The following is a 230,686-nucleotide window of genomic DNA, read 5'->3' as shown; positions in this document are numbered from 1 at the left end:
TTAGCGGTTCCGGTAGTAGTCTCGCCAGATCAGACGATGAACGGGCAGCTTCCGCGGCAGCGACCTCAAGCCAGGGATGAACGGCAGCAGGGTCAGCAACGCGGTCAGCACGAACATTGTGATAACCGCCAGGGCGTCGACACTCGGCGAGGACTTGAACGGTTCCACCTGGTAGAGGAGCGAGAAGAGCCACAGCCAGGACTGCCCGGGCGTGTCACCGGTCTCGTTCATCACGCCCCACTGGTCCCCGGAGAGGTGCTGGCCTGCCGCAAGATCCGGAAAGTAGCTGCCGTCTCCGAGGAACAGGAGGCTGCGGGTGTAGTCCATGTTGTAGAAGTTTCCGCCGCCCTGCAGCACACCGTCCAAGGTGCCTTGCCGCGCCATGTCCAGCAAAGCGCCGGTGAGGGCGGGAACCGGGCCATAGGAGCCGTCGGCGACCTTGGCGGGGTCGTTGTCGGGGGCCGCCGCGAGGGCGTCGGAATAGGCGGCAGTCCAGTCGGAACGTTGCTGGTCCGTGGCGGCCGTCCAGTCGGCCAGGGCGGCCGGCGGCGACGGCAGCGACTCCAGCGGCCCAATCACGAAGTCCTGGGCAGTATCGACCGGAAGCCGGACGCCGGAGAGGCTTTGGAGGTCCACCGGGCCGATTTTCTGCGAGGCGTCCGGAGTGGAGTTGTACGGCGGCCCGTACCCGGCGGTGCCGGACGTTCCGCCCAGTTCCGTGGCCGCGGTGGCGACGAAGTCCGCCGGGGCGGTGGCCGCCCACGATTTGAGGCTGACGCTGGGCTCGTCCGGGGCGCCGAAGATGGCCGACACACCGAACACCAGCAGCCCCACCACCACAACCCCAATGGTGAGTTCCTTCAGGAGGTCATACTCACGGACGCGGCCCGTCCACGGCCGGCTGGCAACGTCGTCCGTCTTCCGCCATGAGTCAGTGCTGCTCTTGCCGGTCATGGCGCTGCGTCCTTCGGTTCGTCGGACTCCTGGGGAATGGCGGACTCCAGCGGGTGGCTGGGCGCCTGGGCCTGGCTGGGCGCCGGGCTGTTGCCGCGCAGCTGGGCGTCACCCTCGGCGGCTTCCAACGGTGGCGCAACACCGTGGACCCGGACCAGCAGGACATGCAGGATCACCACGGCGCCCACGGCCAGGGGCAGCAGTGTGATGTGCCACACGAAGATCTGTCCGACGTTGGTCACGTTGAACCAGGCGCCCACCCCCACGGCGTTCAGCGCATCCTTGGCTTCGAAGGCAATCCACTGGGAATCGAAGTTTGTCTGGAGAAGATACCCGGTGAAGGCCGCCACGATGGAAACGACGAAGGAGAGCATGCCGGTGATCCAGGTCAGAACCCGGCCACCGCGCCAGGCCGCCATCCAGAACTTCAGCCAGAGGTGCACCACCATGAAGATGAAGAACAGTTCCACGCTCCACAAGTGGGTGCTGTTGACGAAGCTGCCGAGGGAGGAAACGTGATACCACTGGGGTCCGTTCAGTCCCAGCACGATCCCGGAAATGATGATCCAGAGCAGCGACGCGATAGCCCCCATACCGAAGACATAGGCCCAGGACATGACATAGCTTGGCTGGTCCTCGGGCAGGAGTTTGTCCGGGGGGAGCTTCCCAAGCATCCACCTGCGGGCTTTGCCGGTCCAGGTGTGCGCGTCATGGTCCTCCGCCGGCAACCCGCGCGCCGGTGTGGTCCGGGCGGTCATTTCCGCCGCTTCCCGCCGGGAAAAGGAAGGACCAGCGCCAGCACGAACAGGACGATCATCACTACGATCACCATCAGGTTTCCCGACTGGATGGTGAAGCCGTCCCAGCCAAAATATGTTCCGGCGCCCATGGTGGTGACGCCCGCGATTAGCCAGCCGGTCATGGACTTCTCGATTCTCCGTAGGGTCCTGCCTCAACCACACCATGGCCAAATATCCGTAACCAGAGGCTTTCGCCCCGCCCGGCAGCCGCAACTCCCCAGCCCGTCCAGGGTCAATTAGGCTGGAGCGGTGACCCGCCTCATCCTTGCCTCCCAGTCCCCCGCCCGCACCAAGCTGCTCGCCAATGCCGGCATCAAGCACGAGGTCCTCGTCTCGGATGTGGACGAGGACGCCGTCCAGGCCCGCTACGGCGTGACCGACCCGCACGATACCGCCCTGCTGCTGGCCCGGGCCAAGGCCGAGGCGGTCGCCTCGCTGCCGGAGGCCGACGGCGCAATCGTCATCGGCTGCGATTCGGTCTTCGAGTTCGACGGCGAGGCCCACGGCAAGCCGTACACCGCCGACGTCGCCCGCGAGCGGATGCTCCGCATGAGCGGCAGCATGGGCATCCTGCACACGGGCCACTGGCTCGTGGACTGCCGCGACACTGACGTCGATCCGGCGGCGGGCGGCGGCGGTGTCGTCACCGCGCGTGGCTCCGGCGCGACCCTCGGCTCCGTCTCCTCCGCCGAAGTGCACTTCATGGACATGACCGGCGCGGAAATCGACACCTACATCGCCACGGGCGAGCCGCTTCAGTGCGCCGGTTCGTTCACGATCGACGGCTACGGCGGGGCCTTCATCCGCAAGGTCGACGGCGACCCCCACACCGTCGTCGGGCTCTCCATTTCCACGCTTCGAGCGTTGCTCAGCCAGGCAAATGTGGGGATCACCGAACTCTGGACCGGCGGGGCCGTGGACCCGGCGGACGTCCGGGCCGAGTGAGCAGCGACTGGGAGCCGAGTGAACCAATTCGCGGCGCCTTGTAGCAACCCTACAAAGTAGTGGCCGTTTACGCGCGGAATCCGCAAGTAATATCGGCGGAACCCACAAAACCGCGCTAGGCTCCCTGAAGGAAAGAAGGAGACGCCTTGTCAGCAAATTCGGAGCAGTCCGCAAACACCGTGCAGCGATCAGCCAATGAAAGCACTGCCGCCGGCACCCATCGGCTGAGCAAGGTGCTGATCGCCAACCGCGGCGAAATCGCCGTGCGCATCATCCGTGCCGCCCGCGATGAAGGCATCACTTCGGTGGCCGTGTACGCGGACCCGGACCGCGATGCACTGCATGTCCGGCTGGCAGACGAGGCCTACGCGCTCGGCGGCAACACGGCCGCGGAGTCCTACCTTGTGATGGACAAGCTGATCGAGGTGGCCCTCCAGTCCGGCGCCGACGCCATCCACCCCGGCTACGGCTTCCTGGCCGAGAACGCCGAGTTCGCCGCCAAGGTGATTGATGCCGGCATCACGTGGATCGGCCCCTCCCCGGCAGCGATCTCCGCTCTGGGCGACAAGGTCCAGGCCCGCCACATCGCCGAAAAGGTCGGCGCCCCGCAGGTCCCCGGCACGGCCGACCCGGTGGAATCCGCCGAGGAAATCCTCGACTTCGTGGACAAGTTCGGCCTGCCCGTGGCCATCAAGGCTGCCTTCGGCGGCGGCGGCCGCGGCATCAAGGTCGCCCGCACCCGCGAGGAAATCCCCGAACTCTTTGAATCCGCCGTGCGTGAGGCCGTCGCCGCGTTCGGCCGGGGCGAATGCTTTATCGAGCGCTTCCTGGACGCGCCGCGGCACGTCGAGACCCAGTGCCTCGCCGACGCGCACGGCAACGTCGTCGTCGTATCCACCCGCGACTGCTCGCTCCAGCGCCGCAACCAGAAGCTCGTCGAGGAGGCCCCGGCCCCGTTCCTGACCGAGGAGCAGAACCGCCGCCTCTACGAGTCCTCCAAGGCCATCCTCAAGGAAGCCGGTTACCTCGGCGCCGGCACCTGCGAGTTCCTCGTCGGCCAGGACGGAACCATCTCCTTCCTTGAGGTCAACACCCGCCTCCAGGTGGAGCACTGCGTCTCCGAGGAAGTCACCGGGATCGACCTCGTCCGCGAGCAGTTCCGGCTGGCCCGCGGCGAGGAGCTCGGCTACGGGGACCCCGAAGTCCGCGGCCACTCCATCGAGTTCCGCATCACCGGCGAGGACCCGGGCCGGAACTTCATGCCCGCCCCGGGAACCATCACGACCCTGAAGAACCCGACCGGCCCCGGCGTGCGCGTCGACTCCGGCGTGGAACAGGGCGACATCATCAGCGGCAACTTCGACTCCATGCTCTCGAAGCTGATCGTCACCGGCGCGACCCGCACCCAGGCCCTGCAGCGAGCCCGCCGCGCGCTCGAGGAGATGGTGGTGGAGGGCATCCCCACCGTCATCCCGTTCGACCTCGCCGTCGTCACCAACCCGGACTTCGCCCCTACCGAGGGCCCGTTCAAGGTCCACACCCGCTGGATCGAGACGGCCTTCGTCAACGACATCCCCGCCTGGACCCCCTCCGGCGCCGAGGCTGAACCGGCCGACGGCGGCGAACGCCAGCGCGTCGTCGTCGAGGTCGGCGGCAAGCGCCTGGAGGTTGTCCTCCCGGCGTCGCTGGGTTCCGGCACCGTCGGGTCCGGCGGCAAGCCTGCCAAGGCCAAGAAGCGCTCCCGCAGCGGCGGCGCCGTGGTGGCGGCCAGCGGCAACGCCCTGACGTCCCCGATGCAGGGCACCATCGTGAAGGTGGCCGTGGCGGAAGGCGACGCCGTGGCCGAAGGCGATCTCGTGGTCGTGCTTGAGGCAATGAAGATGGAGCAGCCGCTGACCGCGCACCGCGCCGGAATCGTGATCGGGCTGTCCGCCTCTGCCGGTGAGACGGTCTCCGCCGGCGCCGTGATCGCCCTGATCGAAGACGGCGCCGCAGAGTAGCACCGCCTTGCTGGCCGGTTGCGGGCGCGCCTGTGGCGCCTCCGCGACCGGCCCGTGCAGACTTGGGGTGTGAAGCCATTCCTACTCCTCGCCTCGCGCGCCGAGGACGCCGCAGCCGACGACGAATACCGCGCTTATCTGCGCTATGGAGGCCTTGAGCCGGAGCAGCTGCACCGGATCAGGATGGAAGCCGCCCCGCTCCCGGAGCTGGACCTCACGACGTATTCCGGAGTGATCGTGGGCGGCAGCCCGTTCACATCCAGCGACCCAGTCGAAGAGAAGAGCGCCACCCAGCACAGGGTGGAGCGGGAGCTAGCCACGCTGCTGGACCGGATCGTGGCCGAGGACTTCCCTTTCCTGGGCGCCTGCTACGGGGTCGGCACGCTCGGCCTGCACCAGGGCGCCGTGATCGACAGGACCTACGGCGAAGGCCTCGGCGCGGTGACGATCACCCTGACGCCGGAGGGGCTGCAGGATCCCCTCCTGAAAGGGATGCCGGAGCAGTTCATTGCGTTCGCCGGCCACAAGGAGGCGTGCACCGTCCTGCCCGCCCATGCTGTGCTGCTGGCGGGCTCCCCCGCCTGCCCCGTGCAGATGTTCCGGATCCGCAGCAACCTCTACGCCACCCAGTTCCACCCGGAGCTCGACGCCGACGGGCTCATCACCCGGATCGACATCTACCGCCACGCCGGCTACTTCCCGCCCGAATCCGCCGAGGAGCTCATGGCCAGCGCCCGGCATTTCAGCGTGACCGAGCCCATGGACATCCTGCGGAACTTCGTCGAGCGGTACGCCAACTAAGCCTCCCCGCCCCGCATGGGCCCGCCGGCCCGTCCCTGCCGCTGTTCAAGCCTGCGCCCCGCGTTCCTGCCCAGTTGCATTCCGGCCGACACGCAAATGCCCGGCGTGTCCAAGGAACACGCCGGGCATTTGCGGTAGGAAGCGGGAAGGAGCGTCAGGCCACGTTGTTCTCGTAGTCCAGGTCCTTGGTTTCCTTGCTCAGGAAGAGGGCTATCAGCGTCAGCACGGCCATCACGCTGAGGTACACCCCCACCAGCACCGGGCTGCCCTTGGCCGACTCCCACAGCCACACGGCGATGAAGGGAGCCACCGCAGCGCCGAGGATGCTGGAGACGTTGTAGCTGATGGCGGACCCCGTGTACCGGACATTGGTGGGGAACAGCTCAGGGAGCAGTGCGCCCATCGGACCGAAGGTGAGGCCCATCAGGGTGAAGCCGAGGATGAGCACCGCCATGGTGCCCACGAAGCCGCCGTTGAACAGCGGGACGAACAGCAGGCCGAAGACGAAGATGCCGGCGGTCACCGCGAGGAGCATCTTGCGGCGGCCGAACTTCTCCGCGAGCGGGCCGGACACCAGGGTGAAGATCCCGAAGAATACGACGCCCGCAATGAGCATCCACAGGAAGTCGTTGCGGGTGAAGCCCAGGCCCGGGACGAATGCGGCAGCTGCCGCGTCCGTCATCGGCTTGCCTGCCTTGACGGCAGCCGCCTGCGCGCCGGCCAGCGTGGGCTTGGTCCCGTAGGTCAGCGTGAACGTGGTCATGAGGTAGAAGAGCACGTAGGTGGCGAGCATGATGAATGTGCCGAGAATGAGCGGGCGCCAGCTGGTCTTGAAGACGCGGCCCAGCGGCAGCTTCGCGACCTCGTTGGACTCCAGGACCTTGGTGAAGGCCGGGGTTTCGATGAGCTTGAGGCGGACGTACAGTCCGATAATGACCATGACGGCGCTGACCAGGAAGGGCACACGCCAGCCCCAGTCGGCGAATGACTGCGGGGTCAGGGTGTAGCTGAAGACCAGGAACAGCACGTTCGCGATGATGAAGCCGATCGGAGCGCCCAGCTGCGGGAATGTGCCGTAGATGGCGCGTTTGTTTGCGGGGGCATTCTCGGTGGCGAGCAGTGCCGCACCGCTCCACTCGCCGCCGAGGGCCAGGCCCTGGGCGAAGCGCATGACGACCAGGAGCGCCGGAGCCCAGAAGGTCCAGCCCGGGACCAGCGCTGTCGGCAGGCAGCCGATGAGGAACGTGGCAATGCCCATGGTCAGCAGCGATGCCACGAGGGTGCCCTTGCGGCCGAACTTGTCGCCGAAGTGGCCGAAGACGATGGAGCCCAGCGGGCGGGCAATGAACGCGACGCCGAAGACGGCAAAGGAGCTCAGCAGCTGGGTGGTCTCGTTCTGTCCGGGGAAGAAGAGCTTGGGAAAGACCAGGACCGCGGCGGTGGCGTAAACGTAGAAGTCATAGAACTCAACGGTGGTGCCGATCAGGCTGGCGACGATCACGCGGCCGCGCGAGTTCACCTGCTTGGCGGGCCCCTGCTTCGACAGGGTGGCATTGGATGACATGTAGTGACGCTTTCATGAGGACCGGACGGATGCTCTGAAGAGCCCGATGCCCCAAGGCCGTCCGGCAAGGGATTCGTATACGTCTGATAATAGTTCCAGCCGTCCAGTCAATGGACAAAAGGTCCACTATTTGGACACAGTGGCGCTGGCCCGCCCCGTGGTCGTCACCGTGGCCGCCCCGGCACTCCTCACACCGTCATAAAGGCCCAGATAGGCAAACGTCACAGCACGTTAACAAACAGCGACGGTCCCGGAAACGCGGTATCCCTACCTTGGAAGGACAACACCCCCCAAGGAGGTCTCCTAAGTGACTGCTGAACGCACCGCCGAAATCGGCACCGCAGATGCCGGCGCCGCCCGCACTGCCGACACCCTTACCCTTGACCACCGGCCCGGCCGCTGGATCGCCAACTGGGATGCAGAGAACAAACAGCAGTGGGAGTCGGCCGGCCGTGCCATCGCCCGGCGCAACCTGAACTGGTCTATCTTTGCCGAATTCCTGGGCTTCGTGGTCTGGCAGCTCTGGTCGATTGTGGTGGTCCAGCTGCCCGGCGCAGGATTCAAGATCTCCACCAATGAGATCTTCTGGCTGATCTCCATGCCCAGCCTCGTGGGCGCCACGCTCCGCATTCCCTACACCTTCATGGTTCCGCGTTTCGGCGGCCGCAACTGGACCATCGTCTCCGCCCTCCTGCTGCTGATCCCGACCACCGGGCTGGCTGTTTGCGTCTCCAACCCGGCCACCCCGTTCGGTGTCATGTTGCTGGTCGCGGCCCTCGCAGGGTTCGGCGGCGGCAACTTCGCCAGCTCCATGGCCAACATCACCTTCTTCTATCCCGCCCGTGAAAAGGGCTGGGCGCTGGGTCTGAACGCCGCGGGCGGCAACCTGGGTGCCGCCGTCGCGCAGCTGGCCGTTCCCATCGCCGTCACCGTGCTGGCCGCCGGCACGGTGAACCTGCCCGTTGCGGGCCTGATGTGGGTCCCGCTGATCCTGCTCGCCGCGTTTGGCGCGTACAAGTACATGGACAACCTCACCAGCGCCAAGGACGATGTTGCCGGTTCGCTCGCCGCCCTGAAAGAACCGCACCTGTGGATCATGGCGCTGCTGTACATCGGCACGTTCGGGTCGTTCATCGGCTTCGCCGGCGTCTTCCCCAAACTCATCAAGGACTACTTCCCCGCCTTCTCCTCGATCGGCGTCGGCACGGTGGCGCTGTCCCTGGCCTTCCTCGGCCCGCTGGTCGGTTCCCTGGCCCGCCCCTACGGCGGACGCATGGCGGACCGGATGGGCGGCGCCCGGATGACCGTGGCCGCCTTCGCCGCGATGGCGGTCATCACCCTGGCCATGATCTGGACCCTGCCGCTGAAGAACTTCTGGCTCTTCCTGGGCCTGTTCCTGATTCTCTTCACCGCCAGCGGCTTCGGAAACGGTGCCACGTACCGGATGATCCCGGTCATCTTCGCCACGTCCAGCCGGGCAGCACGCTCCGGCGCCAGCACCGTGGCCACCCAGCGCCTGGCGTCCTCCGCACTGGGCCTCGTCTCGGCGATCGGCGCCTACGGCGGGTTCGTGATCCCCCAGGTGCTGAACGCCTCCAACACCGCCAGCGGCTCGTACACACCGGCCTTCTACGGCTTCGTCGGGGCGTACGTCCTGATGCTCGCCGTCTGCTGGTTCTGCTACATCCGCAATGCCAACCGAAATGCGATGGGACACGTCTAACATGACCAACGGCGCCGACACGCACTGCCCCTACTGCGCCCTGCAGTGCGCCATGACGCTGAGTGCCCCGGCGGCGCTGGCCCCGGCTGACCAGCCGGGGCCAGCGCCCGTGCCTGCAGCACGGTCCGGGGACGCGCCACTCGTGGATGTCAGCGGACGCGACTTCCCCACCAACCGCGGCGGCCTGTGCCGCAAGGGCTGGACGTCGGCGTCGCTGCTGAACCATCCCGGACGGGTCACGGAGCCCCTGCTCAAGGGCCCCGACGGCGTGCACCGCCCGGTCAGCTGGGACGAGGCCCTCATGCTTGCCGCCTCCGCAGTGAAGCAGACACGCGACATCCACGGCGCGGACGCCGTCGGCGTGTTCGGCGGCGGCGGGCTGACCAACGAGAAGGCCTACCAGCTGGGCAAATTCGCCCGGCTGGCCCTCGGCACTTCCCGGATCGACTACAACGGACGGTTCTGCATGTCCTCGGCCGCCGCGGCAGGGATGCGCGCCTTCGGCCTGGACCGGGGCCTGCCGTTCCCGCTGGCGGACCTCGACGCCGCAAGCACCATCCTGATGCTCGGCTCCAACGTCGCCGAGACCATGCCGCCGTTCGTGCAGCACCTGCAGGGCGCACGGGACGCCGGCGGCCTCATCGTGGTGGACCCCCGCCGCTCAGCCACCGCCGCGTTCACCTCCGACGGCGGCGGGCTGCACCTGCAGCCGCTGCCCGGCACCGACCTCGCCCTCCTCCTGGGCCTGGCCCACGTGGTGATCCACGAAGGCCTGGCAGATACTGACTACATCGCGGCCCGCACCACCGGCTACGAGGCCCTCGCCCGCAGCGTCGCCTCCTACTGGCCCGAGCGCGTCCAGTCCCTCACCGGCGTCCCTGCCGGACTCATCCGGGACACCGCCCGCCGGCTGGCCGACGGCGCACGGCAGGGCGGCAGCTACATCCTGACCGGCCGCGGCGTCGAACAGCACGTGGACGGCACGGACACCGCCACGGCCGCCATCAACCTTGCACTCCTGCTGGGCCTGCCGGGGTCCGCCCGCAGCGGCTACGGCACCCTCACCGGCCAGGGCAACGGCCAGGGCGGCCGCGAACACGGCCAGAAGGCCGACCAGCTGCCCGGCTACCGCAAGATCACCGATCCCGCCGCCCGCGCCCACATGGCGAAGGTCTGGGGCGTCCCGGAGGCGCTGATCCCCGGACCCGGAGTCCCCGCCGTCGAACTCCTCCAGTCCCTGGGACAGCCCGACGGCGTCCGCTGCCTCTTCGTGCACGGCGCCAACGTGGCGGTCTCCGCCCCGGACGCCAACGCCGTCATCAAAGGCCTCCGCAGCCTGGATTTCCTGGTGGTCTGCGACTTCTTCCTGTCCGAGACCGCCGCGGAAGCCGACCTGATACTGCCGGTCACCCAGTGGGCCGAGGAGGAAGGTACTCTGACCAACCTTGAGGGTCGCGTGCTCCGACGCCGCCGGGCCCTGGCTCCCCCGCCCGGCGTCCGGAGTGAGCTGTGGATCATGACCCGGCTGGCCGAGGCGCTGCACGCGCCCTCCACCTTCAGCGAGGACCCGGAAACTGTCTTTGAGGAGCTCCGGCTCGCCTCCTCCGGCGGACTGGCTGATTACTCCGGGATCGACTACGCCCTGCTGGACCGCGGCGAGGCCGCGTACTGGCCCTACCCCGCGGGGAGCACCGGCACTCCGCGGCTGTTCCTGGCCGCCTTCGCCCACGCCGACGGACGCGCGGTCTTCTCGGCAGTCTCGCCCCGCCGTCGGGCCTCCTCCGCCCCTGCGGCCGCGGGCGCCGGGGACCGCGGCGGCCGGCAGATAACCCTCATCACCGGGCGGCTCATGGAGCATTACCAGTCCGGCGCCCAGACCCGCCGGGTTGCCCCGCTCATGGCGGCCCAGCCCGAGGCCCGGCTGCAGCTGCACCCCGCGGCGGCCGCGGCGCAGGGCATTGCCGACGGCGACTTCGTCTCTATCGGCAACGACCGCGGCGAAGTCAGGTGCCGCGCCGAGCTGAGCACGGACATCCGCCCCGAAACGGTCTTCCTGCCGTTCCACTTCCCGGAGCTGGAGAGCGCCAACCGGCTCACGGAACCGGCCACGGACCCCATTTCCGGGATGCCGGAGTTCAAAACCAGCACGGTGTGGATCCGTCCGGCGGGCACTGTCCCCAAGACCCGAGTTCCTGAATCCCGTGTTCTTCAAGCCGAGGAGGCCTCATGACTGAGCGGATTGTGGTGGTGGGCTTCGGGCCCGTCGCCGCGAGGCTGATTGACGAGCTGCTGCCGGCCGTGCGCAGCGGACTGGTCCACCTGACAGTCGTCGGCGAGGAGTCCGAGGCGGCGTACAACCGCGTCCTGGTGGCCGATCTCGGCGTCGGCCGGACGACGCCGGACGCCCTGGCCCTCGCGGACGCCGCCGCACTGGTGGCCGACGGCGTCGACGTCCGGTTGGGCGTCCGGGTCCGCCGGGTGGACCGCGCCCGCCAGCAGGTGGTCCTCACCGACGGGGCCTCCCCCGGTTATGACCGGCTGGTGTTCGCCACCGGTTCCCGCCCGGTCATCCCCAACCTCACCGGGCTCAACCCGGACCCGGCTGCGCCGGTGCTGCCGCCGGGAGTGACGGCGCTGCGCGACCTCCGTGACGCCTCCGTCCTTCGGGAAGCCGTGGCCGGCGGCAAGCGCGTCGTGGTCCTCGGCGGCGGCGTGCTGGGCCTGGAGACCGCCTTGGCCGCTGCCGAGGAGGGCGCCACCGTCACCGTTGTGCACAACGGCCCGCATCCCCTCGGCCGGAACATCGACCGCGGTGGCGGCGCCGTCCTGGCGGCGAGCCTGCGGAACTGCGGCGTGCGCGTGGCCGGGAATGCCCGCTCCACCGGCGTGGAGCACGACGCCCCCGACGGCGGGTTCTCGGCGCTGCTGCTCGATGACGGTTCCGCGATTGACGGCGACCTCCTGGTGCTCTCCTGCGGCGTCCGGCCGCGGACCGAACTGGCGGAGGGCTGCGGACTCTCGACCGGCGCCGGCATCCTGGTGGACCACAAGCTCCGCGCCCATCACGAACCCCATATTTTCGCGATCGGCGACTGCGCCGAGGTCCGCTGCCCTGACCCTGGCTGCCTGGCGTGCCGCACCGCCCGGGGACCGTCCGGGCTGGTGGGTCCGGGCTGGCGGCAGGCCGAGTGGCTCGCGGAGTACCTTTTCCTTCTGGCGTCCGGCGCTGAGGCGGAAGCGGACGCGTTGGCGGCGCTGCCGCCGGAAAAGCCCGGCGTGATCGTGTTGAAGGCCCGCGGCATGAACATGGCCGTGGCCGGGGATGTTTCAGCCGAGCTGTGGGACGAGGAGGCCCTGACGGCGGGGGCCGTGAACGGGCGGCCGCGCCTGCAGATCGCCCAGTGGGCCGATCCCGAGCACGGCCGCTACGTGAAGATGACAACCCGCAGCGGGGTGCTCGAGGCCCTGGTGGCGGTAGGGATGCCCCGCACGTCCGCCGAGCTGGTGCAGCTCTTCGAACGCGGCGCCGAGCTCCCCGCTGACCGGTCCCTGCTCCTGCGCCTGGACGGGCCGGACCAGCTCTCCGCCCCCGGTGCCGCCGACCCCGAGCGCACCGTGTGCCGGTGCGCCGGTGTCAGCGGGACGAAGATCCAGGACGCAGTCATCTCCGGCGCGTGCGGGACAGTCGCCGAGGTGTCCGGCGCCACCCGCGCCGGCACTGGCTGCGGCGGGTGCCACGACGACATCCGGGGCATCATCGAGCAGCACTTCCAGGGGGCGGCTGCCTGGGAAAAGGACCTGCTTTAGAACGGATTCAGCAGCCGGTCCACGAACTGGCGCGTGCGTTCTTCCCGCGGGTCGCGCAGCACAGTGTCCGGGTGGCCGCGTTCGACGACGACCCCGCCGTCCATGAAGATCACTTCATCGGCGACCTCGCGGGCGAATGCGAGCTCATGGGTGACCACCACCATGGTCCAGCCTTCGTCTGCCAGCTCCTTGATGACCGTCAGGACGTCGCCCACAAGCTCCGGGTCCAACGCCGACGTCGGCTCGTCAAATAGCAGGAGCTGCGGGCGCAGGGCCAGCGCGCGCACGATGCCGACGCGCTGCTGCTGGCCGCCGGAGAGCTCGAAGGGATAGCTGTCCTCCTTGTCCGCCAGCCCGACGCGGGCCAGCAGTTCCCTGGCCTCCTGCACGGCTTCGGCCTTGGGCCGCTTCTGCACCTGGACCGGGCCTTCGATGACGTTTTCCAGGGCGGTCTTGTGCGGAAAGAGGTTGTAGTGCTGGAACACCATGGCGCTGCGGTCCCGCATGGCAGCCAGCTGTTTCTTCGGCACCGGCGTGGAAAAGTCGACCGTTAGATCGCCGGCGAACGCCACGATGCCGGCGTCGGGAACTTCGAGTCCGTTGAGGCACCGCAGGACCGTCGTCTTGCCTGAACCGGACGGCCCGATCAGGGTGACCACTTCGCCGCGGCGGACGTCCACGTCGATGGATTTGAGCACTTCATGCCGACCAAAGGCCTTGCGGAGTCCGCGGACGGTCAGCAGCGGTGCGTCCGGGAGATCGGAATCAGTGGGCGACATAGCGGTCCAATCTCTTCTCAAGGACGGACTGTCCGCTGGCGAGGACCAGGCAGATGATCCAGTAGATGACGGCTGCTTCCAGGTACAGCAGCATGAATTCCTGGCTGAAGGCCGCCACCTGCTGTGCCTGGCGGAACAGTTCGGTAACGAGGATCAGCGAAGCCAGCGATGTGTCCTTGACCAGGCTGATGAAGGTGTTGGACAGGGGCGGGACCGAGACCCGGGCGGCCTGCGGCAGGATGATCCGCACCAGTGACTGGCGGCGCGACATGCCGATGGTGTGTCCGGCTTCCCACTGGCCCTTCGGCACGGACAGGATGGCCGCCCGGATGACCTCCGCGGCGTAGCCGCCCACGTTCAGGGAGAAGGCGATGATCGCGCTGGGCCAGGGACTGATGGTGATGCCGATGGACGGCAGCCCGTAGAAGATGACAAACAGCTGGACCAGGAGGGGCGTGCCGCGGATAACCGAAATGTAGATCCGCGCAATCGCGGAGAGGAGTGTATTGCGGCTCAGCCGCATCAGGGCCACCAGCAGGGCGAGCAGCAGGCCAAGGCCGAACGACGCCAGCGCCACGGGAATGGTGCCGGTAATCGCGCCCATCAGAATGGGTCCCAGTGACCCCCAGACGAGGTCCCAGTTGATCGTCATGGTCTGGCGCAGCGTTCTTCGACGGTGTCCATCCCGCTACTTGGTGACGTCGGCGTCAAAGTACTTCTGCGAAATCTTCGTCAGGGTGCCGTCGGCCTGCAGCTCGGTCAGGGCTTTGTTGACGGCGTCGCCCAGGCTGGTTGAGCCCTTGCGGAGCGCGAAGGCGCTCAGCGACTTGTCCGTGGTCTCTGCGGCAATCTTGATGCTGTCATCGTGCGCGGTCTTCTGCTGGTCCAGGTAAGTGAGCTTGTCGTTGATGGTCGCGTCGACGCGTCCCTGCTTGAGCAGCGTGATCGCCTGCGCCCAGCCTTCAACCGCCTGCACGTTGGCGCCGCTCTGCTGCGCCAGCTTGTACCAGTTGCTCGTCAGCGACTGCGCCGTCGTCTTGCCCTTGAGGCTGTCGAAAGAGTTGATGCTGTTGTTGTCGGACTTGGTGACAATGACGCCCGTGCTCACGGTGTACGGGGTGGAGAAATCGTATTTCGCCTTGCGTTCGTCCGTGATGGACACCTGGTTGGCGACGACGTCGAACCTCTTGGCTTCGAGGCCGGCGAAGATGGCGTCGAACTGGGTTTCCTGGAAGGACGGCTTGACGCCGAGCTTACCGGCGACGGCGGTGATGATCTCGACGTCGTATCCCGTCAGTTCGCCGCTGCCGTTGGCATGGAACGAGAAGGGCTTGTACGTGCCTTCCGTGCCGACCTTGAGCACGCCTGCGCTCTTCACGTCACTCAAAGACGTGTCCGCGCCGCCCGCCGGCGCGGAACCTGAAGGAGTGGTGGACGCCTGCCCGCAGCCGGCTAAGGCAAGTCCTGCAGCTGCGATGAGGCCGATTACGGAAAGTCGTGTGCGCTTCATGATGGTCCTTCGTCGAGGAGCCGGAAAGGGCTCGCCAGCTGGGCCGCGTGGCGGCAGTCTCCTAGCGACGATAGCAAGATCCCGCCCCGGATGGAGACCCTAAATGACGGCATATGACGCCCCGCCATGAGGCGGCCTTGACGAATGCCCGTTTCGGTGTTGTTCGAAGGAACGTATCGTCGTGTTCGTGTTTGCGCTACGACGGCGCACACCCGGTGGGAAGCAGCACGCTTCGTTATCCGGCGCTTGCGGGATTAAAATAGGGGCATTAAATCCCTTCGAGGACTGGTTGCCCGTGGAGACGATATTCTTCCTGGTCGTAATTCTCATCGCGCTATGGACCCTGCTCGGGCTCTTGCTGAGGCTCAAGAAGAGAACCCGCCACAAGGACTCCAAGTACTATGTGCCCACCTTCAAGGCCAGCTTCGACACGTGGGAGAGTAAATGGACCATGGACCGAAAGCTGCACGAGAGGTGGGATAAGGCACGGTGGCAGCAGGAGTTTAACCGTCCGTAGAGCCGGCCGGCTTCGGCCACCCCAAGCCACCGCTGGATCGGTCCCGGGTTCCCGGCCCCGGAGGCGCAATAGCCTTTTCCGCCGGACACCGTCGCGGCCGCGGTACCCCTTGGTGGACCCGGGGCCCGGCGGGGTCCTACTGCACCGCATTGTCGAACTTCGTTTGCCATTGGGCATGCTCGCGGCCTGCGTCCAGCCTGCGGTTCGCAGTCCATCGAGGCAGGTATTCGGGGGCGCGCATCCCGCGGGCAGGCTTGGGCTCAGGCCGGGACTGGACAGGAGTGGGCTTAGAACGAGTCTGGACGGGCTTGGCCACGGGCCGGATCTGGACGGACTTCCGGGGGTAGCTCGGCTTCGGGTCAGCCGCGGCCCGCTTGGCGTAGGCCACAAGTGCCCAAACGGCGATCCCGGTCAGCGTGAGCGGCCAGTAATAAACCAGTACCGAGATGACGACCAAGATTAGGAATAGCGCGGGGATCCACATGGCCACATTATGCATGTGCTCCACGCCCGGTGGTAGAGGTCGTACTCCCTAAGCAGCCGCACGGATGCCCGCGGCCCTCGCCTGGTTCTGGCCTGCGGGCGCCGCTCCCCTGCGCTGGCCGCGGCCGTCGTCGGCCCGTTGATCACGGGTGTCATCTTTCTGCTCGCGGCGCGGATGGAACGCCGCAGTGCTGCAGGGGCCGACGGATCCGAGGAGGCCCGCGACGTAACGGAAATCGGGCCCGGATCGAATGGCCGGTAGCATCGGGGCCATGAGTGCTGACGACGACGACATCACCGAAGAACTGCTTGCTGACGCCGGGAAGCTCACCGGGCTGGGCCTTGAACTGCTGGGGCTCGACCCGCATCCGGATGAGATGACTCCTGAGCAGCGGCTCCAGTTTGACCCCGAGGACCTGACGGCGATGGCCGCCGTCGACCCGGCCGAGCGGCAAAAATCCGTACGCCAGGCGCGCCTGCTGGCCGGCCTGCTGTGGAACTCCTCGAGCATCCTCATCGACCAGCTTTTCCGTGATCTTGGCTCGCTGAGCAGGCTGGATCTCGTGACCCCGATCGACATTGCCGGGTCCGCGGTCCTGTCCTCGCTGCCACCGCTTTTCGCCGCCAGCTACGACGTGAAATTCACGCAGAAGTTCATCGTGGTCGCAGCAGACGTCACGGCGTCCCTGGTCCGGGGCTGGACCGCCCCGGGGTGCCTTGCAGCCGAGCTCGCCGTCCGGTGCCTACTCGATCAGGCCGAAATCACCGAGGACATCTACGAACTGGATCTCCCGGACGGCTGGCGGCCACAGGTGGAGGAAGTCCTCTTGGAGGACGCTGACAGCGAAGCGCTGTACTCCGGCGACGGCAACGGCGACGCCGGGCGGCTGGGCGTTGAGAACTGGTTCAAGCCCTTCGCCCCGGGAGACGCAGTTCCGCCGTATGCGGCGTCCTAGACCGGCGTGTCCCAGCTCGGCTTGCCCTGCTACGGCGTAGTGGACAGTCCCGCAAGGAAGTCCTCCGTGAACCGTTTCACGCCGTCCCACTCGGTGTAGACGTAGTCGCGGGAGGTGTCCGTATCGGTACTTCCCTTGTCACTGGCGATCTTCTTCATCAGGTGCTTCTTGAGGAACCCGTAGTGGGTGTAAAGCAGTGCGCCGCTGAACAGCCCCACGTGGGCAGGTCGCCAGCCGGTTTCTTCCTCGAACTTCTCCACGAAGCTCTCGGCGTTCTCCTGGTCGCCGTGTGCGGCCAGGCTGACCGAGATGAGGGCGGACGGGAGCCGCTCCAGCTCGGCGCGGTTCCTCAGGACAAAGTCACGGACGTACACCTCGTGCTTGCCGACATGCACGGAGGCGCCCACAATCACACCGTCGTAACCGCCCGGCAGCGAGTCGTCCGTGTGCTTGAGGTCCGCCGTGTCGGCCTGGTGCCCGTGGGCCCTGATCACCTCGGCGACGTAATCCGCGATCTGCGCTGTCTGTCCTTCGACGGTCCCATAGGGGATGAAAATCTTGGCCATGGTCCAGTGTGTCCGCCCTTGGCAGGGAAAAGGTAGGGTCCAACGTCCCCGGGTTCCTGGCAGTCCCCCCACCACGCGAGCCCTGGCATCAGACCATAATCCCAGGCACAGGGCATCGGCCCCTTGACGGCGGCGCCCCGAGAGCATGTCATGGACGCAGGCTACAGCCGCTCCTCGATCGGCAGGCCGACGAGGAGCGAAATCCCACGATGAAAGGACACCGCATGTCCCTGCTCGACTCTTCCCTCTGGGAGGGCAAGATCTACCTCAACGGCTGGCGCGCCGGCGGCGGCGGGACCGGTGACGCCGTCGAACCGGCCACCGGCGAAACCCTCGGGCACTACGGCGTGGCCTCCGTGGACGACGTCCTCGAGGCGGCCACCACCGCGGCGGCCGCGCAGAAGGAATGGGCCCGGCGCAATCCCGAAGACCGAGCCGCCGTGCTGCGCCGGGCCGGGCGGCTCTGGGAGGAGCACGCCGCGGAAATCCAGGACTGGATCGTCCGCGAGTCCGGCGGCATCCCGCCAAAGGCGGCCCTCGAGACGCATATCGCCGCCAACGAATGCTTCGACGCCTCCGCCCTGCCCTCGCTGCCGGCCGGGGACGTACTGACCTCGAACGAGAACCGGTGGTCCTTCGCCCGCCGGCGGCCGGCCGGCGTCGTTTCCGTCATCGCGCCGTTCAACTTCCCCCTGATCCTCTCCATCCGCGCCGTCGCGCCCGCCTTGGCGCTGGGCAACGGCGTGCTCCTCAAACCCGATCCCCGCACGGCGGTCTGCGGCAGCGTGACGCTGATGCGCGTCTTCGAGGAGGCCGGGCTGCCGCCCGGCGTCCTGTCCCTGCTGCCAGGCGGCGCGGAAATCGGCGCGGCCGTCGTCGAGGCACCCGAGGTCAGCGTTATCGCCTTCACAGGTTCGACGGCGGCGGGCCGGAAGGTGGGCGAGGCGGCCGGCCGCCTGCTCAAGCGGGCCCACTTGGAACTGGGCGGCAACAACGCGATCATCGTGCTGCCCGGCGTCGACCTTCCACAGGCCGTGTCCGCGGCGGCCTTCGGATCCTTCATGCACCAGGGGCAGATCTGCATGGCCTCCGGCCGGCACATCGTCCACGAGGACATCTACGAGGACTTCGTCAGCGCCCTTGCGGAGAAGGCGGAACATCTTCCCGTGGGCGACCCCAAGAGCGGCACCGTGGCGCTGGGTCCCGTCATTGACGACAAGCAGCTCCACCGGGTGGACTCGATCGTCCAGGATGCGCTGCAGGGCGGCGCCCGGCTTGCGGCCGGCGGCACCCACGACGGACGGTTCTACCGGCCGACCGTGCTCGCCGACCTCGATCCCGCCAGCCCGGCGTGGAAAGACGAGATCTTCGGCCCTGTGGCGCCGGTGATGAAGTTCTCCACCATCGAGGAGGCAGTTGCCCTGGCAAATGACAACGAATACGGGCTCTCCATCGGCATCCTCGGCGATGTCGGCATGGCCATGACGATCGCCGACCAGCTCGACTCCGGCAAGGTCCACATCAACGAACAGACAGTCTCCGACGAGGCGAACTCGCCCTTCGGCGGCGTCAAGAGCTCCGGCAACGGCTCACGGATCGGCGGGCACCACGCCAATATGGAATCCTTCACGGAAATCCAATGGCTCACCGTCAGGCCGGATATCGCACCGTACCCGTTCTAGTCGGCTGCAAATGCTCCGATGAGGCGCCGCGCGGATGGTGCAGGGACAGCACCCAGGTAGTTGCCCTAAGAAACAAGTGGGCTTCCTCTCCCCACGCAGTGATTTCCGGGGGCATCAAGGGGAATCACTTGTGCAGCGCCTAACAATTGCAGTAGCCCCTATTCGGGCGCGGTCGTGGGTGGCACAAATATGTTTTGAAGGTCGCGGCGAAGCTGCTCAGAGCTGCCGCCATTCAAGGGGGATTCAAAACATATGCCTATTTTCCGGGGCCCATCACCGCTCATTTCCGGTTCCGGTTCCGGTTCCGGTTCCGGTTCCGTGGCAACTGTGCCCCAGAATCCCGCGACGGCGACCGCCCCGGCCATTGTCGATCACCCGAGCATCACCGTCATCGGCACCGGTTACCTCGGTGCCACCCACGCCGTCTGCATGGCACTGCTCGGCTACGACGTCGTCGGCCTGGACGTCGACCAGGCCAAGATCGACCAGCTCGCAGCCGGCATCTTGCCTATTTACGAGCCGGGCCTCGAAGAGAGAATGCAGGAAGCCCTGGCCTCCGGCAAGCTCCGGTTCACCACGGATGTGGCTCTGGCCGCCGCACACGGGGACGTCCACTTCATCTGCGTCGGAACCCCGCAGTCGAAGGGCTCAGACGCCGCGGACCTGAGCTACGTGGACGCTGCCGTCACCACCCTGGCCCGGGAGCTGACCCGCAAGTGCCTCATAGTCGGGAAGTCCACGGTGCCGATGGGGACCGCGGAGCGGCTGACCAGGCTCGTTCACGCCGCAGCACCGGCCGGGAACATCGTGGAACTGGCCTGGAACCCCGAATTCCTGCGCGAGGGCTTCGCCATCAAGGACACCCTCGAACCCGACCGGCTGGTCTTGGGCGCGGAATCGGACTGGGCGCGCGCCCAGCTGGCCGCCTGCTATACCTCCATCATCGAGGCAGGAACCCCGGTGGTATCCACCGACCTCGCCACAGCGGAGCTGGTCAAGGTCGCCGCAAACTCCTTCCTGGCCACCAAGATCTCTTACATCAACGCGATGGCGGAAGTCTGCGAGGCAACCGACGCGGATGTCAGCCACCTGGCCCAGGCCCTCTCCTACGACAGCCGGATCGGCGGGAGATTCCTGAAGCCGGGTCTGGGGTTCGGCGGCGGATGCCTGCCCAAGGACATCCGGGCGTTCGCCCATCGGGCAGAAACGCTGGGCGTGGGGCAAGCTGTCTCGTTCCTGCGCCACGTTGACGCCATCAACCAGCGGAGGCGCCAGCGCGCGGTCGACCTCGTCTGCGAACTGGTCGGCGGTCAACTGCAGGGAGCACGGGTGGCAGCTCTTGGCGCCGCCTTCAAGCCGAACTCGGACGACGTCCGGGACGCGCCGGCCCTCGACGTGGCACGCATGCTCCACGAAGCCGGGGCTGTCGTGACTGTCTATGATCCGGCAGCCATGGCGAACGCCCGCCGCGGCTACCCGGACCTCAACTACGCCACGTCACTCGATGACGCCGTCACGGGAGCCGAAGTGGTGGTCCTGCTCACCGAGTGGGACGAGTTCCGGAACGCGGATCCCGTCCGTCTCGGTGAACTCGTGAAAACCAGGTTCATCGTGGACGGACGGCATGCCCTCGATGCCGACCGTTATCAGGCTGCCGGCTGGGACTACCGCGCACTGGGCATCCCGGTGCGCGCAGGCTCCGTCCCGGCCATCGAGTTCGAGGCCGCCGGGCAAAGGGCTGAACTTGGCGTAGGATAGCCCGGCCACCGTCCGTGCCCAACTCCTGTCCGCGCCCAGCCCCCCGGCCTCAAGACGGGGCCCGGCAGGCTGACATGAAGAAGGGCCCAATGGCGGGTGAACTGGTCCCCGAAAGTTGGACTCGCAAAGACGCGGTGTCTACACTTTAGCGGCCGATGATCGGCTCTTCGCAGAAGGCTCCGTCCCAAGTGGGGGTGGAGCCTCCTTTGCGTTGGAGCATGCCCGGCCCCTTCGCCCGCCGCTTGTCGGCAGGGGTGCTGACTGACATTATCGTGTGCACTCCAAATTGATCTTCAAATCATTTATCCTCAGCCAATGAAGCCCACGACCAGCACCACCCAACAGTGATGCGTTCCCCGGCCCGTCGAAGCATCGTCCGTTACCGTGTGCTACTCGTCGCGGGCATAGTGGTCATGCTCCCGGTTGGCGTAATAGTGGCTACCTTAAGTTCCTGGCTTTTCGGCCATCCGCTAGGAGAAGTCCAAGGTGTCGCAATGTATGTCGTCATCGGCATCTCGGTTCTGTCGATGCTGGCGGCATACGCGGCCATGCTGCGACTCGCCTACATGTTCAAACCCCGAAATGAGAACGGGTGACGGCCGACATTATCGTGTGTCTTTTCAGTCCGCCTTTGATGTGGCAGCCCCCTTCTTGGACTGACGCAACCTGACGAGATTGGCCACGGTCAACGCGAGTGAGATCACAACCAGGACTACGTTCATGACCTGAATTTCACCCTGCGTTCGAATGGCCATCATGAGCGAGATCAGAGCAAACGCAGACCACAGGATGACTTGGAACAGAAGGACACCTGGCCTAGGCATTGCAGGCTTTTTTCCGGGCTCGGTCAAGCCCATGGAGTCCGTCATCCGCAACCAAAAGTTGCGGTATCCGCTGCGCGTCATGGCCCAACCCTAACCGACACCCCAAAGGTTGGAAACGTGCCCGCTATCGCCCCGCGGTGACACCTGACGGCTGACATTATCGTGTGTCTTCTGGCCTCTTTGCGGCTCGTGTGTACAACCACAAGCACACGGCCAAGACAGCGAGGTTCAGGGCCTGCATGCCCCAGTAGAACCCTGTTGCAGGGCGGCCCTCCGCCAACACGGCATACGCGTTGTTGGCTAACCACAACAACGCAAGGTCCCCATAGTCAAAGCTTGGCCTTTGGTCGGCCACTTCCTACGCCTAGCGCCCATGCCCTGAGCCTAACGGCGAGGTCAATAGTCCTCTTGCGGAAGACAAGAGCCAAGGGGGTGGGCGTCTAACGTCGAAGCAGTCCTCGAAAAAGCTGTGCCGCTGAAAACGGATCCTAGGCCGCGAGTGTCTGAGCGCGGTATTGCACCGGGCTTAGGCCGTTTAGTGTTGTGGAGATTCTTTCGGTGTTGTACCAGCGGATGTATTCGTGCAGCCCTGTTGCAAGTGCGTCGGTGCTGAGGAACTGGACCCGGTGGAAAAGCTCTTCCTTGAGGTGTCCGAAGAAGTTTTCTATGACGGCGTTGTCGTAGCAGTTGGCTTTGCGGGACATCGACTGGACCGCGCCGGCGTTCGTCAGGAGTGTGCGCCACGAGGCGTGCTGGTACTGGAATCCTTGGTCGGAGTGCACGAGTGCTTTCTGCCCGTCCTCCAGCGTGGGCAGGGCGCCGCGCAGTGAGGCGTTGGCCAGCTCCAGATTGGGCGAGGTGCCAATGGCGTAGGAGATGATCTGCCGGTCGAAAAGGTCCATGATCGGTGAGAGGTAGAGCTTCCGGTCACCGACGCTGAACTCGGTCACATCGGTGACCCATTTCTGATCTGGGGCGTCGGCTTCGAACTGGCGTTTCAGCAGGTTCGGTGCCACAACGCCCTGCTCGCCCTGGTAGGAGTTGTATCGCTTCCTGCTTCGGACCTTGCAGACGAGGCGCAGTGAACGCATCAGCTTCAGAACGGTCTTCTGGGCGACCGTCCATCCTTGCTCCAGCAGCTCGATATGGATGCGGCGGTGCCCGTACCGGCCATGGTTCTTCTTGAAAATCTCTGTAATCGCGGCCTTCAGGGACGCCCGTGGATCGGGGCCTTGGAGGCGGGACTGGTGATAGAAGAAGAACGTGGACCGGGCCAACCCGGCCACGTCCAGGAGAACTTCCAACCGGTGCTTAGCCTTGAGAGCGATGACAGCGCGAACCTTTAGCGCTGTTCCCCGTCCCTCAAGGCGTTTACTTTTCCCAGGAAGGCGACCTCTGCGCGCAGGCGTTCGTTTTCACGCCGCAGCCGCTGCAGCTCCGGTTCCGGCTGCGCGGGAGCTTCTGGTTTTGTCCTCGGCCGGCCTTTCGGCTTCGGGCGGAGGCCTTCCTCGCCTTGGGCCCGGTACTGCCCCGCCCACACCGCTATCAGGTGTGGCGACGACAGCTCGAGCTCCTTCGCCAGAACACCCTGGTCTCGCCGGCAATATATCGCTGCACAGCGTTGAGCTTGAACTCGAACGAATACGCCCGCTTCACTGGTTTGGTCACGAGAGCAGTATCTCCACGAACGCGCCATCTGTCGTGCAACCGGAGGACAGCTTTCCTACCCACCCCAAGCTTTGTTGCTACAGCCCTGGAGCCCCAACCGATCGCAAACAGCGCCACCGCAGCCTCGCGCTGCTCCTCAGACAACGAACTTCCCTTAAACATAAACTGCTCCCCGTAAGTCAGAACTGAATTTTCAGTCCAACTTTCGGGGAGCAGTTCAGGGCCATTGGGCCCTTCTTCATGTCAGCTTCCCAGCGCCGTGCTGCGCACAGCGTTGGGACAGTAGGAACGCGTCCGCTACCCTGCCTGCTTGGCAACGTCCTGCGCCCAGAGGAAGAACTTGTTCGTCCCCAGGTCCTTGACTGTTGTGATGCCGAACGCGGCCTTCAGATGCTCGCCGTCGGCCTCGGTGACACCCTTGAGGGCGTCGACCGGGGAGTCGGCCAACTCGGCCGCCGACTTGCCGTGGTGTGCCTTGTCGAAATGGTCTTCAATTCCCGCCATTGAATATGCTCCTTCGCAATGCAGCCGAGGACCTGCGGCCACGGCTGCGGCCGGCAGTGCTATATGCACTGGACCACATTCAACGCCCCACGACCCGATCCGTCCAGAGTCTTCGGGCCGCGACCTTGATCACCGCCGGTCGACGAGCGGGCTGCGGCCCGGACGGTTACATGTGGACGTGCAGGCGACGGGCCGCTTCGGAGATTGAACCGCTCAGCGAGGGGTACACCGTGAAGGTGCTGGCGACGTCGTCGACGTGCAGTTTCTGCGTCACCGCGAGGGAGATCGCGAAGATCAGCTCGGACGCGTTGGGGCCCACCACGACGCCGCCGATCACGGTGCCGGAGCCTTTGCGGGCGAAGATCTTGATGAAACCGTCCTTGTGGTTGCGCATCTTGGCGCGCGCGTTGCTCTTGAGCGAAAGCTTGATGACATCCGCCTGGTACTTGCCGGAATTGATCTCGGCCTCGGACACCCCGACGTTGGCGATCTCCGGCGACGTGAAGATGTTGGACGCGACCTGGTGCAGCTTGAGCGGCATGACGCTGTCGCCGAGGAAGTGGGCAATCGCAATCCGCCCCTGCATGGCCGCCACGGAGGCCAGGGCGAGGACGCCGGTGCAGTCGCCCGCCGCGTAGATGTTGGACGCCGTCGTGCGGGAGACGCCGTCGACCTTGATGTGGCCGCTCTCGGTCAGCGCGACCCCGGCCTCTTCCAGCCCGATCCCTGCGGTGTTGGGGATGGACCCGACGCAGACCAGGCAGTGGCTGCCGGTGACTTTGGACCCGTCGCCGAGCGTTACCACGACGCCGTCCCCGGTGCGTTCGACCGTCTCGGCACGGGAGCGGGACAGCACTGTCAGCCCGCGGCGTTCGAAGACACCTTCAAGGACCTCCGCGGCGTTGGTGTCCGAGCCCGGGAGGACGCGGTCACGGCTGGAAATGAGCGTCACTTTGGAGCCGAGGCCGTTGTAGGCGGAGGCAAATTCGGCGCCGGTGACGCCGGATCCCACCACGATCAGCTCCTCGGGGAGCTCGTCCATGGTGTAGATCTGCGCCCAGTTCAGGATGCGGTCGCCGTCCGGCCGCGCGGTGGGCAACTCCCGCGGGTGCGCGCCGACAGCCAGCAGGATCGCGTCGGCTTCAATCGTCTCGGTGCCGTCAACGGTCAGGACCTCGATCGTGTGGTTGTCCAGCATCTTGCCGGAGCCGATCACGATGCGCACGTTCTGGTTTTCGAGGCCCTTGCGGATGTCCTCGGACTGCTGCCGGGCCAGGCCGAGCAGGCGGTCGTTGATGTGTTTGAGGTCCGCGCGCATCGTCGGCGAGCAGTCGCCGCCGTCGACGTCGAACTTGACGCCCAGCTCGCCGGCCTCGCCGACGCGGGTCATCAAATCCGCCGTCGCAATCAGGGTCTTGGAGGGTACGACGTCGGTCAGCACCGCTGATCCGCCGAGCCCCGCGCGCTCGATGATGGTGACCTGGGCCCCCAGTGAGGCGGCGACCATGGCGGCTTCGTAGCCGCCGGGCCCTCCGCCGAGAATTGCGATGCGGGGTGAGCTGAAATCGGGATGCGTAGTCACAATCATCCATTGTCCCCTATCCGCCACGGCACTACCAATAAACACGGCACTACCAATAAACCCGGGCCGGCCGACAAACCCGCGCTATCGCGTGCTGGGCAGCGGGCGCACAGCACGATAGCTTGTACCGGTGAGTACAACAGAATTCCTGAACACGGACCCCTTCGACGCCGCCCGCGCCGCCGCCGACTACATCGCCGAAGAGACGGGCGTCGATGCCCACGACGTCGCCCTCGTGCTCGGCTCGGGCTGGGGAGACGCCGCGGAGCTGATCGGCGAGACCACCGCCACGCTGTCCGCCGCAGAGGTACCGGGTTTCTCCTCCCCCTCAGTGGTGGGCCACGTAGGCACCATCCGGTCCGTGCTGACCAAGGAGGGCAAGCGGGCACTGGTCCTGGGCGCGCGTACCCACTACTACGAGGGCAAGGGAGTCCGCGCCGTGGTCCACGGAGTCCGCACTGCGGCCGCCGCCGGCTGCAAGACCCTCGTCCTGACCAACGGGTGTGGCGGCCTGAACGAGGACTGGACGCCCGGCACGCCGGTGCTCATCAGCGACCACATCAACCTCACCGCCACCTCACCTCTTGAGGGCGCCACCTTCGTGGACCTGACGGACCTCTACTCCTCCCGGATCCGCGGCCTGGCCCGGGAGGTGGACCCGTCGCTGGACGAAGGGGTGTACGCGCAGTTCACGGGACCGCATTACGAGACGCCCGCCGAGGTGCAGTATGCCAAGCGGATCGGCGCCTCCCTCGTGGGCATGTCCACGGCACTGGAGGCCATCGCGGGACGCCATGCGGGCATGGAGGTGTTCGGCATCTCGCTGGTGACCAACCTCGCAGCGGGCATCAGCCCCGCACCGCTCAGCCACGAGGAAGTCCTCGAAGCCGGGCAGGCCGCGGGACCGCGGATCTCCAAGCTGCTCGCAGAGATCATCGCCAAGCTCTAAACGGAGTGCCGGTGGTTCCTGCGCGGGCGCCCGGCGGCCGGATCATTGCAGGGCCAGATACTTGAGGGACTTCCTCTTGTCCGCCGGGAACCGCCGTTCCATCGACTCCGCAATCCCGGCGATACTCTGGCGCGCCAGGGCCTGCCGCCAGGCGAGTTCCGCCTGCCGCAACGTCTGCGAAATGAGGCACGTCCGGGCGAAATTCTCCTGGTGGTCCGGTTCCGGAACGTTGCCCAGGATCCCCTCGCAGCGGAAGGCCGGCTCCGCGCCCTCCAGTGCCAGGACAATGTCCAGGACGGTGATGTTCTCCGGGCGGCGGGCCAGGTGGAAGCCGCCCCGCGGCCCCGAGACCGAGGCCAGGACGCCGGCCCGGACCAGGGCCTGGAGCTGCTTGTTCAGGTACGCGGCGGGAAGCTTGTAGTACTCCGCCAGCCTGGCGCTGTTGACCGCCTCGCCCGGCGGCGTCCACGCCATGGTGACGCAACTGTGCACGGCCCATTCCACGCCACGGCCCATCTTCATATTCCAGACGCTACGTGTCCGGAAAATTAGGTGTCAAGGATAACCGGCCCGCGGACTCTCGCTTGTCGGGGGAGGCATCGTCGGCGATTGGCGATAGTTTGGTTCTTATGATGTCACCTGATGCCGAACTCACCAGCCTGCTGGGCGATGCCCGTGCATGGGCCGCCCAGGACCCGGACCCCGCCACCCGCGCTGCCCTGAGCGAACTGATCCGGCTCGCCGGGGACGGCGCCCCCGCTGCACGCCAGGAACTGGCCGACAGCTTCAGCGGCACCCTGCAGTTCGGCACCGCAGGGCTGCGGGCAGCCCTCGGGGCCGGCCCGAACCGGATGAACCGCGTGGTAGTGCGCCGCGCCGCCGCCGGCTTCGCCGCGTTCCTCACGGCCGCCGTCGCGCAGGCCTCCCCCGGCACCCGGCCGCGCGCCGTCGTCGGCTACGACGCACGGCACAACTCCGATATTTTCGCCGCGGAAACGGCCGCGATCCTCACGGCGGCCGGCATAGAGACGTTCCTGATGCCTGCCGCCCTTCCGACGCCGCTGCTTGCCTACGCGGTGCGGGCGCTGGATTGCGACGGCGGCGTCATGGTGACGGCCAGCCACAACCCGCCGCAGGACAACGGCTACAAGGTGTATCTGGGCCGCCACGCCGTCGAGGAGAGCGGACGCGGTGCACAGATCGTTGCGCCCTACGACGCCCTGATCGCCGCCAAGATCGACGCCGTCGAAAGCCTGGAATCCATCGCCCTGGCTGCGGAAGGATGGACGGTGCTGGACGCGTCGGTCACCGCCGGCTACGAGGCTGCCGTTGCCGCTCTGGCTCTGCCGGCGCGATTCCCGGCACGGGAGCTCAAGATCGTTCTGACACCGATGCACGGCGTGGGCGGCGAAACCGCGGTAGCGGTGCTGCATGCCGCCGGATTCGCCGACGTCACCCTCGTGACGGAACAGGCGGAACCGGATCCGGACTTCCCCACCGTAAACTTCCCCAACCCCGAAGAGCCCGGCGCCCTGGACCTGGCGCTGGAAACGGCCGCCCGCGTCGGCGCGGACATCGTGATCGCAAACGATCCCGACGCCGACCGCGCCGCCGTGGCCGGGAAGGACCCGGACACCGGCACCTGGCGCATGCTGCGCGGCGACGAGGTCGGGGTCCTGCTGGGCGCGCACGTCGTGGCGCGGCTGGACGCCGGGGACGAGACGCCGTCAGGTGTCTTTGCCAATTCGATCGTGTCCTCACGCCTGCTGTCGCGGATAGCGTCCGCGGCGGGCTTCGCCCACGAGGAAACGCTCACCGGCTTCAAATGGATCGCCCGCGTGCCCGGACTGCTGTACGGCTACGAGGAGGCGCTGGGGTACTGCGTCGCGCCCTCGCTGGTCCGGGACAAGGACGGGATTTCCGCGGCGGTCCTGATCGCCGAACTCGCGGCCGCGGCGAAGGCCGACGGCAAGACCATTTTCGAAACCCTTGATGAGCTGTACCTTGTGCACGGGCTGCACGCGAGTGACCAGCTCAGCATCCGGGTGGCGGATCTTGGCCTGCTGGACGCCATGATGAACCGGCTGCGGGTCAGCCCCCCGGACTCCTTCGGCGGCTCGGCCGTCGAGACGGTCACGGACCTCGCCGAAGGAAGCGAGCACCTGCCGCCCACGGACGGCCTGCTGTACCTGACAAAGGACCGCAGCCGCGTGATCATCCGCCCCAGCGGGACGGAGCCGAAGCTCAAGTGCTACCTGGAGGTCATCCGCGGCGTTGAATCAGCCGCAGGCCTGCCCGAGGCCCGGCGCGAGGCCCGCGCGGCACTCGACGGCGTCCTTGCGGACGTCCGCGAGGCGCTGGGACTCTAGCTAGAGTTCGACCTCAATGTACCCGCCCACAATCCGGGTACCGAAGGTCTGGAGCCGAAGTGCCGGGGTGCCCAGGCACTCCCCAGTGACGAGGTCGTAGACCTCCTTGTGCAACGGCGAGGCAAGCGTCTGGCGTGCCCCGCGGGACCCGATGATGCCGCGCGCCATGACGTGCGCCCCCGTGGCGGGGTCCTCGTGGGCGACGGCGTAGACCTCACCGGACACCGTGCGGAACATGGCCACCTGGCGGCCGGCGATCAGCGCGGCTTCGCCCCAGGCCGGCTCCAGGTCCCCCACGGCGCACACGCGGTGCCAGCCGGTCCCAAAGCCGGGGTGTTTAACGAAGCTTCGTGCTGCGCTCTCAAGTACGGCAGTCATTTCGGCCCCTTTCTGATACATCTCTGTCGGGCTCAGCTGCTGCTGCGGCCACATACCCAAGCTAGGTCCCGGGTGTTTCATCGGCGTGCAGTCAATGTGTCCGGCGGGTAAAAGAGACCTCACACGGCCCGAAACGCGTTCGTGATGCAGAAGTTAAGATCACGAAACATAAGGGAAACTGAAGCGAAACTGCGCTTGCCTAGTCTGGAGGGACACTTCGATTGAGAAGGCCGCAGAGCACCGACTGCGGCCCATGCGAAAGGCCCACCGTGACCGGACAGACTTCAAGCCCCCAGAACCAGGGCGCAGCGCGAACCACCACACCGCGCCGCGTCGTGGTCGCCGGAGGCGGCCCTGCCGCCCACCGTTTCGCCGACGCCATGCACGCCCGCGGCCTCGACGGCTGGCACGTCACAGTCCTCACCGAGGAGGCCCACCTTCCCTATGACCGCGTTGCGCTGAGCAAAGCCCTCACCGACGCCGACGCCGACCTCACCCTGGGCAGCGCCTCGATGTGGGACCACGCGGCGCTGGCCCTGCAGACCGGCGAGCGCGTGACCGGCATCGACACCGCAGGCAGGACCGTGACCACCGCCGCCGGCACCCTGTACCCGTATGACGACCTCGTCGTCGCCACCGGCTCCGATGCCGCCCGCCTGCCGATCCCGGGATCCGAACTCACCCACGTCTACCGCACGCTCGAGGACGTCCGGGCCATCAACAAGGCGATCGCGGAGCTGACGGAGACGCTGGGCCGCAAGGTCAACGCGGTCACCATCGGCGGCGGCCTGCTGGGCCTCGAGTCCGCGGCCGGCACCGAACAGCTCGGCGCCACCCCGATCGTCATCAACGGCTCCCCCTGGCTCATGAACACCCAGCTGGACGAGGGCGCCGGGCAGGCGCTCGGGCGCCTCATCGAGGCCAAGGGCTTCACCGTCCACGGCGGCGTGTTCCCCTCCGAGGTCCTCTCGGACGACGACGGCCAGGTCACCGGCGTCCTCATGGCCGACGGCCGCATCATCGACGCCGACATCGTGATCGTCGCCATCGGCGTCCGGCCCCGCGACGAGCTGTTCCGGGCCGCCGAGGGTGAGCAGCAGCAGTTCCAGCTCGGCCAGCGCGGCGGCGTCGTCATCTCCGACGACTGCTCCACCGAGGTTCCCGGCATCTGGGCGATCGGCGAGGTCGCCAACTTCGGCGGCATGTGCCTGGGCCTCGTGGCCCCGGCCAACACCATGGCGGAGATCGTGGCGGACCGGCTGCACGGCGGCGTTGCGACCTTCCCCGGCTTCGACGCGGCCACCAAACTCAAGCTTTCCGGCGTGGACGTCGCCAGCTTCGGTGATGCCTTCGCCAGGACCGAGCACGCGCTTGAAATCGTCTACGCGGACCCGGCCCGCGGCGTCTACCAGAAAATCGTCACCACGGACGACGCCAAGACCCTCCTTGGCGGCATCTTCGTCGGCGACGCCACCCCCTACACTTCCCTGCGCCCGATGCTCGGCCGCGAACTGGCCGCTGAACCCGGCGCGTACCTCACGGCGGCCGGCGGCGGCGACGCGGGGGACGAAGTCCTGGAGAGCAGACTCCCCGACGACGCCATCCTTTGCTCCTGCAACAACGTGTCGGCCGGGACCATCCGGGACACCGTCAACGGCTGCGGGGCGTGCGACGGGAACACCCCCGTCCAGGAACTCGGCGAGCTCAAGGGCTGCACCCGCGCCGGAACCAGCTGCGGCTCCTGCGTGCCGATGCTCAAGAAGCTGCTGGAAACCGAACTGACCAAGTCCGGCGTCGAGGTCTCCAAGGCGCTGTGCGAGCACATTGAACTCTCCCGGCAGGAACTCTGCGAGACCATCCGTGTCCTGGAACTGACCTCCTTCGAGGAGATCATGGCCACGTACGGCACCGGAGACGGCTGCGACATCTGCAAGCCCACCATCGCCAACATCCTTGCCAGCCAGAACAGCGCCTACGTCCTCGACGCCGGCCGCGGCACCCTGCAGGACACCAACGACCGTGCCCTGGCCAACATGCAGAAAGACGGCACCTACTCGGTGGTCCCGCGCATCGCCGGCGGCGAGATTACCCCGAAGAAGCTCGGCGTGATCGCGGCGGTCGCCGAACAGTACGGCCTCTACACCAAGATCACCGGCGGCCAGCGGATCGACATGTTCGGTGCCCGGCTGGAACAGCTCCCGGAAATCTGGAAGGTGCTCGTGGACGCCGGGTTCGAATCCGGCCAGGCCTACGGCAAGAGCCTGCGCACCGTGAAGTCCTGCGTCGGCTCCACGTGGTGCCGCTTCGGGGTCCAGGACTCGGTGGCCATGGCCATCGCGCTGGAACTGCGCTACCGCGGCCTGCGCAGCCCGCACAAGCTGAAGATGGGCGTCTCCGGCTGCGCCCGCGAATGCGCCGAGGCCCGGGGCAAGGACGTCGGGGTCATCGCCACCGCCGACGGCTGGAACCTCTACGTCGGCGGCAACGGCGGGGCCACCCCGGCGCACGCCCAGCTGCTGGCCAAGGACCTCGACGACGAAACCCTGATCAAGTACATCGACCGCTACTTCATGTACTACATCCGCACCGCCGACCGGCTGCAGCGTACCGCGCGGTGGCAGGAAGAGCTCGACGGCGGCATCAAGCACGTCGAGGACGTGGTGGTGCACGACACGCTGGGCATCGCCGGGGACCTCGAGGCCGCCATGGCCAGGCACGTGGACACCTACGTCGACGAATGGGCCGACACCCTGAAGGATCCCGAACGCCTCCGCCGCTTCCGGTCCTTCGTCAATGCCCCCGACCAGAGGGACGATTCCATCACGTTCGTCCCCGATGAGCGCGGCCAGATGCGCCCCGCGACGGCCGGGGAAAAGGCGCTGGCCGATCAGCAACCAGTCCTGATCGCCTCCACCATCCCCGTCCGGCCGTCCGGCGCAAGCGCCGCAGATGCAGCCACCGCTGCCGCTACCGAAAGCAAGGTCTGACCATGCAGCTCAGCATCGATCTCAGCGGCCGGGAAGTCCTCATCACCGGCTCCGACGCCGCCGCCCGCCAGGCCGTCCGCCGCTACCACGCCGCCGGTGCAGTCGTGTCCCGGCTCAGCAGCCCGCACGGGGCCGCACATGACGGCGCATTGCCGGAACGGCCGTACCTCGTGGCCGCCGTCGACGACGGCCAGCCCGGCTGGGACGCCCTGCTGGACCGCTGCCGGGCGACGGGCATCCCCGTCGCCGCGGAGCCTGCCGCGGGCCCCGCCGGCCACGTCACCCTCGTTGGCGGCGGCCCGGGCACCACCGAGCTGCTGACCGTCGCCGCCGTGGCGGCGCTGCGGGACGCCGACGTCGTCTTTTATGACCGGCTGGCCCCGTACCAGGAGCTCGCGTCGCTGGCATCGGCCGAGCTGGTGGATGTGGGCAAATGGCCGGGCCACCACCCGGTCAGCCAGTCTGGCATCGAGGAACTCATGGTGCAGGCCGCCCTCGCGGGCAGGAACGTCGTCCGGCTCAAGGGCGGGGACCCGTACGTCTTCGGCCGCGGTGGCGAGGAAGCGGCTGCCTGTGTGAAGGCCGGCGTTCACGTCCGCGTCATTTCCGGCGTTACGAGCGCCATCTCGGTCCCGGCCGCTGCGGGGATCCCGGTGACGCACCGCGAGGTCAGCCACATGTTCACGGTGGTCTCCGGGCACGCCCCGCTGACCGACAAGGAACACATGCACCTGGCCGGCCTGGGCGGGACCATCGTGGTCCTCATGGGGATCGGCACCCTGCACCAGCTGGCTTCCGGGCTGCGACGGGCCGGCATGCGCGCGGACATGCCGATGGCCGTCGTCGAGCGCGGCTACCGGCCCGGCCAGCGCACCACCATCGCCGAACTCGGCACCATCACCACCGCGGCCGCCGGCTGCACGAACCCCGCGGTGCTGGTGATCGGGGACGTGGTCCGGGTGGCCGAGGCCAACCGCGGCTGCGCCGACGCGGCTGCCGAGCTCGACCGGCTCGCCGCATCCCTGATGGAGGCGTGAACACGATCATGAGCGCACTGAACACCATCGCCGCGGCCTCCCCGCAGGCCGCCGACGTTCCCGGGCCGGGGCCGGCCGGCGAGGCCGTAGGGAAAGACCTGCCGCTGGACGGCTTCCGGATCGGGGTCACGTCGCACCGGCGGTCCCAGGACCTGATCGAGGCCCTGGAGCGGCGCGGAGCCGAGGTACTGCACGCTCCGGCGCTGAAGATCGCCCCGGTACAGGAGGACCTGCGGCTGATCGAGGACACCCGCGCCATCATCGAAGCCCGCCCCGAGCTGTGCATCGCCACCACCGCGTACGGCATGCGCCGCTGGTGCGAGGCGGCAGACACCTTCGGCATTGGCGAGCAGCTGCTGGACACCCTCTCGGGCTGCCGGATGTTCGTCCGCGGCCCCAAGGCCCGCGGAGCGGTCCGCGCGGCCGGACTGGCCGACGTCGGGATCAGCAGCGACGAAACCACGGCCACCCTGGTGGACATGCTCCTCGCCGAGGGCGTGCGGGGGAAAACGGTGGCGGTCCAGCTGCACGGCTACACCGATGTCCGCCAGCTCGAACGCCTGCGGATGTCCGGTGCCACGGTCCTGACCGTCACGCCGTACCGCTGGGTCAAGCCCGACGGCGCGGACCGCCTGCCGCGGCTGATCGAGGCTGCCTGCAGCGGGAACCTGGATGTGCTGACCTTCACCAGTGCCCCGGCCGTGGACGCGATGTGGAGCACCGCGCACGAGATGGGCGTCTACAAGCAGCTCGTGGAGAGCCTGAAGACCACGGTCGCCACCGCCGTCGTCGGACCTGTCACCGCCCAGCCGCTGATCGATGCCGGCCTGCAGCCGCTGGTCCCGGAGCGCTACCGCATGGGCGCCCTGATCCGGCTGGTCTGCGAGCATCTGGCCCTGAACCATGTCCGCCGCCTCGAGACCGTGTCCGGGAGTGTGGAGCTCCGCGGCCGCTCGCTCAGGATCGACGGGCAGGCCGTGGAAATGGCGCCTGCGCCCCTGCTCCTGCTCCGGGCCCTGCTGGGCGCCGGGGGGGCCGTGCTGTCCCGCGAGGCACTCTCCGAGCTCCTGGAGCTGCGCGGCTCCGTGCACGCCCTGGACATGACGGTCAGCCGGCTGCGGTCCTCCCTGCCGGACGGGCGCCTGGTCGAAACCGTGGTGAAGCGCGGCTACCGGGTCCGCGTCTGACAGCAACGCGGGGCCCCTGGCGCCCATCGCATCGTCATCCATGGGCGCCAAATGATCCCGCGTTGCTTTGTTACCGGCAGGTAAACGTTGGCGAACGGGCAGCGGAAAAACCGCAACACCCGGGAAACACCCCCGAAAAACCGGACGCCTACGCTGGGGTCCATCAAGCAGAACCGGCCACACCATCGGCCACCAGCGAAAGGGCCACCATGTCCGCCACGAGCGTTACTCCCGATTCCCAGACCCGGCCACGGATCGTCATCGCAGGAGCCGGCCCCGCCGCCCAGGCCCTCGTCCGCCAGCTCGCCCGGACACCGTTTGCCGGCGCGGTTACCGTGCTCAGCAACCGGGACGATGCCCCCGCCGAACTCCTGGCACTCGCCGCCCTCCCCCAGGTCTCCGTCCGCTTCGGCCAGCCGGCCAGCTACGTCGATACCGACAGCCGCTGCGTGGTCACTGCGGACGGCCTGGAATTCAACTACGACCAGCTCGTCATCGCCACCGGGTCCTCGCCCGCTGCCGCGCCCCTGGAAGGGGCCCGGCGGTGCCTGAGCTACTCCACGATCGACGACGCCACCCGCCTGGGCGAGGCCGTCAAGGACATCACCCGGGTCCTGGGCCGGCGTCCGCTGGGCATTCTCGTGGGCACCGGGACGGCCGCGGGCCAGGCCGAAGCGGTGCTGCGCGCCCGCGGTGTGCGCCCCGTCCGCACCACTCAGCGGCCTTCCGCCGTCCTTCCCACCCTCGCCGGCTCGGCGCTGCCGGCCGCCGGCATCGTGTTTGAGGACGGCTCCAGCATGAACGGGGACCTCGTGGTCCTCGCCGAGGACCGGGTTGCCCGCGACTTCCTTGCCGTCAGCGCGGGCCTGAAGACCGCACCGCAGGGCGGCATCGTGATCGGCCAGGACTTCCGCACGTCCGTCCCGGGAATCTGGGCTATCGGAGACGCTGCAGTGTTCGACGGCGTCCGGCTGGGGCTGCTCGTGGCCGCCGGTCCCGCGGCGTCCGCCTGCGCGTCCCAGCTGCTGCAGGGCGGCCCGGCGGACGTCCTCGCGCAGGCCGCCTAGCGGCTCCGGCCCGGCCCTCCGGAAGGGGATCCGTTGTGGCAAGATGGACATCTGACCAGCCACGAAGAACGCGGTGTCCGCAGGCCCACAAGGCCTCCCAGAGGAACTTCACAGTCCAGGGCCCGCCATGAAAGGGACCACCATGAGCAACGAAGCCGCTGCAGCCACCGGAAGCGCCGCCCCTGCAACCTCGGGCACCGCGAACCCGATTGCCTCCTACATTGACCACACCCTGCTCAAGCCGGAAGCGGGCGAGGCCGAGATCCTCAAAGTCTGCGCCGAGGCCGCCGAGTACCGCTTCAAGTCGGTCTGCGTGAACCCGATCTGGGTCAAGACCGTCAAGAAAGCCCTCAAGGGCTCGGGCGTGCTGACGTGTTCCGTGGTGGGCTTCCCGCTCGGCGCCACCCCGAGTGACGTCAAAGCCTTCGAGGCCCGCGGGGCCGTCCTGGACGGCGCGGAAGAGGTCGACATGGTGATCAATATCGCCGCGGCCCGCGCCAACGACAAGGGCGCCCTGGTGGATGACATCGCCGCCGTCGCCGAGCCCGTCCACGACGGCGGGGCGATCCTGAAGGTCATCATCGAAACGGCGCTGCTGACCGACGCCCAGAAGGTGCTGGCCTGCGAGGCCGCGGTGGAAGCAGGGGCGGACTTCGTGAAGACCTCCACGGGCTTCAACGGCGGCGGCGCCACGGCCGAGGACGTCGCGCTGATGCGCCGCACGGTGGGCCCGGACCTGGGTGTCAAGGCCTCCGGCGGCGTGCGGTCCCTCGCCGACGCGCAGGCTATGATTGCTGCAGGTGCAACACGTATTGGCGCCAGCTCCGGCATCGCGATCGTCAAGGGTGAACAGGGTTCGTCCGCGTACTGATTCGCACCGGCAGCTGCCACAGTTTTGAGCCCCCAGGGGCCGAGGAGGAACGAATGTCCAAGATCAACAGCAACACCCGGCAGAGCGAGAACAGCCTCGCGTCCAGCATCATCCTCTTCGCTCTGATGATGGTGTTGTTCCTCGGCGCGCTGTACTCGCTGTCCTACCTGTCGCTGGACAACCCGTGGCCGATGGCCGTCTGCCTGCTCCTCTTCGCCGGCTCGTTCTGGATCCCGCAGACCATCCTGGGCCGCTCGGATTCGGCGGGCGAAAACTAGGCTTTCCCTTCCTTAACTGGCTGAAGCTCCGGATATTCCGGAGCTTCAGCCAGTTAAGGACACGTCGCCAATCCTCCGTCGCGGACCCAGTTCACCGCCGGCTCAGCCCGGGAACAGGGCCCTCAGCCCGGGAGCAGCGAGAACAGGCCGTTGACCAGCGTTGTCTCCATCGCCGCGGCGGCCGGGAAATGGACTTTGGCCACGGCCAGGACCGCGCCGAACATCCCGACCATGGCGTAGGCGCTGACCGGGATCAGGACGAACCATTCCCGCCGGGAGCCAGCACGGCCCAGCAGCGGGATGGAGAACGCCCCGTTGGGCCGCCAGATGTCCTTCACGAGCGGCAGCTTGCGCAGGACCTTTGGCGGCTTGATCACGAGCGGCCACAGCAGCGGCACTCCCCCGGTCGTGATCATGTCCCCGACAATGTGCACCAGCACGCCTGTGAGCATCGACACCGGAAGCCAGGTCCACTGGTGCGGAGCAAACCACGTCACCAGGCCTGCCATGAGCAGGGCGAAGATCCAGTTGCTGATCCAGCCGTACTTCGGAAAAAGTTTGAGGGCTTTCGCCGCGATGTTGATCATGAACATGCACAGCAGCCCGGCACCCACGGACAGCAGCCCCCAGCCCGTCTGCAGCTGGAGTTGCCCGGCCATGGCCGCGAGCAGCACGAAGATCGCCGCGCCCAGCACCGAGTGGGTGCCCTGGCGGTGGCCGCCGCTGGCGTTCTCGATCCCGACGGCGATTACGTTGGACAGCGGCGGCAGCGAGTGCGCAATGGTACTGGAGCGGTGGTCCCAGTCGCACACCAGGGCTGTCCCCGCCGTCGCCATTCCGCCGATCACGATCCCGGTGGCGTCCAGCGGGTACCAGCCCAGGGCATACGGTCCGGTCGAGGCAATGGCTACCCACGCCGCGGCTCCTGACGCGGCGTGGTGTCCGCCCATCATTGCCTAGCTCCTCGCCTGTTCAACGGCAAGAGGGGCGTCGGAGAAAATGTTACGGATGACGCCGTTGGCCCACTCCAGGATCTCGGCGTCCTGCAGGTCCCGGCCGCCGATCCTCGCCGTCTTGGGCTTGGGAACGAGCACGGCGTCCAGCGCCGGTTTTGCCTGCGCGCCGGGGTACATCCGGGTCAGCCGCATGAGCTTGGACTCCGGCAGCTGTGCCGGGGAGAACTTGATGAAGTTCCCCTGGAGCGCGACGTCGGAGAGCCCCGCCTCGCGTGCCCCCACCCGGAAGCGGGCGACGTCGATCAGGTTCTTCGCGGGCAGCGGCAGCTCCCCGTAGCGGTCCACCAGCTCGGCGACAACCTCATCGATGGCCTCGTAAGTGATGGCGGAGGCCAGCTTGCGGTACGCCTCGAGGCGCAACCGCTCGCCGGGGACATAGTCGTGCGGCAGGTGCGCGTTGACGGGGAGCTCGATCTTCATTTCCGCGGCCTTTTCCTCGGCCTCGCCGCGGTATTCCGCGACGGCTTCGCCCACGAGCCGGATGTACAGATCAAAGCCGACGCCCTGGATATGCCCGGACTGCTCGCCGCCGAGCAGGTTGCCGGCGCCGCGGATCTCGAGGTCCTTCATGGCCAGCTGCATGCCGGCGCCGAGTTCGTTGTGCGTGGCAACGGCCTTGAGGCGTTCGAGCGCCACTTCGCCGAGCGGTTTTTCCGAGGGGAACAGGAAGTACGCGTAGGCGCGTTCGCGGCCGCGGCCTACGCGGCCGCGCAGCTGGTGCAGCTGGGAGAGTCCGTACTTCTCCGCCCCGTCCACGATCAGCGTGTTGGCGTTGGAAATGTCCAGGCCCGTCTCGATGATCGTGGTGCAGACGAGGACGTCGAAGCGCTTCTCCCAGAAGTCCACGATGATCTGCTCGAGCCGGCTCTCGGACATCTTGCCGTGCGCTACCTCCACGCGGGCCTCCGGCACGAGTTCCCGGATCTTCGCCGCGGTCCGGTCGATCGTGGAGACCCGGTTGTGCACGAAGAACACCTGCCCTTCGCGCATGAGTTCGCGGCGGATGGCGGCCGAGGTCTGCTTGTCCGTGTAGGGCCCCACATAGGTCAGCACGGGGTGCCGTTCCTCCGGCGGGGTGGCCAGGGTCGAGGTCTCACGGATGCCGGTCAGGGACATCTCCAGGGTCCGCGGAATCGGCGTGGCGCTCATGGCCAGGACGTCGACATTGGTGCGCATCTTCTTCAGCGCTTCCTTGTGTTCGACGCCGAAGCGCTGCTCCTCGTCCACGATCACCAGGCCCAGGTCCTTAAACGCGAAGTCCTTGGACAGCAGCCGGTGCGTGCCGATCACAACATCCACGGCGCCGGATTTGACGCCTTCGGCCGTCTCCTTGGCTTCCTTGGCGCCCTGGAAACGGGACAGCGGCTTGACCCGCAGCGGGAACCCGGAGAACCGCTCGGTGAACGTCTCGTAGTGCTGCTGGGCGAGCAGGGTGGTGGGCACGAGCACGGCGACCTGCTTGCCGTCCTGGACCGCCTTGAAGGCGGCCCGGACCGCGATCTCGGTCTTGCCGTAGCCCACGTCCCCGGAGATGAGGCGGTCCATGGGGATCTCCCGCTCCATGTCGGCCTTGACCTCGTTGATGGTGGTCAGCTGGTCCGGGGTTTCGACATACGGGAAAGCTTCCTCCAGCTCACGCTGCCAGGGCGTGTCCGGGCCGAAGGCATAGCCGCGGGAGGCCATCCGGGCCGAGTACAGCCGGATCAGTTCGCCGGCGATCTCCTTGACCGCCTTGCGCGCCTTGGACTTGGTGCTGGCCCAGTCCGCGCCGCCCATCTTGCTCAGGGCCGGGGTGTCGCCGCCGACGTAGCGGGTCACCTGGTCCAGCTGGTCCGTGGGCACGAAGAGCCGGTCGCCGGGCGCGCCGCGCTTGGACGGCGCGTACTCCAGGACGAGGTATTCGCGGACCCCAACTGAGTCTTTTGAGCCGCCGACTGCAATCCTTCGCTGGATCAGCTCCACGAACCGGCCGATGCCGTGCTGTTCGTGCACCACGGAGTCGCCGGCCACCAGCTGCAGCGGATCGACGGCGTTCCGCCGCTTGGACGGCATCCGGCGCATGTCCTTCGTGGAGCCGGCCGAGGTGCGGCCCAGCAGGTCAGCCTCGGTCAGCAGGGCAAGCTTGAGCGGGTCAAGGACAAATCCGCGGCCGGCGGCGGCGGTGGTGACCTCGATCAGGCCGGGCTGGGGTTCGGCGTCGAGGGAGTCCACCCGGGCGCACGGGATGTCGTTGTCATGGAACAGTTCCGCGAGCCGCTGTGCCGGGCCCGGGCCCCCGGTGACGACGACAATCCGCCACTGGTCCCGCACGCGGGAGCCGATGAAGTCCATCATTTCAGCCACGTCACCCTGGTAGCCGCGGGGCTCGCGGGCGTGCAGGTTCAGGACATCGACATCCGGCATGAGTTCTTCATCTGTCGCCAGGGACGTGATCGACCACCACGACACGCCGTGGGCGAGGGCGGCCGTACGGGTTTCGGTCAGGGACCGGAAGCTGGCCGAATGCAGCGCCGCCGACGCCTGCGAGCTCAGATCAAGCGGTGCCCTGCCGCCGTCTGAGGCTGTGGACCATGCCGCTTCCAGGAATTCCTCGTTCGTGGCGGCGAGGTCGTGGGCACGGGCGCGTACCTTTTCCGGCTCGATCACCACGGAGAGGGAACCGGAGGGGAGCTGGTCCAGGAAAGGCACCATGGCATCCACCAGCACGGGGGCCAGCGATTCCATGCCCTCCACGGCAATGCCGCCGGCGATCTTTTCCAGCATGTCCGCCGCGGCCGGCAGTTGCGCCTTCAGCGTCGCGGCCCGGGACATGACGGAGGGCGTGATCAGTATTTCACGGCACGGCGGAGCATGGAGTTCTGTGGGGTGGTGCACGCCGGGCGCCGACAGTGAGCGTTGGTCGGCTACGGCGAACCAGCGCATCTGTTCGACCTCGTCGCCAAAGAACTCAACCCGGACCGGGTGGTCCTCGGTGGGCGGGAAGACGTCCAGCATTCCGCCCCGCACAGCGAATTCGCCGCGGCGCGTCACCATGTCCACGCGGGCGTAGGCTGCATCGGCGAGACTTTTCACGACGTTGCTGAAGGAGATTTCCTGGCCGACTTTCAACGTGACCGGCACCAGTTCGCCGAGGCCGGCCACGATCGGCTGGACGACGGCGCGGACCGGCGCCACCACGACGCGCAGGGCACCGGCGGCGGAGGCTTCGGGATGGGCAAGGCGCCTGAGTACGGAGAGGCGGCGGCCGACAGTGTCTGAGCGCGGGGAGAGCCGTTCGTGCGGGAGGGTCTCCCAGCTGGGGAATTCGGCGATCGTGTCGGCCGGCAGGAAGGCGCGCAGGGCCTCGGTCAGGTCCTCGGCCTCGCGGCCGGTGGCGGTGACGGCCAGGACAACCGCTCCGGGGGATGAGGCGAGGCCGTCGGCCATTTCCGCGAGCAGGGTTGCCCGCATGCCGGCGGGGGCGCTGATCTGGTAGTCCTCGCTGCGGGCTTCGAAGCCGCGGGAGGCCTCGGCCCGGACGCGGGCGTAGTTCCGGTCCTCGGCCAGGGCACGGCGCAGACCGGTAAGTGAGGGGCCGTTGGGGCTCATAACTGTTGCTCCTGATGGGATCACGGAAATGCAGGCAACACGAATAGCCGGAATTCGCGAGAATCCCGGGTCTTCCAAGCCTACCGCGGAGGTGGGGACGGTCAGGCCCGCGGGGCTAAGCTGGCAGCACGGACCGGTCCGCGGCGGCGGTCGCTCCGAATAGCTTCCGCGGGCAATGACACGGAGCCCAGACAATAGGCACGGGCAAATCAGCACGGACAAATGAGCACTGACAAGGGGCCAACCATGAACGGCACTCCCACGGCAGAACATCCGAAGACAGTCCTCGTCACTGGCGCCACCGGCTATATCGGCGGCCGGCTGGTCCCCCGGCTGCTCGAGGCCGGGCACACGGTGAAGGTCCTCGTCCGCACGCCGGCGAAGATCGCCGGCGTGCCGTGGCTGGACGACGTGGAGGTGATCCAGAGCAGCCTCGACGACGGCGGGGCACTGCGCGAGGCGCTGGAGGGCGTCGATGTCCTGTACTACCTGGTCCATTCCATGGCCGCCGGCCCGGGCTTCGAGGCCAAGGAACAAACGATGGCCGGGACCGCCGCCACGGCAGCCGCGGACGCGGGAGTCGGCAGGATCGTCTATCTGGGCGGCCTGCACCCGGCAGGCGCCGAGCTCTCGACGCACATGCGGTCCCGGGAAGCGGTGGGGAAGGTTTTCCTCGACAGCCCGGTCGACGCCGTCGTGTTCCAGGCGGGCGTCGTCATCGGCTCCGGATCGGCCTCCTTCGAGATGATCCGGCACCTCACGGAAACGCTTCCGGTGATGCCCGCCCCGAGCTGGGTGAAGAACCGGATCGAGGCCATCGCGGTGCGCGATGTCCTGTACTACCTCGTGGCGGCGGCATCCCTCAGTGGCGCGATCAACCGCACCTTCGACATCGGTTGCCGCGAGGTCCTGACCTACGCGGGAATGATGAACGAATACGCCGCCGAGGCCGGCCTCCCGCACCGCCTCGTGCTGGCCCTGCCCGTGCCCGCCCCGAAGCTCGCCGGGATGTGGGTCGCTTTGACGACTCCGATCCCGCTGTCCATGTCCCTGCCCCTCGTGGAATCGCTGCAGCATGACGCTGTGTCCCGCGAACACGACATCGATTCCCTCATCCCGGTGCCGGCGGGCGGCCTGACGCCGTACCGCCGTGCGGTGGCCCTCGCCCTGGGCAAGGAACGCGACGCCCAGGTCGAAACGACCTGGGCCAGCGCCGGCGCCGACGCGGATCCCCTCCCCAGCGACCCCGACTGGGCCGGCCACCGCGTCTACGTTGACGAACGGAGCTTTTCCAGCCCGGTGGACCCTAAGTACGTCTGGACCATCATCGAAGGGATTGGCGGCCAAAACGGCTGGTACTCGCTTCCGCTGGCATGGCGCGTGCGCGGCTGGCTGGACAAGCTCACGGGCGGAGCGGGACTGCTCCGCGGCCGCCGCCACCCGCACCTGCTGGCGGAGGGCGAAGTAGTGGACTGGTGGCGTGCCGAGCGGATCGACCGCGGCCGGCTGCTGCGGCTGCGGGCCGAGATGCGGGCCCCGGGCCGCGCCTGGCTGGAGCTCTCCCTGGAGCCCCAGGGAACCGGAAGCCTCTACCGGCAACGGGCCATTTTCTTCCCCAAGGGCCTGAGCGGGCGCCTCTACTGGCTCGCCGTCCTGCCCTTCCACAGCGTCATCTTCCCGGCCATGTCACGCAACATCACGGCCGCGGCACGGGACCTGCAGGACCTCGAATCGGAGCCCGCCCGGCACACCGCGTAGGATGTTGGAGCCCGAAACGTCCACTTCCACACCACGGAGGACCCCCATGGCCCTGAGTGCATCCACCACCGTTCCGCACAGCGTAGAGCGCGTCACCGCGGTTTTCGTCAACGAGGACTTCCTGCGCCACACGAGCGAACTTGTCGGCGGCACCCTCGAATCATTCGTCGTCGACGGCGATCCCGCCGGCGCGTTCAGCACCACCACCGTCCGCACGGTCCCCACCACCCGGATGCCCGACGTCGCCCGGAAGTTCGTGGGCGAGCGGCTCACCGTGACGCAGCTGGAGACCTGGGAGGCTCCGTCCGCCGACGGCTCGCGCCAGAGCAACATCTCCCTGAAGATCGCCGGGGCACCGCTGGATGTGAACGCCGTCCAGCGTCTCGTGTCCGACGCCGGCAGCACCCGGATCGAGCTTGAGGGCAGTGTGACGTCCTCCGTGCCCTTCCTTGGCGGCAAAATCGCCGAGGCCGCCGAACCCATGGTCGGCAAGGCCTTGAACATCCAGTCCACCCAGGCCCAGGCCTGGCTCGAAAGCCACTAGCGCCGTGGAACTGCCTGCACTCCTGGCTGTCGTCCTGATTATTGCCGGCGTCTGGTCCCTCGCTGTCTGGCCGCAGTTCCTGCGCCGGGTCATGACGGACCCGAGGGCCCGCGACTCCGGCGGCAAGGCCACCCGCTTCCTGACCGTCCACGTCGTCCTCGTCAGCATCTCCATGGTGCTCGGGGCCGCGACGGCGGCAATCGGGATTGCGGGGCTGCTCGGCTAGTGCTCCCCCCGCCGGCCGGCTGCCCGGCGGCGGCTGGGCGAACCGGCCGCCGCCGTCGCGCTGTTCCTCCCGGCCTGGCCGGGGCGCGCCGGGCGGCTGGGCGAACCGGCCACCGGACACGTACGCTGTGAACAAGCGACGCGGGAGGACATCGGAACTATGCGGATCTCGGTTATCGGCTGTGGTTATCTGGGGGCGGTCCACGCGGCCTGCATGGCAAAGCTCGGCCACGACGTCGTGGGCATCGATGTTGACGAAAACAAGGTGGCGCAGCTGTCCGGCGGCCACGCCCCCTTCTACGAACCGGTGCTGGACGATCTCCTCAGCGAGCTTGAAGAATCCGGGCGCCTGCGGTTCACTACCGACATGTCCGCCGCCCGCGGCTCGGAGGTCCACTTCATTTGCGTGGGCACACCGCAAAAGCGCGGCGAAAACGCCGCCGACCTCCGGTTCGTTGACGCCGCCGTGGGGTCCTTGGCCGCCTATGTTTCGCCCGGCGATGTGGTCGCCGGAAAGTCCACAGTGCCGGTGGGCACCGCGGCGCGGCTTGCCGAAGTCATCGCGGAAACGGAGCCGGGTGCCACGCTTGTCTGGAACCCGGAGTTCCTGCGCGAAGGCCACGCGGTGACCGACACGCTGAACCCGGACCGGTTCGTCTATGGCATGCCGGACGGCAGCGAAGAGAACCCGGCCGTGGACGTGCTGGACCGCGTGTACGAGGCCCCGCTGGCCAACGGGACGCCGAGGCTCGTGACGGACTACGCAACGGCGGAGCTGGTGAAGACGGCTGCCAACTCGTTCCTCGCCACCAAGATTTCCTTCATCAACGCCATGGCCGAGGTCTGCGAGGCCACGGGGGCCGATGTCACCCGGCTGGCCGACGCGATCGGACTCGATGACAGGATTGGCCGGAAATTCCTCAACGCCGGCATCGGCTTCGGCGGCGGCTGCCTGCCCAAGGACATCCGCGCGTTCATGGCCCGCGCCGGCGAATTGGGTGCGGATCAGGCCCTGACTTTCCTGCGGGAGGTCGACGCCATCAACATGCGGCGGCGCACCCGGGTGGTGGAGCTGACCCGTGAGCTCTGCGGCGGGACCCTGATGGGGCAGCGCATCGCGGTCCTGGGCGCCGCGTTCAAGCCCGAGAGCGACGACGTCCGGGACTCCCCCGCCCTCAGCGCGGCCGCGCAGCTCCAGCTCCAGGGCGCCGTCGTGACCGTCACCGATCCCCAGGCGCTCGACAACGCGGCCAAGCGTTTTCCCGAGCTCCAGATGGAGCCGGATCTGGAGACCACCCTGCTCAAGGCCGACGCCGTTCTGCTGCTGACGGAGTGGAAGGCCTACCGGGAGCTGGACCCGCACGGGACCAAGGCACTCGTGTCAGCACCGCGCATCCTGGACGGACGCAACGTCCTGGATCCGGCCAAGTGGCGCGCCGCCGGCTGGACCTACAAGGGCCTCGGCCGGCCCTGACCGGGACCCCTCAGGCGGACAGCGCCTGGCCGAGGGCGTCCTCGGCCGCCACCCAGGAGAGCATCGCGCACTTGACCCTGGCGGCGTAACGGGACACGCCCTCAAACGCGGCGGCGTCCCCGAGGATCTCCGGATCGGCGGCGACCTTGCCGCGGGAGCGCAGCACCTCGCGGAAACTGTCAATCACGGTCCGGAAATCCTCCGTGGTCATGCCCTCCGCGAGGTCTGTGAGCACGGAGGCTGACGCCATGGAGATCGAACAGCCGTCGCCGTCCCAGCGCAGTTCGCTGACTTTCCCCCCGGACACCGCGACCCTGACCGTGATCTCATCGCCGCAGACCGGGTTCAACTGGTGGGACTGGCCGCTGCTCGCATTTGCGGGCGCCGCGGCACCGTCCAGCCCGCTGCCGTGCCGGGCTTTGGAGTGCTCCAGGATGATCTGCTGGTAAAGCTGGTCGAGACTCATGTGCTGCCGTCCTCAGGCTTGGAAGTATGCGCGGACACCGGCGACGGCGTCGAGAAACGCGTCCACGTCGTCCGTGGTGTTGTACAGGTAGGTGCTGGCACGTGTGGTGGCCGTCAGCCCGAGCCTGCGGTGCAGCGGCTGGGCGCAGTGGTGGCCTACGCGCACGGCGATGCCACGGCTGTCCAGGAACTGCCCGACGTCGTGCGCGTGCACTCCCGCGACGTCGAAGGCAGCCAGCCCGATCCGCTCCTGGCCGGCCGCCGGCCCCAGCACCCGGATTCCCGGTATGGATTCGAGTCCTACGACGAGGCGCTGCCCGAGTTCCGCTTCCCAGGTGTGGATGCGGGAGAGGCCGGTTTCGGTGAGATAGTTTGCCGCCGCGGCGAGGGCCACGGCCTGGGAGATCCGTTGCGTTCCCGCCTCAAACCGTTGCGGGCTGGGCAGGAATCCTGCCCGTTCCATGGTCACGGTGGTGATCATGGAACCCCCCGTCAGGAAGGGCGGCATGGCGTTGAGCAGCTCCGCGCGGCCGTACAGCCCGCCGATTCCGGTCGGGGCCAGCATCTTGTGGCCGGAGAAGACGGCGAAGTCCACATCCAGCGCCTTGACGTCCAGGGGCAGGTGCGGCGCGGACTGGCACGCGTCGAGCACCACGAGGGCGCCCACGGCCCGGGCCAGTGCCACCAGCGTGGCAACAGGGTTTATGGTGCCGAGGACGTTGGAGGCGTGGGTGAAAGCCAGCACCCGCGTTCGTGCCCCGATGATGTGCGCGGCTTCATCCAGATCCAGGGCGCCGTTGTCATCCACGGGGATGAACTTCAGCACGGCTCCGGTCCGTTCGGCCAGCTGCTGCCAGGGAATCAGGTTGGCGTGATGCTCCATCTCCGTGACCACAAGTTCATCGCCGGGTGCCAGGGCAAACCTCGCCGCTTCCGGTGCGGCTCCGGGCAGCGAGGCGTTCAGGAAGGAGTAGCTCAGCAGGTTCAGGCCCTCGGTGGCGTTGGAGGTCCAGATGAGTTCATCCCAGCCGGCGCCGATAAACGCAGCCACCGTTTCCCGGGCGTCCTCGAAGGCTTCGGTAGCCTCCACGGCGAGGTGGTGCGCCCCGCGGTGCACTGCGGAGTTCCGTTGCTCGTAGAATTCCTGCTCGGCCTCCAGCACGCTCAGGGGGTTCTGCGAGGTGGCCCCCGAGTCCAGGTAGATGAGCGGCCTGCCGTTGACGTGCTGCTGCAGGATCGGGAAGTCGTTCCGGATCCTCAACACCTCTTCGTTTCCGAGCGCAACGGCATAGCGGCGGAGATGGGCTGGCGTGGCTACCATGGCGGAGACTCCTGGATCGGCGTTCGCTGCGGCGCACGGTGCAGGCGGCGGGGCCGGACTGACCAAATACGTCACACAGATTAAGCCTAATTATCCCACGTTCCCGCAGCAGTCCTTCTCGGCAGCCCCTCGCGGCCGCCCCCGGGGTGTCTCCGGCGGCCGTCCCTGACCGCCGTCGCCGGGTCTGTCGTCCGCGGCGCCCACGCCGCTTCGACGCCCTCCAGGCTCACGTTTTTCCGCGACGCAGACCAAATAAGGGAGCCGGCGGCGGCTGGGGGGAGAGCCTCGGTCTCAGAAGGCTCTGACGCCGCCGGCTCCGACCTAGGCGCGCGGCTGCCTGAATCGGCACCGTGCGAATCCCGTGAAGGAGTTCGGTGCAGGTCGGCTTCGGCGCGACCACCCATGATGGTGGCGAAGGCTTCGGCAGCCCACCGGAGGGAGATTCTGGCCCCTCCGTCGTGCTGTCAATGCCCGCGGTCGATTGCCGCCCTGAAAATTTGATTTATTTGTAAGACCTTTGTCCGTTGTTCCTGGGGAGTGTCTTAAGTGAATCCCCCAAGCCACAACCGCACACGAGTAGCGTTTACCCGATTCCGTAGCGCTGGTCCGCGTCCGACTACTTGGGCATACTCTTGCGAAGACCGCCCGCCACCCGGGCTGTACGCAGAAACGGCCACGGGCCGGAAGAAACCCAAGGTCAGCGTCCTGCTCCGCCTCGGATCATGGGGTGCCCCATTCAAGGAGTTCCACGCGCCGGCTGACTCCAAGCTTGGCAAAAATTCTGGAGAGGTAGCCTTCTACAGTCCGCCGCGACAAGGAAAGCCCCTTGGCAATTTCGGCGTTGGTTGCCTGGTGGGATACCAGTTCAAGAATCTCGGTTTCGCGGGCGGTCAGCAGGGTTCCATGTTCGCTGCGGACAACCTCCAACCGAGGGGACATCCCGGCCTCCACCAGGCGATGGTGCACCCTGCGCTGGACCCCGGTAAGCCTCCCCCGGTCCGGGTTGTCCGCCAGGCACCGCGCGGCCTGCTGTGCAGCTTCAAGGGCCAGCAGCGGGTGCCCCGCACCGAGGGCGTCGTCGCTGATGCCGATGAGGTCGGTCGCGTCGGACGCGGACACGGCGCGCCCGTACGCCTCGAGCAAACGCGCTTCAGGGCCTTCGACCACGCTGCTGCTGGACGCGAGTGCGGCCGAGCTCCCCGTGTCCCCGCTTCTGAGGGCGAGCCGCCGGATGTCAGTTTCCACACCCCTGAGTCCCTGGCGTTTCGCCTCGCCGGCCAATTCCGCGAGGGCAGCGACGCCGCCGCGTTCCAGCCCGGCCTGGGAGTCTGCCGCCCTGGCATAGGCTTCGGCCAGCAGGCGCAGCGTCCTCGGTTCCCGGTAGACGGACAGCCGATAGGCCAGTGAACGTTCGTGTGCCTCATGCTGTCGACCGACACCTGCAGCCGCGTAGGCTGCGACCGCGTGCGCGAACGGCAGCAGGTTCAACGGGTCGGCAATCGTGAGTTCGTCGACGGCCAGCAGCAGCTCCGAAAAGCTTTCCCGCATTCTGCCCTGGCGCAGCCGCGAGTACCCGCGCATCAGATGGAGCATGCCTCCGCTGTAGAGCAGACGCGCGGGCTGGCCGGTTGCATAGTCGTCCAGGACCACTCCGAGCTCGTCCAGGTCGCCGGCCCGGATAAGGTTCAGGCAGTGGCGCGTGACCAGGTCTTCGTACGCAAGGGGAAGAGCGGAGCTGGCGTTGCGGGCACCGCGCCAGGCCTCCCCATCCAGCCGCATCCCCGTCACGAGCCGGCCTTGGGCCGTCAAGAGCTCGGACAAGAGGGAGACCGCCGGGATCCGGATCTCGGGGTTGGTCCCCGCGGCGTCAACGAGTTCCCGCAGCGCGGCCTCGATGCCGGGGAACTGCCCGTCCCAGTTGCGGTTCATGATCGCCGCCGCCATACCGGCCGCGGGCGACCGCGTCCAGAGCTGCCCGTCCGTGGCCGAGGCCACGGTGCCGTCGGAAGCGTCCGGCGCTTCGCTGCGCAGCTCCCGCGTCTCCGCGGACCTTCCCAGACGCGCGGCCAGGAGATCTGCCAGGTAGGAGGACCGACCATAGGGCAGGGGCCGGGCGGACTGGAGATAGCCTGCCGCCGCCTCGGGCCTGCCCAGGATGAACTGGGAATACGCGAGCTGGAGCCGGGCGTCGGGGAGGAAGCCCTTGTCCCGGACGGCGCTGGCAGCCCGGGACGCCGACGCCGGGTCCAACGCCACGTTCGATGAAACAGCCGCAAGCAGCAGTTGCCCGGGAGGGATTTCCACTCCGCAGTCCAGCGACCACCGAAGCCGGTTGAGGGCTGATGCCGGAAGGGCAGCGGCCGACGACGGAAGTGCCAGGACGCTGGCACGCAACACCGAACTGCGGGCGGCCGGGACGCGGTGGCGGATGATCTCGCCAACGATCGAACTCGCGGGGCGCACCACCCGGTCATAACCGGGAGAGATGCTGATGATTCCCGCCATGTCCAGTGCGTCGACGATCTTGGGACCGCTCAGCCGGAGAGTCTGGCCCAGTGACAGGGGCCCTGCCAGGGCGACAATGGTCGCCACGGTCTTCTCCTCCGGGGTGAGGGAGCGAAGCTGCTGGTCGACAAGATCCGCCGCAGGCACCCCGGCCACGTCGGGCGTTGACAGGAGGTACCAGACACCGTGGCGTCGGCCCAGCGCGCCGCTGGTGCGCGAGTGGTGGATCAAGGACATGAGCATCAGCGGGTTGCCCTGCGCCATTTCGTGGAACAGTGCACTCACCCACGGCGACACGTCCGCCCGCAGGGCCTGTTCGCAAAGCTGATGCGTGCCTGCCCTGCTGAGGACTGCAAGGTCAAACTTCGCAATAATTCCGTCGCCCCAAAGGGCCAGGAATTCGTCCGGGATCATGTGCCCCGGCCGGCTGGTGGCCAGGATGTTTGCGGCCCCGGTGGCTGCGGCGCGTGCGAGCAGCTGGATAGTTCCGTGATCCAGGCATTGGGCGTCGTCGACCACGAAGAGGGGCCGCTTCGCCTCGGCTTTCAGCCGTACCGTCATGGCCTTCACGACGGCGGCAAAGGAGTCGAGCTCACTGGCAGGCAGATTCGACAGATAGGGTGCCAGCGCACCGAAGGGCACCGCGGCCAATGCCGGAGTTGCGGTCAGCCGGATCACCGGGCCGGAGGGCCGCAGCTCCCTGACGGCGGCTTTGGCCACGGCCGTCTTCCCGGTCCCGGCGCTGCCGACGAGAAGTACGCCGGATCTGGCGTCGTCGCGCAGGCAACCCAGCACGTCGCGCACGAGGGCTGACCGCTCGATCAGCGGGGCTGCTGCATTGAGGCTTTCCATACCCGGATCCTCCCGCCGGACTCGGCTGCTCCCGGGGAAGATCCTCGGGAGCTGAACCGGTCAGCCGAGTCGCGCCCTGTCCGCCGGCGTGGCGATGACATCTTTGAGTTCTGACCTGCTGGCCACATGCAGCTTCGAGTACACCTGGTAGAGGTGGCCCTCCACCGTGCGGACTGAAACCTGCATCTGTTCAGCGATCTTGCGGTTGGACGTTCCGCCAGCCGCCCTGACAGCCACTTCGCATTCCCTGGCTGTCAGCATCGACGTCGTCAGTGAGTGCAGGCCGTTCTTGGGGCTGCCGAACCTGTCATCGAGTGACTGCTGGGCACGTTGGGCGATCCGCAGTGCGATCCGGTTTCCGGCGTCGTTGGCGCAGCTGACGGCCTTGTGGGCCGCGTCCCTCGCGAAGACTGCGTTGCCGGCGGCGTCAGCGTCCTTGGAGGCCCCCAGCAGCTGCTCACTGTCGGACTCCCGCATGCCCTCCGCCAGCCGCGAGCACAGGCCAGCGAAGTGTCCGGTCACCCGGCCGGCAAGGCTGCCGAGCTTCTGCCCCACCTGGCGGTCCCCGAGCCTGGCGGCCGCTGACAGGAACAAGAGCCCCGGCGCCAATGCCGAAGCTTCGGTGTCCGCATCCGCTTCGGCAATGAGGCCCCGGATGGACGTGGCCCGGTGTCCCAGTTCGGCCTGGGCGGACAGTTCGAAATACCGTGTCACCCGGTCCGCCAGCCAGGACGCAGGTGTCCTCAACTGTGCCAGCTCGGCCAGCAGTGCGCTGGCTTTTTCCTCGTCGCCCTGAAGCGCTGCGGCATAGGCGGCCGCCGCCGTGGCCAGGCCCGCCAACGCGGCCGGATCCTGCGCCCGAAGCTGCCACACACCCGCCTGAAGCCGCGACAGGGCGTCGTCGAGATGCCCGACGTGAAGATCAATGACGCCTTGTCCGATCTCGAACATCCCTCCCAGCCGTGCTTGCGGGTCTCCGCTTGCGTAGGATTCGGCAAGAAAGGCGGACGCCTCCCTGAACGTCGCCGAGAGCAGCATGAGAAGCAGGGAACGGCCCCTGATCTCACGCATCGCATGGTCCGGGAGCCGGACGCTTGCTGCCGCCAGGAGTACCTGCTTGCCGAGCGCGAATGCTGCAAGAACGTTGCCGGTGACTGCGAGCGCCTCGCAGCGCAGGCTCGCAGCCACGATCATCGATTCGCTGCCCAGATCCCCCGTTTCCACGGCATCGGTCATGGCAAGGACGTCCGCGTACCGTCCTTGGAAGGCTGCGTGCCCGGCCTCTGCAAGGCGCAGCTGCTGCCGGGCCGATTCCACAGCCGAATCGTGCACCTGCGGCTCCGCGGCGAGGCGCGCATGGATTTCCTGGAGCCTGGCTGCGGCGTCCGCCGCCGTCGCGGGGTTGCGCTTGTCCAGCTCCGCGTGGAGCAGCTGCAGCGCCGTCCACTCGGCCAGCGGCAGCTCCGTCCGGGCCGAATCCTCCAGGGCGTTGAGAATGCGGCGCGCAGAATCGTCATTGTTCACGGCCATGTGGGCGTGGACCGATTCGACGGCAACTCCCGGGTCGGCGTCGCCGCCGTCGATCTCATGGATGAACCGCAGTGCCGCTTCAGGATCGGACGCCTTGTTCGCCGAACGCGCAGCGGCCAGCGCGATGCGCGGGCTCACCTGCTCACCGCAGTCCAAGGCCCATGCAACGCCGATCGAACCTCCGGCGTCCTCGTGGTCCGAATCCTGAAGGACGGCCGTGAGGCGGCGGCGGAGTTCCGCGCTCCGTCCCGGCGGAACGACGCTGGCGACGATTCCGGCCGTCACGGGGTTGGCAACGCTGACCATCGGCGGATGATCGTGGCTGACCCGGATGAGCGCCCGTTCCTGGAGGGTATCCATGTCCTGCGGGTTCGCGATGCGCATGAGTGTCTGCAACGGGACTGCGCCGGCCAGCGCCAGCAGTTCAAAGACATCGCGCTGGCCTGCGCCGAGCCGGTTCAGCCGGGCCTTCACCACATCCCGAATCTCGCCGGTCAAGGCGATGGGGCCGTTGCCCAGGAACCACACGCCGTCTTGGCGGACAACGGTGCCGAGCTTGATCTGTTCCCTGGCCAAGGAATGGAGGAACAGCGCGTTGCCGCCGCTGGCGTTCCAGAGCGCCCGGGCCGCTGTCAGGGAAAACCTGCCGCCGTACTCATGGCTGAGCGTTGAAGCGGTCTCCGAAAAGTCGAACGGTTCAAGGTCTACCCGCCGGAGGAGGTCATCCTTCCAGAGCCCCATAATGTCCCCGCCGACATGGGGGAGGTCCACGCACGCCGCCAGTAAAGTGACGTGGGCCCCGGCGCTGAGCTGCGCGACCATCATGCTGGAGAGTTCGTCGAGGTCGTGGGCGTTGTCCACGAAAAGGACGATGCCTCTCCCCTCAGCTTTGGTGTGCAGCAGCTGGGTCAGTCCGCGCAGCACCATCAGCGGGTGCTCAAGGTGGGACGCGTCGAGGTCGTTGAGCAGGACGCTCAGGGCGCCGTAGGGAAGCTTGGAGGAGATGGAGCTGCCTCGGACCTGGACGACCAGGTAGTCCTCGCCGAGTTGCTCAAGGGCGCGTTGTGCAATGAAGGATTTGCCTGCCCCGTGTTCCCCGACGAGCACTATGCCGCAGCCGGAACCGGAAGTCAGTGTCTCAACGACCTCAGCGACGATCTGCTGGCGTGCGAAGGGTCTTTCGTAGCGGCCGTGGGCGAGACGGTGTGCTGGGGAAATCGCATCTGTTTGGCCGCTGCCCGCGGGCAAGCCGGCGTCTTGCTGAAACATGAGAGAGACCTTCGCAATCAAAGTACGAACAGTGATAACTCCAAGGTATGGACTACGAGTAATTTCGGGATGCGTAAGTAGTACTCGAATACTTGGCGAGTAATCGGCCCCCTCTACGTAGCTGTACTCACATGTCCTGGACGTGTGGGGCGGTCCAAACCAAGTAGTCGGCAGTCCAGGTCAAGTGTGCCTGCCGCCAAGCGGGCGGGCGCGGCAACGCGGGCACCCGCGCACGGGTCCAGCTAGCTCCTTGCAATGCCCGGCAGCTGCTCGCGGCCCTTGACGTTGAGCTTCGCGTAACTCCGGTACAGGTGGCCTTCGACGGTGCGCACGGATACCTGGAGTTCGGTGGCGATCTGGCGGTCGCTGAGGCCGCGGACGGCCCGTGCGACGATTTCGCGTTCACGGCGGGTCAGGATGCCGAGGGCATCCTCGCTCTTGGCCGTCTCCTCGCCGGGGAGGTCGTCGGCCCGGTCCAGGCACCGTTTCCGCTGGGAGTTCGCCATGCGTTCCCTCAGCGTGTCTCCTGCGGCCCGGTAGGAGTGGGCCGCAGCGTCATAGGCAAGGGCGGCGAACCCCCAGAGCTCCGCGGCTTCACAGCTCTTCGCCGCTTCCATGTGGTCCGCGGCCTGGTCCGTGCTGATGGCACCGGCGTAGGCGCAAATCGCTGCCGCCCGCCGGCCTTCCAGCTCCGGCCCCAGTTCCAGCAGCCGGGGCGCCGATTCCACGTCGCCCAGGGCGAGGCTGAACGCAAGCGCGTCGAGTTCAAGGCCCGCCGTGTTCGTTGCGGGATCGGGCCGGCCCAGCGCCCTGAGTGCCGCTATGGCGCCGGGGTAGTTTCCAAGGCGCGCCTTGCCGTAGATGATGGCCATCCTGGACAGGGCGCGCGTGTAACGCGAAACGGCCGGGGGCGAGGATTCGTAGTCAGCCAGAAACAGCGTCGCCTTCTCCTGGGCCCCGACTTCAGCGGCGGCTGCGAAAGCCATCGACGCTGTCAAGGCAAAGAGTTGCTGGGGGTCAGCCAATCGCAGCGCTTCCACGGCGGCGCTTAGCGTATTCAAGGCCTGGGTCGCCTTTCCCTGGTACAGCAGGATGATGCCGTGGGCGGCGTGGACTCCCCCGCCGAACGAGATCAGGCTGGGCCCGGACCCTGCGACGAATCCTGCCAGGAGGGTCTCTGCCGACTTCCAGTCGCCTGCGTGGATCGCGACGGCGGCCGAGCGGACCACCAGGAAATCGGTAAGGAAGTAGAGTTCGTCGAGTTCGGCGAGGTCGCCGCCTGATACGTCCAGGGCCTCGGTCATGGCAGTGAAAGCTGTCAGCGGCTTTCCCTGGACGAGGAGCCGTTCCGCTTCCAGGGACAGGCGGAACGCCGCCTCGAGGTTGTTGGCCGGAGGACGCGGCGCAGCGGCCCCATCCGCCGCAGGTCCGTCCTCCTGGTATTCGCCGGCCAGCGCGAGGACCATGCTCTCCATGGTCCGCCAGCGCTCCCGCGTGGCTGCAAGAATCCGTTCGGCATCTTCCGGGTTGTCCTTGGCCAGCCGCTCGCCGGCTCGCTGTATCACTTGGGCGCGTTCCATGATGTCCGCCGGTGTGTGGCCCAGGGCGGAAAGCACCGCGGCCCACAGCAGGGTCCCCGTCAACAGGCTGGAGACGCTGCTGCCATGGCCGAGATCGGCCTCAAGGATGTCCCGGGCCGCTGAATAGTCGGCAGTGTTGAAGTGGGTCCGCGCCGTGACCGCCCTGGCGGCAATCTGGAGTTCGGGATCCTTGACCAGACGTGCCGCCTTCCGGGCCAGCTCGTCTTCGAACAGCCGGCTGGCCAGGACGGCTGCGCTCAACAGCTGGCGGTCCTCGAGCTCCACGCCGCATTCAATTGACCAGCTCACGTGCCGGAGCAGACCTTCGGCGGAGGCCGGTTCGCTGTCCATGAGCCGCAGGAGGCTCTGCCGGAGCTGGAGGCTCCTCGCGGGCGAAATCAGGTTCCGGATCGTGTCCCCGTAGACCGTGTGCCACAACCGCAGCTCAGGAGGGTCGGAGGCCGAGACGCGGATCAATTCGTTGTCCAGCAGGGACGTCACCACCTGTGCCCCCACGACGGCCTCGATCAGCTCCCTCGAGACCGGTTCGGCCAAGGCAACGAGATTCAGGGCCTGCCGTTCTTCAGGTGGGCGCCGGAGCAGCTGCCGCCGCACAACATCTGTCAGCCGGTCCCCATGGCTGTTGAGCGGCCGGGTGAAGAGCCAGACTCCGTTGCGCCGCAGGAGCGTCCCGTCGTTCCGCGCGTCGTCGAGGAGCCCGTGGAGCAGCAAGGGGTTGCCGCCGGAGACTTCCCAGAGGATCTCTGCGACATGAGGCAGGATCTGGGACCCGAGCACCTGCTCCAGCAGATCCGTGGTCTGGACCAGGGTCAGCGGCCTCAGGTCATGTCGTTCGGCGATACCTTCGAACCACAGCTGCAGCAGCGGCTCCGGCAGCCCGGGACGGGCGGCCGCGGCCACGATCAGTTTCGCCCAGCCAGCCGCAGCGAGTTCAGCCAGAATTCCCGCCGTCGCTTCGTCGAGATCGTGAGCGTCGTCGACAATCAGCAGCAGGGGTCTCTGGGTCGATCGTTTCTCATTTTCCAAATGGGACCACAAGGTCCTCAAAACCGCGAGCTGCGACGTCGCTTCCTGTACCGGCAGGCCAACGATGAAGGGACCGAGTACCCCATACGGCACGCTGGTCAGGGAGGGGCTGCCGTGGATACGGACCGGGGTGATCTCCGCGCCGAGTTCTCCCACGACCGCGTCAATGAGCGTCGACTTGCCGATGCCGCTGTCTCCGAGCAGGAAGACGGCCACGAAGGTGCTGCCCTCGATGGCGGCCACGGCCGATTGCAGATCCTCCGACCGCCCGGTCAAGGCTGGAGACGCAGCACTGCGGGGCTCTGCCGCGGGGGGCCTAGATGAGTCCAAGCAGATCACTTCGCGACGAAACTCCAAGCTTTGTGAACACTTGGTACAAATGGCCCTCCACGGTTCTCACTGAAATGCCCACTTCCAGGGCAATGTCCTTGTTGGAGACCCCGTTTCCGGCAAGCGTTGCTATTTGCCGTTCACGTTCGGTCAGCAGCGGGCCCTTGTTCCGCGGCAAGATCGGCAGTGCCGGAACAGATTCGGACAGGCTCTCCAACATGCTGTAGGCGACGTTGGCGCTGGCGGTCAATCCGGCGCTCTTAGCGAAGTCGAAGGCCAGCGCGGCGCATCGTGCCTGGACGGCGTCGAGTTCCAGGGCGATGGATTGCTCGGCAGCCTCGAGCATGATCGAGGCGTCTTTCTTCCTGCTGCCGATGGCAATTGTCCGGGAAAGTTCTGCGAGCGGGCCCTGCCGGAGCGCCGCGATCTCCTCCATGAAGTGGAAGTCCTTGGCGGTTCCGTTGACGGTGGCCCCGAGCATGCAGATACCCGCCAGCGTGTAGCGGCCGTTCCTGAAATGTTCCTCCGCTGAGCGCACCAGCCGGTCCTTCGCCTCGGGATCGCCCAGCCACCGCGATGCCATGTCCATGCAGAATTCCGTGGAGCTGCTGATCGCAAAGCGGGCCGGACCGTCTGCCGACCGGGCCCGGTCGAGGTAGATCGTGGCCTGCATCGAGTTGCCGGTCTGGGCGTACGCGAAGGCAGTCGCGGCGTAGGCCTGCCGCAGCGACTGCAGGCTCGACCTGACTTCCAGTTGCGCTATCGCGGCGAGCAGCGGATCAAGCGCCATGTAACCGCGGCCGGCATAGACGTAGGCGAGTCCGACCGCAAGGTCCGTCGCGGCACTCCCCGAATGCAGTCCGTGGCCGGCCCGGCCGCTGGCGTCTTTAAGCATGTCGATGCTCTGGCGCCAGAGTCCGGACAAGAGCAGCACGTTGAAGGACCGCCACGCGAAGTTCTCGCGGATTCGAGGAACGTTGGACCAGTCGCCCATCTGTCCGCCGATTTCCCGCATGAGGTTGCGGGCCTCCAGCTCCTTGCCCATCGCGGACAACGCTTCCATCAGGATGATCGACGTCCTGAGCCGGTGCACCGGGTCAGCACCCGGAACATGGGTTGTGGCCGCTGCGGTCAGCCGCTCCATCATGGGCCGGAAATCTCCGACGAAGGACAGGTAGTTGAATTCGCAGAGGTCCAGGCACAGTGTTGCCCGCGAGAGTTCGTCCTGGCCCGGGACCGGGTCGTCCAAGCTCAGTTCCTGGAGCCGGACCCGTGCCTCCCGGATGAGCTCGGGGACCTTTCCGGACCGGTCTTCCAGCCAGGCCATGCAGTCGGCTTTCGCCGCAACGAAGTCAGCAAAGCTCTCGGCGGGGAGCGCATTGACCTGCGGCTCGGAGACGTCATCCAAGGCTGCCATGGCCTGCACGGGCAGGCCCAGTTGCAGGTACGCGGCCGATTTTTGCAGTTGCCCCGCGGCCCACTCCCGGTCCCCCGGGCTCAGGCTGCTGGCACATTTGAGGGCGAATTTCGGGTCAAAGAGCCTGACCGCGGCGCTGGCGGCCGCGAGTGCATGCGCCGGCGCGAGCTGGGCGTGGCAATCGTGGGTCCAGGCTGCGTAGGCGAGCAGGTCCTCAACCGTGAGCTCGCCAAGTTCATGCTGCTGGTGTCCCGGGACTTTGTCCCTCAACTCGAGCCGGCGCTCCACGCTGAGCCAGTTCCGGACAATGTCTCCGAGGTAGCGGTCGCCCAGCGTCACGAGGTGCCGGTCCGTCCGGTCGATGACGATCTGGCCCGCATCCTCCATGTCGGCGATGATTCCCGGGCCGTACATCCTCGCGAGCCGGGACAGCGGAAGGGTCCTCGCGCAGGACAGGACGTCGATGACTTCCCGCGCGATCGGCGACTCGCGCGCATAGCGGGCCCTGACGATGTCTTCCAGTGCCGTGCGGCCGTCCAGCACCACTTCATCGAGCAGCGTCCAGACGGAGCCGGACAACACGAGGTTGCCCCGTTCGATCTGCTCCGAGACGACGGCCTGCAGCAGGGTGGGGCTGCCGCCGACCAGCTGGTGCATCTGGCTGGCCAGTGCGGTCGAGACCCGGTGGCCGAGCGCTGACTGCAGCACTTCGAGGGTCTCGACCTCGGTCAGGTTCGCCAGTCGGACCTCGGCGAGCTGTCCGGAGGTGATGAGCCAGTAGAAGTCGGGAGGAAGGTCCGTGGTGCGCTGGGCCGTAGCGATCAGCCGGGCGGTCCGGGTCTGGAGCAGGTTCAGCAGGACACCGGTACTCAATTCATCCAGGGACCCGGCGTTGTCCAGCAGGATGACGCATTCGCGTCCGGCGGCGTCGTCACGGATCAGGGAGGTGATGCCGTGCAGGATCGCGGTTGGTGATCCAAGGGAGCTTTGCGGGAGGCGGGCGAGGGTGAAGGCCAGGCAGCCGTACGGGGTGGCGGAGCCGGGCCCTGCGCTACGGAGCTGGAGGGTGTAGACGTCCGGGCCGAATCCGGCGAGGGCTGTCCGTCCGACGAGGGTCTTGCCTACACCGCGGTCCCCGGTGATGACGACGCCCATGCGGTCGGGCTCGAGCAGTTCCTTGCGAACCCGTTCGGCGTCGGCGTTGCGCGCCAGACCGGACCACCTGTGCCTGTTGACCGGACCGGCGGCAAACTCTTCTTCGGCGGGTGCCAATGTAGTGGAAACATTCCCCCAGCCCAGCGAATCCCTCGACATGTAGTTTCCTTCGTACTGCTTGCGGTCAGCAACCCCCGACTGTCCGCATAGAAGTAGCCTATCTCTATCCCCCGACCTGAGAGTAGACAGATCATAGCTGTATTCGCAGATCCTTGGAAGGAATCCCGCCATGCGCGCCGGGCCGTGACGCTGGGGGCGCCGCGGCCGCTGGCCAAGGGGCGCCGGCCGGGCTCGGCCGGCGCCGTTACGGGGCCTTCGACGGGTGGAATTGTTGCTGCGCGGCGAGCAGTCCGTCCTTGACCAGCGCTTCGACGGCGTCAGCTGCTGAGTCGATGAGGAACGGCAGTTCCTTCTTCTCCGGGGCGGAAAAGTCCCTCAGGACGAAGTCCGCGGTGTCCATCCGTCCGGGCGGGCGGCCGACGCCGACGCGTACCCGCAAGTAGTCTTTGGTGGCCAGGGCTTTCGAGATGTCCCGCAGGCCGTTGTGGCCGCCTTCGCCGCCGCCGACCTTGAGCTTCACGGTATCAAAAGGGATGTCGATCTCGTCATGGACAGTGATGACATGTCCGGGATCGATGTCGTAGAACTGGGCCAGGGCAGAGACCGGCCCGCCGGAGACGTTCATGTAGCACAGCGGCTTGGCGAGCACGATCCGCGGGCCGCCGATGCCGAGGCGGCCTTCCAGGACCTGCGCCCGCGATTTGTGGGACTTGAAGCTGCCTCCCACCCGGGCGGCGAGTTCGTCCAGGACCATCTGCCCGACGTTGTGCCGGTTGTGGCTGTACTCGGGTCCCGGGTTGCCTAGGCCTACGATCAGCCAGGTGTCAGTCATGGATCAATCCTTCTGTGGGCCGGCCCGGGTGACGACGGCCGGCTCCGGACGGTTCGTGAGGCAGAACAGACGACGGTGGCCGGGCCCCAGAGGGACCCGGCCACCGGTGATTTCGCCGGAATTACTCGGCTGCGACCGAGGAGCCTTCCGTGGTGTCGGCCGAGGCCTCTTCCTCGGAGACTTCGGTGGCTTCGGAGATGTGAACGACGAGGGACTCGGCGTCGGCCAGCAGGACGGATCCCTTCGGCAGCACCAGGTCCGAGGCGTGGATGTGCTCGCCGGCGGTGCGGCCCTCGATGCTGACCTCAATGGCGGTCGGCAGGTGGGTTGCCTCGGCCTCGAGGGAGACGACGGTCATTTCCTGGTTGTACACGTTGCCCGGAGCCAGTTCGCCCGTCAGGTGCACGGGAACGTCCACGGTGACCTTCTCGCCCGTACGGACGGTCAGGAGGTCGAGGTGCTCGATGATCTGCTTGATCGGGTCGCGCTGGATGTCCTTGACGAGGGCGAGGTGCTGTTCGCCGTTGATGTCCAGGGTCAGCAGGGCGTTGGCGACACGGACGGCCAGCGTGGTGGACTTCGCCGGCAGGGTGATGTGGATCGGCTCGGCGCCGTGGCCGTAGATAACTGCGGGGATGAGGCCAGCCATGCGGGCGCGGCGGGCAAAGCCCTTGCCGAATTCGGTGCGGACTTCTGCTGCGAGCTTCTGCTCAGACATGTGTATCTCCTAAGGGACTAACGGTGGTCAGCAAGGGCGGAGGTCTGTTTGCGACCTTCAACGCCGGGCGGCCGTGCGGCTGCCCTTCCGAAGGGAGATTCAGACCCAGTCGATTACGGAGACCAGCAGTCCGGCTCACCGATTAATTTCCCATTAATACGGATTACCGGCGCTCTCCCTCGCCAAGGTTTCGCTACAAGGCTACCAGCGTGGAACTGGTTTCACGAAAACGGGCCGGGCCTGCGGATCATCCGCGGGCCCGGCCCGTTCGCCAGGCGCCGGGCCTGCCTAAGCCTGGCCGTCGAACAGGCTGGTGACGGAGCCGTCGTCGAACACCTCGCGGATGGCACGGGCGATGAGCGGCGCGATGGACAGCACGGTGAGCTGCGGGAAGTACTTGTCCGCGGTGATCGGCAGCGTGTTGGTGACGACGACCTCGCGGGCTCCGGACTCGGACAGCCGGCGGGCCGCCGGATCGGAGAACACAGCGTGGGTCGCGGCGATGATGACGTCCTTGGCGCCGGCGTTCTTGAGCACCTGGACCGCGCCGGAAATCGTTCCGCCGGTGTCGATCATGTCATCGATCAGCACACAGGTGCGGCCTTCGATCTGCCCGACGACGGTCTTGGAGACGGCCTGGTTGGGAACGGTGAGGTCACGGCTCTTGTGCACGAACGCCAGCGGCGCGCCGCCGAGGCGCTCGGCCCACTGCTCGGCGACCCGGACGCGGCCGGTGTCCGGGGAGACGACGGTGATCTTGTCCGACCCGACCCGGGTGCGGATGTAATCGGCGAGGAGCGGAATGGCCATGAGGTGGTCCACCGGGCCGTCGAAGAAGCCCTGGATCTGCGAGGTGTGCAGGTCAACGCTCATGATGCGGTCGGCGCCGGCCGTCTTGTACAGATCGGCGACGAGGCGTGCGGAGATCGGCTCGCGGCCGCGGCCTTTCTTGTCCTGCCGGGCGTAGGGGTAGAACGGCGAGACCACCGTGATGCGCTTGGCGGAGGCCCGCTTGAGCGAATCGATCATGATTAGCTGTTCCATGAGCCAGTTGTTCAGCGGGGCCGGGTGCGCCTGGATGACGAAGGCATCGGTGCCGCGGACGCTCTCGCCCGCGCGGACGTAGATCTCGCCGTTGGCGAAGTCATAGGCGTCCAGGGGCAGCAGTTCGGTTCCGAGTTCCTTGGCGATCTCCTTCGCCAGTTCGGGGTGTGCGCGCCCGGCGGCAAGCACCAGCTTCTTCTCGCCGTGTGCCGTAATTTCGCTCATGATTGCTAGCCCTCTTCTGTCGGTGCCGGAGTAGTGGAGGATGTTGGGGCGCCTGCGGCCTCGGCCAGGTTGGCGGAGAGCGTGCCCGGGCGGTTCGCCGGGACCCAGCCTTCCGCGTTCCGCTGCTTGGCCAGTGACAGGGCCAGGGCGCCTGCCGGGACGTCGTGGCGGATCACTGCGCCGGCACCGCTGTACGCGCCGTCGCCCACCTGGACGGGCGCGACGAAAACGGTGTTGGAGCCGGTGCGCACGCCGGAGCCGATGACCGTTCGGTGCTTCTTCTCGCCGTCGTAGTTGGCCGTGATATTGCCGCAGCCGATGTTCGTGTCCTCGCCGATTTCCGCGTCTCCCGCGTAGCCGAGGTGGGAGAGCTTGGAGCCCCGGCCGATCGTGACGTTCTTGGTCTCGTAGAAGGCGCCGATCTTGCCGGTCTCGCCCAGGACGGTGCCGGGGCGCAGGTACGTGAAGGGACCGACGCTGGACTTCGCGCCGATCGTGGAGCCGGAACCGTGGGTACGGGTCACCGTGGCGCCCTCACCCACGTGGACGTCGGTCAGGGTCGTATCCGGACCGACGACGGCGTCGCGCGCCACTGTGGTGGCGCCGTGCAGCTGGGTGTTGGGCAGGAGCCGGACGTCCTCGCCGAGCGTCACCGTGGAATCGATCCAGGTGCTCGCCGGATCCACGACCGTCACGCCGGCACGCATCCAGGCCTCCACGGTGCGGCGGTTGTGTTCGGCACCGAGGGCCGACAACTGGACGCGGTCGTTGGCGCCTTCGACTTGCCAGCGGTCTTCCGTGACGACGGCGGCGACGCGTCCCCCGGCCTCGCGGGCCAGGCCCAGGACATCGGTGAGGTATTTCTCGCCCTGGGCGTTGTCGGTGGTGACGTGGGCCAGCGAGTCACGCAGCACGGCGGCGTCGAAGGCGTAGATGCCGGAGTTGACCTCGCGGATCCCGCGTTCCGTGTCCGTGGCATCCTTGTGTTCACGGATGCCGGTGACTGTGCCGTCCGCGGCCCGGAGGATCCGGCCGTAGCCGGTGGCGTCGTCCAGGACTGCCGTGAGGACGGTGACGGCGTTGCCCTCGGCCTCGTGGGTGGCGACCAGCTCGGCGAGAAGCTGGCCGGTAAGCAGGGGGACGTCGCCGTAGGTGACGACAACCGTTCCGCTCAGCCGTGCTTCGGGGTGGAGCGAGTCGAGGGCGTCGAGGGCGGCCTCGACGGCGCGTCCGGTGCCGGGCACCTCGTCCTGGTCGACGATCAGGGCACCGGGGTCGACCGCGGCGATGTGGGCGGCGACGAGGTCACGCTCGTGCCGGACGACGAGAGCGAGCTCGCGCGGGTGAACGGTGCGGGCCGCCAGGAGGGCGTGGCCGACGAGGGACCGGCCGCCGATCTCATGGAGGATCTTGGGGGTACGGGATTTCATCCGGGTACCGGCACCTGCAGCTAGGACGATGACGGCGGCTGGGCCGGTGTTCTCGGGGCTCACGTACGGGCTCTCCTTGCTCAGTGGCTTAGCTCATGCCTCTGCTGGGTGTTTCTGGTTCGCCCCGCGGCCGGGGTCCTGGTGCACCTCGGTTGCCGGTTCCGCGCGGCCATGTCCGGACCGGGAATCCGGTCACGGCGTCAGATTCATCCTACGTGACTCCTGCAGGAATCCGCCCGCCGGGGCATCCTCACGCCTCATCCCACGACGGTTCCGCCCATAGGACTCGAACCTATACTCCACGGCTCCAAAGGCCGGGGTGCTGCCATTACACCAGAGCGGACCGTGCCAGGCCTTGAGCCTGTGGCACGAGAACCAATTCTGCCACGAAGATTGAACGTCATGCGACTCAGCGCGCGCAGCCGAGACGGCACGCCGTTAGGGCATGATGGACCTGTGAGCAAGAGTGCAGGCGCAGCCGACGGGGCGGACAGCCCGAGCGGCAGGCCAGGGCAGGCCCCCGGCTACATACCCAGGCCCCGGATGACGGGCCAGCAGCGCCGCACCCAGTTGATCGGAATCGGCCGCGGGCTATTCGCCGTGCGCGGCCTCGACGGCACCACCATCGAGGAAATCGCAGCATCCGCGGGCGTTTCCAAACCCGTGATCTACGAGCACTTCGGGTCCAAGGAGGGGCTGTACACGCAGGTGGTCGAGTACGAATTCCGGATCCTGCTCACCTCCATCAACGACTCCCTGGCCGAGGACGCCAAGCCCCGCGTCCTGGTGGAGCGGGCAACCCTTGCCCTGCTGACGTACATCGAGGACCGTACCGACGGCTTCCGCATCCTCATGCGCGACGCGCCGCCATCGCAGCCTGAAGGTGCGTTCTCTACCCTGCTCTCCCATGTGACGGCACGCGTGGAGCACATCCTGGAGGACGAGCTTGCCCGGCGGGGCTTCAGCACTGCCGACGGCGCCATGTACGCCCAGATGCTGGTCGGGATGGTCGCCATGACCGGCCAGTGGTGGCAGGACAGCCGCCAGCCGGACAAGCGCGAAGTTGCTGCGCACCTGGTCAACCTGGCCTGGAACGGTCTGACGGGGCTGCAGAAGGAACCCGGGCTCCGCAGCCAGGAGTGAGTCCCGGGGCCGTCCGCTGCTCGCTTGCCGCTTGCCGCCGCGGGACATGCCCTCCCCGGGCCTCCACCAAGGAGCATGTCCTGAGAGATTCCAGCGCTCCGCGGGACATGCCCGCCCCTGGCCCCGAGGAATGGACATGGCGCCAATATGTCCATCCCCGGCCTGCATCAAAGAGCATGTCCTGAGAGATTCCAGCGCTCCGCGGGACATGCCCTCCCCCGGCCCCGAGGAATGGACATGGCGCCAATATGTCCATCCCCGGCCTGCACCAAAGAGCATGTCCTGAAGGTTCTGGGCACACCGGGGAGCATGTCCATCCCTCGCCTTCACCGCGGGACATGCCCAACCCTCCCCGGCAGCGAGGCCCCCCGAGCGCTCCGCGGGACATGCCCAACCCTCCCCGGCAGCGAGGCCCCCCGAGCGCTCCGCGGGACATGCCCAACCCTCCCCGGCAGCGAGGCCCCCCGAGCGCTCCGCGGGACATGCCCTCCCCCGGCCGCCAGGAATGGACATATCACCAACTTGCCCATCCCCGGCCTCCACCAAAGAGCATGTCCTGAAGGTTCCGGGCTCAAAGGGGAGCATGTCCATCCCGCGCCTTCGCCGAGGGACATGCCCAGAGGGTTTTGGACCCAGGGCTTGTCCTGAGGGTTTAGCCAGAGGGTTTCAGTTAACCCAGGGCTTGTCCACAGGGCTTGTCCAGAGGGTTTCAGCTAACCCAGGGCCTGTCCTTAGGGTTTAGCCAGAGCGTTTGCGTGAGCCGGGGACATGTCCAGCCGTACCGCAGCCCACTGAGCATGTCCCCACGGAGCGCCAGCCATCATGTCCCAAGGCCCACCGGGACACCAGCGGACTACTCCCCCAGGACCTCGAGGGCCTGAAGCCATTCGAGTTCCAGGGCCTCGCGTTCGCTGGCGAGGCCCTGGAGCTTGCTGTTAAGGCCGGCGAGCTCATCGAATTTGCTGGCATCCCCGGCACCGGCCGTCATCTGGGCGTGGATCTTGTCCTCCTGCTGCTTGAGCTTGCCCAGCTGGCGGTCGATCCGGTTCTTGGCCTTGCGGGCGTCGCGCTTCTCGGCCTCCGAAGGGCCGGCGACGGCGGGGGCGGAACCAGCACTGGAGGAGGTGACCGGGTTGCCGCCGCCGGTGATGGTGGAGCCCGCCATCGTGGCTTCCCGCAGCTCCAGATACTGGTCCACGCCGCGTGGCAGGGCACGGATCCTGCCGTCGCCGAGCAGCGCCATCTGGTGGTCCGTGACGCGCTCGAGCAGGTAGCGGTCGTGGCTGACGACCACTAGCGTCCCGGGCCAGCCGTCCAGGACGTCCTCGACTGCTGCCAGGGTGTCGGTGTCGAGGTCATTGGTCGGTTCGTCCAGCATGAGCACGTTGGGCTCGCCGACGAGCAGGCGCAGGAGCTGGAGGCGGCGCCGTTCGCCACCGGAGAGGTCCCTGACCGGGGTCCACTGCTTCTCGTTCGTGAAGCCAAGCTGCTCCACGAGTTGTCCGGCCGTGAATTCCTTGCCGCCCACATTGAAGGAACGCTTCTCACGCTCGATCACTTCGATCACGCGCAGGTCCGAGACGTCGTCGAGTTCCTTAACCTCCTGGGACAGCACGGCGGTGACGACCGTCTTGCCGCGCTTGACCTTGCCCGAGGTGGGCTCGATTTCGCCGTTGAGGAGCTTCAGCAGGGTGGTCTTGCCGGCGCCGTTGACGCCCACGAGACCCAGCCGCTCACCCGGGGCGAGCCGCAGGGTGATGTTGTCGAAGAGTTTCTGGCCGGGTTCGCCGCCAAGGAAGTCGAGGGAGACGTTTTCCAGGTCCAGCACGTCTTTGCCGAGCCGGGCCGTGGCCATCTTGCTCAGCGCCGTCGAGTCGCGCGGCTCGGGGACGTCGGCGATCAGGGCGTTGGCCGCCTCGATCCGGAACTTCGGCTTGGCGGTGCGGGCCGGGGCACCGCGGCGCAGCCAGGCGAGCTCCTTCTTCACGAGCTGCTGACGCTTGCTTTCCACCACGGAAGCGGAGCGGTCACGTTCGGCGCGCGCCAGCACATAGGCGGCGTAGCCGCCGTCGAACGGGTCCATGATGCCGTCGTGGATTTCCCAGGTCTTGGTGCAGACTTCGTCGAGGAACCAGCGGTCGTGGGTGACGACGAGGAAGGCGCCCTGGTTGGCCCGCCAGCGGGTCTTCAGGTGCCGGGACAGCCACGCGACGCCTTCGACGTCGAGGTGGTTGGTCGGCTCGTCGAGCATGATGACGTCGTGGTCCTCGATCAGCAGCTTCGCCAGCGCCACCCGGCGCTTCTGCCCGCCGGAGAGCGCGTGGACGTTGGCGTGCCAGTCGACGTCGGACACGAGTCCGCCCATCACCTCGCGGATCTGGGGATTGCGGGCCCATTCGTAGTCCGCCTGGTCCCCGACGATGGCGGCGCCGACGGTGAGGTCGCCGTCGAGTACGTCGCTCTGATCCAGATAGCCGATGTTGACCTCGCTGCGCTTGGTCACCCGGCCGGAGTCCGGGGTGGAGCGCATGGCCAGCAGCCGCATGAGGGTCGATTTGCCGTCGCCGTTGCGGCCCACCATGCCGATCCGGTCGCCCTCTTCCAGGCCGAGGGTGATGCCGTCGAGGACGGTGCGGGTTGCATACGAGACCGTGAGGTTCTCGCCGCCGAGCAGGTGTGCCACTGGGAACTGCTTTCTTAGGTGTATCGGTGAGGTGGATCAGTGCTGTGTTGGGATGAAATGTTGCGTCCGGGAGCGCAGAAGCTCCTAAAGGAGCGTATCGGAGATGATGCGTGCACCGTGCACCGGGCCGTGGACGGCCAGGGCGTCAAGGCCGTGGTGGCGGAGGTCCTCGGCCAGGCCTGCGGCCGCGGCCGGGCTGTGCGCGAGGAAGGCCACGGTGGGTCCCGAGCCGGAGACGATTCCTGCGATGGCGCCGCAGGCTTCGCCGAGTCCGAGGGTGTCCCGCAGTCCGGGGGCCAGCTCGATGGAGGCGCGCTGGAGGTCGTTGACCAGGACCCGGCTCAGGGCGTCGGCGTCCCCGCTGCGCAGCGCCGTGAGGACTCCGGGGTCCACGGCAGTGGGTTCATCGATCGCCACGCCTTCGGCGGCGCGCAGCCGGTCCAGGGTCCGGAAGACCTCGGGGGTGGGCAGGCCGAAGTCGGCCGTGACGAGCACCCAGTCGGTCTGGGCCTTCACGAGGGCCGGCGAGAGGTCATCGCCCACGCCCAGTCCGACGGCGGTGCCGCCGAGGAGCGAGAACGGGACGTCCGCGCCGAGTTCGGCGGCCAGATGTGCCAGCTCGTCGCGGGAGAGTCCGCTGTTCCACAGCGCATCACAGGCCAGCAGTGTGGCGGCGGCGTCGGCAGAACCGCCGCCCATGCCGCCGGCGACGGGTACCCGCTTGGTGATTTCGAGGTGGACGCCCGTGGAATGCTCCGAGACGTCGGTCATGATGGCTGCGGCCTTGTGCGCCAGGTTGCGTTCGTCGAGGGGAATGTCCACGTCGTCCAGGTCCAGCGTGCTGGCCGGGCTGATGCTGACGGTAATCTTCCCGGTGTCCGTGCTGGTGGCGGCGACTTCTTCGTAGAGGGAAACGGCCAGATAGACACTTGCCACCGAGTGGTATCCGTCCGCACGCAGCGGTCCGACGTCCAGTGAGACGTTTACCTTGCCGGGAGCCTTGACCCGAACAGTCCTCGCGGCAAAGCGCCCTCTCACTGCGTTCATGGCTCCACGCTATGGCATCGCGGGCTCCGCCTCCAAGCATGCGACGGAAGCACCGTGCCTTTCGGCCACCCGGGAGGGTGCCCTTCGGCCGCCGGCGGCGTGCCCGGCGGCGTGCCCGGCGGCGCTCCGGAGAGGCGCTTCGGAGAGGCGCCGGACCGGCTCCCAGGAGACGTGCTCAGGCCTCGGGCAGGGCGTGTGCTTCGGCGATCCTGGCGAATGCCGCAACGTCGATTACTTCGCCGCGCGCGGCGGGGTCGACGCCGGCGGCCCGGAGGCACCGTTCGGCCTCGGCAGCGCTGCCGGCCCAGCCGGCCAGCGCAGCGCGCAGCGTTTTGCGGCGCTGCGCGAAAGCGGCATCGATGACGGCGAAGACCTGTTCCCGGGTGGCCGTGGTGACAGGTGGTTCGCGGCGCGTGAACGCGACGAGTCCGGAGTGGATCTTCGGCGCAGGCCAGAAGACGTTCATGCCGATCACGCCGGCCTTGCGCATGCTGCTGTACCAGGCGGCCTTGACCGAGGGCACACCGTAGGTCTTGGACCCGGGCCCTGCGGCGAGCCTGTCGGCAACCTCGTCCTGGACCATCACCAGCCCGTGGCGGAGGCTCGGGAAATGCTGCAGGAGATGCAGGACCACCGGAACGGCGACGTTGTACGGCAGATTCGCCACGAGGGCGGTCGGTTCGACCGGAAGCTGCGTCACCTTCATGGCGTCGGCCAGCACGAGGTGGAAGTTCCCGACGGCGCCGGCCCGCCATTCGCTGACCGTGTCCGGGAGCCGGGCGGCCAGGACCGGATCGATTTCGACGGCGACGACGGTCCGTGCGGCGTCCAGCAGGCCCAGGGTGAGCGATCCCAGCCCGGGTCCGACCTCGAGAACTGTTTCATCGGCATGGATGTCCGCGGCGGCAACGATCCGCCGGATCGTGTTTCCGTCAATGACGAAGTTCTGGCCCAGGGTCTTGGTGGGGCGGACTCCGATTTCCTCGGCCAGCCGGCGGATGTCGGAGGCCCCCATGAGTGATGCGGGCGCGTTTCCGGGGGCGGAGGGGATCGGTTCAGTCACCTAGGTATCCTATCCCGTCCGGGCATGGCACAGGCCGGGTCCGGAGATCCGGACCCGGCCTGTGCCGGGCAATGCAGCCGTGGTCAGCCGCGGAACCCTTGGGTTAGCTGGAGGCGGCCCAGCCGCAGCCCCAGGGACGCAGCCCTGCCTTGGCGTAGTACGTGTTGGCTACCGCGATCTGCTGACCCTTCGAAGCCTGGCTGGCGTTCGGGGCGTAGGCTCCGCCGCCGTTGGCCAGCCACGAGGAAACGTCGAACTGCAGTCCGCCGTAGTAGCCGTTGCCGGAGTTGATGGACCAGTTGCCGCCGGACTCGCACTGCGCGATCTTGTCCCACATGGCTTCGTTCATCATCGCCGGGGCTGCGGCGCCGGTGTTGCCGGCAGCCGGAGCCGCCGCAGGCTTGGGCTTGTCCTTGGTGCCGACGGTGACCTTTTCGGTGACCGGCTGGGCGCTGACGGACTCTGACACGAGCGTGCGGGACGCTTCGCGGCCGTCTACGAGAACCAGTTTGAACGTCTTCTTGCTGCTGCCGGCTACGCCCGCCTGGGTGGTTGTCTTCTCACCCTTGAACATGTCGGCGCTCTCGGTGGTGAGGGTCTCGAACGGGAGGGAATCGGTGACGTCGGCCGTCTTGCTGGCGTCGACGCGGGAAACTTTGATGACCATGTCATTGACAACCGGGGCATTCCCCGGCTGGGAGGTGCGGTCGCTGGCGCCCAGCGACAGACCGGCGTCGGCGAGTACCTGGGCGACCGTGGCAGCCGTCGTGGTGGCCTTGGTGGCCTTGCCGTCCGCGACGATGCTCACGGTTTTCGGCGTCGAAATGGCCACGAAGGAACCGGAGACGGACAACTGGGCGTCCTTGGGGACGGAAACCTGCGAGGCGCTGGCGACGCCGAGTTCCGTCACGAGCCCTTCAACGGTGGGCGAGGTGGTGCTGATGGTACGCTCCGCGCCGTCCAGGCTGACCTTGACGGCCTTGGCAAGGTTGACGTTGATGACGGACCCGTCCTGCACATGGGAGTCCACCGAAGGCGACACCCTGTCGGAGGGCTGCAGTTCAACTTTGGCGCCCTTGACCACCTGGCCGACGGTGCCGCCGAATGTCTGGACGGAGCTCACTTTCCCGTCGACGTTGAGTGTGATCGTCTTGTTGTTGCCGACAAAGGCCACCAGGCCCAGCACGAGTGCCACGAGCACAACAAGCTGCGAACCGACCTTGACGAAGCTGATCTTTCCGTCCGATGTGAAGAACTTGACCACGATTGCCCGAATCTCTTGGACCATCCGGGCACGGGGAAAAGCGCACGGAACCACCCTCCGCAAACGCCCCAGGGGCAGCCCCGGACGGGGTCCGGCGGTTCGCGGCAGATGCGTGCACTGCCACACTCACAAACGAGAGCGCACATGTGGTTCGATTGCCACGATGCACGCCCTGCTGGAGTGAAAATATCCGAAGGCCTTCCCCGACCCCGGCTAATAGTTGTCCACTGTAACCGTAGCGTTATAAAGCAGCCAAGATTTTGTGCATACCCGGTATTCTCGAGGGGAGGCCGAAAACGGACGTTTCAGTCCCAGGATCCGTATGCCTGCACCGTATTTCCGGCAATTTGCGCACACAGCCCGGATAGCTCGGACCCAGTCAATTCCGCCATGGCCCGGACGGTGTAGGGAACCATGTAACTTGCATTGGGACGGCCCCGGTGCGGGTGCGGGGTCAGGAAGGGCGCATCGGTCTCGACAAGGAGCCTCCCGGGCTCGGCGATGGCGAGGGCGTCGCGCAGATTCGATGCGTTCTTGAACGTCAGGGTTCCGGCGAAGGACATATACCAGCCCTCCGTGTTGCAGATCCGGGCCAGCTCCCCGCCACCTGAGAAACAGTGGAAAACCACCCGCTCGGGTGGGCCCTCTTCCCGCAGGACCTGGACGACGTCGTCGTGGGCGTCCCGGTCGTGGATCTGCAGGGTCAGTCCGAGCCGCTTGGCGATGTCGATGTGGCGCCGGAACGAATACCGCTGGTGGGCGAGCCCCTCGCCTTCGGTCCGGAAAAAATCGAGGCCGGTTTCGCCGATCGCCCGGATCCGCGGGTGCGAGGCGAGCGCCTCGATCTCGGCCAGGGCTCCCTCCAGCTCCCCGCGGCGGGCGTACTCGGGGGCATCATTCGGGTGGATCGCGACGGCGCCCAGCAGCCGGCGGTCCGCCTCGACGGCCTTGAGGGTAAACCTGGATGATTCGAGGTCGCACCCCACCTGGACGGCCCCCTGGACGCCAACTGCCTCCGCCGCGTCGAGTGCGTCCTTGACGCTGACGGTCAACTCCGCGTCGGGGAAGTCAAGGTGCGTGTGGTTGTCCATGACCGCGACCGGAAGGGGCTCGGGCGCCGGCGGATAGCCGCTACGTCCGGCGCCGTCATTTCCAGGTGCTCGGAACGGGGCGGGGGTGCGGGGGTTCAGCATCCTTCTACCCTAACCGGGCGGCCCACGCTTCGCGCCGGGGCCGCCGACCGTATTAACACCCTCACGTTAATAAGCCCCGGATCTTCCGGGCTCCAGCGGCAGAGAATTGCGCGGAACTCTCTGTCAAGCCCGGCAGTTGTGTTAGTACTCTGATAGCAATACAGGCAAACACCCGATGAGGGGCCCGGCAGCGGTTGCCGATCCGTTACGGGACCCACCAGGGCTGAAAGGCTGCCGATGGACTACCACAGCACTACCGTAGGCGACGTTCTCCCTGACGGAGAGGCGTTCGCGGATGATTCCAGCTTTGACCGGCGCGCCGCGGAGCGCCTGTCCGCGCCGCGCGCGCCGGGGTCCATGGACGCCGAGGCATTCCACGCGGCCAGCACACGGATCCTCGCGGCCATCAACACCGTCATCGACGGCAAGGCCGAGGCCGCCAAGCTGGCCCTCACCGTGCTGCTGGCCCAGGGGCACCTGCTGCTCGAGGATGTCCCCGGTGTGGGCAAGACGCTGCTCGCCAAGACCCTGGCCCGCAGCATCGACTGCTCCGTCAGCCGGATCCAGTTCACCCCTGACCTGCTGCCCTCCGATGTGACGGGCGTGTCGATCTATGACCAGTCGTCCCGGAGCTTCGAGTTCCGGCCCGGAGCCGTCTTCGCCAACATCGTGATCGGCGACGAGATCAACCGCGCCTCCGCGAAGACCCAGTCGGCCTTGCTTGAATGCATGGAGGAACATCAGGTCACGGTCGACGGCAAGTCCTACAAACTCGATGAGCCGTTCATGGTGGTGGCAACGCAGAACCCCATCGAGATGGAGGGCACCTACCCGCTTCCGGAGGCGCAGCGCGACCGTTTCATGGCCCGGATTTCCATGGGCTACCCGGACAAGGACTCCGAGATGGAGATGCTGGAAACGCATCAGGCATCGTCCCCGCTGACCCGGGTGACCGCCGTCGTCACTGCGGCCGAGGTGGCCGCCATGATCGCCACCGTTCAGCAGGTCTATGTGTCCCGGTCGATCAAGGAATACACCGTGTCCCTGGGCCGGGCCACGCGTGAGAGCGGGATGCTCAGGCTGGGCGCCAGCCCCCGCTCCATGCTGCAGCTGCTGCGCGCGGCCAAGGCCACGGCTGCGCTGGAGGGCCGGGACTTCGTGCTCCCGGACGACGTCGTGAGCGTCGCCGAAGCCGTGCTGGCTCACCGGATCATCCTCGACCGCAAGGCCGCCAGCACGGGCGAGACGCCGCAAAGCGTCATCCGTGCGATCCTGGCCCGGATTCCCGTCAGCCCGGACGTGGCTGCCGCCGCCCCTGCCAGGGCCGGCCGCGCCGCGCGTGACAGGGCAGCCCTGGCGCAGTCGCCCACTCTGCCGAACCGCGGCTAGGATCCGGACCCGCCGTGGCGCTGACGGTTCGGTTCCGGCACATCTTCAGCACGCGCGGCTGGGGCATGATTGCCGCGGGAGCAACCTGCCTCCTCGCGGCGCAGGTGATGGGGCGCCGTGACCTGCTGGCGCTGGCGAGCCTGCTGCTGGTCTTGCCGCTGTTGTCCCTGGCCGGAACGCGCATGCTCAAGCCAAAGTTCCAGGTGTACCGGGAATTCAGTCCCCCGTCGGTCGAGACGTCGGCCAGGACAACGGTCCGCCTGGCCGTGGCCCGGACCGGAGCCGGGGCCGGCCAGGCGGTCATGGAAGAGCACTTGCCCGCACGGTTCGGGCAATCCCCTGCCTTCCGTTTCCCGGCACGCTCGGCTACGGGCGGCACCAGCCGCTACGAGTACCATTTGCGCTCAGGCAAGCGCGGCCAGTTCCTGATCGGACCGGTGACAGCCGAATTCAGTGATCCGTTCGGGCTGTCAGTCCACCGCCATGCGATCGACGACGGCCACATCCTCACCGTCACTCCCGCCGCGGTCGAACTGCCCGTGACCGGGCTCGCCGGTGCCCGCGGGAACGACGGCGTCACGGCCACACGAATCCGGGCCAACCCGAGCGACGACGACGTGATGACCCGCGAATACCGTCATGGCGATCCGCTGCGCCGCGTGCACTGGGCCGCGACAGCACGCCATGGAGCGCTCATGGTGCGCCAGGAGGAGTCCGTCACCACGCCGGAGGCCACCATCATCCTGGACCACCGTCTCGCGGCCCACGCCCGCGGCGCGTCTGCCCACGGAGCGTTTGCCCACGGCGCCGGCTCCGGGTTGGCCGGGAGCCAGGGCGGTGACGGCCATGAGCTCGTCACCAGTGAGACCTTTGAGTGGGCGGTTACGGCGGCGATATCCATCGGCACGCATCTCTCGGAGCGCAACTACGCCCTGCGCATCCTCGATGCCGCGGGCGAACCTGCGTTCCTCCATTCGCCCTCCGCACCGGATCCCCAAGCCGAGGAGTACCTTGGGGCGTCCGGGCTGCAGTCCGTTGCGGAGAGCCTGGCCGCCATCCAGCTCTCCGGGGCGCCTTACCCCCGGCGGGACACTCCGGCCCCTTCCCGCCGGGCGGGCACCGCCGCGACCGACACCGGCCCGGAACCGTTTGATGACAGGCTCATGGACAAGCTCTCCGCCCACCGGCTGCGGGGTCCGGTCCTGGCGATCCTGGGGAACCTGTCCCTGCCGGACGCCCGGGCACTGGCCCCCGCAGCCGGGTTCGGCGCCAACGCCTTTGCGCTGCTGGTCACGGACCAGGCGCAGGATTCCGGCAGCGTCCTCGCTGCGCTGCGCCTTGGCGGGTGGCGGGCGGTGGCCGTATCTGCCTCGGCGCCGCTGCCGGCGGCCTGGGCCGCCTTCGACCAGGACGAGGCCGGGATGGATTCGGCCGCTGCCGATGTGCGCCGTGGATCCGCAGGCCGGCCATGACCCTGGCACCGCAGCGCAACTCCGGCCGGCTTGACGGTTCTTCCACCACCGGAGCAGGCGATCCCACCGTCCCTGGCCCGGGGGCTCCTGCCGCGCGGGAGGGAGCCGGCGCGCAGCCCTGGGTCAAGGGCATCGCCGTCGCTGCGGCCGTCGCCGGAGCAGCGCTGGGCATCAACGGAGTCGTTCGGGGATGGGCCTGGTACTCCCCCGTGCTGACCACCGTCCTGGCCGTCGCGTTTGCCATGGCGGCACTGCGGGCCCTCCGGCTCCGCGATTCTTTGGTGGCTGCCGGCGGCTTCGCGGCGCTCATCCTTGTCCTGACGTTCACGTTCTTCCGGCAGCACAGCATTGCGGGGCTCATTCCTTCCGCCGACACGATGGCCCAGCTGGGGAAATTCCTGCGCCGGACCATCGAAACGGTCCTCTCCGAGAGTTCCCCCGTCGCCCCCAACGCCGGAATCGTCATGGTCATCTGCGCGGTCCTGGGGCTCCTGGTGATCCTGGTGGACACGCTTGCATTCCCGCTCGGGCTGCCGGCCACCAGCGGGCTGGGGGTTCTGGCGGTCCTCGTGGCTCCTGCCATGATCAAGCCACAGAGCGTGGGCCTGCTGGGGTTCGCCGGCGCCACGATCGGCTACCTGCTGATTCTGGCGTGCAGCGAGTGGTTCAGCCCGAACTCCCGCGCCACCCCGGCCGACACCGCCCGAAGCCCGGGACAGTTCCGGCGGGCGGCTGTGACGGGGGCCCTGGCACTTGCCGTCACCCTCCTGCTGCAGCTGGTCCTTCCCGGCTTTGACCAGGGCACCTTTCCCCAAGGATCGCGGCTGAACCCCTTCGGCACGGCCAGCGGCCTGAACCCCATGATTAGCCTGGGCAACAGCCTGCGCAGCCCCTCCGGCGACGGCAGGATCACCTTCGCGACAAACGCGCCCACGGTTCCCTATCTCCGCTCCGTCACCGTGGACAGTTTCGACGGTGATTCCTGGGCGCCGGATGACCGCGAAGCGGCCCGCCGCCTCGGGACCGGGCGGATGGACTCCGGGCTGAACCCGGCCACGGCGGAGCTCCTGGTGGTCACCGCGGTCAGCACGGGCCAGTTCACGAGCCCCTATCTTCCTGCCCCCTACGCACCCGTTGCCGTCAACGGACTCACAGGACGTTGGAGCTGGGATCCGGCCACGCTGAGCATCAAGGGAGTCGACACCAATTCCCACGCCCAGCAGTATGTGGTCACGTCCGCCGCCCCGCAGCTCACGCCCGGGCTCCTGGCGCAGAGTTCGGGGCCGGTGCAGGGGATACCTGATGTGTTCATCCGTCCCCCGGCAAACGTTCCGGAGATCGTGCGGACGACGGCGGATTCAGTCACCTCTGGCTTAAGCACGCCGTATGCCCGGGCGATGGCCATCCAGAAGTACCTGCGCTCGTCCGAGTTCAGCTACTCCCTGCAGTCCCCCGTGCAGGGCGGCTACGACGGCAACGGGCTGTCCGTGCTGGCGGACTTCCTGACGCAAAAGAGCGGCTACTGCATCCATTTCGCCTCGGCCATGGCCGTGATGGCCAGGCTTGAGGGGATTCCCAGCCGGATCGCCGTTGGCTACGCCCCGGGCCGGCCCACGGGCGCCACGGTGTCCGTGCCGGGTCAAGGCGCGCTGCCGGAGTTCGAGGTGGACGCCCGGGACGCGCATGCATGGCCGGAGCTCTACTTCCAGGGCCTCGGCTGGGTCGCTTTCGAACCGACCCCTTCCCGGGGCGTGGTCCCGGCGTACGCCTCCGAAACCTCCGCACCCGACGGCGCCAGCACCAACGACACCAACGACAGCCTGACGCCCAAAAACCAGGCCAGCCCGGCGGCCATACCCTCCCTCTCCCCCGTCCCGCTCCCAGGCTCAGGAGCAACAGCGGGCACGGGAAGCCAGCTGGCACCCGCGCTCTACAGCGCCGGCGCTGTGGCAGTACTGGTGTTGCTGGTGATCTCCCCCCGGCTCGCGCGCGCCGGCCTGCGGCGGCGCAGGCTAAGGGCGTCCGGCAACCCGGGCCCGGCTGGCGGATCAGCTGGCGGATCGGCCCAGCCGGCCTGGGCGGAGCTCCAGGCGCTCGCGGCGGACTACGGCGTGGCGCCGGGCACCAGCGAGACACCGCGGCACTTCTCCGAGCGGATGCGCTCCTCCGCGGCCCTCGGGGAACCTGGCGGCATGGACGCGCCGGGACACCATGCCGTCGCGGCCCTGACCGCGGACTTCGAACGCCAGCAGTATGGCCGGCCGGCCGCCGGACCCGCCGCCGGGTCCGGGCTATCCGGGACCTATGCGTCCGCTGCTGGCGGTTCCCGGGCCGACGATTCGGCGGCTGGCGGTTTCCGGGCGGACGATTCGGCGTCGGCCAGGATTGCCCTCGTGGAGGCCGCCCTGCGGGGCAACGCCAAGCCGTTGGTGCGCCTGCGCGCCGTGTGGCTGCCGCCGTCGGTCATGTCCGGCTGGCGGCGCTCGGCCTACGCGCCCTTGGGTGCCGTGTCCCGGACGGCAAAACGCACCCGGCGCGGCCTCGCGGGATCCTGGATGAGGACCCGCGATGCCGTGCGCCGGGTGCGCCGTGGTTAGCCTAGCCCGCGTACGGGTCGGCGATGCCGATGTACTGGGTGTAGAGGTATTCCTCGATGCCTTCGAGGCCGCCCTCGCGGCCCAGGCCGGACTGCTTGACGCCGCCGAACGGTGCCGCGGCGTTGGAGACCACTCCGGCGTTCAGGCCCAGCATGCCGGTCTCGAGGCGTTCGCCCATCCGGATGCCCCGGTTGAGGTCCCGCGTGAAGACGTACGCCACCAGGCCGTATTCGGTGTTGTTCGCGAGCCGGACGGCCTCGTCCTCGGTGCCGAACGTGATGATCGGAGCGACGGGGCCGAAGATTTCCTCGGACAGGATCCGGGTTCCCTCCGTCACGCCGGTGAGGATGGTGGGCTGGTAAAAGTAACCGGGGCCCTCCACGGCGGAGCCACCGATCACTGCGACCGCACCGGCAGAGACCGCGTCCGCGACAAGCTCGTGGACCTTGTCCCGGCTCTTGGCATCGATCAGCGGGCCCACCTTGGAGTCAGCCTCGGTGCCGCGGGCGGTGGTCATCTCCGCCATCTTGGCCGCGAATTTCCCGGCGAATTCGTCGGCGACGGACTCGTGGACAATGAAGCGGTTCGCGGCAGTGCAGGCCTCGCCCATGTTCCGCAGCTTCGCGAGCATGGCACCGGCAACGGCCGCGTCGACGTCGGCGTCCTCGAACACCACGAACGGGGCGTTGCCGCCGAGCTCCATCGAGGTGCGCAGCACGGTCTCGGAGGCGTCCGCGAGCAAGCGGCGGCCCACTTCGGTGGATCCGGTGAAGGACAGCTTGCGCAGCCGCGAATCCTTGATCAGGGGACCGGTGGTGGCGCCGGCCGTGGACGTCGGGATCACATTCAGGACACCCGCCGGCAGCCCGGCCTCCATCATCACGGCAGCAAACAGCTGTGAAGTCAGGGGTGTCAGGTTCGCGGACTTGAGCACCATGGTGCAGCCCGCGGCGACGGCAGGGGCGATCTTGCGGGTGGCCATGGCGAGCGGGAAATTCCAGGGGGTGATCAGCAGGCAGGGGCCAACCGGCTTCTTGGTCACCAGCAGCCGGGACTTCCCGTCCGGGGACACCGAATACCGGCCGAAAGCACGCACGGCTTCCTCGGAAAACCAGCGCAGGAACTCCGCACCGTAGGTGACCTCACCGCGGGCCTCCCCCAGGGGCTTGCCCATCTCAAGGGTCATCAGGAGCGCGAAGTCCTCGGCGCGCCCGGTGACCAGCTCAAACGCCCGTCGCAGGATCTCCCCGCGCTCACGGGCCGGCACCTTCGCCCAGGAGTCCTGCGCGGCAGCGGCAGCATCCAGGGCCGCCTTGCCGTCCTCGGGGCCGGCGTCAGCGATGGTCAGCAGCACCTTACCGGTGGCGGGGTCCTCGACATCGAAGGTCTTACCGGACGCGGCAGGACGCCACTGTCCGCCAATCAACAGACCTGTCGGAACAGAGGCCAGCAGGGCGCTCTCACGCTCCGCCGTAACAATGGGCTGGGCAGTTACAGTCACTACGACTCCCTCGTCAGCAATTCAAGTGGAACTAGGATGTGGATTCAGCGCTCGTTCTCAATCACGTGCACGTGCGCCGGGATTACTGCCACGGTACTGCCGCGTTCTCCGGCACGTCTATGCATCGGCGCACTACGTCGCGCGGATAGCGCTGTGCAGCTGCACAAGACCACCGGGTGCGGTCTGCGGCAACGGCGGCGGGGTGCTCACCGTGCCGCCAGGACGGCCGAGTACAGCTCGCGCTTGCTGACCCTGGCCTCTTCGGCGACGGCGGCGACGGCCTCTTTCAGCCGGATCCCCTGCGCAATCAACCCGTTCACCGCGGCCACGTGGTCTTCCGGCCGGCCGGGCTCCCGTTCGGGGGCGCCACCCACGACGACGGCAATCTCGCCGCGGACCTCGTTGGTCTCGACCCATTGGAGAAGCTCGCGCAAGGTGCCCCGGATGACCTCTTCGTAGGTCTTCGTGAGCTCCCGGCACACGGCGGCGCGGCGGTCGGCACCGAAGCGTTCGTGCAGGGCGCGGAGCATCGGCTCGAGCCTGTGCGGCGCTTCGAAGAACACCATGGTGCGCCGTTCGGCGTCGAGGTCCGCCAGCCGGGACGACCGTTCGCCGGCCTTGCGGGGCAGAAAGCCTTCGAAGCAGAACCGGTCAGTCGGGAGCCCGGAAAGGGCCAGGGCGGTCAGCACGGCCGAGGGGCCGGGAGCGGCGGTGACCGTGAGGCCGGCCGCCACGGCTCCTTCGACGAGACGGAAGCCGGGATCGGAAACCGACGGCATTCCGGCGTCGGTGACCATGACCAGGGTCTTGCCCGACCGGACCTGGTCCAGGAGGTCAGCTGTCTTGGCTGCTTCGTTGTGCTCGTGATAGCTGATGATGCGGCCGGCCACGGTGATTCCGAGGCTCTGGACCAGCCGGTGCAACCGCCGGGTGTCTTCGGCGGCGACGATGTCCGCCGTCGAGAGCAGATCGACGAGCCGGACGGAGGCGTCGCCGACGTTGCCGATCGGGGTTGCCGCCAGGACGATCCTGCCCGGTCCGCCGGCCGGAACGGCGGCGGCCGGCGCTTCGTGGCCCATTCCGGCCGCGGCCTCATCAGCGGGGACGGCGTTGTCGGCCGGAAGAATCGGGGAGGTGCTGGGTTCATGGTCCACACGACCAGCCTACTGCGGGCAAGAGGGCCCAGCCGCAAAAGGTAGCATGGGCAACGTGACGCAGACCTCCACGCGGCCGGGCGAGGCCGGTCAAGCCGCATCGGCACCCCCGGCCCCGGATCGACCCCGAGGCAGAGCCGGCGACTCAGCCGGGACCGGCCGCAACCTGGAGGGCCACCGCTGGATCGAACGCCCGGCCGAGGCCTTCACCCCCGAGGCCCTGAAGCAGCGCCTGATCGGGAGCATCCAGAGCTGGCGCGACTATCCGGCATCGCTGCGGCTGTGGTTCTGGCTCATTCCGGCCCTGACGGCAGTGCTGGGCGGCATCCTGCGGTTCGTACGGCTGGACACGCCGCGGGCCTTGGTCTTCGACGAGACCTATTACGTCAAGGACGCCTACTCGTTCCTGATGAGCGGCTACGAGCGGAGCTGGCCCGACAAGGCCAACGATTCGTTCGTTGCGGGCAATCCCGGAGTGCTCCTGGACACGCCCGAGTACGTCGTCCATCCGCCGGTCGGCAAGTGGATGATTGCCGCCGGCATGTGGCTCTTCGGCCCGGACAACCCCTTCGGCTGGAGGTTTAGTGCCGCCCTGACCGGGACGCTGTCCATCTTCCTGCTGGCGCTGATAGCCCAGAAGCTTTTCCGCTCGCTGACCCTCGGAGGCGTTGCCGGCGTGCTGCTCGCGGTGGACGGCCACCACCTGGTGATGTCCAGGACCTCGCTGTTGGACATCTTCCTCATGTTCTGGCTCCTCGCCGCTTTCGGCGCCCTGTTGATGGACCGCGACGACGGCCGGCGGCGGCTGGCGGACAGGCTCGGGCGGCAGGCCGCGGCCTCCCGCACGGGCCGGCCTTCCCCGCTCCAGCTGGCCTCCGGTCCGTGGCTTGGCGTCCGCTGGTGGCGTCTGGCAGCCGGCGTGTGCATGGGCCTGGCCGTCGGCACAAAATGGTCTGCGCTGTTCTTCCTCGCAGGCTTCGGGCTGCTGGCCGTCTTCTGGGACCTGAGCGCACGCCGGATCGCGGGGGTGCACGCCTGGATCAGCGGCGGCATCCTCAAGGACGGCATGGCGGCCTTCCTGAGCATTGTCCCCGTGGCCGCCCTCGTCTACGCGGCCACCTGGACCGGCTGGTTCCGCTCGAAGGACGCCTATTTCCGGCACTGGGCCGAGGCCAATCCCTCGGCCGAGTGGGGCTGGCTGCCGAATGCCATCAGGTCCCTGGCTCACTATCACCTTGAGGCGTACAAGTTCCACCAGGGACTCAGCGCGGACCACCCCTACGAGGCCAGCGCCTGGACCTGGCTCGTCATGGGCCGGCCCACGTCGTTTTTTTACGAATCCCCCAAACAAGGCAGCCCCGGCTGCGATCTGAGCAACTGCACAACGGCCATCCTCTCGGTCGGCAACCCGCTGATCTGGTGGAGCGCGGCCATCTGCCTGGGCATCCTCCTCTTTTGGTGGGCGGGCCGCCGCGACTGGCGCGCGGGCGCCATCCTGGCCGGGGTGGCGGCCGGATACCTCCCGTGGTTCATGTATCCGGAACGCACCACCTTCTTCTTTTACGCGGTGTCCTTCGAGCCGTTCCTGGTGCTGGCCCTCGTGTACTGCCTGGGGCTCGTCCTGGGCAAGCGGAGCGACCCTCCCTGGCGACGCCGTTCGGGGCTGTACCTTCTGACCCTGTTCGTCGTGACGGCCGTGCTCCTCTCGGCCTTCTTCTACCCCGTGTGGACCGCCGAGGTGATCTCTTACCAGGACTGGCGGTTCCGAATGTGGATGCCGTCCTGGATCTAGGGCAGGATTGCAGGAGAAGTCCGCCGCAATCCGGGCGGACCCGGAATGGAGACTCGGCTGTGAGAGAAGCAAGCACCGGACTGCTCGTGGAGCTGGACCCGGGCAGCAACGTAACGGACCTGCTCCTCGAGCAGCACGCCAAGGATCCCGTGCACGCCCTCTACTCCCGCAAGGGTCCCGGCGGCTGGGCCGACATCTCCGCACGGCAGTTCCTGGCCCAGGTGACAGCCCTCGCCAAAGGCCTGATTGCCGGCGGCATCACGCCCGGCGAAACCGTAGCCGTCATGTCAGGCACCCGGTATGAGTGGACGGTCGTTGATTTTGCCATCTGGTTCGCCGGCGGCGTGACCGTCCCGATCTACGAGACCTCCTCCGCCAGCCAGGTCGAATGGATCCTCCATGATTCCGGCGCCCGCCGGATCTTCGTTGAGGACCGGTCCAAGGCAGCCCTCGTCCAGGGGGTCCTCGATGCCTCCGCACTGCTCGGCGACAGGCTCGTGGCAGTGGTCCGGATGGACTACGACGGCGGCGCCCCGAACCTGGCCAGCCTGGCCGCAGCCGGCACCGGAGTAGGCGACGCCGAGCTCGAACGCCACAGGAGCACGGCCGGCCTCTCCGATGTCGCATCGCTGGTGTACACCTCGGGGACGACCGGCAGGCCCAAGGGCTGCGAAATCTCGCACGGCAATTTCGCACTTGTCGCCAGGAATATCGTCGGTTTCTTGCCGGAGATCCTCATGCAGCCCCGCTCGCGGACCCTCATGTTCCTGCCGCTGGCCCACGTCCTCGCGCGGGCCGTCCAGGTCATCTGCCTCAGCGCCGGGACCACGCTCGGCCACACCTCCAGCGCCAAGGAGCTGCTGGCGGACCTGGGCAGCTTCAAGCCGACATTCCTCCTGGTGGTCCCCCGGATCTTCGAGAAGGTCCATGCCGGTGCGGCGCAAAAGGCCTCACTCGCCGGCAAAGACCGGCTGTTCGACGCCGCGGCAGCCGCAGCCATCGGCTATTCGAAGGCCCTGGACGCCGCGGCGCGCGGGGAGGGAACCGGTCCGGGCCCGGTGCTGCGCGCCAAGCACGCACTCTTCGACCGGCTGTTCTACCCGAAGCTCCGGCAGGCCTTCGGCGGGCAGCTGCGCTACACGGTCTCCGGCGCCAGCCCGCTGAGTTCCACCGACGCCCATTTCTTCCGCGGCGCGGGCATCCCGGTCCTTGAGGGCTATGGCCTCACCGAGACGACGGCACCCTGCACGGCGAACACCCCTACCCGGACCAAGGTGGGGACCGTCGGCATCCCTGTGCCCGGAACGACCATCCGGATCGCCGACGACGGAGAGATCCTGGTCAAGGGCATCGGGGTTTTCAAGGGCTATCACGCCAACGAGGCCGCCAACGCGGAGGCCTTCGTGGACGGGTTCTTCCGCACCGGCGACCTCGGGTCCCTCGACGCGGACGGCTTCCTGACGATCACCGGGCGGAAGAAGGACCTGCTGGTCACCGCCGGCGGCAAAAACGTCGCCCCGGGCCCGCTGGAGGAGAAGATCCGGGAGCACCAGCTCGTGGGGCAGGCCGTGGTGGTCGGGGACGGCCGGCCGTTCGTCTCGGCCCTAATCAACCTGGACCCGGAAGGCCTGGAACACTGGTGCGCGGCGCACAAGGTCCCCGCCATGGGCCTCGCCGAAGCGACGTCCAATGAAGCGGTCCGGGCCGCCATCCAAACCGCCGTCGATGCGGCGAACGTCCTGGTGTCCAAGGCTGAATCCATCCGCAGCTTCGTCATTCTCGACGCCGACTTCTCCGTGGAATCAGGTCACCTGACGCCGTCACTGAAACTCAGGCGCACCGCCGTCGTCCGGGATTACGAGGAGCACATCAACCGGATCTACGGCTGAGGACCTGCGGCCGGGGCCGTCAGCAACGCGAAAGCGGCCGCCACCATGGTGCCGGCCGCTTTCGGCGCGTGCGCTTTCTTCCCGGCGCAGCGGTCTGTCAGCGGGCGTTGGTGCGGCCCCTGACGACGGACGGGGCCTTGACACCGCTTACCGGAGCCGAGGGGTCCAGGGGCTCTTCTTCGTCCTCGACGGCGGCATCCTTCACCGTTGTCCCGCCCAGGGCGCTGCCTTCGGCCGTGCCCTCCTTCGCCGTGCCCTCTTCGAGGGTGCGGCCCTTCAGCATGCTCTCCTTCGTGAGGCCGCGGCGCTTCCGGGTCGGCCAGGTGAGGATCAGCGTCACGAGGGATGCCAGCAGGGCGAGAGCCCCAATCACAATTCCTGCGTCCACCCAGAACTGGCCCGGGAACAGCCGGATCAAGGTGTCCTGGAGGGAGAAGGTCCAAGTGCCGTTGGCAAAAAAGACGTGGTGGAAATCCGTGAAGAACTGTTCCCAGCCGAGTGTTGCCAGCACGCCGAGGCCGATGACGATCACCAGCGTGATGATGGAGCCGGCGAACAAGCCGCGGCGCACTCCCCCGCTGCTGCGCCGGCGGAGGTAGATCACGGCCATCAGGCTCAGGAGAACCAGCAGGGCCCCAGCACCGAACGTGGACAGAATGACGAATTTGACGTCCGCCATGTGGCTGACTTCCCCGGGCTTGAATAGCATTTCTCCGCTGTGCGTCACGAGTTCGCCCAGGTAGCGCGGGCCGGACCAGTTGCTGAGGTAGTCCACCGCGTAGGAGCCATAGGTCATCCGGTCATCCGTGCTGAAGCCGTAGCCGTCGCCGGGGAAGCCTGGCCGGTTGTATTCCACCCAGAGGAACAGCGGGCTGGTCACGGCGCGGACGGCCAACACCAGCAGTATCACCGGGTAGAAGACCGCGAGCAACACCTGCATGACGCGCGGGGCCACGGGCTTGGCGTTGGCAGCGTGCTCGCGCTCGGCGTTCCGGCGTTCCACATCCTCCTGCGGGGGACGGATCTGCAGGGCCGAGGTCGGCAGCGGTTCGCTGAAGAGGGCGTCGTGCCCGGCGGCGGCTTCGGCTGCCTTGCGATCGGCGCGGCTTCCCGGCTGGCTCCTTGCGGCCGGCGCGGATTCCGGCGCGGAGGTCTCCGCCATGCTTGCCGCGGCCTCACGAGACCCGGGCCGCGGCGCGGTGACCTCGTCAGCCCTTTTACCCGCGGGGGCCGGCTTCATCCAGTCGAAGGCTGGTTCGTCGGTGTCGCCGGCAGGATCCAGCTGCGGATCCTGTCGATCGGGAGAGGTAGGACTTGTTTCAGTCACTGCAGCTTCGCTTCCTTAGGCTTTCGCGCCGCCGGGACTGGGCCCGGCACCGCAACATATCTGGTCCCGAGCCTACCGTCAGAGGATCGGACTCGGCGAGGTGCCACCCCGTCAGTTGGCGTATTGGGCCCACGGGATGTTCCAGTCCCCGAAGCCGTCATCGAAGTTTGCGAAGTCGCCCTCGGTGTTGACCACCTGCACCACGTCGCCCGTCGTCATGTTGTCGAAGACCCATTGCGCGCCTTCCGGACCCAACCCGATGCAGCCGTGGGAGAGGTTCAGCACACCGACGTAAGGCATCGCGGAGTCCGTGGCCTGGTGGATGAACTCCCCGCTGGGCGTCAGGCGTGTGGCGTAGTTGACGTCAAGCTGGCCGTAGTAGGCCGGGTCCCCCGGCTTGAGCCCGATGGTGGAGGCATCCATGTGCTCCACCCGGTACTTCTCCATGAGCACGAGGAAACCGCGGGCCGAAGGGAACCGGGTGTCGCCCATGGTCGAGGGCCAGTGCCCGACTTGCTGGTCGTTGACGCTGACCGTGAACGTGTGCGCCGTCGCGTCAGCGATGGCGACTTTCTTGTCGCCGATGTGGACTGTCACCTTTTTGTTGAAGTTGCCGATCTGCCCGTTGCCGAGGTCGACGCCGAAAAGCTGCATGTCCATGGTGACCGTGCTGTTCGCGTTCCAGAAGTTCTCCGGGCGGTACCTGACCATGGTGTTGCTGAACCAGTGGAAGTCACCGGCCTGGCCTGACGTGGAACTGATCTTGATGGCCTTCTCGACGGCATCCCTGTTGAGGACCGGCTCGCTGAAAGTAATCTGCAGCGGCTGCGCCACGCCGACCTTCATGCCGTCCAGCGGGTACACGGCAGCATCGGCCTCGTTGGCGGTGGAGACCGTACTGAAGGTCCGGGTGCTGTTGGTCTTGCGTCCGGCGCCGTCGGCCACCGAGTACGTGTAGCTGTAGCGGGTGTTGAACTTCAGGTTGCCGGCGACGGTCCAGCTGGAGCCGTCTACGCTCAAGGTTCCGTCCACGGCGTCGCCGGCCTCACTCGTGAGGGCCACGCGGTCAATGCGCCCGTGCGCGACTTTGAGGGAGACGGGCGCTGCCGGGTTGACCTGTTTGGCGCCGTCGGCCGGAGAGACGGTGAGTTCAGCCGGCGCAACGACCGGGGCCGCCAGCCCCGGCGTCGTCCGTGCGGGCGAACCCGCTTCGGAGTAGATTGAGGCGTTGGCGACGCCGGGCGCGGCCGCGGCGAAGACTCCGCCGCCCGCGGCAAGGACGCAGACCGCCCCCAGCAGGGCAATCTTGCGGCCGGCACTCCAGGTCCTCGGAGCCATCAGAGGCCCCGGGCAATTCCACGCGTCATCCTGCCAGCATAAGCGACCTACCTTGAAGGACCCGGCGGTTTTCGCCACGATACGGTCACAAAGTGGGGCTCCGGACCGTGGTCCGGAGCCCCTCGGAATCCGTTGCCTCCACGTGGCCACCCCGTCGGCAGCCTTGCGCTCCTGAAGCGTGGAGCGCCGGCGGCCCGCGGCTCCTAGTAGCGGTAGTGCTCGGGCTTGTACGGCCCGGCAACGTCGATGTCCAGGTATTCGGCCTGCTCCTTGGACAGCTCGGTCAGCTCCACGTCGAGGGCACCAAGGTGCAGGCGGGCGACCTTCTCATCAAGGATCTTCGGCAGGACGTAGACCTGCTTTTCGTATTCGCGGCCGCCCTCGGGCTGGCCGGCCTTCGTGAACAGTTCGATCTGGGCGATCGTCTGGTTGGCGAAGGAGTTGCTCATCACGAACGACGGGTGCCCGGTGGCATTGCCGAGGTTCAGCAGGCGGCCTTCGGAGAGGACAATGATGGAACGCTCGGCGTCCGTACCGTGATCGAAGACCCACTCATGCACCTGGGGCTTGATCTCGACTTTCCTGATGCCGGGGATCCTGGCGAGTCCGGCCATGTCGATCTCGTTGTCGAAGTGGCCGATGTTGCCCACGATGGCTTTGTCACGCATGCCGGCCATGTGCTCGGCCAGGATGACGTCCTTGTTGCCGGTGGTGGTGATGAAGATGTGGCCCTCGCTGAGGACGGATTCCAGCTTCGCCACCTGGTAGCCGTCCATGGCCGCCTGGAGAGCGCAGATCGGATCGATTTCGGTGACAATCACACGCGAGCCCTGGCCGCGGAAAGCCTCGGCGGCCCCCTTGCCGACGTCGCCGTAACCGCAGACGACGGCGACCTTGCCGCCCATGAGGACATCGGTGGCACGGTTGATGCCGTCCGGCAGGGAGTGGCGGATGCCGTATTTGTTGTCGAACTTGCTCTTGGTGACGGAGTCGTTGACGTTGATCGCCGGGAAGAGCAGCTTGCCCTGCTCCGCGAGCTGGTACAGGCGGTGCACACCGGTCGTGGTCTCCTCGGTGACGCCGAGCAGGCAGGAGCCGATCCGGGTCCATTTCTGCGGGTCTGCCTGGAGGGATGCGCGCAGCACGTCCAGGAAGACACGGCCTTCCTCGGACTCGTCCTCCGCTGCGGAGGGCACGGCGCCGGCGGCCTCGAATTCAACGCCCTTGTGCACCAGCATGGTGGCGTCGCCACCGTCGTCGAGGATCATGTTCGGACCCAGTTCGGGGTTGGCGTCCGCGCCGGGCCACGTGAGGATCTGCTGGGCGGTCCACCAGTATTCCTCCAGCGTCTCGCCCTTCCAGGCGAAGACGGGAACGCCCTGGGGGTCTTCGGCAGTGCCGGTCCCGACCACGACGGCGGCAGCGGCCTCGTCCTGGGTGGAAAAGATGTTGCAGGAGGCCCAGCGGACCTCGGCGCCGAGGGCGGTGAGGGTCTCAATGAGGACGGCCGTCTGGACCGTCATGTGCAGCGACCCGGCGATCCGTGCTCCCTTCAGCGGCTGGCTGGCGCCGAATTCAGCGCGCAGGGACATGAGGCCGGGCATTTCGTGCTCGGCGAGGCGGATCTGGTGGCGGCCTGCCTCTGCGAGGGAGATGTCCGCAATCTTGTAATCGAAAGTCATGTGAGTCCTTTGTGGTAGCCGGCTGGCGGGCCGGTGACTGGCAGTAGTTCGGTGACTAAGAAGTGGTTCGGCGCCGGGAGCGCCAGCGATGGGCGTCCGCCAGGGCTTCGGACCGGGCGACGGAGCACACCCGGAAGCAAGGCTGCGGGAAGCGGTGCCTATTCGAGTGCGTGGCGCGGGGCGGCGTCGTGCTGGTCTGACGGTGCGGCCGCGGCCGCGGGGAGCAGCTCCGGCGGCAGCAACAGGGGAATGCCGTCATCGATCGTGTAGCGCAGCTTTTCGCCGGACCCGCCTGCCGTGACAGTGACGAGCTCATCGCCTTCCTGCACCAGCGCGGATCCGGTGACGGGGCATCGCAGGACAGACAACAGTTCGGGACTGAGCTTTGGCATGGTGAACGCTCCCTGGTGGGCGCCGCAGCAGGCGCCGGTGGCTTACGGATTTTGCAGTTCCCAGCCTACCGCCCGATAGCGGCTTACGAGGGTTCGCGCAGGACGCGCAGATGCCCGCGGCGGGCCCCTTCGGCGCCGGCAGGCGCCTCCAGCGCCGGGTGCAGCGTGCGTTGCCCCTTGGCCGGCTCCGCCGCGGCCGGGCGGACGGCGGCCTCTCGGACGGCGTTGGCGAGGGCCAGGAGGTCGTCCGGGCCGGGTCCGGCGGGCGTTGCCGGCATCGCCAGCCGCATCACTTCCCATCCCCGCGGGACAGTCAGGGAGCCGGCGTGCTGTTCGCACAAGTCATAGCAGTGCGGCTCGGCGTACGTCGCCAGCGGGCCGAGGACGGCCGTGGAATCCGCATAGACGTACGTCAAAGTGGCTACCGCCGAATTGCGGCAGGCCGACCTTGAACAAAGACGAATGGCACCCACGACATCACAGACTACTCCCCTGCCCGCCGTGACGGCGCATTGAAACGCACGCGTTGGATTCGAACGCATTCGTCCGCGCGGTCCGTGCGGGCCTCAGCGGCTGAACCCGTCAGGCGATTTCCCTCGGCGGATAGGCTGCACGGACTCCGGCGGCGGCTCGCGGCGGGCACCGTATCGCGTAAATCATGTGCCGGGTTTAGAGTCAAGATATGCAGTCATCGCACCACGATTCGGGTTTTACGGTCCGGTTGGCTGACCCCGGCTCAGGACGTACGGACGCCGGTCCCGCCCCGGCCATGGCCGGCGCGGCAGGAACCGCCAAGGGGAAGAGCTTCCGGCAGCGCCGCAGGAACCGGCATGGCCGGGGCCTTCGCGGTGAGCTGATGCTGCCGACGATGCCCGGCTACCGGACCCGATCCGACCTCTTCGACGACCTCGTCCTCGACTCGGCCCAGCGGCTGCACGACATCTGGGGCAAGACCCTGGACGGCGTTCGCTTTGCGGTCGATGAGATCCCGCCGGGCCTGGAGAAGCTCGTGGCGGACCGCACTCCCGCGCCGATGGGTGCCTATGCGGCCCCCACAGCGGCGGAAGGGCCCGTCATCACCTTGTACCGCCGCGTGGTGGAGCAGGCGAGCGGCAGCCGGGACGAACTCCAGGACCTCGTGCACGACGTCGTCGTGGAATACACGGCCGAGATGCTCGGTGTGCCGCCCGAGTCGCTGGACCCGGTCTACCGCCGCAGGTACTAGTAGCCGAGCCTGACCGGCACCTGTTCCTGGCCGGCCGCTTCCGGGGCGACGGCGATGGTGGAAATATCCGGCTTGCCGTCCTGCTCCAGGAGCACCGAGCCGTAGGCAGGGTCCCCTGCGGCGGAGACCTGGTAGCCGACGAGCGGCGACCCCTCCACGTCGGACGGAATCTTGATGGACGCGGTGGTGCCGCCCGCGATATCGGCGGTGGCCGGCGTCCTGATCTTGCCGTCGGCGGTAATCGGCGTGTACGAGATTTTGGCCCTGCCTTCGGGTGCACCGAAGACAAGGTACCGGTCCCCCGCACTGGGTACGGGAACCACGTGCTGGCTTCCCAGCCGGGCCGAGGCCGGCGACCAGGCGAAGTCGGCGGCATCCCCGGCCGCCAGTCCCCTCGTGACGCGCGCGGCGGCTGTGAAGGACACGTCCGAGCTCGCGGCGACGGTATACGGCCCGGCGGGCACTCCGGCCAGCGAAACTTCCGTGACCGAGCCCGCCTTCGCCGTCACGACACCGCCGCCGGGGAGCGCTTTCTGGCCGTCCCGCCCGTACAGCTTGATTTCGACCACGGCGTCCGCCGAGCCGGGAACGGTGAGCTGAAGGGCCGGGCCGGCGTCGGCGAAGCCGGGTTTGGCGCTGAGCGCAGCCAGGGCGGCCGGGTCCTGAAGGTCGATTCCGGAGACCACCTGGCGGGTGCCCGGGGCTGCGCCCGGGGCAATGAAGTCGATTCCGCCGGGAGTGAGGCCGCGGAGCACGCTTTGCTGGATGACGGCAGCCACCGGGCCGCCGGCGCTGCGGACCCTGACGCTCAGCCGGTCCTGCCCCGGGGCGAGCCCGGCCAGGACAATAGAGCGGGTGCTGCCGGGTGCCACGAGGAGGCCCCGGCTGCCGGGGGCCTGGATTGGCCCCTTGGCGCCGAAGAGATCCAGGCTGACCGTGGCCGGCGTGCTTGAGGCGTTGCTGAGGTTGAGGACCGCCGATCGGCCAAGGGCAGTGTCCGCCCCGGCCAGCCAGAGATCGTTGGCCGGCTGCTGGCAGCCAGCCGCTGCGGAGCCGCGAAGGTCGCCGTCGCTGGCCGAATAGTTCATGGCTGCGCCGGCCGCGGCCCGGCGGTTGTCCTGCGCGTCGGCGGTGAGGACGCTGACGGCGTCCACGTCGCGCTGGGACACGATGCCGGCGAGCAGGACGGGCGGTCCGGCTGCCACCGGGGGACTTGCGGGCGCGGATGTGCCGGGCGCCGATGCGGCCGTACCCTTGGCGAGCTCCACGAGCGGGCTGCCTTGCAGCGGCGCCAGCCGGCTTCCGGGGATGACGCCCGCGCTTGAGCTCAGCACGACGGCGTTGACCGTGGTCTTGGCGGTGGCAGACTCCGGGCTGAACTGGGGATCCGTGCCCACCGGAGTACCTTCAAGCAGCCGGGCCGGGCCCGGGCAGATGCCGACGCTGCTGCCGGCCGGGACGGCCGCCACGGGAACCTGTTGCTGCCGTCCGGCCGGGCTTTGGGGAGCCAGGGAGGCCGCGGAGACGAGGCCGCCGCCAGCGGCGACGAGGAGGAGCGCGGAGAGGATCCCTCCCACTGTCCCGCCCCGCGGCAGGGCTCTGGGGCGGCGCACTACGTCGTTCTCGTCCTTATGCATGCTGATGTTCCTTACGCAGGGAGCCTTCGTCCCTGGAGAGTCCGGTGTTCGGCCGGCGGGCAGGCATGGGGATGGCCAGCAGAACGGTCAGGCCGATTACGATGGCCTGCACAATTCCTGCCCAAATGGCCCAGGGTGCTTCGTAGCGGATGCTCAGCTGGCCGCCTTGGGCTGGAAGGGTGAATGCCTGCGCCCATCCCGACGTCGTGGGCGTCAGGCGGCGGCCGTCGATCCAGGCGCTCCAGCCCGGATCCGCGCGTTCGGCCAGAACCACCAGGCGGCCTTCGGGTCCTGCCGGTACGGAACTCTCGGCGGAGACCGCCTCCGAAGGCAGGAGTCCGACGGCCGCGCCGGCGGCGTCGACAATCCGCACACGGTGGGCGACGTCGGCGGCCTTGATGACCGGCTGGTTCAGCGGACTGATGCGCCAGAGCCAGCCCACGTCCGTCTGGCCGACGGCGACCAGTCCGGGAACGGCGTCCATCCTGCTGGCCGTCAGCTGTGCTGCTGTGTCAGAGACGCGGAGGACCACGAAGCCGACTCCAAGGCGCTCGAGTTCCTGCCGCGGGTCCACGCCCTGGCCTGCGACGATCGTGGCGACGACGCTGCGGATGGATCCGGCGACGGCGTCATCGTCACGGACGGTTTCCTTGCCGGGGTCGCCTTGGATGCTGCGGGCGGAGGCGACCGTCGACAGCGCGTCGAGCGTCGTGCCGGCTCCGCGCATGAGGGAGGCGTCGTAGCTTTCGTTCTCGCCGCCGGAGATCAGCAGGGTCTTTGCCTGTTCGGGGCCTTCGCCGCGGTCGATTGCCGTGGCCGGCAGGGTGCGGGCCTTGGCCGGCTGGAGGAGCCGCGGTGTGCCAATCCCGGCGGTGTCCGCGGGGCTCGCCGCCGGCGCGGCGGGCTGCAGCAGGTTCTGCGCCGCCCAAACGCCGAGTCCGGCCAGCGGACCGGCGAGCAACAGGACGACGGCTGCCACCGCAGTGCCGCGGGCCAGGAGCGCGCGGCCTGTGGGTGCCCCCGCGGCCCGGTCTGCCGAGTCCAGAAGTCCTTCGGCACCGATCAGGGCCGCTCCCAGCAGCGCGAACGCGGCGGCGGACACGGCCGGGCCGGTGAAGGGGGTGACCAAGCCGTCGGGGCTGAGGCCGGTGGCGACGTGTCCGGCCAGCCATCCGCCTGCCAGCATAAGGATGGCCGCGGCCCAGAGACCGCGCGCGATCCGGGCGGGCCGTCCCAGTACCAGGCGCCCCGGCATGAACAGTGCGGCAAGCGCCAGGAGCACAACGGGCAGCCCGAGCAGCAATGCCAGCAGCAACGCCCAGGGGACCCCGGAGGCTGCGGCGGAACCTGCCGCCGGACCGCCAAAGAGGGCCAGCCCGGTGATGCCTCCGCCGGCCTCAAAGCGCAGTGGCTGGCCGAGGGCCTGCTGCCAGAGCGGGGCAGCGTCAAATCCCACGGGTGCGCCCGGGTCTGCGAGCACGGCCCGCGGGTTGTTGATCACGGCGAGAACGAACGGCAGGAACAATGCGAGGCTGGGCAACAGCGCCCACCAGATGGTGCGGCCGCGCCGGCCCAGCAGTCCGCCGCACAGCGCCACCACGGCGAAGGACGGCACCAGCAGCGAGGGCGCCGCCGAGGTCACGACGGCCAGTGCCAGTCCGGCGGCCGCCGCCGCGGTCCAGGAGGGGGTCCCGTTGATTCCGGGTTTGGCGGGCGGCTTCAGCGTGAAGCGGCGCTCCCCCGGGGCCGGAACGGCATAGATGCCGCGTCCCGCGGGAGCCCCCGTGGCCCGCAGCAGTGCCAGCACGAGGACCGGCATCATGACGTGGGCGAGCAGTGCGCCCAGCCGTCCCTGGTTGAGGGCCACCTGCAGGGCGGGCGCTCCCGCCCAGACGAGGGCGGCCGCAAGGCGCAGCCGCCGGCGCTGGGTCAGGGCGCCGGCCGCGAACCAGGCGCCGAGCGCGGACAGGGGCATGGCAAGAATCAGCAGCCAGACGACAGCGCCGTTGGCGTCACCGGCACCGAGGATGCCCAGGACCCAGAGGATGTAGCCGAAGGGGTCCCCGTGACCGGGAAGGCCTGCGCCCAGGCTGATCCACCAGCCGGAGGCATGGTTCCAGATCTCGCCCAGCCGGACGGAGACGGGGATCAGGCCGCCGCCGGAGACTGCCTCGGCCCTGACCAGGCTGAGCAGTCCGATCAGCGACGCCGCCGCAGCGACGAACACGGCGAGGAGCGCTCCGTTGCCCACCCAGCCGCGCTCCGAGGTTGCGAGCGCGGCGAAGTCGTCATCGGAGTCACCGCTGGGCTGCTCGGCCAGGGGGTCCTGTCCCGTCAGTCCGTCACGGGAGTCATCCGTTCCCAGCGCTTCCATCAGGGATCGCCGGTGGGACCAGACCTCGCGGCGTGGCGTCTGCAGTCCCTTGATGACCGAGCGGCGGATCCGGCGGGTGCGGGCGGCGTTGCGGCGCCCGCGGATCACGGCAGCGGGGCGTCCCAGCGCGACGAACGTGGCGAGCATTTGGGAAAACCCGTGCCCGGGATCCTTGACGGCAATGCTCAGGACGAGCTTGAACAGGCTTCCCAGGAGGGCGCCGATGGCGTGCAGCGGCACCTTCCAGCCAGCAGCATGCTTCAGCCGCAGGTGGATCTGGGCCTTGCGGGCCGCTGTGGCGTTGCCCAGGCCGTGGGGCCGGTGCGAAACATGGAACATTTTTGCGCTGGGGACCACCACGACCCGGTGCCCCGCGAGGCGGTTGCGCCAGCAGAAGTCGACGTCGTCGCCCGTGCCCGGAAGGGCAGGATCAAAGCCTTGGAGGTCCTCCCACACGTCGCGTCGGACCAGCATGCCGGCAGAGTTGACCGCGAAGGTATCGCTGCGGCCGTCGTACTGGCCCTGGTCAAGCTCGTCGGCGTCGATCAGCGTGAGGCGCTCGGCCCAGCGGCTGGTGGACAGACCGACGTCGATCAGCCGCCGTTCAGCGTGCCAGTCCAGCTGTTTGCAGCCGGCCACGGTGACCGACGGCGCACGCTCGACGGCGTGGAGGAGTTCGGCGAGGGCCTCCGGTGCCGGCGCGGCGTCGTCGTGCAGGAGCCAGATCCAGTCCAGGTCCGGGCGGCCGGCGGCATCGCCGGTGCCCTCGGCCCACGGCGCAAGTGCACTGAGGCCGGCCTTGACCGCGCCGCCCATGCCGGACTTGGGCTGGTCGAAGACGGTGACGTTTGCTGTGCCGAATGACTGTTCGAGCAGGGCTGCCGAATGGTCGCGGGAACCGGTGTCAACCCCGATGACGGCATCAGCGGGCCTGGTCTGGCCCGCCAGCGCCGCGAGGGTCCTGGGGAGAAAGTCGCCGCCGTTGTGGGAGACCACAACGGCGGTGACTCGTACTTCTTGAAGAATTAGATCGCTCGTTTCCTAAGCCGGCGCCGCTCGCGCTCGGAGAGTCCGCCCCAGATCCCGAAGCGCTCGTCGTTGGACAGCGCGTATTCGAGGCACTGGGACCGAACGTTGCACGCGCCGCAGACCTTTTTGGCATCCCGGGTGGAGCCGCCCTTTTCCGGAAAGAAAGCCTCCGGATCGGTCTGGGCACAAAGTGCGTCAGTCTGCCAGCCCAGTTCGCCTTCGTCGTCGAAGCCTTGTTGGGACGGCAGGCCGATCCAGACCGGCTGCGCGGCGGTGCCTGGGTGCTGGGTGTGAAGTTCCATCGGCGGGTCAAGGGGATCGTCGTCCTGATCCGGGCCGGCCAGAAGTTCCTGGTGCGCTGCGAGGAAGGCCGTGGCCGCCTCATCCAGGGAATCTTTGGTGTGTTCGTTGTAGCGGTCTGCCGCGTCCGGATCGGCCGGATCTACGTACCAGTCACTCGGCACCCCGCGTGAACGGTATTTGGCCGTTGCCTGTCCGGCAACGACGGCATCTTCATGGATACGCTCTGCAAGCCCCATTGGCGTTCCCTCTCTGATTTTGCAGCCACTAACTGACCCCTGGACACTCGGTTGTGTGCCGGTTTCTGCGCATTGGCTTTCGATACCTAATTACACGTGTGTAAGTATCCGGGAGTCAAGCCACGGCGGAGATAATAATCAACTTCAGACCCAAAGCCCGGGCACGCCACGCCCGGGTTTTTTGTCAAAGGTGGAGAGAAACCCGCGGAATCATCAGGGTGCTGAGCACTTTCGGAAGTTTTTCTTGAGTTTTCGGGACAATTCCGGCGGCCATCCATCCCCGGCGCCGATCCTCACTGCCGGCTTCATGACGGAGATCACACCGGCCCGGGGCGGGGCAGGGCGGCCGTGGCAAGATGAGTGCATGAGCATCCCGGCAATCGACCTGATGGCAGGACTGCGTTCCGGCCAGTCCACTTCCCCCCGGCTGACCTGGTACGGCCCGGACTCAGAACGGGTCGAACTCTCCGGACGCGTTCTGGACAACTGGGTGGCCAAGACAAGCAACCTTCTGCAGGATGAGCTGGATGCAGAGCCCGGCACGCGGTTGCGGCTGGACCTGCCCGCGCATTGGAAGTCCGTGATTCTCGCCCTGGCCGCCTGGCAGCTCGGAATGGAAGTTGTCTTTGGAGACGCCGAGGCCGAACTCCTGGCCACCGCTGATCCCGGTCCCGCCGCGGCAGAGGGCGGATTCGACGCCGTCGTGGCGGTGGCCCTGCCGGCGCTGGCGATGCGGTGGAACGGCGAGCTGCCTTCCGGCGTCCTCGACTATGCCGCCGAGGTCCGCTCCCACGGGGACTTCTTCATACCCCACGTGGACCCGGAGGCGTCGAGGCGCGCCGTCCTGACGTTAGCGGGGGCGGCGCACACGCACAGCGGACTCCTGGACGGTTTCGCCGCTCCCCACGAGCCCGGACTGCGCCTGCTGGTTCCGGCCGGGGACGGCCTTGAAGCGGCGCTCGCGCAGTCACTGGGCGCTTGGAAGGGCGATGGTTCGGTGGTCCTGGTGCACCCCGACGTCGAGGTCACGCCGAAGCTGCTCGGCGACGAACGCATCCACGGGCACTGATTTTCCGGCGTCCGCCGGCTGCCCGCATCAGGGCCCCGTCCTAACGCCGGGCGCCAGGACGGCGCGCGCCCGGCGCCAGGACGCCCTTGCGTCAGGCGTGCGGGCCGGGCAGCTCGGGATCCTCGACGGCCTGTTCCGGTATCCGGACACCGGCCCGCAGGTGCGGGTGCCGATCCACGATCTCGTGGTCGTGGGAGAACTCCGGCTCGTCGTCGAGTTCCTTGTTGAACACCAGGAAGCGGTAGGCGAAGAAGCGCACCACCGTCGCCACGAGGATGCCGGCCACGCCGGCCAGGAACAGCATGTTTTTGTCCGTGATGCCCATGCTGTACTTGGCCAGGGCGGTGAACCCGGTGGAGATGCCGATGCCGATGCCGTTGATCAGGATGAACATCACGAACTCGCGCAGCACGTTGTCCTGGCGGCGGTGGCGGAACGTCCAGAAACGGTTCGCGACCCAGGAGAACACCGTCGCCACGCTGGCCCCGAAGAACCGGGCCTTCGCCTCGCTGTCCGTCATGGGACCGTGCATCAGGTAGAACGTGAGTCCGTTGTCGATGACGAACGCGATGCCGCCGACGGCGCCGAACTTGGCCACTTCGCGCCAAAACAGCGAGGCCAGCCCGCGCATGCGCTCAGTAAGTGTAGTAATCATGACCCTCCGAGGCCTCCTGGAACTGTAGGCCATTGGGCCAAACGCCCATTTTAGCGCCGTTTTCCGTGAGCTGGCCCTGAACCAACGCCGGTTGGCCCGCGCAAGGCCCGATCGGGCCCGCCAAAAGGAGCCCAAAAGCGTCGGACTCCGGCGCCGGAAGCCGCAGAAGCCGGGAAATCGCGAGGTTTTCGGTAGGCTGGGGCTTGTGACTTTTCCTGTAATCGGTGTTGTTGGCGGCGGCCAGCTAGCCCGCATGATGGCCCCCGCCGCCACCGCCCTGGGCTTCGAGCTCCGTGTCCTCGCCGAAGCCGACGACGTCTCCGCCGTCTCGGCCGTCGCCAACGCCCCGGTCGGTGACTACACGGACCTGGACCATCTGATCGAGTTCTCCCGCGGCCTGGACGTGCTGACATTCGACCACGAGCACGTCCCCACAGAGCACCTGCGCTTCCTCCTCGGGGCCGGCGTCAATGTGCACCCAGGCCCGGACGCCCTGGTCAACGCCCAGGACAAGCTGGTGATGCGCGCCGCCGTCGACAGGCTGGAGCTCCCCAATCCCCGCTGGGCCGCTGTGGCCGACGTGGCCGAACTGGTCGCCTTCGGCGAGGATACCGGCTGGCCCGTGGTCCTGAAGATGCCCCGCGGCGGCTATGACGGCAAGGGCGTGCGGATTGTGTCCTCGGCCGACGACGCCGCGGACTGCTCCGGCTGGTTCGACGCCATGTCCCCCCTCCTGGCCGAAACCAAGGTGGAGTTCAGCCGGGAGCTCTCGGCCCTGGTGGCGCGGACGCCGGACGGCGAATCGCGTGCGTGGCCGGTCGTGCACACGATCCAGGTCGACGGCGTCTGCGACGAAGTCATTGCCCCGGCCCTGGATATCCCCCTTGAGGTGGCCGCCGCAGCAGAAAACGCTGCCATCAGGATCGCCAGCGAGCTCGGCGTGACCGGTGTCATGGCTGTCGAACTTTTCGAAACCCCCGGGGTGGGTGCAGGTTTCCTGATCAACGAACTCGCCATGCGCCCGCACAACACCGGGCACTGGACCCAGGACGGCTCCGTGACGAGCCAGTTCGAGCAGCACCTGCGGGCCATCCTGAACCTGCCACTCGGCGCCACGGACCTCCTCGGCCCCGTGGTCGTCATGAAGAACTTCCTTGGCGGCGACAACCAGGACCTCTTCTCCGCGTACCCCGCAGCCCTCGCGAGCGAACCCGCGGCGAAGGTCCACTGCTACGGCAAGGCCGTGCGGCCGGGCCGAAAGATCGGCCATGTAAACCTCGTCGGGGCTTCCGCCGCCGACGTCGACGCCGTCCGGCAGCGGGCCACCACCGTGGCCGACATCATCCGGAACGGCCGGCCCCGGTCCGGCCAAACATCCGGAACTTCCGAGGAGACCGCATGAGCGCCAGCACCGAGCCCCGAGCCGCAGGAACCCAGGACCCCGGGAACGGGCCGGCCGCCCCGATCGTCGGCCTCGTCATGGGCTCCGATTCGGACTGGCCCGTCATGGAAGCTGCCGCGGAAGCCCTGGCCGAGTTCGGCATCCCGTTTGAGGCCGACGTCGTCTCGGCCCACCGGATGCCCGCGGAAATGATCCGCTACGGCAAGACTGCCCACGAGCGCGGCCTCCGCGTCATCATCGCCGGAGCCGGCGGCGCGGCCCACCTGCCGGGCATGCTCGCGTCCGTCACGCCGCTGCCTGTCATCGGTGTTCCCGTACCGCTGAAGACCCTCGACGGCATGGATTCCCTGCTGTCGATCGTGCAGATGCCTGCCGGAGTTCCCGTCGCGACCGTCTCCATTGCGGGGGCACGCAATGCCGGCCTCCTGGCGGTGCGCATGCTGGCCTCGGGTACCGACGGGCTCGCGGTCCGGCTCCGGGCAGATCTGCTGGATTTCGCGCAAGAGCTCAACGATGTCGCCACCCGAAAGGGCGCAACCCTGCGGCACAAGGTGAGCGAAATGTTCGCCGACGGAAACGTCATCACACGGGGCAGCCGCTAAGGATCACCACATGACCAACAGTTACGCCCCTGCCCGCCGGCCGGCGCGGCCGGACGCACGGTCCCGACAGGCGATGACGGACCCGGTGCGGTACCCCTCGGGCGCCGCTGCGCCGGTCCTGACCAAGCGGGCGTTCGTCCTGATCCTGATGACGCTCCTCATTCCCGGCAGCGCCCAGATCGTCGCGGGACGCCGTCGGCTGGGCAGAACCGCGCTCCGGGTCACCTTCACGGTCTGGGCCCTGGTCATTCTGGCAATCGCTCTGCTCGTGACGGCCCGTTCAACGCTGATCAACCTCCTTGCGAGCCCGGCCGCGTCGCTTCTGCTGGTTATCGGACTCGCCGCCCTGGCTATCGGCTGGGCCGCCCTTTTCATCGACACCCTGCGCATGATCCGGCCGGCACTCCTCACCCCCAGGATCCGGCCCGCCGTCGGTATCGCCCTGGTGCTGTCGATGCTGCTCAGCAGCGGCTCGCTGGGGTACGCCGCGTACCTGATGAACGTCGGACGCGACGCCATCGGCAGCATCTTCTCCTCCAACGGACCCGCGATCGAACCAGCCGACGGCCGGTACAACTTCCTGTTGATGGGCGGCGACGCAGGGGCAGACCGCACGGGCCGCCGGCCGGACAGCCTCTCGGTCATCAGCGTCGATGCCAAGACCGGAAAATCGGACATCATTTCTGTCCCCCGCAACCTGCAGAACGCCCAGTTCAGCGAAGACTCCCCGATGCGCAAGGTCTACCCGGAGGGCTACAACTGCGGCGATGAGTGCCTCATCAACGCCGTCAACACCGAGGTCACCGATAAGCACCAGGACCTCTACCCCGGCGTCGAGGACCCTGGCGCGCAGGCCACGCTGGAAGCCGTGTCCGGAACCCTTGGCATCAAGGTCCAGGCCTACGTGCTCGTGGACATGGACGGTTTCTCGAAACTCATTGACGCGATGGGTGGCATCCGGATCAAGGCCGGCGGCTGGGTTCCCCTCAGCGGCGACATGGTTGATGAGGCCCGCGGCATCCACGGGATGCCCACCGGGTGGATTCCGGCGGGCGACCAGAAGCTCGACGGCTACCACGCCCTCTGGTATGGGCGGTCCCGCGAGTTTGTGGACGATTATGCCCGCATCCAGCGGCAGCAGTGCGTCGAGCAGGCCATGCTGAAGCAGCTGGATCCCGCCACCCTGTTGTCCAAGTTCGAGGACATCGCCAAGGCCGGCACTAAGGTCGTGGATTCGAACATCTCATCAAGCCAGCTCGGCAGCTTCGTGGACCTGGCCATGAAGGCGAAGGGCCAGAACGTGAGCCGGCTGACCATCGGACCGCCGGACTTCGACGCAGCCTTCTCCACCACACCGGACTTCAACGTCATCCACGACCGGGTCCACCAGCTCCTGGCAGGGACCCCGTCCGCCGCCGGTGCGGCTGATGACTCGGTCCGCCAGCCCGCAGCCGCGGCGGCCGGGCCGCTGTCCGCGGCTGGAACGGCGCCGGGCACGCAGCCCTCCCCGGCGCCGTCGGACTTCACACCGGTGACCACGACGCCCGAGGGCGAGCCGATCACCGAGGAAATGCTCAACCAGTTCAAACGCGAAGGCGACGAACAGTCGATCCGCAACCTCGTCGCCACCAACGGCCAGTGCGCACCGCTCTAAGGGGCGCCCACGCGTGACCGGACATAATTGACCAGATAGGGACCAGGCAATGTACGAACTCGAGAACGTCCTCCGGCCATATGCCTGGGGGTCCACGACCGCCATCGCCGAACTGCTGGGCCGTCCTGCCTCCGGTGGCCCGGAGGCAGAACTGTGGATCGGGGCCCACCCGGACTCCCCTTCCGTGGTGGCGGCGCCGTCCGCGGCCCCCGGTCCGGGGCGGCACACGCCGGAAACGGCCGACGGCGGACGGCTGGCCCTGGATACGTTGATCGCCGGGGATCCCGAGCACCACCTGGGCGGCGGAAGCGTGGCCGAGTTCGGGCCCCGCCTCCCATTCCTGCTCAAGGTCCTGGCCGCGGACAGTCCCCTGTCCCTGCAGGTCCACCCGACCCTCGCCCAGGCGCGGGAAGGCTTCGCCCGTGAGGAGGCGTCCGGCGTCGACCGCTCGGCCGCCGGACGCAACTACAAGGACGACAACCACAAGCCGGAAATGATCCTCGCGCTGACGCCCTTCGAGGCGCTGTGCGGCTTCCGGCCGGCCGCGGAGTCACGCGCGGTCCTCCAGCACCTGGCCGCCGGCATTCAGCAGGCCGGCGCGGAGGTGCCCCCGGTGATCCACCAGCTCCTGGCGGACCTCGCCCAGCCCGACGAGCCGACGGCCCTGAAGTCAGCCTTCGAGCGCCTGATCACCGGCGGGGAGGAAGTTTCCGAGGCGACGGGAGTCGCCGCCGCGGCCCTGGCTTCCGGTGCGCCGCACGCGCCTTACGAGGCCGAGCTGTCCACCGTGATCACGCTCAATGGGCAGTATCCGGGCGATCCGGGCGTGCTGATCTCGCTGTTGCTGAACCGGATCTCGCTGGCCCCGGGGGAAGCTGTATACCTGCCCGCGGGCAACGTGCACGCCTATTTGCGCGGTCTCGGGATCGAGGTCATGGCGTCTTCCGACAACGTACTCCGCGGCGGTTTGACACCAAAGTTCGTCGACGTGCCGGAACTGCTCAAGACCGTCGCCTTTGAGGCTGTCGGGGTGCCGATGCTGAGCGCCGAGACGTCGGAGCTGGGCCAGGAACTCTTCCGGCCCCCGTTCCTGGAATTCCAGTTGCAGCGCATCCAACTGGCACCCGGTGCCGCCCCGGTCCCGCTGGCGCAGTCCGGCGCCGCCGTCATCATCGTGGTGTCCGGATCCGTCCTCCTCGACTCCCCCAAGGGCGACCTGCACCTGGCCCGCGGGGCGAGCGCATTCCTGCCGGCCGCCGAGGCTCCGGTCAACGTGCACCCCGTCTCCGGCGCGACGGACACCGCCCTCGCCTTCGCCGTCACCACCGCACTGAAAGCCTGACACCGTGGACTTCTTCCTGCAGGGCCCGCACTGGGCCGAATTCCAACGAGCCCTGGGCCGCACCGTCCACCAACAGTCCGGTCCCGGCTGGAGCTTCCTTGCTGTCGAGGAGACCAACCCGGCCGGGAAGCTGCTGTACGCTCCCTACGGCCCCGTGGCCGAGACGCTGGTGGCGTTCGACGCCGCGCTGGCCGCACTGACGTCGCTCGCACAATCCTCCGGGGCCGTGTTCATCCGGATTGAGCCCGTCAGCGCAGGTTTCCGGCCCTCCGAGGCCGATGCCGTGCTCCGCAGCCGCGGCCTGCTGCCTGCCCCGGCCAACCAGCAGCCCGAGCTCAGCTGGATCGTGGACGTGGACCGGGACTTCAAGGACGTCCTGGCGGACATGAAGCCGGTCAACCGCAACCTCTACCGGAACATCCACAAAAAGGGCGTGACCTTCCGTTCAACACAGGACCCGGCCGAGGTGTCCGTGCTCCTGGACTTTCTGCACATGACCGCCGCCCGCAACGGCTTCAAGCCCCAGAGCGACGAGTACCTGAGCCAGGTGGCCCGCTCGCTGATGCCGTCCGGCGCCGCGACCCTCTTCATCGCCGAGCTCGAGGGTGCGCCGATCGCCGCGGCCCTCGCATACGATTCCGCGGATACCCGGACGTACGCCCACGCCGCCCTGGATGATACCCACCGCAAACTGAGCGCGGGCATCCCGCTGCTGGTCACCCTGATCGCCGACGCGAAGGCGAAGGGCCTGCAGCACGTGGACCTGTGGGGAGTGGCCCCCTCCGACCAGCCGGATCACAAGTGGGCCGGCTTCACCACGTTCAAAAAGTCCTTCGGCGGCCGCGAAGTTGCCTATCCCGGAACGTGGGACCTGCCCGTCCGGAAACTGCGCTACGGCGCGTACCAGCTCGCCCGCACTGGCGCGCAAAGTACGAGAAAGCTTCTCAAAGCGCTGCGTGCCCGGCTCGGGCGCTAGGGTCCCGCGGCGGCCGCCCTGCCCACCAGTGGACATGCCCCACTCCCGGCCCGGCCACTGGACATAGGCCCCTATGCCCAGCCCCGGGCGCAAACACTGGACATGTCCTCCCGTGAACCCCAGACATGCCCCACGCCCGGCCCGGCCACTGGGCATGTTCCGTGAAGGAGCAGCGGCAGGCGTGAACATTGGACATGTCCCTTGGAGGAAGTCACCTCCGGCACTGAACACTGAGCATGTCCACCCGTGAAGCTCCGCTACTGTCCCGCGGCGGCAGCCCGCTTCTGAGCCTCGTAGGCGCTGGCCACCATGTCCTCGACGGAGTGCCGCATCTTCCAGTCCAGGTCCCGGGCGGCCAGAGTGCCGTCGGCCACGATCCGGTCCGGATCGCCCGGCCTGCGGGGGCCGATCTCGGGCTCGAAGTCGATACCCGTGACTTTGGCCATCGCCGTCATGATCTGGCTTACCGAGAGCCCGTCGCCGGAACCAAGGTTGTACACGCGCTCCAGCGGCCGGCCGGCGGCGAGGGCCTGGGCCGCGGCGACGTGCGAGACCGCGAGATCGGACACATGCACGTAGTCGCGCACGCAGGTGCCATCCTCGGTGTTGTAGTCGGTGCCGTAGATGCGAGGTCTTTGCCCGGAGGTCAGGGCCCGGAGCACGATCGGGAAGAGGTTGTGGGGGCTCGTGTCGTACAGCTCGGATGAGCCGGAGCCGACGACGTTGAAGTAGCGCAGCGAGGTGTGTTTGAGTCCCCGGGCCCGGCCCTGGTCCCGGATCAGCCATTCGCCGATCAGCTTGCTCTCGCCGTAGGGCGATTCCGGCAGCGTGGGCGTGGCCTCAGTGACGAGGGCGCCGCTCGGGGTGCCGTAGGTGGCGGCGGAGGACGAGAAGACGAGCTTGTCGACCTCGGCCAGCTCCATCGCTTTGAGCAGCTGCGCGGTGCCCGTGACGTTTTGTTCATAGGTCAGGAGCGGCTCCTGCACCGAGACGCCCGCGTATTTGAACCCGGCGAGGTGGATCACGCCGGTCACGGCGTGATCCTGCAGCGTGCGGGCCACGAGTTCCGCGTCGAGGATGCTGCCGTGTATGAAGGGCACATCATCCGGGACGAATTCGCGGTGCCCGCTGGACAAGGAATCGATCACCACCGGCTGGATCCGGGCCCCGCGCAAAGCGGACACCACATGCGAACCGATATATCCTGCACCGCCGGTTACTAGCCACGTCATGGCCCCACCCTAGCGGAATCCGGGCGGCGGTACCCCGGACCCAGACAGCGAATCCCGGGGCGGCTGTGGCGGCCCCGGGATTCGTGATGTTCGTGTTGCTGCTGAACTGCGGTGCTAGCTCTTGCGGGCGTAGCCCTCCCACTTGCTGGCCTGGTGCTCGCCGTCGACGAACCGGATGGTGCCGGACTTGGACCGCATCACGATGGACTGCGTGAGGACCTTGTCCTTGGAGTAGCGGACCCCCTTGAGGAGGTCGCCGTCGGTGATGCCGGTGGCGGCGAAGTAGCAGTTGTCGCTCGAGACGAGGTCGTTGGTCGACAGGACCCGGTCGAGATCATGGCCGGCGTCGATGGCCTTCTGCTTCTCGTCGTCGCTCGTGGGCCAGAGCCGGCCCTGGATGACGCCGCCGAGGGACTTGATGGCGCAGGCCGCAACGATGCCTTCCGGGGTTCCGCCGATACCCATGAGGGCGTCGACGCCGGTGCCGGCACGGGCAGCGGCGATGGCCCCCGCGACGTCGCCGTCCATGATGAACTTCGTGCGGGCCCCGGCTTCGCGGATTTCCTCCACGAGCGGGCGGTGGCGGTCGCGGTCCAGAATCATGACGTTGAGCTGGTTGACCTTGACGCCCTTGGCCTTGGCGATCAGGTGCAGGTTCTGCTTGACGGGCAGGCGCAGGTCAACCATGTCGGCCGCTTCCGGGCCGGTGACGAGCTTTTCCATGTAGAACACGGCGGAGGGGTCGAACATGGAGCCGCGCTCGGCCACTGCCAGGACGGCCAGGGCGTTGTTGATGCCCAGGGCGGTCAGACGGGTTCCGTCGATGGGGTCGACGGCGACGTCGCACTCCGGGCCGGTGCCGTCACCGACACGCTCGCCGTTGAAGAGCATCGGCGCTTCGTCCTTCTCGCCCTCACCGATGACAACGACACCGTTGAAGTGCACTGTCTGGAGGAAGGAGCGCATGGCGTCGACGGCGGCGCCGTCGGCCTTGTTCTTGTCACCGAAACCGACCCAGTGGCCACCGGCGATGGCCGCGGCTTCGGTGACGCGGACCAGTTCCAGTGCGAGGTTGCGGTCAGGCTCGTCGATCCCGACGGCGAGCGAGGGGGAAAGCGTGGAGTACTTCTGGGACATAGGCGCTGGTGTCACGTGAACCTCTTCTTCGAGTGGCGATCATAGAACCCGTACGGCCAGTTTCGATCCGTCGCGGTGATTCGTCTGCTACTGATCATAGTCGCGGCGGCATCCGCAGGTCATTGGATGACCAAGCCATGAAACACAACAGCCGCGGCACGCGCCCGGCCGGCGGCCGGGCGGCCGGCCCGAATGGGAGATCGGCCCGGTCATGGGCGACTATAGAGGGGTGAGTGAATTGCAGGACACGTCCCCCGGAGCCCAGCCTTCTCCGGCCGCCGCGGACCCCAAAACAGACCCGGCCGCGGCAGGCCAGCCGCCCGTCCGGCCCGTCATCCCGGCGGCCGCGGCGAAAAGGGCGAACGCCTCGGTGATGGGCATGATCATCGCCCTGGTCGTGAGCATCGCGGCTTTCCTGCCGATCGTCCTCATGAATCCGTCGCCGAAGACCGACGGCTACCGGCCGGACATCAACGTCAGCGCTGTCGCGCAGAACGCCGCGGATGTGGCGGGATTCACACCCGTGGCCCCGGAGCCGGGCGGCAACTTCCGCCCCAACTATGCCCGATGGAACTCGGGCGCCGGGAGCGGCGTGGCCGCGTGGGAGGTCGGGTTCGTCACCCCCAGGGAGTCCTTCATCGGGCTGGTGCAGACACGGCAGGCCAACCCGACGTGGTTGCTGGAGCAGACCAAAAACGCCCGGGTGACGGGAACCCGCAACGCTGGTGGACTGGACTGGGAACTTCGCGACACCGGCAAGGGCGAGAAGTCCATGGTGCTCGTCCACGCCGGCACCACGGTCGTCCTGACCGGGACGGCGCAGCTCGACGAATTCTCCGCGCTGGCAACTGCCGTCGTGAAGTCACTCAACAGCCCGTCATCCGCCGCCCGGCCCGACGCACCGGTTTCACCAACAGGCACTCCTTCGCCGTAAGCTATTGGCCGTGGCCACTTACCTGACTCCCGCCCTGGCTTGGCGCCGCCTTCGTGAAGGCAATGAACGATTCGTCGCCGGCAAAGCCTCCCACCCCAACCAGGATGCTTCCCGCCGGTCCTCCCTCGTGGAGAACCAGCACCCGTTCGCCGTGATCTTCGGCTGCTCCGACTCCCGGCTCGCGGCCGAAATTATCTTCGACCTCGGCCTCGGGGACGCGTTCGTGGTCCGCACGGCCGGCCAGGTGATCGATGATGCCGTGCTCGGCTCACTGGAGTACAGCGTCAGCGTCCTCGGCGTCCCGCTGATCGTGGTGCTCGGGCACGACAGCTGCGGCGCGGTGACCGCCACCAAGAGCGCCGTGGAAACCGGCCAGATGCCCGTCGGCTTCATGCGTAGCCTCGTCGAGCGCATCACCCCCGCCGTGCTCACCTCGCTGCGCAACAACCAGCCCGCCATCAACGACATGGTGGTGGAGAACGTCAAGCAGACCTCGCAGCGCCTGGTGGACAGTTCCCGTGTGATTTCAGACGCAGTCGAAGGCGGCCGGGCGGCCGTGATCGGGCTTGCGTACAGCCTCGTGGACGGCAGGGCCGACCTCGTATCCGGAATCGGCGAACTCGAGGGACTCCCCGGCGGGCAGTAGCACGCCGTTCACGGTTTTCGGTGGGACGCCCGCGCCCAATAAGCTAGCCCCATGACTTCCACAGATGAGTTGAACACCGAAGAGTTCCGCATTGAACACGACACGATGGGCGAAGTCCGCGTCCCCGTGAACGCCTTGTACCGTGCACAGACGCAGCGCGCAGTGGAGAACTTCCCCATCTCCGGCAAGACCCTGGAGCGCACCCACATCGAAGCCCTCGCCCGGGTCAAGAAGGCGGCCGCGCAGGCCAACGCAGAACTGGGAGTGCTCGACGGCGAGCTGGCCCAGGCGATTGCGGACGCCGCGGATGAGGTGGCGGCCGGCAAGTACGACGGCGACTTCCCGATCGACGTCTTCCAGACCGGCTCCGGTACGTCCTCGAACATGAACACCAACGAGGTCATCGCCGAACTCGCCACCCGCGCCCTCAAGGCCGGCGGAAGCGATAAGGTGGTCCACCCGAACGACCACGTCAACGCCTCCCAGTCCTCCAATGACGTCTTTCCGACCTCCGTCCACGTCGCTGCCACCTCCGCCCTCATCAACGACCTCATTCCGGCCCTCGGCTACCTCGCCGACTCGCTGGACCGCAAGGCCGTCGAGTTCAAGGACGTCGTGAAGTCCGGCCGCACCCACCTCATGGACGCCACCCCCGTCACCCTTGGCCAGGAATTCGGCGGCTACGCCGCCCAGGTCCGCTACGGCGTCGAGCGCATCAACGCTTCCCTTCCCCGTGTCGCCGAGGTCCCCCTCGGCGGCACCGCCGTCGGCACCGGCATCAACACCCCGGCCGGCTTCCCGGAGCGCGTGATCGAACTGCTCGCCGCCGACACCGGCCTGCCGCTGACCGAAGCCCGCGACCACTTCGAGGCCCAGGCCAACCGCGACGGCCTGATCGAGGCCTCCAGCCAGCTGCGCAACATTGCGATCTCGTTCATGAAGATCAACAACGACCTCCGCTGGATGGGCTCCGGCCCTAACACCGGCCTCGGCGAAATCGCAATCCCCGACCTGCAGCCCGGCTCCTCGATCATGCCCGGCAAAGTCAACCCGGTCATCTGCGAAGCCTCCATCATGGTCTGCGCCCAGGTCATCGGCAACGACACCGCCATCGCCTGGTCGGGCACCAACGGCGCCTTCGAGCTGAACGTCGGAATTCCCGTTATGGCCGCCAACCTGCTCGAGTCCGTGCGCCTGCTGGCCAACACCAGTCGCGTCATGGCGGACAAAATGATCGACGGCATCACCGCCAACGTGGAGCGTGCGCGCTTCCTCGCCGAGGCCTCGCCGTCCATCGTCACGCCGTTGAACAAGTTCATCGGTTACGAGAACGCCGCCAAGATCGCCAAGAAGGCAGTAGCCGAGGGCCTGACCATCCGCGAAACCGTGGTGGCCATGGGCTTCCTCGAACGCGGCGAACTGACCGAAGATCAGCTGGACACCGCCCTGGACGTCATGTCCATGACACGTCCGCCGCACAAGGCCTAGTCCGGGATCCGGTTCCCTGCGGCCGGCGCCTTTCCTCCGAAAGGCGCCGGCCGCCGTCGTGTCCGGCCCAGGAACCGGGGCTCTACCCCGGGCCGCTGCGCACTCCTCGGCCGTGTACGCTGCTGCCGCCGAGGCCTCGGCCATGGAGCCGGAACGGTCCAGGAGGACGTACACGTGCGTCAGGGCTGAATCTGTCATGCTTCCCCATTTCCGGTCCGGACGGGTCCGGGCCACCTGTCGCCGTCAGAATGGCGGGACAGGCGCAGGCTACGGCGGGCAGCGACAATATCGGCCGCACCAGCCGGCCAAGCTCTTTGCACTAATTCAGATTTAGTGTAAAAATACACTATATGAGCAACAGTGCAATCTCTGAGGGCGGCCTCCGCGAGCGGAAGCGGGCCGCGACACGGGCCGCGATCACCGCCGTCGCGCGTTCCCTGACTGCCGAGCGCGGCCTCAACGGCTACACCGTGGAGGAAGTCTGCGAACGGACAGGGATCTCCCGCCGGACCTTTTTCAACTACTTCCCGACAAAGGAAGACGCGATCATCGGGCACGTCGACGATGATTTTCCGGCGGAGGTGGTGAGCCGCTTCATCGAAGGCGGCGCCGGCTCTGCCCCCGGGACCGTCTCACCGACCCTGCTGGAGGACCTTGTGCAGCTCTCCCTCGACCTGTCTGAACACATGAACGCCACCGAGGAAGAGACCCGCCAGCTGATCGGCGTCATCCAGAAGGAACCCCAGCTGATGCTGCGGATTATCGGCGCCTCGGAACAACGTGAAGCCGACTTCGCCCGGCTGCTCTCGGCCCGGGAAGGGGTGGGCCCGGAGCATCCGGTCGTCCGCATGGCCGTCCTGCTCCTGGGCACGATCGCCCGGAAAACGAGCGCCGCCTACTTCTCCGAGGGCAACACCCGCCCGTACAGGGACATGCTGCTCGAGAACGTCGCAGCGGCCCGCACCCTGTTCTGCCAGCCCTTTGGCATCTCCCTGCCCCTCTCCCCCGAAGGACCCCAATGAGTTCCGCCGTCAGCACCAAACCAGCCGCCGAACCGCTGCTGCTGACCCAGAAGCGTATCTGGATCATTTTCTCCGCCCTCATCGCGGGCATGCTGCTCTCCAGCCTGGACCAGACCATCGTGTCCACAGCCATGCCCACCATCGTCGGCAAGCTCGGCGGTGTCGAACACCAGGCGTGGATCACCACCGCCTACCTGCTGGCCACCACCATCGTCATGCCGATCTACGGCAAGTTCGGCGACATCCTGGGCCGGCGGAACCTGTTCCTGGTCGCCATCGGGCTGTTCACGCTCGCCTCCGTGGGCTGCGCCTTCGCCAGCGACTTCTGGGGCTTCGTCATTTTCCGCGCCATCCAGGGCCTGGGCGGCGGCGGACTGATGATCCTCTCGCAGGCCATCATCGCGGACATCGTGCCGGCCAAGGAGCGCGGCAAGTACATGGGCCCGCTGGGCGCGATCTTCGGCCTCTCCGCCGTCGCCGGCCCCCTGCTGGGTGGCTTCTTCGTGGACCACCTGACCTGGGAATGGGCCTTTTACATCAACATCCCGGTCGGTATCGCAGCGTTCACCATCGCCTGGTTCACGCTGACCCTGCCCAACAAGAAGGCCGAGAAACGGATCGACCTCCCCGGCGTGCTGCTGCTCTCCGCTGCCACCACCTGCCTGATCTTCTTCACCGACTTCGGCGGCAAGAAGGACGAGGGCTGGGATTCGCCGCTGACCTGGACCTTCGGCGCCGGCATGGTGCTGGCGGCCATCGCTTTCGTGCTCGTGGAGCGCAAGGCCGAGGACCCCATCATTCCGCTGAGCCTGTTCAAGAACCGGATCTTCGTGAACTCCACGGCGATCGGCTTCACCCTCGGTCTTGGCATGTTCGCGGCGATCGCCTTCGTCCCGACCTTCCTGCAGATGTCCTCCGGCACCTCCGCCGCGGAATCCGGCCTGCTCATGCTGCCCATGATGGTGGGCCTGATGGGCATGGCCATCTTCTCCGGTATCCGCATTTCCAAGACCGGCAAGTACAAGATGTTCCCGGTCCTCGGCGCCGCCCTGACCATTGCCGCGATGCTGTGGCTGACCACCCTGACCGCAGCGACTCCCATCTGGGTCATCTGTGTGCAGCTGTTCGTCTTCGGTGCCGGCCTGGGCTCGATCATGCAGGTCATCGTGCTGGTGGTGCAGAACTCCGTGCCGGCAGAACAGATCGGCACCGCGACCAGCACCAACAACTACTTCCGCGAAGTGGGCGCCTCGCTTGGCGTCGCAGTGTTCGGATCCATCTTCACCACCCGTCTCTCCGAGTCCCTGACCACGGCGTTCACCGGCGCGGGCGCTTCCGCCGCGCAGGCCTCGCAGTCAACCCGCACGCTGGACCCGCAGGCCCTGAGCCAGCTTCCGGCACAGCTCAAGGACGCGATCGTCAATGCCTACGCCGATTCACTGGCGCCTGTGTTCTGGTACCTGCTGCCCTTCCTCGGGATCGCGTTGGTCCTCGCGCTGACCCTGAAGCAGATCCCGCTCTCGGACACCGCCGGCATGGTGGCCCGCGGCGAGGCCGTGGGCGGCGAGGAAGCTGAGCTCCTCGAGGCCGAACGGCACGCCGCGCGCGCCACCGCCGTCAGGAACGACGACGACGGGCTGACGCGCGCTCGCAGCTGAGCCTCGCCTGCCCGGATGAGCCAGCCCGGATGAATCAACCCGGGTGAATCGAAGGACCGCCGCAAACCTTGGGGGTTGCGGCGTTCCTTCGCCGGTGGCACACGTCAGCGCCGGTACCGGACGGCGGCGGCCGGATCAGCTGCGAGCCGGACGGCTTCCCGGTGACCGGGCATCAGCTCCGGGAAGTCCGCCGGCCGGAACCAGCCCACCGCCCGGGATTCGTCGTCGTTGATCCTGGCTTCGCCGGACACATAGCGGCAGCAGAAGACGAGGGTCAGGAAGTGGCAGACGTCCCCGTTCGGGTAGGTCGTAGGGCCCACGGCGTCAACGGACACGAGACGTTCGGTGACGGCTACGACGCCCGTCTCCTCGAGGATCTCCCGGAGCAGACCCGGTGCCGGATCCTCACCGGGTTCCAGGATCCCGGTGATCAGGCCCCAGCGCCCGTTGTCCGCCCGTTGACCGAGCAGCACCCGTCCGGCGTCATCGAACACCACTCCCCGGACACCGGGAATCCAGAGGGTCTCGTGACCTATTTTTTCGCGCAGCCTGAGGATGAAGTCCGGGGTAGCCATCCCGACAGCCTAGACGGGGCCTTCCGCCTGGCGCGATCGGCGGCATCGTCCGGCCGGTGGTCAGAGCGCGGGCATGAGCATGGCGGCGGCGGCACCGGCCAGCATGAAGGGCCCGAAGGGAATGGCCGATTTCAGGGTGCCGCGGCGCAGGGTAAGCAGGGCGACGCTCCACAGCCCGCCAAGCACAAACGCCGCGAAGGTGCCCGCGAATACATTCGGCCAGCCGAGGAAGCCCAGGTACATCCCCAGGACCCCGGCCAGTTTCACGTCGCCAAAACCCATCCCCGGCGGGTACACGGCACGCAGCAGGAAGTAGAACAGCCACAGCACCGCTCCCCCGGCCAGCACGCGGAGCCCGGGCACCCCGAACATTCCGGCGCCGGCGTCGGAGGCCTGCGCGCCCGCGAACATCTGGCTGGCGGCGGCCCCCAGCAGGAGGAGCCCGGCGACGGCGTACGACGGGAAGACGATCCGGTCCGGCAGGAGGTGGTGCCGGACGTCGATGACCGCGAGCCGGACGGCCATGACCGCAAAATACACGCAGGCGGCCATCACGAGCCAGAAGGCCGGCATGTTGGCTGCGCCGAGTTCGCCGAGTCGTTCGATCACTCTCGGATGCTACGCGATATTCCGCCGGCCGGGACGGACCCGCGCGTAAACTGTGGATATGGCCGCATGGGACAGCAGGAACCGGCGCGAGCCGCGCGCGCCCGGCGGCCCGGCGGAGCAGGCTGCTGCGTTCCGAAACCTATGCCGCTCCTCGCCCTGGAAGTGGCAGTCGCTGCGGTTCGAATACCTGGACCGGCCACTGGCGAGTTCGGCGGAATCCGGAGCGCCGGACCTCGTCAGGGCGTGGCTGCGGCGCCCCGGCGCGCTGCGGCTTGAAACCGCCGATGGGCTGGTCCTCCACAGCACCACCGGGATCAACGATTCCCGGGACGGCTTCTACGTCCGTTCCACACGGAAGTCCTGGCTCCTGCCCCCGCACCTTCTCACGCCGGTCTACGACGACGGCGGCCTGGTCCGGCGCCGGCCGGAGGCCGCCTACGGTGAACCCTCCTTCGGCAACGCCCGCTTCGCCGCCGCCCTGGACCCCGTCGAGCTGGCAGGAAGCAGCCCCGTACCGCTCGAATTCCCGAACTCCAACGCCGTCGAGCTGGGTCCCATCACCGAGGTGGACCACGAGGGCCGGCCAGCCCTGGAAACCACCGTCAGTCCCAACGCAAGTTACCGCCCCGCCGATCCCGGAGCGCCCCTGTGCCGGCCCGGGCGCTCGCTGCTGAGGATCGACGCTGGCACCGGGGTCTGCGTCTCGAGCCGCTGGCTGGACGCGCCGGGAGCCAGCGACGGGCCGGCCGGCTACGGCCACTGGCTGCGGATCCTGGCAGTGGAAGAGTACATGCTCGATGACCTCTTCCTTGCCGAATCAATGAACCTCACCGATGTGCGCCGGCACATCAGCTGGGACGTTCCGCGGGGCGTGTGACTGGCGGTCCGGGGGCGCCCGCGGCTAGGCTTCCGAAATGACTGCGCCCGCCCCTTGTTGGCCGCCGTTCGGCCTCACGCTGACCACGCCCCGCCTCACCCTCCGGCCGATCCGTGACGAGGAGATTCCCTCCGCCGTGCAGGCGGCCCTGAGCGGCATCCACGAGCCCGGGCGCAGCCCCTTCAGCAACCCGTGGGCCGAGGCCTCCGCCGATGAGCTCGGCGCGAACATGGCGCAGTGGTACTGGCGGTGCCGGGCGAACATGTCGCCGCAGGAATGGACCCTGCTGCTGGGGATCTGGCACAAGGGCGAATTCATCGGCTGCCAGGACATCGAGGGCAAGGACTTCGCAACCCTCAAGACGGTCAGCACAGGATCCTGGCTCCGCAAGAGCGCCCAAGGCCGGGGCTTCGGCAAGGAGATGCGGGCCGCCGTCGCCCTGTATGCCTTTGACTGGCTCGGCGCCGAGGTTGCCGAATCCGAGGCCGCGGCCTGGAACCAGCAGTCCCTCGGCGTTTCCCGCGCCCTTGGTTACGAGCTGAACGGAGTGACCCGTGCCGCCTGGGGCGGCGAACTCCAGGAAGTCCAGAAGGTCCGTCTGACCACGCGATCCTTCAAGCGCCCCGACTGGAACCTGCAGGTGGAAGGCCACGAAGCCACCGCAAAGTTCCTGGGCATTCAGAAATGACGCAGCGGACTACGGTGTCCCGCTGTCGCTTGGACGCCTCACCTTCGCTGGGTCGCCGTGGTTGGGTTGCGGTGCTGCGGCGTCCCGCCGTCGCTTAGACACCTCCCGTCGCTGCGCTGCGGTCGCTGGGCGACCTTCGCTTCGCTTTGGTCGGCGATGCGCTCCTTAGCGGGACACCTCAGCCCCGCGACGATGAGAGGCTCACCAGCCGGGACGCGGACTATCGTAAGATGAGACGCTCGCCAGCCGGGACGCGGACTTTCGCAACGCGAAGGACAAACCTGCCGGGACGCGGTCTTTCGTAAAGGAGCGCATCGCGGCGCATCGGACCCCGGAGGTCGCCCAGCGACCGCAGCGGGTCCCATGCGCCGTAAGCAGCGTCCCGCGGGCCCCGAGGCGAGCTTGCGAGCCTTGGGAAGGGACCACTGCGCTAAGCGACGGCGAAAGGCCGTGGCCCGGCAAACTCGGCCACGGCCCCCAACCCTGAATGAGCCTAGATCTCTGCGCCCTCCAGCAGTTCCGTCACCAGTGCCGCGATCGGTGACCGCTCGGACCGCGTCAGGGTGATGTGGCCGAAGAGCGGGTGGCCCTTGAGCGTCTCGACGACGGCGGCGACGCCGTCGTGCCGTCCGACCCGCAGGTTGTCGCGCTGGGCGACGTCGTGGGTCAGGACGATCTTGGAGTTCTGGCCGATCCGGCTCATCACGGTGAGCAGGACGTTCTTCTCGAGGGACTGCGCCTCGTCCACGATCACGAACGCATCATGGAGCGACCGTCCCCGGATGTGGGTCAGCGGCATGACTTCGAGCATGCCGCGGTCCATCACTTCCTCGACGACTTCCTGGCTGACGAGCGCACCCAGGGTGTCAAAGACGGCCTGGGCCCAGGGGTTCATCTTCTCCGCCTCGGATCCGGGCAGGTAGCCCAGTTCCTGCCCGCCCACCGCATAGAGCGGGCGGAAGACGATCACCTTGCGGTGCTCGCGGCGCTCCAGGACGGCCTCAAGACCGGCGCACAGGGCCAGGGCGGACTTGCCGGTGCCGGCGCGTCCGCCGAGGGACACGATGCCCACCGACGGGTCCATGAGGAGGTCGATCGCAAGTCGTTGCTCTGCCGAACGGCCGTGGAGGCCGAAGACGTCGCGGTCGCCCCTGACGAGGCGGACCTGCTTGTCCGCGCCCACCCGCCCGAGCGCCGAACCGCGGCTGGACAGCAGCACCAGCCCGGTGTTGGTCGGCATCTCCGCGGCCGCGGGGATGAAGACCGGCTCGTGGCCGTAGAGGGTCGCCACCTCGTCCTCGCCGGCATCGATCTCGGCGATGCCGGTCCAGCCCGAATCCTTCACGAGTTCGTTGCGGTATTCGTCGGCCAGCAGCCCCATGGCCGAGGCCTTGACGCGCATCGGCAGGTCCTTGGACACCACCGTCACGTCGCGGCCCTCGTTGGCCAGGTTCTTGGCGACCGCGAGGATGCGGCTGTCGTTGTCCGCCCCGCGGAAGCCCGCTGGCAGCACCTCGGCGGAGATGTGGTTCAGCTCCACCGTGAGCGTTCCGCCGTCGCGGCCCAGCGGGATGGGACGGTCCAGGCCGCCGTGCTCAAGCCTCAGGTCATCGAGCAGCCGCAGGGCCCTGCGCGCGAAGTAACCCAGCTCCGGGTCGTGGCGCTTTCCTTCAAGCTCGGTGATGACGACGATCGGCAGGATGACCTCGTGCTCGGCGAAGCGCAGGATGGCCCGCGGATCGGAGAGCAGCACAGAGGTATCGATCACGAAGCTGCGGGCCGCGCCCCGGTTCCCTGTTCCTTCCCCGGAAACAGCAAGACCGGCCACAGCATCTGTTCGTGCTGCACCGGTCTTTGAGGTGGCTCGCTTGGCGCGAGAGGTAGCTTTCTGTCCCTGGTCGGAAATGACGTCGGGCAGTTGCTCAGAAATAGCCACATCGACTCCAGCCCCGGGGCAGTGCCCGGAATTGTTATTGGTGAGGCGGCTCGGCCTGGAGGCCGGACGCGGCCTCCCATACATCCGGTGCGAAAATCCGCTCCATAGTACTGGCCTCCCCGATCGGCCGGCGAATTGCCTGCCGATGGGATTAGCGTAAGCCTCCGACGCCGCTTTACGGGCCCATTTTCCGGCGATTCTTGTTACCGCCCCATGAACTCCGCGTGAACGGCTCAGGCGCCGAACCGGCGCTGCCTGCCCGCATAGTCGCGGAGGGCGCGCAGGAAGTCCACTTTGCGGAACGCAGGCCAGAGGGCCTCGCAGAAGTAGAACTCGCTGTAGGCGCTTTGCCACATCAGGAACCCGGACAGCCGCTGCTCCCCCGAGGTGCGGATCACGAGGTCCGGATCGGGCTGGCCGCGCGTGTAGAGGAACCGGGAGATGTCATCCACACTGAGCTCGTCAGCCAGCTTCCCGATGTCCGAGCCGCGGGCGACGGCGTCGTGCAGCAGTTCCCGGACGGCGTCAACGATCTCGCGCCGTCCCCCGTAGCCGACGGCCACATTCACGTGGATCTTCTCCTGGGCAGGTGTGCGGGCGGTGAGCTTGTTCAGCCGCTCGGCCAGATAGTCCGGCAGCAGTTCCGGGGCGCCCATGGCGTGCACCGAAATGTTGGCGTCGTCGTCCAGCCGGTCCAGGGTGTTGGCGATGATGCCCATGAGGAGATCGAGCTCCTCGCCCGAGCGGTTCATGTTGTCCGTGGAGAGCATGTAGAGCGTGACGACCTTGACGCCGAGCTCCTGGCACCAGCCGAGGAACTCGTGGATTTTGTCGGCGCCGGCCTGGTGGCCCTGGCTTGTGGGGGCGTTGAACTGGCGGGCCCAGCGCCGGTTGCCGTCCACCATGACGCCGATATGACGCGGGATGCGCGCAGGGTCCAGGGAGCGCTGGATCCTGCGCTCGTAGAAGCCGTAGAGGAATCCGGGCAATTCCATCCGGAGATTCACCTGGCTTCCTTGAGGTACTTTGTGCAGTGCAGATCCTAGGCTACCTGCCGGAGGGCGGAGCACGTGCACGGCTGGAACGATTCTAGTAGGGCCGCTTGTTACTCCTGAGTAACCTACCGGCGCGTAGGTTATTATGGCGGAATGGAAAGCAACACTCCTGAGCCCCTGCCGGAGCAGCCCACGGCCCGTGGAAACGGACCGATGGACGATGCCGCGGTCCGGATCGCCGAACTCCTGATGATCAAGCCCAAGTGGCGCGGCTGGATCCATACCGTGACGGCGCCGCTCGCTTTGGCGGCCGGCCTGGTGCTTGTAATCCTGGCCCCGACGCCGGACCTGAAGCTCGCCTCCGCCATCTACGGCCTGACCGGGGTGCTGCTGTTCGGCGTGAGCGCCGTCTACCACCGCGGGAACTGGTCGCCGCGCGTGAAGGTCGTGCTGAAGCGGCTGGACCACACGAACATCATGCTGGTCATCGCCGGCAGCTATACGCCCCTCGCCTGGGCGCTCCTGGAGCGGCCCAAGGCCGTCCTGCTGTTGTGGGTGATCTGGTGCGGGGCCATCCTGGGAGTGCTCTTCCGGGTGCTATGGACCCATGCGCCGCGCCTGCTCTACGTGCCGATCTACATTGCCCTGGGATGCGGGGCACTGTTCTACCTGCCGGACTTCTTCGCCGCGAGTGTTCCCGCTGCCGTGCTGATCTGCGTCGGCGGCGCGCTTTACATCGCCGGTGCGGTCTTCTATGCCCTGAAGAAACCGAACTTCAGTTACAAGCACTTCGGTTTCCATGAACTGTTCCACGCGTTTACGGTCCTGGCCTTCGCAGCGCACTTCATCGCGATTGCCATCGCCGTCCTGGGCTGAGCCTGCCGGCATAGCGCGGCTGCCCGTGCGGATTCTCCCAACCTTTGAGACAGCGACGCCGGGACTCACCCGCTCTTCTGCCGGACGCGCCGGGCGAGTGCCCCCAACGGAACAGGGTCAGCCGGGACGTCCGGCGGCAATGAGCTCCGGCAGGTCCCGCATGTCGTGGAACACGGTGGTACCCGGGCCAGACAGCCGCCCGGCCGGGGTTACCCCGCCGGCATAGGCGAAGACGTGCATCCCGGCCGCCCGCGCCGCCTGAACGCCGTAGGCGCTGTCCTCGACGACGGCGCACCGCGCCGGGTGAGTGCCGAGCCGGTCCGCCGCGTGCAAAAACAGGTCCGGCGCCGGCTTGCCGTTCGGCACTTCCGTGGCGCTGAAGATCCGCCCTTCGAACCGGTCCAGCAGTCCGGTCTGCCCGAGGGTCCGCTGCATCTTCGCGTGGCTGCCGCTTGAGGCAACGCAGTGCGGAAGCCCGAGCCGGTCCAGGGCTTCCACGATGCCGTCGACGGCCACGAGGTCACGCTCGAACGCCTGCCGGTACCACGGCTCGTATTTGCCGTCCCAGCCCTCGGCCAGCTCGATTCCCAGTTGCTGTTCGACCGTGGCGATGAAGTTCGCCTCGCTCTTGCCCACGAAGCGTTCCACGATTTCTTCCAGTTCGAGCTCCCAGCCCAGGTCCGCGAGCACCAGCTGGTCCACCCGCACGGCGATCACCTCGGAATCGACGAGGACGCCGTCACAGTCGAACACCACGAGTTCGAAGCCGCCCCGGAAAGTCATTCCGACATGGTAGCGAGGCGTTCGCGCATTTTCGCGGCAGAACCCACCGGAAGATCGCAGACCATGCCGCGGCACAGGTAGACCAGCGCAGTTCCGTCCGGAGCTGCCTCGCGCCCGCGCAGGAGCGGCACCTGCGCCAGCCCGGTGTCCTCCCGGAGGGCCGCGTCCTGGACCGCAATCACGAGCCCGGGGCTCGAAGACAGCAGCAGTTCCCGGTGCAGTGCAGCGCGCTGCGGTGTGTCCGCGCCAACGACGGCGGCTTCCACCGGGCCGGCGAGTGCCGCCTGCGCCGTGGCGAGCAGCCAGCCTGCCACCCGGGGTGCGCGGACTGCCAGGGGCGGCAGTACGGCGAAAATGTTGCCGGCCAGGGCGCGGTGTTCGCTGGAGCCGGAGAGGGCCGAGTACGCCAGCAGCACGCCTGCGAAGGCTGCGGCGCCGCTGGGGGCGGCGTTATCGAAGGGGTCAAGGGAGGCACGCCCGCCCTGGGCATTGAACACCTGCGCCGACTCGCCCTCCGTGTCCCTCAGGACTCCTTCGGCCACGAACCGTCCGCAGGCCGCCTGCACGACGGCCTCGGCCAGCAGGTACCAGCGTGTGCGCGCGGAAACGGCGTAGAGCGCAAGCAGCCCTTCGGCGCAGAAGGCGTAGTCCTCCAGCAACCCCCCGATCCCCCGAGCCACTCCGGCATGGGACACCCGCACGAGTGTCCCGGGTTCCGGACCGGAACCCGGCTGCCAGTGCACGCGCTCCAGGTATTCGGCAATCCGTTCAGCGGCAGCCAGCAGGTCCGGCCGCTCCAGCACGGCGGCAGCTTCGGCCAGCGCAGCTAAGGCCAGCCCGTTCCAGCCGGCTACGACCTTGTCATCGCGGGCAGGCTGCGGCCGTGCGGCACGGGCTTCGAGGAGTACGGGCCGCACCCTGCGCCAGACTGCAGCTTCCGCATCACTGAGCGTCCGGCCCGGGTGCATGGGGGATCCGTCGGCGGAGACGGTGCCTGCGGCCTGCACGTTCATGAGCCGTGCCACCGCGGGGCCGTCCGCGGGCCCCAGCAGGCGCGCGAGCTCTCCGGGGCTCCACAGGTAGCTGGCTCCTTCGGAGCTCACGCCATCCACCACGGTGTCGGCGTCCAGGGACGAGACGAGGGCATCAGGCCCAGCGTCCGGCTGACGTGCAGCGTCCGTCCGGCCGACCTGGCCCGCGCGGGATGCCGGGTCCGCCGTCAGCCCCAGCGAGGCAAGCAGCCAGTCGGCAGTACGTCCGGCGACCTCAGCGGCTTCCTCCGCCGGGTACTCCGCCGTGCCGCCAAGCCGGACCCAGTGGACGTAGACGCGCAGCAGCTGGGCGTTGTCGTAGAGCATTTTCTCGAAATGCGGCACGGACCAGTCCCGGGTCACCGAATAGCGGGCAAAGCCGCCGTCGAGCTGGTCGAAAAGTGCCGAGCGGGACATTGCCGCGAGCGTGCGGCCCGCCATGTCGCGGGCGGCCTCCGCCGTGCCCGGGGCCATAGTGCCAGTGGTCGCAGTGTCCGGGGCCACGACCTTTGACCCAGCAGCTGCGTGCCGGATGAGGAATTCCAGGACCGCCGAGGGCGGGAATTTCGGCGCGGCCCCAAAGCCGCCGCCGGCCGGGTCTTCGGACCGTGCCAGCGCGCGCACGGCCTCCTCGAGCAGTGCGGCGTCGACGGGTTCCGGTGGCCCGTCCAGGTGCACGGCCGCAGCGGACGCAGCCGCGGCAAGGCCACGGGCGAGCCTGTCGGCGTTCGCTTCGACGGCTCCGCGGCGGTCCTCCCAGGCCTCACGCACGGCCTCCAGGACCTGGCGGAAGGAGGGCCTTCCTGGCGTGGGCCGCGGCGGGAAGTAGGTGCCGGCGTGGAACGCGCGTCCGTCGGGCAGCAGGAAGACGGACATCGGCCAGCCGCCTTCGCCGCTGATGGCCTGGGTGGCGGCCATGTAGACGGCGTCGACGTCCGGGCGCTCTTCCCTGTCCACTTTGACGGCGACGAAGTTGGCGTTCAGGTAATCGGCCGTGCCCTGGTCCTCGAACGATTCGTGGGCCATCACGTGGCACCAGTGACAGGCCGCATAGCCGATCGAAACGAAGACCGGAACGTCCCGTGCGGCGGCAGCGGCGAAGGCCTCGTCCCCGAACGGGCGCCAGTGGACGGGGTTGTGGGCATGCTGCCGGAGATAGGCAGAGGGTTCCCCCGCCAGTGCGTTGGCTGCCCCGGGGAAGTCCCCGAAGGGACCGCGCCTAGCGGGTTCCGGGTCCCGCATCGCCGTCGGCTTCCGGACGGGGTGCGCCACCGCCGGCAGGACGCGCGGTCCCCTCGGCGATGTCCTCGGTGCCGGCGTCGGTCCCGGCCACATCAGCGGCCCCGCGCTCTTCTTCCACCTGGGCACGGTACCGGACCCGGCGGATACGCCGGACCATGTCCACGATCAGGAGTGCTGTCAGGATCACGATGAAGGCGGTCAGTACGAAGCCCAGAAGGCCCGGCGTGACCTGGTCTTCGGACAGTCCTGGCCGCAGCGACGGCGTCGGGGTCGGCGCCGGGGATGTTGCCAGGGCTATGAGCAAGGAATGCACGGTGGGAACCTTCTGTGGGAACTAATGCGGGCCCCGGTTGCGAGGATCGACGTGTGGGGATCGACGGCAGGGCTACTTCTGGTGGCGCTTTGTGGAGGGATTTCTGTGGAGGTCTTCTGCCGGAAGGCTTCTACACGGCATAGAAATGCCCTGTCTGGACTATCTTAGCCCGGCAAAGAGATCCTTCTCGGGCAGTTCCGTAGGGATCCGGGACTGGATGAGGGAGTAGTCCTCCCAAGGCCAGACCCGGCGCTGCATGGCTGGGGACACCGCGAAGAAGAAGCCTTCCGGATCCACCTGCGTGCGGTGCGACCTCAGCGCATCGTCGCGGGCTTCAAAGAAGTCGCCGCTGTCGATCTGGGTGGTGGTGGGGTGCGTCGTCGCTGGTGGCGTGTGCCCCTCCGCGTCCGCCTCAAGCCAAGCCGCGAGGCGCTCGGCGTACGGGGACTGCAGGCCGGCTTCCTCCAGTGCGAAGTGGAGCGCGCGGAAGCGGTCGGGGCTGAAGGCCCGGTCGTAATACAGCTTGCTGGGCTGCCAGGCTTCGCCGGTGCCCTGGTACCGGGCGGGATCGCCGGCAGCTTCGAAGGCTTCAACGGCCACCCGGTGCGCCATGATGTGGTCCGGGTGCGGATAACCGCCGTTCTCGTCGTAGCTCAAGATCACCTGCGGCTTGAAGGACCGGACCAGCCGGACCAGGGGTGCGGCGGCCCGTTCCAGGGGCTGCACGGCGAAGGAACCGGCAGGAAGCGGCGGCAGGGGATCGCCTTCGGGCAACCCCGAGTCGACGAATCCCAGCCAGCGCTGGCGGACGCCAAGGACCTTGGCCGCGTTGTCCATTTCCAGCCGGCGGGCGCCTGCCATGTCGCGCTTGGGGTGCGGCTGGTGCTCCATCGCAGGGTTCTGGATGTCGCCGCGGGAACCGTCCGTGCACGTGGCCACGAGGACGTCCACGCCCGCGGCGGCGTACATGGCCATCGTGGCGGCACCCTTGCTGGATTCGTCGTCGGGATGAGCATGAACAGCCAACAGTCGAAGCGGTGCTGACGGGCTGGGGGACGCTGTCATCGTGGGACGGCTCCTCTTTCTGCTGTACGTGTTTGCTGTACGGGTCTGGACGGGCGGATCTGGTGCTGCCTCCGCGGGGCTGACCGTCGGCGCGGATAATTCCGCGCCTGATCCACACTAAACTGGAGTGGTGACTTCCGAGGATCAGCCTGCCGCGCCGGCATCTACCAGCCTAGCCAATCGTTACGGTGGTCAAAAGCCTGCACTGACCCGCAAAGCCAAACGCAACATCCTCATTGCCGCCCTCGCGGTCGGCATCGCACTGCTGGCGTGGGTCTCGACGTCGTCGGCAACAGCCAGTGTCAGCTCCAAGGACATCGGCTACAGCACCCCGGACGCCACCTTGACGCAAATCGACTTCCAGGTCACGAAGGATCCGGCCGCGGACGCCAAGTGCGCGGTCAAGGCCCTGGACGCAAAGTTCGCCATAGTCGGCTGGAAAGTCGTCGACATCGGGCCCAACGGGTCCGACGCCGGCCAGGACGGCGGACGCACCACCAGCCACCGGGCGGTGCTCCATACGGAGTCCCAGGCCGTTTCCGGCGTCGTGGACAACTGCTGGATTCCCGACACCGCCAAGTAGCCCGGCACCCGGGGCCCGGTGTAACACGGTGTGATCCACGCCGCAGTGTTCTTTGGTTTATCCACAGGATTGACTACAATGGATCAATACCTTTCCCCCGCTGAGCTGGTTACTGAGTCATAAAAGTGGCCACCGTGGCGGGGTCTTTGCTTGTATGACCACCAAAAGGAGAAGTCCGTGTCTACCACCAACAGCGCAACTGCAGCTTGGCTTACCCAGGAAGCATTTGACCGCCTGAAGGCAGAGCTGGACCACCTTTCCGGCCCCGGCCGGGCGGATATCGTCCAGAAGATCGAAGCTGCGCGCCAGGAGGGCGACCTCAAGGAGAACGGCGGCTACCACGCCGCCAAGGAGGAGCAGGGCAAGATCGAGGCCCGCATCCGCCAGCTCACCGCACTGCTCCGCGACGCCCACGTGGGCGAGGCCCCGGCAGACGACGGCATCGTGGAGCCCGGCATGATCGTGGTGGCCAAGATCGCCGGCGACGAAGAGACGTTCCTGCTCGGCTCCCGCGAAATCGCCGGAGACTCGGATCTGGATGTCTTCAGCGAAAAGTCCCCCCTGGGCGCGGCCATCGTCGGTCACAAGGAGGGCGACAAGCTCAGCTACACTGCCCCGAACGGCAAGGACATCACGGTCGAGATCATGTCCGCCAAGCCTTACGCCGGCTAGCACCGGCCCGGACGTAACTTACGACGCCGGCCCTCTCCTCTCGCGGGAGGGCCGGCGTCGTTTGTCGTCTTCGGCGGGAGGTGGCCAGCCCGGCGCTATGGGCGCAGTGCCCCGGGCCGCCGGGTGTTGGGCTCCCGCCGGGTGCTGAGGAACAGTGCCGCGAGGACACCGCCGATCGCACCCCCCAGGTGCGCCTGCCAGGACACGAAGCTTGCCACCGCCGGCAGCATGCCGAAGAGGATGCCGCCGTAGGCCAGGAACAGCACCACGGACAGCAGGATCTGCCGCCAGCTCCGGTTCACGAAGCCGCGTACCAGCAGGAAGGCGAAGAGCCCGAACACCAGCCCGGAAGCGCCCACGGTGATGTTTACCCCGATCAGCCACACCGCCACCCCGGACCCGAGCCAGCTTGTGGCCAGGGCAATTACAAAGATCCTCAGCCCGGACAGGAGCACGAGGAACCCGAAGATTAACAGGGGCAGTGTGTTGGAGGCCAAATGGGCCAGGCTGGCATGCAGCAGCGGGAAAGTCAGGATGTCGAGGATCCCGTCGATGCGGCGCGGACGCAGGCCGAACATGCCGTTCAGCGCATGGAACATGAGCGTGTTGACGATCTCGATCACGTACAGCAGCGCCACGAAAGTGCCCACCACGACCAGTCCCCCGCGGGCACGGGCAGCCGTCGTGCCGCCCGTGCCGGGACGTCCATTGCGGGGCGCGTCCAGCACCACGGCCGCTAGTGCACCACGATCGGCTGGAAGCCCTCGGCCCGGAGGGCGGCGAGGACCTGCTCGCAGTGCTCGTGGCCTTTGGTTTCCAGGTTCACTGTGATGGAGACGTCGCCCATGCTGATGGAACCGCCGACCCGTGTGTGGTCCAGCCCGGTGACGTTGGCGTCGTTTTCGGCGATGATCCGGGCGATCGTTGCCAGCGAGCCCGGGCGGTCATCGAGCATCATCCGGACCGTCATGTAGCGGCCCGCGGCGGAGAGGCCCCGCTGGATGACTTTGAGCATCAGCATGGGGTCGATGTTGCCGCCGGAGAGGACCACCGCAACGGTTCCCGGGTTCTCGATCTTGCCTTCCATGAGCGCCGCCACGCCGACGGCACCGGCGGGTTCGACCACCATCTTGGCGCGTTCGAGCAGGAAGATCAGCGCCCGGGCCAGGGCGTCTTCGCTGACGGTAACGACGTCGTCGACCAGTTCGCGGATGATGCTGAAGGGCAGCTGCCCGGGCCGGCCGACGGCAATGCCGTCCGCCATCGTGGAGACGCGCTTGAGCGGGACCAGGGCGTCGGCGGCGAGCGACGGCGGGTAGGCAGCCGCGTTTTCGGCCTGCACACCGATGATGCGGATTTCGCGGCCGAGTTCCTTGGCCCGGGCCTTGACGGCCACGGCGACGCCGGCAAGCAGCCCGCCGCCACCGACACCCATCAGGATGGTGTCGACGTCGGGGACTTGTTCGAGGATCTCCAGCCCGACGGTGCCCTGGCCGGCGACGACGTCGACGTCGTCGAACGGATGGACAAAGACGGCACCGGTTTCATCGGCGTAGCGTTTGGCCTCGGCAAGGGCTTCGTCGACATTGTGCCCGTGCAGCACCACCTCGGCGCCGTGGCTGCGGGTCGCGGCGAGCTTGGGCAACGCAACGCCCAGCGGCATGTAGATGCGGGCCTTGATGCCAAGGCTCTTCGCCGCGACGGCCACACCCTGGGCGTGGTTGCCGGCCGATGCCGCGACGACTCCGCGCCGCTTCTCCGAGTCGGAGAGTTTCGCCATCCGGACATAGGCGCCGCGGACCTTGAAGGAGCCGGCGCGTTGCAGGTTTTCGCATTTGAGGAAGACCTCACCGCCGACCATGCTGCCCAGGGCGCGGGAGGATTCGACAGGCGTCCGCGTAATAATCCCGTCGAGCAGCTTCTGCGCCTCCAGGACATCGTCCAGCGTGACGGGCAGGCTCTCGAGGGTATTCACGAACTGTTCTCCTTCTGAAGGATCAGGCTCCGGTGTCCCGTCCGGCATCGCTGCCCGGGACACCGCTGGTGGGTGCGGCGCCCGCGCGGCCGGGGGTTCCATCCGGCAGGTGGACGTCCTGGAAGGTGGTGTCAGTGCCGGTCTCCCCAGGCGCAGGAGTGCTTTGGCCCGCGGTTGCCAGCACTTCATCATGTTCCCACGTTCTGGCGGCAATGTAGCGAATCGACGAGTTTGCTACGGCGAGGAGCGGGACCGAGAAGAGGGCACCGGGGATTCCGGCCAGGTAAGAGCCCGCCGCGACGGACAGGATCACGGCCACGGGATGCAGGGCGACGGCCCTTCCCATGACGAGCGGTTGCAGGATGTGGCTTTCCAGCTGCTGGACGGCCAGCACGATCGCCAGCATGATCAGGGCATTGACGGGACCGTTGGCGACGAGCGCCAGGAGCACCGCGACCGCGCCGGTCACGAGGGCGCCGACGACCGGGATGAAGGAACCGATGAAGACAAGGACACCGAGCGGCAGGGCGAGCGGTACGCCGATGATGGCGGCGCCGGCGCCGATTCCGAGCGCGTCCACAAACGCCACGAACATCTGGATCCGCGCGTAGCTGACCATCGAGGTCCACCCGCGGCGTCCGGCGCCGTCGGCCGCGAGCCGCGCCTTGCGGGGCAGGAGCCGGACGATGAAAGCCCAGATCCTGTCACCTTCGAGCAGGAAGAAGACCAGCACGAACAAGGCCAGGACCAGCCCGGCGGCGAAGTGGCCGGCCGTGCTCCCGAAGGTCAGTGCCCCGCTGAGGATGCTGCTGCTGTTGTTCTGCAGCGCCGCGGTGCCGTCCTGGATGTACTTATCGATCTGGTCAGCGGTCAGGTGCAGCGGGCCCTCGGACAGCCACGCCTGCACCTGCTGGACCCCGGTGAGCGCTTGGGACCACAGCTCGCCGAACCCGGCGGCCAGCTGCCGGCCCACAAGCGCCAGCGCGCCGGCAATCACGCCGATGAAGCCAAGCACGGTCAGTGCGACGGCGAGCCCGTTCGGTACCCGCCGGCGCCTCACCCACCGCGTCACGGGGCTGAGGAGTCCCGCCAGGAGGGCGGCCACCATGACAGGGATGATGAGGAAGCTGACCCTGCCCAGCAGCCACAGCAGCGCGCCGCCCACCACCAGGATGAGCCCGATCCGCCAGGCCCAGGACGCCGCGATGCGCACGCCGTAGGGAATGTCCTGGTCCAGCTCCCGGTCCGTCCGGTCGCCCGAGCGGGCGGAGACATCGGGGCGGGTGGGCGTGGCGTCCTCAACTGGCGTCATGGGCCCATGATTCCGCAGCGGCGACACAATGGGAAACCGGACGGCGCGGATAGGCCGGTCCAGTCGGGCCCGGCCCGGCAGGCGAATGGGAATCAGTTCAGCTAGCTGTCCCGGCCGGCCAGGGAAGCGCTGATCCCCCAGTTGATGGAGAACTGCTCCCCCGGCGGCAGCCAGCGGAGGCCGTCGCCGCTGTTGAAGGCATTGGCGGGTCCGGTCATGGGCTCGATCGCCACCGCCTTGGGCCGGCCCGGGAACTTCGTCGTGACAAAGACGTGAACATAGGTGCAGTTCTCGTCCTGCCAGAGGCTCACGCTCCGGCCGTCCGCTGAGCTCAGCGTGTGCCGGGACACGCCGCCGTCGAACTGCAGGTCCGTGTATGCGGAGTCGATGTCGAGCCCGCGGACCGTCCGGCCGCCGCGCAGGTCGAAGTCGCCGCTGACCGGTTCGCTGCTCCGCGGGATGAGCCGGGTGTCTGTCACGAGCCGGGTACCGGCCCCGACGGTGACTGTGAGATCTTCGCTGGGCACTTCGCCCAGGCGCAGGTAAGGGTGGGAGCCGAGCACGAACGGGGCAGCATCCTGGGAGTCGTTGATGAGGGTCTGCCGCACGGCCAGCCCCAGATCCTCAGCCAGTTCGTACCGGACCCGATGCCGCAGCAGGAACGGATAGCCGTGCTGGGGGAAGACGGCCGCTTCGAGGGTGACCGAGAATTCGTCTTCGTCCACGAGTTCGTAGCCCGTGTTGCGCAGGAGCCCGTGGCTGGCGTTGTTGCGGGAGACTTCGGTGATGTCGAGCTGCTGTTTCTTGCCGTTCAGGTACCAGATGCCGTCCTCGACCCGGTTGGCCCACGGAGCCAGGGTGATCCCGGTGGCGCCGGGCGGGATTTCCGCATCGCCATAGCTCTCGGTCAGCTGAGTGCCGCCGCGGCTGTACCAGCGGAGGCCGGCGGCCAGCCCGGTGACGACGGCGAGCGCGTCACCGCGCCGTAACTCGTACTGCCGGCCGGTCGCGTAGCGCCGCTCGGTGGCGTCGGGACCGGCATGGGGGGAAGGGAAAGAGCTGGCGTCCATGGGCACCACCGTACAGACCCGTGCCGCGAGCCGTATACCTTGGACCCATGAACCGCTTCAGCGCAGGACGCACGGCATGACCATCCCCCTGGGCACCAAGGAACTGGCCGCCAGGTTTGCGGGCGTCTTCGGCGCCGCGCCCGACGGCGTCTGGCAGGCGCCGGGCCGGGTCAACCTGATCGGCGAGCACACGGATTACAACGAAGGCTTCGTCCTCCCGTTCGCCATCGACCGGACCGCCCGCGTGGCGGTCCGTGTCCGGCCGGATACGACCCTCCGTCTCCTGTCCACGTTCGGCAACCAGGGGCTGACGACGGCGGATGCCGCGTCCCTGGACCGGGCAACCGCCCGGGGGTGGACCAAATATCCGCTCGGCGTCGTTTGGGCGCTGCAGCAGCGGGGCCTCCATGTCCCGGGCCTGGACCTGCTCCTGGACTCCGACGTGCCGCGAGGCGCCGGCCTGTCTTCTTCCCATGCGATTGAGTGCGCCGTGATTTCGGCACTGAACGACCTCACGGCCGCCGGACTTGGCGCCCGGGACATGGTCCTGGCCACGCAGCGCGCCGAGAACGACTTTGTCGGCGCACCCACGGGGATCATGGACCAGTCCGCGTCGCTGCGGGCCACGGCCGGCCACGCGGTCTTCCTCGACTGCAGGGACCAAAGCATCCGACTCGTGCCGTTCGACGCGGAGGGCGCCGGGCTGGTGCTGCTGGTGATCGACACCAAGGTCTCCCACTCCCATGCCAACGGCGGCTACGCCTCCCGGCGGGAATCGTGCGAGCTCGGCGCCGAAGTCCTCGGCGTGGCCGCCCTGCGCGACGTCGGAATGGAAGACCTGGAGGAGGCCAGCGGGCTCCTGGACCCTGTGACGTTCCGCCGGGTCCGGCACGTCGTCACGGAAAACGACCGCGTGCTCCAGACCGTGGAACTCCTCGAGGCCTCCGGCCCGGGCGCCATCGGTCCCCTGCTCGATGCCTCCCATGCCTCGATGCGGGACGATTTCGAGATTTCCTGCCCTGAACTGGACCTGGCGGTGGACAGCGCCCGGTCGGCCGGCGCCGTCGGAGCGCGGATGACCGGCGGCGGTTTCGGCGGCTCCGCGATCGCCCTTGCCCCGGTGGGCGCGGAACAGCAGGTGCGCTCCGCCGTCGGGCGCGCCTTCGCCGCCGCCGGGTACGCCGCGCCCGAGATCTTCAGCGTCCGCCCCGCGGCGGGAGCCATGCGGCTGGCATAGCCCGGGCCCAGCTGGGCTGCACCCGGAACCGGGCGCACAGAAAAGGGCCCCGCCTTCGGCAGGGCCCTTGTCTTCCGGAGTGTCCCGGACGTTGTCAGTTGCGGCTCGGCCGGCTCAGTCGTCGCCGCGAAGGATCGCAAGCAGCCGGATGATCTCGACGTAGAGCCACACCAGGGTGACCGTGAGGCCGAAGGCGGCGGTCCAGGAGAACCGCTGCGGGGCTCCGTTGCGGACGCCGGCCTCGATGCTGGTGAAGTCCATGATGAGGGAGAACGCAGCCAGGCCGATCGCCAGCAGGCCGATGAAGACGCCCAGCGGAATGCCGAAGATGTGCACGCTGGTGCGCAGGCCGAACGGCGAATCGACGGCGCCGGTCCACATCATGACCATGTTGATGAGGGCGAAGACGGCGTAGCCGATCAGGGCGATCATGAAGAAACGCATGGCCTTGGGCGAGGCGCGCACCTTGCCGCTCTTGAAGAGGACAAGGGTGACGGCAAAGACGGAGAGCGTGCCGATGACCGCCTGAAGGCCGACGCCCGGGTACAGGCCGTCCAGGATCCGGGTCAGCCCGCCGAGGAACAGGCCCTCGAGCGCGGCGTACGCCAGGATCAGCACCGGCGAGGGCTGCTTCTTGAAGGTGTTGACCATGGCGAGGACAAAGCCGCCCAGGGCGCCCACGAGCATCAGCATCATGGCCAGGCCCTGCGCGACGACCAACGTCACGGCGGCGCCCGCCATCAGTACGCCGAGGCAGGCTGCGGTCTTGACGATAACGTCGTCGAAAGTCATACGGCCGGTGTCAGCCGGGCCGGCGGCCGGCCGGTTGTACATCTCCTGGAGCTGCTCCTGGGTCATCCCCTGCTGCGGTGCCGCCCAGCCGCCCTGGCCGTCCATCACCTGGCCGGGAGCGCGGCCCGGGAACTGGCCGGACTGTCCGGGGCCGAACGGCCCCTGGCCGTAGGTGTTCCGGCCGTACGGGACCTGCCCGAACCCGGCCTGCCGGGCAGGCGGTGCCTGGGTGGCTCCACGGAAATTCTTTCCGTTGAAGATCGGGTTTCCGCCATGTGCCATTGCGGGTGTCCTCCATATTTAGGGGGTGGGTGATGACCTCTGGATAGCGATTGAGGAGCGATCAGTACTCTCACGCTATCAACTCCCACGGTCCGGAGGCGGAGATGGTTCCTGCCCGGGACCGGCCGCAACGCAACCGTGATCTGCCGGGCGGCGGATTCCCGCCCGGACCGCGCGCCGCAACTGGCTCCTGGAGCGCTGTCGCAGTCCTGCGGCCGGCCCCTGCAGCGGCTGAGAGTTTGGAAACACCCGGGATCAACAAAAGTTTTCCCAGCCAAGGGCAGGCGCGGTGCGCCGCAGGTCACGCGGTTGTTACGCGATCGCGACGTTCTCCCTGCTCGCAGCGGCATTCTTTGCCCGCCCCGGGCTGTAACATGGGCCACACAGGGTGACGAACATCACAAGCTTTTCGCTCCACCGCATCGCAACACCCCTCGTCCCCTGAACGTTCGCAGCGGTTGCAAAGGCGCAACCCAGACCATCCCCACGTGGAGGTTTTCAATTTGAGAAGCACACCGAGAGGCCCGTCGCCGAGACGGCGCGGCAGACTGGCGAAAGCTGTGGGGGCTGTATTCGCCACCGTCGCCGCGCTCCTGCTCGTCGTCGCCCCGGCATCCCAGGCCACGACCCCGTCGCCGACACCATCCCCGTCGAGCACCCAGTTCGCGAACAGCATCAGCGGCTTCCTGCGCGGCGACGACCGCGCCCCGATCGCTGACGTGACCATCACCGCCAAAAGCGGGGACTTCACCGGAACCGCCAAATCGGCTGCCAACGGTTCATGGACCATCGGCGTCCCCACGCAGGGAACGTACGAGGTCAAGCTGGATGAATCCACGCTTCCGCAAGGAATCAAGCTTGCCGAGGGCCAGGAAAACCCACGCAAGGTCACGTTCAGCCAGACTTCCAACCTCTCGGTGATCTTCGCCTTCGGCAAAGGCATCGTAATCCAGCAGCAGGACTTCGGCCAGAACCTGCTCAACCGGCTCGTGGCCGGCTTGAGCTTCGGGCTGCTGCTCGCCCTCGCCTCCGTGGGGTTGTCGCTGATCTTCGGCACGACCGGCCTGACCAACTTCGCCCACGGCGAGATGGTCACCCTGGGTGCCGTGCTTGTCTTCGCGTTCAACGCCATGCACCTGCCCTTCTGGCTCGCCATCGTGCTGGCCCTGCTCGGCGGAGGACTGTTCGGCTACGTCCAGGACGCCGGCCTGTGGAAGCCGCTGCGGCGCCGCGGAACAGGCCTGGTCCCGATGATGATCGTCAGTATCGGCCTCGCATTGGCCGTCCGCTACGTGATCCAGTTCTACTTCGGGGGCGCCACCCAGCAGCTGCCGTTCGCGCAGAGCGCAGAAATCCAGATCGGCCCGGTGTCGATCTCGCCCAACAACCTCTGGTCGCTCGTCATCAGCGCGGTCGTCATCGCGGTGATCGGCATCGTCCTGCTCAAGACCCGCCTGGGCAAGGCCACCCGCGCGGTGGCTGACAACCCGGCCCTGGCTGCTGCCTCGGGCATTGACGTCGACTCCGTCATCCGGATCGTGTGGATCACCGGCGGCATGCTGGCCTCCCTCGGCGGCATCCTGTGGGCGTACTACCGTCCCGGCGTCACGTTCGACATGGGCTCGCAGATCCTGTTGCTCATCTTCGCCGGCGTCACCCTGGGCGGCCTCGGCACGGTCTTCGGCGCCCTGATCGGATCCGTCATCGTCGGCATCTTCGTGGAGCTGACCACCGTGTTCGGCCTCGCCGCCGACCTCAAATATGTGGGAGCGCTGTTCATCATGATTGTTGTCCTCTTGTTCCGTCCTCAGGGCATTTTGGGCCGCCGCGAGCGCGTGGGTTAGGAGATAGCCATGGACTTCGGATTCATTCTTTCAAGCGCTGCGGGCGAACTTTTCAGCCCGACGACGGCGGCCTACGCCCTCGCCGCCCTGGGCCTCGCCGTCCACTTCGGCTACTCAGGCCTGCTCAACTTCGGCCAGGCCGGTTTCATGGCGGTGGGGGCCTACGGCTTCGCCATCTCCACACTGACCTTCAAGGTCCCGTTCTTCGTCGGCCTGCTTATCGCCGTCGTCTGTTCGGCCATTTTCGCCATGCTTCTGGGTATCCCGACCCTCCGCCTGCGGGCCGACTATCTGGCCATCGTGACGATTGCGGCCGCGGAAATCGTCCGCTACATCGTCACAACGAACCAGCTGACCTCGGTGACCGGCTCGGCCAACGGCCTGGCCGCGTTCGAGGGCGACTTCTACGCCATGAACCCGTTTCCCGCAGGTTCATACCTGGGCATGAACAACAGGGACTTCTTCATCCGGGTTGTCGGGTGGGCCGTCGTCATCATCTGCTGCACCCTGGTGTGGCTGCTGATGCGCAGCCCGTGGGGCCGGGTCCTCAAAGGCATCCGCGAGGACGAGAACGCCGTCCGCTCGCTCGGCAAGAACGTCTACGCCTACAAGATGCAGGCCCTGATCATCGGCGGCGTCCTCGGCGCCCTCGCAGGCATGGTCTTCACCCTCCCCCGCGGCGCCGTTCAGCCGGCGAACTACGGCACCGAACTGACGTTCTTCCTCTACACCTGCCTGCTGCTGGGCGGTCTTGGCACGGTGCTCGGTCCGGTCGTCGGCGCCATGATCTTCTGGGTCGTGCTGTCACTGACCCAGGGCATCCTGTACGGCCTGATCGAATCCGGTGCCGTCACGTGGCTGAATACGGTCCAGGCCGGACAGCTGCGCTACATCCTGGTGGGCGTCGCGCTGATGCTTTTGATGATCTTCAGGCCCCAGGGAGTCTTCGGCAATAAGAAGGAGCTGGCGTTCGCATGAGCGAAAAGTCAACAGAAGAAGACATCAACTACATGACGGACTCCCGTCCGATCGCCGCCGGCGAGGTCGCTCCCGGCTGCAAGAAGCGTGATCCCATCGTGGTGGCGGAAAACGTGACCCGCAGCTTCGGCGGCATCAACGCCGTCGACGTCGAATACCTGGAGATCCCGCGGCACAAGATCACGGCGCTCATCGGCCCCAACGGTGCCGGCAAGACCACGCTGTTCAACCTGCTCACGGGCTTCGATACACCCAACTCGGGCAAATGGCAGTTCGAGGGCCAGAGCATCGCCGGCGTCTCCTCCTACAAGGTGGCCCGCATGGGCATGGTGCGCACCTTCCAGCTCACCAAGGTCATGGGGAAGCTCACGGTCATGGAAAACATGCGGCTCGGCGCGTCCCACCAGCCCGGCGAGCGGCTGTCCAAGGCCTTGTTCAAGGGCATGTGGGGCGGCCGCGAGAAGCAGATCACGGACGAGGCCAACGTGCTGCTGGAGAAGTTCAAGCTGGACACCAAGAAGGATGACTACGCGGCGTCGCTCTCCGGCGGCCAGCGCAAGCTGCTGGAAATGGCGAGGTCCCTCATGGTGCGGCCGAAACTGGTCATGCTCGATGAGCCCATGGCTGGCGTCAACCCGGCGCTGACGCAGTCGCTCCTGGACCACATCAAGAACCTCAAGGCCGAGGGCATGACCGTGCTGTTCGTCGAGCACGACATGCACATGGTCCGCCACATCGCCGACTGGGTCGTGGTGATGGCCGAGGGCAAGATCGTCGCCGAAGGCCCGCCCGCAGAGGTCATGAAGAACCCGGCCGTGATCGACGCCTACCTCGGCGCCCACCACGACGTCGATCTTGGCGACTCCGAAGGCATCAAGGAACTCGCAGCCGAACTGGAAGCGGACGAGGAGTCGATCGTCGGCACGGAGAACGCCGGCATCATCTCCGCCGACGTCCTCACAACGGAGGCGCAGGAGCCGAACGGGACGACGCACGGCCGCCGCAGCGCGGAGGAGCCGAACCGCGGCGGCCTGCCGAGCCATACAGAGAAGGACACAGAATGAGCGCCACCAGCGCGGCACCCGCCGCAAAGCCCGTGCACGATGAGGATTCGGTGGTCAAAGTCACCGACCTGGTGGCCGGTTACATCCCCGGGGTCAATATCCTCAACGGCTGCAGCATCGAAGCCCGCAAAGGCGAGCTGATCGGCATCATCGGCCCCAACGGAGCCGGCAAGTCCACGCTGCTGAAGGCGATGTTCGGCCTGGTCAAGGTCCACTCCGGATCAGTTGTGGTCCGCGGGCAGAACATCACGGGGCTCAAGGCCAACAAGCTCGTCAGCCGCGGCGTGGGTTTTGTCCCGCAGACCAACAACGTCTTTGCGGCCCTGACCATCGAAGAGAACCTGCAGATGGGCATGTTCCAGCGGCCCAAGGACTTCTCCGAACGGTTCGACTTCGTGACCAGCCTGTTCCCCGAACTCGCCAAGAGGCGCGCCCAACGTGCAGGCTCGCTCTCCGGCGGGGAGCGCCAGATGGTGGCGATGGGCCGGGCACTCATGATGGATCCGGCCGTGCTGCTGCTCGACGAGCCCTCCGCAGGCCTCTCCCCCGTCAAACAGGACGAGACCTTCCTGCGGGTTCACGAGATCAACCGGGCCGGCGTCTCAGTGATCATGGTGGAGCAGAACGCACGCCGCTGCCTGCAGATCTGTGACCGCGGCTATGTCCTCGACCAGGGCAAGGACGCGTACACGGGCACCGGCCGGGAGCTCATGAAGGATCCGAAGGTCATCCAGCTGTACCTGGGTACCCTGGCCGACGAGGACTAGCAGAACGTACCTCCCGCAAGGGCCGTCACCAGCCGGTGGCGGCCCTCCTGCGTGTCTGGCGGCGTCTGGCTGCCGCCCGGGTCCGGGCGCCTCCGCAGCCACTTGCTCGGCGCCTGCGCTCGTTCCTCCCCGGCGGCCCCCTCCCCTCGCAAGCTCGGGCAGGGATCCCTGCCACCGTGGGCCCACCCGGCGGCCCCTCCCCTCGCAAGCCCGGGCAGGGACCCCTGCCGCCGTGGGCCCAACGCGACAACGGCGCTTTCACAAGCGCCTGCCTCCGTCGCCGTCAGCTCTTTTCGCACCGAGCGCCCCTCGGATCCGCGTAGCCCTCGTCCGATTCCGTAGCGCCCAGCGGGTTCCACAGCGCCGTCTGGTTCCGCGGTCCGTGCTCCGTGCTCCGGCCGCATGGCCCCCTCCCCTGCACGCAAGAGACCCCCGTCCGGCTGGACGGGGGTCTCTTGCGCGTCGTTGGGAAACGGCCTTACAGCTTGCCGAATTCTTCCTTCACGGGCTTGTAGGTGTTGTCATCCTGGAACTGGTAGATGCCGATGTAGGCTTCCGTCGGGTCCCCGGCGTCGGAGAAAGTTACGGGACCGGACTGGCCGTCGTAGTCGATGTCCTTGCCGTTACGCAGGAGGGTGACACAGGACGGGAAGTCGTTGCACTTCTCGCCACCTTCGGAAACGTCCTTCAGGTGTGCAGCGATATCGGTGCCCTTGGTGCTCTTGGCTTCCTCGGCTGCCAGCGCGATCAGGTTCACTGCGTCGTAGGACTCGCCTGAGTAGCTATAGTCCTTCAGTGCCGGATCAATGGCCAGGAGCTTCTTCTTGAAGTCATCCTTAGCGAAGGTGCCGGGGATGGTACCTTCGGCGCCCTTCAGGGTGCCCGGCTGGAAGTCCTTGCTGTAGTCGGACATGTTGCCGTCCACCATGAAGATCTGGGTGGGCTTGACGCCCTTGCCCGTCATGAGCGGAATGATGCTCTTAGCCTGGTCAAAGCTGATCAGGGCAATGGCGTCCGGCTTGGCTGCGAGGACCTTGTCCACCTGGCTGCTGAACTGGGAATCACCTTCATTGAAGAGCTCCTGGGCAACGACCTTGCCGCCTGCTGCTTCAAACGCGGCCTGCACGTTCTTTGCCAGACCGGTTCCGTAGGCGTCGTTCAGGACGATCATGCCGACGGTCTGCGCGCCACAGGTCGCCATGTAGTTGCCGAGGACCTTGCCCTGGAGCACATCCGAGGGGGCGGTGCGCCAGTAGAGACCCTTGTCATCCCACGTAGTGAAGTCCGGGGACGTGTTGGCCGGGGAGAACTGGACCACGCCGGCGCCGGTGATCTGGTTGATGACCGTCTTTGAGACGCCGGAGGACGCGGCACCAACGATTGCGCTGACGCCCTGGCCCAGCAATGCGGTGGTGGACTGGGTGGCGATGTCCGTCTTCGTGTCACCGGAGTCGCGGTGGATGACCTCGACGGGCTTGCCGAGCACGCCGCCGGCATCATTGATTTCCTTGATGCCCAGGTTGACACCCGCGATTTCGGGCGGGCCGAGGAATGCCAGCGATCCGGTGGTCGGCAGGAGCGAGCCAATCTTCAGGGGCGTGGGGGTGGTGGTGGCGGAGGCGGGCACGGACCCGCCAGCGGCCGCGGCAGCACTGCTGGCTCCGGCGGTTGCACTGGGGGCCGGGCAGGAGATGCCGGCAGCCTTGGCGGAAGCGGACCCGGTGGACGTCGGGGTCGACGAACCGCCACAAGCCGTAGCCAGAAGGGCGACGCCAATGCTAAGCGCTGTGAGCTTAGCAATGCGCGGCGCCACCTGGGGGAGTGAAGTCATGAAGAATCTCCTCGATCTAAAGGTGCGAACGGCCTTTGACGCGAAAGATCAGGTGTTCCTGATTTAACTTCAAGCTAATGCAATTTCGGCCCGAACATAAGTGACTAGGGTCACATCCTTATAACACTCGTTGCATAGAGGAAATCTGCCGGGAGTGCGCGGGCGGCGGTACGGTCATACCGGGAGGAGGCGGAAGGCGCGGAGAAGGCTCCGGACGGCCCCGCAACGTGGCCGTCCGTGCCCTTGGCCCCGCGCTGTGCCCCAGGTGGGACTCGAACCCACAACACGCGGATTTTAAGTCCGCTGCCTCTGCCAATTGGGCTACTGGGGCGCCCGGTCAATGGTATCCCGTCCGGGGCCGGCTATCAGTGCGTGAACGGTGCTGCGTAACGGAAGGTGCCGCTGACGCCTCCGGGCCAGACGGCCAGCGGCAGAAGCTGGAAATGGCCTCCCCACGCAGCATCCGGTGATTCCACGCCAAGGGACGTGGACGGTACGAATCCGAAGCGGGAATAGAACTCCGGGCTGCCCAGCAGGGCGATGCCCCGCTCCCCCGCGGCGTTGGCGCGGGCCACGGTTTCGTTCAAGAGCGCCGTACCGATCCCGTGCCGCTGGAGCCGCGGCAGGACCCCGATTGGGCCAAGGCCCAGGAGTTCCAGGTCCCCTACCCGCCCGCGGGTGCTGATCACATGGCCGACGATCTCGCCGTCGAGCTCCGCGACGATGCTGAACTCCGGCAGGTAGTCCTCGCAGTCGAAGAGGCTGTTCAGCAGTCCGACCTCCTCCGGCTCCCCCTCGACCGGCAGCCCTGTCACGGGTGACACGGTAAAGGCAGCGCCGGTAAGTGCCAGGACGGCCGGGCGGTCTGCGGGCTGTTCGCTGCGCAGCGTGAGCGCAGGCGCGGACCGCTGCTGCCCGCTGTCTTCCACCAGTTCGTGCAAGACCTCTAGGGCCCGCTCGGCGTCCGCCACGGGCACCAGCAGGTGGTCATGATGGAAGCCAGCCAGGACGTTGCAGCTGATTTTCGCCTCAGTCAGGGCAGCGCTGACGGCGGCCGTCAGGCCCACGGCTTCCAGCGAGGAATGCACCTCAAGCGTGATCCAGGCCGCAACAAAGTCGTACGACAGCCCGAGGCCATCCGCATCAGCCCGCGGCATCACTACCGTCAGCCCCTCGGCCTCGCGGACGGCGGCCGCGATCCCGCCCGCCAGGGGCTTGCCATGGGGCCAGAGCACGTAGACGAACTCGCCGTCGCGACGCACGGGGTGCATGGTTGCCAGCAGCGTGCGGAGGTCTTTTTCACCAGTCATCCAGCCAGTCTAGGCGCGGTTCCGCCCGCCACCGGCCAGCCAACCGCCCGGCCACCGGCCGGAACGCGGCCGGAGCGCGGCCGGGTTCCGGCCGCGCTCACGCGTGTCTGCGGGCCCGCCAACGGCAACGGCGGCCGCTCCCCCAAAGGGGAACAGCCGCCGTCGAAAGGCTACTGCGGGCTACTTGGAATCGGCCGGAACAGCTTCCTTGGCGTCGGACTTGGCAGCCTCCGGCGCTGGCTTCCCGGCTGCCGGGGCGGCGGCAGCGGCGGCCGGCTTGGGTGCCGGCGTCGCCGCGGCCACGAAGGCCCCGCGCGGATTGTCCAGGTCCATCAGCTGGGTGGTGTCGCGGCCCAGGAAGAGCTGCCAGAACCAGCCGGAGATGACGCGGATCTTGCGCTCAACAGTCGGCATGGCCAGGCCGTGGTAGCCGCGGTGTGCCAGCCAGGCCAGCGGGCCCTTGAGCCCGATGCGGCCCACGAGGTTGATGTTGGCTACACCCTTCCATTCGCCGAAGCCGGCGACGGCGCCCAGGTTCTTGTGCTTGTAGTCCTTGAGCTCCTTGTTCCAGCGGGAGGCCCACAGGTTCTTGGCGAGGCGCTTGGCCTGGCGAAGGGCGTGCTGGGCGTTGGGAACGCAGGTGCCATCCGGCAGGCCGCTGCCCGTGAGGTCCGGCACTGCCGCAACGTCGCCGGCAGCCCAGGCGTTCTCGACGATGCCTTCGTCGCCTGCGATGCGCAGGTCGGCGAGAACGCGGACGCGTCCGCGGGGCTCGAGCGGGAAATCGGTGGAGCGGACCATCGGGTTGGCCTGCACGCCGGCAGTCCAGACCAGGGTGTCGGATTCGAATTCCTGCGCCGGGGACTTGTCCGGGAGGTTGATGAGCTTCAGGGACCCCTCGGCGTTGTCGAGGGACGTGTTGAGCAGGACCTCGATGCCGCGGCTGCGGAGGTGCTCGACAACCCATTCGGCCTGCTTCGCGGTGACCTCAGGCATGATGCGGCCCATGGCCTCGACCAGGACGAAGCGGACTTCCTCCTGCTTGACGCGCGGGTTGTTCTTGACCGCGGCGCGGGCCAGGTCTTCCATTTCGGTGATGCACTCGATGCCGGCGAAGCCGCCGCCGACGACGACGAACGTCAGCGCGCGGGCACGCTGGACGGGGTCGGTCATGAGGGAGCCGGTTTCGATGCGCTCAAGGACACCGTTGCGGAGGGCCACGGCTTCCTCGATGGTCTTCAGGCCGATGCCCTTCTCCGCGAGGCCCTTGATGGGGAAGGTGCGGGTGATGGCACCGGCTGCCACGACGACGTCGAAGTAGGGAATCTCGAAGTTCTCGCCACCGTCGGCCGGTGCAATCACGGCGGTCCGGTTGGCGTGATCGATCGAGGTAACGCGGCCCTCGATCAGTTCAGTCTGCTTCAGGTGCTTGCGGTGCGAGACGACGGCGTGGCGCGCCTCGATGTTGCCGCCGGCAACTTCGGGCAGGAAGGGCTGGTAGGTCATGTAGGGCAGGGGATCCACGACGGTGACGATGCCGCCGGCGTTCGCGATCTTTTTCTGCAGTTTGAGGGCTACGTACAGGCCGACGTACCCGCCGCCGACGACGAGTACCCGGGGACGGTCCTGGAGCTGAGGGGAGGATGCCATGGGTCAAGAATACAGTAGTTTGTGAAAAACTTCACTAACTATGTCGGGTCCCCCGACCCTACTGAATCCAGCACCCCGGTTTCCGGATCCCCGGGCGACTCCCTGGGGCCCCGCAGTGCACGCCTCAGGTGGAACGCGGCTGCCCCGACGATGCACACGAACAGTCCGCCGAATCCCAGGACCACCATGGCCGGAACGGCGTCGTCGAGCTGGGACGCCGGCTCCGCGACCGGGACTGTCGCCTCGGGAAGAGTCGGGGCGGCGCTGGTGGGTGCGGGAGCGGCCGCCGGTGCGGATGTGGCCAGGTTCCCCCGCCGATGGACCCGGATCCAGTCTGAAATCGAGCCCAGCGGGTTGACTTTGGTTTCGGGAACGTCGGCCTTCAAGGCAGCCTCGGCGTCGAGCACGCCGAAGCCGTACAACGGATCCTTGCCGGGCGCCCCGGCGTCCTTGGCGGTGGTGACAATCCGGTTGATGACCTGGCTGGCTGTCATGTCCGGCCATTTGGAACGGATCAGGGCAGCGACGCCGGCAACGATCGGGGTAGCGCCGGAGGTGCCGGCCCATTCGGCGTAGCCGCCAGCGGGCATGCCCCCGACGAGGTTCTCGGCGGGAGCGGCGACGCCGATGCTGATGCCCTGGGAGGAGGAATCGATGCTCGCAGCGCCCTTGCGGTCGAGCCCGGCCACGGTGAGTACGCCCGGGATGGTCGCCGGAGCGCCGACCTGCACGTTGCCGCCCACCCGGTTGCCCGCGGCGGCGACGATCACCACGTCCTTTTGTTCCGCGTACAGGAACGCCGCATCCCAGCTCTGCGGCCATTCAGGAGAGGTGCTGCCGAGCGAGATATTGATGACGCGGGCGCCGTTGTCAACGGCCCACCGCACCGCCTCCGGGATCTGGTCCTGGTCCGTCTTGCCGCCGGGGTTTGCCGACCCCAGCCACGTGGACACGGACAGCAACTGTGCCTCCGGCGCAACGCCGACGATCCCGTCCGGCCCCACGGGAGAGCCCGGGGCGGAACCGGGGCTCGGGGTGGCAGTGGCCCCGGCGGGCTGGTGGCCGCGTCCGGCGAGCATCGTTGCCACAAGGGTGCCGTGCTCGGGCTTCGCCCCGATGCTCTTCTGGCCGTTGGAGCTGCCGGCCCCGGAGATGTCGGCGCCGCCGGTGAGGACTCCGAGCAAGTCGGGGTGGGTGCCGTCCACGCCGCTGTCGATCACGGCCACTTTGACGTTCGCGCCTTTGGAGACCTCCCAGGCCTTGGTGATCCCGGACTCGGCGAGCCAGTATTCCTTGTCACGCCAGGAATCGGCGTGGGCGGCCGGGGCAGCGGTGAGTGCCGCCGCCAGGGTGCCGCCGGCGAGGGCCAAGGCCATCAACGCCGAGGCGGTCCTTCGGTGCCGGGCTGTTGCTCTGGTCATTCGGGTCCTATCGGCGGATGCGCCATCGAGCAGAAGCACGCATTTCTGGGGCAAACAGCTGATGCGCGATCAGCTAATGCTGAGGGCAATTCCGTCAAGAATATCGTGTTCGCTGGTGACGGCCGTGGCGATCCGGCCGTCCGTGGCCTCTGCGAGACGCGCCAGGACACGTCGCCAGACGAGCCCGCCGGCGCCGATCACATCCACCCGGCCCGGATGCATATAAGGCAGCGCGGCGCGGTCCGCGCGGGACATGTCCAGGAGTTCCGTGCACGCCTTCCGCGCGGCCTCCAGGCCAAGCTCCGTGCCGTGGATCGCGGCCGGGGAATACTCCGGCAGGCGCAGCGCGTGGGCTGTGATGGTGGTGACGGAACCCGCGACGCCGACGACGGCGGCGGCGCGTTCCAGCGGAACGGTCAGTGCCGCCTCGGCGATCGCGGCGTCGACGTCGGCCTCGGCCGCGGTGATCTCCTCCGCCGTGGGCGGGTCGCTGCGCAGGTGCCGCTCGGTCATGCGGACGCAGCCGACGTCGACGCTCCTGGCGGCGATGACGCCGCCGGCGTTTCCGAGCACGAACTCCGTGCTGCCGCCGCCCAGATCCACCACGAGCACCGGGTCCTCGCCGCGGGAGGGCAGGACGCTGCTGGCGCCGGCGAAGGACAGCGCGGCTTCCTCATCCCCCGTGATCACTTCCGGTTCCACACCGAGGACTTCGCGGATCCCATCGACGAAGACCTGCCGGTTGCTGGCATCCCGGGTGGCCGACGTCGCCACGAAGCGCACTTTCTCGGCGCCATGCTCACGAATGAGCGCGGCGTAGTCCCGGGTTGCCGCGAAGGTGCGCTCGAGGGCTTCCTGGGCAAGCTCCCCCGTGGCGTCCACGTCCTGCCCCAGCCGGACCACGCGCATTTCCCGCACGACGTCCGTCAGTTGCGGTGTCCCGCCGGTCTTGTCGCCGGCTGTTTCGATGTCCGCGATCAGCAGACGGATGGAGTTCGTGCCGCAGTCGACGGCGGCGACGCGGGTCACTGTCCGGCCTCGGCGTCGTCAGCGGTCCCTGCGGTGCGTGACTTGCGGACCGGGGCGGGGCGGCCGACGATCTCCGGCAGGCCCTGCGGGCCGTGGCGGCTGAGGTCCTGCGCGGGAACCTCTCCCCCGGTGTCCCAGGCGCCGTGGCAGTAGCACCGGTCCGCCGTCCACCATTCGCTGATGGCGGCGATGGCTTCATCACCGAGCGGGTTGACGCCCGGTCCGGCGGCCAGGGAATGCCCCACGAGGACATGCAGGCACTTAACCCGGGTAGGCATGCCGCCAGCGGAGACGCCGTCGATCTCAGGGACGGAGCCGATGCCTGACCTTGCGCCGATCTCGGCCCGGGAGGCCAGGTAGGCCTCGTGCGCGGCGTGGTAGCCGGCAGCCAGCGCCGCGTCGGTGCCGAGCCGGTCGTTCATCCGGTTCATGAGCCCGGCTGCTTCCAGCCGAGAGACCGCGGAGGTGATCACTGGATGCGTCAAGTAGAAGGTCGTGGGAAACGGTGTGCCGTTGCTGAGCCGCGGCGAGGTGGCCGCCACGAGCGGGTTGCCGCAGACGCAGCGTGCCGGGATCTCGACGACGTCGCGGACCGGCCGTCCGAGCTGGCGGCTCAGGACGTCGAGGTCGTGCGTGGACGGCTGACGGCCACCCTCAAACGTGCCTGCCGGGCTCGCAGTGTTCCCTGCCACTGGGGTCTGTGCCCCTGGGTTCTCGTCCACTGGCGCGGCACCTTCCTGCCCTGTTCATAGGCTGTCCGTACGACGGCCCCGGCGGCGGGCGCCGCGTCTAGTCTGTTGCCGACCGCCTGATGGATTCCCAGAGGGAGTCCACCCACGGCAGGTTGGCCGGGTCTTGAGCTGTTGGTGCACCCGCGGCGCCACCGGACTGTCCTGCAGGAAGATCGCTGCCGAATACCCAGTAGCCCGTCTCTCCGGGCATAACCATGTTAATGCGGTCGCGGGCCTGCTGTTTCACATAGTTCGGATCCTGCCACCGCGAGACCTGGTGCTTGAGATCGTTCTGCTTCGACTGCTGGGCCGCGATGTCCGCCTGTAGTCCGGCGATTTCGGCGCGTTTGTCGAGGAAGATCTTGACCGTGGGCGCCAGCATGATGGTGATGGCGATCATGACGACGCCGAGGGCCAGGAGCCTGCCCGAGAACGCCTTGGCGGGTACGGGGTCGAGGGACCCCGCAGACTCCGTCGTGCCGGTTTTCGTCGTGGACGTCGGGTCGGGGGTGCCTTTGGCGGCGGGTTTGGCTGTCCTGGGCCAGCCGGCGCCGCCCGGTGCCGGCCTGCTTGATGCAGGCTTGCTTGATGCAGGCTGTGCGGCTGCCGGTTTGCCGGCCGCGGGCCTTGGCGCCTGTTTGCCGGGTGCACGCCCGGGTTCCTGTCCTGGGGCCGCACTGCGGGACCCGCCGAAGTCCGCCTTGATGACGTCGCCGTCGTCGCCTGCCCCCAAGCCTGCGGCCGGGGACGTGGGGGCCGCGGGCGCAGCCCGGGGAACCTTGGGACGGCGGGTAGCCATGTCACTCCTGTAATGCCCGGTCCCTGCCGGGCTGGCTTGCTTCTCTCCTGCTGGCCTCCGCGGCCTGGACCGGCGGCGTCATCATTCAGGCGCCAGCATCAAGCCAGCTGTTAAAGGATCCGAAACAGCACCGGTGGCCATGGTCTTTCAACCATAGCCACCGGTCACTGGTTTTCGCGGCTTCTAGCCTTTGAAACGCGGGAAGGCGCTGCGTCCGGCGTAGCGTGCGGCGTCGTCGAGTTCCTCTTCGATGCGCAGCAGCTGGTTGTACTTCGCGACGCGTTCGGATCGGGCCGGGGCACCGGTCTTGATCTGGCCGGCGTTGGTGGCAACGGCGATATCAGCGATCGTGGTGTCTTCGGTCTCACCGGAACGGTGCGACGTGATGGTGGTGTAGCCCGCGCGCTGGGCGAGGGAAACAGCATCCAGGGTCTCGGTCAGGGAACCGATCTGGTTGACCTTGACCAGCAGCGAGTTGGCGGTCTTCGAGTCGATGCCGGTCTGCAGACGCTCCGGGTTGGTGACGAAGAGGTCATCGCCGACAATCTGGACCTTGTCGCCGATTGCGTCGGTGAGGGCCTTCCAGCCTTCCCAGTCGTTCTCGTCAAGCGGGTCCTCGATGGAAACCAGCGGGTAGTCGGCAACGAGTTCGGCGTAGTAGGCGCTCATGTCAGCGGAGCTCAGGGCCTTGCCTTCGAACTGGTAGGCGCCGTCGGTGTAGAACTCGGACGAGGCGACGTCCAGGGCCAGCGCAATGTCCTTGCCCGGGGTGTAGCCGGCGTTCTTAATGGCTTCCTGGATCAGGTCCAGAGCCGCGCGGTTGGAGGGCAGGTTCGGGGCGAAGCCACCCTCGTCACCAAGGCCCGTGGAAAGACCCTTTTCCTGCAGGACGGCCTTGAGCGCGTGGTAGACCTCGACACCCCAGCGCAGTCCTTCGGAGAAGGTCTCGGCGCCGAGCGGGACAACCATGAACTCCTGGATGTCGACGTCGGAATCGGCGTGCGAGCCGCCGTTGAGGATGTTCATCAGCGGCACGGGCAGGACGTGGGCGTTCGGGCCGCCCAGGTACTTGTACAGCGGCAGGTCGGCGGAGGCCGCAGCGGCGTTGGCGACAGCCAGGGACACGCCCAGGATGGCGTTGGCGCCGAGCTTGCTCTTGTTCGGGGTGCCGTCGAGGTCGATCATGGACTGGTCGATGCTGCGCTGGTCCGTCGCGTCGAAGCCGATCAGGGCCGGGGCGATCTGGTCGATGACAGCGTCGACCGCCTTCTGGACACCCTTGCCGAGGTACCGGCCCTTGTCGCCGTCGCGAAGCTCGACGGCCTCGTGCTCGCCGGTGGAGGCGCCGGAGGGAACTGCTGCGCGGCCAATCTGGCCGTCGGAGAGCAGGACTTCAACTTCTACTGTGGGGTTGCCACGGGAATCGAGGATCTCGCGGGCGTGGATGGCATCGATAAGCGCCATGGATTTGCTCCTTTGGGTGAAGCGATCGGCTGGGAATCTGACAGCTGGGAATCTAGCGGAAAAACTCGACGTCCTAGTCGCTACTAGCGTAGTCGAGGGCGGCGGAGGTTACGGAAAACTATCCAAAACCCGGACGTCATGATGCGGCACTTTGCTGGGCCTGGAAGCGGCGCGCCGCCCCGCGGAGGGCACGTTCGGCGTCGAGTCCTGTGCCGCGCGCGGCTGCGACGATGCCGAACAGCAGTTCGCCGAGCTCCTCCTCCGTTGCCGGGATCCCGCCCTGCCCGGAGACAGGGGCGAGGCCGGCCCGTTCGGCCCGGTCCAGGAGCTTCTGGGCCCGGGCAAGCGCCGGAAGCGCCGCAGGCACACCGTCGAAGGCGTGCCCGCTTTCGGGCTTTTCCGCCTTTTTGACCGCGTCCCAGGTGAGCACGATTTCCTCCACCGTGGCGGGGAAGGAGCCCTGCAGTGAGCCGTCGGGGCGGAAGACGTGCGGATTACGGCGGACCATCTTGGCGTTGAGGCCGCGGGCGACGTCGTCGAAAGTAAACGAGTGGCGCTCCTCGGCGAGCCGGGCGTGGAGCACCACCTGCAGGAGGACGTCGCCAAGCTCGGCTTTAAGTTCAGCATCGCCGCCGCCGGTTTCGATGGTTTCCGCGACCTCGTAGGCTTCCTCCAGGAGGTACTCCACGAGGGATTCGTGGGTGAGGGCGCCCATCCAGGGGCAGTGGGCGCGCAGCTCGGCGATGGTCTCCAGCAGCTGCCTGAGCCCTGCTGCGGGACCATCGCCCGGCGCGTCCACCGCGTTGGAGTTGGTGCTAGCCAAGGTCGGCGTAGGCCTCGTTGATGTATTCGACCAGGGCTTCCTTCTCTTCCAGCGGAAGGAAGGCGGCCTCGGCTGCGTTGAGCGTCAGCTCGAGCAGGTCGTCGAGGTCGTAGTCGAAGGTCTCCACGAGCAGCTCGAACTCGTCGGTAAGGGTCACGCCGCTCATGAGCCGGTTGTCGGTGTTGATGGTGACGTTGAAGCCGAGCTGGTAGAGCATGTCCAGCGGGTGGCTCTCGATTCCCTCGCCTAAGCCGGCAATGGCGCCGGTCTGCAGGTTGGAGGAGGGGCAGATCTCCAGCGCGATGCCGCGGTCGCGGACCCAGCTGGCGAGTTCGCCCAGGGTCACGAGGCCGATGTTGTCGTTGACTTCGTCGCTGTCGGCGTCGGGGCCTTCATCTTCGTCGAATTCGACGGTGACGTCTTCGGCGATCCGCACACCGTGGCCCAGGCGCAGGGCCCGGCCGTCCACCAGTGCCGACTGGATGCTCTCCAGGCCCGCGGCCTCGCCCGCGTGGACGGTGGCCGGGAAGTTGTGCTGCGCAAGGTAGGTGAAGGCGTCCTTGAACCGGGAGGGCAGGAAGCCGTCCTCGGCTCCTGCAATGTCGAAGCCGACCGCGCCCTTGTACCGGTGCCGGACTGCCAGCTCGGCAATCTCCTGGCCGCGGTCCGCGTGCCGCATGGCGGTGATGAGCTGGCCGACCTGGATGTCACGGCCGGTTTCGGCGACTGCATCGACGCCGGCTTCCAGCCCCGCCTGCACGGCTTCGACGACGTCGTCCAGGCTCAGGCCCTTCTGCAGGTGCTGTTCGGGGGCCCACCGCACTTCGCCGTACACAACGCCGTCGTCGGCCAGGTCCTCGACGAATTCCTTGGCGACGCGGAACAGGCCTTCCTTGGTCTGCATGACGGCGATGGTGTGGTCGAACGTCTCGAGGTAGCGGACCAGGGAACCGGAGTCGGCGGATTCGCGGAACCACTCCCCCAGTGCGACCGGGTCGCTCGAGGGCAGCGTGTGTCCGACGGCCTCGGCAAGTTCAATGATGGTGGCCGGACGGAGTCCGCCGTCCAGGTGGTCGTGAAGGGAAACCTTGGGAAGGCCCTTCAGGTCGAAGTCGATGTCAGGGGCAGCGTCAGGAATAGTCTCAGTCACGTTCCAACCATAGGGTCGCAAGGACGCCGGACGCTACTTCCGGCCGGCGTCGGCGTCCTGGGAGGTTCCCGTGAGCACGGCGCCGGGGCCTGGGTGGGCCGCGTGCGCGGGCTCTCCTACGGCGGGACCGGCGGGTCCGCCGTCGTGGCGTCCCAGGCGTTTGTGCCACCAGCGCAGGAGGTGGTCGATCAGGACACCCAGCACGATGGCGAACACGACCGCGATGCCCGCACTCAGCAACGGGTTGTGGTGCAGCCACGGGAAGGAGCTGGCCAGGACCCCGATGCCCAGGGAATAGACCACCCAGGTCAGGCAGGCAGAGGCGTCCAGGAAGAAGAATCTCCGGTGCGGAAAGCCGGTGGTGCCGGCAACATAGTTGACGGCCACGCGTCCCCAGGGAATGTAGCGTGCCGTGAAGATCAGGACGGCCCCGCGCTTTTCGAGTTCGTACCTCGCCCAGCCGAAGACCTTTTGGACCTTCGGCTTGCGCATCCACCGGAACCGTTCCAGGCCGATCTTGCGGCCCAGCATGTAGGCCGTATTGTCGCCCGCGATCGCACCGACGAGCGCCGTCAGGCCCAGGATCCAGAGATTGGGCTGTCCGCTGTGCAGGGAGTACGCCGCGAGGGCCACAATCAGGGTCTCGCTCGGGACCACCATTGCGAAGCCGTCCACAAAGAAGAAGACCAGGAGGAGGGGGTAAATCCACCACTGGCCAGCTGCATGGAGCACGACCTGATTAATGAACTCCACGCGGGCATTGCTCCTAGCGGAAAATGTGGGACGAAACGAAGCGCAAAATATGACACCCGGAAGTGACGTGAATCGCTCCTAAGTGTCCCATGCCCAAGGCTGGCTCCGCTACGTTGCCGCTGTGGTTCTTCTCGCCGGCACCCTGCGGTGCCCGCCGGAAGGCACCCCGGAGGCCAGGCTAGGGCTCCGACGGCGGAGCCGCGTGCCTGCGCTCCTCCGGTAGCTTCCCGCGGATCTTGCTGATGCCTACATCGACGAGGACCCCCAGGACGATCGCGCAGATGATGGCGGTAATTGCGGCCAGCAGCTGGTTGTCCTCAAACCGGTGTCCGAAGAACGTCCCGACCCCCACGGAGTAGCCTGCCCAGAGCATCCCCGAGAACGCGGTCAGCCCCGCGAACCGGTACCGGCGGTAGTGCGTGACCCCGGCGGCCAGGTTCACGGCCACCCGGCCGATCGGGACAAAGCGCGCCACAAGGATCAGCGAAGCGGGCCGTTTCCGCAATTCCCGTCCGGCCCAGTCGAACGCCCGTTGCAGACGGGGCCGCTGCATCCATGGCCAGCGGCGCATGCCGGTGCCCCGTCCGATCACATACGCGATGTTGTCGCCCAGGAAGGCGCCGGCGGCGGCAGTCGCGATCAGGAACACCGGGTTCGGGACCTCCGCCGTCGCCGCGACGGCGGCCAGCCCGACCACGACCGACTCGCTGGGAATGGGCGGGAAGAAGCCGTCAATGACGCAGCAGGCGAACACAAGGACGAGGACCCAGGGTTGCCCTGCGGCTGCGAGGATGAAGTCGTTGATTGCCTGCACGGTTTCCTAACGCACGGCGGGGCCAGGAGTCTCCCGGCTGCTGTGGTGCCAGTGTACTGGCCGGCCCGCCCGCCTCCCCTCCGGTTGCGCTACGAGCAGGATGCGCAACCGGGCTGGAGGGGTCAGGGCTGGGGTCTCGGAGGGTGGGGTCAGGCGATGCGGTCGATGATGAGCTGCTGCGCCGGCCGGGAGCCTTCCGGCGCGATCATGGCGGCGTGTTCGAGTGCCTCCTTGGCCCGTTCGAACTTCTCCGGAGTGTCCGTCAGGAGGGTCATGAGCGGCTCGCCGGCCTTCACGGTGGCGCCGGGCTTGGCGTGCATGCGCACGCCGGCGCCGGCCTGGACCACGTCCTCCTTGCGGGCGCGTCCGGCCCCGAGACGCCACGCGGCGACCCCGACGGCCATGGCGTCGAGCTCCACCAGGACACCGTCGGCGGGGGCGTAGATGACCTCGGATTCCTTCGCGACCGGCAGTTTGGCCCGGGGGTCCCCGCCCTGCGCCCGGATCATGCGGTTCCACACGTCCATGGCGCGGCCGTCCTTCAGGGCGGCCCGCGGGTCGGCGTCGTGGACGCCGGCGCAGGCCAGCATCTCTTCCGCCAGCCGGACCGTGAGTTCGACGACGTCTTCCGGGCCTCCGCCGGCCAGGACCTCGACCGATTCCTCGACCTCGATCGCGTTGCCGGCCGTCAGGCCCAGCGGCGTGTTCATGTTGGTCAGCAGGGCCACCGTGTTGACGCCGGCGTCCTTGCCCAGTGCCACCATGGTTTCGGCCAGTTCGCGCGCCCGGGCCTCGTCCTTCATGAAGGCGCCGCTGCCCACCTTGACGTCAAGCACCAGGGAACCGGTGCCTTCGGCGATCTTCTTGCTCATGATCGAGGACGCGATCAGCGGGATGGCTTCCACTGTTCCGGTGACGTCGCGGAGGGCGTAGAGCTTCTTGTCGGCCGGGGCCAGGCCGGCGCCTGCCGCGCAGATGACCGCGCCCACGTCCTGGAGCTGGGCCAGCATTTCCTCGTTGCTTAGGTCCGCGCGCCAGCCCGGGATCGCCTCAAGCTTGTCCAGGGTGCCGCCGGTGTGGCCCAGCCCGCGGCCCGAGAGCTGCGGTACGGCAACCCCGAAAACGGCCACGAGGGGCGCCAGCGGGAGCGTGATCTTGTCCCCGACGCCGCCGGTTGAGTGCTTGTCGGACGTGGGCTTCACGCCGCCGTCGGGCCGGCGCAGGCTGGAGAAGTCCATCCGCTCACCGGAGGCGATCATCGCCGCCGTCCAGCGGGAGATCTCGGCACGGTCCATGCCGTTGAGCAGGATGGCCATGTTCAAGGCGGCCATCTGTTCATCGGCGATGGCGCCGCGGGTGTAGGCGTCGATGGTCCAGTCGATCTGCGCGGGGCTGAGCACGCCCTTGTCCCGCTTGATGCGGATGATATCGACGGCGTCGAACGCTTCAGACATGTGTGGGGTCGGTGTCACCGGGTTTCCTCCAGGTGTTGGGGGCCAAAGGCATCGGGAAGGACTTGGTCCATGGTCTTGATTCCCTGTGTGGTCATGAGCTCCATGCCCGGAGCCCGGAATTCATAGAGCAGCTGCCGGCAGCGTCCGCACGGCATCAGGACGTTGCCGCCGGCGTCGACACAATAAAAGGCGCGCAGCAGGCCGCCGCCGGTCATGTGCAGGTTGCCCACGAGGGCGCACTCGGCGCACAGGGTCAGTCCGTAGCTGGCGTTTTCGACGTTGCAGCCGCTCACGATGCGGCCGTCCGCGGTGAGGCCGGCTGCCCCGACCGCGAACTTCGAATACGGCGCGTAGGCGTTCTTCATGGCGGCGACCGCGGCGGCCTCCAGGGCCGCCCAGTCAACGCCGGAGGATCCGGCGGATCCGACGGATACGGCCGTACCGGAGTCCGGGGCCGCGGCGGACTGTTCTTCGCGCACGGCCGTCAGCCCTTGACGTACGGTATGCCGTCGGCCGCTGGCGGCCGCGAACGTCCGACCAGCCCGGCCACGGCAATGACCGTCAGTGCGTAGGGCAGCATGGCCATGAACTGGCTCGGAACCGGGGATCCGATGATGGTGATGATGCTCTGCAGATTGTCGGCGAACCCGAAGAGCAGTGCTGCCAGGAAGGCGCCGATCGGATTCCAGCGGCCGAAGATCATGGCAGCCAGCGCAATGTAGCCGCGGCCGCCGGACATGTCCTTGCTGAAGGCGTCGACCGAGACAAGCGTGAAGAAAGACCCGCCGATGCCGGCGATGGCACCGCCCATGAGGACGTTGCGGAACCGGGTACGGTTCACATTGATGCCAACCGTGTCGGCAGCCTGGGGGTGCTCCCCCACGGCCCGCACGCGCAGGCCCCACTTGGTGTGGAACAGCCCGACATAGACGACGATGACGGCGACGTACATCAGGTAGCCGACCAGGGACTGGTGGAACAGGATGGGTCCGATGATCGGGATATCGGCAAGGAACGGGATGTCGACTGCCTGGAGCCGGCCTGGCTTGTTCAGTTGCTCCGGGTTCGCCGTGAGCAGGGTGGAGAACAGGAAGCTGGTGAGCCCGCTGATCAACACGTTGAGCACCACGCCCACAATGATCTGGTTCACGAGGTACTTGATGCTCACCACGGCAAGGACCAGGGATACGAGGGCGCCCGCCACTGCCGCCGCAATAAGCCCGAGGTAGACGTTCCCCGTCACTGTGGCGACGACGGCTGCCGAGAACGCGCCGAGCAGCAACTGGCCTTCGATCGCGATGTTGACTACACCGGCACGCTCACACAGCACACCGGAGAGCGAGCCAAACACGAGCGGAACGGCGAGCGTCACGGCTCCGGCCATGAGGCCGCCGAGCGAAATTGACGGCTCGGTGTCCCGGCCGCCCGCGACGATCCAGATCATGAACCCGACGAGGAAGACCACCGCGAAGGTGCCGCCCAGCCATCCCGGGATCCGGCGGTGCTCAAAGGTCAGGAAGCAGGTGTAGGCGGCCATGGCCAGCAGCAGGACGGAGCAGATCCAGCCCAGCGCCATGGACGGCACGGTGATCTTTTCGACCCGGGCGACGCCGAGGGCGGCCAGGCCGAGCACGACGACGGCCGCGACGGTGGCTGACGGAATCCAGCGGTCCACAGTTTCGCCGCTGCGGCGCCGGTTCATCCACCGGTAGCCCAGGTACGCGGCGGCGGCCAGCGCGACAACGAGCGTGATCCACGCTGCAGCGGACGAGGCGTTGGGGTCGCGGGCTTCGGCGATCCGGAAGCCGGCCGACTTCGTGTTGGCCAGGAAGCCGAACAAGATGGTGCCGAGTACGGCCAGCAGGCCGAGTCCGATGCCGGCTTTCCAGCTCACCAGTTCGGCGGTGCCCGCTTTGGCGCCGGCCCGTCCCCCTGTCTGTCCGGGGCCTTCCGCTGCCTGCCGGCTGGCGGGAGGTTGTGTCGTGGCGCTCATGCTGCCGCTCCGCTCTTCACGCCGCCGGCCGTTGAACCGGCGGTCCCACTCTTGGTGGACTTCTTCTTACGGGGATTGAGTCCGAATATCGCACGGACCAGCGGCGGTGCTGCGATGAACAGCACGATCAGGGACTGGATGACGAGGACAATGTCGATTGGCGTCTGCGTCTGGGCCTGCATGGCCACGCCACCGGCCCGGAAGGCTCCGAACAGGAGCCCGGCAAAGAACGTCCCCCACGGCGTCGAGCGCCCGAGGAGCGCGACCGTGATGGCATCGAAGCCGATGGATGCTGCCACACCGCCGGACAGGTACTTTTCCGTGCCGGACACCTGGGCGATGCCGGCCAGGCCCGCCAGGGCGCCGGCGATCGCCATCACCAGGATGGTGCTGCGCGCGACGTTGATGCCGGCGGTCCGGGCGGCGTTCGGGTTCGCGCCGACGGCACGGAACTCAAAGCCGATGGTGGAACGGTTCAGCAGCCACCAGACGAACGCGGTGGCCAGGATCGCGGCGATGAACCCGGCGTGCAGCCGGAACTGGGGTCCCAGCAGTTCCGGGAACAGCGCGGTGGAGTCCAGGAACGGGGAGATGGGGTTGGTGGAACCCTTGCGCTGGAAAGCCGGGGTGGTCAGCAGGAACAGGAGCAGGAAGTTGGCGATGTAGTTGAGCATGATCGTCACGATCACCTCATGCGCCCCCGTCCTGGCCTTCAGCAGGCCGACAACGCCGCCCCAGACCGCCCCGCCGACGAGGCCGGCGAGGATGACGACCAGCAGGTGCAACCCGATCGGCAGGTGCCAGGCAAAGCCGGTGTAGGCGCCAAAGAGGGCGCCGAAGATGATCTGCCCCTGCGCGCCGATGTTGAACAGGCCTGCACGGAAGGCCAGTGCCACGCCGAGCCCGGCGCAGATCAGCGGGGTGGCGACGGTCAGCGTCTCGGTGATCGGGTACAGCTGCGCGGCCAGGTCAGCGCCGGCCCAGTTGAAGATGGAGCCCTGGACCAGGGCCGCGTACGGGCGGAACACTTCGGTCAGCAGGTCTCCCGGAAGGGCGAAGAAATAGCCTGCCGTGGCCGCGACCTTGGGATTGGTCACCGCCATCAGGATGCCGCCGATGACGATGGCGAGCAGCACGGACAGCACGGACACCATCGCGTTGCCGGTGAAGATCTGGTGCAGCACCGATTCGCCGCTGTCCCGGTCCCGCCGTTGCGTCGCTGCCGGAACGGCGGACGGGGGGATCTGGCCCCCGGCGGTGTCGAGGACGACGTCGGAGGCGACGGCGCCGGACGTGTCCGGCTCGGGTTCGTGGTGCTCAGGGGGGACCGCAGCGTGCTTGCGGGCCGCAGCCGCCGGCTCCGGGGTCGTCTTTTCAGACATGTGCTTCTCCTTCGTGGCCGGCAGGCTCCGGCACCGTGGCCGTCGTCGGGCCGCTGTGGGCGTGGGCTGCGGCGCTGGCTTCGGCCTCGTTGGCCGGGACTCCAGCCATCATCAGGCCCAGCACGTCGCGGGACGTGGTGGCCGGAACAATGCCGACCAGCCGTCCACGGTAAAGGACCGCGATCCGGTCGGCCAACTGCATTACCTCGTCCAGTTCGGTGGAGACGATCATGACGGGGGTTCCGTGGTCCCGTTCGGCGATGACCCGTTTGTGGACGAATTCAATCGATCCCACGTCCAGCCCGCGGGTGGGCTGCGACGCGATGAACAGGCGCAGCGGCCGCGAGAGTTCCCGGGCCAGCACCACTTTCTGCTGGTTGCCACCGGACAGCGTGCCCACGGCCGCTGACACGGACTGGATGCGGACGTCGAACTCTTCGACTTTCTTCGCGGCGTTCTCTGCGATCACGCCAGGCTTCATGCCCACGCCCCGGGCGAAGGGTGCTTTGTCGTAGAGGTCCAGGATCATGTTTTCGGAGATCGAGAAGGTGCCCACGAGCCCGTCGAGCGTGCGGTCTTCGGGGACGAACCCGACTCCGGCGCCGAGGATGTGCTTGACGCTTCGGCCCAGCAGTTCCTCGCCGTCGAGAGTGATGGATCCGGACACGTGCGGCTGGACCCCCAGGATGGCCTCGGTCAGTTCGGTCTGGCCGTTGCCCTGCACGCCGGCGATGGCCAGCACCTCGCCCTTGGCGATGTCGAAGGACAGGTCGTCGACAACGTGCTGGCTGTTGTGGTCGGTCACTGTCAGGTGACGGACCTTGAACGTGACCTCGCCGGTCTTGGCCGGGCCCTTGTCCAGCGTCAGGCTCACCGCGCGCCCCACCATGGCGGACGCCAGCTCCGTCGGCGAAGCCGTCGGCTCCGCCTGGCCCACAACCTTGCCGCGGCGGATGACAGTGATCGTGTCCGAAATCGCCTTGACCTCGCGCAGCTTGTGGGAAATGAAGACGATCGACTTCCCGTCCCGCTTCAGCTGCCGGATGATATCGAGCAGTTCGTCGGTCTCCTGCGGCGTGAGCACGGCGGTGGGCTCATCCAGGATCAGGACCTCAGCGTCCCGGACCAGGGCCTTAATGATTTCGACGCGCTGCTGGACACCCACGGGAAGGTCTTCAACCATGGCGTCGGGGTCGACGTCGAACCCGTACTGGTCCGAAATCTGGCGGATCTTCTCCCGTGTGGCTTCAAGGTTGAGAAGGCCGCCAGCTTTGGTGGTCTCGTTGCCGAGCGCCACGTTCTCGGCCACGGTGAAGACCGGGATGAGCATGAAGTGCTGATGGACCATGCCGATGCCGGCCGCCATTGCCTCTCCGGGGTCCTTGAAGACGACGGGTTTGCCGTCGACCAGGATTTCACCTTCGGTGGGGTCGTAGAGTCCGTAGAGCACGTTCATCAGGGTGGATTTCCCTGCGCCGTTTTCTCCCAGCAGACAGTGGACCTGCCCGGGCTCTACGACCAAATCGATGTGGTCATTGGCTACCAGGGATCCGAATCGCTTCGTGATCCCTCTCAGTTCGAGTTTCAAAACCCCAACCAATCTGTGTGTGGATGGATCTGCTCCGGCGCGTTGTCGGCGGCAGGGCAACGGGTAATCCCAGCCTAGTGTCCGCAGGGGTCCCTGGGCAGAGAGGGCTGGCAAGCAAAACGCTGCAGGCAAAACTCTGCAGGCAAAACGCTGCAAGCAAAACAGAGCGCGCTGCCCTTCGGCCGGGGTAACGGCGGAAGGGCAGCGCGCCCCGCGGTGTAGTGCTTATTTGGCCGGGCTGGACTTCGACTCGACCTTGACGGTGCCGGAAACGATGTCCTTCTTCAGCTGGTCCAGCTCGCTCTTCAGGTCTGCCGGCACGGCGGCGTCGAGATCGTGGAACGGAGCCAGCGCCACGCCGCCGTTTTCGAGCGTGCCGATGTACGGTGCGGCGTCGAACTTGCCGTCCTTGTCGTCCTTGATGACCGTCTCCACCGCGGTGGACATGGTCTTCTGGACCGAGGACAGGATCACGGACTTGTAGTCGGGGGCGGTCAGGTAACCGTCGGAGTCAACCCAGATCAGCTTGGCGTCCTTGCCCTTGGACTTGGCCTCCAGAATCGCGCTGCCTGCGCCCGAACCCACCGGGCCGGCCACGGGAAGGATGATGTCCGCGCCCTGGTCCAGGAAGCCCTGGGTGAGGACCTTGCCCTTGTCGACCTGCTTGAAGTCGCCGACGAAGGTGCCGTCCTGCTTGGCCTTGTCCCAGCCAATAAGCTGGACGTTCTTGCCCTTCTTGTCGTTGAAGTACTTCACGCCGTCGGCAAAGCCGTCCATGAAGATCGTGACAGTCGGGATGTTGATGCCGCCGAAAGTGGCCACCTTCCCGGTCTTCGAGGTGCCGGCCGCCAGGTAGCCGGCCAGGAACGCGGCCTGGGCCGTGTCGTAGACGATCGGCTTGACGTTCTTGGGGAACGTGGGGTCGTTGTAGTCGATGATCGCGAAGTGGCTGTTCGGATTGGCCGTGGCGATGGACTTCGTGGCGTCGCCGAGGAGGAAGCCGACAGTGACGGTGAGCTTGCAGCCCTGCTGCACCATGGAGCGCAGGTTGGGGTCGTAGTCGGTGTCAGCCTTGGACTGGACGTGCTTCTCCTGGATGCCGAGGTCCTTGACGGACTGCTGCAAACCTTCGTAGCCGGACTGGTTGAACGACTTGTCGTCGAATCCACCGGAGTCGGAGACCATGCATGCGGTGTAGTCCGACTTCGTCGCGGAGCCGGAGGCACCCGACGACGACGGGGCAGCTCCGCAGCCGGTGAGCAACAGTGCGGCCGCACCCGCGGTGGCGACGCCGGCCATGGAACCGCGCTTGAGGGTTGCACGCAGTGAGTTCTTCAATTTTCCTCCAGGAAGAAAGGGTTGGCGCTACGACAGGAGTTCAATGAGTGTCTGTTTCGGGTGGTTCGACCCAAACTGAAGTTGTCACTGACGGATTCGCAGCACTGCGCCGAGGCGCACGGATGCAAGCTACTTTAGTGTCCTGCGACACGTGCAGTAACACGGTTCACAGGGAATACCCAGATTGTTGAGAACTTGTTACCAATCGGTAGTCCCGTGCCGTCCGCGCAGGCCACGCTCAAACGCCTCCGGCGCCGGTTCCGCAAGGGAACCGGCGCCGGAGGCGTGTCTTTTGGGGCCTTGGGCCAAGCTAGAGCCGGACGAGCATCTTGCCGGTGTTGGCGCCGTCGAGCAGGTCCATGAACGCCTGCGGCGCGTTCTGGAGTCCGTCCACGACGGTCTCGTCGTAGCGCACGGTGCCGTCGGCGAGCCACGCGGACATCGCCCCGACGAACTCGGCCATGTGCTGCCAGTAGCCGCTGACGAGGAAGCCCTTGAGCGTCAGCTGCTTGCCGATGGCAAGCATGAGGTTCCGCGGAGCCGGGGTGGGTTCGGTCGCGTTGTACTGCGAAATGGCGCCGCACATGGCCACCCGGCCGCCGACGGTGAGCGCGGACAGCGCGGCTTCGAGGTGTTCGCCGCCGACGTTGTCGAAGTAGACGTCGATCCCGCGTTCCCCGGCCGCGGCAGCAAGCTGTTCGGCCACCGGGCCATCGTGGTAGTTGAACGCTGCGTCGAAGCCGAGTTCCAGCAGACGGGCGACCTTTTCCGCGGATCCGGCGCTGCCGATGACGCGGGAGGCACCCATGGCCTTGGCGATCTGGCCCACGAGCGAGCCCACGGCACCTGCGGCACCCGAGACGAAGACGACCTCTCCGGCCTTGAACTCCGCAACCTTCAGCAGGCCGGCGTACGCCGTCAGGCCGGTCATGCCCAGCGCGCCGAGGAATGCTGACGCCGGGGCGAGGTCGGTGCGTGCCGGGGTGGTCGCGGCAGCGTCAAGGACGGCGTATTCGCGCCAGCCCAGCGAATGGACGACGGCGTCGCCCACCTTGCGGTCCGCGGACCGGGACGCGATAACCTCCCCGACCGCGCCGCCGTCGAGCGCTTTGTCCAGGGCGAACGGGGCCGAGTAGGACTTCACGTCATTCATGCGGCCGCGCATGTAGGGGTCCACCGAGATGTAGAGGTTGCGGACCAGGACCTGGCCGTCCTGCAGCTCGGGCAGCCGGGACTCGGCGAGGCGGAAGTTCTCCGGAACGGGACGGCCGTGCGGCCGGGATGCCAGCTGGATCTCGCGGGTGCTGGCCGGGAGGGTGGTTTCGGTGTTGGCGCTCATGCGGCGACCTCCATGATCTTGATGTCGACAGTGATGTTGCCACGGGTGGCGTTGGAATAGGGGCAAATCTGGTGGGCCCGGGCCACCAGGTCCTCGGCGGTCTGCCGGTCCACGGCGGGCAGGGCGATCTCGAGCTCTGCGGCCAGGCCGTATCCGGCTCCGTCCGCGAGGGCGCCGAAGTGGATCTTGGCGGCGACGGCGGAATCGGTCAGGTCCGCCCGTTCCTTGCGTCCGACGAGGCGAAGGGCGGAGTGGAAGCATGCGGCGTAGCCGGCGGCGAACAGCTGCTCCGGGTTGGTTCCGGCGCCGTCGCCGCCGAGTTCCACCGGACTGGCGAGGGTGACCTGGAGTTTGCCGTCATTGCTCACAGCGGTACCGTCGCGGCCTTCGCCCGAGGCCAGCGCTTCGGCGGTGTAGAGAGTCTTCATGGGGTTCCGTTCTCGTGGAGGGACATAGGGGTTCAGCGGGGAACTCGCCGGAAGCCTGCGGAGTCGCCGGGAACTTCCGGCGAGTTGGCACGCCTCCCGCGATTTCGACGTCGACGCGCCGGGCTGCCGGGGAGGCTCAGTGGGAGGCCTGGAGCGCGCCGGCCAGCCGGCCCAGGGTTTCGCGGAGCTGGTCCAGTTCCGCCGGCGTGAGGCCGGCGGCGTCGGCGAGCCGCTGCGGGATGCCGCTGGCCTTGGCGCTGAGTGCGGCGCCGGCGTCGGTGAGGGAGATCTGCACGCGGCGCTCATCCTCGACGGACCGGCGGCGCTGGACGAGGCCGAGCGCTTCGAGCCGCTTGAGCAGCGGCGAGAGCGTTCCGGAGTCGAGCCCGAGCTCCTCCCCCAGCTCACGGACGCTGCGCGGCTCCGCTTCCCACAGCACCAGCATGGCCAGGTACTGCGGGTACGTCAGGCCGAGCTCCTCCAGCATGGGCCGGTAGGCGGCCGTGGCAGCACGGGAGGCCGAGTACATCGCAAAGCACACCTGCCGGTTCAGGCGGAGCGCTTCCGAAGCGGCCGTGCGGGTCCCCTCCGGCGTGGTCATAACACCACTCTACGCCACAACCAAGTTGCACGCAATTCAGTTGTGCACAACCTAAATGGATGTTGGGAACTCGACCCCGGCGTCGTGCTGTCACAGGTGCGGAGATCCGGCGCGTCGAACCCGGGATGCAGGGTTTCGGGGCCGGAGGCTAGAGGTCGCGGAGCGTGCGCAGCGCCGCTGCCGCGAGGACCCGGATGCCGAGGCCCAGGGCGCGTTCGTCCAGGATGTAGTCGCCGCGGTGGAGGTCGTACTCCTCACCGCCTGGCGTCTTGGTGCCCAGGCGCATCATGGCACCGGGCAGGTCCGCCAGGAACCACGCAAAGTCTTCCCCGCCCATGGACTGGGGCGTGAGGACGACGGCGCCTTCACCGATTTCCGCGCGGGCCGCGGCCTCGATCAACGCAGTCTCGTGTTCGGAGTTCACCACCGGCGGCACGCCGCGGGTGTGTTCCAGGAGGACGTCGACGCCGTAGGGCTCGGCGACCTGGCGGACGACGTCGTCAAGGAGCTCGCCGGCGCTGTGCCAGGCGTCGCGGTCCAGGCACCGCATGGTGCCGGCCATGAAGCCGCTGCCCGGAATGGCGTTCGGGGCGGACCCGGCGGAAATCTGGCCCCACACTACCGAGACGCCGCTGCGGACGTCGACGCGGCGGGAGAGCACGGCGGGAACGTTGACAGCGATCTGGGCCAGGGCGAAGACGAGTTCTTCGGTCAGGTGCGGGCGTGAGGTGTGGCCGCCGCGGCCGGAGAGCTCAATCTTGATGGTGTCCGAGGCAGAGGTGATGGCCCCGATCCGGGTGCCGATCTTGCCGACTTCGATCCTGGGGTCGCAGTGCAAGGCCAGGATACGGGGCACGCCTTCCAGGACGCCCTGCTCGATGCAGGCGTGCGCGCCCCCGGGCATGGTTTCCTCGGCGGGCTGGAAGATGATCCGGACCGAGCCCCGGAGCGGCGAGTGCTCGTGCATGCGCTGCAGGATCAGGGCGATGCCCAGCATCGTGGTGGTGTGGACGTCGTGTCCGCACGCGTGGGTGACGCCATGGTGTTTGGACGCGAACTCGAGACCGGTTTCCTCGATGATGGGAAGGGCATCGATGTCACCGCGGAGGGCCGTGGCGATGGGGCCCTCCCCGACGTCGACCGTGACGCCCGTGCCTTCAAGGCGGCGGGGCTTCAGGCCTGCAGCCTCGAGCCGTTGCACCAGCTTCTCAGTGGTGCGGAACTCCTTGAAGGAGAGCTCCGGGTGCGCATGGAGGTCACGGCGGAAAGCGATTAGCTCCGGCAGGAGGGGCTCCAGCCACGGCCCCACCAGTGTGGTGGGCTCAGCTTCAGTAGTGTAGTTGCGCACGGAATAACTCTAGCGAGCGCTCAAGGAATAGCGGCATCGCGGACGGCGCGTTACGGATTCCTGCACGACGGCTGGCCGGCAATGCGCCAGTCCCAGGCGGGAGGAACGCCTACAGTACGTCGGTATCGCCGCTGGCCTTGAGCGCGTCAACGGCCTGCTTCACCCGTTGCGAGTGTTCCTTGTGCATGACCAGCAAGGCATCAGGGGTGTCCACGACCACGACGTCCTTGATCCCGATCAGGGCGATCACACGCTTCGTGTCGGAAACGACCACGCCGCTGGCGTCCTCGGTGAAGACGCGGGCGCCCTCGCCTATCACGGTGACGTCCTTGACTTCCTTGGCGCTGTTGAGCCGGCCCACGGAGGCGAAGTCCCCGACGTCGTCCCAGCGGAAGGTCCCGGGTACAACGGCGACGTCCCCTGCGGCAGCAGCCGGTTCGGCCACGGCGTAGTCAATCGCGATCTTGGGCAGCGTCGGCCAGATCCGGGCCGTGACTTCGTCCCGCTGCGGGGTGTCCCAGGCCCGGGCGATTTCCTGCAGGCCGGCGAAGAGCTCCGGCTGGTTCGCTTCGAGGTGCTTGAGCATGAGCGATACCGGCGCGACGAACATGCCGGCGTTCCAGACGTATTCCCCGCTGTCCAGATACTGCTGGGCAACTTCCTCGCTGGGCTTCTCCACGAACTCCACCACGGACTGCGCACTGGGGGCGTCCGGGATGTTGAGGCTCGCGCCCGAACGGATGTAGCCGAAGCCCGTGGACGGGTGTGTGGGCTTGATGCCGATCGTGACGATCTTCCCGGCGGCCGCGGTGTAGATGGCCTCGCGGACGGCGTCCTGGAAGAGCTCGTCCGGGCTGATGACCTGGTCCGCAGCGAAGGAGCCCATGATGGTGTCCGGGTCCCGCTCGTGGAGGATGGCCGCGGCAAGGCCGATCGCCGCGCCGGAGTCCTTGGGCTCGCTCTCCAGCACCAGGTCAGCGTCCTGGACCTCGGGCAGCTGCCGGCAAACCGCTGCACGGTGGGCCGAGCCGGTGACGACAAGCACGTGCTTGCCGGCGAGCGGCTGCAGGCGGTCGTAGGTTGCACGCAGCAAAGTGCTGCCTGAGCCGGTCAGGTCGTGGAGGAATTTCGGAGCTGCGGCCCGGGACAGAGGCCAGAGGCGGGTCCCCACGCCGCCTGCGGGAATTACCGCTATGAATCGGTCCAGCGGTGAAACCTGGCTTGTCGCTTTGTCTGTAGTCATCACGGCTACTTTAGCTGAACTCGGCCGATTCACCCCTGAATGCTTCCCCTCAGCTTTCGCATTACCGCCCGAATGTGGCGTTCGTCTCAAAACCGGCGCAAAACCGCGCCGCAGCCTGTCACCATCGGGTTCCCAAATTGAATAAGCTGTGGGCGAAGCCTAGATTTAGGCTTGAGCTTACGAGTGCTCTCGCAGCAGGCGTTCCCCCCGCGTGGATCCCATGCCAGCGCCGCTGTGTTGCAGGGAGGTTTATTCAGTGCCGACAAAACCAGCTGGCACCTTGTACCGCGGCCGTGAAGGCATGTGGTCCTGGGTTGGACATCGCATTACCGGTGTAGTGATCTTTTTCTTCTTGTTGGTCCATGTGCTGGACACCTCATTGGTGCGTGTGTCCCCCGAGGCCTACACCGCCGTGATTGGTGCCTACAAGAACCCCCTGATGGCCCTGGGTGAAACGGGCCTTGTTGCAGCGATCGTGTTCCATGCCTTCAACGGCCTGCGGATCATCGCGGTGGACTTCTGGAAGAAGGGCGCAAAGTACCAGCGCCAGATGCTGTGGACGGTCCTGGGTCTCTGGGTTGTCGTCATGGTGGGCTTCTCCATCCGCCACCTTTCCATCGCCTTTGGAGGTCACTAAGCCATGACTGCAACGCAGATCCAGAGCCCGCGCAGCGGGAAGATCCAGCCAAAGTACCGCCGCCATGGCGCTTCCAAGGGCAACTTCGAGATGCTCGCCTGGCTGTTCATGCGGCTTTCCGGCGTCGTGCTGGTTGTCCTGATCTTCGGCCACCTGACCGTGAACCTCCTGGTGGGTGAAGGCATCCACGCCATCGACTTCGGTTTCGTGGCCGGCAAGTGGGCTGATCCCTTCTGGCAGGTCTGGGACCTGGCCATGCTGTGGCTCGCCATGCTCCACGGCACCAACGGCGTGCGGACCATCATCAATGACTACGCCGAGAAGGACTCCAGCCGTCTCGCGCTGAAGATCGTGCTCTACGCAGCCACCACGGTCATCATCATCCTGGGCACGCTGGTCATCTTCACGTTCGACCCGTGCCCCGTGGTCAACGGCGCGCAGCTGGCGGGCGGATTCTGCCCGACGCCGTAGTGGCGTTCCGTCCCGGACCATTGCCCCAGGGCACGATCTGACGGTCCGTCACGACAACCGATCATTGCCTGCCCAGCGCAGGCAAGAGATTTCCCCGAGACCTCACCGGGCAGGCTCCGCCGGCCGGAGGTTTCACAGCGAATTTTGAGAGAAAGAGCGTCTGGTATGCAGGTCCATAAGTACGACGTCGTCATCGTCGGTGCCGGTGGCGCCGGGATGCGCGCGGCGATCGAATCAGGTCAGCGCGCGAAAACAGCGGTACTGACCAAGCTTTACCCCACCCGCTCCCACACCGGCGCGGCACAGGGCGGCATGTGTGCGGCACTGGCCAACGTCGAGGAAGACAACTGGGAATGGCACACCTTCGACACCATCAAGGGCGGCGACTACCTGGTTGACCAGGACGCCGCCGAGGTCATGGCGAAGGAAGCGATCGACGCCGTCCTGGACCTGGAAAAAATGGGCTTGCCGTTCAACCGCACGCCCGAGGGCCGCATTGACCAGCGCCGCTTCGGTGGCCACACCCGCGACCACGGCAAGGCTCCGGTCCGCCGCGCATGCTACGCCGCCGACCGCACCGGCCACATGATCCTGCAGACCCTGTACCAGAACTGCGTCAAGCACAACGTCGAGTTCTACAACGAGTACTACGTCCTTGACCTGCTCACTGTCGAGGAAGACGCAGTCCGCGAGGACGGCACGCCGTACAAGCAGAAGCGCGTTGCCGGCGTCGTCTCCTACGACCTCGCCTCCGGTGAGCTGCACGTCTTCCAGGCCAAGTCCGTGGTGTTCGCCTCCGGCGGCGCGGGCAAGGTCTTCAAGACCACGTCCAACGCCCACACCCTCACCGGTGACGGCATGGGCATCGCGTTCCGCCGCGGCATCCCCCTGGAGGACATGGAGTTCTTCCAGTTCCACCCGACAGGACTTGCAGGCCTGGGCATCCTCCTTTCCGAGGCCGCCCGCGGCGAGGGCGCGATCCTGCGCAACTCCGAGGGTGAGCGCTTCATGGAGCGCTACGCCCCGACCATCAAGGACCTCGCCCCCCGCGACATCGTGGCCCGCTCCATGGCCAACGAGGTCCGCGAAGGACGCGGCTGCGGCCCGAACAAGGATTACGTCCTCCTGGACCTGACGCACCTTGAGCCTGCGCACATCGACGCCAAGCTGCCGGACATCACCGAGTTCGCCCGCACCTACCTGGGTGTCGAGCCGTACACGGAGCCGGTCCCGGTCTTCCCGACGGCGCACTACGCCATGGGCGGGATCCCCACCAACATCACCGCCGAGGTCCTCCAGGACAACGACACCATTGTTCCGGGCCTCTACGCCGCCGGTGAAGTTGCCTGCGTGTCCGTGCACGGTTCCAACCGGCTGGGCACCAACTCGCTGCTGGACATCAACGTCTTCGGCAAGCGCGCCGGCATTGCCGCCGCGGAGTACGCCAAGACGGCTGATTTCGTGGAGCTCCCGGCCGACCCGGAGGCCTACACGCTGAACCTCCTGGAGCACGTGCGCACGTCAGACGGCACCGAGAAGGTCGCTGCAATCCGCAAGGAACTGCAGGACACGATGGATGCCAACATGCAGGTGTTCCGCACCGCCGACACGCTGAACCAGGTCCTGACGGACATTGCGTCCTTCGAGGAGCGGTACCAGCGCATCAGCGTCCAGGACAAGGGCAAGCGCTTCAACCTGGACCTGCTCGAGGCCGTGGAACTGGGCTTCCTGCTGGAACTGGCCAAGGTCATGACCGTAGCGGCCCTGCACCGCGAGGAATCCCGCGGCGGCCACTTCCGCGAGGACTTCCCCGAGCGCGACGACGAAAAATTCATGAAGCACTCCATGGCGTACAAGGATGAACACGCACCGGCCGACGGTTCCGCCGAGTCGATTGCGGGCATCCGGCTTGCCACCAAACCGGTGGTCTTTACGCGTTACGAGCCGATGGTGAGGAAGTACTAAAATGACCGCTGAACTCGCTGAGCCAGCCTCCAAGATCGAACTGCCCGCGCACATCGGCGGCGGCGGGGACATCCCGTCCTTCGACGTCCACCTGCGGGTGCGCCGCTACAACCCGGAGGTCTCCGACGAGTCCACCTGGGACGACTTCCACGTGACCATGTACGGCACGGACCGTGTCCTCGACGCCCTGCACAAGATCAAGTGGGAAATCGACGGCAGCGTCTCCTTCCGCCGCTCCTGCGCCCACGGCGTCTGCGGCTCCGACGCCATGCGCATCAACGGCCGCAACCGCCTCGCCTGCAAGACGCTCCTGAAGGATCTGGACACGTCCAAGCCCATCACGGTCGAGCCCATCAAGGGCCTGCCGGTGGAGAAGGACCTGATCGTGGACATGGAACCGTTCTTCCAGTCCTTCCGCGAAGTCATGCCCTTCCTGATCAACCGCGGCCACGAGCCCACCAAGGAACGCCTGCAGTCCGCCGAGGACCGCGAACGGTTCGACGACACCACCAAGTGCATCCTTTGCGCCGCGTGCACCTCGTCCTGCCCGGTGTTCTGGACCGACGGCCAGTACTTCGGCCCGGCGGCGATCGTCAACGCGCACCGCTTCATCTTCGATTCCCGCGATGACGCCGGCGACATGCGCCTGGAGATCCTCAACGACAAGGAAGGCGTGTGGCGCTGCCGCACCACCTTCAACTGCACCGAAGCATGCCCCCGCGGCATCCAGGTCACGCAGGCGATCGCCGAGGTCAAGCAGGCCATCCTGTCCCGCAAGATCTAGAACCTGGCTCGCCAGACCAACAGAGCCAGCACCTGGACAACAGCATCACGACGACGGCGCCTCTCACCTTCCGGGTGGGGGCGCCGCCGTCGTCTGACCGCTCAATGGCCGGCAGCACGCACCGGGTCCCACCACGCAACGATAAGGGTCACCATGTCCCGATCTGAAAAGGGGCTCCTTCAGCCACAAAGTGGCAGACACCGTGAGGGCGGCGGAATTCATGCGCGAGTCCGGCCGGCCGGTATCGCTGCTCGTGGGGCATTCCTTTGGCGGCGCCGAAGTGGACCTGGGCGGAAAACGGGTGAAAATCCGGCGTCACTTCGTCGAGGACCTGGACAAGGCTGACCTCACGGACTGCATCAGGGAGCTGCACAAGCCGCTCATGGTGCTCCACTCCCCCACGGACAACACGGTGGGAATCGAGAACGCCAGCACCATCTTCCAGACGGCCCGGCACCCGCGCAGCTTCGCCTCGCTGGAAGGCAGCGATCACCTGCTGACCGGGAAAGGCCACGCTGCCCGCGCTGCGAAGATTATTTCGGCGTGGGCCGATCAGTACCTCGACGCCGGAAGGTAGCAACTGACGGGCGGCGCCGCTCGCGCGGCTCGGCCGGCGTCTTGCCCGGCTGTACCCGGCGGGCGCCCCACCCGTTCGTGCCGGCAGCGGGGCTGCTGGCCAGGTCCCCTTCGCGGACCGCGGACCAGGCGGCGGACACCATGTAGACCTGGCTGATCAGGTTGAACCAGATGAGCAGCCCGATGATAATTGCAAAGGGCGCCAGGATGGGGTTCCGGCCTGCGTTGCCCAGGAGTGCGGCGCTGAAGATCTGCAGCACGGAAGTGCCCACGGCGGCGAGGATGGTGCCCTCCAGCAGGGATTGCCGGGCCAGCTTCAGGCCTGCGGCCAGCCGGAACATGATCAGGGCCGTGCACCAGCCGAGCAGGAGCGGTACCGCGATCTTGATGGACGTTGTCAGCGGCACGGCGACCAGCGGGTCCAGCTGAAGCTGCTCGGACACCCAGCCGGCGGCAGTGCCGAACACCAGGGACACCCCGGCGCTGATCACGAGGGCGGCCCCCAGCAGCAGGAGGGTGCCGGCGTCGCGCAGTTTCAGGAGGACCGGGTTCATCTTCAGCGGACTGAGGCGCATGACGCCCCGGAGCCCCTCCCGCAGGCCGGCAAGCCAGCCCAGCGACGTCACCACGGTCACCACCGCCGCGATCACCGCCGTCCAGCCCAGGCCGGTGGGGTTCAGCAGGTCCTGCGGATTTACGAGGCCTTCGCGGCCGTCGACCTTCAAGAGTCCAGGTGCGTTCACCGCGACGCTGCTGACGACGCGGTCCAGCAAGGCGGGCTGCCCGCGCAGCACGAGCCCGGCAATGGAGAAACCGGTGGCCAGCAGCCCGGTGATCGAGAAGAACATGTTGAAGCCGATGCCGGCGCTCATGAGCGGGCCGTGCTGGAGGTTGTAGTGCTGGAAGGCCCGCATGGGCCGGAAGGCGTTAAGCCGGGCCAGCAGCCACTGGATCAACGGCATGAGTGCCGCCGGTCCCCTGCCGCCTGTGCGGCGTGCCTTGCCCCAGTCGACCTGTCTGCGGATGACTTCGAGTTTCAGCCGGGCAAGCTCGGTGGGAAGGGGAGGCTCAGCGGGGGCCTGTTGCGCCGCGCGGGCCTCTGTCGTCGTCAGGTTCGGTACCAAAGTCAAGCTCTTCCCGTAGCTGCCAAATGCCGTTGTCGTCGTGTTCGTAAAGTCCCATGCTAGCGACAGGGAACGTGGCCCTGTAATCGCTGAGCGCCGTTTCGGCCTCGTCGAGGCTTTCCGGCGCCACGTCATGGGCGACAGTGACGTGCGGGTGGTACGCGAACGGCAGCTCGCGTTCCAGCGGTCCGGCCTGGAGTTGCCGGTGCAGGTTGACGCAGTCGCCGAAGCCGTCTTCGACGTTGAGGAAGACGACCGGGGAGACGGGGCGGAAGGATCCCGTGCCGGCGATGCTCACGGTGAACGGTTCCTGCTTGCGGGCCACGTCCCGCACATGGCTCCGCGTTGCTTCCCAGTCCTGGGTCATCGTGGTTGTCACGAGCGTGATGTGGGCGGGAATGACACTGGCCATCGGGTCCCCGAAGGACGCCCGCCAGCGCTGGAGTTCCTCGGCGATCTCCGACGGAAAGCCCAGGATCACGCCGATGCTGATGCCTTCGCTGCGTGCATGTCCGTTGGACTCCGGAACTCCGTCCGGCCCGGGAGCACTGCGACCCTCGTGGGCATCCCGCTCCCTGCCAGCCGTGCCCTGGAGGGCGTGGCTGGCCTGCGGGGTGCCTTTCGCGGTGCCTTTGTTGAGGGAGGACATTGACCTAGCGGACTCCCTGGGACCCGGCGTACGGCAGGAAGCCCACCTTGGCATAGACGTCGCGGAGCGTGACCGAGGCGATCTCGCGGGCCTTGTCCGCGCCGAGGGCCAGGAGCCGGTCCAGTTCGGCGGGATCGTCCAGCAGCTCATTCGCCCGGTCCCGGATCGGCGTCAGGCGCTCGGCCACGACCTCGGCCAGGTCCACTTTGAGATGTCCGTACATTTTGCCCTCGTAGGCGGCGACGATGGATTCCACGCTCTGCCCGGAGATCGCCGAGTAGATGGTCAGCAGGTTGGACACGCCGGGCTTGGCCTCGCGGTCGAAGCGGATTTCCGTCTCCGTGTCCGTCACGGCGGACTTGATCCGCTTGGCGATGACCTTCGGATCGTCCAGGAGGTTGATGAGCCCGGCCGGTGACTCCGCGGATTTGGACATCTTGGCGGTGGGGTTCTGGAGATCGTAGATCTTCGCCGATTCCTTCTGGATGAAGGGCTGCGGCACCGTGAACGTTTGGCCGAAGCGTGAATTGAAGCGCTGGGCGAGGTCCCGGCTGAGTTCCACGTGCTGGCGCTGGTCCTCGCCTACCGGCACACCGTGCGGCTGGTAGAGGAGGATGTCCGCGGCCTGCAGGATGGGGTACGTGAACAGTCCGACGCTTGCCTGTTCCGAGCCGTGCTTGAGGGCTTTGTCCTTGAACTGGGTCATCCGGGACGCTTCACCGAAACCCGTGATGCAGTTCAGGACCCACGCCAGCTGGGCATGCTCCGGCACCTGGGATTGGACGAACAGCGTGCATTTGTCCACGTCGACGCCGCCCGCAATGTACTGCGCGGCCGTGACCCTGGTGCGGTGGGCCAGTTCGGCCGGGTCCTGCGGGACGGTGATCGCGTGGAGGTCCGGGATGAAGAAGACGGCGTCGTACTCGTCCTGCATCCTCACCCAGTTCACAAGGGCGCCGAGGTAGTTGCCCAGGTGCAGGGAGTCTGCGGAGGGCTGCATCCCGGACAGGATCCGGTGCCGCGCACCGGCAGCCGGAACGCCGGCGTTGGCGGCGGCGGCGTCAGGTGAAGCGGCGTCGGTCACGGTTGAAGCAGAGGTCATGCGTGGAAGCCTTACGACTAGAGCCGGTAGTCCACTACCAGCGGGGCGTGGTCGGAGAAGCGTGTGTCCCAGGACGGTGCCCGGTCAACAACGGCTGACACTGCGGCAGCAGCGAGAGCGGGCGTGGCCATGTGGTAATCGATGCGCCAGCCGGTGTCGTTGTCGAAGGCCTGGCCCCGTTGCGACCACCAAGTGTAGGGGCCGTCGACGTTACCCGCCAGGCCCCTGTGAACATCCTTCCAGCCGATTTCCTCGCCGAAGAAGCGGTCGAAATAGGCGCGCTCCTCCGGAAGGAAGCCCGCGCGTTTGACGTTGCCCTTCCAGTTCCTGATGTCCAGTTCCGTGTGGCCCACGTTGAGGTCACCCACCACGAGGGCGTGATCGCTGTGCTTGGCCAGTTCCGGCAGCCGGTTGACCATGACGTCAAGGAAGCGGAACTTGTCGTCCTGCTTGGGGGTGCCGGCCTCGCCGGAGTGCACGTAGGCGCTGACCACGGTCAGCCGGGAGGCCTGCCCGGCAGCGTCGCGGACGGTGTAGTCGGCTTCGACCCAGCGGCCGGCGGTGGCGAAGTAGTCGTCCCCGATCCCGACGCGGGTGGCGAGGGGTTCGGTGCGGGAGGCGATGGCAACGCCGGCGCGGCCCTTGGCTTCGGCCTCCGCGTGCAGGATGTACCAGCCTGCGCCGAGCAGCTCATGGACGATCGCGTCGGGCGCGCGGACCTCCTGCAGGCACAGGATGTCCACCCCGCGGGGCTCCAGCCATTCCGCCATGCCCTTCTTATAGGCGGCGCGAAGGCCGTTGACGTTGACGGATGCGATGCGAAGGTGGTCCTTCTCCAATGCCGAGCTCACCCGATCCACTCTAGTCGATGATGGTTCCGCGGACGGGCTCGTCGGAACCGCCCCCGGACTTGATCATGTCCCGCGCGTTGGCGGCGGTGATCTCGATGGTTTCCAGTGCCCGGCGGATCGTGTCGTGGTCCGCGCCGGCACCCTTGGCGCGCTCTTGCTCCACAACACGGACCTGCACCTGGACAATCTTGAAGGAGTGGTCCAGCTTCATGTCGCGGGCCCCGTCGGATGCGCGGTGTCCGCTGGCAAGGCGCGTGTTGCCCTGGTCAACGCTGCCGGACGACGGCGCACGGCCGGTCGCGGCGTTGAAGGCGTTCTGGGCCTCGTTCAGCTTGGCTCCCGCCTTCCTGGCGGCCTTCTGGATGCTGAAGACGACGAACGATGCCAGGGCGAGCCAGAAGGCGGCAATGATCGCCACGACCCAGCCGACGACGTCGTTCTGGTTGGCCGCGAAGATCACTGCGACGATGAACGCGATGATGAAGACCATCATTCCCGGTCCGCTGATCCGGAACATGGAGAACCGGGACCTGGCCGGGTTGAACGCGGACGATTTTGGCGCTGACGCGGAGTTGCCCAGAGATTGCATGCCCCCATTATCGCAAACACCTGCCGCGGCCCGTCCCGCTTCCACCCCGGGCGAACGGAGGGCCCGCCAACCAAATGCTCCCCAGCCCAAGTAACTCGCAGCAGGGGCCGTTCTGAGTCCTCAGAACGGCCCCTGCTGCGAGTCAGTTGGGTGCGGGTCACTTGGGTGCGGGTCAGTTGGTGATTCCGGGGATCGGGCTCCCCGCGCAGGCCTCAGGACAGGACCAGGCAGAACGGGTGGCCGCTCGGGTCCGTGAAAACCCGGTACGAATTTCCACCGCCCGCCTGGCGTGCGGCGCCAAGCTTCAGCACTTCCGCCTCACCGGCGTCGAGGTCTCCGACTTTCACATCCACGTGCATCTGCTGCGGATGGTCCGCGTGCGGCCACTGCGGCCGGACCAGCCGGTCCACGCGCTGGAAGGCAACGGCGGGACGGTCGGCGGCGTCGCCGATCGAGATCCAGTCCTCGTCTTCCTGCACCCGGATCATGCCCAGCAGCTGCTGGTAGAAGGCGGCCAGCGTGTCCGGATCCTCGCAGTCGATCACGAGGGCGTGCCATGTGCCGATCATGGGATCTCCGTTTCCTTGGATGGTTATTTGAGGAAGAGTCCGCGCAGGCGACCGGTGGTGAGCGTGACCCCGAGGGCAATCATCACGAGGTAGTAGCCGACATGCACGGCCGTGGCCGGAGTGAACGCCCCAACGCTGATCTGGCGCAGCAGCTCCACGCCGTGCCACAGCGGCATGGCCTGGATCAACAACTGGATGGACTGCGGATACACGCTCAGCGGGTAGAACGTGGCGCTGAAGAGGAACATCGGCAGCATCACGAAATTGATCCAGTCCATCTGCTGGAAGGTCTTCATGAAGCTCGTGATTCCCATCCCGAAGCTCGCGAAGCCGAATGCGATCAGCACCGATGCCGGAACCATCAGGAGCGCCCACGGAGTGGTGATCAACCCCATCACGCCCATCACGGCCGTGAACCCGGTGGCGTACATGAATCCTCGGAGCAGGGCCAGGAAGATCTCCCCCATGGCGACATCCAGCGGCCCGAGCGAGGTGTAGAGCATCCCCTGGTAGAGCTTGGCGAAGTTCATCTTGAAGAAGACGTTCCAGGTGGAGTCGTAGACGGCACCGTTCATGGCGGAGACGGCCAGCAGCGCCGGGGCAATGTAGGCGGCGTAGGAGATCGCCTGCCCGTCCGGGCCCTGCACGGTGCCGACGATCGCGCCCAGGCCCACGCCCATGGAGATCAGGTACAGCACGGGTTCGAAGAAGCCGGAGACCATCACGAGCCAGTTGCTGCTCTTGGTGGCCATGAGCCCGCGGGCGACGACGGCGCGGACGTTGCGGGAGTAGAGCGGCCCGAAGCGCCGGTTGCGGGCAGCCTCGGTGACGCTGGTGCTGCCCGGAGTGTGGGCCCCGGGGTTGTGGCTCGCCGACAGGGTGCTCATGCGCCCATCCTTTTCGCGAACTGGCGGGTGGTCAGGACCCAGCCGGCCGCCGCCAGGCCCAGCAGGAACAGCAGGTGCACGATCGTGAGCAACGGCGCCTCCTGGTAGCTGTAGGTGAGGACCCGGCCCAGCTCGGTGCCGTGCCAGATCGGTGAGATCCAGCCGATCCAGCGCACGGAAAGAGGGAGGGTGTCCAGTGGAAAGAAGGTGCCGGAGAACAGGAACAATGGCATGACGATGAACCGCATGACCATGGCGAATTGTCCCTTGTCATGCTGGATCGTTGCAGCGTAGGCCATGAGCGGCAGGCCGAACGAGAGTCCGGCCAGCGTGGCCACGAGGATCGAGACCCAGCTCCAGCCGCCCGGTGCTGCCCCGAACAGCGCCACAACGGCAAGGTAAATGGCCGACTGCAGGAGCAGGCGGGCGGTAACGGCGATGATGTGGCCGCCGGCAATCTGCTCGGGCGTCAAGGGCGAGGCGTGCGGGCCGTAGTAGACCCGGCGCCATTTGAAGCCGTCCATCACGGGGAAGGTGAACTCCCCGGCAGTCGTCATGACGGCGGCCGAGATCAGCAGGGCCGGCGCGATGAAGGTGATATAGCCGACGCCGCCAAAGGCCCCCGCGCCGTTGGCCTCGACCAGCGTGGCGAGGCCCACGCCCATGGCGAAGAGGTAGGCGGCCGGCTGCCCGACGCCGTACAGAACGATCGTCCAGCCGTAGCCCTTCATGACCCGGAGGACCTGCTCGGCGTAGTAGATCGCGCCCCACCGGCGGGCGCGGGCTGCAGAAACGGCAGGTGAGTGGGCGCGCAACGGTTCCGGCGGCCCGGTCGGCGCCGCGGCTGGCGCAGCAGCGTGCTCAGTCAACGAGGCTCCTGCCGGTCAGTCGGAGGAAGACATCCTCGAGCGAGGAGCGGCGGACGAGGGACGTGACGGGCCGCAGGCCCCGGGCGGAGACCTGCTCGAGGGCGGCTTCGCCGTCGTGGGCGTAGATGAGGACGCGGTCCGGCAGGGTTTCCAGCCGCTCGCCGATCCCTTCAAGCTCGGCGCCGATGGTGGCGTTGCGCTCCGAGCCGAAGCGGAGCTCCAGGACTTCGCGGGTCGAGTACTCGCGGATGAGGTTCGCGGGTGAGCCCTCGGCCATGATCCTGCCCTTGTCCACGACGATCAGCCGGTCGCACAATTGTTCGGCCTCGTCCATGTAGTGCGTGGTCAGGATCAGCGTGACGCCTTGTTCCTTGAGCCGGAACAGCCGGTCCCAGAGAATGTGGCGGGCCTGCGGGTCCAGGCCGGTGGTCGGCTCGTCGAGCAGCAGGATGCGGGGCTCGTTGATCAGGGAGCGGGCGATCGTCAGTCGGCGCTTCATGCCGCCGGACAGGGCGTCGACCTTGGACTTGGCCTTGTCGGTCAGCTGAGCGAATTCCAGCAGCTCATCGGCTTTGGTCCTGAGGTAGCTCATGGGCAGGCCGAAGTAGCGGCCATAGACCAGCAGGTTGTCCCGGACCTTCAGTTCCTCGTCCAGGTTGTCCTGCTGCGGCACCACGCCCAGGTGGGCGCGGACCTCCGGTCCGTGCTGGTCCGGGTCGAGTCCCATGATGCTCAGGCTGCCGGAGGTGCGCTGGGAGACCCCGCCGATCATCTTCATGGTGGTGGACTTGCCGGCGCCGTTGGGCCCAAGCAGGCCGAACGCCTCCCCGGCGGGCACGCGGAAGGAGATGCCGTCGACGGCGGTGACGTCGCCGTAGCGCTTGGTCAGGTTTTCGGCCGTAATGACGTACTCGGGAGCGCGATCAGCCGGGCTGCTTACACGTGATTGTTTTGAGGCAAGTTCGGACACCCGCACCACGGTAGTGGATCCCCGCAAACTATGAAAGAGTCTTTTCGTAAAAACTCCTGACGTATTCGTTTGGTTATGTTCGCCGCGGAGGGACGGGCGGAATCCCGCGGGGGTTGAGCCTGCCATAGCCGGCGCAACCACCGCGGGAGCGTCTCAGGCGGTGCCGGAGTGGCTTTCCTCTGCCTAGTGGCTTTCCTGGGCCAAGTGGCGTTCCGCCGTTTCCACCACGTTGGCCAGCAGCATGGCACGGGTCATCGGCCCCACGCCGCCGGGGTTGGGCGAAAGCCACGCGGCGACACCGGCCGCGGCCGGGTCCACGTCTCCGGTGACCACAGCCTTTCCGTTGCCGTCATCCACACGGCTGACGCCGACGTCGAGCACGATTGCCCCGGGTTTGAGGTCCTCCGCCTTAATCATGTGCGGCTGCCCGGCCGCAGCGATCACGACGTCGGCCTGCCGGAGTTCGGCGGGCAGGTCCACCGTGCCGGTGTGGGCCAGGATCACGGTGGCGTTAACGTCCTTGCGGGTCAGCAGGAGCCCCGCCGGCCGGCCGATGGTGACGCCGCGGCCCACCACGAGGACCCGTTTGCCGCTGAGCTTGATCCCGTGCCGGGTCAGCAGCTCCACGCAGCCCTTGGGCGTGCAGGGCAGCGGGGACTTCATGGGTCCGCTGACGTTGGCCACGAGCCGGCCCAGGTTCATCGGGTGCAGGCCGTCGGCGTCCTTTTCGGGGTCCATGGCCTCCAGGATGACGTCCTGGTCGATGTGTTTGGGCAGCGGCAGCTGGACGATGTAGCCGGTGCATTCCGGGTTCTCGTTAAGCTCCCGGACCACGGCCAGGAGTTCGTCCTGGGTGGTTTCTTCGGGCAGGTCGCGGCGGATGGAGGTGATGCCCACCTCGGCGCAGTCCTTGTGCTTGCCGCCGACATACCACGTGCTTCCCGGGTCGGAGCCGACCAGGATGGTGCCCAGGCCCGGGGTGATGCCCTTGGCCTTGAGCGCGGCGACGCGCTGCGTCAGTTCGGCCTTGATCGTGGCGGCGGTGGCTTTCCCGTCAAGGATCCGGGCGGTGTTGGCCTGGGCAGGGTTGGCGATCTCGGTCGTCATCCGGTCACCACTGCTCGTGCTGCGGGTACAGCGGGAAGTCGGCGGCGAGCTTGTCCACGCGGGACTGCAGGGCCTCGACGTCCGCGGCCGTCCCGGACGTCAGCGCTGTGGCGATGATGTCGGCGACCTCGGTGAATTCCTCGGCACCGAATCCGCGGGTGGCCAGGGCCGGGGTGCCGATACGCAGCCCGGAGGTGACCATCGGCGGGCGGGGGTCGAACGGCACGGCGTTGCGGTTGACGGTGATGCCCACGGAGTGGAGGAGATCCTCGGCCTGCTGGCCGTCCAGCTGGGAGTTGCGCAGGTCCACGAGGACCAGGTGCACGTCGGTGCCGCCGGTCAGGACCGAGACGCCGGCGCCGGCCACGTCGGCCTGGCCGAGCCGCTCGGCGATGATCTTGGCGCCCTCCAGGACGCGCTCCTGGCGCTCCTTGAATTCCTCGGTGCCGGCGATCTTGAAGGCCACGGCCTTGGCTGCGATCACGTGCATGAGCGGGCCGCCTTGCTGGCCCGGGAAGACGGCGGAGTTGAGCTTCTTGGCCCACTCCTGCTTGGCCAGGATGACGCCGGACCGCGGGCCGGCGAGGGTCTTGTGCACGGTGGAGGTGACGACGTCGGAGTACGGCACCGGGCTCGGGTGCAGTCCTGCTGCGACCAGGCCGGCAAAGTGCGCCATGTCGGTCCAGAGCAGGGCGCCGACCTCGTCCGCGATCGAGCGGAAGGCGGCGAAGTCGAGGTGGCGCGGGTAGGCGGACCAGCCGGCGATGATGACCTGCGGCTTTTCGGCAATGGCCTGCTCGCGCAGCTTGTCCATGTCGACCCGGAAGGTCTCCTGCTCGACCTGGTACGCGGCAACGTTGTAGAGCTTGCCGGAGAAGTTCAGCTTCATGCCGTGGGTCAGGTGGCCGCCGTGGGCCAGCGACAGGCCCAGGATCTTGTCCCCGGGGGTGATCATGGCGGCGAGCGCGGCGGCGTTGGCCTGCGCGCCGGAGTGCGGCTGCACGTTGGCGTACTCGGCGTCGAACAGGTCCTTGACCCGGTCAATGGCCAGCTGCTCGGCGATGTCCACGTACTCGCAGCCGCCGTAGTAGCGGCGGCCCGGGTAGCCCTCGGCGTACTTGTTGGTCAGGACGGAGCCCTGGGCTTCCATCACGGCGCGCGGGGCGAAATTCTCGGAGGCGATCATTTCCAGGGTGCCGCGCTGGCGGCCAAGCTCCTGGGCCAGGACGGCGGCGATTTCGGGGTCGAGCTCGGCCAGCGGCTGGTTGCTCACGGCGGCTGAGGTTGCGGTGGTAGTAGTCACGAGGAACTCCTGGCTAGGGAACGGGTACGGCTATTGGTCAGGCTACCGGCTGCCCCGTTGCGCCCGCCCCTTGGTTACGGGCCCCCTTGCTGATGGGCCCGGCCCAGCGGCGGCTGAAGCCCTGCGGGGCGGCAGCAACGAAACTCGGGCAGCCGTGAGGCTACCAGCCGGTAAGACATGACCCTCGGCCCAGGCGTACGATCCGTGGTCTTCGTGAGTGCCGCTCCCTGATGGTTAGCCATCCAACGCCAGTTGCGACGGGTTAACACTACCAAAACGGGCCCCCCGGCGCGGGTAGGCTGTTCTTCGTGACTGACGACCAGCTGGCTGCTTCCTACATCCTGACCCTCTCCTGCCCGGACCGGCCCGGAATCGTGCATGCGGTCGCCGGGGCCCTTCTCGTGGCGGGGTGCAATATTACGGACTCCCAGCAGTACGGCAGCCACAGCACCGGTACCTTCTTCATGCGGGTCGAGTCCACGACGGCGGCGTCCCACGCCGAGCTGTACGCGGCACTTGAGCCCGTGGCCCAGGCGTTCGGGATGCAATGGAGCCTGAACCCTGCCGGCCGGAAGGTCCGCACCCTGCTGATGGCCAGCACCTCGGCCCACTGCCTCAACGACCTGCTGTTCCTGCAGCGTTCAGGCACCCTGCCGATCGAGATCCCGGCCATCGTGTCCAACCACCGGGACCTGGCCGGACTGGCGGAGTTCTACGGCATCCCGTTCCACCACATCCCCGTCACGCCGGACACCAAGGTCCAGGCCGAGGACCGGCTCCGGGCCCTCATGGCCGAACACGACATCGAGCTGACCGTCCTGGCCCGCTACATGCAGATCATCTCCGATGACCTCTGCAACGAGCTCACGGGCAAGGCCATCAACATCCATCACTCCTTCCTGCCCTCCTTCAAGGGCGCCAAGCCCTACCACCAGGCGCATGCCCGGGGCGTGAAGCTCATCGGAGCCACGGCGCACTACGTCACGGCGGCCCTGGACGAGGGACCGATCATCGAACAGGAAGTCATCCGGGTGGACCACCGGCGCACCGCCGAGCAGTTCGTCCAGATGGGCCGCGACGTGGAGGGCCGGACCCTCGCCCAGGCCGTGCAGTGGCACGCCGAGCACCGCGTGCTGCTGGACGGCAACCGGACGGTTGTCTTTAACTGATACCGGTCCTTAACTAGAGGTATGGCAGCTTTGTGGGATGACCAGCTGACGGCGTTCGTGGCACTGTTGAAGTCCGAGGGTCGGCACGGTGTGCTCGGCCTCGACTGCGGCCCGGGCGCGGACGGGCTCGTCTTCGTCCAGCACGGCATCCATTTCACCGGCGTCGACCCGTCGGAGGAACACATCCATTCGGCGCGCGCCCGCGGGCTGGAGGCCTCGGTGGCCGACGCCGCCGCCCTTCCGTTCCCCGACGCGGCATTCGCGTCCGTCTGGGCCGTGGATGCGCTGGCGGGCCTGCCGCCGGACCAGTGGGACGACGTCGTCCGCGAACTGGGGCGCGTGGCAGAACCCGGCGCCCCGATCGCCGTCGTCCTCCCCGGCCCCGGCCCGCTGGAACCTGGACTCTTAGAGCAACGGGGGTTAGAGCAACCTGGCGTGGAGCACCAGGGCCCGGCGGAGCGCGGTGAGGGCTTCACAGTGCTCCGCTCCCCCGCCTGACCCAACTGACTCGCTGCAGGGGCCGTTTTGGACGCTCAAAACGGGCCCTGCTGCGAGTCAGTTGGGCGGGGGCGTGTTCTAGGCTGGAGAGATGGCTCCCCTTTACGCTTTCGCCGGTGACACCCCGGCCGTCCACGACTCCGTCTTCATTGCGCCGACGGCGTCGGTGATCGGCAAGGCCACGCTGGCCGAGAACTCGAGTGCCTTCTACGGCGTCTCCGTCCGCGCGGACACTGCCGCCATCACGGTGGGGGCCGGGAGCAACCTGCAGGACAACGTGGTGCTGCACGCGGACCCGGGCTTTCCCTGCACCGTGGGCGAGCGGGTCAGCGTCGGCCACAGTGCCGTGGTGCATGGCTGCACGGTCGAGGACGACTGCCTCATCGGCATGAGCGCCACCATTCTCAACGGCGCGGTGATCGGCGCCGGGTCCCTCATTGCCGCCGGCGCCGTGGTGCTCGAAGGCACCGTCATTCCGCCCCGTTCGCTGGTCGCCGGGGTGCCTGCCAAGGTCCGGCGGGAGCTCAGCGACGAGGAGTTCGCCGGCGTGCAGCACAACGCGGCGCACTACCAGGAGCTGGCGCGGGCGCACCGGGAACTGCACAGCTCCTGATCCGCCCGCGCCGCTCAGGCCCGCCTGGCCGGCAGGCCTGGCCCGCAGGCCTGGTCCGCGAACGCACTCAATCCAGGGCGATGGGACCCAATTCGTCCAGCAGGTCACCGGGTCCCGGATTCCCGGGTGCGGCCCGGCCGCCAAGGTGGTTGAGCACGCCCCAGACGGCGTTCAGCCCCGTGGTGATTGCGCCCTCGGCCCAGCCGGCCGTGAAGGAGACGTCGTCGCCGGCCAGGAAAATCCCGCGCTGGTCCTCGGGCAGCTGGTCCTGCTTGAAGTGCGTGAAGAGGCGTTGCTGGTAGCGGTAGTGCCCGGGCAAATTGGCCTTGAATGCGCCCATGAAGTTGGGGTCCGCCTCCCAGGAAACCGTGATCGGCTGGCCGACGATGTGGCTGGCAATGTCCACGTCCGGGTAGATCTGCTGGAGCGAGTGCAGCATCAGCTCAACCCGCTGCTCGGCGTCCAGGGCCAGCCACTTCAGCGCGTCGTCGTTCCAGGTGTAGGAGAGCAGGATCACCGCCGGCTTGTCCGGTCCGTTGTCCAGCAGATACGTCGCACGGTTCAACCGGTCCGTAAGCGTCATGGACAGGACCTCGCGGCCGGTCGCGGGATCGATGTCCTTCCAGAACGGCCGGTCCACCATCACGAAGGTCTTGGACGACTGCATGTAGTGGGAGCGTTCTATGGCGGTCCACAGTTCCGCGGGGAACAGGGTTTCGTCCGTGTGGATGCGGGTGGAGAGCAGCCACGACTGGCAGGTGGCCACGACCGCAGGGTAGGCGGCTTCCCGCCCCCAGCGCTCCCGGATGCGGAAGTCCCCGCTCCCCTGCCGGGCGATCCGCTCGACGGCCCCGCGCGGGGCGCCGGCGTGCAGGGACGCGAGGGAAGTGCCGTCGGGCCAGTGGGCCATGCCCGACGGCGCGTGCTCCCACAGTGCCTCGGGGAGCCGCTGCGCGCCGCCGGCAATGAGCCGGTGCTGGTCATCGGCGTCGGTGTAGACGACGCGGAGGATCTCCAGGATGGAGTTGGGGAAGTCGGTGTCCCAGCCGCCGGTACCGAACCCGACCTGGCCGAAGGCTTCGCGGTGGGCGAAGCCTGCTTCCTTGAAGGACGCGCTGCCGGCGATGAAGCCGTAGAACGTCTGTTCGTCCATTTCCGGGAGCAGGGCGTTCCACAGTTCCTTGATCCGGGCGGTGTCCCGGGCCCGGATGGCCTCCTGCATCTGGCCGAACTTGGCGCCGTCGTTGACCGCCGCTTTCCACGCATCCGCCACTTCAAGGAAGAACGGCGGCAGGTCCGCCACGGTCTCGGCGTAGTACTTCTGGCCCGCGAGCTCGATCACGGTGCTGGATGTTGCCGGTGCCAGCGGGTTGGGGAATTCCTCGGTCCGCAGTCCCAGCAGGTCTACGTAGTGGTAGAACGCCCTGCCGGAGACCGGGAATCGCATCCCGCCGAGGTCGGCCACGACGCCCGGCGCGGACGGGAAGTTCGCGGTCCTCAGGCGGCCGCCGATCTGGTCCGCCTCGTAGATAACCGGGCGCAGGCCCAGCTTCATGAGCTCGTAGGCCGTGACGAGGCCGGACAGCCCTGCCCCGACGATCGCGACCCCCGTTCCGTAACGCGCGGGCGGGACCGAGCCCAGCCCCTCCGGATGGGCCAGGAAGTGGTCGTAACTGAACGGGAAGTCCGGGTTCAGCATGGTGATGGGGGCCTCGGCCGGCCCGGAAGTTGGCGGGGCGGCGCCTGCGGGGCCTGTCTGCGCGGGGCCTGAGCCGGGCTGCGCCGGTCGGGGGGCCGGGAGTTCGGTGGCGGTGGTCATGAGATGCCTGCCTTCAGCGGTTCCGGGGTTGGGGTTGGGACGGAGGGGTGCGGCTGGATAGTTCACGGTATTCCTCCTGGCTCAGCGCGGCCACCCGGGAGTTCCGGCGGCCGTAGCCGAAGTAGGCGGCCAGGCCCACCAGCATCCAGATGCCGAAGACCGTCCACGTCTCGGCGCCGAGGTTGGCCATCAGGTAGGCGCACATGAGGGCGCCGAGGACCGGTGTCAGGGGGAAGAACGGGACGCGGAAGCTCCGCTTGAGTTCCGGCCGGGTGCGACGCAGGTGGATGACGGCGACGTTGACCAGGGCGAAAGCAAAGAGCGTCCCGATGCTGGTGGCGTCGGCCAGGGCCCCGAGCGGCACGAGGCCCGCAGTCAGCGCGACAGCGGTTCCCACGATCAGGGTTCCCGCGACCGGCGTGCCGGTCCGCCGGGACACGCGGCCAAAGACCTTGGGGACGAGTCCGTCCCTGGCCATGGACAGCAGGATGCGGGTCTGCCCGTAGAGGACCGTCAGCACGATGCTCGCGATGGCCAGGACGGCGCCGACGGCGAAGACCACCGCGATCCACGGCTGGCCGGTGGTTTCCTCGAGGATCTTCACGAGTGCCGCTTCATTGCCGTCGAACCACTCCCACGGCCGGGCGCCGATGGCCGCGACGGCAACGAGCACGTAGATGCTGGTCACGATCAGCATGGACAGCAGGATCGCCCGGGGCAGGTCGCGCTTCGGGTTCCGTGCTTCCTCGCCTGCAGTGGAGGCCGCATCAAAGCCGATGTAGGAGAAGAACACCCTGGATGCGGCGGCCGAAACGCCGGCTGCACCCATCGGCATGAGGGGCTCGAAGTGTCCGCCGTTGAATGCGGTGAAGGCGACGGCGCAGAAGAACAGCAGGATAACGACCTTGATCAGCACGATCGCGGTGTTGATCCAGGCGCTCTCCTTGGCACCGCGCACCAGCAGCACCATGGCGAGGACCACGATCACGATTGCAGGGGCGTTCAGCACTCCGCCGTCGCCTGGTGGCGCGGAGACCGCATCCGGCAGGACCTGGCCGAACACCGCAAGTGTTTCATTGACGTACTGCCCGGCTCCGACGGCGACGGCGGCCACCGAGACGGCGTATTCGAGGACCAGGCACCAGCCGCAGATCCAGGCCATGCCCTCGCCCATAGTGGCGTACGTGTAGGAGTAGCTGGAGCCTGCGGCCGGCACCAGCCCCGCCATCTCCGCGTAGGACACGGCGGAGAGGAGGGCCGCGATTCCGGCGATGGCAAAGGAAATCCAGATGGCCGGTCCGGCGAGCGGCACCGATTCGCCCAGGATGACCAGGATGCCGGTGCCCAGGGTGGCCCCGACGCTGATCATGGTCAGCTGCAGCACGCCGAAGCTGCGGACCAGGCGCGTGCCGCCATGTCCGGTTTCCGCCTCGCTGACCAGCTGGCCGATCGGCTTGCGGCGGAGCAGCTGCGCCGCCAGGCCGGGACGGCTTATGGTGGCCGGCGGCCGTTCGTCGATCAGAGTTGGCACAGTCATCGTTGACGTCCTTTTCTTCAGTGGTGGTCGGTTTCCCCTCGTTCAGCCTAGGTGTGTGAGCCAGCTCTCAAGGTTGTGCAAAATGACCTATAGTCAATGGTCATGAGACTTAATGCACCAAGACGGCAGTGCCGGAACCGGCAGGACAGGAGTGGCCACCGTGGCTGCTGACGCGCCGGAGCGGCTCGGTTTCGTCACCCTGGCGCAGTTCCTGCGCCAGCTCCCGCCGGAGCTGGAGGTGCTGCACGACGGCGGCAACGGCGAGGGGCGGCTGCGCTGGGTGGAGCCGAGCGAGCTGGAGGATCCGACTCCCTACCTGCTCGACGGCGAATTCCTGCTGACCGCCGGCCTGCCGTTCCTGGCCGGAGGCGGCCACGAGGAGCGTGTGGACGCCTACGTCCGGCGGCTGGTCCGGGCGCACGTCGGCGCCCTCGGCTTCGGCCTTGAACCCTACTTCGATGCCGTCCCGGACACCGTGGTCCGGGCCTGCCGGCGGCACAACCTGACACTTGTCTCCATCCCCGGGAACATCCCCTTCGCGGCGGTCGGCGTGGAGTTCTCCCAGCTGCTCGAGTCGGACAGCGCCAGGACGTTCCGGCAACTGGCCGATACCAACCGGCAGCTCATGCGGGCAGTGCTGTCCGCCCGGCCGGAGCACGAACTCCTGGCGGCGCTGGTGCAGCGGGTCCCCGTCTGGGCGGTACTGGTCGGGGCTGACGGACGGGTGCGCGCCCGCGGCAGCGCCCGCGGGGCAGGCACCGCGGCCGCCGCCGCGGGCATGGACACGGCGGCGCTGCAGCCCCTGCTGGCCAGGCTGCTCTCCGGCAGCGGACCCCGGGTGGAAATGGACTCGTTCGACGCCGCCGGCTCGTCCCTGGTCTTCGGCTATCCCTTGCGCAGCACCCGGGACGCCAACCTCGGGGCCCTGGTCCTGGGCACGGATGAGCCGCTGGCGCCCGCCCAGAACAGCGTCGTCTCGACCGCCGTCGGGCTCCTGGAGCTCCTGGTCCGGCAGCGGACCAGCGGATCGCTGGCTCCGAGCCAGCTCGCCACCGCGTTGCTACTGCACCCGGAGACCCTGGTGTCGGGCTCGACCCGCCATGTGAACGGCTTCAAGGACCTGCTGGCCCAGAGCGTCACCTCCACCCGGTCCGGGCAGCTGCGCGTGGTGCAGGGCATCCGCCTCGACGGCGCGCACGAGACCGGCCGCACCGGCGAGGGGCCCGTGCGGGAGCTGCTGGAATGGCGCCGGCTGTTCGACACCAAGCTGGTGGAGATCACCGACTACGGCTTCGCCGCCATTACCCGGCTGAAGGTCGACGACGCCGTCCTCGCCGAGGTCGAACGGCTCGGCTGGCGCCTGGTGATCGGGAGCAGCACCGAATTCGGCGGCCTGCCCGGTGCGTACCGGCACGCCTCCTCGCTGCGCAACCGCGTCCGGACGTCAGGCCGCAGCGTCCGGGCCGATGAGGTCACGTGGTCCGTGACGGGGCTGCTGGGCAACCAGGCCGGCGCCATGCTGGCCGCCAGGCTGCTGGACCCCGTCCTGGCCCTGGAGCCCGAACGCCGGGACAGCCTGCTGGGCATCCTCCGGGCCTGGCTGGGCGAGAACGGCAGCTGGGACTCCACCGCGAAAGTCACCGGGCTGCACCGCAACAGCGTCCGCCGGCAGATCGGCGTCATCGGGGAGCTGCTGGGGACCGACCTCAACCAGGCCCAGGCGCGCGCGGAATTCTGGATCGCCCTGCAGTACACGGGCGAACTGGATCTGCCGCAAGCAGCGGGCTCCGGCGCCGCCCAGCCGCCCCAGGCGCCCGAAGTGCCGCACGCCCCGCGGCCGGTTCAGCCGCCCCAGGAGCGGTAGGCGTCCGGGCGGCGGTCCCGCAGATAAGCCACGGCATCGGCGGCCAGCGGCCGGGAGGCTTCCGGGAGCTCGGCAAAGAGCAGCTCCGTCCCGGCGCCGGCCTCGGCCAGCACGGATCCATCCGGAGCCGCGATGACGCTGCCGCCGAGGAAATCGCTGCCGTCCTCGGTTCCGGTGTGGTTGGCGTAGGCGACCGTCAGCTGGTTCTCGAGCGCCCGGGCCCGGACCAGGACCTGCGGCACGGCGTCGAACCCGCCGGCGAGTGCCGTCGGGACCAGCAGCAGCTCGGCACCACGCAGGGCCGCGGCCCGGGCGGACTCGGGAAACTCGATGTCGTAGCAAATCACCAGGGATGTCTTGACGCCGTGGAACTCCACGACGGCGGGAGCCGCGCCGGCCGGCGCGAAGGCAGCCCGCTCTTCCGGACCGAAGAGGTGCACCTTGGCGTAGTGGAGGAGTTCGTGCCCGCTTTCGTCGACGAGGGTGGCCGTGATCTGCCAGTCCCCCTCCGCGGTCACTGCGGGGAGGCTGTAGACCAGCGCAATGCCGTTCCTTCGCGCTATCCCGGCCAGGGCCTGCCGGAGGGCAGGCAGCATGCCGGGGTCAAGCTCCGCCCGGAGCCGGCGCGGGGCGTAGCCCACCGGGAAAAGTTCCGGCGTGAGCAGCAGCTGCGCGCCGGAGGCCGCAGCCGTCCGCGCGGCGTCGTCCACTGCGTTGCAGTTGGACTGCGCATCCAGCACAGCCGAATTCGCCTGCATGAGGGCCAGCAGCACCATTACCACCTCAAAAATCTCCGGGACCTCCGCAGGAACGCTGCGGACTCTCCTCTCCAGCGTAGCGGCGGTTCCCGCCGCAGCCCCGGTGCATTTCGGCCCGCCCCACGCTCCGGCGGGACGGAACGTCCCCGGAGGTGTCCTACGGCAAGGGCAACGGTTGCGTTAACTTCTTGACTACAAGGTCGGGATGCGTCACGCTTCATAGCATGCCCTCACCAACGCGCTCAACGAGGAGCCGAACCAAAAACCCCGGATCGCAGTCCGCGCTCCGGCATCTGAACCAGCAGCGGATCATCGAATGCCTCCTGGCCGGGCCTTCCACCCAGGCGGAACTGGCACGGCAGACCGGCCTCTCCACGGCCACGGTCTCCAACATTGTCAAGATCATGCAGGACGCAGGGCTTGCCTCGACCGAGCCAATCACAAGCTCCGGGCGGCGGGCCCTGAACGTCCGGCTGAACAGCAACGGAGCAGTCGCCGTCGGGATCGACTTCGGCCGGCGGCACCTGCGGGTGGTGCTCGCGTCCCTGAGCTACCACGTGATCGCCGAGGAATCGGTCCTGCTGCCCCTGGGCCACCATGCCGAGGAAGGCATCGCCGCCGCCGTCGGCGTGCTGGACAGGCTGCTGGCCGAAAGCGGCGTGGAACGCAGCGCCCTGGTAGGCGCCGGCGTCGGCATTCCGGGGCCCATCGACCGGCGCACCGGGACGGTCGCGCAGGGCGCGATCCTGCCCGAGTGGGTGGGCATCAACATTCTGCACCGCCTCGAACAAGCGCTGGAACTGCCGGTTTTTGTCGACAACGACGCCAATCTCGGCGCCTTGTCCGAGGTCACCTGGGGCCCGCACAGCGGCATCAGTAACCTGATGTTCCTCAAGATCGGCTCGGGCATCGGCGCAGGGCTGATCCTCAACGGCATCCCGTACTACGGCAACGTCGGAATCACCGGTGAAATCGGCCATGCGACCATCCATGAACACGGGCTGATCTGCCGCTGCGGAAACCGCGGTTGCCTGGAAACCATCGCTTCGACCACCACCATGATCGAACTCCTGAGCCGCGGCGAGGACAAGCCGCTGAGCCCGGCGGACATCGTCCGGAAAGCCCAGGAACGCGACTCCGCGACACTGCGCGTAGTGGACGACGCCGGCCTGGCCGTCGGCCGCGCCCTGGGCAACGTCGCGAACCTGATCAACCCCGAAGTGATCGTGGTCGGCGGTCCGCTGGCCGGGCTCGGGGAGCTGCTCCTCGACCCCATCCGTCGGGGCCTCGTCCGCCACGCCGTGCCGGTCATCGGGGAGACAACCACCCTCACGATGTCCTCACTAGGAGACCGCGCAGAAGCCCTCGGCGCCACAGCTTTGGTGTTCCAACATGCCGGAATCCGGCGGAGTTAGTGTTTTCGTTACCAGCCCGTTGCGTTAAAGACTTGACGACAAGGGCTGTGACCTAGTTTACTTTTCCATCAGACGGCCCTGCGGTTTGCAGGGGCGGACAACGAAGTCATGCATTGGAGGCGTAAGGGCAGATGACGTCCCTCAACACGCACAGCGATCCGATAATCCTCGAGATGCGCTCCATCACCAAAGAGTTCCCCGGCGTTAAAGCATTGGCCGACGTGAGCCTGCGGGTGAAGGCCGGCGAGATCCACGCCATCTGCGGTGAAAACGGCGCCGGAAAGTCCACCCTGATGAAGGTGCTCTCGGGCGTTTACCCCTTCGGCACGTACACCGGGGACATCGTCTACCAGAACGAAGTCCAGGAGTTCAAGGACATCCGTGCCAGCGAGCACGCCGGAATCGTGATCATCCACCAGGAACTCGCGCTCATCCCGGAACTGTCGATTATGGAGAACATCTTCCTCGGCAACGAGCCCACCAAGCGCGGGGTGATCGACTGGGCCGAGGCCCGGACCCGCTCCACCGAACTGCTGGCCCGCGTCGGCCTGCGCGAAAACCCGGACACCCCGGTCAAGGAAATCGGCGTCGGCAAGCAGCAGCTCGTCGAAATCGCCAAGGCGCTGAACAAGTCGGTGAAGCTCCTGATCCTGGACGAGCCCACGGCCGCCCTCAACGAATCGGACTCCCAGCACCTGCTGGACCTGATGCTCGGCCTGAAGGGCCGCGGCATCACCTCCATCATCATTTCCCACAAGCTCAACGAGATCGAACAGATCGCGGATGAGATCACGATCATCCGCGACGGCAAGTCGATCGAAACCCTCGACGTCAAGGCCGACGGCGTCGACGAGGACCGCATCATCAAGGGCATGGTGGGCCGGACCCTGGAATCCCGGTTCCCGGACCACGAGCCGAAGATCGGCGACGTGTTCTTCGAAGTGAAGAACTGGACGGTCGGGCACCCGCAGATCCAGGACCGCCTGGTGTGCAAGAACTCCAACTTCTTCGTCCGCCGCGGCGAGATCGTCGGTTTCGCCGGCCTCATGGGCGCCGGGCGCACGGAACTTGCCCGGTCGGTCTTCGGCCGCTCCTACGGCCGCTTCATTTCCGGCGAGGTGCATAAAGACGGCAAGGAACTCCACCTGAAGAACGTCAAGCAGGCGATCGACGCCGGGCTCGGCTACGTCACCGAGGACCGCAAGTCCCTGGGCCTGAACCTGCTGGACGACATCAAGGCCACCACGGTCTCCGCGAACCTGAAGAAGATCAGCAAGCACAACGTGGTGGACGCAAACCAGGAGTTCATCGTCGCCGAGCAGTACCGCAAGTCGCTGCGGACCAAGGCGCCGTCCGTTGAGGAAGGAGTGGCCAAGCTCTCCGGCGGCAACCAGCAGAAGGTCGTGCTGGCGAAGTGGATGTTCACGGATCCGGACCTGCTGATCCTGGACGAACCCACCCGAGGGATCGACGTCGGGGCCAAGTACGAGATCTACGGCATCATCCAGCAGCTCGCCAACCAGGGGAAGGGCGTCATCGTCATTTCCTCGGAACTCCCGGAGCTGCTTGGCCTCTCGGACCGCATTTACACGATATTCGAGGGCGCCATCACCGGCGTGCTGAACAAGGACGAAGCCAGCCAGGAAAGCCTCATGAAACTGATGACTTCCGCCCGCAAGACCGCCTGACCCTCTGGGACCATCCAGAACACTCCGATCACTGACGGAAAACAAGGACTGAAAAAATGAACGCGCTCAAGAAGCTCTTTGGCGGCAACACCCGTCAATTCGGCATGATCTTCGCCCTGGTTGCGCTGATCATCTTCTTCCAGATTTTCACAGAGGGCCGCACGCTCACCCCCGGCAACGTCATCAACCTCTTCAACGGCAACTCCTACATCCTGATCCTCGCCATCGGCATGGTCCTGGTGATCATTGCAGGCCACATTGACCTCTCCGTCGGCTCAGTTGCGGCCTTCGTAGGCGTCAGCGTCGCCCTCATGATCCGCGACTGGGGCATCCCCTGGTACCTGGGCATCCTGTTCGGGCTGCTCCTCGGGGCCCTGATCGGGGCTTGGCAAGGATTCTGGACCGCCTATGTCGGCATCCCGGCGTTCATCGTGACGCTGGCAGGCATGTTGCTCTTCCGCGGCTTCAACCAGTTCGTCGGCAAGTCCAACACCATCCCGGTCCCGACCGACTTCCAGTACATCGGTTCCGGTTACCTGCCCGAATTCGGTCCCAACACCGGGTACAACAACCTGACACTGCTCCTTGGCCTGGCCGGCGTGGCGTTCGTGATCTTCAGCGAAGTCCGCTCCCGCCGCAACGCCAAGGCCCTGGGCGCCGAGGTCCCCGAGGTCTGGGTCACCGTCACCAAACTGGTCCTGGTCTCCGCCGCGATCCTCTACGCCACGTACCTGTTCGCTACCGGCCGCCGGGGCACGTCCTTCCCGATTCCCGGGCTGATCCTCGCGGTCCTGGTCCTTATCTACGGCTTCGTTTCCTCCAAGACCGTCATCGGCCGCCACATCTACGCTGTGGGTGGCAACCGGCACGCCGCCGAGCTCTCCGGTGTCCAGTCCAAGAAGGTCAACTTCATGGTCATGATGAACATGTCGATCCTGGCCGGCCTCGCCGGCATGATCTTCGTCGGCCGCTCCACCGCCTCCGGCCCGTTCGACGGCGTCGGCTGGGAACTGGATGCCATCGCGGCTGTGTTCATCGGTGGCGCCGCCGTGACCGGCGGCGTGGGCACCGTGATCGGCTCGATCGTCGGTGGCCTTGTCATGGCCGTGCTGAACAACGGACTGCAGCTCCTCGGCGTCGGCGCCGACCTGACCCAGATCATTAAGGGCCTCGTGCTGCTGATCGCCGTTGCCTTCGACGTCTACAACAAGACGCAGGGGAAGAAGTCGATCATCGGGATGATGATGAAGAACTTCAGCCGCGGAAGCGAGCTCCAGCCCGACGAGGTTACCTCCACCAAGGAAACCATTTCCAAGGGCGCCTGAGCGGTTCCCTTGGTCCCAAGATTCCCTGATTCTCCGCACACCACCTAAAGAAAGTGAACCAAGCAATGCAAATGATTGGTAAAGCAGGAAAGGCAGCAGCAATCGCTGCAATTGCGGCACTGGCGCTGACAGCCTGCGGCCGCGCCGACACCGGAACTTCCGGGGGTTCCAGCACTGGCGGCGAGGCATTCCCGAAGGGTTCCGCAATCGGCGTCGCGCTCCCGCAGAAGACCAGTGAAAACTGGGTCCTGGCGGAGAAGCTGTTCAACGACGATCTCACTGCGGCCGGCTACAAGCCTGACGTGCAGTTCGCCAACGGCGGCGTATCGGAACAGCAGAACCAGATCAGTGCCATGGTCACCAAGGGTGACAAGCTCATCATCGTCGGTGCCATCGACGGCGCCCAGCTGGGCACCCAGCTCAAGCAGGCCAAGGACGCCGGCGCGACCATCATCGCGTACGACCGTCTGCTGCTGAACACGGACAACGTGGACTACTACGTGGCCTACGACAACTTCAAGGTCGGCGTGCTCCAGGGCCAGGCGCTGCTGGACGGCATGAAGGCCAAGAAGCCCACCGGTCCGTACAACGTCGAGCTGTTCGCCGGTTCCCCGGACGACGCCAACGCGAAGGTCTTCTTCAACGGTGCCATGAGCATTCTCCAGCCGAAGATCGACGACGGCACGCTCAAGGTGCTGTCCGGCCAGAAGTCCTTCGAGCAGGCCGTTACCCAGGGCTGGAAGGCAGAGAACGCCCAGAAGCGCATGGACACCCTGCTCGCCGGAACTTACGGCAGCGCCACGCTTGACGGTGTGCTGTCCCCGAACGACACCCTGGGCCGCGCAATCATCACCTCCGTCAAGGCCGCCGGCAAGCCGATCCCGGTTGTCACGGGGCAGGACTCCGAGGTCGAGTCGGTCAAGTCCATCATGGCGGGCGAGCAGTACTCCACCATCAACAAGGACACCCGCGCGCTCGTTGAGCACTCGATCGTCATGGTCAACGACATCCAGGCAGGCAAGAAGCCTGAGATCAACGACGACAAGTCCTACAACAACACGGTCAAGACCGTTCCGGCGTACCTGCTGACGCCTGTCATCGTGACCAAGGACAACGTCAAGACGGCCTACGTCAACGATCCGGTACTCGGCCCGCTGACCAAGTAGCACCTGTTCAGGCAGCGCCTGACCGGGCTGCACCTGACTGGGCAGCACCTCGAAGAGCCCCGGCTCCGCCTCCTGGCGGACCGGGGCTTTTTGCTGCCCGGCGTCCGCTGCTGCCCTTCACAGCGGATCCATAGCTTCGCTGTGAGGTCCGCACAGCAGCACGTACCACTGTGGGAGCAGCCGCCGGCCATTCCGCGTCCGGCCCAAGATCCCTAGGAGTACCGTGAGCGTCCTTGCCCGGAGTGTAGGCAACGCCTTTCGAAACAAGGTCAGGACAGCCGCCGTCGTGGCCGTCCTGGCCGTGGCCATCGGCCTTGCCCTGTCCATGCTGGTGGCCAACCAGGCGGTGGCCGGCAAGGTTGCCGAACTGAATGCCTCGGTGGGCACCGTCCTCACCGTCAACCCCGCCGGCGGCCAGGGCTTCGAAGGCGGCGGCGAGCCGCTGACCGCGGCGCAGGCAGCCACGGCAGCCGCGGTGCCCAACGTCAGCAGCGTTGTCGGCACCAAGGCGCTGCGCCTGCGCAACGCCAGCGCAGCGGCCGCACAGACCGGCGGCGGGCAGGGCGGTCCCGGCGGGCAGTCGGCCACCGCCGTGACCACGAGCCTCACGGCCGCCATCGACGCCGGCACGCTCGGCAGCCGCAACCAGGCCTCGACCGGGTCCAGTAGCGGGAGCACCGGCGGCACGGGCTCCAGTAGCGGGAGCACCGGCAGCACCGGCAGCACCGGCCAGGCGGCGCCTGCGTTCTCACTCCCCATCACCGCCACCGGCATCGGCGCCGAGGTGGACGCCACGGGCAAGGCCCTGCAGCTGACACAGGGAACGGGGCTGGGCGACTACACCGCCGCGTCCACGAACGCCCTGCTGGGAACCACGCTCGCCGAGAAGAACGGGCTGAGCGTGGGCTCGACATTCACCATCAAGGACCAGACCTTCACCGTCGCGGGCCTGTTCGACGCCGGCACCGCCTTCGGCAACAACGCCCTTTACGTGACCCTGCCGACGGCCCAGGCGATTGCGGCGCTGCCCGATGAACTGTCCACGATGATCGTGACCGTGAACAGCATGGACAACGTCGACGCCGCCAAGACCGCCCTGCAGGCAGCCCTCGGCTCCGACAAGGCCGATGTCACCCAGGGCCAGCGGAACCTCCAGACCGCCGTCAGCTCGCTCGGCAGCGTCAAGAACATCTCCTTCATCGCCTTTGTCGCAGCCCTGGGGACCGCCGGCCTGATCATCCTGCTGATCATGGTCATGCTGGTCCGCGAGCGCCGCCGTGAAATCGGCGTGCTCAAGGCCATCGGCGCCCCCAACCGCACCATCGGCCTGCAGTTCGTGCTCGAGGCCCTCGTGCTGGTGGCCCTCGGCAGCGTGGTGGGGGCCGCCGTCGCGTCCTTTGCCAGCGGCGGCATAGCCACTGCCCTCATCAGTTCCAACTCCTCTTCCGGAACTGCGGCGACCACCGGCCAGCGCGGCCCAGGCTCCGGGTTCGGCGGCGGCGGCTTCCCCGGCGGCGGGGCCGGCAACCCCTTCGGCGGCGCCAACCAGCTGCTGACCTCCGTGACGGCGAGCGCCTCCCCCGGCGTCATTGCCGCCGGAATCGCCGCGGTGTTCGGCGTCGCCATCATCGGGGCGCTCGTCCCGGCCCTGCTCACTGCCCGCATCCGCCCCATCGAAGTCCTCCGAGGAGAGTAGCCATGATCGAAGTCAAAAACCTGGTCCGCGTTTTCAAGACCGGGGACAAAATCATCAAACCGGTCAATGACGTCAGCTTCGAACTCGAACAGGGCACACTGGCCTCGATCGTGGGCAAGAGCGGCAGCGGCAAGAGCACCCTGCTGTCCCTGCTCGGGGCACTGGACAAGCCCACCAGCGGCGACGTGCTGGTCGACGGTGTGAGCCTGGCCGGAATGCCGGACGGCAAGCTGACCCAGTACCGCCGCCGGGACATCGGCTTCGTGTTCCAGCAGTTCAACCTGATCCCCAATCTCTCCGCTCTGGACAACGTGATGCTGCCGATGGAGTTTGCCGGGATCCGCAAGGCGGCGCGGCTCGAACGTGCCCGGGAGCTGCTGGAACAGGTGCAGCTCGACCCGGAGAAGCACGTGCGGCGCATCAACCGGCTCTCCGGCGGCGAGCAGCAGCGCGTGGCGATCGCCCGGGCACTGGCCAACGAGCCCAAACTGATCCTGGCCGATGAGCCCACCGGCAACCTGGACGAACAGACCGGCGAGCACATCATCGAACTGCTCAGCTCGCTCAGCAGGGACCACAACACCACGATCCTCGTCGTCACCCATGACCGGTCCCTGGCCAACAAGACGGACCGCCGCTTCCGCCTCCAGCAGGGCCGCCTCACGGAGGAAGCAGCCAGGGACCGGGCGACGGCCGGCTCGCCCGCGTAGGCCAGCCGCTGGCCTGATGCTGCGTCGGCTGAGGGAGGGTCCTCCCGGACCCTCCCTCAGCTGTTGCCCCCGAAACGGAATCCCTCCCGCAGATCCCGTCCCCAAAACCCATTCCCTCCCGCAGCCGGATGAGAAGATGGCTCCATGACCGCCCCCATCGCGAAACCGTGGCTGTTCAGCCAGCCGGACCAGGACCCCCGCTCAGCCACCGGCGCCAGGCTGCGCTGGGGCGTCGTCGCGACAGGCGGCATCGCCGCGTCCGTGACCCGGGACCTCACGCTCCTGGCCGACGCGGAACTGCATGCCGTCAGCTCGCGCACGCAGGCGGCAGCAGATGCCTTCGCGTCCGACTACGGCTTTGCCAGGGCCTACGGTGACGACGCCGGGCAAGCGGGTTATGAGCGCCTGCTCGCTGACGACGCCGTGGACGTCGTGTATGTGGCAACCCCCCACGCCTATCATCACCACATCGCGATGGCGGCCCTGTCCGCCGGCAAGCATGTTCTCTGCGAAAAGGTCCTCACCGTCAACGCCCGGGAGGCATCCGAGCTCGTGGCGCTGGCCCGAACCAAGGGCTTGTTCCTGATGGAGGCGATGTGGAGCCGCTTCCTGCCCAGCATGGTGCGGGCCTTCGAGATCGCCGCCTCGGGCGAAATCGGCGACGTGAAGTGGGTCGGCGCCGACCTCGGCTTCCCGGCCCCGTACTCGCCCACGTCGCGGCTTTGGGCTCCGCAGGACGGCGGCGGCGCCCTACTGGACCTAAGCGTCTATCCGCTGCTGTGGGCCCTCGGCACTTTGGGATTCCCGCAGACGGTCAGTGCCACCGGCTGGCTCAACGACGACGGTGTGGACGCCCAGAATGCGTTGACGCTCGGATATCACCATGGCGCACAGGCCCAGCTGACGTCCTCGTTGCTGGCGCACGGGCCCCGAACGGCGACCGTGGCCGGAAGCCTGGGATTCATGCAGACCACAGGGTCGATCAACAATCCGAAGGAACTCCAGGTCAGGATAGGTTTTGACGAACCGCGCAGGGAGCACTTCACCGTTGTCGGCAGGGGTTACAGCTACGAGCTCCGCGAGGTGACACGCTGCATCCAGCAGGGCCTCACCGAGAGTCCTGTCATGCCGCTGGAGGACTCCCTGAACACCATGCGGTTGTTCGACGGCGTCCGCGCGCAGCTGGGTGTGATCTACCCGAACGACGCCCGCTGAGCCCGCGCGGGCGGGTCCCGGATCTGCCACAGTTTGCGGTCCGCTCTGGACGAGCCCGCAAGGGCGGCCTTACCCTGAAGGCAATCGTCGATTCGTCCGGGACGGGGGTGCGCGCATGGAACAGCCAACAACACGCTCGCGCGTGCTCCGCCCCACCGCGCTGCGCCGCATCCTTTTAGCCGGCGTCGCCGGCGCCGCGTGGCTGGTCCTCTCCGCTGGCTCTGCCTACGCGGACGACTCCACTGCCACCCCAGCGCCGTCAGACGAGGCCGCCGAGTCCGTAGCGGCCACCGGCACAGACCTCGACGACATGCCGGGTTCCACGCCGACGGCGGCTGTCGGCCTCGCACCTGAGGAAACACAGTGGGCTGCCGCGGCAGTACCGGCCCCGACGCCGGTGGCCGCTGAGACCGCCCTTGCCGCGCCGGCTGCCGTCGTTACGGTTCTTGACCCGCTTCCGTCCCTTCCCGTCGCGGATGTCCCCGGCTCCGGCGCTCCGGCCGCGACGGTTGACGCCCCGGCGGTGCCTGTTTCCGACCCCCCGCCTGTTTCCGACCCGTCGCCTGTTTCGGACCCGTCGCTGCCGGTCGTGGATCCCGCGCCTGTCCCCGACCCGGCCCTTCCCGCCGTCGACCCCTCAGTCCCCGCCCCGGTCCCCGCCGATGCCGTCCCGGCCGTCCCGGTCCCGGATCCCGTAGTCCCGGATCCCGCAGTTGCTGTGCTGCCGGCCCCGGACCCTGCGGTTCCCACGCCCTCACCTGCGGATACCTCCGTTCAAGTCCCGGACCCCGGAACTGCGCTACCGGCTGTCCCGATCCCGGGCGGCCCTGCAGCAGTGCCCATGGTTTCTTCCCCTGGTTCCGCCGCAACGACCACAACCACCGCCCAGGTGGTGGCACCCGGAGCGGTTCCGGGTGCCGGGAACGCCGCGGTTCCGGGGACAGCCGAGCAATTCGGCCTGGCGGGGCGATTGGCTGAATTCGCATCCATGGCCCTGCGCCGGAGTTACTACACGCCGTCGGTGTCGGCTGTGCTCGTGCCTGAGACTCCACCCGCGCCCGGCGCTGCAGCGCCGCCGGCTCCCCCTGCCCCCGGCAGCGGAGGCACACCCGCACCAGGCGGCAACGGGCGGCCCAACCCGTGGCACGGTGGCACCGGCCTGCCTGCACCCGATGCCCTGCCGCCGGCGCCCGGCTCCGGGTCAGGAAGCGGGCACTCCTCCAACGGCCCCGCAGGGACAGCCGCCTGGATGCCCAGCATGTACTTCTACGTCCCAACGGCAGATGCAGACCCGATCCGTGGTCCCCTCCAACACCAGCCTGCTGCCCTAGCCGCTGACCCCGGCTCCTCTCCTGACTAGTCAAGCCGTCTCTGCTTCCCCAGAGCACGGCCCATCGGGCTGCCTTGAGCGCCCGCTGACAGTCATTCAGGAGATCTCCCCATGGACACGACCGCTCGCCGGCGGATTTCCGGCACCCCACTTGCCAACGGGCTGAGTCATGCAGCACCGCCCCGTCCCCCTTCCGTGATTCCAGGGCTGGTCTCAGGGCCGCCTCGGCCGGACAATCCGGATCCCTCCGCGTCAAAGGACCATCCGCCGTAGTAGCCAGCCGTGCCCGGTCGAGGTCCCGAGACCGCCGGAGCGAAGTCGTTGGGTCCGCTGGGGGACTCAACGGCGTTCATTGGCTCCGGCGGAGGGCCCGTCCGTTTCGTCGCAGGACGGTCGGCAGTGCGGTCCGCAGGGCCCGTCCGCAGGCCCGTCCGCCGGTCCGTCGGCAGGGCCATCCGCAGGGCCATCCGCAGGGCGGCGCAGAATGCGCGGCACCATGGGCGGCCGGCTCGGGCCGCACGTGATGGCCGCAAATACCCGTCCCCGTATTATTCTTTACTAGCGCCGCCGTGGCGCAGTGGTAGGGGATGGGGACATCGTGGACAGTTCGACCAATAGCATCGCGGCCGAGCCCTTGGGCGGCCGCTACCGATTGGGAGAAGTGATCGGCCGGGGCGGCATGGCATCGGTCTACACCGCCAAGGACCTTAACCTGGGCCGGGACGTGGCGCTCAAACTCTTTGCCCCGCAGTCGGCCGATCCGGACGAGCTGCGGCGCCAGGAAGCCGAAATTGAGCTTCTGGCCACGTTGAACCACCCGAGTCTTGTAACTCTTTTCGACGCCGGGACGGACACCCGGATCCCCGAGGAACCGCGGCCGTTCCTGACCATGGAACTGGTGGACGGCCAGGACCTGCGGACCAGGATCCGCCACAGCCCTGTGCCGTTTGACGAACTTGCCGTCATCGGTGCGGGCGTTGCAGACGCCCTGGCGTACGTGCACGGCCTGGGCATCGTCCACCGTGACATCAAACCCGCCAATATCCTGCTCGTGCAGGTGCGGCCCGGGGAGCCGCTGCGGCCAAAACTCACCGACTTCGGCATCGCCCGGATCATCGACGGGGCACGCCTGACCGCCACGGGCACCATGGTGGGGACCGCCGCCTACCTGAGTCCGGAACAGGCCCGGGGCGCCGACCTTGGCCCTGCCAGCGACATCTACTCGCTGGGGCTGGTGCTGCTCGAATGCATCAAGGCAGAGGTGGAGTACCCGGGAAGTCCCATGGAATCGGCAGTCGCCCGGCTGCACCGGCCCCCAGCAATCCCGGCCCATGTGCCGGCCGAATGGGCGCACCTGATCCGGGCCATGACCGCGCCGGACCCCCTGGACCGCCCGGCTGCCGCGGACCTCGAAGTGGCCCTGCGCCAGGCACTCGTGTCACCGCAGTCGCTTCCTGGCGTCCTGGCCGAACAGCGCACGCGCGTGCTGCCCGCCCCGCCCGCCCGGCCGCCGCTGCTGCCCGGATCCGACGCCGGTACCCGCCGCCTGCATGTGCTCACTGCCGGCGATGCTCCCGGCGCTTCTCCGGCAGGTTCTCCCGGCGCCGCCGCGGCGCGCCATCCCGGAAGGGGCGGCTTTGCGTCCCGCCAGGTGGCAAGATTCCGGACGGCGGGCCGGCGCGCCCGGATCGCGGTGGTACTCGCCGTCGTCGTTATCCTGGCAGCGGGCACCGCGGTCGTCGTCGCGGTCGCGGCCCCGAAAGCTTCCGCGGTGGTCTCCTACCCGGCCGTCACGGGCACCCTCGGCGACCACCTGAAACAACTGCAGGAGAGCGTCAAGCCATGAGCCGCACCATCCCCCGGCCTTTCGCCACGTCCGGCCGCCGCCCGGCGCGCGGTCTCACGGCCTTCCTCCTCACCGCAGGACTGCTGACCGGCGCCCTCGCCGGTTGCGCCCCGGCACCGCCCGAGCTCGGCAATGACGCGGCCAAGGAACTCCAGTCACAGGTCCTCGCCGTGACAGAGGCCGCGGCTGCCGACGACTCCCCCGGGTCCTTGAAACTGCTCGATGAGCTCGCCACCAAGCTGGACGACGCCGCGGCCCGCGGGGAGGTGTCGTTCAAACGCCACCAGAGCATCAAAACGTCCATCGACGCCGTCCGCGCCGACCTCGCGGCCAAACAAGCTGCCGCTGACGCCGCCAAGGCCGCCGAGCAACAGGCTGCGGCCCAGCAGGAGGCCGCAGCGCAAGCAGCAGCAGCTGCCCAGGCGGCGTCCGCCGCGGCCCCGGAACCGGCACCGGCGCCCGCCGTCGTCGCCCCCGCCCCGGCTCCGGCACCGGGCAAGGCCGACAAGCCAAAGGGCAAAGGCAAAGGCTGAGGTCCGCCGCGACGTTAAGCAGCAACGCGGGGTCCCTCTGACCCAATCCCAGGTGCGGATTGGGCCGAAGTGACCCCGCGTTGCTTTAGATCCACGGTGCGCCGTTTTGGCACTCACACGGTCTGTTCAGGCATTAGCCAAGCATGGACAGCACTTCGCTGAACTTCGCCGAGGGGCGCATGACGGCGGTGACCTTGGCCTCGTCGGGGCGGTAGTAGCCTCCGATGTCGACCGGGGAGCCCTGCACGGCCAGAAGCTCGCCGACGATGGTCTCCTCGTTTGAGTCCAGCGCGCCGGAGACCGCAGCGAAAGCGGCGGCCAGTTCGGCGTCGTCCGTCTGGCGTGCCAGCTCCTGGGCCCAGAACTTGGCCAGGTAGAAGTGGCTTCCGCGGTTGTCGAGCTCGCCGGCCCTGCGCTTGGGGGACTTGTTCTCGAGCAGGAACGTGCCGGTGGCGCGGTCCAGGGTGTCGGCCAGGACCTGGGCGCGGGCGTTGCCCGTGCTGGTGGCGAGGTGTTCGAAGCTCACGGCCAGGGCGAGGAATTCACCCAGGCTGTCCCAGCGCAGGTGGTTTTCCTTAAGCAGCTGCTGGACGTGCTTCGGGGCGGAGCCGCCAGCGCCGGTCTCGAAGAGTCCGCCGCCGTTGATCAGCGGAACCACGGAGAGCATCTTGGCGCTGGTGCCCAGTTCCAGGATCGGGAACAGGTCCGTGAGGTAGTCGCGGAGCACGTTGCCGGTCACCGAGATCGTATCCTCGCCCTTGCGCAGGCGGTCCAGCGTGAAGGCGGTGGCCTTGTCCGGGGACATGATGGCGATCTGCAGGCCCTCGGTGTCGAGCTCCTGGAGGTATGCCTCGACCTTGACGATCATCCGGGCGTCGTGGGCGCGGCCCTTGTCCAGCCAGAAGACAGCCGGCGTGACGGAGGCGCGGGCGCGCGTGACGGCCAGCTTGACCCAGTCGCGGATCGGCACGTCCTTGGTTTGGCAGGCGCGCCAGATGTCGCCGGGGGCGACCTGGTGCTCGATCAGCACCGTGCCGGCGTCGTCGACAATCTGGACGGTGCCGGCGGACTGGATCTCGAAGGTCTTGTCATGGCTGCCGTACTCCTCGGCGGCCTGGGCCATGAGCCCGACGTTCGGCACCGTGCCCATGGTGGTCGGGTCGAAGGCGCCGTGGGCACGGCAGTCGTCGATGACAACCTGGTAGATGCCGGCGTAGCTGCTGTCCGGGAGCACGGCGAGGGTGTCGGCTTCCTGGCCGTCGCGGCCCCACATGTGGCCGGAGCTGCGGATCATGGCGGGCATCGAGGCGTCGACGATCACGTCGGAGGGCACGTGCAGGTTGGTGATGCCCTTGTCGGAGTCGACCATGGCCAGTTCGGGGCCTTCGTTGAGGCCCTTCTGGATGGCGCTCTGGACGTCGCCGCGGATTTCCTCGGGGAGGTCCTCGAGGCCGTTCAGGATGGAGGCGAGCCCGTTGTTCGGGCTCAGGCCTGCGGCAGCGATCTGCTCGCCGTAGGTGGCGAAGAGGTCGGAGAAGTAGGCCTTGACGACGTGGCCGAAGATGATGGGGTCCGAGACCTTCATCATGGTGGCCTTCAGGTGGGCGGAGAACAGCACGCCCTCCTCCTTGGCCCGCGCAACCTGGGCGGCAAGGAACGCGTCCAGGGCGGCAGCGCGCATAACGGTGCCGTCGATGACCTCGCCCGCCAGGACAGGGAACGCACGCTTGAGGACCTTGACGGTGCCGTCTTCCTTGACCAGCTGGATCTTGATGTTGGTGTCCGCGTCGATGACCACGGACAACTCGTTCGAGCGGAAGTCATCGGCGTCCATGTGCGCGACGTTGGTCTTCGACTCGGGGCTCCAGGCACCCATGCTGTGCGGGTTCTGGCGTGCGTAGTTCTTGACCGAAAGGGGTGCGCGGCGGTCGGAGTTGCCTTCACGCAGCACCGGGTTGACGGCGGAACCCTTGATCTTGTCGTAGCGGGACCGGATGTCCGTTTCCTCGTCCGAGGACGGGTTGTCCGGGTAGTCCGGCAGCGCGTAGCCGTGGCCCTGCAGTTCCGCGATTGCGGCCTTCAGCTGGGGCACGGAGGCGCTGATGTTGGGCAGCTTGATGATGTTGGCTTCGGGCTTCTTGGCGAGGGCGCCAAGCTCAGCCAGGGCATCGCTGACACGCTGCTCTTCGGTGAGGTAGTCGCCGAATGCGGAGATGATGCGGCCGGCCAGCGAAATGTCGCGGGTCTCCACTTCCACACCGGCCGTGGAGGCGAACGCCTCAACAATCGGCAAGAACGAATAGGTGGCCAGCATCGGCGCTTCGTCGGTGTGGGTATAGATAATCTTTGCCATTGCTCGGGCGTCTCCCTGAAGGTCTGGGTATTTCCGGAATCTTGTGTTATCTCAACACTCCTAACTTACCTGAGGTGCCCCCGTTGGCGCCTACCGGCGTCGGTCGCAGGTGGATCCGTGACGCCCTCGCGAGGCGTTCGCGAGGCGTTCGCGAGGCGTTCGCGAGCAATTGACAAAATTTGACAAGTAATTTTACAGATTATTCAAACTGCCGTAGCTTCGTTCCCGTCACAGCCCAAGTGCATGCAGCCCGGCCCTGTCGACCCCAGGCTTCCTGTACCCCAGTCGTTCTTTACCTCAAGCTTCATGCACCCCAGTCTTCATGCACCCCAGCGCGGGGTCATCTGTTGCCCATCTCCAGCAGCGGGGAGGGCTCCCGGTGGCCTCGCGTTGGCATTGACGCGCGACGGCGGCCCGCCCGCATCCGAGCTCACGGGACATGCCCTCCCCGCAGGCCAAAGAATGGACATATCCCCCATATGTCCACTCCTTGCCGCGAAAAATGAGCATGTCCCGCGGCACGAATGAGCATGTCCCGCGGCACGAATGAGCATGTCCCCCGGTCGGCCCACCAGGTCAACCCCGGCAGGAAAAGACCACGCACTCCTGACCGGCCGCCGGCCCGCCCGTGGCACGAAGAATGAGCATGTCCCTGCAGCGGCCCGGCATGCGTCCAAGTTCACGGGACATGCCCTCCCCGCAGGCCAAAGAATGGACATATCCCCCACATGTCCACTCCTTGCCACGAAAAATGAGCATGTCCCGCGGCACGAATGAGCATGTCCCTTGGTGGAACCAGGGGTTCGGAAAACCGCCGTCCGCCTCAGCCGTGCGGCTTAGTGGAAGAAGTGCCGCGCGCCCGTGAAGTACATGGTGATGCCGGCGGCGTTGGCCGCGGCAATGACTTCCTCGTCCCGGACCGAACCGCCGGGCTGGACCACGGCCCGGACGCCGGCGTCGATCAGGATCTGCAGGCCGTCGGCGAACGGGAAGAACGCGTCCGACGCCGCCACGGCGCCGCGGGCACGCTCGGGCGCCCCGCTCGCGTCCGCATTCGACGCACCGCCGGCGCCCTCAACCTCGGAGCGCACGGTCACACCAAGCGAGTTGGCGCGCTCGACGGCGAGCTTGCAGGAGTCGATCCGGTTGACCTGGCCCATGCCGATGCCGACCGCCGCGCCATCGGCGGCGAGCAGGATGGCATTGGACTTGGCGGCGCGGCATGCCCGCCAGGCGAACGCCAGGTCCGCCATCGTGGCTGCGTCGGCGGCCTCACCGGCGGCGAGGGTCCAGTTGGCCGTGTTGTCGCCCTCGGCGTCCACCTTGTCTGCGACCTGGACCAGCATGCCGCCCGAGACCTGGCGGAATTCGGAGGGGTAGCGTCCGTATCCCTCGGGCAGCGCCAGGAGGCGGATGTTCTTTTTCTTGGACAGGATCTCCACGGCCTCGTCCTCGAAGCCCGGCGCTATGACTACCTCAGTGAAGATGTCCGCCACGGTCCGGGCCATGCCGGCGGTGACCGTGCGGTTGGCCGCGATGACGCCGCCGAACGCCGAGACCGGATCGCAGGCGTGGGCCTTGGCGTGCGCGTCGGCGATCGGGTCCGCGGCGGAGGCGGACCCGACGGCCACGCCGCAGGGGTTCGCGTGCTTGATGATGGCAACGGCGGGCCCGGCGAAGTCGAACGCGGCGCGCAGGGCGGCGTCGGCGTCGACGAAGTTGTTGTAGCTCATGGCCTTGCCGTGCAGCTGGTCCGCCTGCGCGATGCCGGCCGGGGCGGCCCGGTCCACGTAGAGCGCGGCCTGCTGGTGCGGGTTTTCGCCGTAGCGGAGGACCTCGGAGCGTTCCAGGGCGAGGCCTGCGTAGGCGGGCCAGTCGATCAGGCCGTCGCCGTCCTCATCGAGGAACTGGCTCGCCGTCCAGGTGGCCACGGCGGTGTCGTAGCTGGCGGTGTGCGCGAAGGCCTTCGCGGCGAGCCGGCGCCGGGTCTTCAGGTCAAAGCCGCCGGATGCAGCCGCCTCCACCACGGAACCGTAGGAGGAGGGATCGACCACGATCGCGACGGCGGCGTGGTTCTTCGCGGCGGAGCGCACCATCGCCGGTCCGCCGATGTCGATCTGCTCGACGACGTCGTCCTGCGCGGCGCCGGACTTCACGGTCTCCACAAAGGGGTAGAGGTTCACGACGACGAGGTCGAACGGCTCGATCGCCATGTCCTCAAGGGTCTGCATGTGCGCCGGGACGCGTCGGTCCGCGAGGATTCCGCCGTGCACGCGCGGGTGGAGGGTCTTGACGCGGCCGTCGAGCATTTCCGGGGAGCCGGTGACTTCCTCGACTTCCTGCACCGGGATGCCGGCGGCGGCGATCTTCTTGGCGGTGGAGCCTGTGGAGACGATTTTGACGCCCGCCGCGTGCAGGCCCCGCGCGAGCTCCTCCAGACCGGTCTTGTCGTAGACCGAAATCAGCGCACGGCGGATCGGGACACGGTCGATGGATACACGGTCAAGCTGCGTGAAGCTCACAAAAGTCTCCGTCTTATATCGCGGCGGGGCCGCGGGTGGTGGGGATGGGGCCAGTTTATCGCGTCGCGGCGCCGGCCCTTCCTGCGCGCCGCTGTGTGAAGCCCGCCGCGGGCGCGAAGTGCACCGTAGAGTTTTCACAGGAGGCTGAGATGAATACATACACCACTGTGCCCAGCGGCGAACAGGTGGTCCAGGAACTGCCGTGGCGCTGGAAAGTGCAGGGCCGGATCTTCCTGATCGGCGGCCTGGGCTTCATGTTCGATGCCTGGGACGTGACGCTCAATGGCATCCTCATTCCGCTGCTGTCCAAGCACTGGTCCCTGGGCGCGGGCGATGCCGCCTGGATCGGCGCCTCGAACCTGATCGGCATGGCTTTGGGCGCGTTTATCTGGGGCACCGTCGCGGACACCATCGGCCGCAAGAAGGCGTTCACCGCGACCCTGCTGATCTTCTCCGTCTTCACGGTTCTGGGCGCGTTCTCCCCGGACTACCTGTGGTTCGTGGTGTTCCGCTTCCTGGCCGGCTTCGGCCTGGGCGGCTGCATACCCGTGGACTATGCGCTCGTGGGCGAGTTCACTCCCCGCAAAGAGCGCGGCAAGGTCCTCACCGCGATGGACGGCTGGTGGCCGGTCGGCGCTGCCCTGTGCGGTTTCGTTTCCGCGGGCCTCGTGGCGGCGTTCGCCGACTGGCGCCTGACCATGCTGGTGATGGTGCTGCCGGCGCTGCTCGTGTTCTGGATCCGACGCAGTGTCCCCGAGTCCCCCCTGTTCCTCATCCGTAAAGGCCGCCGGGAAGAGGCCTCGAAGGTGATCGACAGCCTGGTCGAGGCCACCGGCGCCGAGCCCCGGGTCTACAGCCTGCCCGATCCGCAGGACGCTCCCCGGCTCTCCGCAGGCAGTGCCTGGACCCAGCTGCGCCTGCTGTGGCAGTTCAACTGGAAGATCACGACGGCGGCCTGGTCCCTGTTTTTCAGCATCCTGCTGGTCTATTACCTGTCGCTGACCTGGATGCCCCGGATCCTGATCGGCGCCGGATTCGAGGAGTACAAGGCGTTCCTCACGACCGCTTCCATGGCCGCCGTGGGGCTCCTGGGCGTCGTGGTGGCGGCGCTGCTCGTGGAACGGGTGGGCCGGAAATGGATCCTGGCCGTCACGGGCCCGCTGTCCGCACTGACCCTCGTGATTGTGGCGATCGTGGTGGACATCCCGACGGCTGCTGTGTTTTGGCTGCTCGTGTTCGGCTTTGTGGTGCAGGTTGCCATCCCGGTCCTGTACGCCTATGTCTCCGAGCTCTACCCGACCGAGCTGCGCGGCTCGGGCTTCGGCTGGGCCTCGACATTTTCCCGGCTCGGCGCAGGCTTCGGCCCGCTGATCTTCGCCGCCGTGCTGTGGCCGGAACTGGGCCTCGCGACGTCGTTCGCCCTGGCCGGCGCCCTGGTGCTGCTCTCCGTGCTGTGGATGGCGTTCTTCTCCCCCGAAACCAAGCAGCGCCGGCTCGAGTAGCGCCCGTCACCCCGGCCCACCCAACTAACTAGCAGCAGGGGCCGTTTTGGGCCCTCAAAACGGCCCCTGCTGCGAGTCAGATGGGGGGCGGGCAGGTCAGGCGGGTTTGTGCTCCGCGGCCAGGGAGGCCAGGGAGGCCAGCGTCGAAACCAGCAGGCGGCGCTCCACCACCTTGATGCGCTCGTGCAGGGAGTCCTCGGTCTCGCCGTCCTCGACTGCCACGGCCTCCTGCGCGATGATGGGGCCCGTGTCCACCCCGGCGTCGGCCCAGTGCACCGTGCAGCCCGTGACTTTCACCCCGTAGGCCAGTGCGTCACGGACACCGTGGGCGCCGGGGAAGGACGGCAGCAGGGCCGGGTGGGTGTTGAGGTATTTCCCGCCGAAGGCATCGATAAAGCCGGCGCTGACGATGCGCATGAATCCGGAGGACACGACGACGTCGGGCCGGTACGCCGCGACAGCTTCGGTGAGCGCCGCGTTCCACGCCGCCCGGTCCGGATAGGTCTTGAAGTCCACCACGAACGTGGGGATTCCGGCGGCAGCCGAGCGCTCCACCCCGTAGGTCGCCGGCCGGTCCGCGCCGACGGCTGCGATCTCGACGTCGAGGCCGCCTGACTTCACGGCGTCGATGAGGGCCTGGAGGTTGGAGCCGGTACCGGAAACGAGGACAACGATGCGCATCGTCCTAGCTTATGGGGCCGCTCGCGTAGGCTGGAAACCATGAATCCCCCGAACGGCTCCGGCGGCAGCCAGCCGAGCCAGTCCCCCCGCGGCGAGGCGGCGAAGGCCTCCCTGGTGCGGACCCACACCCTGTTCCGCATCTTCATCGTGGCGGTCCTGGGATCGTTCTTTGTGTACCAGCTGGACATCAACTACCTGTGGCTGAGCGCGATCCTTACGGTGTCCGCGATCGTGCTCGGCATCGCGCTGCTGATCCGTGCCGCGAAGCTCAAGGAATCCCGGCTGGTGCTGTTCGGCGCGATTTCCGGCATGGTGGTCGCGGCGGTTCAGGTGCTGCTCATCCTGTCCTCGGCGCTGTTCTTCGGCCAGGTCAGGGACTACCAGCAGTGCGTCCGCCATGCCCTGACCGAGCAGGCCGCCTCCCAGTGCAGGACGCAGCTGGATAAGTCGATGCCGATCCAGCTCCGCTGACCGCGGCTCTCCGCGGCACGGCCAGCGCCGGCACATGCGCCACGCCGCGCAGCGCCTAGTTGCTGGCGGCCGTTTCGAGGTCCGCTTCGCGCAGGTTCTGCCGGCGTTCCAGCCAGGGCCCGGCCGCGTAACCGATGACGACGCCGATCCCCACCTCGGCGGCCACGAACAGCGCCGTGCGCAGCGGGTCCGGGCCAATATCGGTCAGCCGCCCGATGCCGGCGGAGCCGCGGGCGAGCCACGCCAGTCCGGCGGCCAGCATCCCGGCCACTGCGCCGATCATCGCGCCGAGCACAAGGGTGGAGGCCGCCGCCGTGAACCAGCGGGTTCGGACTTTGATGGAGAGCCACTCGTCGAAGTGGTTTTCGCCTTCGCGCAGGAACCACCAGCCGGCCAGGGCCCCCGCGAGCGCCGGCACCACCAGCGCCACGAAGCCGTAGTCAAGCGGACCGGACGGCAGCGCCGCGAAGACGGGAATCGACGGCAACGGCCCGACGGCAGTCCCGAGCGGCCCGGCCTGCGAGCCCACGCCCAGGGCGAAGCCCGAGCCGGACGTCCAGGCCAGTGCGAAGACGGCAAGGTTGGGCAGGAAGCCGAGCTGCGCGATGGTCAGGACGGCACCGCCCATGGCCCCGGCGTCGAGCCCTTCATAGACGGCGATCACCAGGTTCCAGTGGATGAAGAGGTCGACGGCGAGCAGCACGGCGGACATCGCCAGGCTGGCCATGAGCGCCACCGATCCGGCCTTGATCACGGACCCGAGGTAGGAGCCGGCCCAGCGCGAGTGCTGGCTGGTGCGCGAGAGCCAGGCCACGGCGTCGACGCCGATCAGCCGGCTCCAGGAGCCAGCCTCGCGGCGGGCACCCACCACCATGCCGAGGGCGAACGGGACCAGCGGAATGAGCCCGGCGGACCAAAGGTTTATGCCGACGTCGGAGGTGCGGCAGACAAACCCCGTGGTCAGCCCGAAGCTCGCGTACACGAGCCAGGAACCGAGGAGGGCCTGCCACAGCTGATCGGTGTAGGAGGCGCGGGCCAGCCTGCGGCCTGCGCGCCACGCGAGCAGGAACGGAATAAGCGTCAGCCCCAGGGGGATGAGCGAGAGCGTGCCGGATTCCGGCTGCGCCGCGGACCCGGCACCGACCGTGTCCAGCAGCAGGGGGACGCCGTGGATGAGCAGCCAGGCCTGGCCGGCCAGCCGGGCGAGGACGTCGGTGCCGTTGTTCTGGAAGCCGGCAGTGGCCCACACCGCGATGATCGGGGCAACCACCACCAGGGCCGAGATGAGGGCGGCCTGGGCGGACTCGAGGGCTCCCTGCAGCCATAAGGGCATGGGGATGCCGTGTTGTCCGGTCTGATCAGCGCGCAGTTTCATCGTGTTCCATGGTGCCATGGGCGGGCCAGCGCGCCGGTTCCGACAGGCTTAACGCCCCGATTAACGCCCCGATCCGTGCGATGGCGCCGCCGCCGGCGCCGGAGCTTTTTCGACAGGCCCGCCGTAAAATTGGAATGTCCGCATTCAGTGGTTGGAGGCAGAAAATGACTACCGCATCTCCCCATGCACACGGCGTTCACTTCGGACGGACAGATGTTCAGAACGTCGGCATGGGTGTAGGTATCGTCCTTATTGTCGTGGGCATCCTGGGGTTCATCCCCGGCATCACCACGCAGTACAGCGAACTGAGGTTCTTCGGGCCCGATTCCAGGGCCATGTTCCTGAACCTGTTCCAGGTGTCCATGTTGCTCAATATCGTGCAGCTGGCCATTGGTGCAACGGGCTGGGCCATGTCCCGTAACGGCATGGGCGCCAGGAACTACCTCATGGGCTTTGGCCTGCTGTACATCGTCCTCAGCGTATATGGGCTAATTGTGGGCGTGGGGTCGGCGGCCAACTTCCTGTCGCTGAACGCCATGGACAACTGGACCCACATGGTGCTGGGCGTGGCAATGATTGGCGCCGGCTGGCTGCTTTCGCGGCATCTGGCCGACGACGCAAAAACCCGGTAAGTGATCACCGGGACTTAGGGAGCCGCGAATGAGTAACGTTTCATAGCAATCCGAAAATTCGTACTACCTGCTGGTGCAGTGGCTTGGCGGAAACGCGGCGGCTGCACCAGCTTCTCTGTCTCCGGCCCCCGACGGCGGGTCCGGCCCCCGACGGCGGGTCCGGCCCCGACGGCGGGTCCGCCCGCCCAGCCACGGCTGGGCCCGCCCCGGACCCCCCAAACAGCACTCCTGTAAATATTTTCACTTTAATTAAGAAACAACCATTGACTGGGTAAAAATCTTCACTATAGTTGTGTGAGTCAGGTCACCAAGCGAAGGACAGCCAATGACCACCGAGAGTGTTGCGATCCCTGCCCCGCCCGCGACCAGCGCCCTGCTGGCCACGGTCGGCAACAAAGTGCGCTCCATGCGCAAGGAAAAAGGCATGACGCTCGCCAAGCTCTCGGAGATCACCGGCCTCAGCCCGGCAATCGTCAGCCAGATCGAACGCGGCCTGGCGAACCCCTCGTTCACCACCCTGGCGCAGTTGGCCCACGGGCTGGACATTCCGGTCGGGAAGTTCTTCGTCGGCCAGGAAGAAACCAGGTCCCCCGTGGTCCGCAAGGCCGAACGGCGCAATCTGAAAGGCATCACCAAGAAATCCGTCGGGGAAGCGGTCTACGAACTGCTCACCCCCGATCTCAACGGAGCCCTGGAAGCCCAATGGATTGTCAGCCCGCCCGGCCATGACACCAGTGCCACGCCGTTCCGTCACAGCGGTGAAGAGTTCGGCATCATCATCTCCGGCCGGAAAGACATCTTCCTGGACGGGGAGTGCTACACGCTCGAGGCGGGCGATTCCATTACGTTCTCCTCGGACACCCCGCACTGGTTCAAGAACAGCTACGACGAAGAATGCGTAGCGATCTGGGTCAACGCACCCCACGCGTGGTAGGCGCGCACCAGCACAGCGCCGCCAGCCACCGTCCCCTCACCGTCCGGGCCTGAACCGCCCGCCGGCAGTCCTTGCCACGTTCGCATTCTCCGTTCGCACACACGGCGATGCGTCATGCCCTCATTCGCCCCCTCCCCCCGATAAAAGGGGCGCCAGCGTAAGGAAAACCAATGCTTGACACCGTCGTCGAGTCGCGCAAAGTTTCACGCCAACTCTCCCCCGAAGTCCGCAAGGGCCTGCTGGGCCTCGGCCTGGGCAATGCCCTGGAATGGTACGACTGGATGGTCTTCGGCCTCCTGTCCGCCTTCATCGGCCCGAACTTCTTCCCCAACGCCGATCCCCTCTCGGCCACGCTGAATGCCCTCGCCGTCTTCGCCGTCGGCTTCGCGTTCCGCCCGCTCGGCGGCATCCTGCTCGGCACCCTGGCGGACCGCATCGGGCGCCGCCGGGTGATGCTGATGTCCATCATGCTGATGGCCGGAACCACCCTGGTGATCGCAATCTGCCCGAGCTACCAGCAGATCGGCGGCTGGGCCGGCATCATCCTCGTGGCCTGCCGCATCGTGCAGGGCATCTCCACCGGCATCGAGGCCCCGCTCTCCACCTCCCACGCCGTGGAACTGGTCCCGGAAGGCCGCGAAGGCTACGTCGCCGGCATCATGTCCTTCTACGTCAACATCGGCATCCTGCTCGCCTCCCTCGTCAGCTTCCTCTGCAGCCTGATGATCGGCGGCGCGGCCATGGCCGGCTGGGGCTGGCGTGTGCCGTTCATCATCGGCGCGGCCTTCGGCTTCGTCGTCCTGTACCTGCGCCGTTCGCTTCCTGAAACCATGCGCCCCGAGGAAATGGCCACCAACTCCTCCCGCGCCGTCTGGACCGGCGTCCGCAAACACTGGCTCTCCGTCCTGGCCATCGTCTTCGTGGTCGGAGCAGCGCAGGCCTACAACTACGCCTGGAACATCGGCCTGCCCAGCGCGGCCCGCAGCAACTTCAAGGAAGACCCCACGGCCGTCTTCGCCCTGACCACCATCCTGGGCCTGATCCTCGTGATCGGCAGCTGGATCATCGGCAAGGTCGCGGACGGCCGGTCCATGTCCCGCTGGTTCATCGTCACCCGGATCCTGGCCATCCCGGCCGTGTTCCTGATGCTCATGTACGTCCAGCCCGGCATCGGCGGGTTCGCCGCCGTCCTGCTCGGCGGATCCGTGGTGCTGGTGCTGAACATGACCCTCTACAACGTGGTCAGCAGCTCCCTGATGCCCAAGTCCTGCCGCGGCGCCGGCGTGGCCCTCGGCTACGGCATCGGCGTCGCCCTCTTCGGCGGCACCGCCTCCTACCTCCTGGTCTGGTTCCAGTCACTGAACGCCAGCTGGATCTTCCCGGTCTACGTGGCCGTCCTGTCCATCCTCAGCATCGTCTTCTACCTCGCAGCCCGCCGCAGCAACGGCATCTTCGTCGGAAAATAAGGATTCCCCTATGAACTCGCTTGACTCGCAACTCGCCCTGGACCTGCGCACCACCACGCAGGACCTCACCGCTCCTGTCATCTCCCGCTCCGACGTCCTCGTCGTCGGCGGCGGACCCGCCGGGGTCGCCGCGGCCGTCACCGCAGCCCGCTCCGGCGCGTCCGTCACGCTCCTCGAGCGCTACTCCTCCCTCGGCGGGCTCGCCTCCGGCGGCATGGTCCTGGTGCTCGATGACATGATCAACGGCCAGGAAATCACGGTCACCGGCATCGTCTCCGAGTACGTCGAACGCCTGCAGAAGCTCGGCCTGGCAATTGTCCCGCCCGCCGATGACCGCAAGACCTCCGAGGAACTGTGGAACAAGTGGGGCCGCTACGGCACCTTCGACTTCCACTCCCACACCACCCCCAAGCCCGTCTGCTACGCCGCCGCCTTCGACCCGGACGGCTGGAAGCGCGTCTCCAACGACCTCGTCCGCGAGGCCGGCGTCAACCTCCGCCTGCACTCCTGGTTCTCCCGCCCCATCGTGGACAACGGCGTCATGAAGGGCGTCATCTGCGAGACCAAGTCCGGTCCGCAGGCGTTCATGGCGGACATCGTCATCGACACCACCGGCGACATCGACGTCGCCTCCCGGGCCGGCGCCAGCTACGTCAAGGACAGCTACCTCACCACGCTCGTCTTCCGCCTCGGCAACGTGGACACCGCCGCCGCGGAAGCCTTCGAACAGGCCAACCCGAAGGAAGCCCGCGCCATCAACCGCACCATCAAGCGCCTCCTCGGCGGCGCCTGGGAACTGTGGTGGCTCAAGACCCCCATCGACGGCGTCGTCTGGTGCAACGCACCCCACATGACCGGGTACGACGGCGTCGACCCGGCCGACATGACCGCCGCCGAGTTCGCCGCACGGGACCGCATCACCGAGGCCGTGGACTACGTCCGCGCCAACCTGCCCGGCTTCGCCAACTGCTACATGCTCGACGTCGCGTCCCAGATGGGCGTCCGGCAGACCCGCCTGCTCGAGGGCGAATACGTCATGACAAAGGACGACGTCACCTCACGCCGGCACTTCGCCGACACCGTGGCCCGCGGCCGCGACTACTACTACCCGTACCGTTCGCTGCTGCCCAAGGAAGTGGACCAGCTGCTCGTGGCCGGCCGCCACTACTCGGCCACCCCCGAGGCGCAGAAGATGTCCCGCGAGATCCCGCCCTGCATGGCCATGGGCCAGGCAGTCGGCGTCGCCGCCGCCCTGGCTGTCGAGAACGGCACCCTCGTCCGCGACGTCTCCGCACTGGACATCCAGCAGGGCATGCGCCGGCACGGCGCGGACCCGGGCGACGTCCCGTCGTCGAACGCCACGCTGGACACCGACGCGGTGGTGGGGGCATGAGCACCGAAGCCCTTCTGGACGACAGCGTCCTGACGGAAAGCACGACGGCGGCGCCCGCCGCCGCCGAGTCTGGCACCCCGCTCCCGCTCGATGGCATCAAGATCGTGGACTTCACCCAGGTGTTCATGGGACCGTCCTGCACCCAGCTCCTGGGCGACTACGGCGCTGACATCATCAAGGTCGAACGCCCGGGCGCCGGGGACATCTCCCGAAACTCCTTCCCGGACAAGGACGGCCAGGACAACCCGATCTTCCTGTCCATCAACCGCAACAAGCGCAGCGTCTCGGTGGACACCCGGACCGAGGAAGGCCGCAGCGTGCTCCGCCGCATCCTCGCCGACGCCGACGTCGTGGTCAGCAACTTCCGCTCCGGCGTCATGGAACGGATGGGCTTCGGCTACGAGGAGCTCAAGGCCGAGAACCCCGGCATCATCTGGGCCTCCGGCACGGGCTTCGGCCCGGTGGGCCCCTACTCGCACAAGGGCGGGCAGGACGCGATCGCGCAGGCCTACTCCGGTGTGATGTGGCGGCGCGAATCGGACGACATGAAACCGTCCATCTACCCCACGACGCTGTGCGACTACATCACGGGCATGCACCTCATGCAGGGCATCCTGCTGGCACTGCGCACCCGCGAATCCGCCGGCGTCGGGCAGAAGGTGGAGGTGACCATGTACGACTCCATGCTGCACCTGCAGATGCAGGAGGCCTGCATGCAGCTCAACCGCGGCTACGAGGTCAACTGGGGCGCCATGCCGCTCAGCGGCGTCTTTGAAACCACCGACGGCGCCGTCTGCATGGTGGGCGGCTTCACCCCGGACCCGCTGATGCGGATTTCCGAGGCGCTGGGCCTCGACGAGGACCTCACGCAGCGGCCCGAGTTCGCCAACCTGGAGCAGCAGTTCAAGCACAAGCCGGCGCTGCAGGCGATCTTCCGCGAGCGCATCGCCACCAACACCACCGAGTACTGGACCACCCAGCTGGAAGGCCAGGGCCTCCTCAACGCGCCCGTCCACACCCTGGAGCAGGCCCTCGCCGACGCCCAGACGCACGCCAACGGCATGATCGTGGAAGCCGAACACCCGGGCGTCGGCACCGTGAAAATGCTCAACGCGCCCATCCGTCTCTCCGCCACCCCGCCGACCGTACGCCGCGTGGCGCCGCGGCTCGGCGAGCACAACGTCGAGGTGCTGCTGGAGAACGGCTTCGACGCCGAAACCATCGAGCGCCTGCAGCAGCTGGGGGTCCTCCGGTGACCGCCGTTTCCGAAGCCCCCGCAGCGGCGACCGCGGGTCCCAACACCGCCGACCAGGTCACCCTGACCATCGAAAACCACATCGCGACGGTCGTCATCGACCGCCAGCACGTCCTCAACGCCGTCGACGGCACCGCCCAGGCCCGGCTCAACGCGATCTGGGACCAGCTCGAGGCCGATCCGGACGTCCGCGCCGTCGTCATTACCGGTGCCGGGACCCGCGCGTTCTGCGTCGGGGCGGACATGTCCGCCGCCGCCGTGGACAAGTCCGGGCTGCAGTACTGGGCCGGGCTCGACCCCAATGGCTTCGGCGGCCTGAGCCTGCGCACGAGCCTGGACATCCCGGTCATCGCCCGGGTCAACGGCTACGCGCTCGGCGGCGGCATGGAAATCGTGCTCGGCGCGGACATCGTGATCGCTGCGGACACCGCCCGCTTCGGCCTCACGGAACCGCGTGTGGGGCGCCTGGCGCTCGACGGCGGCATCCACCAGCTGGTGCGCCGCATCCCCTACAGCCAGGCGATGGGCATGCTCCTGACCGGGCGCAAGGCCGACGCCGCGGAAATGCAGTCCATGGGCCTGGTCAACGAGGTGGTCCCCGCGGACCAGCTCGACGCCGCGGTGCAGCGCTGGGTGGACCAGATCCTCGCCTGCGCGCCCACCTCCGTCCGCGCCGTCAAACAGATGGTCACCCGGACCGGGCACCTGACCGCCGCCGAGGCCCGCGGTCTCCGGCTGCCGGCCCTCATGGCGGCGCTGGACAGCGAAGACTCCGCCGAGGGCGTGCGCGCCTTCCAGGAAAAGCGCCCGCCCGTCTGGCCGGGCCGCTAGATGCAGCCCGCAATGCAGTACGAGCAAACGCGGCACGAACACATGCCGCACGACCCAGTGCCATACGAACGGAAGGACAAACCGATGCGGGAATCACTGGCCCCCGGCGTGTGGGGCGTCGTCGCCACACCGTTCCAGGGCAGCGCCCTCGACGTGGACACCGACAGCGTGGCCCGGCTGGTGGGCCACTACGAGTCGATCGGCGCTACCGGACTGACTGTCCTGGGCGTCTTCGGCGAGGCCGCGGCCCTGACCGCGGCCGAGCGCAGCCTCGTACTGGAGGTCGTGGTCGAGGAAACGCAGCTGCCCCTCGTGGTGGGCGTGACCTCGCTCTTCACCGGCACCGCCGTCGAAGAAATCCGCGCCGCCCAGGCAGTGGCCGGGGACCGGCTCGCCGCCGTCATGGTGCAGGCAAACTCGGCACGCCCGGAAGTGGTGATCGCGCACCTGGACGCCGTCCACCAGTCCACCGGCGCCAAGGTGGTCCTGCAGGACTACCCTGTGGCCAGCGGTGTCAGCATCAGTACCGAAGCCATGATTTCCGTGGTGCAGGCCTGCACGTTCGTCGTCGCGGTCAAGGCCGAGGCACCGCCGACGTCCGTGGCCATCGCGCAGCTGGCGGCCGCCGTCGATATCTCCGTGTTCGGCGGACTCGGCGGCCAGGGGCTGCTCGATGAGCTGCTCGCCGGGGCGGCCGGCGCCATGACCGGGTTCTCCTACCCGGAAGCCCTCGTGGCCTGCGTCCGCGCGTGGCAGTCCGGCGGCTACGACGCTGCCCGGGACGAGCTGCTCCCGTACCTGCCCCTGATCAACTTCGAACAGCAGGCCAAAATCGCGCTGGCCGTCCGCAAGGCGTGCTTCCTGGAGCGCGGCCTGATCAAGGACTCCGGCGTCCGGTCTCCCGGCGCCGCCTTCCCGGAGGCGCTGCGGCCGGGCATGCTGGCCCACCTCGACGAGGCGGCACGCGCACTCACCCTCTCCCCCGGCTCAGCCGCACACACAGCATCTACAGCAGGAAGGCCCTGATGGACCTCGGAATCAGCGGAAAAACCGCCCTCGTGGCAGCCTCCACCGGGGGCCTGGGCCTCGCGATCGCCCGTGCCCTCGCGTCCGAAGGCGCGCGCGTGGCCATCACCGGCCGGCGCCGCGAACGCGCCGAAGAGATCGCCGCCGAACTGCAGGCCGCTGGGCACAGCGCAGCCGCCGTCGAGGCGGACCTGTGCACCCCGGCGGGGGTGGCGGCCGCCGTCGAAAGCACGGTGGAAGCGCTGGGGCCCATCGACATCCTGGTGCTCAACGGCCCGGGCCCCAAACCCGGGGCGGCGGCCACGCTGAGCGCCGATGACATCGCCGCGGCGTTCGAGCAGCTCGTCAAACCGCACCACGCCCTGGTCTCGCAGGTCCTGCCCGGCATGCGGGAGCGGCGCTGGGGGCGGATCCTGGCGGTCGGCTCGAGCGGCGTCGTGGCACCGCTGCCCAACCTGGCGATGTCCAACACCGGCCGCGCAGCACTCGCCGGCTACCTCAAAACCCTCGCGGCCGAGGTCGCGCTGGACGCCGTGACCGTCAACATGCTCCTGCCCGGACGCATCGCCACGGACCGGGTGGCCGAGCTTGACCACGCCGCCGCGAAACGCCGCGGCACCACAGCCGAGGAAATCCAGCTCGAATCCCGCAAGAGCATCCCGGCCCGCCGCTACGGCGAGCCGGAGGAATTCGGCGCCGCCGCAGCCTTCCTGTGCAGCGCCCCGGCCTCGTACATCACCGGCGTCGCGCTGCGGTGCGACGGCGGCCTGATCCGCGGCCTCTAAGCCTCCCCCTCCGATCCAAGAAGGAACACCATGACTTCCACAGCAACAGACCTCACCGCCGGCACCGACCAGCACCTCATCACCGCCCGGCACCTCATCAACGGCGAATGGCTCGGCGCGGCGGACACCCGCCGGATCAACCCGGCCCGCCCCGGCGAAGTCGCAGCCCTCTCCCCCAGCGGCACCGCGGAGGACGTCGACGCCGCCATCACCGCCGCCGCCGCGGCACAGCCGGCCTGGGCCGCCCTCCCGGCACCGTCCCGCGGAGCCATCCTGATGGCCGCCGGCAACCTGCTCCTGGACCGCCAGACCGCCATCGCCGAGGACCTCGTCCGTGAGGAAGGCAAGACCCTCGCCGAGGCCAAGGGCGAGGTCAAGCGCGCCTCGGACGTGCTGCGCTTCTTCGGCTCGCTCGGCTGGGCCGCCACCGGCGAGGTGCTGCCCAGCGGCCTGCCGGACACCACCATCACCACCCGCCGCGAACCGCTCGGCGTGGTCGGGCTCATCACGCCGTGGAATTTCCCCATCGCCATCCCGGCATGGAAGTCCGCCCCGGCCCTGATCAGCGGCAACGCCGTGGTCATCAAGCCGGCCGAGCTCACCCCGCTCTCCGCCACCCACCTCGCCCGGGCCCTGCACGACGCCGGGCTGCCGGCCGGCGTGTTCAACGTGGTCCACGGCAAGGGCCGCGTGGTGGGCGACGCCCTGGCCCGCGACCCCCGCATCGCCGGGCTGTCCTTCACCGGTTCCACCAAGGTGGGCCTGGGCCTGCAGGAAATCCTGAACGCCCGCCGCGCCCGCGTGCAGCTGGAAATGGGCGGCAAGAACGGCGTCCTCGTCCTCGACGACGCCGATGCCCGCAAGGCCGCCCAGGTGGTCGCCGCCGGCGCGTTCGGCCTCACCGGCCAGGCCTGCACCGCCACGTCCCGCGTCTACGTCACCCCGGGCATCCGGTCCGCGTTCCTTGAGGCCCTCACCGAGGAAGCCGCGCAGTACACCGCCGGGGACGGCCTCGGCCGTGACGGATCGGACCCGGCCCGCATGGGCGCCGTCGTGAGCAGCCAGCAGTTCGAACAGAACCAGGCGGCGGTGCGCACCGCCGTCGAGCGCGGCGCCACGCTGCTGCACGGCGAGTACGACGGCGACCCCTCCGGCGGCCTGCTCTTCCCGGCCGCCGTGCTCACCGACCTGCCCTTCGACGACGCCGCCGTGACCGAGGAAATCTTCGGACCGGTAGTGGCCGTCCTGGAGGTCGCCGACTATGAGGCCGGCCTCGCCGCCATCAACGATTCCCGCTACGGCCTCACCGCCGGCATCTGCACCGACTCCCTGGCCCGTGCCACCGACTTCGCCGCCCGGGCGCAGGCCGGCGTCATCAAGGTCAACCGTCCGACGGCGGGCCTGGACCTGAACGTCCCGTTCGGTGGCGTGAAGGATTCCTCCACCAACACGTTCCGGGAGCAGGGGAAGTCCGCGTTGGACTTCTTCACGTGGGGCAAGACCGTCTACACGGGTGTGTAGCGCGCCATGACGTACGTGATCGCGCAGCCCTGCGTGGATGTGAAGGACAAGGCCTGCATCGACGAATGCCCGGTGGACTGCATCTACGAAGGCGAACGCTCGCTCTACATTCACCCTTCGGAGTGTGTGGACTGCGGCGCCTGCGATCCGGTCTGCCCGGTCGAGGCGATCTACTACTCGGACGACGTCCCGGAGGAGTGGGCCGACTACGTCCGGGCCAACGTGGAGTTCTTCGAGGACCTCGGCTCCCCGCAGGGCGCCTCCGGCCTGGGGAACCTGGGCCGCGACCATCCCGTGGTCGCGGGGGCGCCGGCGCCTGCGCCTGCGCGCTAGAAACGCCACACGGAGTACGGCACGCTCGGGAGGTTGCCGGCCATCCAGGGCCGCTCCGTTGGCTCCAGCGGAATCCGGCCCCGGCCGTCCCGCCACACCAGGACGACCGTCCCGGCGATCGCCAGTACGGAAACCACGGCGAAAAAGATCAGCACGACGACGATGGATCCGGACATTTCTCCAACACCCCTGGCATTAATTCTACTGCCGTGACCGGTTCCGGGGGCTGGACCGGGCGCTTCGCCGCGGGGCGGAGGGAAATCAAAAACTGCCCCGTGACGCGGCCATGACGCACGCGGATGGGACTGCGACAATGGGCACATGACAGCCATCATCCTGGTGTGGAACCCCGAGCACTGGAACGGGTGGACCTACCCTGCCGTGGTGGCGGAGGCAGCCGAGACGGGCCTGTTCCTGGCCAGCTGGAGCGTCGGCCGGCATCAGGACATCCCCTCCGGCGCGGACGCCTGGCTCCTGTTGCAGGGACGCCACGGCCGCGGGCTGCTCGGTCACGGGGTCGTGGTGTCGGAACATCCCCTGCCGGAGCCGCAGCCACAGGGCGCGGCGCCGGAAGGGGCGCCGGAGAACTACGCCCCGGGTCCCCTCTCCCCTGCGTCCGTCCCGCCCCTGTATGTCCGGGTGGCCTTCGAGGCCCTGCTGCCTGCCGGCGACCACATCGATATGAAAATCCTGCAGGAGGCCGTCCCCGGGGTGGCCTGGGACACCATCCATGGCTCCGGGATGACCCTTGATCCCCCAGAGGAAGGCCGGATCCGCCAAGTCTGGTCTGACTTCGGTCCGCAGCCAGGACCCGACGCCACGCAGCCTGTGCCGGGCACCTTGCCCGGATATGCGTTGAGCAGGGTGGACGTGAACCGCTACGAACGCAGCCCTGACGCACAGCGGGCGTGCATCGCCCATCATGGAACGAACTGTGCCGCGTGCGGATTCTCCTACGAAATCGCCTACGGCGAGCTGGGCAAGGATTTCATCCAGGTCCACCACATCGTTCCGCCCGCGCAGCTGGGCAGCGGTTATGAGCTGGATCCCGTGGCAGATCTGGTGCCGCTTTGCGCCAACTGCCACGCCATGGCGCATCGCGGGGCCAAGACAGCACGGACCGTCGCCGAACTGCGGCGGATCATGGGAGCCGCCGGCTTCCTGTCCGGACACGCCCTGAGCCCGGAAGAACTGGCGGCCCAGCGCGACGCCCGTCGGATCCTGGAACAGCACTAGGCCTCAGGCGGACCACACCTGCCGGAACTTGCCGCTGCGGTCGGGACGGGGCTGCTCCTGCGCAAACTGGACGTCGATCGCGCCGCACCCCTGGGCCGCGAAGAACGTGGCCAGCCGCGCCGCCACCCCGCCGCGCACCTCGGCCAGGTCGGCGAGGGGCCTCAGCTCCAGCCGAACGGTCAGCGCTCCCGGCCCCGTCCGGATCGCCTGGAACCGGCGCACCCCGGCGGTCTCCTCGATCACCGTGCCCAGTGCCAGCGGCAGCACCGTCACCGGCGCCCCGTCCGGCGCCTGGTCCGGCGCCTGGAAGGACAGCAGGTCCCCGGCGCGGCCTTCCACCGTCACCACCGGGAAAGGGCTCCCGCACGGGCAGGGATCCACGGCCAGCTCAACCCGGTCCCCGAGGTCGTAACGGATGAGCGGCTGGACCCGGTTGGCAAGGTTCGTGACCAGCGCCGTGTGGGACGTGACTCCGCCGGGGACCGGATGGTAGTCCTCGTCCACCGGCTCGAGGATGTACCAGTCGGCGTTGACGTGGTAGGCGCCCATCCGGCAGCGGCTGGTCAGCGCCGGGACCTCTGATGACAGGTAGCGGTTGGTGACATGGCAGCCGAGAACCGATTCGATCCGTGCGCGTCCGCTGTCGGTCAGGCTCTCGCCGGAGCTGATGGCAAGGACGGGACGGATCCGTAACCGTCCGGCGTCCTGCTCCGCGGCCAGCTGCAGCATCGCGCTGGGGTAGCCGTAGAGCAGCGTAGGCCTAAAATCGTTGAGCTCCTTCACCAGGTCGGCGAGGGGCCTCAGCACGGAGAAGACCCGGAGGCGCCGCGCGACGCGGGGGCTGCGCCGCCGCGCGATTTCCGTCATCACGACTCCCGCGAAGTGGCCGCCGTCGGCAACCAGGGCCGCAGCCCGCACCCCGCGGAGCAGGAGCGCCCGCAGGTCCGCCGCCCCGATGAGGGTCCTGCGTTCGCGGACCCGGACGACGACGCCGGCTACCGTCCACGACCTTCGGTCATGAACCAGCACGGCCGGCTCGCCGGTGCTCCCCGACGTCGTAAACACGAGGTACTTCCCGCGGTAGACGGCCCCCACCTTGGCCGGGTCGGAGAGCAGGTCCGAGGTCATCTTCGCAAGCGTGAGGTGCGGGTCCGTCACCCAGTCGTCGAAGTTTTCCATGAGGTCCCGTTTGCCGACGGGAGGCAGCCGGGCCACATCTGTGACGCGCTCCGGCAGGTCCCGGTACAGCCTGCGGTAGTACGGCGACGCGGACCGCGCATACTCCACGAGTTCGGCGAGCCGGGCCTGCTGACGGCGGGCGATCGCGTCGGGTCCGCCGCGCTCTGCACGCCACGCGTCCCACCCGATCCCAAGGATGCCGACCACGCCGGACCCGATGTGCATCGAGAACCACCTCTCCGGGCCCACCATGGCACGCCGGCGTGCGCCCGAACAGGGGCTTTGGCCCCCGCGGGGAGCCTGATCTGCCCCGCAGCGCCGAATTGCTGGACTTCCCGGCAGGGAGCACCGCAGACTGTGTACAACAGCTGACTGGGCGGCTCCAGACTTCCAGCATCCAAGCCAGCTGGGAAGGGCAGCAGCGCCATTTGGGGGCTTTGCGCAATGCCTTTTCCCTCACCGTGAAAGGACTTGGGTTATGCCGGACTTGTCAGTTTTCTTCCCGCTCTTGGCCGGGATCATTGGCGCGTTGGTCGTCGTCGGCGTCATCTGGCTGGCGACCAAACTGATGTGGAAGGTGGCCGAGCCGAACGAGGCCCTCATCATCTCCGGGCTGACGCGCGGCACCCTGGAGACCCGGGAGGGCATGGACTTCAAGATCGTCACTGGCAAGGGAGCCCTGGTGCTGCCGGGCCTCCAGACGGTCCGGGCCCTGTCCCTGACGCTGAACGAAACCGAGCTGAAAGTCTCCTGCGTCACGTCCCAGGGCATCCAGGTGATTGTCGAGGGCGTGGTGATCTACAAAATCGGCGACGCCCCGCCCTTCATCGCTAACGCCGCACGGAGGTTCCTCGGGCAGCAGCCCAAGATGCAGAGCCAGGTCTACAACGTCTTCGAAGGGCATCTGCGCTCCATCATCGGCAGCATGACCATGGAGGAGATCATCCGCGAGCGCGACAAGCTCGGATCACAGGTCCGCAGCGCCAGCGGCGTGGAAATGGAGAAGCTGGGCCTGGTGGTCGATTCGCTGCAGATCAAGGACCTGCAGGATCCCACGGGCTACATCCAGAACATCGCCAAGCCGCACATCGCCCAGGTGAAGATGGAGGCCCGCATTGCCGAGGCCACCAGGAACCGCGAGGCAGCCGAAAAGGAGGCCGAGGCCGAGGCCCTGATTGCCGATGCCCAGAGCATCTCCGCGATCCGGCAGTCCATCGCGCTGGCCAATGCCGAACAGGCGAAGGCAAATGCCGCCCAGGCCGGCCCGCTGGCTGACGCGACGGCCCGCCAGCAGGTGGTGGTGCAGGAGACCGAAGTGGCCAAGCTGGAGGCGGACCGCGAGGAGCAGAAACTCCAGACCAGTGTCCGCAAGCCCGCGGATGCCAAGGCCTACGCCAAGCGCACGGAGGCGGAAGGCCAGAAGGCCGCTGACATTAGTGCCGCCGAAGCCCTGGCGCGGCGCACAGAACTCGAAGCCCAGGTCAACGCCCGCCGCACCGAGCTCCAGGCGCAGGCGAACGCCACGGCCGCGGCCGCGGCGGCCGGTGCCACCAAGGTCACCGGCGAGGCCGAAGCGGCAGCCACGAAGGCCCGCGGTGATGCGGCTGCCTCCGCGATCAAGGCCAAGGCGCTGGCCGAGGCTGACGGCATCAAGGCGCGTGCCGAGGCACTCGGCACCAACCAGGATGCCGTCATCTCCCAGCAGCTCGCCGAGAACATGCCGGCCATCATCGCGGCAGCGGCCGAGCCCTTTGCACACGTCGGGCAGCTGACCGTCCTGAACGGCGGCGAAGGCATCAACCGGATGATCGGCGGGATTCTGGCTCAGGTGGGCGACTACCTCCCCGCCCTGCGGTCCGCGCTCAAGGACGGCAAGAACGCACCCAAACAGCCCCCGAAAACCCCGGATGCCTAGGGACATGCGCAGCAGGCCCAGGGATTTCGATGCACAAAGACGTTGACCGGAGCCTGACCGGCAGGATCGGCCGGGTCACCGGACGGATCGGGCCGGGCACCATCGGGGAGGTCATGCTTCCGTTCCGCGGAGGCACCAGCGCGTTCCACGCCCACCCGTTTGACAAGACCAGCGTTTTCGCCGTCGGCGAGCAGGTCCTGGTGATCTACTACGAGCCGCCGCAAACGGTCTACGTGGACGAACTCCCGGACGTGCTCAAGCGGGACTGAGACTCAAGCGGGACTGGGACGCTGCCACGGGATCCGCGCCGGACTGAGAGACCACCCCCAACTGACCGCAGTCAGCGTCGGGCTATCGACGCGGGGGGCCTTCTGAACTTACTATTCTTTCAGGAGACAATCTCATGCCCATCATCACCCCTCTGCTTGATTCCGTCCCCGCCGGCGAAGCCGCCCGCGGCCAGTCCCGTTACGGCCTGTCAGCCCGCGGACAGTCATATCGCGGCCGCCCGGCCCAGGGCCGTTCCGGGCCCGTCGGCAACTGGCCGGATCCGTTACGCGCGCTGCGCGGAGTCGGCAACTGGCCCGACCCCCTGTGACCGGCCCCCGGTGACCCGCACGCCCTCCTGTTAACCCACTCTTCCCTCCCCCGCCACCCGCCTGACCCCGCGCCGACAGCCGCCGCCCGCACCGTGGAGGTGTGAGGATCGCAATCGTCGCCGAATCATTCCTGCCGCTCATGAACGGGGTTACGCACTCCATCCTGCGCGTGCTGGAGCACCTTCAACAGCGCGGGGACGAGGTCCTGGTGATCGCGCCGGCAACCCAGGACGCCGAGGTCCCGGAGGAGGTGTACGGCGCCCAGGTCCACCGGCTGCCCTCGGTGCCGCTGGCAGGGTACGCGAACGTGCGGGTGGCGCTGGGCGGTGTGTACCGGGTCAAGCGAATCCTTGCCGACTATGCGCCCGACGTCGTCCACCTGGCGTCCCCGTTCGTGCTCGGCTGGCGGGCAGCGCAGGCCGCGCACCAGCTGGGGATCCCCACCGTCGCCATCTACCAGACCGAGGTTCCCAGCTACGCGGCGCGCTACGGCGTTCCCTTCCTCGAGAACTGGGCGTGGAGCAGGGTGGACCACATCCACCTGCTGGCCTCCCGGACCCTGGTTCCCTCCACGTTTGCGCTCAACCAGCTCCGCGGCCGCGGCATTCCGCGGTTGGGCATGTGGCGGCGCGGCGTGGACACGCAACGGTTCAGTCCGGAGAAGCGCGACGGCGCCTGGCGGTCCTCCCTTGTCCCGGGCGGCGAGCGGATCATCGGGTACGTGGGCCGGCTGGCGGCCGAAAAACAGGTCGAGGATCTGGCGGTGCTGGCCGACGTTCCCGGCACCCGGCTGGTGATCGTGGGCGACGGTCCCCAGCGGGCGGCGCTGGCGGCGGCCCTGCCTGGCGCCGTCTTCACCGGGTTCCTCGGCGGCGAGGACCTGGCGCGGGCCATGGCGTCCTTCGACCTCTTCGTGCATCCCGGCGAGTTCGAAACCTTTTGCCAGACCATCCAGGAGGCCATGGCATCGGGCGTACCGGTGGTGGCCACGGGCCGCGGCGGCCCGCTGGACCTCGTGGAGAACTCCCGCACCGGCTGGCTCTACGAGCCGGGCGACCTCGCCGGGTTGCGGGCCCGCGTGATGGACCTGATGGGCGACGACGCCAAGCGCCGCGCGTTCGCGGCAGCAGCCCACGCCTCGGTCCAGGGCCGGACATGGTCCGCCCTGGGCGATGAACTCGTCCAGCACTACCGCTCGGTGATGGAACCCGCCGGAATCACCGGACGCCCGGGTTTGCGCAGGCTCAACCACCGGTGACCCCCGTGCAACGGCCACCAATCCGGCGTTGCTGCAGCGCCACTGCACCGTGTTGACGCAGGAGGCGCCCTTGGGACCCCTATGATTTCCGGAGGGGAGGACGTCTTAATGGAATATCAGTGGTCCCAGGTTCGCACGGCGGTGGCCGGGTGACGTTTTCGCGCCCGGAGACGGACGACGACGGCGATCGCGCAGACGCGCGACGCCCGTCCGGCGGCTCTATGCCCGGCCCGATGCCCGGGCCGGCCCCCAGCTACGCTGATGTGCTCGATGCCAGCCCCGACGCTGTCCTGGTGATTGCCGAGAATGGCACCATCAGCATGGTCAACACCGCTGCGGAGCGCCTGTTCGGCTACTCCCGCGGCGAGCTCCTGGGCCACGACCACCGCATGCTGCTGGCGGACGGATTCCGGACAACCTTCCGGCGGATGCTCACGAGCCTGCGCCGCGACAGCCACGCCCTGGGGACCCCTCCCATCGCTGTCTACGGACAACGGCGGGATGGCTCCGAGTTCCAGGGCGAAGTGGTGGGCTCTCTCCTGGCCCCCGGCGCAGGGGTGGGCATGGTCGTCGCCGTCCGCGGCACTTCACACCGCGAGACCGACGCCAGCCTGCGCGAGGCGATGTCGCTGCTGACCGCCACCCTGGAGTCCACGGCTGACGGCATCCTGGTAGTCAGCAGCGAGGGCCAGATCGCCGGCGTCAACAACCAGTTCGTCTCCATGTGGGGCATCCCCCGGGACCTGCTCGCCACCCAGGACGACAAGGCCGTGATGGGCTTCGTCCTGGACCAGCTCAAGGACCCCACCCAGTTCCTCGAAAAAGTCTTTGCCCTGTACGCCGATCCCATGGCGGAGAGCCACGACGTCCTGGACTTCCTCGACGGCAGGACATTCGAGCGCTACTCGCGCCCCCAAAAAGTCGCCGACGAGGTCGTGGGACGCGTCTGGAGCTTCCGGGACGTCACCCCGGCCAGGGTCGCACAGGACCAGATCACCCAGGCCATGGCCGATCTCGCGGAGCAGGCCGCCCAGCTCAAGGCCCTGGCCTTCCAGGATCCCCTGACCGGCTTGTCCAACCGCCAGCTCTTCAACGACCACCTGGCGAGCGCCCTGGGCGGGCCGTGCGGGACCGCCGTCGACCTCCTGCTGCTCGACCTCGACGACTTCAAGGAAGTCAACGACATCCTCGGCCACCACGCCGGGGACCAGATGCTGATTGAGGTGGGGCGGCGCCTGCGCGCCTGCGTCCGCCCGAACGACGTCGTGGCCCGGCTGGGCGGGGACGAATTCGTGGTGCTGCTGGTGGGGTCGCTGGATCCCGAGGCTGTCGCCGCGAGGATCGTCGAGTCCTTGAAAGTGCCGGTCTGGATTGACGGCACCATGCTGCGCCCGAGCCTGAGCCTGGGGATGGCCTCGATCAGCGAGGATGCCGTGGACGCCTCCGAGCTCCTGCGGCGGGCCGACGTTGCGATGTACGCGGCCAAGGCTGCCGGCAAGAACAGGTACCTGAAATTCCGGCCGGCAATGATGCAGGCGCTGGTGGACCGCACGGACATCGAGGCCGGGCTGCGGCTCGCCGTCGACAACGGCCAGATCACTGTCCACTACCAGCCGATCGTTTCCACCAACCTGGGCGTCGTGGTGAAGGTCGAAGCCCTGGCCCGCTGGATCCGGGACGGCGAGATTGTCCCGCCGCAGCAGTTCATTCCCGCGGCGGAACGCAGCGGGCTGATCGTCGAGATCGGCACCGAAGTGCTGCTGCGCGGCTGCACGGAACTGCGGCCGTGGCTGGCGGAGGACACCTCACGCTCCCTTGCTGTCAACGTCTCCGGAGTCCAGCTGCAGCACGGGGACTTCGCCGAGCTGGTCCTGGCGGTGACGAAGTCCTGCGGCGTGGACCCGCGGCAACTGGTCCTGGAAGTCACCGAAAGTGTCTTTTTCGACAACGACGCCGATGTGACCCGGCAGCTCGTGGCCCTGCGGAAGGCCGGTGTGCGGGTGGCCCTCGATGACTTTGGCACCGGCTATTCCTCGCTTGGCCGGCTTCAGGAGCTCCCCGTGGACACCCTGAAGATCGACCAGTCGTTCGTGTCCATGATCCGCAGCGGCGGGGAAGAGCTGCCGATCCTGACAGCCATGATCGCCATGGCCCATGGCCTCGGGCTGACGGTTACCGCGGAAGGGGTGGAGACCCCCGCGCAGGCAAGCTACCTGATGAATCTGCATTGCGATTCCCTGCAGGGATTCCTGTTTTCGGGCCCTGAACCGGAGGCTGGACTGGCGAACGCGCTCACCGTGGCGGGCCAGAGGATCGCCGCATTGCGCGGGGATCGGGTGTCCGGGAACCGGGTGACCTGAAGGGACGCCGGAAATCTCCGGTGCCAAGGTGCTGGACACGTGACCCGGGAACCCTATGATTCAGGGAAACGCATTGCCCGCGGCATCGCCGGGGGTCTATCAACTTCCGTCGCTTTGGGGGCCGGTATCGCCGTGGGAACAGGGTTCGAAGAGGCTTTGCTGGAGCAGGGTCCCGATGCGTTTTTGCTGCTGACCGCGGACGGAACCATCGCATTCATGAATTCAGCGGCCGAGCGCCTGTTCGGATACCCGCGCGAGCAACTGCTGGGCACCCAGCACACCGTTCTGCTGTCAGAGGGTGAGCGCGGCGGCTTCCTGCGCGTCTTCGGGAGGTTGGGCCGAAAGAACCGGTCGGCCAGCCGGCCCTTCGCGGCTGTCGGATGCCACCGTGACGGCAGTGAACTCGCCTTGGAGATCACGTGCTCGCTGGTGACCGGCGGCTCCGGAACGGCCATGGCCGTCGCCGTTCGCGACGGCGGCCACCGCAACGACGCCGACTCCGGCCGCCGCCTCGCCGTCTCGCTCCTGGATGCGACGCTGGAGACGACGTCCGACGGGATCGTGGTCGTTTCCAACGAGGGCCACATCACCGGGATCAACGGCCAGTACCTCAGGCTCTGGGGCATGCCTCCCGAACTCGTGGCCGCGGAGGACCCCAGCGCCCTGGTCAACTTCATTGCGAAGCAGCTGGTGGAGCCGGACTTCTTCCTGCGCAGGGTCAACGCGCTCTACGCGGACAAGGTGATGCAGAGCCAGGACGTGCTCGAGTTCAGCGACGGCCGTACCGTGGAGCTCTGCTCGCGCCCCCAGAAGGTCTCGGACGCCGTCGTGGGGCGGATCTGGAACTTCCGCGACATCACCACGCGCCGTCGCGCCCAGGACCAGGCCCGCCAGGCCATGGAAGAGCTCGCCGAGCAGGCGGACAAACTCAAGGAACTCGCCTTCCGGGACCCGCTGACGGGCCTGGCTAACCGGATGCTGTTCAACGAACGGGCGGCCGCAGCCCTGCTCACGCCCGAGCCGGTGCACGTGCTGCTGTTGGACCTGGACGATTTCAAGGAAGTCAACGACGTCCTGGGCCACCATGCGGGCGACGAGATGCTGGTGGAGATCTCCCGCCGGCTGCAGAACTGTGTGGGTCCCCACGGCACCGTGGCGCGGCTGGGCGGGGACGAGTTCGTGGTCCTCCTGGTTGGCTGCAGGGACGCCGATGCTGTGGCCCAGAGGGTCGTGGGCACCCTGAACGCCCCCGTGTCCATCGAAGGCACCCTCATGCGGCCGGGCCTGAGCCTGGGCGTGGCCTCGCGCGAAGGCGGGACCATGACGTCCTCGGAGCTGCTGCGGCAGGCGGACCTGGCGATGTACGCGGCCAAAGAGGCCGGCAAGAACTGCTACGTGCATTTCCGCCCGGAGATGCTCGCGGCCCTGCTGGAACGCACGCAGCTAACCGCCGGGTTGCGGCGGGCTGTGGAACTGGGCCAGATCATCGTCCACTACCAGCCCGTCATCTCCACGAACCGGCTCGACGTCGTCCAGTTCGAGGCCCTCGCCCGCTGGAACTGGGACGGCCAGCTCGTGCCCCCGGACCAGTTCATTGAGACCGCGGAGCGCAGCGGCCTGATCCGGGAGATCGGGGCCGAGGTCCTGCGCCGCAGCTGCACAGATCTGGCGCCGTGGCTCGCGGAGCATCCGTTCCGGACGCTTGCGGTGAACGTCTCCGGCGTGCAGCTGCAGCACCGGGACTTCGCCGAACGGGTCCTGGACATTGCGGCGTGGAGCGGCGTGGACCCGCAGCAGCTCGTCCTGGAAGTGACGGAAAGCGTGTTCTTCGACGCCCACTCCCACGTCATCGCCCAGCTTGAGACCCTGCGCCTGTCCGGCATCCGCGTGGCCCTGGACGACTTCGGCACCGGCTACTCGTCCCTGGGCCGGCTCCAGGACCTGCCGGTGGACGTCGTGAAGATCGACAAGTCATTCGTCTCCATGGTCCGCACCGGGGTGGAAAAGCTGCCCATCCTGACCTCCATGATCCACATGGCCAAGAGCCTGGGCCTGAAGGTCACCGCGGAGGGCATCGAAACGCCGGCGCAGGCGCGCTACCTCATGGACCACGGCTGCGACGCCCTGCAGGGTTTCCTCTTCTCCCGCGCCGAGCCGGAGTCCGGGCGGGCGGCCGCGGTGCGCACCTCGGCCGCGGCCATTGCCGCCCTGGAGAGCGTTCCGCAGCCAGGATAGCCCCCGGCTTGGCGTTCGGTTTGGGAGCCCGCTTTGGCGTTGAGTTTGGACGCGGGCTGTGGCGCGGGCGTTGGCGGGGAGCTGACGCATTATCCGGTGCGGATCCGATGCATTTTCCGGCGCGGCATGACGCGTATCACGCCTTATGCTCCGCACCACATATGATGCAGGGAGCGCAGCGCGCCCTGTTCTCCGCAGGGTGGCTGCATTCCTTATTTCCGTCGCTTGGGGGGCAGGCAAAAACCATGGACGATGGCTTCGCTCAGTTACTGCTGGAGCACAGCCCGGACGCGCTGCTGCTGCTGGACCAGGACGGATCGATCTCCTTCCTGAACACGGCCGCGGAACAGCTCTTCGGATACTCCCGCGCGCAGCTCCTGGGCGCGGACCACAGCCTCCTGCTGGCTGAGGCCTCGCGTGAGCCGTTCCACGGCGTCCTGGCCAGATTGGGCGCGGCATCCCCCTCGTCCCCGCCGTTCGAGGGTTCGGGCCGCAGGGCAGACGGGTCCGAAGTTCCCGTCGAGATCGCGTGCTCGCTGGTCCCCGCCGAGGCAGGCCGCATGGTTGCCTTGTCCGTCCGCGGCACGGGTCACCGCCTGGCCGCACACACGGATTCCCAGCAGCCGAACGCCATCAAGAACTACGACGCCGGCGCCCCGGTGAGCAGCGTCAGTGGCACCGCCGGTGCCGGCAGCGGCGTCGGCGCGCTCCGCCGTCGTCCTCCCGGAGCCGTGGCCGCTGTCCCTGCAGCGTTTGTCGAGCACGATGACCAACTCAAGGCCGGTACCCTGCGTGACCCTCTCACGGCGCTGCCCAACGGTCCCCTGTTCAACGAGCGGCTGGCCGTGGCGCTGCGGCGGCCCGATCCGGTTGACGTCCTTCTGCTGAACCTGGACGACTTCCGGAACCTCAACGACGTGCTGGGGCGATCGGCCGCGGATGAGCTCCTGGTGGAGGTGGCGAGCCGGCTGCGCAACTGCGTCCGCCCGCACGACACCGTGGCCCGGCTCGGCGGCGATGAGTTCGTCGTGCTGCTGACCGAATGCCTCAAGGCCGATGCGGTGGCCAAGCGGATCGCCGAGGCCCTGCAGGTGCCGTTGCGGGTCGGCGGGACCATGGTCCGTCCCGGCGTGAGCATGGGCCTGGCCTCCAAAACGGCACAGACGTTGGACGGCGCGGAACTGCTCCGGCAGGCGGACGCCGCACTGACCGCGGCGAAGGCCAGGGGCAAGAGCACGTGGCTGCGCTTCCGGCCCGAGATGCTGGGCACGGCCGTGCACAAGACCGACGGCGAGACCGGGCTGCGCCGCGCCGTGGAGCTGGGCCAGATCTCGGTCCACTACCAGCCGGTTGTGTCGCCGGGACTCGGCGCCGTGGTGCAGTTCGAGGCGTTCGCGCGCTGGGAACGGCACGGGCGCCTGGTCCCGCCCAACCAGTTCCTGCCGGTTGCCGAGCAGAGCGGCCTCATCCGCGAAATCGGCGACGAAGTCCTGCGCCGCGCCTGCGCCGAGATCCGGCCCTGGCTGGCCGGAGATGCCGCGTACAGCGTCGCCGTGAACGTTTCCGGCTTGCAGTTCCAGCACCGGGACTTCGGCACGGATGTCCTGGAGATCGTGGCGTCCACCGGCGTGGATCCGCGCCAGCTCACGCTGGAGCTGACGGAGAGCGTGTTCTTCGACGCGTCCTCGGACGTGCTGCGCCAGCTGCACCAGCTGCGGGCGGCCGGCGTCCGGATTGCCATGGACGATTTCGGCACCGGCTATTCCACGCTCGGCCGGCTCAAGGAGCTGCCGCTGGACAACGTCAAGATCGACCGCTCCTTCGTGGCCATGGTCAAGACCGGCCAGGAACAGCTGCCGTTCTTCGGCACCATGATCAACGCAGCCCACGCCCTGGGCCTGAAGGTCACGGCCGAGGGCATCGAGACCCCGGCCCAGGCCAAGTACCTGATGGACCGCGGCTGCGACTCGCTGCAGGGCTACCTGTTCGCCAGGCCGGCCCCGGCCAGCGACCTGGCCGGGACCATGGAAAGCGCGCTCAACGCCATCGACAAGGTCGACGCCGGGCGGTAGTCCTGCTTCTCCTGACCTGACTCCGTTCTGCCAGGTCTTCCGGCTCATCGCATTTGTTCTGCCGGCTCGATGAGCTTGGGCTCGAAGCTGCCGGGCAGCGTCTCGTTCTTGGCCGGGCGGTGTTGGGATGCCGTGCCGGTGATCCGGATGACTGGTGCCGTTCTTGTGGCGCGCAGGGCGTCGCCCGCAGCACGGCCGCGCGGCCTCTCGCGCCTCGAGTCCGCGGGATTCAGACCCCGCCCACCAGCCGGCCCCCAAGGTCAGCGGCGGTTACGCCCGCGAATCGAGCTTGTCGAGGTCCTGGGCCACCATCGCTTCGCTGCGCAGCCACAGCTCCCGGGCTAATCCCCCGTCGTAGGCCTGCTTGTTGGCCTTGGAAAGGGCCCGCTTGGCGTAATACGCCCCGGAGATCCAGTCATGGCCCGGCGTCGCGTTGGCGAGCCACACGAGCGTGTCCGCGCCCTGCTCCGGGGTCAGCATGAACCGCTTCAGGAACGACTTGTATGCAAAGCGCATGGGGCTCGTGGAGTCCGCCGCGAAGTTCGTGGCCACGCCGCCCGGGTGGAACGCCGCCGTCGAGATGCCGGCCGCGTTGTAGCGGTTGTGGAGCTCGGCGGTGAACAGGATATTCGCGAGCTTGGCATTGCCGTACGCGCGGTTGGTGTTGTAGCTACGGGCAGCGTCGAGGTCCTCGATGTCCAGCTTGCCGAACAGCGAATTGGCGACGCTCGAGGTGTTGATCACCGTCGCCGTGCTGGCGGTGAGGACGTCCATGAGCTCGGTGGTGAGCAGGAAGGGGGCCAGGTGGTTGACCTGGAGAGTCTTCTCGTGGCCGTCCACGGTGAGCTCGCGGGCGCCCATGATCCCGCCGGCGTTGTTCGCCAGGACGTCAATCCGCGGGTACTTTTCCTTCAGCTGCGCCGCTAGGGTGCGCACCTGGGCGAGCTCAGCAAAGTCGCTGACAAAATAGTCGGCGCCGATTTCCGCCGCAATCCTCGCCGTCTTCTCCGCGGAACGGCCGACGACGACCACGCGCTCCCCCTGCCGGCTGAACGTCCGCGCGGCGGAGGCACCGATGCCGTCGCTGGCTCCGGTGATGACGATGGTCCGCTGGGTCATGGAAAAGTCCTTTGAATCGAAGAGGGTGGCGCTGGTACAACGACGCCGGGGCCGCCGGTGTTCCGACGAGGGCGTCAGCGCCAGAATTCGGTGAGCTGCCCGGCAAGGGCTCTGCCTTGATTGTAGCCAGCCCGCGCAGCGGGCGGACGCAGCGACAAATCCATCGCATTGGCGCCGAACATGTGCTCGGCGTGGCTATCCGGGAAGATCGTTTCGACTCTGCTGCCGCGTGCACGAAGCTCGTCGACCTGTGCTGCCAGATGCATGCCCCACTCCAACGGTGTCCGTGATCTGCCGCCGAATGGCGACAGCACCAGCACCCGCCCGAATCCGGCTGCCAGATCGGCATTCTCGTTGCGTCGGTAGCCGCCGTCGATATATCGGTTATCCCCGATCCTGTAGGCGAAGCCACTGGCACAGCTGGCGGCGACGGCGTCCACCAGGTCGACTCCGCTGTGGCGGTCGAACACGACCGGTTCACCGGTATGGGCATCGACCGCCGTGACGAGCGCCGCTCGTTGCGGCCAGCACTGACTGGGCAGCCGTGCGGCGACGGTCTCGCGCCACCGCGCCTGCCCGGAACCGTCCGACGCCGCATCCCTGTCGAGTGCCGCCGCGCCCATTCTGCGGCGCATATCAGCCGCGTCCTCGGAGGCAGCGATGATCTTGCCCGTTCGCTCCAGGTGGTCCGTCGCCGGCCTGGTCGGACCGCGTCCGCCGTCGGATCCGACCGGTACGGTCCGTTGCTGGGGCGCCGCGGCAAGGACGGCGGCAAGCAGTTCGGTCGGGGTCGAGCCAGCTATCTGGGCCGCGGCCGTCGATCCTGCCGAGGTCCCGATGACCAGATCAGCCTCGGTCACATTAAGCCCGGCATCGAACAGGCCGGCGATGACGCCGATCAGCCACGCGTTGCCTGTCGATCCGCCGCCACCGAGGACTAACGCTCGCTCGCCGGCGGCGCAGACCCGCTTTGTGGCGTCGACCTGCGGCTGATCCTGGTCGGACACCGGCCGGTCGGTCACCGTCGTCGAGGTGAAGTGCAGAGTGGAAGGGGTTGTTGTGTTCATGGGAGTCGCCTTTCGCGAATTGCCTGGCGGGCGCTCCCAGTTGCGACGACTTCAGTCGCGCAGTTGCTGACTGCAGGGAGAACCCATTGCGGATACTGCGTACATGGGTCTCACCTCCTGCCGATGGATCGCTGTCACGGGAATGATCGCACACCAGCGTCGCGGTGCGCAATCGGTCGGCATCAAGCCGGTTAAAGTGGGAGAGCCTCCAACGTGGTGGTTGGAGGCTCTCGACCTAATGGTTGTCCGGCGGTGACCTACTCTCCCACACCCTCCCGGGTGCAGTACCATCGGCGCTGTGGGTCTTAGCTTCCGGGTTCGGGATGGGACCGGGCGTT

Annotated in this window: 193 protein-coding genes, 2 tRNA genes, 1 rRNA gene and 3 pseudogenes (1 of these 199 cut by a window edge); 91 read left to right on the top strand and 108 right to left on the bottom strand. The window is 67.6% G+C overall.

The window, feature by feature from the left end; all coding sequences use genetic code 11:
- Positions 1–80, top strand: partial view of an MMPL family transporter gene (locus tag AC1DCZ_RS00995; RefSeq protein WP_476972997.1) — the final stretch only. 2,500 nt of this gene lie to the left of the window's left edge; only the last 80 of its 2,580 coding nucleotides appear in the window; the start codon falls outside the window, past its left edge; the stop codon is at positions 78–80.
- On the opposite strand, the gene AC1DCZ_RS00990 is transcribed toward AC1DCZ_RS00995, so the two are convergent.
- Genes AC1DCZ_RS00990 through AC1DCZ_RS00980 form a run of 3 tightly spaced genes read right to left on the bottom strand, consistent with a single transcriptional unit; the run spans position 1 to position 1,876 of the window.
- Positions 1–954 (bottom strand): hypothetical protein, encoded by a 954-nt coding sequence (locus AC1DCZ_RS00990; RefSeq protein WP_476972996.1) that lies wholly within the window; start codon positions 952–954, stop codon positions 1–3. The two genes, AC1DCZ_RS00995 and AC1DCZ_RS00990, sit on opposite strands and share 80 nt — an antisense overlap.
- The gene (locus tag AC1DCZ_RS00985; protein ID WP_476972995.1) at positions 951–1,712 is read right to left on the bottom strand and encodes a cytochrome b N-terminal domain-containing protein; all 762 of its coding nucleotides are present in this window, start codon (positions 1,710–1,712) and stop codon (positions 951–953) included. Before AC1DCZ_RS00985 ends, AC1DCZ_RS00990 begins: the two co-directional genes overlap by 4 nt.
- Positions 1,709–1,876, bottom strand: coding sequence for a hypothetical protein (locus AC1DCZ_RS00980; protein WP_476972994.1), 168 nt, complete (start codon positions 1,874–1,876; stop codon positions 1,709–1,711). Before AC1DCZ_RS00980 ends, AC1DCZ_RS00985 begins: the two co-directional genes overlap by 4 nt.
- A gap of 127 nt (positions 1,877–2,003) precedes the next feature.
- Here AC1DCZ_RS00980 and AC1DCZ_RS00975 point away from each other — a divergent pair, with 127 nt between their 5' ends.
- The 3 genes from AC1DCZ_RS00975 (at position 2,004) to AC1DCZ_RS00965 (ending at position 5,500) form a co-directional block, all read left to right on the top strand.
- Positions 2,004–2,699, top strand: a complete 696-nt coding sequence (locus AC1DCZ_RS00975) for a Maf family protein (RefSeq protein WP_476972993.1) — start codon at positions 2,004–2,006, stop codon at positions 2,697–2,699.
- Positions 2,700–2,878: 179 nt separating this feature from the next.
- Entirely contained in the window at positions 2,879–4,699 is a 1,821-nt protein-coding gene (locus AC1DCZ_RS00970) for an acetyl/propionyl/methylcrotonyl-CoA carboxylase subunit alpha (protein ID WP_476973079.1), read from the top strand.
- 69 nt (positions 4,700–4,768) lie between these two features.
- Entirely contained in the window at positions 4,769–5,500 is a 732-nt protein-coding gene (locus tag AC1DCZ_RS00965; RefSeq protein ID WP_476972992.1) for a glutamine amidotransferase, read from the top strand.
- Positions 5,501–5,654: 154 nt separating this feature from the next.
- Here AC1DCZ_RS00965 and AC1DCZ_RS00960 read toward each other — a convergent pair whose 3' ends face one another.
- The gene (locus AC1DCZ_RS00960) at positions 5,655–7,064 is read right to left on the bottom strand and encodes an MFS transporter (protein ID WP_476894961.1); all 1,410 of its coding nucleotides are present in this window, start codon (positions 7,062–7,064) and stop codon (positions 5,655–5,657) included.
- Between the two features lie 307 nt (positions 7,065–7,371).
- Here AC1DCZ_RS00960 and AC1DCZ_RS00955 point away from each other — a divergent pair, with 307 nt between their 5' ends.
- From AC1DCZ_RS00955 to AC1DCZ_RS00945, 3 genes are read left to right on the top strand one after another with little or no spacing between them, the layout of a single operon-like run.
- A complete protein-coding gene (locus AC1DCZ_RS00955; RefSeq protein ID WP_476972991.1) occupies positions 7,372–8,787 on the top strand; it encodes an MFS transporter in 1,416 nt (471 codons plus the stop codon).
- 1 nt (position 8,788) lies between these two features.
- Positions 8,789–11,017, top strand: coding sequence for a molybdopterin oxidoreductase family protein (locus AC1DCZ_RS00950; protein ID WP_476972990.1), 2,229 nt, complete (start codon positions 8,789–8,791; stop codon positions 11,015–11,017).
- Positions 11,014–12,594 (top strand): FAD-dependent oxidoreductase, encoded by a 1,581-nt coding sequence (locus AC1DCZ_RS00945; RefSeq protein WP_476972989.1) that lies wholly within the window; start codon positions 11,014–11,016, stop codon positions 12,592–12,594. Before AC1DCZ_RS00950 ends, AC1DCZ_RS00945 begins: the two co-directional genes overlap by 4 nt.
- Here the strand turns inward: AC1DCZ_RS00945 and AC1DCZ_RS00940 are convergent.
- Genes AC1DCZ_RS00940 through AC1DCZ_RS00930 form a run of 3 tightly spaced genes read right to left on the bottom strand, consistent with a single transcriptional unit; the run spans position 12,591 to position 14,883 of the window.
- Positions 12,591–13,373 carry an amino acid ABC transporter ATP-binding protein gene (locus tag AC1DCZ_RS00940; protein WP_476972988.1) on the bottom strand — a complete coding sequence of 261 codons (783 nt, stop codon included), beginning with the start codon at positions 13,371–13,373 and terminating at the stop codon, positions 12,591–12,593. The genes AC1DCZ_RS00945 and AC1DCZ_RS00940 overlap by 4 nt on opposite strands.
- Positions 13,360–14,025, bottom strand: a complete 666-nt coding sequence (locus AC1DCZ_RS00935; RefSeq protein ID WP_476972987.1) for an amino acid ABC transporter permease — start codon at positions 14,023–14,025, stop codon at positions 13,360–13,362. The genes AC1DCZ_RS00940 and AC1DCZ_RS00935 overlap by 14 nt, the downstream gene beginning before the upstream one ends.
- A 36-nt stretch (positions 14,026–14,061) precedes the next feature.
- Positions 14,062–14,883 carry an amino acid ABC transporter substrate-binding protein gene (locus tag AC1DCZ_RS00930; protein ID WP_476972986.1) on the bottom strand — a complete coding sequence of 274 codons (822 nt, stop codon included), beginning with the start codon at positions 14,881–14,883 and terminating at the stop codon, positions 14,062–14,064.
- Positions 14,884–15,178: 295 nt separating this feature from the next.
- On the opposite strand from AC1DCZ_RS00930, the gene AC1DCZ_RS00925 reads away from it, so the two are divergent.
- Complete coding sequence (locus AC1DCZ_RS00925; protein WP_476894955.1) at positions 15,179–15,400, top strand: hypothetical protein; 222 nt, start codon at positions 15,179–15,181, stop codon at positions 15,398–15,400.
- A 136-nt stretch (positions 15,401–15,536) separates the two neighbouring features.
- Here the strand turns inward: AC1DCZ_RS00925 and AC1DCZ_RS00920 are convergent, their stop codons facing one another.
- The gene (locus tag AC1DCZ_RS00920; protein ID WP_476972985.1) at positions 15,537–15,884 is read right to left on the bottom strand and encodes a hypothetical protein; all 348 of its coding nucleotides are present in this window, start codon (positions 15,882–15,884) and stop codon (positions 15,537–15,539) included.
- A 271-nt stretch (positions 15,885–16,155) separates the two neighbouring features.
- Here AC1DCZ_RS00920 and AC1DCZ_RS00915 point away from each other — a divergent pair, with 271 nt between their 5' ends.
- Complete coding sequence (locus AC1DCZ_RS00915) at positions 16,156–16,839, top strand: hypothetical protein (RefSeq protein ID WP_476972984.1); 684 nt, start codon at positions 16,156–16,158, stop codon at positions 16,837–16,839.
- A gap of 29 nt (positions 16,840–16,868) precedes the next feature.
- Here AC1DCZ_RS00915 and AC1DCZ_RS00910 read toward each other — a convergent pair whose 3' ends face one another.
- Positions 16,869–17,405 carry a flavodoxin domain-containing protein gene (locus tag AC1DCZ_RS00910; RefSeq protein ID WP_476972983.1) on the bottom strand — a complete coding sequence of 179 codons (537 nt, stop codon included), beginning with the start codon at positions 17,403–17,405 and terminating at the stop codon, positions 16,869–16,871.
- 224 nt (positions 17,406–17,629) lie between these two features.
- On the opposite strand from AC1DCZ_RS00910, the gene AC1DCZ_RS00905 reads away from it, so the two are divergent.
- Both AC1DCZ_RS00905 and AC1DCZ_RS00900 read left to right on the top strand, forming a co-directional pair.
- Complete coding sequence (locus AC1DCZ_RS00905) at positions 17,630–19,087, top strand: benzaldehyde dehydrogenase (protein ID WP_476972982.1); 1,458 nt, start codon at positions 17,630–17,632, stop codon at positions 19,085–19,087.
- Between the two features lie 327 nt (positions 19,088–19,414).
- Complete coding sequence (locus tag AC1DCZ_RS00900) at positions 19,415–20,845, top strand: UDP-glucose dehydrogenase family protein (RefSeq protein WP_476972981.1); 1,431 nt, start codon at positions 19,415–19,417, stop codon at positions 20,843–20,845.
- Positions 20,846–21,465: 620 nt separating this feature from the next.
- Here AC1DCZ_RS00900 and AC1DCZ_RS00895 read toward each other — a convergent pair.
- The 6 genes and pseudogenes from AC1DCZ_RS00895 to AC1DCZ_RS00870 all read right to left on the bottom strand — a co-directional run bounded on the left by AC1DCZ_RS00895 (position 21,466) and on the right by AC1DCZ_RS00870 (position 25,450).
- Positions 21,466–21,750 carry a hypothetical protein gene (locus AC1DCZ_RS00895; protein WP_476972980.1) on the bottom strand — a complete coding sequence of 95 codons (285 nt, stop codon included), beginning with the start codon at positions 21,748–21,750 and terminating at the stop codon, positions 21,466–21,468.
- A gap of 407 nt (positions 21,751–22,157) precedes the next feature.
- Positions 22,158–23,018 (bottom strand): annotated as a pseudogene (locus AC1DCZ_RS00890) (IS3 family transposase); the annotation flags it as partial.
- Positions 23,012–23,251, bottom strand: a complete 240-nt coding sequence (locus AC1DCZ_RS00885; RefSeq protein ID WP_476973078.1) for a helix-turn-helix domain-containing protein — start codon at positions 23,249–23,251, stop codon at positions 23,012–23,014. The gene AC1DCZ_RS00885 and the pseudogene AC1DCZ_RS00890, both read right to left, overlap by 7 nt.
- Positions 23,215–23,499 carry a helix-turn-helix domain-containing protein gene (locus AC1DCZ_RS00880; RefSeq protein WP_476972979.1) on the bottom strand — a complete coding sequence of 95 codons (285 nt, stop codon included), beginning with the start codon at positions 23,497–23,499 and terminating at the stop codon, positions 23,215–23,217. Before AC1DCZ_RS00880 ends, AC1DCZ_RS00885 begins: the two co-directional genes overlap by 37 nt.
- Before the next feature lie 135 nt (positions 23,500–23,634).
- Positions 23,635–23,841 carry a hypothetical protein gene (locus tag AC1DCZ_RS00875; RefSeq protein WP_476894949.1) on the bottom strand — a complete coding sequence of 69 codons (207 nt, stop codon included), beginning with the start codon at positions 23,839–23,841 and terminating at the stop codon, positions 23,635–23,637.
- A gap of 166 nt (positions 23,842–24,007) precedes the next feature.
- Entirely contained in the window at positions 24,008–25,450 is a 1,443-nt protein-coding gene (locus AC1DCZ_RS00870; RefSeq protein WP_476973077.1) for an NAD(P)H-quinone dehydrogenase, read from the bottom strand.
- A gap of 103 nt (positions 25,451–25,553) precedes the next feature.
- Here AC1DCZ_RS00870 and AC1DCZ_RS00865 point away from each other — a divergent pair, with 103 nt between their 5' ends.
- Complete coding sequence (locus AC1DCZ_RS00865; protein WP_476972978.1) at positions 25,554–26,372, top strand: purine-nucleoside phosphorylase; 819 nt, start codon at positions 25,554–25,556, stop codon at positions 26,370–26,372.
- Positions 26,373–26,414: 42 nt separating this feature from the next.
- Here the strand turns inward: AC1DCZ_RS00865 and AC1DCZ_RS00860 are convergent, their stop codons facing one another.
- On the bottom strand, positions 26,415–26,894 hold the full coding sequence (locus AC1DCZ_RS00860; protein WP_476972977.1) for an RrF2 family transcriptional regulator: 480 nt from the start codon (positions 26,892–26,894) through the stop codon (positions 26,415–26,417).
- A gap of 107 nt (positions 26,895–27,001) precedes the next feature.
- Between AC1DCZ_RS00860 and AC1DCZ_RS00855 the strand changes: the two genes are divergently transcribed.
- Positions 27,002–28,741: a phospho-sugar mutase gene (locus tag AC1DCZ_RS00855; RefSeq protein ID WP_476972976.1), complete on the top strand. Its 1,740-nt coding sequence runs from the start codon at positions 27,002–27,004 to the stop codon at positions 28,739–28,741.
- On the opposite strand, the gene nirD is transcribed toward AC1DCZ_RS00855, so the two are convergent.
- Positions 28,742–29,119, bottom strand: a complete 378-nt coding sequence (gene nirD / locus AC1DCZ_RS00850) for a nitrite reductase small subunit NirD (protein WP_476894944.1) — start codon at positions 29,117–29,119, stop codon at positions 28,742–28,744. It abuts the gene before it with no gap.
- A gap of 269 nt (positions 29,120–29,388) precedes the next feature.
- Between nirD and nirB the strand changes: the two genes are divergently transcribed.
- The 6 genes from nirB to AC1DCZ_RS00820 all read left to right on the top strand — a co-directional run bounded on the left by nirB (position 29,389) and on the right by AC1DCZ_RS00820 (position 36,546).
- On the top strand, positions 29,389–32,106 hold the full coding sequence (gene nirB, locus AC1DCZ_RS00845) for a nitrite reductase large subunit NirB (protein WP_476972975.1): 2,718 nt from the start codon (positions 29,389–29,391) through the stop codon (positions 32,104–32,106).
- A 2-nt stretch (positions 32,107–32,108) separates the two neighbouring features.
- The gene (cobA, locus tag AC1DCZ_RS00840; protein ID WP_476972974.1) at positions 32,109–33,143 is read left to right on the top strand and encodes a uroporphyrinogen-III C-methyltransferase; all 1,035 of its coding nucleotides are present in this window, start codon (positions 32,109–32,111) and stop codon (positions 33,141–33,143) included.
- A gap of 8 nt (positions 33,144–33,151) precedes the next feature.
- On the top strand, positions 33,152–34,330 hold the full coding sequence (locus tag AC1DCZ_RS00835; RefSeq protein ID WP_476972973.1) for a uroporphyrinogen-III synthase: 1,179 nt from the start codon (positions 33,152–33,154) through the stop codon (positions 34,328–34,330).
- Positions 34,331–34,539: 209 nt separating this feature from the next.
- Entirely contained in the window at positions 34,540–35,397 is an 858-nt protein-coding gene (locus AC1DCZ_RS00830; RefSeq protein ID WP_476972972.1) for an FAD-dependent oxidoreductase, read from the top strand.
- Between the two features lie 142 nt (positions 35,398–35,539).
- A complete protein-coding gene (gene deoC / locus AC1DCZ_RS00825) occupies positions 35,540–36,268 on the top strand; it encodes a deoxyribose-phosphate aldolase (protein ID WP_476972971.1) in 729 nt (242 codons plus the stop codon).
- A gap of 53 nt (positions 36,269–36,321) precedes the next feature.
- Positions 36,322–36,546, top strand: coding sequence for a hypothetical protein (locus tag AC1DCZ_RS00820; RefSeq protein ID WP_476894939.1), 225 nt, complete (start codon positions 36,322–36,324; stop codon positions 36,544–36,546).
- A gap of 122 nt (positions 36,547–36,668) precedes the next feature.
- Here AC1DCZ_RS00820 and AC1DCZ_RS00815 read toward each other — a convergent pair whose 3' ends face one another.
- Both AC1DCZ_RS00815 and mfd read right to left on the bottom strand, forming a co-directional pair.
- Complete coding sequence (locus AC1DCZ_RS00815) at positions 36,669–37,499, bottom strand: metal-dependent hydrolase (RefSeq protein ID WP_476972970.1); 831 nt, start codon at positions 37,497–37,499, stop codon at positions 36,669–36,671.
- A gap of 3 nt (positions 37,500–37,502) precedes the next feature.
- A complete protein-coding gene (gene mfd, locus AC1DCZ_RS00810) occupies positions 37,503–41,150 on the bottom strand; it encodes a transcription-repair coupling factor (RefSeq protein ID WP_476972969.1) in 3,648 nt (1,215 codons plus the stop codon).
- Between the two features lie 246 nt (positions 41,151–41,396).
- Between mfd and AC1DCZ_RS00805 the strand changes: the two genes are divergently transcribed.
- The 4 genes from AC1DCZ_RS00805 to AC1DCZ_RS00790 all read left to right on the top strand — a co-directional run bounded on the left by AC1DCZ_RS00805 (position 41,397) and on the right by AC1DCZ_RS00790 (position 45,151).
- Complete coding sequence (locus AC1DCZ_RS00805) at positions 41,397–42,908, top strand: SDR family oxidoreductase (RefSeq protein WP_476972968.1); 1,512 nt, start codon at positions 41,397–41,399, stop codon at positions 42,906–42,908.
- 46 nt (positions 42,909–42,954) lie between these two features.
- Positions 42,955–43,452, top strand: a complete 498-nt coding sequence (locus AC1DCZ_RS00800) for a DUF2505 domain-containing protein (RefSeq protein ID WP_476972967.1) — start codon at positions 42,955–42,957, stop codon at positions 43,450–43,452.
- 4 nt (positions 43,453–43,456) lie between these two features.
- The gene (locus AC1DCZ_RS00795; RefSeq protein WP_476972966.1) at positions 43,457–43,678 is read left to right on the top strand and encodes an SCO4848 family membrane protein; all 222 of its coding nucleotides are present in this window, start codon (positions 43,457–43,459) and stop codon (positions 43,676–43,678) included.
- A 159-nt stretch (positions 43,679–43,837) separates the two neighbouring features.
- The gene (locus tag AC1DCZ_RS00790; protein ID WP_476972965.1) at positions 43,838–45,151 is read left to right on the top strand and encodes a UDP-glucose dehydrogenase family protein; all 1,314 of its coding nucleotides are present in this window, start codon (positions 43,838–43,840) and stop codon (positions 45,149–45,151) included.
- A 10-nt stretch (positions 45,152–45,161) separates the two neighbouring features.
- Here the strand turns inward: AC1DCZ_RS00790 and sufU are convergent, their stop codons facing one another.
- The 11 genes from sufU to AC1DCZ_RS00735 form a co-directional block, all read right to left on the bottom strand.
- On the bottom strand, positions 45,162–45,617 hold the full coding sequence (gene sufU / locus AC1DCZ_RS00785; RefSeq protein ID WP_476972964.1) for a Fe-S cluster assembly sulfur transfer protein SufU: 456 nt from the start codon (positions 45,615–45,617) through the stop codon (positions 45,162–45,164).
- Positions 45,618–45,629: 12 nt separating this feature from the next.
- Complete coding sequence (locus AC1DCZ_RS00780; protein WP_476972963.1) at positions 45,630–46,937, bottom strand: SufS family cysteine desulfurase; 1,308 nt, start codon at positions 46,935–46,937, stop codon at positions 45,630–45,632.
- A gap of 720 nt (positions 46,938–47,657) precedes the next feature.
- Complete coding sequence (locus tag AC1DCZ_RS00775) at positions 47,658–50,294, bottom strand: LuxR C-terminal-related transcriptional regulator (RefSeq protein WP_476972962.1); 2,637 nt, start codon at positions 50,292–50,294, stop codon at positions 47,658–47,660.
- Between the two features lie 60 nt (positions 50,295–50,354).
- Positions 50,355–53,093, bottom strand: a complete 2,739-nt coding sequence (locus AC1DCZ_RS00770; protein WP_476972961.1) for a helix-turn-helix transcriptional regulator — start codon at positions 53,091–53,093, stop codon at positions 50,355–50,357.
- Positions 53,094–53,335: 242 nt separating this feature from the next.
- Positions 53,336–56,059, bottom strand: a complete 2,724-nt coding sequence (locus AC1DCZ_RS00765) for a LuxR C-terminal-related transcriptional regulator (RefSeq protein WP_476972960.1) — start codon at positions 56,057–56,059, stop codon at positions 53,336–53,338.
- Positions 56,037–58,781 carry a helix-turn-helix transcriptional regulator gene (locus AC1DCZ_RS00760; RefSeq protein WP_476972959.1) on the bottom strand — a complete coding sequence of 915 codons (2,745 nt, stop codon included), beginning with the start codon at positions 58,779–58,781 and terminating at the stop codon, positions 56,037–56,039. The genes AC1DCZ_RS00765 and AC1DCZ_RS00760 overlap by 23 nt, the downstream gene beginning before the upstream one ends.
- 205 nt (positions 58,782–58,986) lie before the next feature.
- Entirely contained in the window at positions 58,987–59,574 is a 588-nt protein-coding gene (gene pth, locus AC1DCZ_RS00755) for an aminoacyl-tRNA hydrolase (RefSeq protein WP_476972958.1), read from the bottom strand.
- Between the two features lie 121 nt (positions 59,575–59,695).
- Positions 59,696–60,292, bottom strand: coding sequence for a 50S ribosomal protein L25/general stress protein Ctc (locus AC1DCZ_RS00750; protein ID WP_476894925.1), 597 nt, complete (start codon positions 60,290–60,292; stop codon positions 59,696–59,698).
- Positions 60,293–60,580: 288 nt separating this feature from the next.
- Entirely contained in the window at positions 60,581–61,561 is a 981-nt protein-coding gene (locus AC1DCZ_RS00745; protein ID WP_476894924.1) for a ribose-phosphate diphosphokinase, read from the bottom strand.
- 5 nt (positions 61,562–61,566) lie between these two features.
- Positions 61,567–63,054: a bifunctional UDP-N-acetylglucosamine diphosphorylase/glucosamine-1-phosphate N-acetyltransferase GlmU gene (gene glmU / locus AC1DCZ_RS00740; protein ID WP_476972957.1), complete on the bottom strand. Its 1,488-nt coding sequence runs from the start codon at positions 63,052–63,054 to the stop codon at positions 61,567–61,569.
- Between the two features lie 208 nt (positions 63,055–63,262).
- Positions 63,263–63,334, bottom strand: a tRNA-Gln gene (locus AC1DCZ_RS00735).
- A gap of 200 nt (positions 63,335–63,534) precedes the next feature.
- Between AC1DCZ_RS00735 and AC1DCZ_RS00730 the strand changes: the two genes are divergently transcribed.
- Positions 63,535–64,134, top strand: a complete 600-nt coding sequence (locus AC1DCZ_RS00730; protein ID WP_476973076.1) for a TetR/AcrR family transcriptional regulator — start codon at positions 63,535–63,537, stop codon at positions 64,132–64,134.
- 853 nt (positions 64,135–64,987) lie between these two features.
- On the opposite strand, the gene AC1DCZ_RS00725 is transcribed toward AC1DCZ_RS00730, so the two are convergent.
- The 5 genes from AC1DCZ_RS00725 to AC1DCZ_RS00705 form a co-directional block, all read right to left on the bottom strand.
- Entirely contained in the window at positions 64,988–66,817 is a 1,830-nt protein-coding gene (locus tag AC1DCZ_RS00725) for an ABC-F family ATP-binding cassette domain-containing protein (RefSeq protein ID WP_476972956.1), read from the bottom strand.
- Positions 66,818–66,901: 84 nt separating this feature from the next.
- Positions 66,902–67,864 carry a 4-(cytidine 5'-diphospho)-2-C-methyl-D-erythritol kinase gene (locus AC1DCZ_RS00720; RefSeq protein WP_476894921.1) on the bottom strand — a complete coding sequence of 321 codons (963 nt, stop codon included), beginning with the start codon at positions 67,862–67,864 and terminating at the stop codon, positions 66,902–66,904.
- Between the two features lie 175 nt (positions 67,865–68,039).
- On the bottom strand, positions 68,040–68,927 hold the full coding sequence (gene rsmA / locus AC1DCZ_RS00715; RefSeq protein WP_476972955.1) for a 16S rRNA (adenine(1518)-N(6)/adenine(1519)-N(6))-dimethyltransferase RsmA: 888 nt from the start codon (positions 68,925–68,927) through the stop codon (positions 68,040–68,042).
- Positions 68,928–69,030: 103 nt separating this feature from the next.
- Positions 69,031–70,215 carry a ubiquitin-like domain-containing protein gene (locus tag AC1DCZ_RS00710; RefSeq protein WP_476972954.1) on the bottom strand — a complete coding sequence of 395 codons (1,185 nt, stop codon included), beginning with the start codon at positions 70,213–70,215 and terminating at the stop codon, positions 69,031–69,033.
- Between the two features lie 281 nt (positions 70,216–70,496).
- A complete protein-coding gene (locus AC1DCZ_RS00705) occupies positions 70,497–71,384 on the bottom strand; it encodes a TatD family hydrolase (protein ID WP_476972953.1) in 888 nt (295 codons plus the stop codon).
- A gap of 237 nt (positions 71,385–71,621) precedes the next feature.
- On the opposite strand from AC1DCZ_RS00705, the gene AC1DCZ_RS00700 reads away from it, so the two are divergent.
- From AC1DCZ_RS00700 to AC1DCZ_RS00690, 3 genes are read left to right on the top strand one after another with little or no spacing between them, the layout of a single operon-like run.
- Entirely contained in the window at positions 71,622–72,773 is a 1,152-nt protein-coding gene (locus tag AC1DCZ_RS00700; protein WP_476972952.1) for an AAA family ATPase, read from the top strand.
- A 14-nt stretch (positions 72,774–72,787) separates the two neighbouring features.
- Complete coding sequence (locus AC1DCZ_RS00695; protein WP_476972951.1) at positions 72,788–74,245, top strand: DUF58 domain-containing protein; 1,458 nt, start codon at positions 72,788–72,790, stop codon at positions 74,243–74,245.
- A complete protein-coding gene (locus AC1DCZ_RS00690; RefSeq protein WP_476972950.1) occupies positions 74,242–76,842 on the top strand; it encodes a transglutaminase TgpA family protein in 2,601 nt (866 codons plus the stop codon). The genes AC1DCZ_RS00695 and AC1DCZ_RS00690 overlap by 4 nt, the downstream gene beginning before the upstream one ends.
- 1 nt (position 76,843) lies before the next feature.
- Here AC1DCZ_RS00690 and AC1DCZ_RS00685 read toward each other — a convergent pair whose 3' ends face one another.
- The gene (locus AC1DCZ_RS00685; protein WP_476972949.1) at positions 76,844–78,343 is read right to left on the bottom strand and encodes an NAD-dependent succinate-semialdehyde dehydrogenase; all 1,500 of its coding nucleotides are present in this window, start codon (positions 78,341–78,343) and stop codon (positions 76,844–76,846) included.
- Positions 78,344–78,549: 206 nt separating this feature from the next.
- Complete coding sequence (gene rsmI / locus AC1DCZ_RS00680; RefSeq protein ID WP_476973075.1) at positions 78,550–79,422, bottom strand: 16S rRNA (cytidine(1402)-2'-O)-methyltransferase; 873 nt, start codon at positions 79,420–79,422, stop codon at positions 78,550–78,552.
- A gap of 121 nt (positions 79,423–79,543) precedes the next feature.
- Between rsmI and AC1DCZ_RS00675 the strand changes: the two genes are divergently transcribed.
- On the top strand, positions 79,544–81,289 hold the full coding sequence (locus AC1DCZ_RS00675) for a dolichyl-phosphate-mannose--protein mannosyltransferase (protein ID WP_476972948.1): 1,746 nt from the start codon (positions 79,544–79,546) through the stop codon (positions 81,287–81,289).
- A gap of 59 nt (positions 81,290–81,348) precedes the next feature.
- On the top strand, positions 81,349–83,178 hold the full coding sequence (locus tag AC1DCZ_RS00670; RefSeq protein WP_476972947.1) for an AMP-dependent synthetase/ligase: 1,830 nt from the start codon (positions 81,349–81,351) through the stop codon (positions 83,176–83,178).
- A 97-nt stretch (positions 83,179–83,275) separates the two neighbouring features.
- On the opposite strand, the gene AC1DCZ_RS00665 is transcribed toward AC1DCZ_RS00670, so the two are convergent.
- The 5 genes from AC1DCZ_RS00665 to AC1DCZ_RS00645 all read right to left on the bottom strand — a co-directional run bounded on the left by AC1DCZ_RS00665 (position 83,276) and on the right by AC1DCZ_RS00645 (position 88,390).
- Entirely contained in the window at positions 83,276–84,505 is a 1,230-nt protein-coding gene (locus tag AC1DCZ_RS00665; RefSeq protein ID WP_476972946.1) for a TIGR01906 family membrane protein, read from the bottom strand.
- A gap of 111 nt (positions 84,506–84,616) precedes the next feature.
- Positions 84,617–85,843: a L,D-transpeptidase gene (locus tag AC1DCZ_RS00660; protein WP_476972945.1), complete on the bottom strand. Its 1,227-nt coding sequence runs from the start codon at positions 85,841–85,843 to the stop codon at positions 84,617–84,619.
- 203 nt (positions 85,844–86,046) lie between these two features.
- Positions 86,047–87,525: an adenosylhomocysteinase gene (ahcY, locus tag AC1DCZ_RS00655; RefSeq protein WP_476894909.1), complete on the bottom strand. Its 1,479-nt coding sequence runs from the start codon at positions 87,523–87,525 to the stop codon at positions 86,047–86,049.
- Between the two features lie 158 nt (positions 87,526–87,683).
- A complete protein-coding gene (locus tag AC1DCZ_RS00650; RefSeq protein WP_476972944.1) occupies positions 87,684–87,917 on the bottom strand; it encodes a hypothetical protein in 234 nt (77 codons plus the stop codon).
- Positions 87,918–88,000: 83 nt separating this feature from the next.
- On the bottom strand, positions 88,001–88,390 hold the full coding sequence (locus AC1DCZ_RS00645) for a DUF3499 domain-containing protein (protein WP_476894907.1): 390 nt from the start codon (positions 88,388–88,390) through the stop codon (positions 88,001–88,003).
- Positions 88,391–88,599: 209 nt separating this feature from the next.
- Between AC1DCZ_RS00645 and AC1DCZ_RS00640 the strand changes: the two genes are divergently transcribed.
- On the top strand, positions 88,600–89,142 hold the full coding sequence (locus AC1DCZ_RS00640) for a metallopeptidase family protein (RefSeq protein ID WP_476972943.1): 543 nt from the start codon (positions 88,600–88,602) through the stop codon (positions 89,140–89,142).
- Here the strand turns inward: AC1DCZ_RS00640 and AC1DCZ_RS00635 are convergent.
- The 3 genes from AC1DCZ_RS00635 to AC1DCZ_RS00625 are packed head-to-tail and all read right to left on the bottom strand — an operon-like array spanning position 89,139 to position 94,721.
- The gene (locus AC1DCZ_RS00635; protein WP_476972942.1) at positions 89,139–90,779 is read right to left on the bottom strand and encodes a DUF5719 family protein; all 1,641 of its coding nucleotides are present in this window, start codon (positions 90,777–90,779) and stop codon (positions 89,139–89,141) included. The two genes, AC1DCZ_RS00640 and AC1DCZ_RS00635, sit on opposite strands and share 4 nt — an antisense overlap.
- Positions 90,772–94,179, bottom strand: a complete 3,408-nt coding sequence (locus AC1DCZ_RS00630) for a glycosyltransferase family 2 protein (RefSeq protein WP_476973074.1) — start codon at positions 94,177–94,179, stop codon at positions 90,772–90,774. Before AC1DCZ_RS00630 ends, AC1DCZ_RS00635 begins: the two co-directional genes overlap by 8 nt.
- A complete protein-coding gene (locus AC1DCZ_RS00625) occupies positions 94,179–94,721 on the bottom strand; it encodes a WhiB family transcriptional regulator (RefSeq protein ID WP_476894904.1) in 543 nt (180 codons plus the stop codon). The genes AC1DCZ_RS00630 and AC1DCZ_RS00625 overlap by 1 nt, the downstream gene beginning before the upstream one ends.
- 364 nt (positions 94,722–95,085) lie before the next feature.
- Between AC1DCZ_RS00625 and AC1DCZ_RS00620 the strand changes: the two genes are divergently transcribed.
- The gene (locus tag AC1DCZ_RS00620) at positions 95,086–95,790 is read left to right on the top strand and encodes a TIGR03089 family protein (protein ID WP_476972941.1); all 705 of its coding nucleotides are present in this window, start codon (positions 95,086–95,088) and stop codon (positions 95,788–95,790) included.
- A 91-nt stretch (positions 95,791–95,881) separates the two neighbouring features.
- Here the strand turns inward: AC1DCZ_RS00620 and AC1DCZ_RS00615 are convergent, their stop codons facing one another.
- Positions 95,882–96,445, bottom strand: a complete 564-nt coding sequence (locus tag AC1DCZ_RS00615; protein WP_476972940.1) for a GtrA family protein — start codon at positions 96,443–96,445, stop codon at positions 95,882–95,884.
- 205 nt (positions 96,446–96,650) lie between these two features.
- Between AC1DCZ_RS00615 and AC1DCZ_RS00610 the strand changes: the two genes are divergently transcribed.
- Genes AC1DCZ_RS00610 through AC1DCZ_RS00590 form a run of 5 tightly spaced genes read left to right on the top strand, consistent with a single transcriptional unit; the run spans position 96,651 to position 102,421 of the window.
- Positions 96,651–97,847, top strand: a complete 1,197-nt coding sequence (locus tag AC1DCZ_RS00610; protein ID WP_476972939.1) for a 5-(carboxyamino)imidazole ribonucleotide synthase — start codon at positions 96,651–96,653, stop codon at positions 97,845–97,847.
- Positions 97,844–98,449, top strand: a complete 606-nt coding sequence (gene purE / locus AC1DCZ_RS00605; RefSeq protein WP_476972938.1) for a 5-(carboxyamino)imidazole ribonucleotide mutase — start codon at positions 97,844–97,846, stop codon at positions 98,447–98,449. Before AC1DCZ_RS00610 ends, purE begins: the two co-directional genes overlap by 4 nt.
- Before the next feature lie 10 nt (positions 98,450–98,459).
- The gene (locus AC1DCZ_RS00600; RefSeq protein WP_476972937.1) at positions 98,460–100,103 is read left to right on the top strand and encodes an LCP family protein; all 1,644 of its coding nucleotides are present in this window, start codon (positions 98,460–98,462) and stop codon (positions 100,101–100,103) included.
- 49 nt (positions 100,104–100,152) lie between these two features.
- Positions 100,153–101,445, top strand: a complete 1,293-nt coding sequence (gene manA, locus AC1DCZ_RS00595; RefSeq protein ID WP_476972936.1) for a mannose-6-phosphate isomerase, class I — start codon at positions 100,153–100,155, stop codon at positions 101,443–101,445.
- A gap of 4 nt (positions 101,446–101,449) precedes the next feature.
- Positions 101,450–102,421 carry a lipid II:glycine glycyltransferase FemX gene (locus AC1DCZ_RS00590; RefSeq protein ID WP_476972935.1) on the top strand — a complete coding sequence of 324 codons (972 nt, stop codon included), beginning with the start codon at positions 101,450–101,452 and terminating at the stop codon, positions 102,419–102,421.
- Between the two features lie 257 nt (positions 102,422–102,678).
- Here the strand turns inward: AC1DCZ_RS00590 and galE are convergent, their stop codons facing one another.
- Together galE and glpX are read right to left on the bottom strand one after the other, a co-directional pair.
- Positions 102,679–103,653: a UDP-glucose 4-epimerase GalE gene (gene galE, locus AC1DCZ_RS00585; protein ID WP_476972934.1), complete on the bottom strand. Its 975-nt coding sequence runs from the start codon at positions 103,651–103,653 to the stop codon at positions 102,679–102,681.
- A 114-nt stretch (positions 103,654–103,767) separates the two neighbouring features.
- Entirely contained in the window at positions 103,768–104,790 is a 1,023-nt protein-coding gene (gene glpX / locus AC1DCZ_RS00580; RefSeq protein WP_476894998.1) for a class II fructose-bisphosphatase, read from the bottom strand.
- Between the two features lie 229 nt (positions 104,791–105,019).
- Between glpX and AC1DCZ_RS00575 the strand changes: the two genes are divergently transcribed.
- The 5 genes from AC1DCZ_RS00575 (at position 105,020) to AC1DCZ_RS00555 (ending at position 110,538) form a co-directional block, all read left to right on the top strand.
- Positions 105,020–105,724, top strand: coding sequence for a DUF4245 domain-containing protein (locus tag AC1DCZ_RS00575; RefSeq protein WP_476972933.1), 705 nt, complete (start codon positions 105,020–105,022; stop codon positions 105,722–105,724).
- 10 nt (positions 105,725–105,734) lie between these two features.
- Positions 105,735–106,370 carry a carbonic anhydrase gene (locus tag AC1DCZ_RS00570; protein WP_476972932.1) on the top strand — a complete coding sequence of 212 codons (636 nt, stop codon included), beginning with the start codon at positions 105,735–105,737 and terminating at the stop codon, positions 106,368–106,370.
- Positions 106,371–106,421: 51 nt separating this feature from the next.
- Positions 106,422–107,858 (top strand): class II fumarate hydratase, encoded by a 1,437-nt coding sequence (locus AC1DCZ_RS00565; RefSeq protein ID WP_476894894.1) that lies wholly within the window; start codon positions 106,422–106,424, stop codon positions 107,856–107,858.
- Between the two features lie 350 nt (positions 107,859–108,208).
- On the top strand, positions 108,209–108,880 hold the full coding sequence (locus AC1DCZ_RS00560; RefSeq protein ID WP_476972931.1) for a TetR/AcrR family transcriptional regulator: 672 nt from the start codon (positions 108,209–108,211) through the stop codon (positions 108,878–108,880).
- Entirely contained in the window at positions 108,877–110,538 is a 1,662-nt protein-coding gene (locus AC1DCZ_RS00555) for an MDR family MFS transporter (RefSeq protein ID WP_476972930.1), read from the top strand. The genes AC1DCZ_RS00560 and AC1DCZ_RS00555 overlap by 4 nt, the downstream gene beginning before the upstream one ends.
- Before the next feature lie 104 nt (positions 110,539–110,642).
- On the opposite strand, the gene AC1DCZ_RS00550 is transcribed toward AC1DCZ_RS00555, so the two are convergent.
- On the bottom strand, positions 110,643–111,113 hold the full coding sequence (locus AC1DCZ_RS00550; RefSeq protein ID WP_476972929.1) for an NUDIX hydrolase: 471 nt from the start codon (positions 111,111–111,113) through the stop codon (positions 110,643–110,645).
- Positions 111,114–111,173: 60 nt separating this feature from the next.
- Positions 111,174–111,722, bottom strand: coding sequence for a prepilin peptidase (locus AC1DCZ_RS00545; protein ID WP_476972928.1), 549 nt, complete (start codon positions 111,720–111,722; stop codon positions 111,174–111,176).
- A 58-nt stretch (positions 111,723–111,780) separates the two neighbouring features.
- Here AC1DCZ_RS00545 and AC1DCZ_RS00540 point away from each other — a divergent pair, with 58 nt between their 5' ends.
- Both AC1DCZ_RS00540 and AC1DCZ_RS00535 read left to right on the top strand, forming a co-directional pair.
- Positions 111,781–112,599: a hypothetical protein gene (locus AC1DCZ_RS00540; protein WP_476972927.1), complete on the top strand. Its 819-nt coding sequence runs from the start codon at positions 111,781–111,783 to the stop codon at positions 112,597–112,599.
- Positions 112,600–112,636: 37 nt separating this feature from the next.
- Positions 112,637–113,287, top strand: a complete 651-nt coding sequence (locus tag AC1DCZ_RS00535) for a GNAT family N-acetyltransferase (protein ID WP_476972926.1) — start codon at positions 112,637–112,639, stop codon at positions 113,285–113,287.
- Positions 113,288–113,780: 493 nt separating this feature from the next.
- On the opposite strand, the gene AC1DCZ_RS00530 is transcribed toward AC1DCZ_RS00535, so the two are convergent.
- Both AC1DCZ_RS00530 and AC1DCZ_RS00525 read right to left on the bottom strand, forming a co-directional pair.
- Positions 113,781–115,223, bottom strand: coding sequence for a PhoH family protein (locus AC1DCZ_RS00530; protein WP_476972925.1), 1,443 nt, complete (start codon positions 115,221–115,223; stop codon positions 113,781–113,783).
- Positions 115,224–115,456: 233 nt separating this feature from the next.
- Positions 115,457–116,218, bottom strand: a complete 762-nt coding sequence (locus tag AC1DCZ_RS00525) for an isoprenyl transferase (protein ID WP_476973073.1) — start codon at positions 116,216–116,218, stop codon at positions 115,457–115,459.
- Between the two features lie 213 nt (positions 116,219–116,431).
- Here AC1DCZ_RS00525 and trhA point away from each other — a divergent pair, with 213 nt between their 5' ends.
- Positions 116,432–117,094: a PAQR family membrane homeostasis protein TrhA gene (gene trhA / locus AC1DCZ_RS00520; protein WP_476894996.1), complete on the top strand. Its 663-nt coding sequence runs from the start codon at positions 116,432–116,434 to the stop codon at positions 117,092–117,094.
- Between the two features lie 117 nt (positions 117,095–117,211).
- Here trhA and AC1DCZ_RS00515 read toward each other — a convergent pair whose 3' ends face one another.
- From AC1DCZ_RS00515 to mca, 4 genes are all read right to left on the bottom strand, one after another.
- Positions 117,212–117,877 (bottom strand): HAD family hydrolase, encoded by a 666-nt coding sequence (locus AC1DCZ_RS00515; RefSeq protein WP_476972924.1) that lies wholly within the window; start codon positions 117,875–117,877, stop codon positions 117,212–117,214.
- Positions 117,874–120,150, bottom strand: coding sequence for a thioredoxin domain-containing protein (locus AC1DCZ_RS00510; protein ID WP_476972923.1), 2,277 nt, complete (start codon positions 120,148–120,150; stop codon positions 117,874–117,876). The genes AC1DCZ_RS00515 and AC1DCZ_RS00510 overlap by 4 nt, the downstream gene beginning before the upstream one ends.
- Positions 120,128–120,463, bottom strand: coding sequence for a hypothetical protein (locus AC1DCZ_RS00505; RefSeq protein ID WP_476972922.1), 336 nt, complete (start codon positions 120,461–120,463; stop codon positions 120,128–120,130). Before AC1DCZ_RS00505 ends, AC1DCZ_RS00510 begins: the two co-directional genes overlap by 23 nt.
- 159 nt (positions 120,464–120,622) lie before the next feature.
- Complete coding sequence (mca, locus tag AC1DCZ_RS00500; protein ID WP_476972921.1) at positions 120,623–121,528, bottom strand: mycothiol conjugate amidase Mca; 906 nt, start codon at positions 121,526–121,528, stop codon at positions 120,623–120,625.
- A 130-nt stretch (positions 121,529–121,658) separates the two neighbouring features.
- On the opposite strand from mca, the gene AC1DCZ_RS00495 reads away from it, so the two are divergent.
- Positions 121,659–122,111 carry a DUF4307 domain-containing protein gene (locus tag AC1DCZ_RS00495; RefSeq protein ID WP_476894882.1) on the top strand — a complete coding sequence of 151 codons (453 nt, stop codon included), beginning with the start codon at positions 121,659–121,661 and terminating at the stop codon, positions 122,109–122,111.
- 177 nt (positions 122,112–122,288) lie between these two features.
- Positions 122,289–122,783: a transcription elongation factor GreA gene (greA, locus tag AC1DCZ_RS00490; RefSeq protein ID WP_476894881.1), complete on the top strand. Its 495-nt coding sequence runs from the start codon at positions 122,289–122,291 to the stop codon at positions 122,781–122,783.
- 95 nt (positions 122,784–122,878) lie between these two features.
- Here the strand turns inward: greA and AC1DCZ_RS00485 are convergent, their stop codons facing one another.
- The 4 genes from AC1DCZ_RS00485 to AC1DCZ_RS00470 form a co-directional block, all read right to left on the bottom strand.
- The gene (locus AC1DCZ_RS00485; RefSeq protein WP_476972920.1) at positions 122,879–123,514 is read right to left on the bottom strand and encodes a rhomboid family intramembrane serine protease; all 636 of its coding nucleotides are present in this window, start codon (positions 123,512–123,514) and stop codon (positions 122,879–122,881) included.
- A 5-nt stretch (positions 123,515–123,519) separates the two neighbouring features.
- Positions 123,520–124,758: a threonine ammonia-lyase gene (ilvA, locus tag AC1DCZ_RS00480; RefSeq protein ID WP_476972919.1), complete on the bottom strand. Its 1,239-nt coding sequence runs from the start codon at positions 124,756–124,758 to the stop codon at positions 123,520–123,522.
- Positions 124,759–124,780: 22 nt separating this feature from the next.
- The gene (locus AC1DCZ_RS00475) at positions 124,781–126,070 is read right to left on the bottom strand and encodes an AI-2E family transporter (RefSeq protein ID WP_476972918.1); all 1,290 of its coding nucleotides are present in this window, start codon (positions 126,068–126,070) and stop codon (positions 124,781–124,783) included.
- Between the two features lie 101 nt (positions 126,071–126,171).
- Positions 126,172–127,140 (bottom strand): aldose 1-epimerase family protein, encoded by a 969-nt coding sequence (locus tag AC1DCZ_RS00470; protein WP_476972917.1) that lies wholly within the window; start codon positions 127,138–127,140, stop codon positions 126,172–126,174.
- 76 nt (positions 127,141–127,216) lie between these two features.
- On the opposite strand from AC1DCZ_RS00470, the gene galK reads away from it, so the two are divergent.
- A complete protein-coding gene (galK, locus tag AC1DCZ_RS00465) occupies positions 127,217–128,377 on the top strand; it encodes a galactokinase (protein ID WP_476972916.1) in 1,161 nt (386 codons plus the stop codon).
- A gap of 114 nt (positions 128,378–128,491) precedes the next feature.
- On the opposite strand, the gene AC1DCZ_RS00460 is transcribed toward galK, so the two are convergent.
- Positions 128,492–129,451: a Bax inhibitor-1/YccA family protein gene (locus tag AC1DCZ_RS00460; protein ID WP_476972915.1), complete on the bottom strand. Its 960-nt coding sequence runs from the start codon at positions 129,449–129,451 to the stop codon at positions 128,492–128,494.
- 560 nt (positions 129,452–130,011) lie between these two features.
- Here AC1DCZ_RS00460 and AC1DCZ_RS00455 point away from each other — a divergent pair.
- Genes AC1DCZ_RS00455 through AC1DCZ_RS00440 form a run of 4 tightly spaced genes read left to right on the top strand, consistent with a single transcriptional unit; the run spans position 130,012 to position 134,104 of the window.
- Positions 130,012–131,295, top strand: coding sequence for a branched-chain amino acid ABC transporter permease (locus AC1DCZ_RS00455; protein WP_476972914.1), 1,284 nt, complete (start codon positions 130,012–130,014; stop codon positions 131,293–131,295).
- Between the two features lie 9 nt (positions 131,296–131,304).
- Positions 131,305–132,273: a branched-chain amino acid ABC transporter permease gene (locus AC1DCZ_RS00450; protein WP_476894873.1), complete on the top strand. Its 969-nt coding sequence runs from the start codon at positions 131,305–131,307 to the stop codon at positions 132,271–132,273.
- A complete protein-coding gene (locus AC1DCZ_RS00445; protein ID WP_476972913.1) occupies positions 132,270–133,337 on the top strand; it encodes an ABC transporter ATP-binding protein in 1,068 nt (355 codons plus the stop codon). Before AC1DCZ_RS00450 ends, AC1DCZ_RS00445 begins: the two co-directional genes overlap by 4 nt.
- Positions 133,334–134,104 (top strand): ABC transporter ATP-binding protein, encoded by a 771-nt coding sequence (locus AC1DCZ_RS00440; protein ID WP_476972912.1) that lies wholly within the window; start codon positions 133,334–133,336, stop codon positions 134,102–134,104. The genes AC1DCZ_RS00445 and AC1DCZ_RS00440 overlap by 4 nt, the downstream gene beginning before the upstream one ends.
- A gap of 478 nt (positions 134,105–134,582) precedes the next feature.
- Here AC1DCZ_RS00440 and AC1DCZ_RS00435 read toward each other — a convergent pair whose 3' ends face one another.
- From AC1DCZ_RS00435 to AC1DCZ_RS00320, 24 genes are all read right to left on the bottom strand, one after another.
- The gene (locus AC1DCZ_RS00435) at positions 134,583–135,935 is read right to left on the bottom strand and encodes an ABC transporter substrate-binding protein (protein ID WP_476972911.1); all 1,353 of its coding nucleotides are present in this window, start codon (positions 135,933–135,935) and stop codon (positions 134,583–134,585) included.
- A gap of 257 nt (positions 135,936–136,192) precedes the next feature.
- Positions 136,193–136,266 (bottom strand) — tRNA-Leu (locus tag AC1DCZ_RS00430).
- A 34-nt stretch (positions 136,267–136,300) separates the two neighbouring features.
- Positions 136,301–137,245, bottom strand: a complete 945-nt coding sequence (locus AC1DCZ_RS00425; protein ID WP_476972910.1) for an N-acetyltransferase — start codon at positions 137,243–137,245, stop codon at positions 136,301–136,303.
- A 180-nt stretch (positions 137,246–137,425) separates the two neighbouring features.
- Entirely contained in the window at positions 137,426–138,895 is a 1,470-nt protein-coding gene (locus tag AC1DCZ_RS00420) for an NAD(P)/FAD-dependent oxidoreductase (RefSeq protein WP_476894868.1), read from the bottom strand.
- 38 nt (positions 138,896–138,933) lie between these two features.
- A complete protein-coding gene (locus tag AC1DCZ_RS00415) occupies positions 138,934–140,316 on the bottom strand; it encodes a S8 family serine peptidase (RefSeq protein ID WP_476972909.1) in 1,383 nt (460 codons plus the stop codon).
- 69 nt (positions 140,317–140,385) lie between these two features.
- Positions 140,386–141,345, bottom strand: coding sequence for a Ppx/GppA phosphatase family protein (locus tag AC1DCZ_RS00410; protein WP_476972908.1), 960 nt, complete (start codon positions 141,343–141,345; stop codon positions 140,386–140,388).
- Positions 141,342–142,037 carry a DUF501 domain-containing protein gene (locus AC1DCZ_RS00405; protein WP_476973072.1) on the bottom strand — a complete coding sequence of 232 codons (696 nt, stop codon included), beginning with the start codon at positions 142,035–142,037 and terminating at the stop codon, positions 141,342–141,344. Before AC1DCZ_RS00405 ends, AC1DCZ_RS00410 begins: the two co-directional genes overlap by 4 nt.
- A 97-nt stretch (positions 142,038–142,134) precedes the next feature.
- Positions 142,135–142,875: an FtsB family cell division protein gene (locus AC1DCZ_RS00400; protein WP_476972907.1), complete on the bottom strand. Its 741-nt coding sequence runs from the start codon at positions 142,873–142,875 to the stop codon at positions 142,135–142,137.
- 183 nt (positions 142,876–143,058) lie between these two features.
- The gene (gene eno / locus AC1DCZ_RS00395; protein WP_476894864.1) at positions 143,059–144,339 is read right to left on the bottom strand and encodes a phosphopyruvate hydratase; all 1,281 of its coding nucleotides are present in this window, start codon (positions 144,337–144,339) and stop codon (positions 143,059–143,061) included.
- 136 nt (positions 144,340–144,475) lie between these two features.
- Positions 144,476–145,054 carry a MazG nucleotide pyrophosphohydrolase domain-containing protein gene (locus tag AC1DCZ_RS00390; RefSeq protein ID WP_476973071.1) on the bottom strand — a complete coding sequence of 193 codons (579 nt, stop codon included), beginning with the start codon at positions 145,052–145,054 and terminating at the stop codon, positions 144,476–144,478.
- Positions 145,055–145,154: 100 nt separating this feature from the next.
- On the bottom strand, positions 145,155–146,312 hold the full coding sequence (locus AC1DCZ_RS00385) for an adenosine deaminase (RefSeq protein ID WP_476972906.1): 1,158 nt from the start codon (positions 146,310–146,312) through the stop codon (positions 145,155–145,157).
- 33 nt (positions 146,313–146,345) lie between these two features.
- Complete coding sequence (locus AC1DCZ_RS00380; protein ID WP_476972905.1) at positions 146,346–147,065, bottom strand: DedA family protein; 720 nt, start codon at positions 147,063–147,065, stop codon at positions 146,346–146,348.
- A 178-nt stretch (positions 147,066–147,243) separates the two neighbouring features.
- Entirely contained in the window at positions 147,244–147,879 is a 636-nt protein-coding gene (locus tag AC1DCZ_RS00375) for a DedA family protein (protein WP_476972904.1), read from the bottom strand.
- Between the two features lie 149 nt (positions 147,880–148,028).
- The gene (locus tag AC1DCZ_RS00370; RefSeq protein ID WP_476973070.1) at positions 148,029–149,333 is read right to left on the bottom strand and encodes a thymidine phosphorylase; all 1,305 of its coding nucleotides are present in this window, start codon (positions 149,331–149,333) and stop codon (positions 148,029–148,031) included.
- 14 nt (positions 149,334–149,347) lie between these two features.
- On the bottom strand, positions 149,348–149,722 hold the full coding sequence (locus tag AC1DCZ_RS00365) for a cytidine deaminase (protein WP_476894992.1): 375 nt from the start codon (positions 149,720–149,722) through the stop codon (positions 149,348–149,350).
- Between the two features lie 95 nt (positions 149,723–149,817).
- Positions 149,818–151,326: an ABC transporter permease gene (locus AC1DCZ_RS00360; protein ID WP_476972903.1), complete on the bottom strand. Its 1,509-nt coding sequence runs from the start codon at positions 151,324–151,326 to the stop codon at positions 149,818–149,820.
- Positions 151,323–152,708, bottom strand: a complete 1,386-nt coding sequence (locus AC1DCZ_RS00355; protein ID WP_476972902.1) for an ABC transporter permease — start codon at positions 152,706–152,708, stop codon at positions 151,323–151,325. Before AC1DCZ_RS00355 ends, AC1DCZ_RS00360 begins: the two co-directional genes overlap by 4 nt.
- Positions 152,701–154,296, bottom strand: coding sequence for an ABC transporter ATP-binding protein (locus AC1DCZ_RS00350; protein ID WP_476894858.1), 1,596 nt, complete (start codon positions 154,294–154,296; stop codon positions 152,701–152,703). Before AC1DCZ_RS00350 ends, AC1DCZ_RS00355 begins: the two co-directional genes overlap by 8 nt.
- A 225-nt stretch (positions 154,297–154,521) precedes the next feature.
- A complete protein-coding gene (locus tag AC1DCZ_RS00345) occupies positions 154,522–155,634 on the bottom strand; it encodes a BMP family lipoprotein (RefSeq protein WP_476972901.1) in 1,113 nt (370 codons plus the stop codon).
- 310 nt (positions 155,635–155,944) lie between these two features.
- Complete coding sequence (locus AC1DCZ_RS00340; RefSeq protein ID WP_476972900.1) at positions 155,945–156,973, bottom strand: NADP-dependent oxidoreductase; 1,029 nt, start codon at positions 156,971–156,973, stop codon at positions 155,945–155,947.
- Positions 156,970–157,401 carry an organic hydroperoxide resistance protein gene (locus tag AC1DCZ_RS00335; RefSeq protein ID WP_476972899.1) on the bottom strand — a complete coding sequence of 144 codons (432 nt, stop codon included), beginning with the start codon at positions 157,399–157,401 and terminating at the stop codon, positions 156,970–156,972. The genes AC1DCZ_RS00340 and AC1DCZ_RS00335 overlap by 4 nt, the downstream gene beginning before the upstream one ends.
- A 136-nt stretch (positions 157,402–157,537) precedes the next feature.
- The gene (locus tag AC1DCZ_RS00330; protein WP_476894854.1) at positions 157,538–158,002 is read right to left on the bottom strand and encodes a MarR family winged helix-turn-helix transcriptional regulator; all 465 of its coding nucleotides are present in this window, start codon (positions 158,000–158,002) and stop codon (positions 157,538–157,540) included.
- Positions 158,003–158,150: 148 nt separating this feature from the next.
- The gene (locus AC1DCZ_RS00325; RefSeq protein ID WP_476894853.1) at positions 158,151–159,350 is read right to left on the bottom strand and encodes an amidohydrolase; all 1,200 of its coding nucleotides are present in this window, start codon (positions 159,348–159,350) and stop codon (positions 158,151–158,153) included.
- Positions 159,351–159,459: 109 nt separating this feature from the next.
- On the bottom strand, positions 159,460–160,593 hold the full coding sequence (locus AC1DCZ_RS00320; RefSeq protein WP_476972898.1) for a mannose-1-phosphate guanylyltransferase: 1,134 nt from the start codon (positions 160,591–160,593) through the stop codon (positions 159,460–159,462).
- A 256-nt stretch (positions 160,594–160,849) separates the two neighbouring features.
- On the opposite strand from AC1DCZ_RS00320, the gene sdhC reads away from it, so the two are divergent.
- The 5 genes and pseudogenes from sdhC to AC1DCZ_RS00295 all read left to right on the top strand — a co-directional run.
- Entirely contained in the window at positions 160,850–161,230 is a 381-nt protein-coding gene (sdhC, locus tag AC1DCZ_RS00315; protein WP_476894851.1) for a succinate dehydrogenase, cytochrome b556 subunit, read from the top strand.
- A gap of 3 nt (positions 161,231–161,233) precedes the next feature.
- Positions 161,234–161,701 (top strand): succinate dehydrogenase hydrophobic membrane anchor subunit, encoded by a 468-nt coding sequence (locus AC1DCZ_RS00310; protein ID WP_476894850.1) that lies wholly within the window; start codon positions 161,234–161,236, stop codon positions 161,699–161,701.
- A gap of 165 nt (positions 161,702–161,866) precedes the next feature.
- The gene (gene sdhA, locus AC1DCZ_RS00305) at positions 161,867–163,666 is read left to right on the top strand and encodes a succinate dehydrogenase flavoprotein subunit (RefSeq protein WP_476894849.1); all 1,800 of its coding nucleotides are present in this window, start codon (positions 161,867–161,869) and stop codon (positions 163,664–163,666) included.
- Position 163,667: 1 nt separating this feature from the next.
- Positions 163,668–164,450, top strand: a complete 783-nt coding sequence (locus AC1DCZ_RS00300) for a succinate dehydrogenase iron-sulfur subunit (protein ID WP_024365819.1) — start codon at positions 163,668–163,670, stop codon at positions 164,448–164,450.
- A gap of 145 nt (positions 164,451–164,595) precedes the next feature.
- A pseudogene (locus AC1DCZ_RS00295) lies at positions 164,596–165,027 on the top strand (alpha/beta hydrolase family protein); the annotation flags it as partial.
- Here the strand turns inward: AC1DCZ_RS00295 and AC1DCZ_RS00290 are convergent.
- From AC1DCZ_RS00290 to glyA, 11 genes are all read right to left on the bottom strand, one after another.
- Entirely contained in the window at positions 164,984–166,150 is a 1,167-nt protein-coding gene (locus AC1DCZ_RS00290; RefSeq protein ID WP_476973069.1) for a YihY/virulence factor BrkB family protein, read from the bottom strand. The pseudogene AC1DCZ_RS00295 and the gene AC1DCZ_RS00290 sit on opposite strands and share 44 nt — an antisense overlap.
- Complete coding sequence (locus AC1DCZ_RS00285) at positions 166,095–166,799, bottom strand: 2'-5' RNA ligase family protein (RefSeq protein ID WP_476972897.1); 705 nt, start codon at positions 166,797–166,799, stop codon at positions 166,095–166,097. The genes AC1DCZ_RS00290 and AC1DCZ_RS00285 overlap by 56 nt, the downstream gene beginning before the upstream one ends.
- 4 nt (positions 166,800–166,803) lie before the next feature.
- Entirely contained in the window at positions 166,804–167,901 is a 1,098-nt protein-coding gene (trpS, locus tag AC1DCZ_RS00280; protein ID WP_476972896.1) for a tryptophan--tRNA ligase, read from the bottom strand.
- Positions 167,902–167,918: 17 nt separating this feature from the next.
- Positions 167,919–168,752, bottom strand: coding sequence for an exodeoxyribonuclease III (locus AC1DCZ_RS00275; RefSeq protein ID WP_476972895.1), 834 nt, complete (start codon positions 168,750–168,752; stop codon positions 167,919–167,921).
- 10 nt (positions 168,753–168,762) lie between these two features.
- Positions 168,763–169,341 (bottom strand): hypothetical protein, encoded by a 579-nt coding sequence (locus AC1DCZ_RS00270; protein WP_476972894.1) that lies wholly within the window; start codon positions 169,339–169,341, stop codon positions 168,763–168,765.
- Positions 169,342–169,553: 212 nt separating this feature from the next.
- Entirely contained in the window at positions 169,554–169,910 is a 357-nt protein-coding gene (locus tag AC1DCZ_RS00265) for a VOC family protein (RefSeq protein WP_476972893.1), read from the bottom strand.
- A 23-nt stretch (positions 169,911–169,933) separates the two neighbouring features.
- Positions 169,934–170,797 carry an ABC transporter permease gene (locus tag AC1DCZ_RS00260; protein ID WP_476894842.1) on the bottom strand — a complete coding sequence of 288 codons (864 nt, stop codon included), beginning with the start codon at positions 170,795–170,797 and terminating at the stop codon, positions 169,934–169,936.
- On the bottom strand, positions 170,794–171,666 hold the full coding sequence (locus tag AC1DCZ_RS00255) for an ABC transporter permease (RefSeq protein WP_476972892.1): 873 nt from the start codon (positions 171,664–171,666) through the stop codon (positions 170,794–170,796). Before AC1DCZ_RS00255 ends, AC1DCZ_RS00260 begins: the two co-directional genes overlap by 4 nt.
- Positions 171,659–172,570: an ABC transporter ATP-binding protein gene (locus AC1DCZ_RS00250; RefSeq protein WP_476973068.1), complete on the bottom strand. Its 912-nt coding sequence runs from the start codon at positions 172,568–172,570 to the stop codon at positions 171,659–171,661. The genes AC1DCZ_RS00255 and AC1DCZ_RS00250 overlap by 8 nt, the downstream gene beginning before the upstream one ends.
- A gap of 249 nt (positions 172,571–172,819) precedes the next feature.
- Complete coding sequence (locus AC1DCZ_RS00245; protein WP_476972891.1) at positions 172,820–173,743, bottom strand: bifunctional methylenetetrahydrofolate dehydrogenase/methenyltetrahydrofolate cyclohydrolase; 924 nt, start codon at positions 173,741–173,743, stop codon at positions 172,820–172,822.
- Positions 173,744–173,747: 4 nt separating this feature from the next.
- Entirely contained in the window at positions 173,748–175,046 is a 1,299-nt protein-coding gene (gene glyA, locus AC1DCZ_RS00240; RefSeq protein ID WP_476972890.1) for a serine hydroxymethyltransferase, read from the bottom strand.
- Positions 175,047–175,354: 308 nt separating this feature from the next.
- Between glyA and purU the strand changes: the two genes are divergently transcribed.
- The 3 genes from purU (at position 175,355) to AC1DCZ_RS00225 (ending at position 177,326) form a co-directional block, all read left to right on the top strand.
- Entirely contained in the window at positions 175,355–176,215 is an 861-nt protein-coding gene (gene purU / locus AC1DCZ_RS00235; protein ID WP_476894837.1) for a formyltetrahydrofolate deformylase, read from the top strand.
- 21 nt (positions 176,216–176,236) lie between these two features.
- Positions 176,237–176,713 (top strand): class I SAM-dependent methyltransferase, encoded by a 477-nt coding sequence (locus AC1DCZ_RS00230; protein WP_476972889.1) that lies wholly within the window; start codon positions 176,237–176,239, stop codon positions 176,711–176,713.
- Between the two features lie 91 nt (positions 176,714–176,804).
- The gene (locus AC1DCZ_RS00225) at positions 176,805–177,326 is read left to right on the top strand and encodes a gamma carbonic anhydrase family protein (protein ID WP_476972888.1); all 522 of its coding nucleotides are present in this window, start codon (positions 176,805–176,807) and stop codon (positions 177,324–177,326) included.
- Between the two features lie 67 nt (positions 177,327–177,393).
- On the opposite strand, the gene AC1DCZ_RS00220 is transcribed toward AC1DCZ_RS00225, so the two are convergent.
- On the bottom strand, positions 177,394–179,145 hold the full coding sequence (locus AC1DCZ_RS00220; protein WP_476973067.1) for a flavin monoamine oxidase family protein: 1,752 nt from the start codon (positions 179,143–179,145) through the stop codon (positions 177,394–177,396).
- Positions 179,146–179,158: 13 nt separating this feature from the next.
- Positions 179,159–180,682: an amino acid permease gene (locus AC1DCZ_RS00215; protein WP_476972887.1), complete on the bottom strand. Its 1,524-nt coding sequence runs from the start codon at positions 180,680–180,682 to the stop codon at positions 179,159–179,161.
- 112 nt (positions 180,683–180,794) lie between these two features.
- Between AC1DCZ_RS00215 and AC1DCZ_RS00210 the strand changes: the two genes are divergently transcribed.
- Entirely contained in the window at positions 180,795–182,546 is a 1,752-nt protein-coding gene (locus AC1DCZ_RS00210) for a PucR family transcriptional regulator (protein ID WP_476972886.1), read from the top strand.
- On the opposite strand, the gene AC1DCZ_RS00205 is transcribed toward AC1DCZ_RS00210, so the two are convergent.
- Positions 182,525–183,322, bottom strand: coding sequence for a nitrilase-related carbon-nitrogen hydrolase (locus tag AC1DCZ_RS00205; protein ID WP_476973066.1), 798 nt, complete (start codon positions 183,320–183,322; stop codon positions 182,525–182,527). The two genes, AC1DCZ_RS00210 and AC1DCZ_RS00205, sit on opposite strands and share 22 nt — an antisense overlap.
- 206 nt (positions 183,323–183,528) lie before the next feature.
- On the opposite strand from AC1DCZ_RS00205, the gene AC1DCZ_RS00200 reads away from it, so the two are divergent.
- The 10 genes from AC1DCZ_RS00200 to AC1DCZ_RS00155 all read left to right on the top strand — a co-directional run bounded on the left by AC1DCZ_RS00200 (position 183,529) and on the right by AC1DCZ_RS00155 (position 196,228).
- The gene (locus AC1DCZ_RS00200) at positions 183,529–184,719 is read left to right on the top strand and encodes an ROK family transcriptional regulator (RefSeq protein WP_476894831.1); all 1,191 of its coding nucleotides are present in this window, start codon (positions 183,529–183,531) and stop codon (positions 184,717–184,719) included.
- Between the two features lie 131 nt (positions 184,720–184,850).
- Positions 184,851–186,407 carry a multiple monosaccharide ABC transporter ATP-binding protein gene (mmsA, locus tag AC1DCZ_RS00195; RefSeq protein ID WP_476894830.1) on the top strand — a complete coding sequence of 519 codons (1,557 nt, stop codon included), beginning with the start codon at positions 184,851–184,853 and terminating at the stop codon, positions 186,405–186,407.
- Between the two features lie 56 nt (positions 186,408–186,463).
- Positions 186,464–187,732: a multiple monosaccharide ABC transporter permease gene (mmsB, locus tag AC1DCZ_RS00190; RefSeq protein WP_476894829.1), complete on the top strand. Its 1,269-nt coding sequence runs from the start codon at positions 186,464–186,466 to the stop codon at positions 187,730–187,732.
- A 65-nt stretch (positions 187,733–187,797) separates the two neighbouring features.
- Complete coding sequence (locus AC1DCZ_RS00185) at positions 187,798–188,898, top strand: substrate-binding domain-containing protein (RefSeq protein ID WP_476972885.1); 1,101 nt, start codon at positions 187,798–187,800, stop codon at positions 188,896–188,898.
- Positions 188,899–189,121: 223 nt separating this feature from the next.
- Positions 189,122–190,594 carry an ABC transporter permease gene (locus AC1DCZ_RS00180; protein WP_476972884.1) on the top strand — a complete coding sequence of 491 codons (1,473 nt, stop codon included), beginning with the start codon at positions 189,122–189,124 and terminating at the stop codon, positions 190,592–190,594.
- 2 nt (positions 190,595–190,596) lie between these two features.
- Positions 190,597–191,304, top strand: coding sequence for an ABC transporter ATP-binding protein (locus AC1DCZ_RS00175; protein WP_476972883.1), 708 nt, complete (start codon positions 190,597–190,599; stop codon positions 191,302–191,304).
- Between the two features lie 144 nt (positions 191,305–191,448).
- On the top strand, positions 191,449–192,519 hold the full coding sequence (locus AC1DCZ_RS00170; protein WP_476972882.1) for a Gfo/Idh/MocA family protein: 1,071 nt from the start codon (positions 191,449–191,451) through the stop codon (positions 192,517–192,519).
- Positions 192,520–192,634: 115 nt separating this feature from the next.
- Positions 192,635–193,879, top strand: a complete 1,245-nt coding sequence (locus AC1DCZ_RS00165) for a hypothetical protein (protein ID WP_476972881.1) — start codon at positions 192,635–192,637, stop codon at positions 193,877–193,879.
- A 649-nt stretch (positions 193,880–194,528) separates the two neighbouring features.
- Positions 194,529–195,695, top strand: coding sequence for a serine/threonine-protein kinase (locus AC1DCZ_RS00160; RefSeq protein ID WP_476973065.1), 1,167 nt, complete (start codon positions 194,529–194,531; stop codon positions 195,693–195,695).
- Positions 195,692–196,228 (top strand): mucin-associated surface protein, encoded by a 537-nt coding sequence (locus tag AC1DCZ_RS00155; protein ID WP_476972880.1) that lies wholly within the window; start codon positions 195,692–195,694, stop codon positions 196,226–196,228. The genes AC1DCZ_RS00160 and AC1DCZ_RS00155 overlap by 4 nt, the downstream gene beginning before the upstream one ends.
- Before the next feature lie 133 nt (positions 196,229–196,361).
- Here AC1DCZ_RS00155 and AC1DCZ_RS00150 read toward each other — a convergent pair whose 3' ends face one another.
- Positions 196,362–198,581, bottom strand: a complete 2,220-nt coding sequence (locus AC1DCZ_RS00150; protein WP_476972879.1) for an NADP-dependent isocitrate dehydrogenase — start codon at positions 198,579–198,581, stop codon at positions 196,362–196,364.
- A gap of 836 nt (positions 198,582–199,417) precedes the next feature.
- Positions 199,418–201,103, bottom strand: a complete 1,686-nt coding sequence (gene purH / locus AC1DCZ_RS00145) for a bifunctional phosphoribosylaminoimidazolecarboxamide formyltransferase/IMP cyclohydrolase (RefSeq protein WP_476972878.1) — start codon at positions 201,101–201,103, stop codon at positions 199,418–199,420.
- 149 nt (positions 201,104–201,252) lie between these two features.
- Here purH and AC1DCZ_RS00140 point away from each other — a divergent pair, with 149 nt between their 5' ends.
- Complete coding sequence (locus AC1DCZ_RS00140) at positions 201,253–202,605, top strand: MFS transporter (protein WP_476972877.1); 1,353 nt, start codon at positions 201,253–201,255, stop codon at positions 202,603–202,605.
- Positions 202,606–202,701: 96 nt separating this feature from the next.
- Here the strand turns inward: AC1DCZ_RS00140 and purN are convergent, their stop codons facing one another.
- The gene (purN, locus tag AC1DCZ_RS00135) at positions 202,702–203,286 is read right to left on the bottom strand and encodes a phosphoribosylglycinamide formyltransferase (protein WP_476972876.1); all 585 of its coding nucleotides are present in this window, start codon (positions 203,284–203,286) and stop codon (positions 202,702–202,704) included.
- Positions 203,287–203,325: 39 nt separating this feature from the next.
- Between purN and AC1DCZ_RS00130 the strand changes: the two genes are divergently transcribed.
- Complete coding sequence (locus tag AC1DCZ_RS00130; protein ID WP_476972875.1) at positions 203,326–203,757, top strand: hypothetical protein; 432 nt, start codon at positions 203,326–203,328, stop codon at positions 203,755–203,757.
- Positions 203,758–203,812: 55 nt separating this feature from the next.
- Here the strand turns inward: AC1DCZ_RS00130 and AC1DCZ_RS00125 are convergent, their stop codons facing one another.
- Positions 203,813–205,132 (bottom strand): cell division protein PerM, encoded by a 1,320-nt coding sequence (locus tag AC1DCZ_RS00125; protein WP_476972874.1) that lies wholly within the window; start codon positions 205,130–205,132, stop codon positions 203,813–203,815.
- Between the two features lie 164 nt (positions 205,133–205,296).
- Between AC1DCZ_RS00125 and AC1DCZ_RS00120 the strand changes: the two genes are divergently transcribed.
- The 10 genes from AC1DCZ_RS00120 (at position 205,297) to fdxA (ending at position 215,308) form a co-directional block, all read left to right on the top strand.
- A complete protein-coding gene (locus tag AC1DCZ_RS00120; protein WP_476894813.1) occupies positions 205,297–205,764 on the top strand; it encodes a DUF4383 domain-containing protein in 468 nt (155 codons plus the stop codon).
- Positions 205,765–206,089: 325 nt separating this feature from the next.
- On the top strand, positions 206,090–206,698 hold the full coding sequence (locus AC1DCZ_RS00115; RefSeq protein ID WP_476972873.1) for a helix-turn-helix domain-containing protein: 609 nt from the start codon (positions 206,090–206,092) through the stop codon (positions 206,696–206,698).
- A 170-nt stretch (positions 206,699–206,868) separates the two neighbouring features.
- Positions 206,869–208,164 (top strand): MFS transporter, encoded by a 1,296-nt coding sequence (locus AC1DCZ_RS00110; protein WP_476972872.1) that lies wholly within the window; start codon positions 206,869–206,871, stop codon positions 208,162–208,164.
- A 10-nt stretch (positions 208,165–208,174) separates the two neighbouring features.
- On the top strand, positions 208,175–209,557 hold the full coding sequence (locus AC1DCZ_RS00105) for an FAD-dependent oxidoreductase (protein ID WP_476972871.1): 1,383 nt from the start codon (positions 208,175–208,177) through the stop codon (positions 209,555–209,557).
- Positions 209,554–210,813, top strand: coding sequence for a CaiB/BaiF CoA transferase family protein (locus tag AC1DCZ_RS00100; RefSeq protein ID WP_476972870.1), 1,260 nt, complete (start codon positions 209,554–209,556; stop codon positions 210,811–210,813). Before AC1DCZ_RS00105 ends, AC1DCZ_RS00100 begins: the two co-directional genes overlap by 4 nt.
- On the top strand, positions 210,810–211,643 hold the full coding sequence (locus tag AC1DCZ_RS00095; RefSeq protein WP_476972869.1) for an enoyl-CoA hydratase-related protein: 834 nt from the start codon (positions 210,810–210,812) through the stop codon (positions 211,641–211,643). The genes AC1DCZ_RS00100 and AC1DCZ_RS00095 overlap by 4 nt, the downstream gene beginning before the upstream one ends.
- Positions 211,644–211,727: 84 nt before the next feature.
- Positions 211,728–212,669 carry a dihydrodipicolinate synthase family protein gene (locus AC1DCZ_RS00090; RefSeq protein WP_476972868.1) on the top strand — a complete coding sequence of 314 codons (942 nt, stop codon included), beginning with the start codon at positions 211,728–211,730 and terminating at the stop codon, positions 212,667–212,669.
- Positions 212,669–213,454, top strand: coding sequence for an SDR family oxidoreductase (locus AC1DCZ_RS00085; protein WP_476972867.1), 786 nt, complete (start codon positions 212,669–212,671; stop codon positions 213,452–213,454). The genes AC1DCZ_RS00090 and AC1DCZ_RS00085 overlap by 1 nt, the downstream gene beginning before the upstream one ends.
- Before the next feature lie 30 nt (positions 213,455–213,484).
- Complete coding sequence (locus AC1DCZ_RS00080; protein WP_476972866.1) at positions 213,485–214,975, top strand: aldehyde dehydrogenase family protein; 1,491 nt, start codon at positions 213,485–213,487, stop codon at positions 214,973–214,975.
- A 6-nt stretch (positions 214,976–214,981) separates the two neighbouring features.
- Entirely contained in the window at positions 214,982–215,308 is a 327-nt protein-coding gene (fdxA, locus tag AC1DCZ_RS00075) for a ferredoxin (RefSeq protein WP_476972865.1), read from the top strand.
- Here fdxA and AC1DCZ_RS00070 read toward each other — a convergent pair.
- Positions 215,305–215,484: a hypothetical protein gene (locus AC1DCZ_RS00070; protein ID WP_476894803.1), complete on the bottom strand. Its 180-nt coding sequence runs from the start codon at positions 215,482–215,484 to the stop codon at positions 215,305–215,307. The two genes, fdxA and AC1DCZ_RS00070, sit on opposite strands and share 4 nt — an antisense overlap.
- A 145-nt stretch (positions 215,485–215,629) precedes the next feature.
- Here AC1DCZ_RS00070 and AC1DCZ_RS00065 point away from each other — a divergent pair, with 145 nt between their 5' ends.
- A complete protein-coding gene (locus AC1DCZ_RS00065; RefSeq protein ID WP_476972864.1) occupies positions 215,630–216,544 on the top strand; it encodes an HNH endonuclease in 915 nt (304 codons plus the stop codon).
- Between the two features lie 3 nt (positions 216,545–216,547).
- On the opposite strand, the gene AC1DCZ_RS00060 is transcribed toward AC1DCZ_RS00065, so the two are convergent.
- The gene (locus AC1DCZ_RS00060; RefSeq protein ID WP_476972863.1) at positions 216,548–217,948 is read right to left on the bottom strand and encodes a phenylacetate--CoA ligase family protein; all 1,401 of its coding nucleotides are present in this window, start codon (positions 217,946–217,948) and stop codon (positions 216,548–216,550) included.
- 253 nt (positions 217,949–218,201) lie between these two features.
- Between AC1DCZ_RS00060 and AC1DCZ_RS00055 the strand changes: the two genes are divergently transcribed.
- The 8 genes and pseudogenes from AC1DCZ_RS00055 to AC1DCZ_RS00020 all read left to right on the top strand — a co-directional run.
- A complete protein-coding gene (locus tag AC1DCZ_RS00055; protein WP_476972862.1) occupies positions 218,202–219,638 on the top strand; it encodes a flotillin family protein in 1,437 nt (478 codons plus the stop codon).
- A 29-nt stretch (positions 219,639–219,667) separates the two neighbouring features.
- A complete protein-coding gene (locus AC1DCZ_RS00050; RefSeq protein ID WP_476894799.1) occupies positions 219,668–219,907 on the top strand; it encodes a hypothetical protein in 240 nt (79 codons plus the stop codon).
- A gap of 134 nt (positions 219,908–220,041) precedes the next feature.
- Positions 220,042–220,236 carry a hypothetical protein gene (locus AC1DCZ_RS00045; RefSeq protein WP_476972861.1) on the top strand — a complete coding sequence of 65 codons (195 nt, stop codon included), beginning with the start codon at positions 220,042–220,044 and terminating at the stop codon, positions 220,234–220,236.
- Between the two features lie 101 nt (positions 220,237–220,337).
- Complete coding sequence (locus AC1DCZ_RS00040; RefSeq protein WP_476972860.1) at positions 220,338–221,495, top strand: glycosyltransferase family 4 protein; 1,158 nt, start codon at positions 220,338–220,340, stop codon at positions 221,493–221,495.
- Between the two features lie 221 nt (positions 221,496–221,716).
- Positions 221,717–223,855, top strand: a complete 2,139-nt coding sequence (locus AC1DCZ_RS00035) for a putative bifunctional diguanylate cyclase/phosphodiesterase (RefSeq protein ID WP_476973064.1) — start codon at positions 221,717–221,719, stop codon at positions 223,853–223,855.
- A 39-nt stretch (positions 223,856–223,894) separates the two neighbouring features.
- Entirely contained in the window at positions 223,895–226,090 is a 2,196-nt protein-coding gene (locus AC1DCZ_RS00030) for a putative bifunctional diguanylate cyclase/phosphodiesterase (protein ID WP_476972859.1), read from the top strand.
- A gap of 245 nt (positions 226,091–226,335) precedes the next feature.
- Complete coding sequence (locus tag AC1DCZ_RS00025; RefSeq protein WP_476972858.1) at positions 226,336–228,162, top strand: putative bifunctional diguanylate cyclase/phosphodiesterase; 1,827 nt, start codon at positions 226,336–226,338, stop codon at positions 228,160–228,162.
- Positions 228,163–228,215: 53 nt separating this feature from the next.
- Positions 228,216–228,374, top strand: a pseudogene (locus AC1DCZ_RS00020) (ISL3 family transposase); the annotation flags it as partial.
- A gap of 58 nt (positions 228,375–228,432) precedes the next feature.
- On the opposite strand, the gene AC1DCZ_RS00015 reads toward AC1DCZ_RS00020, so the two are convergent.
- From AC1DCZ_RS00015 to rrf, 3 genes are all read right to left on the bottom strand, one after another.
- Positions 228,433–229,281, bottom strand: coding sequence for an SDR family NAD(P)-dependent oxidoreductase (locus AC1DCZ_RS00015; protein WP_476972857.1), 849 nt, complete (start codon positions 229,279–229,281; stop codon positions 228,433–228,435).
- Between the two features lie 74 nt (positions 229,282–229,355).
- Positions 229,356–230,348 (bottom strand): patatin-like phospholipase family protein, encoded by a 993-nt coding sequence (locus tag AC1DCZ_RS00010; RefSeq protein WP_476972856.1) that lies wholly within the window; start codon positions 230,346–230,348, stop codon positions 229,356–229,358.
- A gap of 244 nt (positions 230,349–230,592) precedes the next feature.
- Positions 230,593–230,686, bottom strand: a 5S ribosomal RNA gene (rrf, locus tag AC1DCZ_RS00005); the annotation flags it as partial.

The sequence above is a fragment of the Arthrobacter sp. 10N418 genome (assembly GCF_056394725.1).
This window is presented reverse-complemented; position numbering and strand designations above follow the sequence as displayed.

Excerpts from the sequence above, each read along its gene's own strand:
- AC1DCZ_RS00855 (WP_476972976.1), top strand. The coding sequence starts at position 27,002 with ATGATGTCACCTGATGCCGAACTCACCAGCCTGCTGGGCGATGCCCGT.
- AC1DCZ_RS00415 (WP_476972909.1), bottom strand. The coding sequence starts at position 140,316 with ATGACCAGAGCAACAGCCCGGCACCGAAGGACCGCCTCGGCGTTGATG.
- AC1DCZ_RS00550 (WP_476972929.1), bottom strand. The coding sequence starts at position 111,113 with ATGGCTACCCCGGACTTCATCCTCAGGCTGCGCGAAAAAATAGGTCAC.
- AC1DCZ_RS00875 (WP_476894949.1), bottom strand. The coding sequence starts at position 23,841 with ATGGCGGGAATTGAAGACCATTTCGACAAGGCACACCACGGCAAGTCG.
- AC1DCZ_RS00090 (WP_476972868.1), top strand. The coding sequence starts at position 211,728 with ATGCGGGAATCACTGGCCCCCGGCGTGTGGGGCGTCGTCGCCACACCG.
- AC1DCZ_RS00435 (WP_476972911.1), bottom strand. The coding sequence starts at position 135,935 with ATGACTTCACTCCCCCAGGTGGCGCCGCGCATTGCTAAGCTCACAGCG.
- AC1DCZ_RS00625 (WP_476894904.1), bottom strand. The coding sequence starts at position 94,721 with ATGGGGCTTGCAGAGCGTATCCATGAAGATGCCGTCGTTGCCGGACAG.
- AC1DCZ_RS00155 (WP_476972880.1), top strand. The coding sequence starts at position 195,692 with ATGAGCCGCACCATCCCCCGGCCTTTCGCCACGTCCGGCCGCCGCCCG.
- AC1DCZ_RS00880 (WP_476972979.1), bottom strand. The coding sequence starts at position 23,499 with ATGTTTAAGGGAAGTTCGTTGTCTGAGGAGCAGCGCGAGGCTGCGGTG.
- AC1DCZ_RS00110 (WP_476972872.1), top strand. The coding sequence starts at position 206,869 with ATGCTTGACACCGTCGTCGAGTCGCGCAAAGTTTCACGCCAACTCTCC.
- galE (WP_476972934.1), bottom strand. The coding sequence starts at position 103,653 with ATGACGTGGCTAGTAACCGGCGGTGCAGGATATATCGGTTCGCATGTG.
- AC1DCZ_RS00815 (WP_476972970.1), bottom strand. The coding sequence starts at position 37,499 with ATGATGGGCGGACACCACGCCGCGTCAGGAGCCGCGGCGTGGGTAGCC.
- AC1DCZ_RS00660 (WP_476972945.1), bottom strand. The coding sequence starts at position 85,843 with ATGGCTCCGAGGACCTGGAGTGCCGGCCGCAAGATTGCCCTGCTGGGG.
- nirD (WP_476894944.1), bottom strand. The coding sequence starts at position 29,119 with ATGACTGCCGTACTTGAGAGCGCAGCACGAAGCTTCGTTAAACACCCC.
- AC1DCZ_RS00445 (WP_476972913.1), top strand. The coding sequence starts at position 132,270 with ATGAGCGAAAAGTCAACAGAAGAAGACATCAACTACATGACGGACTCC.
- AC1DCZ_RS00355 (WP_476972902.1), bottom strand. The coding sequence starts at position 152,708 with ATGTCTGAAAAGACGACCCCGGAGCCGGCGGCTGCGGCCCGCAAGCAC.
- AC1DCZ_RS00945 (WP_476972989.1), top strand. The coding sequence starts at position 11,014 with ATGACTGAGCGGATTGTGGTGGTGGGCTTCGGGCCCGTCGCCGCGAGG.
- AC1DCZ_RS00470 (WP_476972917.1), bottom strand. The coding sequence starts at position 127,140 with ATGGACGCCAGCTCTTTCCCTTCCCCCCATGCCGGTCCCGACGCCACC.
- AC1DCZ_RS00220 (WP_476973067.1), bottom strand. The coding sequence starts at position 179,145 with ATGACCACCGCCACCGAACTCCCGGCCCCCCGACCGGCGCAGCCCGGC.
- AC1DCZ_RS00175 (WP_476972883.1), top strand. The coding sequence starts at position 190,597 with ATGATCGAAGTCAAAAACCTGGTCCGCGTTTTCAAGACCGGGGACAAA.
- AC1DCZ_RS00420 (WP_476894868.1), bottom strand. The coding sequence starts at position 138,895 with ATGGCATCCTCCCCTCAGCTCCAGGACCGTCCCCGGGTACTCGTCGTC.
- AC1DCZ_RS00200 (WP_476894831.1), top strand. The coding sequence starts at position 183,529 with ATGCCCTCACCAACGCGCTCAACGAGGAGCCGAACCAAAAACCCCGGA.
- AC1DCZ_RS00700 (WP_476972952.1), top strand. The coding sequence starts at position 71,622 with ATGGACTACCACAGCACTACCGTAGGCGACGTTCTCCCTGACGGAGAG.
- deoC (WP_476972971.1), top strand. The coding sequence starts at position 35,540 with ATGAGCAACGAAGCCGCTGCAGCCACCGGAAGCGCCGCCCCTGCAACC.
- AC1DCZ_RS00510 (WP_476972923.1), bottom strand. The coding sequence starts at position 120,150 with ATGCGGGACCCGGAACCCGCTAGGCGCGGTCCCTTCGGGGACTTCCCC.
- AC1DCZ_RS00770 (WP_476972961.1), bottom strand. The coding sequence starts at position 53,093 with ATGTTTCAGCAAGACGCCGGCTTGCCCGCGGGCAGCGGCCAAACAGAT.
- AC1DCZ_RS00140 (WP_476972877.1), top strand. The coding sequence starts at position 201,253 with ATGAATACATACACCACTGTGCCCAGCGGCGAACAGGTGGTCCAGGAA.
- AC1DCZ_RS00705 (WP_476972953.1), bottom strand. The coding sequence starts at position 71,384 with ATGCTGAACCCCCGCACCCCCGCCCCGTTCCGAGCACCTGGAAATGAC.
- galK (WP_476972916.1), top strand. The coding sequence starts at position 127,217 with ATGACCATCCCCCTGGGCACCAAGGAACTGGCCGCCAGGTTTGCGGGC.
- AC1DCZ_RS00690 (WP_476972950.1), top strand. The coding sequence starts at position 74,242 with ATGACCCTGGCACCGCAGCGCAACTCCGGCCGGCTTGACGGTTCTTCC.
- fdxA (WP_476972865.1), top strand. The coding sequence starts at position 214,982 with ATGACGTACGTGATCGCGCAGCCCTGCGTGGATGTGAAGGACAAGGCC.
- AC1DCZ_RS00775 (WP_476972962.1), bottom strand. The coding sequence starts at position 50,294 with ATGGAAAGCCTCAATGCAGCAGCCCCGCTGATCGAGCGGTCAGCCCTC.
- AC1DCZ_RS00215 (WP_476972887.1), bottom strand. The coding sequence starts at position 180,682 with ATGACTGTGCCAACTCTGATCGACGAACGGCCGCCGGCCACCATAAGC.
- AC1DCZ_RS00460 (WP_476972915.1), bottom strand. The coding sequence starts at position 129,451 with ATGGCACATGGCGGAAACCCGATCTTCAACGGAAAGAATTTCCGTGGA.
- AC1DCZ_RS00245 (WP_476972891.1), bottom strand. The coding sequence starts at position 173,743 with ATGACGACCGAGATCGCCAACCCTGCCCAGGCCAACACCGCCCGGATC.
- AC1DCZ_RS00920 (WP_476972985.1), bottom strand. The coding sequence starts at position 15,884 with ATGTGGATCCCCGCGCTATTCCTAATCTTGGTCGTCATCTCGGTACTG.
- AC1DCZ_RS00015 (WP_476972857.1), bottom strand. The coding sequence starts at position 229,281 with ATGACCCAGCGGACCATCGTCATCACCGGAGCCAGCGACGGCATCGGT.
- AC1DCZ_RS00635 (WP_476972942.1), bottom strand. The coding sequence starts at position 90,779 with ATGCATAAGGACGAGAACGACGTAGTGCGCCGCCCCAGAGCCCTGCCG.
- AC1DCZ_RS00805 (WP_476972968.1), top strand. The coding sequence starts at position 41,397 with ATGAACGGCACTCCCACGGCAGAACATCCGAAGACAGTCCTCGTCACT.
- AC1DCZ_RS00010 (WP_476972856.1), bottom strand. The coding sequence starts at position 230,348 with ATGAACACAACAACCCCTTCCACTCTGCACTTCACCTCGACGACGGTG.
- AC1DCZ_RS00535 (WP_476972926.1), top strand. The coding sequence starts at position 112,637 with ATGACTGCGCCCGCCCCTTGTTGGCCGCCGTTCGGCCTCACGCTGACC.
- AC1DCZ_RS00205 (WP_476973066.1), bottom strand. The coding sequence starts at position 183,322 with ATGGTGCTGCTGGCCCTCATGCAGGCGAATTCGGCTGTGCTGGATGCG.
- AC1DCZ_RS00820 (WP_476894939.1), top strand. The coding sequence starts at position 36,322 with ATGTCCAAGATCAACAGCAACACCCGGCAGAGCGAGAACAGCCTCGCG.
- mfd (WP_476972969.1), bottom strand. The coding sequence starts at position 41,150 with ATGAGCCCCAACGGCCCCTCACTTACCGGTCTGCGCCGTGCCCTGGCC.
- AC1DCZ_RS00310 (WP_476894850.1), top strand. The coding sequence starts at position 161,234 with ATGACTGCAACGCAGATCCAGAGCCCGCGCAGCGGGAAGATCCAGCCA.
- AC1DCZ_RS00285 (WP_476972897.1), bottom strand. The coding sequence starts at position 166,799 with ATGTCCTCCCTCAACAAAGGCACCGCGAAAGGCACCCCGCAGGCCAGC.
- AC1DCZ_RS00340 (WP_476972900.1), bottom strand. The coding sequence starts at position 156,973 with ATGAGCGCCAACACCGAAACCACCCTCCCGGCCAGCACCCGCGAGATC.
- purN (WP_476972876.1), bottom strand. The coding sequence starts at position 203,286 with ATGCGCATCGTTGTCCTCGTTTCCGGTACCGGCTCCAACCTCCAGGCC.
- AC1DCZ_RS00270 (WP_476972894.1), bottom strand. The coding sequence starts at position 169,341 with ATGCAATCTCTGGGCAACTCCGCGTCAGCGCCAAAATCGTCCGCGTTC.
- AC1DCZ_RS00935 (WP_476972987.1), bottom strand. The coding sequence starts at position 14,025 with ATGACGATCAACTGGGACCTCGTCTGGGGGTCACTGGGACCCATTCTG.
- AC1DCZ_RS00650 (WP_476972944.1), bottom strand. The coding sequence starts at position 87,917 with ATGCCAAAGCTCAGTCCCGAACTGTTGTCTGTCCTGCGATGCCCCGTC.
- AC1DCZ_RS00990 (WP_476972996.1), bottom strand. The coding sequence starts at position 954 with ATGACCGGCAAGAGCAGCACTGACTCATGGCGGAAGACGGACGACGTT.
- AC1DCZ_RS00640 (WP_476972943.1), top strand. The coding sequence starts at position 88,600 with ATGCAGTCATCGCACCACGATTCGGGTTTTACGGTCCGGTTGGCTGAC.
- AC1DCZ_RS00025 (WP_476972858.1), top strand. The coding sequence starts at position 226,336 with ATGGACGATGGCTTCGCTCAGTTACTGCTGGAGCACAGCCCGGACGCG.
- AC1DCZ_RS00230 (WP_476972889.1), top strand. The coding sequence starts at position 176,237 with ATGGCAGCTTTGTGGGATGACCAGCTGACGGCGTTCGTGGCACTGTTG.
- AC1DCZ_RS00390 (WP_476973071.1), bottom strand. The coding sequence starts at position 145,054 with ATGGGCGCCCTCACCCACGAATCCCTCGTGGAGTACCTCCTGGAGGAA.
- AC1DCZ_RS00085 (WP_476972867.1), top strand. The coding sequence starts at position 212,669 with ATGGACCTCGGAATCAGCGGAAAAACCGCCCTCGTGGCAGCCTCCACC.
- AC1DCZ_RS00930 (WP_476972986.1), bottom strand. The coding sequence starts at position 14,883 with ATGAAGCGCACACGACTTTCCGTAATCGGCCTCATCGCAGCTGCAGGA.
- AC1DCZ_RS00265 (WP_476972893.1), bottom strand. The coding sequence starts at position 169,910 with ATGATCGGCACATGGCACGCCCTCGTGATCGACTGCGAGGATCCGGAC.
- AC1DCZ_RS00060 (WP_476972863.1), bottom strand. The coding sequence starts at position 217,948 with ATGCACATCGGGTCCGGCGTGGTCGGCATCCTTGGGATCGGGTGGGAC.
- AC1DCZ_RS00675 (WP_476972948.1), top strand. The coding sequence starts at position 79,544 with ATGGGCAACGTGACGCAGACCTCCACGCGGCCGGGCGAGGCCGGTCAA.
- AC1DCZ_RS00225 (WP_476972888.1), top strand. The coding sequence starts at position 176,805 with ATGGCTCCCCTTTACGCTTTCGCCGGTGACACCCCGGCCGTCCACGAC.
- AC1DCZ_RS00940 (WP_476972988.1), bottom strand. The coding sequence starts at position 13,373 with ATGTCGCCCACTGATTCCGATCTCCCGGACGCACCGCTGCTGACCGTC.
- AC1DCZ_RS00045 (WP_476972861.1), top strand. The coding sequence starts at position 220,042 with ATGCCCATCATCACCCCTCTGCTTGATTCCGTCCCCGCCGGCGAAGCC.
- AC1DCZ_RS00260 (WP_476894842.1), bottom strand. The coding sequence starts at position 170,797 with ATGAGCACCCTGTCGGCGAGCCACAACCCCGGGGCCCACACTCCGGGC.
- manA (WP_476972936.1), top strand. The coding sequence starts at position 100,153 with ATGTACGAACTCGAGAACGTCCTCCGGCCATATGCCTGGGGGTCCACG.
- AC1DCZ_RS00790 (WP_476972965.1), top strand. The coding sequence starts at position 43,838 with ATGCGGATCTCGGTTATCGGCTGTGGTTATCTGGGGGCGGTCCACGCG.
- sufU (WP_476972964.1), bottom strand. The coding sequence starts at position 45,617 with ATGAGTCTCGACCAGCTTTACCAGCAGATCATCCTGGAGCACTCCAAA.
- AC1DCZ_RS00730 (WP_476973076.1), top strand. The coding sequence starts at position 63,535 with ATGACGGGCCAGCAGCGCCGCACCCAGTTGATCGGAATCGGCCGCGGG.
- AC1DCZ_RS00425 (WP_476972910.1), bottom strand. The coding sequence starts at position 137,245 with ATGACTGGTGAAAAAGACCTCCGCACGCTGCTGGCAACCATGCACCCC.
- AC1DCZ_RS00115 (WP_476972873.1), top strand. The coding sequence starts at position 206,090 with ATGACCACCGAGAGTGTTGCGATCCCTGCCCCGCCCGCGACCAGCGCC.
- AC1DCZ_RS00065 (WP_476972864.1), top strand. The coding sequence starts at position 215,630 with ATGACAGCCATCATCCTGGTGTGGAACCCCGAGCACTGGAACGGGTGG.
- AC1DCZ_RS00915 (WP_476972984.1), top strand. The coding sequence starts at position 16,156 with ATGAGTGCTGACGACGACGACATCACCGAAGAACTGCTTGCTGACGCC.
- AC1DCZ_RS00830 (WP_476972972.1), top strand. The coding sequence starts at position 34,540 with ATGTCCGCCACGAGCGTTACTCCCGATTCCCAGACCCGGCCACGGATC.
- AC1DCZ_RS00070 (WP_476894803.1), bottom strand. The coding sequence starts at position 215,484 with ATGTCCGGATCCATCGTCGTCGTGCTGATCTTTTTCGCCGTGGTTTCC.
- rsmI (WP_476973075.1), bottom strand. The coding sequence starts at position 79,422 with ATGGGCCACGAAGCGCCGGCCGCCGCCGTTCCGGCCGGCGGACCGGGC.
- AC1DCZ_RS00080 (WP_476972866.1), top strand. The coding sequence starts at position 213,485 with ATGACTTCCACAGCAACAGACCTCACCGCCGGCACCGACCAGCACCTC.
- AC1DCZ_RS00960 (WP_476894961.1), bottom strand. The coding sequence starts at position 7,064 with ATGTCATCCAATGCCACCCTGTCGAAGCAGGGGCCCGCCAAGCAGGTG.
- AC1DCZ_RS00055 (WP_476972862.1), top strand. The coding sequence starts at position 218,202 with ATGCCGGACTTGTCAGTTTTCTTCCCGCTCTTGGCCGGGATCATTGGC.
- AC1DCZ_RS00780 (WP_476972963.1), bottom strand. The coding sequence starts at position 46,937 with ATGGTAGCCACGCCAGCCCATCTCCGCCGCTATGCCGTTGCGCTCGGA.
- ahcY (WP_476894909.1), bottom strand. The coding sequence starts at position 87,525 with ATGACTTTCGATTACAAGATTGCGGACATCTCCCTCGCAGAGGCAGGC.
- trpS (WP_476972896.1), bottom strand. The coding sequence starts at position 167,901 with ATGACCTCTGCTTCAACCGTGACCGACGCCGCTTCACCTGACGCCGCC.
- mmsA (WP_476894830.1), top strand. The coding sequence starts at position 184,851 with ATGACGTCCCTCAACACGCACAGCGATCCGATAATCCTCGAGATGCGC.
- AC1DCZ_RS00745 (WP_476894924.1), bottom strand. The coding sequence starts at position 61,561 with ATGAGCGAAATTACGGCACACGGCGAGAAGAAGCTGGTGCTTGCCGCC.
- AC1DCZ_RS00950 (WP_476972990.1), top strand. The coding sequence starts at position 8,789 with ATGACCAACGGCGCCGACACGCACTGCCCCTACTGCGCCCTGCAGTGC.
- AC1DCZ_RS00985 (WP_476972995.1), bottom strand. The coding sequence starts at position 1,712 with ATGACCGCCCGGACCACACCGGCGCGCGGGTTGCCGGCGGAGGACCAT.
- AC1DCZ_RS00185 (WP_476972885.1), top strand. The coding sequence starts at position 187,798 with ATGCAAATGATTGGTAAAGCAGGAAAGGCAGCAGCAATCGCTGCAATT.
- AC1DCZ_RS00035 (WP_476973064.1), top strand. The coding sequence starts at position 221,717 with ATGCCCGGCCCGATGCCCGGGCCGGCCCCCAGCTACGCTGATGTGCTC.
- AC1DCZ_RS00120 (WP_476894813.1), top strand. The coding sequence starts at position 205,297 with ATGACTACCGCATCTCCCCATGCACACGGCGTTCACTTCGGACGGACA.
- AC1DCZ_RS00125 (WP_476972874.1), bottom strand. The coding sequence starts at position 205,132 with ATGAAACTGCGCGCTGATCAGACCGGACAACACGGCATCCCCATGCCC.
- AC1DCZ_RS00560 (WP_476972931.1), top strand. The coding sequence starts at position 108,209 with ATGAGCAACAGTGCAATCTCTGAGGGCGGCCTCCGCGAGCGGAAGCGG.
- AC1DCZ_RS00600 (WP_476972937.1), top strand. The coding sequence starts at position 98,460 with ATGACCAACAGTTACGCCCCTGCCCGCCGGCCGGCGCGGCCGGACGCA.
- sdhA (WP_476894849.1), top strand. The coding sequence starts at position 161,867 with ATGCAGGTCCATAAGTACGACGTCGTCATCGTCGGTGCCGGTGGCGCC.
- AC1DCZ_RS00170 (WP_476972882.1), top strand. The coding sequence starts at position 191,449 with ATGACCGCCCCCATCGCGAAACCGTGGCTGTTCAGCCAGCCGGACCAG.
- AC1DCZ_RS00475 (WP_476972918.1), bottom strand. The coding sequence starts at position 126,070 with ATGACGCCAGTTGAGGACGCCACGCCCACCCGCCCCGATGTCTCCGCC.
- mca (WP_476972921.1), bottom strand. The coding sequence starts at position 121,528 with ATGACAGCGTCCCCCAGCCCGTCAGCACCGCTTCGACTGTTGGCTGTT.
- AC1DCZ_RS00370 (WP_476973070.1), bottom strand. The coding sequence starts at position 149,333 with ATGTCTGAAGCGTTCGACGCCGTCGATATCATCCGCATCAAGCGGGAC.
- AC1DCZ_RS00105 (WP_476972871.1), top strand. The coding sequence starts at position 208,175 with ATGAACTCGCTTGACTCGCAACTCGCCCTGGACCTGCGCACCACCACG.
- AC1DCZ_RS00720 (WP_476894921.1), bottom strand. The coding sequence starts at position 67,864 with ATGAACGCAGTGAGAGGGCGCTTTGCCGCGAGGACTGTTCGGGTCAAG.
- AC1DCZ_RS00300 (WP_024365819.1), top strand. The coding sequence starts at position 163,668 with ATGACCGCTGAACTCGCTGAGCCAGCCTCCAAGATCGAACTGCCCGCG.
- AC1DCZ_RS00760 (WP_476972959.1), bottom strand. The coding sequence starts at position 58,781 with ATGTCGAGGGATTCGCTGGGCTGGGGGAATGTTTCCACTACATTGGCA.
- AC1DCZ_RS00565 (WP_476894894.1), top strand. The coding sequence starts at position 106,422 with ATGACTTCCACAGATGAGTTGAACACCGAAGAGTTCCGCATTGAACAC.
- AC1DCZ_RS00800 (WP_476972967.1), top strand. The coding sequence starts at position 42,955 with ATGGCCCTGAGTGCATCCACCACCGTTCCGCACAGCGTAGAGCGCGTC.
- AC1DCZ_RS00750 (WP_476894925.1), bottom strand. The coding sequence starts at position 60,292 with ATGTCTGAGCAGAAGCTCGCAGCAGAAGTCCGCACCGAATTCGGCAAG.
- AC1DCZ_RS00905 (WP_476972982.1), top strand. The coding sequence starts at position 17,630 with ATGTCCCTGCTCGACTCTTCCCTCTGGGAGGGCAAGATCTACCTCAAC.
- AC1DCZ_RS00050 (WP_476894799.1), top strand. The coding sequence starts at position 219,668 with ATGCACAAAGACGTTGACCGGAGCCTGACCGGCAGGATCGGCCGGGTC.
- cobA (WP_476972974.1), top strand. The coding sequence starts at position 32,109 with ATGCAGCTCAGCATCGATCTCAGCGGCCGGGAAGTCCTCATCACCGGC.
- AC1DCZ_RS00150 (WP_476972879.1), bottom strand. The coding sequence starts at position 198,581 with ATGGCAAAGATTATCTATACCCACACCGACGAAGCGCCGATGCTGGCC.
- AC1DCZ_RS00330 (WP_476894854.1), bottom strand. The coding sequence starts at position 158,002 with ATGACCACGCCGGAGGGGACCCGCACGGCCGCTTCGGAAGCGCTCCGC.
- AC1DCZ_RS00130 (WP_476972875.1), top strand. The coding sequence starts at position 203,326 with ATGAATCCCCCGAACGGCTCCGGCGGCAGCCAGCCGAGCCAGTCCCCC.
- AC1DCZ_RS00980 (WP_476972994.1), bottom strand. The coding sequence starts at position 1,876 with ATGACCGGCTGGCTAATCGCGGGCGTCACCACCATGGGCGCCGGAACA.
- AC1DCZ_RS00555 (WP_476972930.1), top strand. The coding sequence starts at position 108,877 with ATGAGTTCCGCCGTCAGCACCAAACCAGCCGCCGAACCGCTGCTGCTG.
- trhA (WP_476894996.1), top strand. The coding sequence starts at position 116,432 with ATGGACGATGCCGCGGTCCGGATCGCCGAACTCCTGATGATCAAGCCC.
- AC1DCZ_RS00400 (WP_476972907.1), bottom strand. The coding sequence starts at position 142,875 with ATGGCTACCCGCCGTCCCAAGGTTCCCCGGGCTGCGCCCGCGGCCCCC.
- AC1DCZ_RS00835 (WP_476972973.1), top strand. The coding sequence starts at position 33,152 with ATGAGCGCACTGAACACCATCGCCGCGGCCTCCCCGCAGGCCGCCGAC.
- AC1DCZ_RS00860 (WP_476972977.1), bottom strand. The coding sequence starts at position 26,894 with ATGAAGATGGGCCGTGGCGTGGAATGGGCCGTGCACAGTTGCGTCACC.
- AC1DCZ_RS00165 (WP_476972881.1), top strand. The coding sequence starts at position 192,635 with ATGGAACAGCCAACAACACGCTCGCGCGTGCTCCGCCCCACCGCGCTG.
- purE (WP_476972938.1), top strand. The coding sequence starts at position 97,844 with ATGAGCGCCAGCACCGAGCCCCGAGCCGCAGGAACCCAGGACCCCGGG.
- AC1DCZ_RS00895 (WP_476972980.1), bottom strand. The coding sequence starts at position 21,750 with ATGACGCGCAGCGGATACCGCAACTTTTGGTTGCGGATGACGGACTCC.
- mmsB (WP_476894829.1), top strand. The coding sequence starts at position 186,464 with ATGAACGCGCTCAAGAAGCTCTTTGGCGGCAACACCCGTCAATTCGGC.
- AC1DCZ_RS00210 (WP_476972886.1), top strand. The coding sequence starts at position 180,795 with ATGCACCAAGACGGCAGTGCCGGAACCGGCAGGACAGGAGTGGCCACC.
- AC1DCZ_RS00615 (WP_476972940.1), bottom strand. The coding sequence starts at position 96,445 with ATGATTACTACACTTACTGAGCGCATGCGCGGGCTGGCCTCGCTGTTT.
- AC1DCZ_RS00440 (WP_476972912.1), top strand. The coding sequence starts at position 133,334 with ATGAGCGCCACCAGCGCGGCACCCGCCGCAAAGCCCGTGCACGATGAG.
- AC1DCZ_RS00525 (WP_476973073.1), bottom strand. The coding sequence starts at position 116,218 with ATGGAATTGCCCGGATTCCTCTACGGCTTCTACGAGCGCAGGATCCAG.
- AC1DCZ_RS00710 (WP_476972954.1), bottom strand. The coding sequence starts at position 70,215 with ATGGTCCAAGAGATTCGGGCAATCGTGGTCAAGTTCTTCACATCGGAC.
- AC1DCZ_RS00100 (WP_476972870.1), top strand. The coding sequence starts at position 209,554 with ATGAGCACCGAAGCCCTTCTGGACGACAGCGTCCTGACGGAAAGCACG.
- glpX (WP_476894998.1), bottom strand. The coding sequence starts at position 104,790 with ATGTCCCAGAAGTACTCCACGCTTTCCCCCTCGCTCGCCGTCGGGATC.
- AC1DCZ_RS00515 (WP_476972924.1), bottom strand. The coding sequence starts at position 117,877 with ATGACTTTCCGGGGCGGCTTCGAACTCGTGGTGTTCGACTGTGACGGC.
- AC1DCZ_RS00910 (WP_476972983.1), bottom strand. The coding sequence starts at position 17,405 with ATGGCCAAGATTTTCATCCCCTATGGGACCGTCGAAGGACAGACAGCG.
- AC1DCZ_RS00620 (WP_476972941.1), top strand. The coding sequence starts at position 95,086 with ATGAGCATCCCGGCAATCGACCTGATGGCAGGACTGCGTTCCGGCCAG.
- eno (WP_476894864.1), bottom strand. The coding sequence starts at position 144,339 with ATGGCGCTTATCGATGCCATCCACGCCCGCGAGATCCTCGATTCCCGT.
- AC1DCZ_RS00540 (WP_476972927.1), top strand. The coding sequence starts at position 111,781 with ATGGCCGCATGGGACAGCAGGAACCGGCGCGAGCCGCGCGCGCCCGGC.
- AC1DCZ_RS00160 (WP_476973065.1), top strand. The coding sequence starts at position 194,529 with ATGGCATCGGTCTACACCGCCAAGGACCTTAACCTGGGCCGGGACGTG.
- pth (WP_476972958.1), bottom strand. The coding sequence starts at position 59,574 with ATGACTGACACCTGGCTGATCGTAGGCCTAGGCAACCCGGGACCCGAG.
- AC1DCZ_RS00320 (WP_476972898.1), bottom strand. The coding sequence starts at position 160,593 with ATGACTACAGACAAAGCGACAAGCCAGGTTTCACCGCTGGACCGATTC.
- AC1DCZ_RS00450 (WP_476894873.1), top strand. The coding sequence starts at position 131,305 with ATGGACTTCGGATTCATTCTTTCAAGCGCTGCGGGCGAACTTTTCAGC.
- AC1DCZ_RS00335 (WP_476972899.1), bottom strand. The coding sequence starts at position 157,401 with ATGAAGACTCTCTACACCGCCGAAGCGCTGGCCTCGGGCGAAGGCCGC.
- AC1DCZ_RS00360 (WP_476972903.1), bottom strand. The coding sequence starts at position 151,326 with ATGAGCGCCACGACACAACCTCCCGCCAGCCGGCAGGCAGCGGAAGGC.